207 protein-coding genes and 2 pseudogenes (2 of these 209 cut by a window edge) are annotated in these 228,899 nt (G+C 60.2%); 152 read left to right on the plus strand and 57 right to left on the minus strand.

Annotated elements, in window-relative coordinates; genetic code table 11:
* From QNH97_RS07600 to QNH97_RS07805, 42 genes are all read left to right on the plus strand, one after another.
* Positions 1–936: the 3' portion of a motility associated factor glycosyltransferase family protein gene (locus QNH97_RS07600; RefSeq protein ID WP_283556290.1), read on the plus strand. It extends 357 nt beyond the left edge of the window; only the last 936 of its 1,293 coding nucleotides appear in the window; the start codon falls outside the window, past its left edge; the stop codon is at positions 934–936.
* A complete protein-coding gene (locus QNH97_RS07605) occupies positions 933–1,202 on the plus strand; it encodes a hypothetical protein (RefSeq protein WP_283556291.1) in 270 nt (89 codons plus the stop codon). The genes QNH97_RS07600 and QNH97_RS07605 overlap by 4 nt, the downstream gene beginning before the upstream one ends.
* A 252-nt stretch (positions 1,203–1,454) precedes the next feature.
* Positions 1,455–2,306, plus strand: coding sequence for a flagellin domain-containing protein (locus QNH97_RS07610; RefSeq protein WP_024617493.1), 852 nt, complete (start codon positions 1,455–1,457; stop codon positions 2,304–2,306).
* Between the two features lie 72 nt (positions 2,307–2,378).
* Positions 2,379–2,744: a flagellar protein FlaG gene (locus tag QNH97_RS07615; protein ID WP_283556292.1), complete on the plus strand. Its 366-nt coding sequence runs from the start codon at positions 2,379–2,381 to the stop codon at positions 2,742–2,744.
* Between the two features lie 81 nt (positions 2,745–2,825).
* On the plus strand, positions 2,826–4,262 hold the full coding sequence (fliD, locus tag QNH97_RS07620) for a flagellar filament capping protein FliD (RefSeq protein WP_283556293.1): 1,437 nt from the start codon (positions 2,826–2,828) through the stop codon (positions 4,260–4,262).
* Between the two features lie 134 nt (positions 4,263–4,396).
* Entirely contained in the window at positions 4,397–4,792 is a 396-nt protein-coding gene (gene fliS / locus QNH97_RS07625) for a flagellar export chaperone FliS (RefSeq protein WP_283556294.1), read from the plus strand.
* Between the two features lie 10 nt (positions 4,793–4,802).
* Positions 4,803–5,099 (plus strand): flagellar protein FliT, encoded by a 297-nt coding sequence (gene fliT / locus QNH97_RS07630; protein WP_283556295.1) that lies wholly within the window; start codon positions 4,803–4,805, stop codon positions 5,097–5,099.
* A gap of 168 nt (positions 5,100–5,267) precedes the next feature.
* Positions 5,268–6,743 carry a sigma-54 dependent transcriptional regulator gene (locus QNH97_RS07635; RefSeq protein WP_283556296.1) on the plus strand — a complete coding sequence of 492 codons (1,476 nt, stop codon included), beginning with the start codon at positions 5,268–5,270 and terminating at the stop codon, positions 6,741–6,743.
* Between the two features lie 110 nt (positions 6,744–6,853).
* A complete protein-coding gene (locus tag QNH97_RS07640) occupies positions 6,854–8,062 on the plus strand; it encodes a sensor histidine kinase (protein ID WP_283556297.1) in 1,209 nt (402 codons plus the stop codon).
* 4 nt (positions 8,063–8,066) lie between these two features.
* Entirely contained in the window at positions 8,067–9,461 is a 1,395-nt protein-coding gene (gene fleR / locus QNH97_RS07645; RefSeq protein ID WP_283556298.1) for a sigma-54-dependent response regulator transcription factor FleR, read from the plus strand.
* 207 nt (positions 9,462–9,668) lie between these two features.
* Entirely contained in the window at positions 9,669–9,995 is a 327-nt protein-coding gene (fliE, locus tag QNH97_RS07650; protein ID WP_072389504.1) for a flagellar hook-basal body complex protein FliE, read from the plus strand.
* Between the two features lie 15 nt (positions 9,996–10,010).
* A complete protein-coding gene (fliF, locus tag QNH97_RS07655; RefSeq protein WP_283556299.1) occupies positions 10,011–11,795 on the plus strand; it encodes a flagellar basal-body MS-ring/collar protein FliF in 1,785 nt (594 codons plus the stop codon).
* On the plus strand, positions 11,788–12,807 hold the full coding sequence (fliG, locus tag QNH97_RS07660) for a flagellar motor switch protein FliG (RefSeq protein ID WP_003184041.1): 1,020 nt from the start codon (positions 11,788–11,790) through the stop codon (positions 12,805–12,807). Before fliF ends, fliG begins: the two co-directional genes overlap by 8 nt.
* 7 nt (positions 12,808–12,814) lie before the next feature.
* On the plus strand, positions 12,815–13,660 hold the full coding sequence (gene fliH, locus QNH97_RS07665) for a flagellar assembly protein FliH (protein WP_283556300.1): 846 nt from the start codon (positions 12,815–12,817) through the stop codon (positions 13,658–13,660).
* Positions 13,650–15,008, plus strand: a complete 1,359-nt coding sequence (fliI, locus tag QNH97_RS07670) for a flagellar protein export ATPase FliI (protein ID WP_025212501.1) — start codon at positions 13,650–13,652, stop codon at positions 15,006–15,008. The genes fliH and fliI overlap by 11 nt, the downstream gene beginning before the upstream one ends.
* Positions 15,009–15,014: 6 nt before the next feature.
* Positions 15,015–15,464 carry a flagellar export protein FliJ gene (gene fliJ / locus QNH97_RS07675; RefSeq protein WP_283556301.1) on the plus strand — a complete coding sequence of 150 codons (450 nt, stop codon included), beginning with the start codon at positions 15,015–15,017 and terminating at the stop codon, positions 15,462–15,464.
* Positions 15,465–15,567: 103 nt separating this feature from the next.
* Complete coding sequence (locus QNH97_RS07680; RefSeq protein WP_283556302.1) at positions 15,568–15,873, plus strand: STAS domain-containing protein; 306 nt, start codon at positions 15,568–15,570, stop codon at positions 15,871–15,873.
* Between the two features lie 5 nt (positions 15,874–15,878).
* A complete protein-coding gene (locus QNH97_RS07685) occupies positions 15,879–17,585 on the plus strand; it encodes an ATP-binding SpoIIE family protein phosphatase (RefSeq protein ID WP_283556303.1) in 1,707 nt (568 codons plus the stop codon).
* A 30-nt stretch (positions 17,586–17,615) separates the two neighbouring features.
* Positions 17,616–17,960, plus strand: a complete 345-nt coding sequence (locus QNH97_RS07690; protein ID WP_283556304.1) for an Hpt domain-containing protein — start codon at positions 17,616–17,618, stop codon at positions 17,958–17,960.
* 88 nt (positions 17,961–18,048) lie between these two features.
* Positions 18,049–19,410, plus strand: coding sequence for a flagellar hook-length control protein FliK (locus QNH97_RS07695; protein ID WP_283556305.1), 1,362 nt, complete (start codon positions 18,049–18,051; stop codon positions 19,408–19,410).
* A gap of 230 nt (positions 19,411–19,640) precedes the next feature.
* Complete coding sequence (fliL, locus tag QNH97_RS07700; protein ID WP_013692537.1) at positions 19,641–20,144, plus strand: flagellar basal body-associated protein FliL; 504 nt, start codon at positions 19,641–19,643, stop codon at positions 20,142–20,144.
* A 9-nt stretch (positions 20,145–20,153) separates the two neighbouring features.
* The gene (fliM, locus tag QNH97_RS07705; RefSeq protein ID WP_283556306.1) at positions 20,154–21,122 is read left to right on the plus strand and encodes a flagellar motor switch protein FliM; all 969 of its coding nucleotides are present in this window, start codon (positions 20,154–20,156) and stop codon (positions 21,120–21,122) included.
* 71 nt (positions 21,123–21,193) lie between these two features.
* Entirely contained in the window at positions 21,194–21,652 is a 459-nt protein-coding gene (fliN, locus tag QNH97_RS07710; RefSeq protein ID WP_283556307.1) for a flagellar motor switch protein FliN, read from the plus strand.
* A 27-nt stretch (positions 21,653–21,679) separates the two neighbouring features.
* The gene (gene fliO, locus QNH97_RS07715; protein WP_283557439.1) at positions 21,680–22,093 is read left to right on the plus strand and encodes a flagellar biosynthetic protein FliO; all 414 of its coding nucleotides are present in this window, start codon (positions 21,680–21,682) and stop codon (positions 22,091–22,093) included.
* Entirely contained in the window at positions 22,093–22,842 is a 750-nt protein-coding gene (fliP, locus tag QNH97_RS07720) for a flagellar type III secretion system pore protein FliP (protein WP_283556308.1), read from the plus strand. Before fliO ends, fliP begins: the two co-directional genes overlap by 1 nt.
* A 23-nt stretch (positions 22,843–22,865) precedes the next feature.
* On the plus strand, positions 22,866–23,135 hold the full coding sequence (gene fliQ, locus QNH97_RS07725) for a flagellar biosynthesis protein FliQ (RefSeq protein WP_003184009.1): 270 nt from the start codon (positions 22,866–22,868) through the stop codon (positions 23,133–23,135).
* Positions 23,136–23,145: 10 nt separating this feature from the next.
* Positions 23,146–23,922, plus strand: coding sequence for a flagellar biosynthetic protein FliR (fliR, locus tag QNH97_RS07730; protein WP_502944532.1), 777 nt, complete (start codon positions 23,146–23,148; stop codon positions 23,920–23,922).
* A gap of 3 nt (positions 23,923–23,925) precedes the next feature.
* Positions 23,926–25,062, plus strand: a complete 1,137-nt coding sequence (gene flhB, locus QNH97_RS07735) for a flagellar biosynthesis protein FlhB (RefSeq protein ID WP_283556310.1) — start codon at positions 23,926–23,928, stop codon at positions 25,060–25,062.
* 315 nt (positions 25,063–25,377) lie between these two features.
* On the plus strand, positions 25,378–27,507 hold the full coding sequence (flhA, locus tag QNH97_RS07740) for a flagellar biosynthesis protein FlhA (protein WP_283556311.1): 2,130 nt from the start codon (positions 25,378–25,380) through the stop codon (positions 27,505–27,507).
* A gap of 11 nt (positions 27,508–27,518) precedes the next feature.
* On the plus strand, positions 27,519–28,868 hold the full coding sequence (gene flhF, locus QNH97_RS07745) for a flagellar biosynthesis GTPase FlhF (RefSeq protein WP_283556312.1): 1,350 nt from the start codon (positions 27,519–27,521) through the stop codon (positions 28,866–28,868).
* Between the two features lie 116 nt (positions 28,869–28,984).
* Entirely contained in the window at positions 28,985–29,815 is an 831-nt protein-coding gene (gene fleN, locus QNH97_RS07750; protein ID WP_003184001.1) for a flagellar synthesis regulator FleN, read from the plus strand.
* Positions 29,812–30,555, plus strand: coding sequence for an RNA polymerase sigma factor FliA (fliA, locus tag QNH97_RS07755; RefSeq protein ID WP_003184000.1), 744 nt, complete (start codon positions 29,812–29,814; stop codon positions 30,553–30,555). The genes fleN and fliA overlap by 4 nt, the downstream gene beginning before the upstream one ends.
* A 166-nt stretch (positions 30,556–30,721) precedes the next feature.
* Complete coding sequence (locus QNH97_RS07760; RefSeq protein WP_003183998.1) at positions 30,722–31,093, plus strand: chemotaxis response regulator CheY; 372 nt, start codon at positions 30,722–30,724, stop codon at positions 31,091–31,093.
* Positions 31,094–31,111: 18 nt separating this feature from the next.
* Positions 31,112–31,897, plus strand: a complete 786-nt coding sequence (locus QNH97_RS07765; RefSeq protein ID WP_283556313.1) for a protein phosphatase CheZ — start codon at positions 31,112–31,114, stop codon at positions 31,895–31,897.
* Between the two features lie 30 nt (positions 31,898–31,927).
* Entirely contained in the window at positions 31,928–34,198 is a 2,271-nt protein-coding gene (locus QNH97_RS07770) for a chemotaxis protein CheA (protein ID WP_283556314.1), read from the plus strand.
* Positions 34,199–34,246: 48 nt separating this feature from the next.
* The gene (locus QNH97_RS07775) at positions 34,247–35,374 is read left to right on the plus strand and encodes a protein-glutamate methylesterase/protein-glutamine glutaminase (protein WP_283556315.1); all 1,128 of its coding nucleotides are present in this window, start codon (positions 34,247–34,249) and stop codon (positions 35,372–35,374) included.
* Complete coding sequence (locus tag QNH97_RS07780) at positions 35,374–36,114, plus strand: flagellar motor protein (protein WP_283556316.1); 741 nt, start codon at positions 35,374–35,376, stop codon at positions 36,112–36,114. The genes QNH97_RS07775 and QNH97_RS07780 overlap by 1 nt, the downstream gene beginning before the upstream one ends.
* A gap of 15 nt (positions 36,115–36,129) precedes the next feature.
* Positions 36,130–37,014, plus strand: a complete 885-nt coding sequence (gene motD / locus QNH97_RS07785; RefSeq protein WP_283556317.1) for a flagellar motor protein MotD — start codon at positions 36,130–36,132, stop codon at positions 37,012–37,014.
* Positions 37,015–37,063: 49 nt separating this feature from the next.
* Positions 37,064–37,855: a ParA family protein gene (locus tag QNH97_RS07790; RefSeq protein ID WP_283556318.1), complete on the plus strand. Its 792-nt coding sequence runs from the start codon at positions 37,064–37,066 to the stop codon at positions 37,853–37,855.
* Positions 37,856–37,951: 96 nt separating this feature from the next.
* Positions 37,952–38,824 (plus strand): CheW domain-containing protein, encoded by an 873-nt coding sequence (locus tag QNH97_RS07795; protein WP_283556319.1) that lies wholly within the window; start codon positions 37,952–37,954, stop codon positions 38,822–38,824.
* Between the two features lie 72 nt (positions 38,825–38,896).
* A complete protein-coding gene (locus QNH97_RS07800) occupies positions 38,897–39,382 on the plus strand; it encodes a chemotaxis protein CheW (protein WP_003183968.1) in 486 nt (161 codons plus the stop codon).
* On the plus strand, positions 39,383–39,778 hold the full coding sequence (locus tag QNH97_RS07805) for a DUF2802 domain-containing protein (protein ID WP_283556320.1): 396 nt from the start codon (positions 39,383–39,385) through the stop codon (positions 39,776–39,778).
* A gap of 266 nt (positions 39,779–40,044) precedes the next feature.
* Here the strand turns inward: QNH97_RS07805 and QNH97_RS07810 are convergent, their stop codons facing one another.
* A complete protein-coding gene (locus tag QNH97_RS07810; RefSeq protein WP_283556321.1) occupies positions 40,045–40,374 on the minus strand; it encodes an EscU/YscU/HrcU family type III secretion system export apparatus switch protein in 330 nt (109 codons plus the stop codon).
* Positions 40,371–41,942: a flagellar hook-length control protein FliK gene (gene fliK / locus QNH97_RS07815; RefSeq protein WP_283556322.1), complete on the minus strand. Its 1,572-nt coding sequence runs from the start codon at positions 41,940–41,942 to the stop codon at positions 40,371–40,373. The genes QNH97_RS07810 and fliK overlap by 4 nt, the downstream gene beginning before the upstream one ends.
* 197 nt (positions 41,943–42,139) lie before the next feature.
* Between fliK and ccmA the strand changes: the two genes are divergently transcribed.
* The 12 genes from ccmA (at position 42,140) to QNH97_RS07875 (ending at position 53,199) form a co-directional block, all read left to right on the plus strand.
* On the plus strand, positions 42,140–42,775 hold the full coding sequence (gene ccmA / locus QNH97_RS07820) for a cytochrome c biogenesis heme-transporting ATPase CcmA (protein ID WP_283556323.1): 636 nt from the start codon (positions 42,140–42,142) through the stop codon (positions 42,773–42,775).
* A complete protein-coding gene (gene ccmB / locus QNH97_RS07825) occupies positions 42,772–43,440 on the plus strand; it encodes a heme exporter protein CcmB (RefSeq protein ID WP_003183957.1) in 669 nt (222 codons plus the stop codon). The genes ccmA and ccmB overlap by 4 nt, the downstream gene beginning before the upstream one ends.
* A gap of 94 nt (positions 43,441–43,534) precedes the next feature.
* Positions 43,535–44,290: a heme ABC transporter permease gene (locus QNH97_RS07830; RefSeq protein ID WP_283556324.1), complete on the plus strand. Its 756-nt coding sequence runs from the start codon at positions 43,535–43,537 to the stop codon at positions 44,288–44,290.
* Positions 44,287–44,463, plus strand: a complete 177-nt coding sequence (gene ccmD / locus QNH97_RS07835) for a heme exporter protein CcmD (protein ID WP_025212528.1) — start codon at positions 44,287–44,289, stop codon at positions 44,461–44,463. The genes QNH97_RS07830 and ccmD overlap by 4 nt, the downstream gene beginning before the upstream one ends.
* A complete protein-coding gene (ccmE, locus tag QNH97_RS07840) occupies positions 44,460–44,915 on the plus strand; it encodes a cytochrome c maturation protein CcmE (protein WP_283556325.1) in 456 nt (151 codons plus the stop codon). The genes ccmD and ccmE overlap by 4 nt, the downstream gene beginning before the upstream one ends.
* Before the next feature lie 3 nt (positions 44,916–44,918).
* Positions 44,919–46,907, plus strand: coding sequence for a heme lyase CcmF/NrfE family subunit (locus QNH97_RS07845; RefSeq protein WP_283556326.1), 1,989 nt, complete (start codon positions 44,919–44,921; stop codon positions 46,905–46,907).
* The gene (locus QNH97_RS07850; protein ID WP_025212531.1) at positions 46,904–47,440 is read left to right on the plus strand and encodes a DsbE family thiol:disulfide interchange protein; all 537 of its coding nucleotides are present in this window, start codon (positions 46,904–46,906) and stop codon (positions 47,438–47,440) included. Before QNH97_RS07845 ends, QNH97_RS07850 begins: the two co-directional genes overlap by 4 nt.
* Positions 47,437–47,910 carry a cytochrome c-type biogenesis protein gene (locus tag QNH97_RS07855; protein ID WP_283556327.1) on the plus strand — a complete coding sequence of 158 codons (474 nt, stop codon included), beginning with the start codon at positions 47,437–47,439 and terminating at the stop codon, positions 47,908–47,910. The genes QNH97_RS07850 and QNH97_RS07855 overlap by 4 nt, the downstream gene beginning before the upstream one ends.
* Positions 47,903–49,105: a c-type cytochrome biogenesis protein CcmI gene (ccmI, locus tag QNH97_RS07860; protein ID WP_283556328.1), complete on the plus strand. Its 1,203-nt coding sequence runs from the start codon at positions 47,903–47,905 to the stop codon at positions 49,103–49,105. The genes QNH97_RS07855 and ccmI overlap by 8 nt, the downstream gene beginning before the upstream one ends.
* A 14-nt stretch (positions 49,106–49,119) precedes the next feature.
* Positions 49,120–49,527: a hypothetical protein gene (locus tag QNH97_RS07865; RefSeq protein WP_283556329.1), complete on the plus strand. Its 408-nt coding sequence runs from the start codon at positions 49,120–49,122 to the stop codon at positions 49,525–49,527.
* Positions 49,528–49,807: 280 nt separating this feature from the next.
* Positions 49,808–50,683 (plus strand): polyamine aminopropyltransferase, encoded by an 876-nt coding sequence (speE, locus tag QNH97_RS07870; protein WP_283556330.1) that lies wholly within the window; start codon positions 49,808–49,810, stop codon positions 50,681–50,683.
* Positions 50,684–51,105: 422 nt separating this feature from the next.
* A complete protein-coding gene (locus QNH97_RS07875) occupies positions 51,106–53,199 on the plus strand; it encodes an LTA synthase family protein (protein WP_283556331.1) in 2,094 nt (697 codons plus the stop codon).
* A 62-nt stretch (positions 53,200–53,261) separates the two neighbouring features.
* On the opposite strand, the gene QNH97_RS07880 is transcribed toward QNH97_RS07875, so the two are convergent.
* Complete coding sequence (locus tag QNH97_RS07880; protein ID WP_283556332.1) at positions 53,262–53,414, minus strand: DUF3309 family protein; 153 nt, start codon at positions 53,412–53,414, stop codon at positions 53,262–53,264.
* Between the two features lie 378 nt (positions 53,415–53,792).
* Between QNH97_RS07880 and QNH97_RS07885 the strand changes: the two genes are divergently transcribed.
* From QNH97_RS07885 to csrA, 3 genes are all read left to right on the plus strand, one after another.
* Positions 53,793–54,608 carry an SDR family oxidoreductase gene (locus QNH97_RS07885; protein ID WP_283556333.1) on the plus strand — a complete coding sequence of 272 codons (816 nt, stop codon included), beginning with the start codon at positions 53,793–53,795 and terminating at the stop codon, positions 54,606–54,608.
* Positions 54,609–54,665: 57 nt separating this feature from the next.
* Positions 54,666–54,998: a YnfA family protein gene (locus QNH97_RS07890; protein ID WP_283556334.1), complete on the plus strand. Its 333-nt coding sequence runs from the start codon at positions 54,666–54,668 to the stop codon at positions 54,996–54,998.
* Positions 54,999–55,149: 151 nt separating this feature from the next.
* Positions 55,150–55,350 (plus strand): carbon storage regulator CsrA, encoded by a 201-nt coding sequence (csrA, locus tag QNH97_RS07895; protein ID WP_283556335.1) that lies wholly within the window; start codon positions 55,150–55,152, stop codon positions 55,348–55,350.
* On the opposite strand, the gene QNH97_RS07900 is transcribed toward csrA, so the two are convergent.
* From QNH97_RS07900 to mnmC, 5 genes are all read right to left on the minus strand, one after another.
* Positions 55,339–55,566 (minus strand): YheU family protein, encoded by a 228-nt coding sequence (locus QNH97_RS07900; RefSeq protein ID WP_025212539.1) that lies wholly within the window; start codon positions 55,564–55,566, stop codon positions 55,339–55,341. The two genes, csrA and QNH97_RS07900, sit on opposite strands and share 12 nt — an antisense overlap.
* Positions 55,567–55,775: 209 nt before the next feature.
* Complete coding sequence (locus QNH97_RS07905; protein ID WP_502944515.1) at positions 55,776–56,966, minus strand: osmoprotectant NAGGN system M42 family peptidase; 1,191 nt, start codon at positions 56,964–56,966, stop codon at positions 55,776–55,778.
* A gap of 201 nt (positions 56,967–57,167) precedes the next feature.
* Positions 57,168–58,913 carry an N-acetylglutaminylglutamine synthetase gene (gene ngg / locus QNH97_RS07910; protein ID WP_283556336.1) on the minus strand — a complete coding sequence of 582 codons (1,746 nt, stop codon included), beginning with the start codon at positions 58,911–58,913 and terminating at the stop codon, positions 57,168–57,170.
* A 3-nt stretch (positions 58,914–58,916) separates the two neighbouring features.
* Complete coding sequence (locus tag QNH97_RS07915; protein ID WP_283556337.1) at positions 58,917–60,689, minus strand: N-acetylglutaminylglutamine amidotransferase; 1,773 nt, start codon at positions 60,687–60,689, stop codon at positions 58,917–58,919.
* Between the two features lie 273 nt (positions 60,690–60,962).
* Positions 60,963–62,945 (minus strand): bifunctional tRNA (5-methylaminomethyl-2-thiouridine)(34)-methyltransferase MnmC2/FAD-dependent 5-carboxymethylaminomethyl-2-thiouridine(34) oxidoreductase MnmC1, encoded by a 1,983-nt coding sequence (gene mnmC / locus QNH97_RS07920; protein WP_283556338.1) that lies wholly within the window; start codon positions 62,943–62,945, stop codon positions 60,963–60,965.
* A gap of 150 nt (positions 62,946–63,095) precedes the next feature.
* Between mnmC and pap the strand changes: the two genes are divergently transcribed.
* The gene (pap, locus tag QNH97_RS07925) at positions 63,096–64,619 is read left to right on the plus strand and encodes a polyphosphate:AMP phosphotransferase (protein WP_283556339.1); all 1,524 of its coding nucleotides are present in this window, start codon (positions 63,096–63,098) and stop codon (positions 64,617–64,619) included.
* Between the two features lie 103 nt (positions 64,620–64,722).
* Positions 64,723–65,907, plus strand: coding sequence for a thiolase family protein (locus QNH97_RS07930; protein WP_283556340.1), 1,185 nt, complete (start codon positions 64,723–64,725; stop codon positions 65,905–65,907).
* A gap of 156 nt (positions 65,908–66,063) precedes the next feature.
* On the opposite strand, the gene QNH97_RS07935 is transcribed toward QNH97_RS07930, so the two are convergent.
* Positions 66,064–66,261: a DUF6316 family protein gene (locus QNH97_RS07935; protein ID WP_283556341.1), complete on the minus strand. Its 198-nt coding sequence runs from the start codon at positions 66,259–66,261 to the stop codon at positions 66,064–66,066.
* Between the two features lie 189 nt (positions 66,262–66,450).
* Here QNH97_RS07935 and QNH97_RS07940 point away from each other — a divergent pair, with 189 nt between their 5' ends.
* Positions 66,451–67,413, plus strand: coding sequence for a DMT family transporter (locus QNH97_RS07940; protein ID WP_283556342.1), 963 nt, complete (start codon positions 66,451–66,453; stop codon positions 67,411–67,413).
* 185 nt (positions 67,414–67,598) lie between these two features.
* Here the strand turns inward: QNH97_RS07940 and QNH97_RS07945 are convergent, their stop codons facing one another.
* Positions 67,599–68,993 carry a class II fumarate hydratase gene (locus QNH97_RS07945; RefSeq protein ID WP_283556343.1) on the minus strand — a complete coding sequence of 465 codons (1,395 nt, stop codon included), beginning with the start codon at positions 68,991–68,993 and terminating at the stop codon, positions 67,599–67,601.
* Positions 68,994–69,184: 191 nt separating this feature from the next.
* On the opposite strand from QNH97_RS07945, the gene QNH97_RS07950 reads away from it, so the two are divergent.
* The 7 genes from QNH97_RS07950 (at position 69,185) to QNH97_RS07980 (ending at position 77,161) form a co-directional block, all read left to right on the plus strand.
* Positions 69,185–69,706 (plus strand): DUF2059 domain-containing protein, encoded by a 522-nt coding sequence (locus QNH97_RS07950; RefSeq protein ID WP_283556344.1) that lies wholly within the window; start codon positions 69,185–69,187, stop codon positions 69,704–69,706.
* A 12-nt stretch (positions 69,707–69,718) separates the two neighbouring features.
* Positions 69,719–70,018 (plus strand): BolA family protein, encoded by a 300-nt coding sequence (locus QNH97_RS07955; RefSeq protein WP_283556345.1) that lies wholly within the window; start codon positions 69,719–69,721, stop codon positions 70,016–70,018.
* Positions 70,019–70,261: 243 nt separating this feature from the next.
* Positions 70,262–71,203 carry an oxygen-dependent tRNA uridine(34) hydroxylase TrhO gene (trhO, locus tag QNH97_RS07960; protein WP_283556346.1) on the plus strand — a complete coding sequence of 314 codons (942 nt, stop codon included), beginning with the start codon at positions 70,262–70,264 and terminating at the stop codon, positions 71,201–71,203.
* Between the two features lie 3 nt (positions 71,204–71,206).
* Positions 71,207–71,842, plus strand: a complete 636-nt coding sequence (locus QNH97_RS07965; RefSeq protein ID WP_283556347.1) for a DsbA family protein — start codon at positions 71,207–71,209, stop codon at positions 71,840–71,842.
* The gene (locus QNH97_RS07970) at positions 71,835–73,661 is read left to right on the plus strand and encodes an ABC transporter ATP-binding protein (protein ID WP_283556348.1); all 1,827 of its coding nucleotides are present in this window, start codon (positions 71,835–71,837) and stop codon (positions 73,659–73,661) included. The genes QNH97_RS07965 and QNH97_RS07970 overlap by 8 nt, the downstream gene beginning before the upstream one ends.
* A gap of 191 nt (positions 73,662–73,852) precedes the next feature.
* The gene (locus QNH97_RS07975) at positions 73,853–76,312 is read left to right on the plus strand and encodes an EAL domain-containing protein (protein WP_283556349.1); all 2,460 of its coding nucleotides are present in this window, start codon (positions 73,853–73,855) and stop codon (positions 76,310–76,312) included.
* A 78-nt stretch (positions 76,313–76,390) separates the two neighbouring features.
* On the plus strand, positions 76,391–77,161 hold the full coding sequence (locus QNH97_RS07980) for an iron-containing redox enzyme family protein (protein ID WP_502944533.1): 771 nt from the start codon (positions 76,391–76,393) through the stop codon (positions 77,159–77,161).
* Positions 77,162–77,436: 275 nt separating this feature from the next.
* On the opposite strand, the gene QNH97_RS07985 is transcribed toward QNH97_RS07980, so the two are convergent.
* From QNH97_RS07985 to QNH97_RS08005, 5 genes are all read right to left on the minus strand, one after another.
* Positions 77,437–78,363, minus strand: a complete 927-nt coding sequence (locus QNH97_RS07985; RefSeq protein ID WP_283556351.1) for a GGDEF domain-containing protein — start codon at positions 78,361–78,363, stop codon at positions 77,437–77,439.
* Positions 78,364–78,724: 361 nt separating this feature from the next.
* Complete coding sequence (locus QNH97_RS07990; protein ID WP_283556352.1) at positions 78,725–79,465, minus strand: YciK family oxidoreductase; 741 nt, start codon at positions 79,463–79,465, stop codon at positions 78,725–78,727.
* A gap of 189 nt (positions 79,466–79,654) precedes the next feature.
* Positions 79,655–80,326 (minus strand): N-acetylmuramic acid 6-phosphate phosphatase MupP, encoded by a 672-nt coding sequence (gene mupP, locus QNH97_RS07995; protein ID WP_283556353.1) that lies wholly within the window; start codon positions 80,324–80,326, stop codon positions 79,655–79,657.
* A gap of 4 nt (positions 80,327–80,330) precedes the next feature.
* Complete coding sequence (gene ubiG, locus QNH97_RS08000; protein WP_283556354.1) at positions 80,331–81,029, minus strand: bifunctional 2-polyprenyl-6-hydroxyphenol methylase/3-demethylubiquinol 3-O-methyltransferase UbiG; 699 nt, start codon at positions 81,027–81,029, stop codon at positions 80,331–80,333.
* Between the two features lie 61 nt (positions 81,030–81,090).
* A complete protein-coding gene (locus QNH97_RS08005; RefSeq protein WP_283556355.1) occupies positions 81,091–82,422 on the minus strand; it encodes a TRZ/ATZ family hydrolase in 1,332 nt (443 codons plus the stop codon).
* Positions 82,423–82,528: 106 nt separating this feature from the next.
* Here QNH97_RS08005 and mtnA point away from each other — a divergent pair, with 106 nt between their 5' ends.
* The 34 genes and pseudogenes from mtnA to QNH97_RS08175 all read left to right on the plus strand — a co-directional run bounded on the left by mtnA (position 82,529) and on the right by QNH97_RS08175 (position 119,982).
* Positions 82,529–83,605 (plus strand): S-methyl-5-thioribose-1-phosphate isomerase, encoded by a 1,077-nt coding sequence (mtnA, locus tag QNH97_RS08010; protein ID WP_283556356.1) that lies wholly within the window; start codon positions 82,529–82,531, stop codon positions 83,603–83,605.
* Between the two features lie 446 nt (positions 83,606–84,051).
* A complete protein-coding gene (gene gyrA / locus QNH97_RS08015) occupies positions 84,052–86,715 on the plus strand; it encodes a DNA gyrase subunit A (protein ID WP_283556357.1) in 2,664 nt (887 codons plus the stop codon).
* A 303-nt stretch (positions 86,716–87,018) separates the two neighbouring features.
* A complete protein-coding gene (gene serC, locus QNH97_RS08020; protein WP_123414799.1) occupies positions 87,019–88,104 on the plus strand; it encodes a 3-phosphoserine/phosphohydroxythreonine transaminase in 1,086 nt (361 codons plus the stop codon).
* Complete coding sequence (gene pheA / locus QNH97_RS08025; RefSeq protein WP_007899727.1) at positions 88,104–89,198, plus strand: prephenate dehydratase; 1,095 nt, start codon at positions 88,104–88,106, stop codon at positions 89,196–89,198. Before serC ends, pheA begins: the two co-directional genes overlap by 1 nt.
* A 13-nt stretch (positions 89,199–89,211) precedes the next feature.
* On the plus strand, positions 89,212–90,324 hold the full coding sequence (hisC, locus tag QNH97_RS08030; RefSeq protein WP_283556358.1) for a histidinol-phosphate transaminase: 1,113 nt from the start codon (positions 89,212–89,214) through the stop codon (positions 90,322–90,324).
* 28 nt (positions 90,325–90,352) lie between these two features.
* Entirely contained in the window at positions 90,353–92,560 is a 2,208-nt protein-coding gene (locus QNH97_RS08035) for a bifunctional prephenate dehydrogenase/3-phosphoshikimate 1-carboxyvinyltransferase (protein WP_283557441.1), read from the plus strand.
* Positions 92,557–93,246, plus strand: a complete 690-nt coding sequence (gene cmk / locus QNH97_RS08040; RefSeq protein WP_025212565.1) for a (d)CMP kinase — start codon at positions 92,557–92,559, stop codon at positions 93,244–93,246. Before QNH97_RS08035 ends, cmk begins: the two co-directional genes overlap by 4 nt.
* A 120-nt stretch (positions 93,247–93,366) precedes the next feature.
* The gene (gene rpsA, locus QNH97_RS08045; protein WP_007939922.1) at positions 93,367–95,061 is read left to right on the plus strand and encodes a 30S ribosomal protein S1; all 1,695 of its coding nucleotides are present in this window, start codon (positions 93,367–93,369) and stop codon (positions 95,059–95,061) included.
* 227 nt (positions 95,062–95,288) lie between these two features.
* Positions 95,289–95,567, plus strand: a complete 279-nt coding sequence (locus QNH97_RS08050) for a hypothetical protein (protein ID WP_283556359.1) — start codon at positions 95,289–95,291, stop codon at positions 95,565–95,567.
* Positions 95,568–95,714: 147 nt separating this feature from the next.
* Positions 95,715–96,011, plus strand: coding sequence for an integration host factor subunit beta (gene ihfB / locus QNH97_RS08055; RefSeq protein WP_003199243.1), 297 nt, complete (start codon positions 95,715–95,717; stop codon positions 96,009–96,011).
* A gap of 25 nt (positions 96,012–96,036) precedes the next feature.
* Entirely contained in the window at positions 96,037–96,261 is a 225-nt protein-coding gene (locus QNH97_RS08060) for a lipopolysaccharide assembly protein LapA domain-containing protein (protein WP_283557442.1), read from the plus strand.
* A 192-nt stretch (positions 96,262–96,453) separates the two neighbouring features.
* Positions 96,454–97,527, plus strand: coding sequence for an LPS O-antigen chain length determinant protein WzzB (locus tag QNH97_RS08065; RefSeq protein WP_283556360.1), 1,074 nt, complete (start codon positions 96,454–96,456; stop codon positions 97,525–97,527).
* Positions 97,528–98,245: 718 nt separating this feature from the next.
* Positions 98,246–100,240: a polysaccharide biosynthesis protein gene (locus tag QNH97_RS08070; protein ID WP_283556361.1), complete on the plus strand. Its 1,995-nt coding sequence runs from the start codon at positions 98,246–98,248 to the stop codon at positions 100,238–100,240.
* Positions 100,241–100,751: 511 nt separating this feature from the next.
* Positions 100,752–101,273, plus strand: a complete 522-nt coding sequence (gene rfaH / locus QNH97_RS08075; RefSeq protein ID WP_283556362.1) for a transcription/translation regulatory transformer protein RfaH — start codon at positions 100,752–100,754, stop codon at positions 101,271–101,273.
* A 524-nt stretch (positions 101,274–101,797) separates the two neighbouring features.
* Positions 101,798–102,919 (plus strand): non-hydrolyzing UDP-N-acetylglucosamine 2-epimerase, encoded by a 1,122-nt coding sequence (gene wecB / locus QNH97_RS08080; RefSeq protein ID WP_283556363.1) that lies wholly within the window; start codon positions 101,798–101,800, stop codon positions 102,917–102,919.
* 96 nt (positions 102,920–103,015) lie between these two features.
* On the plus strand, positions 103,016–104,287 hold the full coding sequence (wecC, locus tag QNH97_RS08085) for a UDP-N-acetyl-D-mannosamine dehydrogenase (protein WP_283556364.1): 1,272 nt from the start codon (positions 103,016–103,018) through the stop codon (positions 104,285–104,287).
* Between the two features lie 82 nt (positions 104,288–104,369).
* The gene (pseB, locus tag QNH97_RS08090) at positions 104,370–105,368 is read left to right on the plus strand and encodes a UDP-N-acetylglucosamine 4,6-dehydratase (inverting) (RefSeq protein ID WP_283556365.1); all 999 of its coding nucleotides are present in this window, start codon (positions 104,370–104,372) and stop codon (positions 105,366–105,368) included.
* Positions 105,369–105,371: 3 nt separating this feature from the next.
* The gene (gene pseC / locus QNH97_RS08095; protein ID WP_283556366.1) at positions 105,372–106,532 is read left to right on the plus strand and encodes a UDP-4-amino-4,6-dideoxy-N-acetyl-beta-L-altrosamine transaminase; all 1,161 of its coding nucleotides are present in this window, start codon (positions 105,372–105,374) and stop codon (positions 106,530–106,532) included.
* Complete coding sequence (gene pseF / locus QNH97_RS08100; protein ID WP_283556367.1) at positions 106,529–107,236, plus strand: pseudaminic acid cytidylyltransferase; 708 nt, start codon at positions 106,529–106,531, stop codon at positions 107,234–107,236. The genes pseC and pseF overlap by 4 nt, the downstream gene beginning before the upstream one ends.
* Entirely contained in the window at positions 107,233–108,345 is a 1,113-nt protein-coding gene (pseG, locus tag QNH97_RS08105) for a UDP-2,4-diacetamido-2,4,6-trideoxy-beta-L-altropyranose hydrolase (protein ID WP_283556368.1), read from the plus strand. Before pseF ends, pseG begins: the two co-directional genes overlap by 4 nt.
* 1 nt (position 108,346) lies before the next feature.
* Positions 108,347–108,868, plus strand: coding sequence for a UDP-4-amino-4,6-dideoxy-N-acetyl-beta-L-altrosamine N-acetyltransferase (gene pseH, locus QNH97_RS08110; protein ID WP_350356197.1), 522 nt, complete (start codon positions 108,347–108,349; stop codon positions 108,866–108,868).
* An 11-nt stretch (positions 108,869–108,879) separates the two neighbouring features.
* Positions 108,880–109,941, plus strand: a complete 1,062-nt coding sequence (gene pseI / locus QNH97_RS08115; RefSeq protein WP_283556369.1) for a pseudaminic acid synthase — start codon at positions 108,880–108,882, stop codon at positions 109,939–109,941.
* Between the two features lie 31 nt (positions 109,942–109,972).
* Positions 109,973–110,890: a polysialyltransferase family glycosyltransferase gene (locus QNH97_RS08120; protein ID WP_283556370.1), complete on the plus strand. Its 918-nt coding sequence runs from the start codon at positions 109,973–109,975 to the stop codon at positions 110,888–110,890.
* Positions 110,891–110,970: 80 nt separating this feature from the next.
* Complete coding sequence (locus QNH97_RS08125) at positions 110,971–112,113, plus strand: O-antigen ligase family protein (RefSeq protein ID WP_283556371.1); 1,143 nt, start codon at positions 110,971–110,973, stop codon at positions 112,111–112,113.
* A complete protein-coding gene (locus tag QNH97_RS08130; RefSeq protein WP_283556372.1) occupies positions 112,106–112,603 on the plus strand; it encodes an acyltransferase in 498 nt (165 codons plus the stop codon). The genes QNH97_RS08125 and QNH97_RS08130 overlap by 8 nt, the downstream gene beginning before the upstream one ends.
* The gene (locus QNH97_RS08135) at positions 112,587–113,810 is read left to right on the plus strand and encodes an oligosaccharide flippase family protein (RefSeq protein WP_283556373.1); all 1,224 of its coding nucleotides are present in this window, start codon (positions 112,587–112,589) and stop codon (positions 113,808–113,810) included. The genes QNH97_RS08130 and QNH97_RS08135 overlap by 17 nt, the downstream gene beginning before the upstream one ends.
* A 119-nt stretch (positions 113,811–113,929) precedes the next feature.
* The gene (locus QNH97_RS08140; protein ID WP_283556374.1) at positions 113,930–115,144 is read left to right on the plus strand and encodes a glycosyltransferase family 4 protein; all 1,215 of its coding nucleotides are present in this window, start codon (positions 113,930–113,932) and stop codon (positions 115,142–115,144) included.
* Positions 115,145–115,146: 2 nt separating this feature from the next.
* Positions 115,147–115,740, plus strand: coding sequence for a sugar transferase (locus QNH97_RS08145; protein WP_283557444.1), 594 nt, complete (start codon positions 115,147–115,149; stop codon positions 115,738–115,740).
* Positions 115,737–116,360, plus strand: a complete 624-nt coding sequence (locus QNH97_RS08150; RefSeq protein WP_283556375.1) for a NeuD/PglB/VioB family sugar acetyltransferase — start codon at positions 115,737–115,739, stop codon at positions 116,358–116,360. Before QNH97_RS08145 ends, QNH97_RS08150 begins: the two co-directional genes overlap by 4 nt.
* Positions 116,361–116,407: 47 nt before the next feature.
* Entirely contained in the window at positions 116,408–117,586 is a 1,179-nt protein-coding gene (locus QNH97_RS08155; RefSeq protein WP_283556376.1) for a DegT/DnrJ/EryC1/StrS family aminotransferase, read from the plus strand.
* A gap of 38 nt (positions 117,587–117,624) precedes the next feature.
* Positions 117,625–117,872: pseudogene (locus QNH97_RS08160) on the plus strand (polysaccharide biosynthesis protein); the annotation flags it as partial.
* A 114-nt stretch (positions 117,873–117,986) separates the two neighbouring features.
* Positions 117,987–118,322: a ComEA family DNA-binding protein gene (locus QNH97_RS08165; RefSeq protein ID WP_283556377.1), complete on the plus strand. Its 336-nt coding sequence runs from the start codon at positions 117,987–117,989 to the stop codon at positions 118,320–118,322.
* Between the two features lie 139 nt (positions 118,323–118,461).
* Entirely contained in the window at positions 118,462–119,115 is a 654-nt protein-coding gene (locus tag QNH97_RS08170) for a GntR family transcriptional regulator (RefSeq protein ID WP_283556378.1), read from the plus strand.
* Positions 119,116–119,130: 15 nt separating this feature from the next.
* Entirely contained in the window at positions 119,131–119,982 is an 852-nt protein-coding gene (locus QNH97_RS08175; RefSeq protein ID WP_283556379.1) for an urea carboxylase-associated family protein, read from the plus strand.
* 199 nt (positions 119,983–120,181) lie between these two features.
* Here the strand turns inward: QNH97_RS08175 and QNH97_RS08180 are convergent, their stop codons facing one another.
* On the minus strand, positions 120,182–120,349 hold the full coding sequence (locus tag QNH97_RS08180; RefSeq protein WP_003183831.1) for a DUF2897 family protein: 168 nt from the start codon (positions 120,347–120,349) through the stop codon (positions 120,182–120,184).
* A 120-nt stretch (positions 120,350–120,469) separates the two neighbouring features.
* Positions 120,470–121,834, minus strand: coding sequence for an ethanolamine permease (gene eat, locus QNH97_RS08185; RefSeq protein WP_283556380.1), 1,365 nt, complete (start codon positions 121,832–121,834; stop codon positions 120,470–120,472).
* Between the two features lie 406 nt (positions 121,835–122,240).
* On the opposite strand from eat, the gene kdpF reads away from it, so the two are divergent.
* From kdpF to QNH97_RS08215, 6 genes are all read left to right on the plus strand, one after another.
* Complete coding sequence (gene kdpF, locus QNH97_RS08190; RefSeq protein WP_123414586.1) at positions 122,241–122,330, plus strand: K(+)-transporting ATPase subunit F; 90 nt, start codon at positions 122,241–122,243, stop codon at positions 122,328–122,330.
* 8 nt (positions 122,331–122,338) lie between these two features.
* On the plus strand, positions 122,339–124,033 hold the full coding sequence (gene kdpA, locus QNH97_RS08195; RefSeq protein ID WP_283556381.1) for a potassium-transporting ATPase subunit KdpA: 1,695 nt from the start codon (positions 122,339–122,341) through the stop codon (positions 124,031–124,033).
* Positions 124,034–124,038: 5 nt separating this feature from the next.
* On the plus strand, positions 124,039–126,099 hold the full coding sequence (gene kdpB, locus QNH97_RS08200) for a potassium-transporting ATPase subunit KdpB (protein WP_502944516.1): 2,061 nt from the start codon (positions 124,039–124,041) through the stop codon (positions 126,097–126,099).
* A gap of 241 nt (positions 126,100–126,340) precedes the next feature.
* On the plus strand, positions 126,341–126,886 hold the full coding sequence (kdpC, locus tag QNH97_RS08205; protein WP_283556383.1) for a potassium-transporting ATPase subunit KdpC: 546 nt from the start codon (positions 126,341–126,343) through the stop codon (positions 126,884–126,886).
* A gap of 132 nt (positions 126,887–127,018) precedes the next feature.
* On the plus strand, positions 127,019–129,670 hold the full coding sequence (locus QNH97_RS08210; protein ID WP_283556384.1) for a DUF4118 domain-containing protein: 2,652 nt from the start codon (positions 127,019–127,021) through the stop codon (positions 129,668–129,670).
* Between the two features lie 48 nt (positions 129,671–129,718).
* A complete protein-coding gene (locus tag QNH97_RS08215) occupies positions 129,719–130,417 on the plus strand; it encodes a response regulator (protein ID WP_283556385.1) in 699 nt (232 codons plus the stop codon).
* A 175-nt stretch (positions 130,418–130,592) separates the two neighbouring features.
* Here the strand turns inward: QNH97_RS08215 and QNH97_RS08220 are convergent, their stop codons facing one another.
* Positions 130,593–131,630: a patatin-like phospholipase family protein gene (locus QNH97_RS08220; RefSeq protein WP_283556386.1), complete on the minus strand. Its 1,038-nt coding sequence runs from the start codon at positions 131,628–131,630 to the stop codon at positions 130,593–130,595.
* Positions 131,631–131,839: 209 nt separating this feature from the next.
* On the opposite strand from QNH97_RS08220, the gene QNH97_RS08225 reads away from it, so the two are divergent.
* The 3 genes from QNH97_RS08225 to QNH97_RS08235 all read left to right on the plus strand — a co-directional run bounded on the left by QNH97_RS08225 (position 131,840) and on the right by QNH97_RS08235 (position 134,024).
* Positions 131,840–132,130, plus strand: a complete 291-nt coding sequence (locus QNH97_RS08225; RefSeq protein WP_135844396.1) for a hypothetical protein — start codon at positions 131,840–131,842, stop codon at positions 132,128–132,130.
* 107 nt (positions 132,131–132,237) lie between these two features.
* Complete coding sequence (locus QNH97_RS08230; RefSeq protein WP_283556387.1) at positions 132,238–132,999, plus strand: CHAD domain-containing protein; 762 nt, start codon at positions 132,238–132,240, stop codon at positions 132,997–132,999.
* Between the two features lie 227 nt (positions 133,000–133,226).
* The gene (locus QNH97_RS08235) at positions 133,227–134,024 is read left to right on the plus strand and encodes an acyl-CoA thioesterase (protein ID WP_283556388.1); all 798 of its coding nucleotides are present in this window, start codon (positions 133,227–133,229) and stop codon (positions 134,022–134,024) included.
* A gap of 8 nt (positions 134,025–134,032) precedes the next feature.
* Here the strand turns inward: QNH97_RS08235 and QNH97_RS08240 are convergent.
* The 3 genes and pseudogenes from QNH97_RS08240 to QNH97_RS08250 all read right to left on the minus strand — a co-directional run.
* Positions 134,033–134,251: pseudogene (locus QNH97_RS08240) on the minus strand (terminase); the annotation flags it as partial.
* 296 nt (positions 134,252–134,547) lie between these two features.
* Entirely contained in the window at positions 134,548–136,029 is a 1,482-nt protein-coding gene (locus tag QNH97_RS08245) for a methyl-accepting chemotaxis protein (protein WP_283556389.1), read from the minus strand.
* A gap of 211 nt (positions 136,030–136,240) precedes the next feature.
* A complete protein-coding gene (locus QNH97_RS08250; protein WP_283556390.1) occupies positions 136,241–137,047 on the minus strand; it encodes a TatD family hydrolase in 807 nt (268 codons plus the stop codon).
* Positions 137,048–137,281: 234 nt separating this feature from the next.
* On the opposite strand from QNH97_RS08250, the gene QNH97_RS08255 reads away from it, so the two are divergent.
* The 3 genes from QNH97_RS08255 (at position 137,282) to QNH97_RS08265 (ending at position 140,789) form a co-directional block, all read left to right on the plus strand.
* Entirely contained in the window at positions 137,282–138,703 is a 1,422-nt protein-coding gene (locus tag QNH97_RS08255) for an MltF family protein (RefSeq protein WP_283556391.1), read from the plus strand.
* Positions 138,704–138,801: 98 nt separating this feature from the next.
* Complete coding sequence (locus tag QNH97_RS08260) at positions 138,802–139,236, plus strand: DoxX family protein (RefSeq protein ID WP_283556392.1); 435 nt, start codon at positions 138,802–138,804, stop codon at positions 139,234–139,236.
* A gap of 1,244 nt (positions 139,237–140,480) precedes the next feature.
* A complete protein-coding gene (locus QNH97_RS08265) occupies positions 140,481–140,789 on the plus strand; it encodes a class I SAM-dependent methyltransferase (RefSeq protein WP_283556393.1) in 309 nt (102 codons plus the stop codon).
* A gap of 35 nt (positions 140,790–140,824) precedes the next feature.
* Here QNH97_RS08265 and greB read toward each other — a convergent pair whose 3' ends face one another.
* Genes greB through QNH97_RS08280 form a run of 3 tightly spaced genes read right to left on the minus strand, consistent with a single transcriptional unit; the run spans position 140,825 to position 144,544 of the window.
* Complete coding sequence (gene greB / locus QNH97_RS08270) at positions 140,825–141,322, minus strand: transcription elongation factor GreB (RefSeq protein WP_123342075.1); 498 nt, start codon at positions 141,320–141,322, stop codon at positions 140,825–140,827.
* Positions 141,323–141,356: 34 nt separating this feature from the next.
* Positions 141,357–143,861, minus strand: a complete 2,505-nt coding sequence (locus QNH97_RS08275; protein WP_283556394.1) for an ABC transporter permease — start codon at positions 143,859–143,861, stop codon at positions 141,357–141,359.
* Complete coding sequence (locus QNH97_RS08280; RefSeq protein ID WP_283556395.1) at positions 143,861–144,544, minus strand: ABC transporter ATP-binding protein; 684 nt, start codon at positions 144,542–144,544, stop codon at positions 143,861–143,863. The genes QNH97_RS08275 and QNH97_RS08280 overlap by 1 nt, the downstream gene beginning before the upstream one ends.
* Before the next feature lie 10 nt (positions 144,545–144,554).
* Between QNH97_RS08280 and QNH97_RS08285 the strand changes: the two genes are divergently transcribed.
* From QNH97_RS08285 to QNH97_RS08295, 3 genes are all read left to right on the plus strand, one after another.
* Complete coding sequence (locus QNH97_RS08285) at positions 144,555–145,160, plus strand: arylesterase (RefSeq protein ID WP_283556396.1); 606 nt, start codon at positions 144,555–144,557, stop codon at positions 145,158–145,160.
* Positions 145,161–145,216: 56 nt separating this feature from the next.
* The gene (locus QNH97_RS08290; RefSeq protein WP_003183788.1) at positions 145,217–145,510 is read left to right on the plus strand and encodes a hypothetical protein; all 294 of its coding nucleotides are present in this window, start codon (positions 145,217–145,219) and stop codon (positions 145,508–145,510) included.
* Between the two features lie 242 nt (positions 145,511–145,752).
* On the plus strand, positions 145,753–146,724 hold the full coding sequence (locus tag QNH97_RS08295) for a L,D-transpeptidase family protein (protein WP_283556397.1): 972 nt from the start codon (positions 145,753–145,755) through the stop codon (positions 146,722–146,724).
* Positions 146,725–146,847: 123 nt separating this feature from the next.
* Here QNH97_RS08295 and oprI read toward each other — a convergent pair whose 3' ends face one another.
* The gene (oprI, locus tag QNH97_RS08300) at positions 146,848–147,099 is read right to left on the minus strand and encodes an outer membrane lipoprotei OprI (RefSeq protein ID WP_003199355.1); all 252 of its coding nucleotides are present in this window, start codon (positions 147,097–147,099) and stop codon (positions 146,848–146,850) included.
* Positions 147,100–147,733: 634 nt separating this feature from the next.
* Between oprI and QNH97_RS08305 the strand changes: the two genes are divergently transcribed.
* Positions 147,734–148,015, plus strand: coding sequence for a GNAT family N-acetyltransferase (locus tag QNH97_RS08305; RefSeq protein ID WP_003183779.1), 282 nt, complete (start codon positions 147,734–147,736; stop codon positions 148,013–148,015).
* Positions 148,016–148,098: 83 nt separating this feature from the next.
* On the opposite strand, the gene QNH97_RS08310 is transcribed toward QNH97_RS08305, so the two are convergent.
* On the minus strand, positions 148,099–149,175 hold the full coding sequence (locus QNH97_RS08310) for a 3-deoxy-7-phosphoheptulonate synthase (protein WP_003183777.1): 1,077 nt from the start codon (positions 149,173–149,175) through the stop codon (positions 148,099–148,101).
* Positions 149,176–149,443: 268 nt separating this feature from the next.
* On the opposite strand from QNH97_RS08310, the gene QNH97_RS08315 reads away from it, so the two are divergent.
* The 4 genes from QNH97_RS08315 (at position 149,444) to cysB (ending at position 153,006) form a co-directional block, all read left to right on the plus strand.
* The gene (locus QNH97_RS08315) at positions 149,444–150,397 is read left to right on the plus strand and encodes a putative 2-dehydropantoate 2-reductase (protein ID WP_283556398.1); all 954 of its coding nucleotides are present in this window, start codon (positions 149,444–149,446) and stop codon (positions 150,395–150,397) included.
* 21 nt (positions 150,398–150,418) lie between these two features.
* Positions 150,419–151,324: a 5'-nucleotidase gene (locus QNH97_RS08320; protein WP_283556399.1), complete on the plus strand. Its 906-nt coding sequence runs from the start codon at positions 150,419–150,421 to the stop codon at positions 151,322–151,324.
* Positions 151,325–151,420: 96 nt separating this feature from the next.
* Positions 151,421–151,921, plus strand: coding sequence for a universal stress protein (locus tag QNH97_RS08325; protein ID WP_283556400.1), 501 nt, complete (start codon positions 151,421–151,423; stop codon positions 151,919–151,921).
* Between the two features lie 110 nt (positions 151,922–152,031).
* Positions 152,032–153,006, plus strand: coding sequence for an HTH-type transcriptional regulator CysB (gene cysB, locus QNH97_RS08330; protein WP_283556401.1), 975 nt, complete (start codon positions 152,032–152,034; stop codon positions 153,004–153,006).
* Between the two features lie 10 nt (positions 153,007–153,016).
* Here the strand turns inward: cysB and QNH97_RS08335 are convergent, their stop codons facing one another.
* Positions 153,017–153,499, minus strand: a complete 483-nt coding sequence (locus QNH97_RS08335; RefSeq protein WP_283556402.1) for a GreA/GreB family elongation factor — start codon at positions 153,497–153,499, stop codon at positions 153,017–153,019.
* A 2-nt stretch (positions 153,500–153,501) separates the two neighbouring features.
* Positions 153,502–153,888: a hypothetical protein gene (locus QNH97_RS08340; RefSeq protein WP_265035624.1), complete on the minus strand. Its 387-nt coding sequence runs from the start codon at positions 153,886–153,888 to the stop codon at positions 153,502–153,504.
* Between the two features lie 119 nt (positions 153,889–154,007).
* Between QNH97_RS08340 and earP the strand changes: the two genes are divergently transcribed.
* Entirely contained in the window at positions 154,008–155,141 is a 1,134-nt protein-coding gene (gene earP, locus QNH97_RS08345; RefSeq protein WP_283556403.1) for an elongation factor P maturation arginine rhamnosyltransferase EarP, read from the plus strand.
* A 48-nt stretch (positions 155,142–155,189) separates the two neighbouring features.
* A complete protein-coding gene (locus QNH97_RS08350) occupies positions 155,190–155,759 on the plus strand; it encodes an elongation factor P (protein ID WP_003199385.1) in 570 nt (189 codons plus the stop codon).
* Between the two features lie 220 nt (positions 155,760–155,979).
* On the opposite strand, the gene QNH97_RS08355 is transcribed toward QNH97_RS08350, so the two are convergent.
* The 3 genes from QNH97_RS08355 to QNH97_RS08365 form a co-directional block, all read right to left on the minus strand.
* Positions 155,980–156,993 (minus strand): alpha/beta hydrolase, encoded by a 1,014-nt coding sequence (locus QNH97_RS08355; RefSeq protein WP_283556404.1) that lies wholly within the window; start codon positions 156,991–156,993, stop codon positions 155,980–155,982.
* Between the two features lie 35 nt (positions 156,994–157,028).
* The gene (locus QNH97_RS08360) at positions 157,029–157,448 is read right to left on the minus strand and encodes an organic hydroperoxide resistance protein (protein ID WP_109751446.1); all 420 of its coding nucleotides are present in this window, start codon (positions 157,446–157,448) and stop codon (positions 157,029–157,031) included.
* Positions 157,449–157,839: 391 nt separating this feature from the next.
* Positions 157,840–158,301 carry a MarR family winged helix-turn-helix transcriptional regulator gene (locus QNH97_RS08365; RefSeq protein ID WP_283556405.1) on the minus strand — a complete coding sequence of 154 codons (462 nt, stop codon included), beginning with the start codon at positions 158,299–158,301 and terminating at the stop codon, positions 157,840–157,842.
* 146 nt (positions 158,302–158,447) lie between these two features.
* Here QNH97_RS08365 and QNH97_RS08370 point away from each other — a divergent pair, with 146 nt between their 5' ends.
* Positions 158,448–159,197 carry a sulfite exporter TauE/SafE family protein gene (locus QNH97_RS08370; RefSeq protein ID WP_283556406.1) on the plus strand — a complete coding sequence of 250 codons (750 nt, stop codon included), beginning with the start codon at positions 158,448–158,450 and terminating at the stop codon, positions 159,195–159,197.
* On the opposite strand, the gene QNH97_RS08375 is transcribed toward QNH97_RS08370, so the two are convergent.
* Positions 159,187–160,041 carry a LysR substrate-binding domain-containing protein gene (locus QNH97_RS08375; RefSeq protein WP_283557445.1) on the minus strand — a complete coding sequence of 285 codons (855 nt, stop codon included), beginning with the start codon at positions 160,039–160,041 and terminating at the stop codon, positions 159,187–159,189. The two genes, QNH97_RS08370 and QNH97_RS08375, sit on opposite strands and share 11 nt — an antisense overlap.
* 97 nt (positions 160,042–160,138) lie before the next feature.
* Here QNH97_RS08375 and QNH97_RS08380 point away from each other — a divergent pair, with 97 nt between their 5' ends.
* Together QNH97_RS08380 and QNH97_RS08385 are read left to right on the plus strand one after the other, a co-directional pair.
* A complete protein-coding gene (locus QNH97_RS08380) occupies positions 160,139–160,357 on the plus strand; it encodes a DUF1127 domain-containing protein (RefSeq protein WP_003183751.1) in 219 nt (72 codons plus the stop codon).
* Between the two features lie 64 nt (positions 160,358–160,421).
* Positions 160,422–161,651, plus strand: a complete 1,230-nt coding sequence (locus tag QNH97_RS08385) for a winged helix-turn-helix domain-containing protein (RefSeq protein WP_283556407.1) — start codon at positions 160,422–160,424, stop codon at positions 161,649–161,651.
* 133 nt (positions 161,652–161,784) lie between these two features.
* Here QNH97_RS08385 and QNH97_RS08390 read toward each other — a convergent pair whose 3' ends face one another.
* Positions 161,785–163,131, minus strand: a complete 1,347-nt coding sequence (locus QNH97_RS08390) for a class II 3-deoxy-7-phosphoheptulonate synthase (RefSeq protein ID WP_283556408.1) — start codon at positions 163,129–163,131, stop codon at positions 161,785–161,787.
* Between the two features lie 153 nt (positions 163,132–163,284).
* Here QNH97_RS08390 and QNH97_RS08395 point away from each other — a divergent pair, with 153 nt between their 5' ends.
* Positions 163,285–164,040 (plus strand): spermidine synthase, encoded by a 756-nt coding sequence (locus QNH97_RS08395; RefSeq protein WP_283556409.1) that lies wholly within the window; start codon positions 163,285–163,287, stop codon positions 164,038–164,040.
* 490 nt (positions 164,041–164,530) lie between these two features.
* Positions 164,531–166,204: a DEAD/DEAH box helicase gene (locus tag QNH97_RS08400; RefSeq protein WP_283556410.1), complete on the plus strand. Its 1,674-nt coding sequence runs from the start codon at positions 164,531–164,533 to the stop codon at positions 166,202–166,204.
* Positions 166,205–166,400: 196 nt separating this feature from the next.
* Here QNH97_RS08400 and QNH97_RS08405 read toward each other — a convergent pair whose 3' ends face one another.
* Entirely contained in the window at positions 166,401–167,168 is a 768-nt protein-coding gene (locus QNH97_RS08405; RefSeq protein ID WP_283556411.1) for a DODA-type extradiol aromatic ring-opening family dioxygenase, read from the minus strand.
* 103 nt (positions 167,169–167,271) lie between these two features.
* Here QNH97_RS08405 and QNH97_RS08410 point away from each other — a divergent pair, with 103 nt between their 5' ends.
* The gene (locus tag QNH97_RS08410; RefSeq protein ID WP_283556412.1) at positions 167,272–167,925 is read left to right on the plus strand and encodes a thiopurine S-methyltransferase; all 654 of its coding nucleotides are present in this window, start codon (positions 167,272–167,274) and stop codon (positions 167,923–167,925) included.
* A gap of 867 nt (positions 167,926–168,792) precedes the next feature.
* Here QNH97_RS08410 and htpX read toward each other — a convergent pair.
* On the minus strand, positions 168,793–169,680 hold the full coding sequence (gene htpX, locus QNH97_RS08415) for a protease HtpX (protein WP_186636836.1): 888 nt from the start codon (positions 169,678–169,680) through the stop codon (positions 168,793–168,795).
* A gap of 302 nt (positions 169,681–169,982) precedes the next feature.
* Positions 169,983–171,194: a pyridoxal phosphate-dependent aminotransferase gene (locus tag QNH97_RS08420; protein WP_025212629.1), complete on the minus strand. Its 1,212-nt coding sequence runs from the start codon at positions 171,192–171,194 to the stop codon at positions 169,983–169,985.
* Positions 171,195–171,414: 220 nt separating this feature from the next.
* Between QNH97_RS08420 and msrB the strand changes: the two genes are divergently transcribed.
* From msrB to QNH97_RS08435, 3 genes are all read left to right on the plus strand, one after another.
* Positions 171,415–171,807, plus strand: a complete 393-nt coding sequence (gene msrB, locus QNH97_RS08425) for a peptide-methionine (R)-S-oxide reductase MsrB (protein ID WP_283556413.1) — start codon at positions 171,415–171,417, stop codon at positions 171,805–171,807.
* Between the two features lie 273 nt (positions 171,808–172,080).
* Positions 172,081–172,566 carry a glutathione peroxidase gene (locus tag QNH97_RS08430; protein WP_003199416.1) on the plus strand — a complete coding sequence of 162 codons (486 nt, stop codon included), beginning with the start codon at positions 172,081–172,083 and terminating at the stop codon, positions 172,564–172,566.
* Positions 172,563–173,024, plus strand: a complete 462-nt coding sequence (locus tag QNH97_RS08435; RefSeq protein WP_283556414.1) for a MarR family winged helix-turn-helix transcriptional regulator — start codon at positions 172,563–172,565, stop codon at positions 173,022–173,024. Before QNH97_RS08430 ends, QNH97_RS08435 begins: the two co-directional genes overlap by 4 nt.
* Here the strand turns inward: QNH97_RS08435 and QNH97_RS08440 are convergent.
* Positions 173,008–175,329 carry a hybrid sensor histidine kinase/response regulator gene (locus QNH97_RS08440; RefSeq protein ID WP_283556415.1) on the minus strand — a complete coding sequence of 774 codons (2,322 nt, stop codon included), beginning with the start codon at positions 175,327–175,329 and terminating at the stop codon, positions 173,008–173,010. The two genes, QNH97_RS08435 and QNH97_RS08440, sit on opposite strands and share 17 nt — an antisense overlap.
* A gap of 163 nt (positions 175,330–175,492) precedes the next feature.
* Here QNH97_RS08440 and QNH97_RS08445 point away from each other — a divergent pair, with 163 nt between their 5' ends.
* Complete coding sequence (locus tag QNH97_RS08445) at positions 175,493–176,383, plus strand: ATP-binding protein (RefSeq protein ID WP_283556416.1); 891 nt, start codon at positions 175,493–175,495, stop codon at positions 176,381–176,383.
* Positions 176,380–176,862: a free L-methionine (R)-S-oxide reductase MsrC gene (msrC, locus tag QNH97_RS08450; RefSeq protein WP_283556417.1), complete on the plus strand. Its 483-nt coding sequence runs from the start codon at positions 176,380–176,382 to the stop codon at positions 176,860–176,862. The genes QNH97_RS08445 and msrC overlap by 4 nt, the downstream gene beginning before the upstream one ends.
* On the opposite strand, the gene QNH97_RS08455 is transcribed toward msrC, so the two are convergent.
* The 7 genes from QNH97_RS08455 to QNH97_RS08485 all read right to left on the minus strand — a co-directional run bounded on the left by QNH97_RS08455 (position 176,863) and on the right by QNH97_RS08485 (position 187,107).
* Positions 176,863–179,811 carry an HD domain-containing phosphohydrolase gene (locus QNH97_RS08455; protein ID WP_283556418.1) on the minus strand — a complete coding sequence of 983 codons (2,949 nt, stop codon included), beginning with the start codon at positions 179,809–179,811 and terminating at the stop codon, positions 176,863–176,865.
* 115 nt (positions 179,812–179,926) lie between these two features.
* Positions 179,927–183,547: a transporter substrate-binding domain-containing protein gene (locus tag QNH97_RS08460; protein WP_283556419.1), complete on the minus strand. Its 3,621-nt coding sequence runs from the start codon at positions 183,545–183,547 to the stop codon at positions 179,927–179,929.
* 11 nt (positions 183,548–183,558) lie between these two features.
* Entirely contained in the window at positions 183,559–184,185 is a 627-nt protein-coding gene (locus QNH97_RS08465) for a response regulator transcription factor (RefSeq protein ID WP_283556420.1), read from the minus strand.
* 444 nt (positions 184,186–184,629) lie between these two features.
* Complete coding sequence (locus tag QNH97_RS08470) at positions 184,630–185,958, minus strand: deoxyguanosinetriphosphate triphosphohydrolase (RefSeq protein WP_283556421.1); 1,329 nt, start codon at positions 185,956–185,958, stop codon at positions 184,630–184,632.
* Positions 185,959–186,068: 110 nt separating this feature from the next.
* Positions 186,069–186,404 (minus strand): hypothetical protein, encoded by a 336-nt coding sequence (locus QNH97_RS08475; protein WP_283556422.1) that lies wholly within the window; start codon positions 186,402–186,404, stop codon positions 186,069–186,071.
* Positions 186,401–186,790, minus strand: a complete 390-nt coding sequence (locus QNH97_RS08480) for a phage holin family protein (protein WP_025212640.1) — start codon at positions 186,788–186,790, stop codon at positions 186,401–186,403. Before QNH97_RS08480 ends, QNH97_RS08475 begins: the two co-directional genes overlap by 4 nt.
* 2 nt (positions 186,791–186,792) lie before the next feature.
* Entirely contained in the window at positions 186,793–187,107 is a 315-nt protein-coding gene (locus tag QNH97_RS08485) for an ElaB/YgaM/YqjD family protein (protein ID WP_283556423.1), read from the minus strand.
* 338 nt (positions 187,108–187,445) lie between these two features.
* Between QNH97_RS08485 and QNH97_RS08490 the strand changes: the two genes are divergently transcribed.
* Complete coding sequence (locus tag QNH97_RS08490; RefSeq protein WP_283556424.1) at positions 187,446–188,654, plus strand: ammonium transporter; 1,209 nt, start codon at positions 187,446–187,448, stop codon at positions 188,652–188,654.
* Between the two features lie 8 nt (positions 188,655–188,662).
* Here QNH97_RS08490 and QNH97_RS08495 read toward each other — a convergent pair whose 3' ends face one another.
* A complete protein-coding gene (locus QNH97_RS08495) occupies positions 188,663–190,375 on the minus strand; it encodes a cation:proton antiporter (RefSeq protein WP_283556425.1) in 1,713 nt (570 codons plus the stop codon).
* A gap of 190 nt (positions 190,376–190,565) precedes the next feature.
* Between QNH97_RS08495 and QNH97_RS08500 the strand changes: the two genes are divergently transcribed.
* From QNH97_RS08500 to QNH97_RS08510, 3 genes are all read left to right on the plus strand, one after another.
* The gene (locus tag QNH97_RS08500; RefSeq protein ID WP_283556426.1) at positions 190,566–190,805 is read left to right on the plus strand and encodes a glutaredoxin family protein; all 240 of its coding nucleotides are present in this window, start codon (positions 190,566–190,568) and stop codon (positions 190,803–190,805) included.
* Between the two features lie 93 nt (positions 190,806–190,898).
* On the plus strand, positions 190,899–191,219 hold the full coding sequence (locus tag QNH97_RS08505; RefSeq protein ID WP_135844442.1) for a transcriptional regulator: 321 nt from the start codon (positions 190,899–190,901) through the stop codon (positions 191,217–191,219).
* A gap of 72 nt (positions 191,220–191,291) precedes the next feature.
* Complete coding sequence (locus tag QNH97_RS08510; protein ID WP_283556427.1) at positions 191,292–192,182, plus strand: pseudouridine synthase; 891 nt, start codon at positions 191,292–191,294, stop codon at positions 192,180–192,182.
* A gap of 1,006 nt (positions 192,183–193,188) precedes the next feature.
* Here the strand turns inward: QNH97_RS08510 and QNH97_RS08515 are convergent.
* Positions 193,189–193,410 (minus strand): YgdI/YgdR family lipoprotein, encoded by a 222-nt coding sequence (locus QNH97_RS08515; RefSeq protein WP_283556428.1) that lies wholly within the window; start codon positions 193,408–193,410, stop codon positions 193,189–193,191.
* Positions 193,411–193,485: 75 nt separating this feature from the next.
* Complete coding sequence (gene mobA / locus QNH97_RS08520; protein ID WP_283556429.1) at positions 193,486–194,088, minus strand: molybdenum cofactor guanylyltransferase MobA; 603 nt, start codon at positions 194,086–194,088, stop codon at positions 193,486–193,488.
* Between the two features lie 78 nt (positions 194,089–194,166).
* Between mobA and moaB the strand changes: the two genes are divergently transcribed.
* Both moaB and QNH97_RS08530 read left to right on the plus strand, forming a co-directional pair.
* Entirely contained in the window at positions 194,167–194,706 is a 540-nt protein-coding gene (gene moaB, locus QNH97_RS08525; RefSeq protein ID WP_025212649.1) for a molybdenum cofactor biosynthesis protein B, read from the plus strand.
* A 22-nt stretch (positions 194,707–194,728) separates the two neighbouring features.
* Positions 194,729–195,916, plus strand: coding sequence for a molybdopterin molybdotransferase MoeA (locus QNH97_RS08530; protein ID WP_283557446.1), 1,188 nt, complete (start codon positions 194,729–194,731; stop codon positions 195,914–195,916).
* Positions 195,917–195,977: 61 nt separating this feature from the next.
* Here the strand turns inward: QNH97_RS08530 and QNH97_RS08535 are convergent, their stop codons facing one another.
* Positions 195,978–196,286, minus strand: a complete 309-nt coding sequence (locus QNH97_RS08535) for a hypothetical protein (RefSeq protein ID WP_283556430.1) — start codon at positions 196,284–196,286, stop codon at positions 195,978–195,980.
* Between the two features lie 346 nt (positions 196,287–196,632).
* On the opposite strand from QNH97_RS08535, the gene yegS reads away from it, so the two are divergent.
* Positions 196,633–197,550 (plus strand): lipid kinase YegS, encoded by a 918-nt coding sequence (yegS, locus tag QNH97_RS08540; RefSeq protein ID WP_283556431.1) that lies wholly within the window; start codon positions 196,633–196,635, stop codon positions 197,548–197,550.
* Here the strand turns inward: yegS and QNH97_RS08545 are convergent.
* From QNH97_RS08545 to QNH97_RS08555, 3 genes are all read right to left on the minus strand, one after another.
* Entirely contained in the window at positions 197,534–198,193 is a 660-nt protein-coding gene (locus tag QNH97_RS08545; protein WP_283556432.1) for a response regulator, read from the minus strand. The genes yegS and QNH97_RS08545 overlap by 17 nt on opposite strands.
* On the minus strand, positions 198,190–199,083 hold the full coding sequence (locus QNH97_RS08550) for a sensor histidine kinase (RefSeq protein ID WP_283556433.1): 894 nt from the start codon (positions 199,081–199,083) through the stop codon (positions 198,190–198,192). The genes QNH97_RS08545 and QNH97_RS08550 overlap by 4 nt, the downstream gene beginning before the upstream one ends.
* Positions 199,084–199,295: 212 nt before the next feature.
* A complete protein-coding gene (locus QNH97_RS08555; RefSeq protein WP_283556434.1) occupies positions 199,296–199,766 on the minus strand; it encodes a hypothetical protein in 471 nt (156 codons plus the stop codon).
* Between the two features lie 478 nt (positions 199,767–200,244).
* Between QNH97_RS08555 and QNH97_RS08560 the strand changes: the two genes are divergently transcribed.
* Together QNH97_RS08560 and QNH97_RS08565 are read left to right on the plus strand one after the other, a co-directional pair.
* The gene (locus QNH97_RS08560) at positions 200,245–201,168 is read left to right on the plus strand and encodes a chemotaxis protein CheV (protein ID WP_283556435.1); all 924 of its coding nucleotides are present in this window, start codon (positions 200,245–200,247) and stop codon (positions 201,166–201,168) included.
* A gap of 71 nt (positions 201,169–201,239) precedes the next feature.
* Positions 201,240–202,049 carry an MOSC domain-containing protein gene (locus tag QNH97_RS08565; protein ID WP_283556436.1) on the plus strand — a complete coding sequence of 270 codons (810 nt, stop codon included), beginning with the start codon at positions 201,240–201,242 and terminating at the stop codon, positions 202,047–202,049.
* A gap of 67 nt (positions 202,050–202,116) precedes the next feature.
* On the opposite strand, the gene ppnP is transcribed toward QNH97_RS08565, so the two are convergent.
* Complete coding sequence (gene ppnP / locus QNH97_RS08570) at positions 202,117–202,401, minus strand: pyrimidine/purine nucleoside phosphorylase (protein ID WP_283556437.1); 285 nt, start codon at positions 202,399–202,401, stop codon at positions 202,117–202,119.
* 92 nt (positions 202,402–202,493) lie between these two features.
* Positions 202,494–203,036 carry a 3'-5' exonuclease gene (locus QNH97_RS08575; protein ID WP_283556438.1) on the minus strand — a complete coding sequence of 181 codons (543 nt, stop codon included), beginning with the start codon at positions 203,034–203,036 and terminating at the stop codon, positions 202,494–202,496.
* Between the two features lie 241 nt (positions 203,037–203,277).
* On the opposite strand from QNH97_RS08575, the gene QNH97_RS08580 reads away from it, so the two are divergent.
* The 3 genes from QNH97_RS08580 (at position 203,278) to QNH97_RS08590 (ending at position 205,879) form a co-directional block, all read left to right on the plus strand.
* Entirely contained in the window at positions 203,278–203,904 is a 627-nt protein-coding gene (locus QNH97_RS08580; protein ID WP_283556439.1) for a TetR/AcrR family transcriptional regulator, read from the plus strand.
* 115 nt (positions 203,905–204,019) lie between these two features.
* Positions 204,020–204,796 carry a substrate-binding periplasmic protein gene (locus tag QNH97_RS08585; RefSeq protein WP_283556440.1) on the plus strand — a complete coding sequence of 259 codons (777 nt, stop codon included), beginning with the start codon at positions 204,020–204,022 and terminating at the stop codon, positions 204,794–204,796.
* Positions 204,797–204,865: 69 nt separating this feature from the next.
* Positions 204,866–205,879, plus strand: a complete 1,014-nt coding sequence (locus tag QNH97_RS08590; RefSeq protein ID WP_283556441.1) for a GNAT family N-acetyltransferase — start codon at positions 204,866–204,868, stop codon at positions 205,877–205,879.
* Positions 205,880–206,085: 206 nt separating this feature from the next.
* On the opposite strand, the gene QNH97_RS08595 is transcribed toward QNH97_RS08590, so the two are convergent.
* Positions 206,086–206,634, minus strand: coding sequence for an RNA polymerase factor sigma-70 (locus QNH97_RS08595; RefSeq protein ID WP_025212663.1), 549 nt, complete (start codon positions 206,632–206,634; stop codon positions 206,086–206,088).
* A gap of 271 nt (positions 206,635–206,905) precedes the next feature.
* On the opposite strand from QNH97_RS08595, the gene QNH97_RS08600 reads away from it, so the two are divergent.
* The gene (locus QNH97_RS08600) at positions 206,906–219,886 is read left to right on the plus strand and encodes a non-ribosomal peptide synthetase (protein ID WP_283556442.1); all 12,981 of its coding nucleotides are present in this window, start codon (positions 206,906–206,908) and stop codon (positions 219,884–219,886) included.
* 195 nt (positions 219,887–220,081) lie between these two features.
* A complete protein-coding gene (locus tag QNH97_RS08605; RefSeq protein WP_283556443.1) occupies positions 220,082–220,888 on the plus strand; it encodes an alpha/beta fold hydrolase in 807 nt (268 codons plus the stop codon).
* Between the two features lie 252 nt (positions 220,889–221,140).
* Here the strand turns inward: QNH97_RS08605 and dsbG are convergent, their stop codons facing one another.
* Genes dsbG through dsbD form a run of 3 tightly spaced genes read right to left on the minus strand, consistent with a single transcriptional unit; the run spans position 221,141 to position 224,480 of the window.
* On the minus strand, positions 221,141–221,908 hold the full coding sequence (gene dsbG, locus QNH97_RS08610) for a thiol:disulfide interchange protein DsbG (RefSeq protein WP_283556444.1): 768 nt from the start codon (positions 221,906–221,908) through the stop codon (positions 221,141–221,143).
* Positions 221,884–222,753: a TlpA disulfide reductase family protein gene (locus tag QNH97_RS08615; RefSeq protein WP_283556445.1), complete on the minus strand. Its 870-nt coding sequence runs from the start codon at positions 222,751–222,753 to the stop codon at positions 221,884–221,886. The genes dsbG and QNH97_RS08615 overlap by 25 nt, the downstream gene beginning before the upstream one ends.
* On the minus strand, positions 222,753–224,480 hold the full coding sequence (gene dsbD / locus QNH97_RS08620) for a protein-disulfide reductase DsbD (RefSeq protein ID WP_283556446.1): 1,728 nt from the start codon (positions 224,478–224,480) through the stop codon (positions 222,753–222,755). Before dsbD ends, QNH97_RS08615 begins: the two co-directional genes overlap by 1 nt.
* 175 nt (positions 224,481–224,655) lie before the next feature.
* Between dsbD and QNH97_RS08625 the strand changes: the two genes are divergently transcribed.
* The 4 genes from QNH97_RS08625 to QNH97_RS08640 all read left to right on the plus strand — a co-directional run.
* Positions 224,656–225,336 carry a response regulator gene (locus QNH97_RS08625; RefSeq protein WP_025212669.1) on the plus strand — a complete coding sequence of 227 codons (681 nt, stop codon included), beginning with the start codon at positions 224,656–224,658 and terminating at the stop codon, positions 225,334–225,336.
* Complete coding sequence (locus tag QNH97_RS08630; RefSeq protein WP_283556447.1) at positions 225,333–226,667, plus strand: ATP-binding protein; 1,335 nt, start codon at positions 225,333–225,335, stop codon at positions 226,665–226,667. The genes QNH97_RS08625 and QNH97_RS08630 overlap by 4 nt, the downstream gene beginning before the upstream one ends.
* A 282-nt stretch (positions 226,668–226,949) precedes the next feature.
* Positions 226,950–227,471 (plus strand): GNAT family N-acetyltransferase, encoded by a 522-nt coding sequence (locus tag QNH97_RS08635; RefSeq protein ID WP_283556448.1) that lies wholly within the window; start codon positions 226,950–226,952, stop codon positions 227,469–227,471.
* A gap of 102 nt (positions 227,472–227,573) precedes the next feature.
* Positions 227,574–228,899: the 5' portion of an aspartate aminotransferase family protein gene (locus QNH97_RS08640; RefSeq protein ID WP_283556449.1), read on the plus strand. The gene runs 87 nt beyond the window's last position; 1,326 of the gene's 1,413 nt are visible here — the first part of the coding sequence; the start codon lies at positions 227,574–227,576; the stop codon falls past the right edge of the window.

Genomic DNA, 228,899 nt, shown 5'->3' on the forward strand with positions numbered 1-228,899 from the left:
CTTGCCGATCCGAGAGTGGTGCTGCTCTATGCGGGTGATCTGGCGGAAATCCAACTGCCATTTTTTGCACTCCCCGCCGAGTTGGTGCTGGCTGATGATTACAACGCCAAGATTCGTGATCGATTGATCAGTGAAATTCATCTGGACTTCACTAACCGAGCGTTCGACCCTCAGTCCCCTGAGATTGTCGAGCGTCTGCAATCGACGTTCAGTCTTGTGCGCAAAGATGGTGACGTTGCCGAGCTGTTCGGTACCTTAAGCGGGCGTGAGGCATTTGTCGTTGCCACCGGTCCCAGTCTTGAGCAGCACTTCGAGAAACTGCGTCATCTGAGCAAGCAAGCCGAGCGACCGTTGTTGATTTGTGTCGATACGGCTTACCGACCGTTGATCGGTCATGGCATTGTCCCGGATATTGTGGTCAGCATCGACCAGCGTATCTCGGCGCGTCATCTTCCGCCTGAAAGCACCGACGGCATTGCCCTGGTTTATCTGCCGATGGCCGACCCTTTAGTGATCGGAGCGTGGCGGGGGCCGCGTTACGCCGGTTACTCCTCGAGTCCTGTCTACCGTCAGATGCGGGGGCAGCTGCGCCGGGCCGAACTCCATGTGGGCGGCAGCGTGATTCATCCGGCCGTCGATCTGGCGGTGAAAATGGGGGCAGCGCAGGTCACGCTCTTCGGTGCCGACTTTGCCTTTCCCCATGACAAGACTCATGCAGGTTGGGGTGACGGTGACTTGGGCCCGCAACTGGGCGCGTCCAGGCATTGGGTGCTCGATGGGTATGGCCGGCGAGTCAAGACCCAGCTCAATTTCCGCAGTTACCTCTGCGAGCTGGAGCGTTTTATTGCCGGGCACCCCCAGGTGCGTTTCCGTAACAGCAGTCGGGACGGGGCAATGATTGTCGGCACTGATTTCCACCCGGAGTATGTGCAATGAGCCAACTTCAAGGGTTGGTCGATGACGCCCGTGAATGCGCACGCCTGTTTCGTCTCGGAAGGGATGTTGAGGCGGGGTTGGCAATGGTCGCGCTGATTGAGTCGGCTCAACCTTTGGTTGAACGGATGCCAGGCGATGCCCCCTCGTCATGGAACACGCTACTTGCCTTGATGCTGAGTGAGCAGCAGACGCAGAACTGGATCTCGTTAGCCGATTATCTTGAGTACGAGTGGGTCCAACTGCTGACCGCTGATCAGTCGATCTGACGTTTTTTGCCGCCGCACCGCCGCCATTCGCCTCCAGTGACGCCAGCGGCGTTTCCCTGACGCCATTTTTCTTCCTTTCAATCGCCGCCAAGTCCTTGATTTACGGGGGGTGGCATCCTGATGGCAAAAATTTTGAAAAAACCGCTAAAGCAAGTTCCGATTACGACGATAACTATTACGAAGGTTCTCTAGGCCACACCCGGCGGTTGCCAGGGCCGGAAGCCGCAGTACCCAACCAACGAGGAATTCGTCATGGCTTTAACAGTAAACACTAACGTCACATCGTTGAACGTTCAGAAGAACCTGAACAAGGCTTCCGATGCTCTGTCCACTTCGATGACCCGTCTGTCTTCCGGCCTGAAAATCAACAGCGCTAAAGACGACGCCGCTGGCCTGCAGATCTCCACTCGTATGACCTCGCAAATCCGCGGTCAGACTGTTGCGATCAAGAACGCCAACGATGGTATCTCCATCGCTCAGACCGCTGAAGGCGCTCTGCAGGAATCCACCAACATTCTGCAGCGTATGCGTGAACTGGCCGTACAGGCACGAAACGACAACAACGGTACAGCTGACCGTGATGCTCTGAACAAAGAATTTGCTCAGATGTCGGACGAACTGACCCGTATCGCCGACTCTACCAACCTCAACGGCAAGAATCTGATCGACGGTTCCGCTGGCACCATGACCTTCCAGGTCGGCTCCAACACTGGTGCTACCAACCAGATCACTCTGACCCTGAGCGACAGCTTCGACGCTGCCACCCTGAGCGTTGACTCTGCTGCCATCGCGATCAGCGCTGCAGACAGTGCTGAAGCTGAGACCAACACCGCAGCTGCAATCGACGCGATCGACGCTGCTCTGGCAACCATCAACGCCAGCCGTGCGGACCTCGGTGCTGCCCAGAACCGTCTGACCAGCACGATCTCCAACCTGCAGAACATCAACGAAAACGCCGCTGCTGCTCTGGGTCGCGTACAAGACACCGACTTCGCTGCTGAAACTGCCCAGCTGACCAAGCAGCAGACTCTGCAACAGGCTTCCACTTCGGTTCTGGCCCAGGCCAACCAACTGCCGTCCGCTGTACTGAAGCTGCTTCAGTAATAGCTGGATGAGTTTTAGCGGGGGAGTGCGCTTGCGTGCTCTCTCGCTTTTTCCGTTCAAGAGGTGATGGACATGGATATGAGCGTGAAGCTGAACTTGTCTTATCCAGCTGCGAAGCCGGCCCCGACAGTTGCCGACAAGCCAGTGGAGAAGCCTCGAACCGAGGCCGCCAGTTTGACGTCGGTCAAAGATGAGCCCAAAGATCCAGCGGCTGAGAAAGACAAGCTCAAGCAAGCGGTTCAAGAAATTGAAAAGTTTGTGCAGTCGGTCAAGCGTAACCTGGAGTTTTCTATTGATGAGCCTTCAGGCAAAGTAGTGGTCAAAGTCATTGCCAGCGGTTCCGGTGAAGTGATTCGCCAGATTCCCAATGAAGAAGTTCTGAAACTGGCCAATAGCTTGAATGATGCAAACAGCCTGTTGTTCAGCGCAGAAGCCTGACAGCTGGCACGAATTTGTTGTTCGGTTTTTTGAGCGTTGTTAATAGCCCAAAGGTCGCCGACATACTGAAGGGAGTCCCACATGGCAAGTCCAATTCTACCTGGCTTGGGTTTAGGCTCTGGCCTTGACACTGGCGCTATCGTCAAGGCGTTGGTGGATTCTGACAAAGCAGCCAAGCAAGGTCAGATTGACCGTGCCACCAAGACCAATACCTCCAATATTTCCGGGATTGGCACCCTGAAGTCTCTGTTGGCGACCTTCCAGTCTACCTTGAAGGCCTTGGGCAGCACGACCACGCCTCAATTTACCGGCGTTGCCGCCACTTCGGCCAATACCAGTGCGTTGACGGTGACGGCGGGCAACTCGGCAGTAAGTGGTACCTACACGGTAAACGTCACGCAACTGGCCACTTCTTCAAAGGTTGCGACGGCTGCTTTTGCTGGTGGGACTAGCAGTGCGGTGGAGACCGGCACGCTGACAATCAGTCAGGGGGGCACGGATTACGCGCTTGATATCCCGGCTGATTCGACGCTGCAGTCGGTTCGGGATGCCATCAACAGTAAGTACTCCTCCAGCGGTCTGACTGCCAACATCGTGACCGACAGCTTTGGTTCACGCCTGGTGGTCGGCTCGACTAAAACCGGTGCGGGTAATGATATCTCCCTCAGCGGTATTGCCAGTCTCGCAGCTGACGGCTCCGTTCCAATGGTCTCGCCACCTACCGCGAATTCTTCAGGGTCCCTAGGCCTTGCCCAGGACGCCAAGTTCACTGTCGACGGCCTGGAGATGAGCAGCAAGACCAACAAGCTGGACAACGTGGTCTCGGGCCTGAGTATGACGTTACTCGTCGAGGACACTGGCCCGACAATCGTTACCGTTGCTACCAACAGCGATGGTCTGAAGGCTTCGATCCAAAAGTTCGTCGATGCTTATAACGCTGTTGCGAAGGCCGTGACGTCCCTGACCAAGCCGACCACAGATGCGGAAGGTAACTCGGTTCCAGCGGCCTTGACCGGTGACTCGTTGCCTCGCTCACTGTTGGCGGCTATTCGCGCGCCTTTGTCTGAAGTCGGTGCAGGTGACAAGCTGACGGTTCTTTCTCAGTTGGGAATCACCACCAATCAGACGACCGGAACTCTGGATTTCGACAGTGGGAAATTCACCGCTGCGTTGAATGACAGGCAGTTGGGTGGGGAGATCCAAACACTGTTCGCAGGTGAGAATGGCCTGCTTGAGCGCATGGATAACGCCATCAAGCCGTACACTGAGGGCAAGACGGGTGCGGGTGGTATTGGGGGCTCAGAGGCCATCTTGACTACTCGCTCCAAGAACCTCGACATCATCAAGACGAAGCTGTTCGAGGATCAGCAGGCTCTTGATCGCCGGATCGAGACCCTTACTGCCGTACTGACCAAGAAGTACAACGACATGGACACCCTGGTTGGCAGGCTGAAGGCCACGGCCAGCAACATCACTTCCATGTTCGAAGCGATGACGGCTCAGCAGAAAAACAGCTGATTTTCGATCGACGCAAAAAAGCCCGGCAGTGTTTTGACAATGCTCCGGGCTTTCGGCTTTTTCGATCTAAAGTTTTTTGACGCAGCGTCGATACGCTCTTTATACGAACCGAAGTTTTTTTGATGAGGTAGAACATGAATCCGATGTTAGCCCTTCGCCAATACCAGAAGATTGGCGCCCAGGCGCAAACCTCCGAAGCAAGCCCCCATCGTCTGGTACAGATGCTCATGGAAGGCGGTCTGGACCGTATCGCCCAGGCCAAGGGTGCGATGGAGCGCAAGGACATTCCGAACAAGGGTGTGTTGATCAGCAAGGCCATCGGCATCATCGGCGGTCTGCGTGAGGGCTTGGACCTGGAAAACCAGGCCGAGTCGGTGACTGAACTGGATAACCTTTATACCTACATGATGAAACGCCTGGCCGAAGCCAACATCAAGACCGATCCGAAGATCCTCGACGAAGTCGCCGATCTGCTTCGCACGGTCAAGGAAGGCTGGGATGGCATCGCCGCACCTGGTCCGCAATTCTAGGAGTACTCTCATGAGTCTTGTCTTGCAGCGAATCGAACTCACCCGTGATGCCCTGGTCGATGCCTTGGCTGAGCGCAATTGGGAGGCCATCGGTCAATTGGACCTGGCCTGTCGTTCCTGCATGGAAGACGTCCTGAGCGAGTCCGAGGTGGACGAGGCGGCGTTGCGTAATAATCTTGAGGAGTTGATGGGGGTCTACCGGCAATTGCTGGAGGCGGCGACAGGAGAGCGTCAGGCGATCGTCGACGAGATGTCGCAGATCCATCAAGCACAGAACGCGGCAAAGGTTTACCATCTGTTCGGTTAACGCTCAGTTAATCCGAACCATGTGCGCCATAAATTTGACTGTGCGCGGTTTTTTGACTTAACTAGTGGCTGTATCCAGATTTCAGGCGTCTACAGGCATGACAAGTCTGCAAGCGTCTAGCTTGCCCCCAAATCCGGGCATTGAGTTGACTAGGGAAGTTGCTATTGCATGTGGCGTGAAACCAAAATTCTCCTGATCGATGACGATAGCGTCCGCCGCCGCGACCTGGCGGTGATCTTAAATTTTCTTGGCGAAGAAAATTTACCCTGCGGAAGCCATGACTGGCAGCAGGCCGTCGGCTCTTTGTCGTCCAGTCGTGAAGTCATTTGTGTCCTGATCGGGACCGTCAATGCACCCGCGACTCTTTTGGGCTTGTTAAAGACACTCTCGACCTGGGATGAGTTCCTTCCGGTTTTGTTAATGGGCGAAAATTCTTCCGTTGACTTGCCTGAAGACCAGCGCCGCCGGGTGCTTTCGACCCTCGAAATGCCGCCCAGCTACAGCAAGTTGCTGGATTCGCTGCATCGCGCCCAGGTTTATCGCGAGATGTACGACCAGGCCCGTGAGCGTGGCAGGCATCGTGAGCCCAATCTTTTCCGTAGCCTCGTCGGCACCAGCCGGGCGATCCAGCACGTGCGCCAGATGATGCAGCAGGTGGCCGACACCGACGCCAGCGTGTTGATTCTTGGCGAATCGGGCACCGGCAAGGAAGTGGTTGCGCGCAACCTGCATTACCACTCCAAGCGCCGCGAAGCGCCGTTCGTGCCGGTCAACTGCGGTGCGATCCCTGCCGAGTTGCTGGAGAGCGAGTTGTTCGGCCACGAGAAGGGCGCCTTCACTGGTGCGATCACCAGCCGGGCCGGGCGTTTCGAGCTGGCGAACGGCGGCACGCTGTTCCTCGATGAAATCGGCGACATGCCGTTGCCGATGCAGGTCAAGCTGCTGCGGGTCCTGCAAGAACGTACTTTTGAACGCGTGGGCAGTAACAAGACCCAGAGCGTCGACGTACGGATCATCGCCGCGACCCACAAGAATCTCGAAACCATGATCGAGATCGGCAGTTTCCGTGAAGACCTCTATTACCGCCTCAACGTATTCCCGATCGAGATGGCGCCGCTGCGTGAGCGTGTCGAAGACATCCCGCTGCTGATGAACGAGCTGATTTCGCGCATGGAGCACGAGAAGCGCGGTTCGATTAGGTTCAACTCGGCGGCGATCATGTCCCTGTGCCGCCATGGCTGGCCGGGCAACGTCCGCGAACTGGCCAACCTGGTGGAGCGCATGGCGATCATGCATCCGTACGGGGTGATCGGTGTGACCGAGTTGCCGAAGAAATTCCGTTACGTCGATGACGAAGACGAGCAAATGGTCGACAGCCTGCGCAGCGATCTGGAAGAGCGGGTGGCCATCAACGGTCATACGCCGGATTTCACCGCCAATGCCTTGCTGCCGCCGGAAGGCCTGGACCTCAAGGATTATCTGGGAGGCCTGGAACAAGGGCTCATCCAGCAGGCCTTGGACGACGCCAACGGTATCGTGGCCCGTGCAGCGGAACGCCTGCGCATCCGTCGTACCACCCTGGTGGAAAAGATGCGCAAGTACGGCATGAGCCGTCGCGAAGGAGATGAACAGGCGGATGATTGACGCCTGTTTTCCAACCGCCTGATTTTCAGGCGGTTTTTTTTCGGCACGGGTATTGCTATAGCCCTCGCAACGTTCCGTTTAACTGACGGTCAGCCAAGCGAGAGAGCCCGATGACCCAAGTCGCCCAGATGTCTCCTGTCCCTGAGCCGGGGCTCATGTCGTCCGCCGAGCAGGCAAGCCGGCTTGGACTTGAACAGTCGTTTTCGCTGTTCAATCAGATGTCCAGCCAACTGACCGATTCCTACAGCCTGCTCGAAGCTCGGGTCACCGAACTCAAGGGTGAGCTGGCGGTGGTCAGTGCCCAGCGCATGCAGGAGCTGGCGGAAAAAGAACGCCTGGCTAATCGCCTGCAAAATCTGCTCGATCTGTTGCCCGGTGGCGTGATTGTCATTGATGCCCACGGCCGCGTGCGTGAAGCCAATCCGGCAGCCTGCGAGTTGCTTGGCTTGCCGCTGGAAGGTGAGTTGTGGCGGCATGTCATCGCCCGCTGCTTCGCCCCTCGTGAAGACGACGGCCATGAGGTGTCCCTCAAGGACGGTCGTCGTCTGTCCATTTCGACGCGTTCGCTGGATGCCGAGCCTGGGCAATTGGTGCTGCTCAACGATCTGACTGAAACCCGTCACCTGCAGGATCAACTGGCCCGTCATGAGCGCTTGTCTTCCCTGGGGCGGATGGTCGCGTCGCTGGCTCATCAAATTCGTACGCCGCTCTCTGCTGCCCTTCTGTACGCCAGTCATCTGACTGAACAGCAACTGCCGATGGAAACCCAGCAGCGGTTCGCCGGGCGCCTAAAAGAGCGCCTGCACGAGTTGGAGCATCAAGTGCGCGACATGCTGGTATTCGCCCGTGGCGAACTGCCGCTGACCGACCGCATCACCCCAAAAGCCCTGCTGCAGTCCTTGCAGGCGGCGGCGTTGACCCATGTGCAGGATCTGCCGATCCGCTGGCAGTGCGACAGTCATGCCGGTGAGGTGCTGTGTAACCGCGACACCCTGGTGGGCGCCGTGTTGAACCTCATCGAAAATGCAATCCAGGCCAGCGGCGGCAATGCCCGCTTGAAGGTGCACTTGTATACCCGTGACAACACCTTGCGCCTGTGTGTCAGCGACAGTGGCAGCGGTATCGAGCCGGCCGTGCTGGCGCGTCTTGGGGAGCCGTTCTTCACTACCAAGACCACCGGCACAGGCCTGGGCCTGACCGTGGTCAAGGCCGTGGCCCGTGCGCATCAGGGCGAATTGCAATTGCGTTCGCGGCTGGGGCGCGGGACCTGTGCGCTGGTGCTCTTGCCGCTGTTTTCCAGCGCATCGGGCGTGGAGTAAGGTCATGGCGATCAAGGTGTTACTGGTTGAGGATGACCGGGCCCTGCGCGAAGCGCTGGCCGATACGCTGGTATTGGCCGGGCACGATTACACCGCCGTCGGTTCGGCGGAAGAGGCGCTGCTGGCGGTGGGCCGGGAAGCGTTCAGCCTGGTGGTCAGCGACGTCAACATGCCCGGCATGGACGGTCATCAGCTGCTTGGCCTGTTGCGTGCCCGCCAGCCGCAACTGCCGGTCTTGCTGATGACTGCCCATGGCGCCGTCGAGCGCGCGGTGGATGCCATGCGCCAGGGCGCCGCGGATTATCTGGTCAAGCCGTTCGAGCCCAAGGCGCTGTTGGACCTGGTGGCGCGCCATGCCCTGGGCAGCCCGGTCGTCGAGGGGGAGGGGCCGGTGGCACTCGAGCCGGCCAGCGCGCAGTTGCTGGAGTTGGCGGCGCGGGTGGCGCGCAGCGATTCGACGGTGTTGATTTCCGGCGAGTCAGGCACCGGCAAGGAAGTGCTGGCGCGCTACATCCACCAGCAATCCCGGCGCGCCAACGAACCGTTCATTGCCATCAACTGTGCGGCGATTCCCGACAACATGCTTGAGGCCACGCTGTTCGGTCACGAAAAAGGTTCGTTCACAGGTGCCATTGCGGCCCAGGCCGGCAAGTTCGAGCAAGCCGATGGCGGCACCATCTTGCTGGATGAAATTTCCGAAATGCCCATGGGCTTGCAGGCCAAGTTGCTGCGAGTGTTGCAAGAGCGGGAAGTGGAGCGGGTCGGTGCGCGCAAGCCCATCAGCCTGGACATCCGTGTGGTGGCGACCACCAACCGTGACCTGGCCGGCGAAGTGGCGGCAGGGCGTTTCCGAGAAGACCTTTATTATCGCCTCTCGGTATTCCCGCTGGCCTGGCGCCCGTTGCGCGAGCGTACCGCCGATATCCTTCCGCTGGCCGAACGTCTGCTGGCCAAGCACGTCAACAAAATGAAGCATGCAGCGGCCCGATTGTCGCCCCAGGCCCAGGCTTTCCTGATTGCCTACCCTTGGCCTGGCAACGTGCGAGAGTTGGATAACGCCATTCAGCGGGCATTGATCCTGCAGCAGGGTGGTTTGATCCAGCCGGAAGATTTCTGCCTTTCCGGGCCGGTAGCTTGTGCGCCGTTGCCTGTACTGTCGCCTTCACCGGCGCCGACGCTCGCCTCCCCGATGGAAATCGAAGGGGAGTCAGCTGGCGCCTTGGGAGACGACCTGCGTCGTCGTGAATTCCAGATGATCATCGACACCTTGCGCGCCGAACGAGGCCGTCGCAAGGAGGCTGCCGAACGCCTGGGAATCAGCCCGCGTACCCTGCGCTATAAGTTGGCGCAAATGCGTGATGCTGGAATGGACGTCGAGGCGTATCTCTTCGCCAGTTGAAACCCTTGTGGGAGCGAGCTTGCTCGCGATAGCGGTGGGTCAGTCAGATTGATGTGGGATGTGACTGAGTCATCGCGAGCAAGCTCGCTCCCACAGAGGGGCGCGCATTTGTTTCTTTCGGCCATGGAGCTGGCACCCTTGTTGCTAACACCAGTGTACCCGCGGAGTAAGTGTCAAAAAAATGCGGGCCGCCAGAGAGAGTAGACCATGAGCCAAGGTATTGAATTTAATCGGTTGATGCTGGACATGCGGGCCATGCAGATGGACGCCATGGCCCAGCCCAAATCGGTCGCGGTCCCACAGGTGGGCGGCAGTAGCTTTTCCGACATGCTCGGCCAAGCCGTCAATAAAGTGAACGATACGCAGCAGGCATCGAGCCAGTTGGCCAGTGCTTTCGAGATTGGCAAAAGTGGCGTCGACCTGACTGACGTAATGATCTCTTCGCAGAAAGCCTCTGTCTCGTTCCAGGCGTTGACCCAGGTTCGCAACAAGCTGGTTCAAGCCTATCAAGACATCATGCAGATGCCGGTCTAAGGAAGCTATTGAGTCATGGCAGAAGCAGCCTCTGATAACGTTCCGGCCAAGGCCTCTCCGATAGACGGCAAACCGCCGCTGTTCGGCCTGTCCTTCCTGGAAAACCTCTCCGAGATGACCATGTTGCGTCAGGTGGGCCTGTTGGTGGGTCTGGCTGCAAGCGTGGCGATTGGTTTTGCCGTAGTGCTGTGGTCCCAGCAGCCGGACTACCGTCCTTTGTATGGCAGCCTGGAAGGCCTGGACGCCAAGCAAGTCATGGAAACCCTGGCTTCCGCCGACATTCCTTACACCGTTGAGCCTAATTCCGGTGCCTTGCTGGTCAAGGCCGATGACGTTGCCCGTGCGCGGCTGAAGCTGGCCGCCGCCGGCGTGACGCCTACCGATGGCAACATCGGTTTCGAGATTCTCGACAAGGACCAAGGCCTGGGCACCAGCCAGTTCATGGAAGCGACCCGTTATCGTCGCGGCCTGGAAGGCGAGCTGGCGCGCACCATCTCCAGCCTGAACAATGTCAAGGGTGCCCGCGTTCACCTGGCCATCCCTAAAAGCTCGGTGTTTGTGCGCGATGAGCGCAAACCGAGTGCTTCGGTACTGGTGGAATTGTACTCGGGCCGCTCCCTGGAGCCAGGCCAGGTGCTTGCCATCATCAATCTGGTGGCGACCAGCGTACCTGAGTTGAGCAAATCGCAAATTACTGTGGTCGACCAGAAAGGCAACCTGCTATCTGATCAGGCGGAAAACTCCGCACTGACCATGGCCGGCAAGCAGTTCGATTACAGCCGCCGCATGGAAGGCATGCTGACCCAGCGGGTGCACAACATCCTGCAACCGATCCTGGGTAACGATCGCTATAAGGCCGAAGTGTCGGCCGATGTGGATTTCAGCGCCGTTGAGTCGACGTCCGAACAGTTCAACCCCGATCAACCGGCGTTGCGCAGCGAGCAGTCGGTGACTGAGCAGCGTACTTCCAGCAATGGCCCGCAAGGCGTGCCGGGTGCCCTGAGCAATCAGCCGCCAACGCCCGCCACTGCGCCGCAAGTTGCCGGTGGTGGCGCAGCCGCCGCTGGCATGGTGCAGCCAGGCCAGCCACTGATCGACGCCAATGGCCAGCAGATCATGGACCCGGCCACCGGCCAGCCGATGCTGGCGCCGTACCCGGCCGACAAGCGTCAGCAGTCGACCAAGAACTTCGAGTTGGACCGTTCCATCAGCCACACCAAGCAACAACAGGGCCGTTTGAATCGCCTGTCGGTGGCCGTGGTGGTGGACGATCAGGTCAAGGTCAACCCGGCCAACGGTGAAACCAGCCGTGCACCGTGGAACGCCGACGAATTGGCGCGTTTTACCCGCCTGGTGCAGGACGCCGTGGGTTTCGATGCCAGCCGTGGCGACAGCGTCAGCGTGATCAACGTGCCGTTTTCCTTGGAGCGTGCTGAAGTCATTGCCGATGTTCCGTTTTATTCGCAACCCTGGTTCTGGGATGTGGTCAAGCAAGTATTGGGTGTGCTGTTCATCCTGATCCTGGTCTTTGGCGTGCTGCGTCCGGTGCTCAACAACATCACCGGCGGCGGCAAGAACAAGCAGTTGGCTGGCTTGGGTGATGTAGAGCTGGGAGGCATGGGCGGCCTTGATGGCGAATTGGCCAACGATCGCGTCAGCCTCGGCGGGCCGCAGAGCATTCTGCTGCCAAGCCCGAGCGAAGGCTATGACGCGCAGTTGAACGCCATCAAGAGTCTGGTGGCAGAAGACCCGGGCCGTGTGGCTCAGGTCGTGAAAGAGTGGATTAACGCAGATGAGTGATAATCGAGCCGCTGTTGCCAAATTGTCCCGGGTCGACAAAGCCGCGATTTTGCTGCTGTCCCTGGGTTCGACCGACGCCGCCCAAGTTTTGCGCCACATGGGGCCCAAGGAGGTCCAGCGTGTGGGCGTGGCCATGGCGCAGATGGGCAATGTGCACCGTGAGCAGGTCGAACAGGTCATGAGCGAGTTCGTCGACATCGTCGGCGATCAGACCAGCCTGGGCGTCGGTTCCGATGACTACGTGCGCAAGATGCTGACCCAGGCATTGGGCGAGGACAAGGCCAACGGCCTCATCGACCGGATTCTGCTGGGCGGCAATACCAGCGGCCTGGACAGCCTCAAGTGGATGGAGCCTCGTGCCGTTGCCGACGTGATCCGTTACGAGCACCCGCAGATCCAGGCGATCGTGGTGGCCTACCTCGATCCTGACCAGGCCGGTGAAGTGCTGGGCAACTTCGACCATAAAGTGCGGCTGGACATCATTCTGCGGGTGTCCTCGCTCAACACCGTGCAACCGGCGGCCCTGAAAGAATTGAACCAGATTCTCGAGAAGCAGTTCTCGGGCAATTCCAATGCCTCGCGCACCACCTTGGGTGGTATCAAGCGTGCGGCGGATATCATGAACTTCCTCGACAGTTCGATCGAAGGTCAGTTGATGGATTCGATCCGCGAAGTCGACGAGGACCTGTCCGGTCAGATCGAAGACCTCATGTTCGTGTTCAACAACCTTTCGGATGTCGACGACCGTGGCATCCAGGCACTGTTGCGCGAAGTGTCCTCCGATGTGCTGGTGTTGGCCCTCAAGGGTTCGGACGAAGGCGTCAAGGAGAAGATCTTCAAGAACATGTCCAAACGAGCGGCCGAACTGTTGCGCGACGATCTCGAGGCCAAAGGCCCGGTGCGCGTCAGCGACGTGGAAACCGCACAGAAGGAAATCCTCACCATCGCCCGCCGTATGGCCGAAGCCGGAGAGATCGTTCTCGGTGGCAAGGGCGGCGAAGAGATGATCTAAGGTTGTTATGTCTGCCAAGAGCGATGAGTCACCCAGCGACCTGATCCGCGCCCGGGACGTCGGTGGTTTCGACGTCTGGTCGTTGCCCAGCTTCGATCCCCATGTGCCCGAGCCTGAGCCCGCGCCGGTGGAGGAACTGCCGGAGATGGAGGAGGTGCCGCTGGAGGAAGTCCAGCCACTGACCCTGGAAGAAGTCGAGAGCATTCGCCAGGAGGCCTACAACGAAGGCTTCGCCATTGGTGAGAAAGAAGGCTTCCACAGCACCACGCTCAAGGTCCGTCAGGAAGCCGACGTGGCGCTGACGGCCAAGCTGCGGGCGTTGGAATCGCTGATGCACAACCTGTTCGACCCTATCGCCGAGCAGGACACCCAGATCGAGAAATCACTGGTGGATTTGGTGCAGCACATCGCCAAACAGGTGATCCAGCGTGAATTAGCCATCGACTCGAATCAGATCGAACATGTCATGCGCGAAGCCCTCAAGCTGTTGCCGCTCGGCGTGGGCAATGTGCGGTTGTACATCAATCCTCAGGATTTCGAGCTGGTCAAAGCCTTGCGCGAGCGTCATGAAGAAACCTGGCGCATCGTCGAGGATGTTGCATTGCTGCCCGGCGGTTGCCGCGTGGAAACCGAGCACAGCCGTATCGATGCGACGGTTGAAACCCGCATCAGTCAGGTCATGGCCAAGCTGTTCGATCAATTGCACGAACAGGCCCTGCACCCAGCCGCTGCCGACTTGAGCCTGGAGTTGCCGGACGAGCCGTTGATCGCCGCTGATAACGATCTGGGCGATGGGGCAGCGGATACCTCTGAAGTGAATGTTCCTGCGCTGGACGGCCGCGATGCGCCTTGAGCGAACCAGTTTCGGCAAGCGCCTGGGCAGTTACGCCGAGGCCACCGAGTTGGCCGGCCAGCCGATCCTGGAGGGGCGCCTGCTGCGCATGGTCGGGTTGACCCTTGAAGCCGAAGGCTTGCGGGCTGCCATGGGCAGTCGCTGCATGGTGATCAACGACGACAGCTACCACCCGGTGCAGGTCGAAGCCGAAGTCATGGGCTTTTCCGGCAGCAAGGTATTTTTGATGCCGGTGGGCAGTGTCGCCGGCATTGCACCTGGCGCGCGCGTGGTGCCCCTGGCTGATACAGGTCGATTGCCCATGGGCATGGGCATGCTCGGGCGCGTGCTGGACGGGGCCGGACGTGCCTTGGACGGCAAGGGCGGGATGAAGGCCGAAGACTGGGTACCGATGGACGGCCCGACGATCAACCCCCTAAAGCGCGATCCCATCAGCGTACCGCTGGACGTGGGCATTCGTTGCATCAACGGTTTATTGACGGTTGGGCGTGGCCAGCGTCTGGGCCTGTTCGCCGGTACCGGGGTCGGTAAGAGTGTGCTGCTGGGCATGATGACCCGTTTCACTGAAGCCGACATCATCGTGGTGGGGCTGATCGGCGAGCGGGGTCGCGAGGTGAAGGAATTCATCGAGCACATCCTGGGCGAAGAAGGGCTCAAGCGTTCGGTGGTCGTGGCCTCGCCGGCGGACGATGCACCGCTGATGCGGCTGCGGGCCGCCATGTACTGCACACGCATTGCCGAGTACTTCCGCGACAAGGGCAAGAACGTCCTGTTGCTGATGGATTCGCTGACTCGTTTCGCCCAGGCCCAGCGGGAAATCGCCCTGGCCATTGGCGAACCACCCGCCACCAAGGGCTATCCGCCTTCGGTATTTGCCAAACTGCCGAAACTGGTGGAGCGCGCCGGTAACGCGGAAAAGGGCGGCGGCTCGATCACGGCGTTTTATACCGTGCTGTCTGAAGGCGACGACCAGCAGGATCCGATTGCCGACTCCGCGCGTGGCGTACTCGACGGGCACATCGTGCTGTCCAGGCGCCTGGCCGAGGAAGGGCATTACCCGGCCATCGACATCGAGGCGTCCATCAGCCGGGTCATGCCGTCGGTCATCAGTGCCGAGCACATGAAGCGTGCCCAGCAGTTCAAGCAGTATTGGTCGCGCTATCAGCAAAGCCGTGACCTGATCAGCGTCGGCGCCTATGTGCCTGGCGGTGACCGTGAGACCGACACCGCCATCAATCTTTATCCGGCCATGGCCGTCTACTTGCGCCAGAGCCTGAACGACAACATCGGCATGGGCGCCAGCGAAGCGCACCTGCAGAGCATTTTCACCCCGGTCGCAGGCACGTAACCGGCCATGGCCACGAGTCGCGCGGCGCGCCTGGCACCCGTAGTGGACATGGCGGAAAAGGCCGAGAAAACCGCTGTCCAGCGTTTGGCGTATTTCCAAGGGCAGGTCAAGGTTGCCGAGAGCAAACTGGCGGACCTCGAAAACTTCCGTCTCGAGTATCAGGAACAATGGATCGCCCGTGGCAGCCATGGGGTTTCCGGGCAGTGGCTGCTGGGTTACCAAGGGTTTCTTGCGCAATTGGGCACCGCTATCGACCAGCAGCGCCAAAGCCTGGTCTGGCACCAGAACAACCTGGAAAAAGCCCGTCAGAGCTGGCAGGAAGCCTTCGCGCGGGTCGAAGGGCTGCGCAAACTGGTGCAGCGCTACATTGACGAGGCGCGGCGCCTGGAAGACAAGCGTGAGCAGAAACTGCTGGATGAGTTGTCCCAGCGTCTGCCGCGTCAGGACCCGTATTGATCATTGCGCCAGGGTTTTGTCGGCTCAATGATCCAAAACCTTGCTCAGACCTCTACCAGATGCTAAACCTTGTACACGTATGTCCATGACAAGGAAGCCAACTATGTCAGTTGTTACCGAAGTATCCGACGATGGGAAAAAACTGACGATTTCGGTCGAAGGTCGATTCGATTTCGGACGGCATCAGGAGTTTCGTGAGTCCTACGAGAGGCTTAATACAAAGCCTGATTCCATTGTGGTGGACCTGAAGAAAGCCACTTATCTGGACAGCTCTGCCTTGGGCATGCTCTTGCTGTTGCGTGATCATGCCGGTGGCGACGAGTCGGACATCCGGGTCGTCAACAGCAGCAGCGACGTCAAGAAAATTCTCGCGATCTCCAACTTCGACAAGCTGTTCGACATCAGTTGATCACCATGCAATCGTCGTCGGAGCCGCTGACGGTCCTGATTGCCGAAGACAGTGCCGCTGACCGACTGCTGCTGTCGACTATTGTCCGCCGCCAGGGCCATCACGTGCTCACTGCGGCTGACGGCGCCGAGGCGGTGGACGTCTATCTGGAGCAGCGCCCACACCTGGTGTTGATGGATGCGATGATGCCGGTGATGGACGGCTTCGAAGCTGCGCAAAAAATCAAGCAGTTGGCCGGGGACCAGTTGGTCCCGATCATTTTCCTCACGTCGTTGACCGAAAGCGAAGCCTTGGCCCGTTGCCTGGAGGCTGGCGGCGACGATTTCCTGGCCAAACCCTATAACCAAGTGATCCTGGCCGCCAAGATCAAGGCCATGGACCGCTTGCGTCGATTGCAAGCCACCGTCGTGGAGCAGCGTGACCAGATTGCCCGGCACCATGACTACCTGCTCAACGAGCAGCGGGTCGCCAAGGCCGTGTTCGACAAGATCGCCCATTCCGGCTGCCTGAGCGCGCCGAACATCCGTTACCTGCAATCGCCCTATGCCTTGTTCAACGGCGATTTGTTGTTGGCCGCGTTCAATCCGGCTGGCGACATGCACATCCTTTTGGGCGATTTCACCGGCCATGGCCTGCCGGCGGCGGTCGGCGCTATGCCGCTGGCGGAGGTGTTCTACGGGATGACCGCCAAGGGCTACGGCCTGGCGCAGATCCTGCGGGAGATGAATGCCAAGCTCAAACGCATTCTGCCGGTGGATATGTTCTGTTGCGCGACGCTACTGTGCCTGAGCTTCGAGCGTTGTACGGTGGAGGTCTGGAATGGCGGCATGCCCGATGGTTACCTGCATGACAGCCTCACTGGCGTGCGTACGCCGTTGCCGGCGCGGCACCTGCCATTGGGCGTGCTCAAGCCTCAGTTATTCGATGACCGCACCGAAGTGCACCCGATGGCGCTGGGGGACCGGGTATTCCTGTTGTCCGACGGTGTGATCGAGACCAGCGACGATAATGACCAACCGTTTGGAGTGGAGGGGCTGCAGCAGGTGTTTGCGCAGAACCGTGAGCCCGACCGTCTTTTTGAAGATATTCAGCAGGCGCTTCGGGATTTTCGCGGCGAGGCCCGGGACGACTTCAGCATGGTGGAGGTGCGCCTGGTCGCCCCAGGGCAACTCAACCCGCCGCCGCCGGTCTATTCCGATAGCGGGCAATCCAGCCCGCTGGACTGGTCGGTGAGCTTCGAGTTTCGAGCGCAGACGCTCAAGCGGTTCAACCCCATGCCGTACCTATTGCAGTTGCTGCTTGAGGTTCATGGGCTCAGAGCCCAGAGTGGTGCCCTGTACAGCGTCATGTCCGAACTCTATTCCAATGCGTTGGAGCACGGAGTGCTGGGGCTTGATTCGAGCATCAAGCATGACGCGTCGGGTTTTGCGCAGTACTACAAGGAGCGCAACAGGCGTCTGGACGAGCTGAGTGATGGTCACGTGCGGGTGCATTTGCACGTGACCCCCCACGGTGACGGTGGTTGCCTGGTCGTCGAGGTGGAGGACAGCGGCCAGGGTTTCGATGTCGCCCGGGTGCTGGCGCGGCCGCTGGACAGTGATCGATTATCCGGTCGGGGCCTGAGTCTGGTGCGGCAGTTGAGCCATCAGGCCTGTTGGTCCGACGATGGTCGTAGTGCCAGCGTGAAGTTTTTCTGGGAGGCTCTGGCATAATCGGGCCATTCTTGATCAGGGAGCGAACAAGTGAGTGAGATTCATCTGGACCGCGATGTGCTCAGCACATTGAAGGAAGTCATGGAAGATGGGTATCTGGAGTTGCTGGATACTTTCCTCAACGATTCCGAAGCCCGCCTGCGTGTGCTGCATGAGGCCCGGGACGCTGAAAAGCTGAGCGCCACGGCCCACAGCTTCAAGGGCAGTAGCAGCAATATGGGCGCCATCCGCCTGGCCGAGCTGTGCGGAGAGTTGGAACAGCGTGCCAAGCAGCCGTCATTGGGCGGTATCGAGAAACTGGTCAGCGAAATCGACAGTGAGTTCGCCCATGTTCGAATCCTTTGCAGGGAAGAGCGCGAAGGCTTTCGCTGCTGAGAACCGAGCGCTGTGCAGACGTTGGCCCGCCCCTTGCATTGTCCTCTTCCGACTGTACCTATGATTCCAGTGCAGCGGAGATCTTTTTATGCCCGTTATGCCCAATACACTGCTCCAGGCCAATGCCCAGGCCAAGCCTCAGGCCACCGTCAATTCACCGGCAGCGGCCCCGGACCTCGGGAATAAAGCCTCCAACTTCGCGCAGGTCTTCGCCCAGCAGGCGCCCGCCAAATCATCGGCAGCCCCTGAGCCAACGGTGAAACAGGTACGCGACAAGTCTTCCGACAACACCGTCAAAAAGGACAACGGCAACGAAACCGCTGCCGCCCCGGAACCGACGGTTGCCGATAGCGGCAAACCCTTGCCCGCTGACAACCCGGCCACTGCCGGCGACAAGCCATCCAGTGACGACAGCAGCGACAAAGCTGAAACTCCGGTGGCGGAGGCTGTTCCTGGCGACCCGACACTTGATCCTGCGTTGCTCCCGGAGGTGGTTGCGCCAGTCGCTACCGTTGAAGCGGCGCCCGCGCCTGTGGTGGTCACGACTGAGCCCCAAGTAGCGGCTACGGTGTCTGGCCCGGTGGCTCCCGCGCCAGTTGCTGCCCCCGTGGTCGATCCAGGGTTCGACCCCCAGGCCGATCCGCTCGATGCATTGCCGGCCTTGCGGTTGGCGATGGAGCAGGGCGGTCATGTTTCCGCTTCCAGTCAGGCGCAGTCTAAAACCGCTGCGGCGGCATCGCTCGACGGTGAGCCGACTTCGGCCCAGACGTTTGCCGCAGGCATGGCGAGCATGCTCACTGTGCAAGCCGATCAGAACAGCACCGAATCCGGCAGCCAGGGCGGCGACAAAGCATTCAGCGGCTTGATCAGCGACGGCCTCAAGGACCTGACCGCCGCTTCCAGTGACACCCGTGTGGACGATTTCGCCAACCGCCTGGCGGCGCTGACCCAGGCTGCCACGCCAAAGACGGCCAACGCGGTGCCGGTCAACCAGCCCATCGCGATGAATCAGAGTGGTTGGACTGAAGAAGTGGTCAACCGGGTGATGTACCTGTCCAGCGTCAATCTCAAGGCGGCCGACATCCAGTTGCAACCCGCCGAACTCGGGCGCCTGGATATCCGGGTGAACATGGTTCCGGACCAGCAGACCCAGGTTACCTTCATGAGCGCCCATCCTGGCGTGCGCGAGGCCCTCGAAGGCCAGATGCATCGCCTGCGGGACAGCTTTGCCCAGCAGGGCATGGGCCAGGTCGACGTCAGCGTGTCCGATCAGTCTCGCGGCTCGCAGAACCCGGATCAGCAAGCGCAGCAGCAGGCACAGGCCGGCCGTGTCACATCGAGTGGTGGGCGGGTGGATGCGGCAGATGAAAACCTGCCGGCCAGTATCGCTGAAGTTGCGGCCGCCACCACCAGCGTCATCGGCTCCAGCGCGGTCGATTTCTACGCCTGATCCCATGATGTCCCCTGTGGGGGCGAGCTTGCTCGCGATAGCGTCGGTTCAGTCAACACGCCAGTGACTGATAACACGCTATCGCGAGCAAGCTCGCTCCCACAGTGTTTTTTGTATAGTCGCAAAACCCCGTAGCGCCCACCATCCCGCTCTCAGACACTTCTGGCATAACACTTGCTCCAGCCTTGCCGTGCAACAGTGAAAACCCCGATTAGTGACGGATTATTGGCATGGCGAAGAGTGAAGCAGCAGCTGTAAAAGACCCTGCAACCAAAGGCAAGCTCAAGCTGATCATCATGATCGTGGTGGGTTTGCTCCTGGCGATCGGTGTGTCCGTGGGGGCGACCTGGTATTTCATGCACAGCGCTCAAAGCAAGCCTGCGGTGGCGGTAGAAGCCGCGCCGGTGGGTAAGCAGCCGGCGATTTTCGAGCCCATGGCACCGGCCTTCGTGGCCAACTACACCCAGAACGGTCGTCAACGCTACATGCAGGTGAGCATTACCCTGCTGGGCCGCAATCAGGCTGACCTGGAAGCGCTGCGGGTGCACATGCCGCTGATCCGCAATAACCTGGTGATGCTGTTTTCCGGACAGAATTTCGACACCCTGGCCACTCCAGTCGGCCAGGAAATGCTGCGTCAGAAAGCCACGGCCAGCGTGCAGGAAGTGGCTCAGAAAGAGCTCGGCAAAGTGGTGATCGAACAGTTGCTTTTCACTAACTTCGTATTGCAGTAGGAACACGACATGGCCGTGCAGGACCTGTTGTCCCAGGACGAAATCGACGCGCTGCTGCATGGTGTCGACGATGGCCTGGTGCAAACCGAAAACGCTGCTGAACCGGGCAGCGTCAAAAGCTACGACCTGACCAGCCAGGATCGCATCGTTCGCGGACGGATGCCGACCCTGGAAATGATCAACGAGCGTTTCGCCCGGTACACCCGTATCAGCATGTTCAATATGTTGCGCCGTTCGGCCGATGTGGCCGTCGGTGGTGTACAGGTGATGAAGTTCGGTGAATACGTGCACTCGCTGTACGTGCCCACCAGCCTCAACCTGGTGAAGATCAAGCCATTGCGCGGCACGGCGCTGTTCATCCTCGACGCCAAACTGGTGTTCAAGCTGGTGGACAACTTCTTTGGCGGCGACGGTCGTCACGCCAAGATCGAGGGCCGTGAATTCACCCCGACCGAGCTGCGGGTGGTGCGCATGGTGCTGGAGCAGGCCTTCGTCGATCTGAAGGAAGCCTGGCAGGCGATCATGGAAGTGAACTTCGAGTACATCAACTCGGAAGTGAACCCGGCCATGGCCAACATCGTCGGCCCGAGCGAAGCCATTGTGGTCTCGACGTTCCACATTGAACTCGACGGCGGTGGCGGCGACCTGCACGTGACCATGCCGTACTCGATGATCGAGCCGGTGCGCGAAATGCTCGACGCCGGTTTCCAGTCGGACCTCGACGACCAGGACGAGCGCTGGATCAACGCTTTGCGCCAGGACGTGCTGGATGTCGACGTGCCGATCGGCGCGACGGTCGCCCGCCGTCAGTTGCGCCTGCGGGACATCCTGCACATGCAGCCGGGGGACATCATTCCCGTCGAAATGCCCGATGAGATGATCATGCGCGCCAATGGCGTGCCGGCCTTCAAGGTCAAGATGGGCTCTCACAAAGGCAACCTGGCATTGCAGGTGATCGAGCCGATCGAACGCCGCTGAGCGGTGTCGAACGCCTAAGTTTGTAACGGAATTTAACGTTTTATCTGATTTTTGCCCGCCGAGGACACATGATGGCTGACGATATGAATACCCAGGATGACCAGGCGCTGGCCGACGAATGGGCTGCGGCCCTGGAAGAAACCGGCGATGCCGGGCAAGCCGACATCGATGCCTTGCTGGCGGCCGACACCGGCGCTCACGCGTCCAGCCGCCTGCAGATGGAAGAGTTCGGCAGCGTGCCGAAAAATCATGAGCCGGTGACGCTCGATGGTCCCAACCTGGATGTAATCCTTGACATCCCCGTGTCGATTTCCATGGAAGTGGGCAGCACCGACATCAACATTCGTAACCTGCTGCAGCTCAACCAGGGTTCTGTGATCGAGCTGGACCGCCTGGCCGGTGAACCACTGGACGTGTTGGTCAATGGCACCCTGATCGCCCACGGCGAAGTAGTGGTGGTCAACGAGAAGTTCGGCATCCGCCTGACGGATGTGATCAGCCCGAGCGAACGCATCAAGAAGCTGCGCTGAGTGAAAGGTTTCTTCGCAGCAGCCTTGATGCTGCCGTTCAGCGTGCTGGCAGCCGAACCGGTTGCCACGGCCGCCGCTGCGCCGGCAGTTGGCAGCAGTGGCATCGCCGGGCAATTGGCGCAGCTGGTGCTCGGCCTGTTGCTGGTGTTGGGCTTGATCTTCTTGCTCGCCTGGCTATTGCGACGGGTGCAGCAGGCGGGGCCGGCTGGCAAAGGGCAGGTCATCGACATCGTCGGTTCCCGCGCGCTTGGCCCGCGAGACCGGCTGGTGCTGGTGCAGGTCGGCAACGAGCAGATTTTGCTGGGCTTGAGCCCGGGCACCATTACTGCGTTGCACGTGCTCAAGGAGCCGGTGCAGGTGCCCTCCGCCGAGCAGGCCACCCCCGAATTTGCCCAGCGCCTCATGGAGCTGCTGGGTAAAGATCAGAAGGATAAAAAGTAATGCCGTTGCGCATTCTGTTGGCGCTGGCCCTGATGCTGGCCGCGCCGCTGGCGTTCGCCGCCGACCCGCTGTCGATCTCGGCGATTACCCTCGGCACCAATGCCGAAGGGGCTCAGGAGTACTCGGTCAGTCTGCAGATCCTGCTGATCATGACCGCGCTGAGTTTCATCCCGGCGTTCGTCATGCTGATGACCAGTTTTACCCGGATCATCATCGTCTTTTCGATCCTGCGCCAGGCCTTGGGCCTGCAGCAGACACCGTCTAACCAGATCCTCACCGGCATGGCGCTGTTCCTGACCATGTTCATCATGGCCCCGGTTTTCGATCGGGTGAATCAGGATGCACTGCAACCGTACCTGGCGGAAAAACTTACCGCCCAGGACGCGGTGGCCAAGGCCGAAGTGCCGATCAAGGATTTCATGCTGGCCCAGACCCGCAGCAGCGATCTGGAACTGTTCATGCGCCTGTCCAAGCGCACCGACATCGCCAGTCCCGATCAGGCCCCCTTGACCATCCTGGTACCAGCGTTCGTGACATCCGAGCTGAAAACCGCATTCCAGATCGGTTTCATGATTTTCATCCCGTTCCTGATCATCGACCTGGTGGTCGCCAGCGTGCTGATGGCCATGGGTATGATGATGCTGTCGCCGCTGATCATTTCCCTGCCGTTCAAGATCATGCTGTTCGTGCTGGTGGACGGTTGGGCGCTGATCATCGGCACCCTGGCGGGCAGTTTCGGCGGTGTTTAGCCCATTTGTGCGGGTAGGAAGATATGACGCCTGAAGTAGCGGTAGACCTGTTCCGCGAAGCACTCTGGTTGACGACCATGATGGTCGCCATCCTGGTGATCCCCAGCCTGTTGGTGGGATTGCTGGTGGCAATGTTCCAGGCCGCGACCCAGATCAACGAGCAGACCTTGAGCTTCCTGCCGCGCCTGCTGGTGATGCTGGTCACGCTGATTGTCGCCGGCCCTTGGCTGGTGCAAACCTTCATGGAATACATCCTGCAGTTGTACGGCAGTATTCCGCAGTTGATCGGCTGACCGCATGTCGATGCTCGCGCTGACGGACACCCAGATCAGTACCTGGGTGGCGTCATTCATACTGCCGCTGTTTCGCGTCACCGCGGTGCTGATGAGCATGCCGGTGTTTGGTACGACCCTGGTGCCGACCCGTGTACGGCTGTATTTCGCCTTGGCAATCACGGTGGTCATCGTGCCTGGGTTGCCGCCGATGCCGCCCGTCAATGCCTTGGATCTCAGCGCTCTGATGCTGATAGCCGAGCAGATTCTTATCGGTGTCTTGATGGGCTTTTCGCTGCAGCTGTTTTTCCAGGCATTCGTGGTGGCGGGCCAGATCATTTCGATCCAGATGGGCATGGCCTTCGCGTCCATGGTCGACCCGACCAATGGCGTGACGACGGCGGTGATCGGGCAGTTACTGACGATGCTGGTGACGCTGCTGTTCCTCGCCATGAATGGGCATCTGGTGGTATTCGAGGTGTTGACCGAGAGCTTCACCACCTTGCCGGTGGGCAGCGCCTTGCTGGTCAATCATTTCTGGGAGATTGCCGGTAAGCTCGGTTGGGTTCTGGGCTCAGCGATGGTGCTGGTATTGCCTGCGATCACCGCGTTGCTGGTGGTTAACATCGCCTTTGGCGTGATGACCCGGGCGGCGCCGCAACTGAACATTTTTTCCATTGGTTTCCCGTTGACCCTTGTGCTGGGCATGGTGATTTTCTGGATCAGCCTGGGGGATATTCTCAACCAGTATCAGCCGCTGGCCACCCAGGCGTTGCAGCTGTTACGCGACATGGCACAGGCGCGCTGAACCATGGCCGAGAGCGAGAGTGGCCAGGACAAGACAGAAGACCCCACGGAGAAGCGTAAGAAGGAGTCTCGGGAAAAGGGTGAGATCGCCCGCTCCAAGGAACTCAATACGCTGGCGGTGATGCTGGCCGGGGCAGGCGGGTTGCTGATTTATGGTGGCGGGTTGGCCTTGGACCTGCTGGAAATCATGCGGCTGAATTTCTCTTTGCCCCGCGAAGTGCTGCTGAGTCCGGGAGCGATGGGGCAGTATCTGCTGCACTCGGGAAAAATTGCGATCCTGGCGGTGCAGCCAGTCCTGATCTGCTTGTTGCTGGCTGCCATCATTGGCCCGATTTCCCTCGGTGGCTGGCTTTTCGCCGGCAAGAGCCTGGCCCCTAAGTTCAGCCGGATGAATCCGGCTGCTGGCATCAAGCGCATGTTTTCTACCACGGCGCTGATGGAGCTGCTCAAGGCTTTCGGGAAATTCCTGCTGATTCTATTTGTGGCGCTCACCGTGTTGCAGGCCGACATCGATGACCTGCTGCGCATCGCCCATGAGCCGCTGGAGCTGGCCATCATCCATAGCGTGCAACTGGTGGGTTGGAGCACGTTGTGGATGGCCTGTGGCCTGATCCTCATCGCTGCCATCGACGTGCCGATCCAGCTGTATCAAAGCAAGCAGAAGCTGATGATGACCAAGCAGGAAATACGCGACGAACACAAGGATTCGGAGGGTAAGCCGGAGGTCAAGCAGCGGATTCGCCAGTTGCAGCGTGAGGTGTCCCAGCGGCGCATGATGGCGGCGATTCCCGACGCCGATGTGGTCATTACCAACCCGACTCACTATGCCGTGGCGCTCAAATACGACCCCGACAAAGGCAACGCCCCGGTGTTGCTGGCCAAGGGCAGTGACTTCCTGGCGCTGAAAATCCGTGAAATTGCCGTGGCCAATGGAGTGATGCTGCTCGAATCCCCGGCCCTGGCGCGGTCGATCTACTACTCCACTGAGCTCGACCAGGAAATCCCGGGCGGCCTGTACCTGGCCGTGGCCCAGGTACTGGCCTACGTCTACCAGATCCGCCAACACCGCGCGGGCAAGGGCAAGCGGCCCGATCCGCTCAAGGATTTGCCGATTCCGCCGGATTTGCGGCGCGATTCATGAGTCTGGCTATCGGCAGCAGTTGAATCAGGCGCAAGAACCTGTGGCGAGGGGATTTATCCCCGCTGGCCGCGAAGCGGCCCCAAACCAGACCTACTCAATTCGCCTGGCATACCTGAATATCCCAGATTCAGGGGCCGCTTCGCAGCCCATCGGGGATAAATCCCCTCACCACAGGTTCTGCGTCCGGCGGGACATGATTTTCCCTGTAACGCTCTCCATTCCTGCCCCCGACCAAAGTTGGAAGGCTTCTTGCAACGCCCCGTCTGCGCCCGTTTCGGGCGTCAAAAGTTTGCTTCACAGGCACGGGGAATATTGGTGGATCGCTCTCAGTTACTCAGCACCGCGCGCAGCAACGTAGCAGACCTCAGTCGGGGCAATCTGGGCGTGCCGCTGTTGCTGCTGGTCATGCTCGCCATGATGATGCTGCCAGTGCCGCCGTTCCTGCTGGACGTGTTCTTCACGTTCAACATCGCCCTGTCGATCGTGGTACTGCTGGTGTGCGTCTACGCCCTGCGGCCGTTGGATTTCGCGGTATTCCCGACCATTCTGCTGGTGGCGACGTTGATGCGCCTGGCGTTGAACGTGGCATCGACCCGGGTGGTCATGCTCCACGGCCAGGACGGTCACGCCGCCGCCGGTAAGGTGATCCAGGCTTTTGGCGAGGTAGTGATCGGCGGTAACTACGTGGTCGGTATCGTGGTCTTCGCCATTTTGATGATCATCAACTTCGTCGTGGTGACCAAGGGCGCCGGGCGGATTTCCGAGGTGAGCGCGCGTTTCACCCTCGATGCGATGCCTGGCAAGCAAATGGCGATCGACGCCGACCTCAACGCCGGCCTGATTGACCAGGGCCAGGCCAAGCTGCGTCGCCTGGAAGTGGCCCAGGAAGCCGAGTTCTACGGTTCCATGGACGGTGCCAGCAAATTCGTACGCGGTGACGCCATCGCCGGCCTGCTGATTCTGTTCATCAACCTGATCGGCGGCATGGCCGTCGGTATCTTTCAACACAACATGACCTTCGGCGACGCCGGCAAGGTTTACGCCCTGCTGACTATCGGTGACGGTTTGGTGGCGCAATTGCCATCACTGTTGTTATCCACAGCTGCCGCGATCATGGTGACCCGCGCTTCGGGTTCCGAAGACATGGGCAAGCAGATCGGCCGGCAGATGTTCGCCTCGCCCAAGGCCCTGGCGGTTGCCGCCGGCCTGATGGCGGTGATGGGCCTGGTGCCCGGCATGCCGCACTTTTCCTTCCTGAGCATGGCGGCCCTGGCGGCGGGTGGTGCCTACCTGTTCTGGAAGAAGCAGAACGTGCAGAAGGTCCAGGCCCTGCAAGAGGTCAAGCGCCAGCAGGAACTGCTGCCATCGCCGGCCCGCGCCATGGAAACCAAGGAGCTGGGCTGGGACGACGTGACGCCAATCGACATGATCGGCCTGGAAGTCGGTTACCGCCTGATCCCATTGGTCGACCGTAACCAGGGAGGGCAGTTGCTGGCGCGAATCAAGGGCGTGCGCAAGAAGTTGTCCCAGGATTTGGGTTTCCTGATGCCCACCGTGCATATCCGCGACAACCTCGACCTGGCGCCTAGCGCCTATCGCCTGACGCTGATGGGCGTGATCCTGGCCGAGGCCGAGATCTACCCGGACCGCGAGCTGGCGATCAACCCGGGGCAGGTCTACGGCTCGCTCAACGGCATTACCGCCAAGGATCCGGCTTTTGGCCTGGAAGCGGTGTGGATCGAAATCAGCCAGCGAGCCCAGGCTCAGTCCCTTGGCTACACCGTGGTGGACGCCAGTACCGTCGTGGCGACCCACTTGAACCAGATTCTGTACAAGCACTCCAGCGAGCTGATTGGCCACGAAGAAGTCCAGCAACTCCTGCAAGTACTGGCCAAAGGCTCGCCGAAGCTGGCTGACGAGCTGGTGCCGGGCGTGGTGTCGTTGTCGCAGTTGCTCAAGGTGTTGCAGGCGCTGCTGGCCGAACAGGTGCCCGTACGCGACATTCGCAGCATTGCCGAGGCTATCGCCAACAACGCCTCCAAGAGTCAAGATACCGCCGCCCTGGTGGCTGCGGTTCGGGTCGGCGTATCCCGCGCAATCGTCCAAAGCATTGTAGGCACTGAGTCTGAGCTGCCTGTGATCACTCTGGAACCAAGGTTGGAACAGATATTGCTCAATAGTCTGCAGAAGGCAGGACAAGGCTCGGAAGAGGGTGTTCTGCTGGAGCCAAGCATGGCCGAGAAGCTGCAGCGTTCGCTGATTGATGCAGCCCAGCGGCAGGAGATGCAAGGCCAACCGGTGATCCTGCTGGTGGCCGGACCGATTCGCGCGATGCTCTCGCGATTCGGTCGCCTCGCGGTCCCGGGGCTGCATGTGCTGGCGTACCAGGAAATACCGGACAACAAGCAAGTGACCATCGTTGCGACAGTAGGGCCCAACGGCTGAGGTAGTGGTTTATGCAAGTGAAGCGTTTTTTCGCCGCCGATATGCGTCAGGCCATGAAGCTGGTTCGTGACGAGCTGGGCGCTGAAGCAGCCATCATTGGCAATCGCCGGATCGCTGGCGGTGTCGAGTTGACGGCGGCCCTGGATTACAAATTGTCGGCGCTGGCCCCGCGCGTTCCGAACATGGAACTCGAGGACGAGCTGCGCAAGACCCAATCGCGTATCGCCAGCGCCCAGGCCGAATTGAGCCTGCGCAGCAGCGAAGGCCAGGCCAGCGCGGGCACCAACCGTCAATTGTTCGCCGGTCAGCCGCTGACTGCCGGCCTGCCGTTGACCGCTGCCGAACCGCTGGTCGAGCAGGCCCAGGTCGAGCCGCGTCGTGTGGCACCGGCTCCGGCCGCGCCAAGCGCTGGTATCGATCCACGTGCCCTGGACTCGATGCGCTTTGAACTCAACAGCCTGCGTGAACTGATGGAAGTTCAGCTCGGCTCCCTGGCGTGGAACCAGCTGCAAGGCAGCCGTCCGGCCCAGGCCAACCTGTGGCGTCGCCTGCAACGCATCGGCCTGTCCGGTCCGTTGTCCCGCGACCTGCTGGCGCTGATCAACGGTATCGAAGAGCCTCGCCAGGCCTGGCGCATGTTGCTGGCGCACCTGGCGCGGATGATTGCTACGCCGGAAGTCGAGCCGCTGGAAGAGGGTGGAGTGATTGCGATGGTCGGCCCTGCCGGCATGGGCAAGACCACCACCCTGGCCAAGCTTGCGGCCCGTTATGTACTCAAGTACGGCGCCCAGAGCATTGCCCTGGTGAGCATGGACAGTTTCCGTATCGGCGCACAGGAACAACTCAAGACCCTGGGCCGGATCCTCAATGTGTCGGTGACCCATGTGGACCCGGGCCAGTCCCTGGCCCAGGCGCTGGAACCGTTGCTGCGCAAGCGCGTCGTGCTGATCGATACCGCCGGCCTGCAAGCCAGCGATCCGGCCCTGCGCATGCAGCTCGAAAGCCTGGCTGGGCGCGGCATTCGGTCAAAAAATTATCTCGTGTTGGCAACCACCAGCCAAAAGCAGGTTCTAACCGCCGCATACCACAGCTACAAACGCTGCGGGCTGGCCGGTTGCATCCTGACTAAGCTGGACGAAACGGCAAGCCTGGGCGAGGTGTTGAGCCTGGCGATCGGTCATGAACTACCGGTGGCCTACCTGACCGACGGACCGCGGATCCCGGATGATTTGCATCTGCCGCGCCGTCATCAACTGGTCAGTCGTGCCGTGAGTGTGCAAATGCAGGAAGAACCCAGCGAGGAAGCCATGGCTGACATGTTCGCTGATATCTACCACAGCCCGACCAAGCAGGTCGGCTGAGGTAATCATGAATATTTTTTGTACCTACATCGATGGTCTGCCATGCATTGTTCAGAATGTGAACGCGCAGCCAGTAATGTGGCCTCCGTCTAAGTAAGACAAGGTAAAGAACGAACATGGGCAGCATGCATCCCGTACAGGTGATCGCGGTGACCGGCGGCAAAGGTGGCGTCGGGAAGACTAACGTGTCAGTGAACTTGTCCCTGGCTCTGGCAGAGCTTGGCCGACGGGTCATGCTGCTGGACGCCGACCTGGGGTTGGCGAACGTCGATGTGCTGCTGGGGCTCACACCCAAGCGCACGCTGGCGGACGTCATCGAAGGTCGCTGCGAACTGCGCGACGTGCTGCTGCAGGGGCCGGGCGGTATTCGCATCGTGCCGGCTGCCTCTGGCACCCAGAGCATGGTTCATCTGACCCCGGCCCAGCACGCTGGCCTGATCCAGGCCTTCAGCGACATCGGTGACAACCTCGATGTGCTGGTGATCGATACGGCTGCCGGTATCGGTGACTCGGTCGTCAGTTTCGTCCGCGCCGCCCAGGAAGTGCTGCTGGTGGTCTGCGACGAACCGACGTCTATCACCGACGCCTACGCCCTGATCAAATTATTGAACCGTGACTACGGCATGAACCGCTTCCGCGTCCTGGCCAACATGGCCCAGAGCCCGCAGGAAGGGCGCAATCTGTTCGCTAAGTTGACGAAGGTCACGGATCGTTTCCTGGATGTTGCCCTACAGTACGTCGGCGCAGTGCCCTACGACGAAAGCGTACGCAAGGCCGTCCAGAAGCAACGCGCCGTTTATGAAGCCTTTCCCCGTTCCAAATGTGCGCTGGCGTTCAAGGCTATCGCCCAAAAGGTGGATACCTGGCCACTGCCGGCCAACCCTCGCGGGCATCTGGAATTTTTCGTCGAGCGTCTTGTGCAACAAACAGCAGGGCCCGTGCTATGACTGCCAGCGGTTACAACCATCTCTACAAAAAATCGGCACGGGACGCCCAATACGAACTGATCGAGCGTTATGCGCCCCTGGTCAAGCGTATCGCCTATCACTTGCTGGCGCGGTTGCCGGCCAGTGTTCAGGTCGAGGACTTGATCCAGGCCGGCATGATCGGCCTGCTCGAAGTGTCGAACAAATACGACGCGAGCAAGGGCGCCAGTTTCGAGACGTATGCCGGTATTCGCATCCGTGGGGCGATGCTCGATGAAGTCCGCAAGGGCGATTGGGCGCCGCGTTCGGTGCACCGTAATACCCGTATGGTCAGTGATGCGATTCGCGCTATTGAAGCTAAAACCGGGCGTGACGCTAAAGATCACGAGGTTGCGGCCGAACTCCAATTGAGTCTCGATGATTATTACGGGATTTTGAACGATACCTTGGGCAGTCGCCTGTTCAGTTTCGACGACCTGCTGCAGGACGGCGAACACGAAGGGCTGCACGAGGACGGCGCGAGTGCTCACATGGAGCCATCGCGTGACCTGGAAGATGAACGTTTCCAGAGCGCGCTGGCGGATGCGATTGCCAATTTGCCGGAGCGTGAGCGACTGGTCTTGGCGCTGTACTACGACGAAGAGCTGAACCTCAAGGAAATCGGTGAGGTCCTGGGGGTCAGCGAATCGCGGGTCAGCCAGTTACACAGCCAGTGCGCGGCCCGTTTGCGGGGGCGTTTGGGGGAGTGGCGAGCGCGCTGATTGCAGTGTGGGGACACTGCGAACGGGGCTGGTTTGGCATGCATTGCGCCAGTCTCCATCCGTTGTGCTCCAGACCGTTGTCGAGTGTTGTGCCGGATTGATTGAAATGGCGCGTTCAGGTGCTGGGCGCGTTTAAGACTGCTTGGAGGTCGAATTGGACAAGAACATGAAAATCCTCATCGTTGATGACTTCTCAACGATGCGGCGGATCATAAAAAACCTGTTGCGTGACCTTGGGTTCACCAACACGGTCGAGGCCGACGATGGCACCACTGCCATTCCGGTCCTCAACAGCGGGAGCATCGACTTTCTGGTGACTGACTGGAACATGCCCGGCATGACCGGTATCGACTTGCTGCGCCATGTGCGCGCCGACGAAAAACTCAAGCACCTTCCCGTGCTGATGGTGACTGCCGAAGCCAAGCGCGAGCAGATCATCGAAGCGGCTCAGGCCGGTGTAAACGGCTATGTGGTCAAACCCTTCACGGCCCAGGCGTTGAAAGAGAAGATCGAGAAAATCTTCGAACGCATCGGTTAACCGCGACACGGGGGAGCTATGGATAACGAATCTTCAATGGGCGATTTTGAATCGACCCTGAAAAAACATGCCCGCGAACTGGTCGACAGCCTTGAAAAAGGCCGTTTTGGCGACGCGGTTCAAATGATCCATGAGCTCAACCAGACCCGTGACCGTGGTCTGTATCAGGAAGTGGGCAAGCTCACGCGTGAACTGCACAGCGCGATTGTCAATTTCCAGATCGACCCGCATATGCCGCAGGCCGAGGAAGTCTCGCAGATCACCGACGCCACCGAGCGCCTGGGTTATGTGGTCAAGCTGACCGAGGCCGCAGCCAACCGCACCATGGACCTGGTGGAAAGCGCAACGCCGCTGGTCAATGGTCTGAGCGAGGAAGCCCAGGCCTTGAGCACCGACTGGGGCCGGTTCATGCGTCGCGAAGTCGGCGCTGAAGAGTTTCGCGAGCTGGCCCGTCGGGTCGACGGTTTCCTGACGCGTAGCAGCACCGATAACCGTGCGGTAGCAAGCAATCTCAACGACATTCTGCTGGCTCAGGACTATCAAGACCTGACCGGTCAGGTGATCAAGCGCGTGACCCAATTGGTCACCGAAGTGGAAAGCAATCTGCTCAAACTGGTGTTGATGGCCAGCCAGGTCGACCGCTTTGCAGGCATCGAACACGACCGTGAAGCGATCCTTGCTGAAAAAGATCCACAAAAACATCTCTCGCAGGGTGAAGGTCCGCAGATTCATGCCGATAAAAGAGAAGACGTTATGTCCGGTCAGGACGATGTGGACGATTTGCTGTCCAGCCTTGGATTCTGAGTTTTAGCCCTGTTTTAGGAGCAGCCATTAATGAGCTTCGGCGCCGATGAAGAGATCCTTCAGGATTTCCTGGTTGAGGCCGGCGAGATTCTAGAGCAACTGTCTGAGCAACTGGTCGAGCTGGAAAGCCGACCGGATGATGCAGACTTGCTCAATGCAATTTTTCGCGGTTTCCACACTGTAAAAGGAGGCGCCGGCTTCCTCCAGCTCAATGAGCTGGTGGAGTGCTGCCACATTGCCGAGAACGTGTTCGACATCCTGCGCAAGGGTGAACGCCGCGTTGATTCGGAACTGATGGATGTGGTGCTTGAAGCACTGGATGCGGTCAACAGCATGTTCACCGAAGTGCGCGAGCGCTCGCCGATCACCGCTGCCACCCCTGAGTTGCTCGCCGCGCTGGCACGCCTGGCGGAGCCGCAATCGGCTGACGAAGCCGCTCCGGTTGCCGAGGCGGCCGTTGAAGAACCGGTCGCCGAGGAATCGGGCGACATCACCGATAACGAATTTGAACAGTTGCTGGACTCGTTGAACGCCGTCAAGGCCCAAGCCGAGGCCCCTGCTGCGCCGGTAGCCCCTGCTGCTCCGGCCGCCAGTGCGACTGCCGCCGGCAGTGATGAAATCACCGACGACGAGTTCGAGTCGTTGCTCGATCAGTTGCATGGCAAAGGCCAGTTCGCTCCAGATGCAGTCGTTCCAGCGGCGGCCCCGGCCGCCCCGAAAGCGGCGGGCGACAACTCCGACATCACCGACGACGAATTCGAAGCCTTGCTCGATCAGTTGCACGGCAAGGGCACGTTTGCCGTTGACGCGCTGGATTCGGCCATCGCTTCCGCGCCAAAGCCGGCCAAGCCGGCTGCCGCCGCGGCTGGCAGCGACCTGATCAGCGACCACGAATTCGAATCGCTGCTCGATGAACTGCACGGCAAAGGCAAGTTCACTGAAGTCGGTACGGCTGCCGCAGCACCTGCCGCTGCCGCGTCGGTGGCCAAGGCTGCGCCAAAGCCGGCTGCCAAAGCTCCCGAGCCCAAGGCTGAGACACCCAAGGCCGAAACCCCCAAGCCTGCCCCGGCTGCTGCTCCTGCAGCCGCCCGTGCTCCTGCGGCGGCGCCAGCGGAAAAACCGGCCAGCGAAGCCGAGACCACGGTTCGGGTCGACACTGCACGCCTGGACGAGATCATGAACATGGTCGGCGAACTGGTGCTGGTGCGTAACCGCCTGGTGCGCCTGGGCCTCAACAGCCAGGACGAAGCCATGTCCAAGGCCGTGTCGAACCTCGACGTGGTCACGGCCGATCTGCAGACGGCGGTCATGAAGACCCGGATGCAGCCAATCAAGAAAGTCTTCGGGCGTTTCCCACGCCTGGTTCGTGACCTGGCTCGCCAGCTCAAGAAAGAAATCAACCTGGAACTGGTGGGTGAAGAAACCGACCTGGACAAGAACCTTGTCGAGGCCCTGGCTGACCCACTGGTCCACTTGGTGCGCAACGCGGTCGACCACGGCATCGAATCGCCGGAAGAGCGTGAAGCGTCGGGCAAGGTTCGTAGCGGTAAGGTGATCCTGGCTGCCGAGCAGGAGGGCGACCACATCCTGCTGTCGATCTCCGACGACGGTAAAGGCATGGACCCGAACGTGCTGCGTTCCATCGCGGTGAAACGCGGTGTGATGGACAAGGATGCCGCCGACCGCCTGAGCGACACCGAGTGCTACAACCTGATCTTCGCCCCGGGCTTCTCGACCAAGACCGAGATTTCCGACGTATCGGGCCGTGGCGTGGGCATGGACGTGGTGAAAACCAAGATTTCCCAGCTCAACGGTTCGATCAACATTTACTCGACCAAGGGCCAGGGCTCGAAGATCGTCATCAAGGTCCCGCTGACCCTGGCGATCATGCCGACCCTGATGGTGATGCTGGGCAACCAGGCGTTCGCCTTCCCGCTGGTCAACGTCAACGAAATCTTCCACCTCGACCTGTCGCGCACCAACGTGGTGGACGGCCAGGAAGTGGTGATCGTTCGGGACAAGGCACTTCCGCTGTTCTACCTCAAGCGCTGGCTGGTCAGCTCTGCGGCTCATGTGGAGCAGGGCGAAGGCCACGTGGTGATCCTTTCGGTGGGCACCCAGCGGATCGGCTTCGTGGTCGACCAGTTGGTGGGCCAGGAAGAAGTGGTCATCAAGCCGTTGGGCAAGATGCTCCAGGGCACCCCGGGCATGTCCGGCGCCACCATCACCGGCGACGGTCGCATCGCGTTGATTCTCGATGTGCCAAGCATGCTCAAGCGTTACGCCGCTCGGCGTATTTGATTCTGGAGGGGCGTGGCCCAGCGCCGCGCCTCGTCTAACGGAGTGTTTATGGTAGTTAAAGTCCTGGTGGTGGACGATTCGGGTTTTTTCCGCCGCCGTGTCTCGGAAATTCTTTCGGCGGACACGAGTATTCAAGTCGTCGGTACGGCGACTAACGGCAAAGAGGCAATCGATCAGGCGCTGGCGCTCAAGCCAGACGTGATCACCATGGACTATGAGATGCCGATGATGGATGGCATCACGGCCGTGCGGCACATCATGCAGCGCTGCCCGACCCCCGTATTGATGTTCTCGTCCCTGACCCATGAAGGCGCCCGGGTAACCCTCGATGCGCTGGACGCCGGGGCGGTGGATTTCCTGCCGAAGAACTTCGAAGACATTTCGCGCAACCCTGACAAGGTTCGGCAGTTGCTGTGCGAGAAGGTCCATAGCATTTCCCGCAGCAACCGGCGTGTCGGTGCCTACAGCGCGCCTGCTCCGGCTCCTGCGCCCAGCCCTGCGCCAGCCCCGGCGGCGTCGGGCGGTTTCAATCCTGCACCCGTGCGCAGCGCGCCTGCGCCTGCGCCAACTCGGTCGGCGCCCGCCAGTACATCGTCACCGGCACCCAAGCGCAAAGCCTACAAGCTGGTCGCTATCGGTACGTCCACCGGTGGCCCGGTGGCGCTGCAACGGGTCCTGACCCAGTTGCCGGCCAATTTTCCGGCCCCCATCGTGCTGATCCAACACATGCCCGCCGCCTTCACCAAGGCTTTCGCCGAGCGTCTGGACAAGCTGTGCAACATCAGTGTCAAGGAAGCCGAGGATGGTGACATCCTGCGCCCTGGCCTGGCATTGCTGGCGCCCGGTGGCAAGCAGATGATGATCGATGGCCGCGGCGCGGTGAAAATCCTGCCGGGCGACGAGCGTTTGAACTACAAGCCTTGTGTGGACATTACCTTCGGTTCCGCAGCCAAGTCCTACGGTGACAAAGTTCTGGCGGTGGTACTCACCGGCATGGGCGCTGACGGTCGTGAAGGCGCGCGTCTGCTCAAGCAGGGCGGCAGTGCGATCTGGGCCCAGGACGAAGCCAGCTGCGTGATCTACGGCATGCCAATGGCCATCGTGAAAGCGGACCTCGCCGACGCGGTGTACGGGCTGGATGACATCGGCAGACACCTGGTCGAGGCGTGCCTGTAATGGATGTGCTCAGCCTGATCGGCATCGTCATGGCGTTTGTCGCCATCATTGGCGGTAATTATCTGGAAGGCGGTCACCTGGGCGCGCTGGCCAACGGCCCGGCGGCGTTGATCGTGGTGGGTGGCACCGTCGGTGCCGCGTTGTTGCAGTCGCCCATGAGTGCTTTCAAGCGTGCCATGCAGGTGCTGATCTGGATTCTGTTCCCGCCGCGCGTGGACTTGGCCGGCGGTATCGATCGGGTGGTGAACTGGAGCCTGACCGCGCGTAAGGAAGGCTTGCTGGGCCTGGAAGGGGTGGCCGATGCCGAACCCGACAGCTACTCGCGCAAGGGCCTGCAGTTGCTAGTCGACGGTGCCGAGCCAGAAGCCATCCGCAGCATCCTGGAAGTGGATTTCTACACCCAGGAGAGCCGCGACATCGAAGCGGCCAAAGTTTTCGAAAGCATGGGCGGCTATGCGCCGACCATCGGCATCATCGGTGCGGTGATGGGCCTGATTCATGTGATGGGCAACCTGGCCGATCCGTCGCAACTGGGCAGCGGCATCGCCGTGGCCTTCGTTGCCACGATCTATGGCGTGGCGAGTGCCAACCTGGTGTTGTTGCCGATCGCCGCCAAGCTCAAGTCCATCGCGTTGCGCCAGTCGCGGTATCGCGAAATGTTGCTGGAAGGGATCCTGTCGATCGCCGAAGGTGAAAACCCGCGTTCCATTGAGTTGAAGCTCCAGGGCTTCATGGACTGATGGGGGATATGGAAAATGGCACGTCGCAGGCATCGTGAAGAACACGTCAATCATGAACGCTGGCTGGTGTCCTACGCCGACTTCATCACGCTGTTGTTCGCCTTCTTCGTGGTCATGTATTCGATCTCGTCGGTCAACGAGGGCAAATACAAGGTGATTTCCGAGGCGCTGATCGGTGTGTTCACTGATTCCGACCGTGCCCTCAAGCCCATCCCCATTGGCGATGAACGGCCCAAGACAACGACGCCGGCCAAGCCGCTGGTCAGGGATGCCGAGCAGATCGATGCCGGTATCGCAGGTGGCAGCGACCCGCTGAAAAGCATCGCCGACGACATCAGCGCGGCGTTTGGCGACCTGATCAGCTCCAGCCAGATGACGGTGCGCGGCAATGAGTTGTGGGTCGAGATCGAACTCAACTCCAGCCTGTTGTTCGGCAGCGGCGATGCCATGCCCAGCGACATGGCGTTCAACATCATCGATAAGGTGGCGGCGATCCTGAAACCGTTCGACAACCCGATCCATGTCGAAGGCTTCACTGACGACCAACCCATCCGTACCGCGCAGTACCCAACCAACTGGGAGCTGTCCTCGGCCCGTTCGGCGAGTATCGTGCGCATGCTGGCGATGCAGGGTGTGAACCCCGGTCGCCTGGCGTCGGTGGGCTATGGCGAGTTCCAGCCGGTGGCCAATAACGCCACGGCCGAGGGGCGTGCACGTAACCGTCGCGTGGTGCTGGTGGTGTCGCGAAACCTCGATGTGCGCCGCAGCCTGACCGGTACCGGTACGGCTAATGCAAAGCCGGACGCAGCATTGAAGCGTGCTGGCACACAAACTGCACCGACCTCGGTCAAGTCGCCGGGACGACAGAGCTCCGTCAATTCTCCGTCACCCGCTTTATAACCGAGCTATTTCTCGGCCGAGTCTGTTTCGGCCGGGAGGAACGATCCGAATGAGAGTCTGGGCAGTTGCCAATCAAAAAGGTGGTGTGGGTAAAACCACATCTTCCATCGCTTTAGCCGGATTGCTGGCCGAGGCGGGCAAGCGCGTGGTCATGGTCGATCTGGACCCCCACGGCTCGATGACCAGCTATTTTGGTTACGATCCCGACAGCCTGGAGCACAGCAACTACGACCTGTTCCTGCACAAGGGCGTCGTGCCTGAGGGCCTGCCGGGACAGTTGCTGTTGTCCACCAGCGACGAGCGGATTTCCCTGTTGCCGTCGAGCACAGCCCTGGCCACCCTTGAACGGCAGTCGCCCGGACAGAGCGGCTTGGGCCTGGTCATCGCCAAGAGTCTGGCGCAGCTGTGGCAGGATTTCGATTATGCGATCATCGACAGTCCGCCGTTGCTCGGTTTGCTGATGGTCAACGCCTTGGCGGCCAGCCAGCAACTGGTGATCCCGGTGCAAACCGAGCACCTGGCGGTCAAGGGCCTCGAGCGTATGGTCAATACGCTGGCGATGATCAACCGCTCGCGAAAGCAATCGCTAGCCTTCAGCATCGTGCCGACCCTGTTCGACCGTCGCACCCAGGCGTCCCTGGGCACCCTGCGCGTACTGCGGGACATGTACCCGGATGACATCTGGCAAGGCTACATTCCCGTCGATACCCGCTTGCGGGACGCCAGCCGCGCCGGTTTGACCCCTTCGCAATTCGACGGCAAGAGCCGTGGTGTGCTGGCCTACCGGGCGCTGCTCAAGCACCTGTTGGCCCAACAGCTTGTTTCACAGCAGGTGGCTTAAGGTGACGAGGTTTCCCATTGGCATTGCGCTCGCTTGCGAGCGCTCAAGTCCTGGCGCATTCATGCCGATAACCTCTTTAAGCGGTGCAGTGTTCCTATGAGCCGCCCGATTAAGACAACCTCGCGTCCGCAAATGGCCCTGCAGTCCTACTTGGATGGGCTGTTGCAGGAGGCGACCGAAGAACTGCCATCGGAACCGAGCGTGATCGAGGCGTTGCCCGAGGTCGTCGAAGCCGAAGGTGTGCTGGATGAATTTCAAGCGGCCGTGCTCGAAGAGCAGGCCCGTGATGCGCAAAAGTCAGTGCTGGCTGCGGCGATCGAGGCACCGTTGATCAAGCCTCAGGTGGCGGTGATGGAAGCGCCCGCGCCGATCCTGGCGTCGGTCTCGACCGTTGCGCCGCTGCTGCAAGGCCTGGTGACGCCGGTGGTGGAAATCCACCTGCCGCCCAGCAACACGCCGCCGCCGGTGCAGACCGATGACCGGCCTGCCTGGGCCGCCGAGCCGTTCGAGTGTTTGTTGTTCGATGTGGCCGGGCTGACCCTGGCGGTGCCATTGGTATGCCTGGGATCGATTTATTCCCTGGCCGGGCAGGAATTGACGCCGTTGTTCGGCCAGCCGGAATGGTTCCTCGGGATCCTGCCGAGCCAGGCCGGCAACCTGAAGGTGCTGGATACCGCGCGCTGGGTGATGCCGGATCGTTATCGCGATGATTTTCGCCAGGGCCTGCAGTACGTGATTTCAGTGCAAGGTTATGAATGGGGTTTGGCGGTGCATCAGGTCAGTCGCTCGTTGCGCCTGGACCCGAACGAGATCAAATGGCGCAGCCATCGAGGGCAACGGCCATGGCTGGCCGGTACGGTGATCGAACACATGTGCGCCTTGCTGGACGTGTCCGAGCTGGCCGAGTTGATCGCCAGCGGCGGGGCAAAACACCTGGGCGGCACCAAGCCGGTCCAGAAACCGAAATAAGACAACCGGTGGCGTACAGCGCCACGGGACAGAACACACGCCGCCACAGGCGGTTATTCGAGGGGTCAGGGTATGAATGATAAGGCGTCGTCTCTCAAGGGTTCCGAAGATCCGATTTTGCAATGGGTAACCTTCAAACTCGACAACGAAACCTACGGCATCAACGTGATGCGCGTTCAGGAAGTGCTGCGCTATACCGAGATCGCCCCGGTGCCGGGTGCCCCTAGCTACGTGCTGGGCATCATCAACTTGCGTGGTAACGTGGTGACAGTGATCGACACTCGCCAGCGTTTTGGCCTGAGTTCCACCGAGGTCAACGACAACACCCGTATCGTGATTATCGAAGCCGACAAGCAAGTGGTCGGCATCCTCGTCGACAGCGTCGCTGAAGTGGTTTACTTGCGTCAGTCGGAAATCGAAACCGCGCCTAACGTCGGTAACGAAGAATCGGCCAAGTTCATCCAGGGTGTCTGCAACAAGAACAACGAGTTGCTGATCCTGGTCGAACTGGAAAAAATGATGAGCGAAGAAGAGTGGTCGGAACTGGAGAGTATCTGATTGATTCTTGAGGTAGCAGTCATCGTCCTGTTCCTTCTTTGGGCAGGCACGCTGGCGATGTTAGTGACTTACATACGCGGCCAGCGGCAGATCGCCGCTCAACAGGCCCAGGGTGATGCGCTGCGCGATCAGCGCATCAGGGACCTGGCCAAACGCGTCGACGATTACCAGAACGGCACTGTACGCATGGGCGAAGCCATCCATGAGCTGCGCGCCGTGGTCGCGCCGTTGCCGGACAAACTGGGGCAACTGGAACAGCGTGACCCCTCCACCTTGTCCTTCGCCCAGGCCGCCCGCCTGGTTGGCATGGGCGCCAGCGTCGACGAACTGACCCAAGCCTGCGGCTTGACCCAGGCCGAGGCGGAGTTGATGAGTAAGTTGCATAAGGGCGGCTAAGCGCTTTCACCTGAATCCAGTGGGAGCGAGTTTGCTCGCGATAGCGGTGGGACAGTCAACGAAGGTGTTGAATGTGCAACCGCCTTCGCGAGCAAGCTCGCTCCCACAGGTTTTTCTGACCTTCACCTAAATTCCAGCCAATAAACAGCCCCTGTGGCGAGGGAGCTTGCTCCCGCTGGGCTGCGCAGCGGCCCCTATCTTTTTGCGGTTGCTGCGCAACCGAGCGGGAGCAAGCTCCCTCGCCACAGGGAACAACGTTGCTGTAATCAGTAATCCTCGCCGCGCTCCGTCACATCCTTCTCGACACTCGGCGCATTCGGGTCATGACCCTGGGGGAACTTGCCCTTGAGGTTCCAGGCAAACGCGATGATCTCGGCAATTGTGCGGTACAGCTCCTCCGGAATGCTGTCGCCCAATTCCATTCGGGCCAACAGCTTCACCAACTCGGCATTTTCATAAATCGGTACTTCGCTTTCCCGGGCGATTCGCAGGATTTCCTCGGCCAGGGCTTCGTCGCCCTTGGCGGTGAGGGTCGGGGCGTGGTGGCCGTCGTACTTGAGGGCGATGGCCTGGCGGGGTTGAGTATCAGTGCTCATGCGGTCTCGTCCACCCAGCGTTGTTCCAAGCGAGTCTTGGGGCCTTGGGGCGGCGTGCCGAGATGACAGTCGAGGTCGCCGACGTTCAGGCCGCAGGTCACAAGGCGCTCACGCAGCGCTGTCAGGTTGCTTTCGATCAGGCTCGCGGTGTATGGCCGTTCTGCCCACAACTGGCTCGACAGGCTGCCGCTGAGCAATTGCGCCTGAACCTGCAGCGGCCCCAGCGGTTCCATGTCGAACGCCAGCTCGACCCGCCAGAGTTGCTGTTTCGGCTCGCGCTCTTCCGGGCGTTCGTGTGGCTGCTCCCGGGGCGGGGTTTCCTCGCGCTGGAACTTGACCTGCAGGGGCACGATGTCCTGCAGGTTGCGCATCGGTATCTCCAGTTGCCATGTGCTCATCAGCCGACCGTCGTCGGTCAGCCCGGTCTGTTCCAGGCTCGACAACTGATGGCTTTGCAGGCGCGACACAGCGGCGGCGGCCAGACGCAGCAAATGTTCCAGATCGCCTTCTTCGTCCTGGCCTTTCATCAGGCGTGAGGGCAGGGGGAAGCCAGTGGGTTGTGGCTTGGCGCTGACTTGACCCAGCATCCCCAGGGCGCTGCGCACAAAACTGGGCATGACCTGGGCCAGGGTGTTGGCGGCGATGATTGCGCCGAGATTGGTGGAGGCTGGCAGGGCTGGGGTCAGTTGGGCGATCAACTTCAGCAGGTCGCCTTTCATGTCCGGCGCTATCCCCGGCGGCTGCCCAGCGAGCAATTTGCTTTCCAGGAATACGCCACTGGCTACCATGGCCTGGGCCAAACCCTTGGGGGTGCTCAACTGCTGGACATCCGGCAGGCCCGCCAACAGGCGTGTCACCGCCGCGCGCAGCTCGGTGCCGGTGTCGTCAGTGGTCGGCAGGTTTTGCAGGACGGTGATCAGGCTGTCCAGCGAGCCTTGACGGCTTACCTGTGTGGCCAGTTGTTGGCTCACCGCCAGTTGCTCCTGGCGGTTGCTCAGTGGAACGAACTTCAGCGTCTGGGCGTCTTGCACCTGGGCGCTCAACAGCGTGCCAATACGCAGCGGTTGCGGACTGTCGATGTCCAGGGTGGCGCCAGCCTGGGCGGTGTTGAGCAGGCTAACCAACGACCGATACACCGTCGGCAGTCCCGGCAACTGCGGCAACGCCTGACTGGTGAGCACCTTGCCCTGCAGCAGGGTACCGACCGGCATCTGCGCGGTATCGATACGGGTCAACGTGGCGACACTGGAGGCTACCGCCTGCTGCACGGCAATCGCCAGGTTGCCGGCTGAGGGCTGGGTCACGGCCAGGCTGGTGCCTTGGGGCAACGGCTGGGTGCTGGTGGCCTGTACCGTGGTCTGGCGGCCGCTCTCCAGGGTGACTTTGAGCAATAGCTGAAAAGCCTGTTCCGCCTGCTTGAGCGACAACACTTCGGCCTTGGCGGTCTGGCCAACGCCGATCAGACCCTCAGCCGGCGTCAGCAGTTTGAGCAGCTCGCCGGTGACCGCGGGCATACGGGTTGTTGCCGTGGCCGGAGGCAGCGGCGCAATGTTCATGTCGCCTGTCATCTACGGTCTTACCTTAGGGAAAATAGCCCTCTTTAGAGTAGGGCATGACATGTATAATGCCGCCCGTCTTTCAGGAGTGGCGAAAACCTTGCAATTGTTTGACGCAGCTCTGTGGAGCGGGCCGTCAAAGCATCTATGCTGCACCTCTTTAACGGCCGCTGCACCGCCGACTTGAACCGTATAAGGCCCGTGATCCCTTGACCAGTCCTCTCTTGCAAACCGTTGACCTCGCCTGTGAGCGAGACTTGCGGCTGCTTTTCGAAAAGCTCGAATTGAGACTCTCCAGTGGCGATATGGTGCAGATCAGTGGCCCCAACGGCAGCGGCAAGACCAGCCTGCTGCGCCTGGTGGCCGGGTTGATGCAGCCAACCGCCGGTCAGGTGCTGCTCAATGGTCAGCCGTTGCAGAGCCAGCGTAGCGAACTGGCCCGCAATCTGCTCTGGATCGGCCATGCCGCCGGTATCAAGGATTTGCTGACCCCCGAAGAGAATCTCAGCTGGCTTTGTGCGCTGCATCGGCCGGCCGGCCGCGAGGCGATCTGGCAGGCGTTGGCGACCGTGGGATTGCGCGGTTTCGAAGACGTGCCCTGCCACACCCTGTCCGCCGGCCAGCAGCGTCGCGTAGCCCTGGCCCGGTTGTACCTGGACAGCCCGCCACTGTGGATTCTCGATGAGCCGTTCACTGCCCTGGACAAGCAGGGTGTGGCCCAACTTGAAGAACACCTGGCCCGCCACTGCGAAAAGGGCGGTATGGTGCTGTTGACCACCCACCACACGCTGGCCCGGATGCCATCCGGTTATCGCAACATTGATCTGGGGAACTGGGCCGTATGAGTGTGTTTGGCCTGTTGCTTGCCCGCGAGGCGCGCTTGTTGTTCCGCCGTCCGGCCGAACTGGCCAACCCGCTGGTGTTCTTCGCGATCGTCATTGCGCTGTTCCCGCTGGCGGTCGGTCCTGAGACTCAATTGTTGCAAACCTTGTCGCCGGGACTGGTCTGGGTAGCGGCGCTTTTATCGGTCCTGCTCTCGCTGGACGGGCTTTTCCGCAGTGATTTCGAAGACGGTTCCCTGGAACAGTGGGTCCTTTCGTCGCACCCCCTGGCCCTTCTGGTTTTGGCCAAGGTACTGGCACACTGGGTTTTTTCCGGACTGGCACTGGTGCTGCTCTCACCTCTGCTGGCGATGATGTTGGGCTTGCCCGCCGCGTGCATGCCGGTGCTGTTGGTGTCGCTGCTGCTGGGCACGCCGGTCCTGAGCCTGCTCGGTGCAGTGGGCGCGGCGTTGACGGTGGGGTTGAAGCGCGGCGGCCTGTTGCTGGCCCTGCTGATTCTGCCGTTGTATATCCCGGTGTTGATCCTCGGCAGTGGCGCCTTGCAGGCGGCGCTGCAAGGCATGCCGGCAACCGGTTATCTGCTGTGGCTTGGGAGCCTGACCGCCCTGGCGATAACCCTGACACCCTTTGCAATAGCCGCTGGCCTGAAGATCAGCGTCGGCGAATAATAACGAGGCCTGGTCAAAAACTGACCACTTCTTTGGAAGTAAAGGCAGACCCGGCGGTTCGTGATGGCGAGCCGCAACCGTGATGGAAACAGCAATGAACTGGACCTGGTTTCATAAGCTCGGCTCACCCAAGTGGTTCTACGGCATCAGCGGCAGACTGCTGCCCTGGTTGAGCCTCTTCGCACTGCTGCTGATTGGCATCGGCGTGGTCTGGGGCCTGGCCTTCGCGCCGCCGGACTACCAGCAAGGCAACAGCTTTCGCATCATCTATATCCACGTTCCCTCGGCGATGCTGGCCCAGTCCGTCTACGTGTTGTTGGCCGTGTGCGGTGTGGTCGGGCTGGTGTGGAAGATGAAGCTGGCCGACGTGGCCTTGCAATGCGCCGCCCCCATCGGCGCCTGGATGACCGCCGTAGCGCTGGTCACCGGGGCGATCTGGGGCAAGCCGACCTGGGGCTCATGGTGGGTCTGGGATGCCCGACTGACGTCGATGCTGATCCTGCTGTTCCTGTACTTCGGTCTTATTGCACTGGGCAACGCCATCAGTAATCGTGACAGCGCCGCCAAGGCGTGTGCGGTGCTGGCGATTGTCGGGGTGATTAACATCCCGATCATCAAGTATTCGGTGGAGTGGTGGAATACCCTGCACCAGGGCGCAACCTTCACCCTCACGGAAAAACCGGCGATGCCCGTGGAAATGTGGCTGCCGCTGTTGCTCACGGTATTGGGCTTCTACTGTTTCTTCGGCGCGGTGCTATTGCTGCGCATGCGCCTGGAAGTGCTCAAGCGCGAAGCCCGGGCCAGCTGGGTCAAGGCCGAAGTACAGAACAGCCTGGAGGTCGCTCGATGAGTTTCGCTTCATTCGGCGATTTCCTCGCCATGGGTCATCATGGCCTGTATGTCTGGTCAGCCTACGGCATTTGCCTGGCGGTGCTGGCCCTCAACGTGGCGGTGCCGATCGTGGCCCGCAAGCGGTATCTGCAACAAGAGGCGCGTCGTCTGCGCCGGGAGAACGGTCAGTGAATCCGCTGCGCAAAAAACGTCTTGTCATCATTCTTGCGATCCTGGTGGGTGTCGGTGCCGCGGTCGGCCTGGCCTTGAGCGCCCTGCAGCAAAACATCAACCTGTTCTATACCCCGACCCAGATCGCCAATGGCGAAGCACCCAAGGACACGCGCATCCGCGCCGGAGGCATGGTGGAGGAGGGCTCGCTGGTGCGCTCCGGGGATTCCCTGGATGTGAAATTCAACGTCACCGATTTCAGCAAGACCGTGACCATCAGCTATCGAGGCATCCTCCCAGACCTGTTCCGCGAAGGGCAGGGCATCGTCGCCTTGGGCAAGATCAATGCCGATGGCGTGGTGGTGGCCGATGAAGTGTTGGCCAAGCACGACGAAAAATACATGCCGCCGGAAGTGACCAAGGCCTTGAAAGACAGCGGCCAGTCGGCGCCCGCTCCCGTGAAGGAGGGTTGATCGATGACTGCCGGCATTTTTATTCCCGAGTTGGGTCACCTGGCGATGATCCTGGCCTTGTGTTTTTCCGTGGTGCAGGCCGTGGTGCCGTTGCTCGGTGCCTGGCGCGGCGACCGTCTGTGGATGAGCCTGGCCCAGCCAGCGGCGTGGGGGCAGTTCGCCTTTATGCTGTTTGCCTTCGGTTGCCTGACCTATGCCTTCATGGCCGATGATTTTTCCGTGGAGTACGTCGCCAGCAACTCCAACAGTGCCTTGCCCTGGTACTACAAGTTCAGCGCGGTATGGGGCGCCCATGAAGGCTCGCTGTTGCTCTGGGCGTTGATCCTTGCCGGCTGGACCTTCGCGGTGTCGGTGTTCTCCCGTCAGTTGCCCCAGGTGATGCTGGCCCGTGTGCTGGCGGTGATGGGCATGATCAGCACCGGTTTCCTGTTGTTCTTGATCGTTACCTCCAACCCCTTCGAGCGCATCCTGCCCCAGATGCCGGCGGACGGCCGCGACCTCAACCCGTTGCTGCAGGACATCGGCCTGATCGTTCACCCTCCGATGCTCTACATGGGCTACGTCGGCTTTTCCGTGGCCTTCGCCTTTGCCATCGCCGCGTTGCTGGGTGGCCGTCTCGATGCCGCGTGGGCGCGCTGGTCGCGGCCGTGGACGATCGTCGCCTGGGCCTTCCTCGGCATCGGCATCACCCTGGGCTCGTGGTGGGCCTACTACGAGCTCGGCTGGGGCGGCTGGTGGTTCTGGGATCCGGTGGAAAACGCCTCATTCATGCCTTGGCTGGTGGGTACTGCGCTGATCCACTCCCTGGCGGTCACGGAAAAACGCGGCGTGTTCAAGAGCTGGACCGTATTGCTGGCCATCGCGGCGTTCTCGCTGAGTCTGCTGGGAACCTTCCTGGTGCGCTCCGGCGTACTCACCTCGGTGCACGCCTTTGCGTCCGACCCCGAGCGCGGGGTGTTCATCCTGATGTTCCTGATGTTCGTGGTGGGCGGTTCGTTGACGTTGTTCGCCCTGCGCGCGCCCGTGGTGAAGAGCCAGGTTGGCTTCAACCTCTGGTCCCGGGAAACCCTGCTGCTAGGCAATAACCTGGTGCTGGTGGTGGCCGCGTCGATGATTCTGCTGGGCACCCTCTACCCGCTGGTGCTCGACGCGCTGTCCGGGGCCAAGCTGTCGGTGGGGCCGCCGTATTTCAATGCGCTGTTCATCCCGTTGATGGCAATCCTGATGGTGGTGATGGCCGTCGGTATGCTGGTGCGCTGGAAAGACACCCCGGTCAAGTGGTTGCTGGGCATGTTGACGCCGGTGCTGTTGGGCACCGCCGTCCTGGCCGTGGTGGCCGGCGTGGCGTACGGCGACTTCAACTGGGCGGTGCTGGCGACGTTCGTGCTGGCGGCCTGGGTATTGCTGGCGGGGGTACGGGACATCTTCGACAAGACCCGTCATAAAGGCCTGATCAAAGGCCTGCCAACCCTGACCCGCAGTTACTGGGGCATGCAGATCGCCCACCTGGGCATCGCCGTCTGTGCCCTGGGCGTGGTGCTGTCCAGCCAGAACAGTGCCGAGCGCGACCTGCGCCTGGCCCCGGGAGAGTCCATGGACCTGGGCGGCTATCAGTTCGTTTTCGAGGGCGCCAAACATTTCGAAGGGCCAAACTTCACGTCCGACAAAGGCACCGTTCGGGTCCTTCGCAACGGACAGGAAGTGACCGTATTGCATCCGGAAAAACGCCTCTACACCGTGCAGAACTCGGTGATGACCGAAGCCGGGATCGATGCCGGTTTCACCCGCGACCTCTACGTGGCGCTGGGTGAGTCCCTGGGCGATGGCGCGTGGGCGGTGCGGGTCCACGTCAAGCCGTTCGTGCGCTGGATCTGGTTCGGTGGCCTGCTCACCGGCCTGGGTGGGGTGTTGGCGGCGCTGGATCGTCGCTATCGAGTCAAGGTGAAAACCCGGGTGCGTGAGACCCTGGGCATGACGGGAGCCACTGCATGAAACGTTGGTTGATGCTGGTCCCGTTGGCGCTGTTTCTGTTGATGGCGGTGTTTTTGTACCGGGGGCTTTACCTGAACCCGAGCGAGTTGCCATCGGCGATGATCGGCAAGCCGTTCCCGGAGTTTTCCCTGCTCTCGGTGCAGGGCGACAAAACCCTGACCCGCGCCGACCTGTTGGGTAAGCCGGCGCTGGTCAACGTGTGGGGCACCTGGTGCATTTCCTGCCGGGTCGAGCACCCGGTGCTGAATAAGCTGGCCCAGAACGGCGTGGTCATCTACGGCGTCAATTACAAGGACGTCAATGCCGACGCCTTGAAGTGGCTGGCCGAGTTCCACAACCCGTATCAATTGGACATTCGTGATGAAGAGGGCTCCCTGGGCCTGAACCTGGGTGTCTATGGCGCGCCGGAAACGTTCTTCATCGACGCCAAGGGCATTATCCGCGACAAATTCGTCGGTGTGATCGATGAGCAGGTCTGGCGCGAGAAGCTGGCCGCCAAATACCAGGCACTGGTGGACGAGGCCAAGCCATGAAGCGCTGGTTAGCCGCCGCCATCCTCGGGTTGAGCCTGGTCGGCGTGGCCCACGCCGCCATCGACACCTACGAATTTGCCAACGATGGCGAGCGCGAGCGGTTTCGCGAGCTGACCAAGGAACTGCGCTGCCCCAAGTGCCAGAACCAGGACATCGCCGACTCCAACGCACCGATTGCCGCCGACCTGCGCAAGGAAATCTTCCGCATGCTCGGCGAGGGCAAGGACAACCAGCAGATAATCGATTTCATGGTGGATCGCTACGGTGAGTTCGTGCGCTACAACCCGGCGCTGACCTCCAAGACCGCGTTGCTCTGGTTTGGCCCCGCCGCGCTGTTGTTCGGTGGTTTTGTCGTCATCGCGGTGATCGTGCGCCGCCGCCGGGTCCAGCGCACAGCGGCCCCGGATACGCTTTCTGTCGAAGAGCGCCAGCGCCTCGACCAACTGTTGGATAAAACCAAGCATGATTGATTTTTGGCTCGCCGCAGGTCTGCTGCTTCTTATTGCCCTGAGTTTTCTGTTGATCCCTGTACTGCGCGGTCGTCGCGCCCAACTGGAAGAAGACCGTACCGCGCTCAACGTGGCGTTGTATGAGGAACGCGTCGCCGAGTTGCAGAGCGAGCGAGAGGAGGGCGTGCTCAACGCGGCGCAACTGGACACCGGTCGTGCCGAAGCCGCCCGTGAACTGCTCGCGGACACCGAGGGCACCGATGCGCCGCGGGAATCGCGACTGGGCAAACCGTTGCCGTTGCTCGCCGCAGTGTTGGTGCCGGTGCTGGGCCTGGGCTTGTATCTGCATTACGGGGCCAGCGACAAGGTCGAATTGACTCGCGAATTCGCCCAGGCGCCGCAGTCGATGGAAGAGATGACCCTGCGCCTCGAACGTGCGGTGGCAGCGCAACCGGATAACGCCGAGGGTTTGTATTTCCTGGGGCGTACCTACATGGCCCAGGATCGGCCCGCAGATGCGGCGAAGATCTTCGAGCGCACCGTAGCGGTGGCCGGGCGGCAACCCGAGCTGCTGGGGCAATGGGCCCAGGCGCAGTATTTCGCCGATGGCAAGAAATGGTCGGACAAGGTCCAGGCCTTGACTGACGAAGCGTTGAAACTTGATGCCAAGGAAGTCACCAGCCTCGGTCTGTTGGGTATTGACGCGTTCGAAGGCCAGCGCTATCAGGAGGCAATCGATTACTGGGGGCGCCTGTTGGCGCAACTGCCCGAGGACGACAAGTCCCGCGACGCGCTGCAGGGCGGCATTGCTCGTGCCACCGAGAAGCTTCAAGCCAGCGGTGGCCAGGTTGCCAAGGCCCCGGCGGCCAAGGCTGCGGCGTTGCTCAAGGTGCGCGTCGAGCTGGCGCCGGCCCTCAAGGACAAGGTGCAGCCAGGCGACACGGTGTTCATCTTCGCCCGTGCCGCGTCCGGTCCGCCGGCGCCACTGGCGGCCAAGCGCCTGACCGTCGCCGATCTGCCGGTTACCGTAGAACTGGGTGACGCGGACGCGATGATGCCGCAGCTGAAACTGTCGAACTTCCCTGAAGTCCAACTGGTGGCGCGCATCTCGCGGGCCGGTCAACCGACCGCCGGCGAGTGGATCGGCCGCAGCCAGCCCCTGGCGAGCAGCACCACGGCGCAGCAACAACTGACCATCGACAGCCCGGACAAATAACAGGAATTCGCACCATGACCGCCATCGCTCGTATCACCCTGCTCACCCTCGTCCTGGGCTTGAGCGCTTGTGCGGTCCAGCGCCCGCCGGAGCCTTCGGCGCCGCTGCCACCCATTCCACCTTCGGGACCGACCACCAAACCGGCCCCTTCAACTCCGCCGGGCAAGCCTGTTACCCCGAACAAACCCGCCAAACCGGTGCCTCGCACCTCCGCCAGTTTCGCCCCGCCGCCGGGAGGCAACAGCCATTGGGACGCCAAGCTTGGGGTCTATGTGCTGGATAACCAGCCCAACACCTTCTATCGCCAGCGCACCTACTACCGTTGGAACAACGGCTGGAGCCGCTCCGTCAGCCCGAACGGCCCGTGGGAAGACACCACCATCGAAGGCGTACCGGCTGGGTTGGGTCGGCAGTTTCACTAAAAGCCAGCGCCGAACCCTTGTGGCGAGGGAGCTTGCTCCCGCTGGGCTGCGAAGCGGCCCCTCTATGGGTTCACTCTGAATCAACTGTGTAACTGGCCAAGATTGGGGCCGCTGCGCGCCCCAGCGGGAGCAAGCTCCCTCGCCACAGATCTATCATATCCCCGGTCCAAACAGGACCGAGTTAGGCAGTCAAGGTTCGACCTGTCATGTTCATCATCGTAGAATGCGCGCCTTTGCGAGCCTTCATCGGCCAACCGCGTATTTATCGGAGCACCTGACCATGACGACTACCCCGACCGGCGACTACCTGGAAACCCTCTACGAAGGCTACGGCCAGCGCTTTCGCATGGACAAGCTGCTGCACCAAGTGCGCACCGAGCACCAGCACCTGGTGATCTTCGAGAACCCGCGCATGGGCCGCGTGATGGCGCTGGACGGCGTGATCCAGACCACCGAAGCCGACGAGTTCATCTATCACGAGATGCTGACCCACGTGCCGATCCTCGCCCACGGCGCGGCCAAGCGGGTGCTGATCATCGGTGGCGGCGACGGCGGCATGTTGCGTGAAGTGACCAAGCACCTGGGTGTCGAGCACATCACCATGGTGGAAATCGACGGCACTGTGGTGGACATGTGCAAGGAGTTCCTGCCTGACCACTCCAAGGGGGCCTACGACGACCCGCGCCTGAACCTGGTGATCGACGACGGTATGCGTTTCGTCGCCACTACCCAGGAGAAATTCGACGTCATCATTTCCGACTCCACCGACCCGATCGGCCCCGGTGAAGTGCTGTTCTCGGAGAACTTCTACCAGGCCTGTCATCGTTGCCTGAACGAAGGCGGCATCCTGGTGACCCAGAACGGTACGCCGTTCATGCAACTGGGCGAAGTACAGACAACCGCCGGGCGCCTGCGTGGCCTGTTCGCCGACTGGCATTTCTACCAGGCCGCCGTGCCGACCTACATCGGCGGCGCCATGACCTTTGCCTGGGGCTCGACCGACACGGCCTATCGCAAGCTGTCCCGCGAGACCTTGCGCGAGCGGTTCATTGGCAGCGGCATCGTCACGCGTTACTACAACCCCGAAGTTCACATCGGTGCGTTCGCCATGCCGCAATACGTGTTGCAGGCGATCAACAAGCCGAGCAACGACTGATTTTATGCGGCAAGGCGGCTCATGTGGCACAGAGCCTATGTGGCACAGAGCTTATGTGGCGAGGGAGCTTGCTCCCGCTGGGTCGCGCAGCGGCCCCAACCCTGGACAGTTACGCAGTTGTTTCTGAGTGGGCCCAGGGAGGGGGCTGCTTCGCAGCCCAGCGGGAGCAAGCTCCCTCGCCACAACAGTGCCCAGCTTGAATGAGTGGGTGCTTTTGTGTTTCCAGATATTCATTGAACAGAATTTTCACAAAACCTTGCGGACAATCTCCGCGCTTTATCGCCGTCGGTTATTTAATGGCAATGCCTTAGCCGTTCGTGCAACATTTGCGCACTCGCGCACGCCCCGGGGCCGGCATTGGTCAACAGAGGGCACACCGTTGTTCTTTTGTCACTTCAACTCCAATAGGGTCCTCAAACGACATGGCAATTCCTGACGCCCTGAGTCAGCAGCGCACCACGCATCGCTTGCTGCAACCGACCGTCAAATCGCACCTGGCCTACACGTTGCTTTGTGCCCTGGTGATGATGGTCATGTTCAGCCTGCTGCGCGTGGCGCTGCTGGTCTATAACCGCGAAATGATCCTCGACACCCCGGCCTCGACCTTCGTAGAAGCGTTCGCCAACGGCCTGCGTTTCGACTTGCGCCTGGTGGTCTACCTCAGCATTCCGTTGCTGCTGGCGTTGTTCAGCGCGCGGGCCATGGCGGCACGTGGGTTCTTTCGTTTGTGGCTGACCGTCACCTCCAGCATCGCGCTGTTCCTCGGCCTGATGGAGATGGACTTCTACCGTGAATTTCACCAGCGCCTCAACGGCCTGGTCTTCCAATACGTGAAGGAAGACCCGAAAACCGTGATGAGCATGCTCTGGTACGGTTTCCCGGTGGTGCGCTACCTGCTGGCCTGGTTCGGCGGCACGCTCATCCTGAGCCTGGCGTTCAAAGGCGCCGACCGTGCTACCCGCCCGCGCGGGCCTTTCAGTGGCGGCAGCATCGGCACCCGCCAGATCGCCCCGTGGTACGGCCGTATCGCGGTGTTCATGGTTTGCCTGCTGGTGGCCGTGGCCGCCGCCCGTGGCACACTGCGCCAAGGACCACCCCTGCGCTGGGGCGACGTCTACACCACCGAGTCGAACTTCGCCAACCAGTTGGGGCTCAACGGTACGTTGTCGCTGGTGGCGGCGGCCAAGAGCCGGATGTCCGAACACCGTGACAACGTCTGGAAAGCCACCCTCGAGCAGCCACTGGCACAACAGACCGTGCGCGACATGCTGGTGATGCCTGACGATAAACTGGTGGACACCGAGACGGCCGCCGTGCGCCGTGACTACACGCCGCCGGCCGACAAGACCCTGCCCATCAAGAATGTGGTCGTGATTCTCATGGAGAGCATGGCCGGTCACTCGGTGGGCGCCCTGGGCGCGCCAGGCAACATCACGCCCTACCTGGACAAACTGTCCAAAGAAGGGCTGCTGTTCGACCGTTTCTTCTCCAACGGCACCCACACCCACCAGGGTATGTTCGCCACCATGGCGTGCTTCCCGAACCTGCCGGGTTTCGAATACCTGATGCAGACCCCGGAAGGCAGCCACAAGCTGTCGGGCCTGCCGCAACTGCTCAGTCCACGCGGCTTTGATGACGTCTATGTCTACAACGGCGATTTCGCCTGGGACAACCAGTCAGGCTTCTTCAGCAGCCAGGGCATGACCACATTCATCGGACGTAACGATTACGTGAACCCGGTGTTCTCCGATCCGACCTGGGGGGTGTCCGACCAGGACATGTTCGACCGCGGCCTGGTCGAACTCAAGGCCCGGGAAAACGGCAAGCCGTTCTATGCCTTGCTGCAAACCCTGTCCAACCACACGCCGTATGCACTGCCGACGCCGTTGCCGGTGGAGCCGGTCACCGATCGTGGCAGCCTGAACGAACACCTGACCGCCATGCGCTACTCCGATTGGGCGCTGGGCCAGTTCTTCGAGAAGGCCCGCAAGGAGCCTTACTTCAAGGAAACGCTGTTTGTCGTGGTCGGCGACCATGGTTTTGGCAACGAGCGCCAGATTACCGAAATGGACCTCGGCCGTTTCAACGTGCCGATGCTGTTGATCGGCCCGGGCGTCCAGGAGAAGTTCGGCCAGCGCAGCCACACGGTGGGCACCCAGGTCGATATCGTCCCGACCATCATGGGCCGCATCGGTGGCCAGGTACGCAATCAGTGCTGGGGCCGCGACCTGTTGAACCTGCCCGAAGGCGACACCGGTTTTGGTGTGATCAAACCGTCGGGCAGTGACCAGACCACCGCGATCCTCCACGGTGACACTATCCTGGTACTGCCGAGGGAAAAGGAAATGGCGCCGAAGATGTACCGCTATGAGTTGGGTGCCAACCCGCATGCGGAAATCATCCCGGACGCACCGGAGTTTGCGCAGATGAAACTCAAGCTTGAATCATTCCTGCAGACCGCGACCAAAAGCCTGTTGGACAACACCGCCGGCGTGGTTGACGGCAAGCCGGACTGAGGTTCGGCGCGGATAAAAAAAGAGGCCTGAAGAGGCCTCTTTTTTTTGCGCTTACTTAGGGGTTATATCTTGCCCAGTAATAGCAGGACCAACAGCACCACCAACACTACACCGATGATACCGGACGGACCGTAACCCCAACTTCTGGAGTGCGGGAAGACCGGCAGGCCACCGACTAGCAGGAGGATCAGGATAATGATGAGTATTGTGCCCATTGTTGATTTCCTTATTGGTCAGTTCTGGAGTGATGCAACTTTCAACTACCAGCACGCATGCGTTAAATCCGGGCGGCTTAATAAGTCCGACCGTAACGTCCTGTAAAAAATTCAAAGTTTTTTGTTGTTTGGCCTAGGGGCCGAAGGCGGCACCGAACACCCGGTGGCGAGGGAGCTTGCTCCCGCTCGGTTGCGCAGCGACCGCAAAAATCCTGGGGCCGCCTCGCAGCCCAGCGGGAGCAAGCTCCCTCGCCACGTATGCGGGCCACAACCTATTACGGTTTGCCCCCGCCATTCAGCACTCTGATGGAGCGTGGGTCCGGCCAGGTCCTTCGCTACACTCGGCCCATCTCTCCCGGAACAACAAGGCTGTTTCCTATGCAAAATCGCATGATGATCACCGGTGCCGGCTCTGGCCTGGGTCGCGAAATCGCGCTGCGCTGGGCCCGCGAAGGCTGGCGGCTGGCCTTGTCGGATGTCAGTGAACCTGGCCTCAAGGAAACCCTCAAACTGGTGCGTGAAGCCGGAGGCGAGGGCTTCATCCAGCGTTGCGATGTGCGTGACTACAGCCAACTGACCGCGTTCGCCCAGGCTTGTGAAGAGAAGTTTGGCGGCATCGACATTATCGTCAACAACGCTGGGGTGGCTTCGGGCGGGTTTTTCAACGAACTCTCCCTGGAAGATTGGGACTGGCAGATCGCGATCAACCTGATGGGGGTGGTCAAGGGCTGCAAGGCGTTCTTGCCGTTACTGGAAAAAAGCCATGGCAAGATTATCAATATCGCCTCCATGGCCGCCTTGATGCAGGGCCCAGCCATGAGCAACTACAACGTGGCCAAGGCCGGTGTCGTCGCGTTGTCGGAAAGCCTCCTGATCGAGCTCGCACAGCAGGAGATCGGCGTCCATGTGGTGTGTCCGTCGTTCTTCCAGACCAATCTGCTGGACTCGTTCCGCGGCCCGACCCCGGCCATGAAAGCCCAGGTGGGCAAATTGCTGGAAAGCTCCCCGATCACGGCCACCGACATCGCCGATTACATCTACCAGCAGGTCGCCGAAGGCCAGTTCATGATCCTGCCCCACGAGCAGGGCCGCATGGCCTGGGCCCTCAAGCAGAAGAACCCGCAGTTGCTGTACGACGAAATGACCGTCATGGCCGACAAGATGCGCGCCAAGGCCCGACAGAACCCGAGTTGACCTGAATGCCCGGTGTCCTCAGGATGGCGCCATTCGGCCTTCCTGATGGACCTTCCCATGCTCAATTACCTATGGTTCTTACTCGCCGCGCTATTTGAAATCGCCGGTTGCTATGCCTTCTGGATGTGGCTGCGCCAGGGCAAGAGCGCCTGGTGGATCGCCCCGGCGCTGATTAGCCTCACGTTGTTCGCGCTGTTGCTGACGCGCATCGAAGCGACCTACGCCGGTCGCGCCTACGCCGCTTATGGTGGCATCTATATCATTGCTTCGATCGGCTGGCTGGCGGTGATCGAACGCGTGCGGCCGCTGGGTTCCGACTGGATCGGTGTAGCGCTCTGTGTGCTCGGGGCCAGTGTAATTCTGTTCGGCCCGCGATTTTCGGCCTCTTGAAAAAAAACGCGGTTCGACCAGGTTTTGCAGGACGTTTCCTTCAGTCACCAGCGCTTTGGTTGTAGGGGGTTACTGAATTCTTGCGGCAGCCTTGAGAACACGCAACAGGCCGGGCATGGTCGAGGTCCAGACAATCTTAAGGACAAGAACCATGCTTGTATTAAGCCGCGCAGTGGGTGAGTTGATTTCCATCGGTGATGACATTTCCGTCCGGGTGCTGTCGGTCAGCGGCAGCACGGTACGTTTTGGCGTGGAGGCGCCTCGGCATATCGATGTTCATCGCTTTGAAATCTACGAAAAGATCCAGAAAAAAAAGGCCAACGCCGCTCGCAAGGCGTGTTCAGTCGAATAGATGCTTGGGCACATCGTGCTTGAGCATCAGTTGACACTGCTCGCTGTCGGGGTCGAAGACGATCAACGCCTGGCCTTTGGTCAAGGCCTGCCTGACCCGCAATACCCGCGTTTCCAAGGGCGTGTCGTCGCCATTGTCGGTGCCATCGCGGGTCACGAAATCCTCGATCAGGCGGGTGAGCGTGTCGACTTCGAGTTGGTCGTGGGGGATCAGCATGGTGTACCTCGGCTAGACAATAACGCGATGCTACGGCCAATGGGCTTTTGCGGCTAGCCTGAGTTCTGTGGGGGCTTTTCTGGTGCCATCGCGAGCAAGCTCGCTCCCACAGTAGATCTGTAGCTGACGCAAAATTTGCGTTCAATAGAGATCACTGTGGGAGCGAGCTTGCTCGCGATGACTATCGTGCAAACGCTGAAAAATCTGGATCAGCTATCCGACCGCTGCCCAATCAAGCTGTCCACCGATGGCACCCGGGTATCGCTTTCCATCTGCGTATCGTGTTCGATCTGATGACTGAAGCGGTCCAGGGAACCCTGGGCCGGTTGCGCGTCGCTGGCGAACACCGGTGGGCTGAGGATGTACGCACCCAACAGGCGGCTGAGGGCGGCCAGGCTGTCGATGTGGGTGCGTTCATAGCCGTGGGTGGCGTCGCAGCCAAAGGCGAGCAGGGCGGTGCGGATGTCGTGGCCGGCGGTGACGGCTGAGTGGGCGTCGCTGAAGTAATAGCGAAACAGGTCGCGGCGGGCCGGCAGTTCGTTCTCCTTGGCCAGTTTCAGCAAGTGCCGCGACAGGTGATAGTCATAAGGGCCACCGGAATCCTGCATGGCCACGCTGACCGCATGTTCGCTCGAATGCTGGCCGGGTGCGACGGGCGCAATGTCGATGCCGACGAATTCACTGACGTCCCAAGGCAGCGCGGCCGCCGCACCACTGCCGGTTTCCTCGGTGATGGTGAACAGCGGGTGGCAATCGATCAGCAGCTCTTCGCCGCTGTCGACAATCGCCTTGAGCGCCGCCAGCAGTGCCGCAACCCCGGCCTTGTCGTCCAGGTGCCGGGCGCTGATGTGGCCGCTCTCGGTGAACTCGGGCAAGGGATCGAAGGCTACGTAATCGCCGATGCCCACCCCCAGGGTTTCACAATCGGCGCGGGTGGTGCAGTAGGCGTCCAGGCGCAGTTCGATGTGGTCCCAACTGATGGGCATTTCATCCACCGCGGTATTGAACGCGTGCCCGGACGCCATCAACGGCAGGACGCTGCCGCGAATCACCCCGGTGTCGGTAAACAGGCTGACCCGGCTGCCTTCGGCAAACCGGCTCGACCAGCAGCCCACCGGGGCCAGGATCAGGCGACCGTTGTCCTTGATGGCCCGCACGGAAGCGCCGATGGTGTCCAAGTGGGCCGACACGGCCCGGTCGGGGCTGCTTTTGCGACCTTTGAGGGTGGCGCGGATCGTGCCGCGCCGGGTCATTTCGAAAGGAATACCCAGTTCTTCGAGCCGCTCGGCAACGTAGCGCACGATGGTGTCGGTGAAGCCGGTAGGGCTGGGAATGGCGAGCATTTCCAGCAGGACTTTTTGCAGGTATTCGAGATTCGGTTCGGGAATTTTGCTGATCATGGAAACTCCTGATGGGTTGAGCACATCGATGGTTTCGATGAGAGTGTCCGACTGTTGAATGAGGGTGCCTGAACTGGCCTCATCGCGAGCAAGCTCGCTCCCACATGGGGTTTCTGGTGTTTACACATTTTGTGTTCACCGTAGGACCTCTGTGGGAGCGAGCTTGCTCGCGATGAGGGCTGTTCAGGCACTACACCTCTACTAGGCCACCGCCTGGCTATGGGGAAACAACAGATCCACAAAGCGTTCGGCGGTGGGCTGCGGTTCGTGGTTGGCCAGGCCGGCGCGTTCGTTGGCTTCGATGAACACGTACTCGGGTTGATCAGCCGCCGGCACCAGCAAGTCGAGGCCGACCATGGGAATGTCCAGTGCCCGCGCAGCGCGCACCGCCGCTTCGGCAAGCGTCGGATGAAGGATCCCGGTGACGTCCTCCAGGACACCGCCGGTATGCAGGTTCGCCGTCCGCCGTACGAACAGGTGTTTTCCGGCCGGCAGGACGCTGTCGTAGTCAAACCCCGCCGCGCTCAGCGTGCGCTGGGTCTCGGCGTCCATCGGGATCTTGCTTTCGCCGTCCGTGGCGGCTTGTCGGCGACGGCTCTGGGCTTCGATCAGCGCGCCGATGGTGTGCCGGCCATCGCCGATCACCTCCGCCGGACGGCGGATCGCCGCGGCCACCACTTCAAAGCCGATCACCAGGATCCGCAGGTCGAGCCCTTCATGAAAACTTTCCAACAACACCTGGCTGTCGAACTGCCGGGCCGCTTCGATGGCACTCTGCACATCCTCGATGGTGCGCAGATCCACCGCCACGCCTTGGCCCTGTTCACCGTCCAGGGGCTTGACCACCACTCGCTCGTGTTCATCGAGAAATGCCAGGTTGTCATCGGCATTGCCCGCCAGCTGTTGGGCCGGCAGGTTCAGGCCAGCGCTTTTCAGCGCCTTATGGGTCAGGCTTTTGTTCTGGCACAAAGTCATGCTGATGGCGCTGGTCAGGTCGCTCAAGGATTCGCGGCACCGCACCCGCCGGCTACCGTGAACCAAGGTGAATAACCCAGCCTCAGCGTCGTCCACCTGCACTTCGATGCCTCGACGATGGGCCTCCTCGACAATGATTCGCGCATACGGATTGAACGACGCCTCGGGCCCAGGCCCCAGGAACAGCGGCTGGTTAATGCCGTTCTTGCGCTTGATGGCGAAGGTCGACAAGTTGCGGAAACCGAGCTTGGCATAGAGGCTTTTCGCCAGGCGATTGTCGTGCAACACCGAGAGGTCGAGGTAACTCAGGCCACGGCTCATGAAATGCTCGACAAGGTGGCGCACCAGCACTTCGCCCACGCCGGGACGCGAACATTGCGGGTCCACGGCCAGGCACCAGAGGCTGCTGCCGTTTTCCGGATCGTTGAAGGCCTTCTGATGATTCAGACCCATGACGCTGCCGATCACCGCGCTGGTGTCGTCATCTTCAGCCAGCCAATACACCGGGCCGCCCGCATGACGCGGGGTCAGTCGTTGCGGATCGATGGGCAGCATGCCGCGAGCCTGGTAGAGCTGGTTGATGGCCTGCCAGTCTGCCTCGTTCTGGGCCCGGCGAATCCGAAAACCGCGAAACACCCGCGTGGCCTGGCGATAGTCGCTGAACCACAGGCGCAAGGTGTCGGAGGGGTCAAGGAACAGCTGCGCCGGTTCCAGCCCCAGCACTTGCTGGGGCGCGGCGACGTACAAGGCAATGTCCCGTTCGCCAGGCTGTTCGTTGAGCAGTTCCTGGGCCAGGCTCGCCGGGTCCGGGAACGTGTGGCCGATCAGCAGTCGGCCCCAGCCGCAATGCACCGCGATCGGGTCGGCGCCCAATTCGCTGCCGTCTTCGGCCAGGCGTGCCTGCAGGCGTTCATAGGAGGGCGCCTGGCCGCGCAGAAGGCGTTGGTTGTGAACGGTTGCATGAGGTTTCATCTATCAGATTCCTTGCTCGCTGAGCCACAGGTTCAGCGCCGCCAGTTGCCACAGCCGCGAGCCACGCAACGGGGTTAGTTGGCCGTTCGGGTCGGTCAGCAGGCGGTCGAGCATGGCCGGGTTGAACAGGCCGCGATCCTGGCTCGGATCCAGCAGCAGTTCGCGGACCCAGGCCAGGGTATTGCCTTCCAGGTGCTTGAGGCCCGGCACCGGGAAATAGCCTTTCTTACGGTCGATGACCTCGCTGGGGATCACCCGTCGGGCGGCTTCCTTGAGGACCTGCTTGCCGCCGTCGGGCAGCTTGAATTTCGCCGGGACTCGCGCCGAGAGCTCCACCAGCCGATAGTCGAGGAACGGCGTACGGGCTTCCAGGCCCCAGGCCATGGTCATGTTGTCGACGCGCTTGACCGGGTCGTCCACCAGCATCACCGTGCTGTCCAGGCGCAGCGCCTTGTCCACGGCGGCATCGGCCCCCGGTTGGGCGAAGTGCTCCTTGACGAAGTCTCCGGCGGCGTCGTTGGCCGTCAGCCATTTGGGCTGCACGGTGGCGGCATATTCTTCGTAGCTGCGGTCAAAGAAGGCGTCGCGATAGGCCGCATAGGGATCGCTGGCGCCGTCTACCTGCGGGTACCAGTGGTAGCCGGCAAACAGCTCGTCGGCGCCCTGGCCGCTTTGCACCACTTTGCAGTGCTTGGCCACTTCCCGGGACAACAGGTAGAAGGCGATGCAGTCGTGGCTGACCATCGGCTCGCTCATGGCACGGAAGGCCGCCGGTAACTGCTCGATGATCTCTTTTTCGTCGATGCGCAACTGGTGATGGCGGGTGCCGTAATGCTTGGCGATCAGGTCCGAATACTGGAACTCGTCGCCGCGTTCGCCGCCGGCATCCTGGAAACCGATGGAAAAGGTCGACAGGTCTTCCACGCCGACTTCCCGCAACAGCCCCACCAACATGCTCGAATCCACACCGCCGGACAGCAGCACACCCACATCCACAGCGGCGCGCTGGCGAATGGCGACCGCTTCCCGAGTACTGTCGAGCACGCGGTCGACCCAGTCTTCCAGGTTGAGATTCTGTTCGTCGGCCCGTGGGCCGTAGGGCAGGGTCCACCAGGTTTTCTGCTCGGTGGTGCCGTCGGCTTCGATCCGCATCCAGGTGGCGGGCGGCAATTTTTCAACGCCGGCCAGCAAGGTGCGGGGCGCCGGGACCACCGCATGGAAATTCAGGTAGTGATTGAGGGCCACCGGGTCGAGCATCGGGCTGATGTCACCGCCCTTGAGCAGCGCCGGCAACGCCGAGGCGAAGCGCAAGCGCTGGCCGGTACGCGACAGGTACAGCGGCTTGACGCCGAGGCGGTCGCGGGCGATGAACAACCGCTTGGCATCGCGTTCCCAGATGGCGAAGGCGAACATGCCGTTGAGCTTGGGCAACAGCGCTTCGCCCCAGGCGTGGTAGCCCTTGAGCAGCACTTCGGTGTCGCCACCGGAATAGAAGGCGTAGCCCAGGCCTTCGAGCTCGGCGCGCAATTCCGGGTAGTTGTAGATCGCGCCGTTGAAGGCCAAGGACAGGCCCAACTGATTGTCGACCATGGGCTGGGCCGAACCGTCGGACAGGTCCATGATTTTCAGGCGCCGATGGCCTAGGGCAATCGGGCCCTGGCTATGAAAACCCCACGCGTCAGGGCCGCGAGGGGCCAAGTGATGGGTAATTCGCTCTACGGCCGCAAGGTCCGCAGGTTGTTGATCGAAACGTAACTCTCCAGCTAATCCGCACATAAGTCCTTACCGGTTTTTCCGTTGGGGAGGGGTCAAGCTGCACGCGCCGAAATGGCGGGTACCCTGAAACTGACCGAGGGGATTGCTGTGAGTTTTAGATCGATGCGTTATAAGCAGGCGGGTGGGGTTGGGTTGAATGTTGCGCGGCCCCTTGTGGGAGCGAGCTTGCTCGCGATAGCGGAGGATCAGTTGGCCTCTGAGTTGACTGACACACTGCTATCGCGAGCAAGCTCGCTCCCACAGGGTTTGTGACATGTCTTAAGACAGTCGGTGCTAAGCCTTCCCCCGAATCAACCCCCGCAATGCAAACCGGTTCGGATGGCAAGCCTCGGCCACGCTTCGGGGCAGTGGCAGGGGTTCGTTGTCCATCCAGGCGGCGATCAGCTCTCCCGACAGTGGCGCGGTGATCAGGCCCCGGGAGCCGTGGCCGCTGTTGACGTACAGGCCATCGAGCCACGGGCAGGGGCTGTCTGGTACTTGGCGAGCGTCCTTGCGCAGGGCCGAATACGCTTCGATGAATGCCTGGCTGTCAGCCAACGGGCCGACAATCGGCAGGTAGTCCGGACTGGTGCAACGGAACGCCGCTCGGCCTTCGAGGTGTTGCGGATCCAGGGCGCTGGCGTTGAAGCGATCCACCAGGTCCAGGGAGATTTCTTCGAGCATCTGCAGATTGCCGGCGTGCTCGGCGGCGGTAGGGGTCAGGTCGTCGCTCTTGAAGTCGAAACTGGCGCCCAGGGTATGTTCGCCCAGTCGCGGCGGGGCCACGTAGCCTTCGGCGCACACCACGGTCGCCAGGTCCTGGCTGCGGACGGTCTGCGGCAGGCGGGTGATCTGCCCGCGAATGCGCTTGAGTGGCAAGTCGGCGGCGGGTTCGAAACGTTTGATCTCGGCGGCACTGGCAAGGATGACCACGGGCGCGCTGGCCAGGCAACGTTCGCCGTCCCAGGCCTGCCACTGGCCGTCGACTCGGCGCAGTTGCAGCACTTCATGATGGGGCTGCACGTCAATCGCCGGCCCCGAGGCCTGCCAGCGACACAGCGCCGGGGGATGGACCCAGCCGCCTTCGGGATAAAACAAACCGCCACAGGCCAGGCCGATGCCGGCCCGTGACTCGGCCTGTGGCTGATCAAGCGAATGCAGCAAGTCTTCTGGGAACGCCTCGGCCAGTTGCGCCTGGCGCTCGGCTTCCTTGGGGGTGAAGGCCAGTTGCAAGACGCCGCAAGCGTCCCAGTCAACGCCGCGCTGCAGATGCTCCAGCACGCGCCGGGTGTAGCCGAAACCGCTGAGGATCATCTGCGACAACGCCGTACCGTGGGCAGAAAGCTTGAGGTACAGCACGCCCTGGGGGTTGCCGGAGGCTTCCTCGGCCAACCCGGCGTGACGCTCCAGCAGCGTCACCTGCCAACCCCGTGCGGCGAGGCTGGCGGCGCTGGCACAACCGGCCAGGCCACCGCCGATCACCAGTGCCCGGCGCTCGCCGGTGAACGGAGCGGGGCGCGCGTACCAGGGTTTCGCCGTAAGCGCCGCTGGCACCTGCTCCGGCCAGCCGAGAAATACACCGCGCAGGATTTCCCATTTGTGGCCGATGCCCGGCGTGCGCTTCATCTTGAAGCCCGCCGCGTTCAACAACCGCCGCACCCAACCGGTACTGGTAAAGGTGCTGAGGGTCGCGCCGGGCGCCGCCAGCCGTGCCAGCTCGGCGAACAGCTCGGCGGTCCACATGTCGGGGTTCCTGGCCGGCGCAAAACCGTCCAGGAACCAGGCATCGATTTGCCCATCCAGCTGCGGCAACTGCTCCAGGGCGTCACCGATCAACAAGGTCAGCGTCACTCGCCCATCCGCCAACGTCAGACGCTGGAAACCCTGGTGGATCGCGACGTACTGCTCAAGCAATTGATCAGCCTGAAGTGCCAGCTGCGGCCACAGGGCCAAGGCCCGGCGCAGGTCTTGCGGGCTCAAGGGGTATTTCTCGACACTGACAAAATGCAGCCGCGCCCGGGTCGGTGCGCACTGTTCGAACAACTGCCAGGCGCAGAGGAAGTTCAAGCCGGTGCCGAACCCGGTTTCACCGATCACCAGCCGCCCGTCCTCCGGCAGCGCAGCGAAGCGCTCGGCCAGGTTGTTCTGCTCAAGGAACACGTAACGGGTTTCCTCCAGGCCCGACTGGTCGGAAAAATACACGTCGTCGAACTCCCGCGAACGCGGGCGACCCTGATCATCCCAGTCAAGTTGGGCGTGGTGCTGTAAGGGCGTCATGGCAGGCTCGGTCGAAACAAGGTGGCCATTCTAGCCGATCAGTCTCCGGTTGCTTGACCCATCGCAACAGAGCGCTGTTCTTGATGGAATCTGCTGCCCCGGGCCGCGTCCAATCCGCTAGTCTTGCCCCATTCCTGGAAGGAGCTGCCCATGTTCGAATCCGCTGAAATCGGTCACGTCATCGATAAAGACACCTTTGAGGCCGAAGTGCCGGCACTGCGTGAAGCGCTGCTCGAGGCCCAATTCGAATTGAAGCAGCAGGGGCGTTTCCCGGTCATCGTGCTGATCAATGGTGTTGAAGGCGCGGGCAAGGGCGAGACGGTGAAGTTGCTTAACGAATGGATGGACCCGCGGCTGATCGAAGTCCGCACGTTCGACCAGCAGACCGACGAGGAACTGGCGCGACCTCCGGCCTGGCGCTACTGGCGGATGCTGCCGGCCAAGGGACGCATGGGGATTTTCTTCGGCAACTGGTACAGCCAGATGCTGCAAGGGCGCGTGCATGGGGTGATCAAGGACCCGCGCCTGGATCAGGCAATCAATGCTGCCGAGCGTCTGGAAAAAATGCTCTGCGATGAAGGTGCGCTGATCTTCAAGTTCTGGTTTCACCTGTCCAAGAAGCAGATGAAAGCCCGGCTCAAGGGGCTCAAGGACGATCCATTGCATAGCTGGCGCATCAGCCCGCTGGATTGGCAGCAGTCCCAGACCTACGACAAGTTCGTCAAATACGGTGAGCGGGTGTTGCGCCGTACCAGTCGTGATTACGCGTCGTGGCATGTGATCGAAGGTGTGGACACCTGTTATCGCAGCCTCACGGTCGGGAGGATTTTGCTCGAAGGGTTGCGTCAGGCCCTCGATCGGCCGAAGGTCACGCCAGAAAAAGTCAACGTGGCGCCACTGCCGCCTCTGGATAACCAGATCACCCTGATCGACAGCCTGGACATGACCCTGCGCCTGGACAAAGCCGATTACGAGGACCAACTGATTACCGAGCAGGCGCGGTTCGCCGGTTTGCTGCGGGACAAGCGCATGCGCCGCCATGCCCTGGTGGCCGTGTTCGAAGGCAACGATGCGGCGGGCAAGGGCGGCGCAATCCGGCGGGTCGCGGCGGCCCTCGACCCGCGCCAATACAGCATCGTGCCGATTGCCGCGCCCACCGAAGAAGAGCGCGCCCATCCCTACATGTGGCGGTTCTGGCGACACATTCCGGCGCGAGGCAAGTTCACCGTGTTCGACCGCTCCTGGTATGGCCGGGTGCTGGTGGAGCGGGTCGAAGGGTTCTGCAGCCGGGCCGACTGGCTGCGGGCCTACGGCGAAATCAACGATTTCGAGGAGCAGATTGCCGACGCTGGCGTGGTGGTGGTCAAGTTCTGGCTGGCCATCGATAAGGAGACTCAGTTGCAGCGCTTCCAGGAACGCGAGGAGATCCCGTTCAAGCGCTTCAAGATCACTGAAGACGATTGGCGCAATCGCGATAAATGGGAAGCGTACCGTGCGGCAGTGTGCGACATGGTGGATCGCACCAGCACCGAGATTTCTCCCTGGACGTTGGTGGAGGCCAATGACAAGCGCTGGGCTCGGGTCAAGGTCTTGCGCACCCTCAACCAGGCCCTGGAAGCGGCGTTCGAGCGCGCCGACAAACACGCTGGGAAATCGAAGAAGGGCAAGAAGTAGACCGATGATTGCGCATACGCGAGGTGAATGATTGTCGCGGTTGGTTATAGGGTGGACCTATGCTGGGCCCACTTCCTACCGACAACAATAATGAGGTGCAGCCATGCGTGAAGTGGTGATCGTCGACAGCGTACGGACTGGCTTGGCCAAGTCGTTTCGCGGCAAGTTCAACATGACTCGTCCGGACGACATGGCGGCCCATTGTGTCGATGCCTTGTTGGCACGCAATGACATCGACCCGGCCAGCGTCGAGGATTGCATCGTCGGTGCCGGCTCCAACGAAGGTGCCCAGGGCTTCAACATCGGCCGCAACGTGGCGGTGCTCTCGCAACTCGGCATCGGCACCGCCGGCATGACCCTCAACCGCTTCTGCTCCTCGGGCCTGCAAGCCATCGCCATCGCGGCCAACCAGATCGCTTCCGGCTGCAGCGACATCATCGTTGCCGGCGGTGTGGAATCCATCAGCCTGACGATGAAAAGCGTCAACACCGACAACCTGATCAACCCACTGCTCAAGGAGCAGGTGCCCGGGATTTACTTCCCCATGGGCCAGACGGCCGAGATCGTTGCTCGTCGCTATCAGGTCAGCCGCGAAGAGCAGGACCGCTACGCCTTGCAGAGCCAGCAACGCACTGCCCAGGCCCAGGCGGCCGGGCTGTTCGATGACGAAATCGTGCCGATGAAGGTCAAGTACCGCGTCGAGGACAAGAACACTGGCGCGGTGCAGATCCTCGATGGCGTGGTGGATCGCGACGATTGCAACCGTCCGGACACCAGCTACGAAAGCCTGGCGGGCTTGAAGCCGGTGTTCGCCGAAGACGGTTCGGTGACGGCGGGCAACTCGTCACAGTTGTCCGATGGCGCCTCGATGACCCTGGTGATGAGCCTGGAAAAAGCCCTGGCCCTGGGACTCAAGCCCAAGGCGTTTTTCCGTGGTTTTACCGTGGCCGGTTGCGCGCCGGACGAGATGGGCATCGGTCCGGTGTTCTCAGTGCCGAAGCTGCTCAAGGCCAAAGGCTTGCAGATCGCGGATATCGATTTGTGGGAACTCAACGAGGCCTTCGCTTCCCAGTGCCTGTACAGCCGTAACCGATTGGAAATCGATAACGAGAAATACAACGTCAACGGCGGCTCGATTGCCATCGGCCATCCGTTCGGCATGACGGGTTCGCGGCAAGTGGGGCATCTGGTGCGCGAGCTGCAACGGCGGCAACTGCGCTACGGCATTGTGACCATGTGCGTGGGCGGCGGGATGGGGGCGACGGGGTTGTTCGAGGCGGTTAGATAACCGCTTATCAGTGGGTTTTGGTTGGCCCGGGGGGCAGGGTGGACTTGTGTGGCGAGGGAGCTTGCTCCCGCTCGGCTGCGAAGCAGTCGTCGCTTGCAGAGGACCGCTTCGCGGTCCAGCGGGAGCAAGCTCCCTCGCCACATTTGAATGGTGTGTCTAGCTGGCAATCTGGTCCGACGGCAGCATCCGCTGGATATACGCCTCTACCGCCTGTAACGCCGCCTCGCGGTTGGCGAACGGGCCTTCCTGGGTGCCTTCCCGAGTGTCGAAGTAAAATTCGCCGTTCACCCGACAGATCCGATCACTGCGAAAGATAGTCGTGGGGGCAGGATCCTGGGCGCGTTTGCCAAGCATGAGGGGCTCCAAAAGATCGGCTGATTCAGGTTGAAGCAAGTTTAGGTGGTGCCGCCGATTCATGCTTGGCCAGCCGATGGCCGGCAATGTGCCATGTCTGCACTTGATGATTAATCCCCAACTGTTCCTGTGTCGCTCGGCGATCCGTGTCTAGAATGGCGGTTCTTTGTCTTGGGCTTCGAGGGTTGCATGCACATATCGTCCGGTCGCTGGGTCTATGGTCTGTTCCTGGCCCTGCTGACCGCTTTGCTGTGGGGCATCCTGCCGATCAAGCTCAAGCAAGTGTTGCAAGTGATGGACCCGGTCACCGTGACCTGGTTTCGCTTGCTGGTGTCCGGGGGCTTGCTGTTCATCTACCTGGCGGCGACCCGACGCCTGCCCAGCCGCAAGGTGCTCGGCCCCCGTGGTGGCTGGCTGGTGGCGATGGCGGTGCTCGGGTTGGTGGGCAATTACGTGCTGTACCTGATGGGCCTGAATCGCTTGAGCCCCGGTACGGCGCAGCTGGTGGTGCAGATGGGGCCGATCATGTTGCTGGTCGCCAGCCTGTTTGTGTTCAAGGAGCGGTTCAGCGTGGGACAGGGCATCGGCCTGGCAGTGCTGCTGATCGGCTTTACGCTATTTTTCAACCAGCGCCTCGGCGAGCTGTTGACCTCCCTGAGCGACTACACCGCCGGGGTCTTGATGATATTGCTGGCCTCCACGGTCTGGACGTTCTACGCCCTGGGCCAGAAGCAACTGTTGACGGTGTGGAATTCGTTGCAGGTGATGATGGTGATCTACCTGTTCTGTGCGTTGCTGCTCACCCCCTGGGCGCACCCGTTGGAAGCATTGCAATTGAGCCCCCTGCAGGGCTGGTTGTTGCTCGCCTGCTGCCTCAACACCCTGATTGCCTACGGCGCATTTGCCGAGGCGCTGGCCCATTGGGAAGCCTCGCGGGTCAGCGCGACCCTGGCGATCACGCCACTGGTGACCTTTGCTGCGGTGGCGCTGGCTGCCTGGTGGTGGCCTGACTACGTTCATGCCGAGCAGATCAATCTGCTGGGGTATGGCGGGGCGGTGCTGGTGGTATTGGGGTCGGCGCTGGTAGCGCTGGGGCCTTCGCTGATGGCCGGGCTCAGGGCTCGGCGCGAGCGGATGGCGGTAGGGCGTTAAGCGGACAACGGATCGTGCGACCGACACAAAATTAATGTGGGAGCGAGCTTGCTCGCGATGGCGGCGTGGCGTCGATGGAGATGTCGATTCGACTGGCCCTATCGCGAGCAAGCTCGCTCCCACATTGGATTTTCAGTGGACGTAAATTTTGCGTCCGACACACATTCGCTGAGGGTAGCCAATCATCAGCCCTGGCTACCCGCCTCCAGCATATTCTCCGGCCTTACCCAGGCATCGAACTCTTCATCGGTCAGATACCCCAACTGCAACGCCGCCTCGCGCAGGGTCAGCCCTTCGCCGTAGGCTTTCTTGGCGATCTCGGCGGACTTGTCGTAGCCAATGTGCGGGTTCAGCGCGGTCACCAGCATCAATCCGCGCTCAAGATGCGCAGCCATCTGCTCGGCATCCGGCTCGAGCCCGGCGATGCAGTGCTGTTGGAAGTTGCTGCAACCATCGGCCAGCAGGCGGATCGATTGCAGCAGGTTGTGGATGATCACCGGTTTGAACACGTTCAGCTGCAAATGGCCCTGGCTGGCGGCGAAACCGATGGTCACGTCGTTGCCCATGACCTGGCAGGCCAGCATCGACAAGGCTTCGCACTGGGTCGGGTTGACCTTGCCGGGCATGATCGAACTGCCCGGTTCATTGGCCGGCAATTTCACCTCGGCGAACCCGGCCCGTGGCCCGGAGCCCAGCAGGCGCAGGTCGTTGGCGATCTTCATCAGGGTCACGGCGAGGGTTTTCAGCGCGCCGGACAGGGCGGTCAGGGGTTCATGGCCGGCCAGCGCCGCGAACTTGTTCGGCGCGGTGACGAACGGCAGTCCGGAGAGAGCCGCCAATTCGGCAGCAATGGCTTCGCCAAAGCCGTGGGGTGAATTGAGCCCGGTGCCCACCGCCGTGCCGCCCTGGGCCAGTTCGCAGACCGCTGGCAGCGCGGCGCGAATGGCCCGTTCGGCGTAATCGAGCTGGGCAATGAAGGCCGACAGTTCCTGGCCAAACGTGATCGGCGTGGCATCCATCATGTGGGTGCGACCGGTCTTGACCAGCTTCATGTGGCGCGCCGCCAGCTCCGCCAGCCCGCCGGACAGCTCGGCGATGGCTGGCAGCAACTGCTGCTGGACGGCCTGCACCGCGGCGATGTGCATGGCGGTGGGGAAGCAGTCATTGGAGCTCTGGGAGCGGTTGACGTGGTCGTTGGGGTGCACCGGGCTCTTGCCGCCGCGCGGGTTGCCCGCCAGTTCGTTGGCGCGTCCGGCAATGACTTCGTTGACGTTCATGTTGCTCTGGGTGCCGCTGCCGGTCTGCCAGACCACCAGCGGAAACTGGTCGTCATGCTGGCCGTGCAGCACTTCGTCGGCGGCCTGTTCGATCAGGCGGGCGATGTCGGCGGGCAAGTCGCCATTGCGGTCGTTGACCCGCGCGGCGGCTTTCTTGATCAGCGCCAGGGCATGCAGCACCGACAGCGGCATGCGTTCGCTGCCAATGGCAAAGTTGATCAGGGAGCGCTGTGTCTGGGCGCCCCAGTAGGCGTCATCCGGGACTTCAACCTGGCCAAGGCTGTCGGTTTCGATACGGCTCATCGGGTCAAACTCCTGTAGGGCTGAATGCGCAGTTTAGGCCCTGCTGGGCGGCGCCGGTTCCCTCAATCTAGGGGCGGGCGGTTCGGCCCGTCAATCGGACCCGGCAAGCATCGGGGTTGAGCCCCGGCGTTTTTTAGGCGCAGAATGGTCGCCCTTGGGGTTTTACCTCGCATTTAATGAAAGGAAACTCGATGACCCGTCTTCGTGCCATCTGTACCGCAGTTGCTCTGGTGTGTGCCAGCGGCCCTGTTCTTGCCGATACCGCCAGCCACAACGCCAGTGCCGAAGCGTTCCTGACCCTGGCCCATGCCGACAAGCTGGGTACCCCGGTCTACATGCAAGTGCAGCAAATGTTTGCCCAGCGCTTTGAACAGACCAAAGCCCCAGAGTCGAAAAAAGCCACCCTGGAAACCTACCAGGCCAAGGCCAATGCCGCGCTGGACCAGGCCATCGGTTGGAACAAGCTCAAGCCGGACATGGTCAAGCTCTACACCAGCAACTTCAGCGAGTCGGAGCTCAAGGACCTGGTGGCCTTCTACCGCTCGCCATTGGGCAAGAAAGTCCTGGAAAAAATGCCGCAGCTGACCCAGCAGTCGGCCCAACTGACCCAGGCCAAGCTTGAAAGCGCGGTGCCGGTGGTCAACAAGCTGCTGGAGGACATGACCGCCGAGCTTGAGCCAAAAGCCGCCGCCCCTGCCAAGAAAAAGCCGTAAGCGGAGCCTGGTATGAGCATGCAACAACGCATCGAATCGACGCTCGGGCTGTTGCAGCCCGAGCACCTGCAGGTGCTGGATGAAAGCCACATGCACAGTCGTGGGCTACAGACCCACTTCAAGGCCGTGGTGGTCAGCCGGCAGTTCGAGGGACTCAATCGCGTCAAGCGTCACCAGAAGGTCTACGGCACGCTGGGCGAGCTGATGGGCGAATTCCATGCGTTGGCGCTGCACACCTACACCCCTGAAGAATGGGCACAGATCGACACCGCCCCGGCTTCGCCGACCTGTGCTGGGGGTAGCAAGCACTGATCTGTGGCGAGGGAGCTTGCTCCCGCTGGACCGCGAAGCGGTCCCCTGGGAACTGATCCAGGCGACGGCTTCGCCGTCGAGCGGGAGCAAGCTCCCTCGCCACAATTGATCCAGCCCCCAAGGAGTGTGCAGCTCCTAAAGCCTCAGTGTATTTGCTAGAATCCGCAACGCGCCGCTCATCCGGCGCGTTTTTTTTCGCATCCGGTTCACCCTTTACGAGGGTAGCCACCTGGAGAAACACCCATGACACAACCCATTGTCGTGGCGGCACTGTATAAGTTCGTCACCCTGGAAGATTACGTCGAGCTGCGCGAGCCATTGCTCAAGGCCATGCTCGACAACGGCGTCAAAGGCACGCTGCTGATTGCCGAAGAAGGCATCAACGGCACCGTCTCCGGCACCCGCGAAGGCATCGACGGCCTGCTGGCCTGGCTCAAGAACGATCCGCGCATGCTCGACATCGACCACAAAGAGTCGTACTGCGACGAGCAGCCGTTCTACCGCACCAAGGTCAAGCTCAAGAAAGAAATCGTCACCCTTGGCGTTGACGGCGTAGACCCGAACAAACAAGTCGGCACTTACGTTGAGCCGCAGGACTGGAATGCGCTGATCAGCGATCCGGAAGTGCTGTTGATCGACACCCGTAACGATTACGAAGTGTCCATCGGCACCTTCGAAGGCGCGATCGACCCCAAGACCACCAGCTTTCGCGAGTTCCCCGACTACATCAAGGCCAACTTCGACCCGGCCCGGCATAAGAAAGTCGCGATGTTCTGCACCGGCGGCATTCGCTGTGAAAAAGCTTCCAGCTACATGCTCGGCCAGGGTTTCGACGAGGTCTATCACCTCAAGGGCGGCATCCTGAAATACCTCGAGGAGGTGCCTCAGGAAGAAACCAAATGGCGCGGCGACTGCTTCGTATTCGATAACCGCGTGACCGTTCGCCATGACCTCAGCGAAGGGGACTACGATCAATGCCATGCCTGTCGTACACCGGTCAGCGTGGAAGACCGTGCTTCGGAGCATTATGTGCCGGGCATCAGTTGCCCTCATTGTTGGGATAAGCTGAGCGAGAAGACCCGCCGCAGCGCCATCGACCGGCAAAAGCAGATCGAATTGGCCAAGGCCCGCAACATGCCGCATCCAATCGGTTACAACTACAAGCAGTCACCTTCCGAGGCTTGAACCATGACGCCACGCCTGCTCTATGTGATGGACCCGATGTGTTCCTGGTGCTGGGGCTTCGCGCCGGTGGCCGAGACACTGGTCGAGCAGGCGCAGGCCGCCGGTGTGGAGTTGCACCTGGTGGTGGGCGGTTTGCGCACCGGCAGCGGTTCGGCCCTGGAGCCGACCACCCGGCGCTATATCCTGGAGCACTGGCAGGCCGTCACCGAAGCGACCGGCCAGCCGTTCAAGCTTGAAGGTGCGTTGCCGGACGGTTTTGTCTACGACACCGAACCGGCCTGCCGGGCCGTGGTGACAGCCCGCAGCCTGGCGCCTGACCTGGCGTGGAAGCTGGTGAAGCTGATCCAGCAGGCTTTTTATGTGCAAGGCCGCGACGTGACCCTCGCCAGCGTCCTGGTGGAGCTGGCCGAACAGGCCGGGCTGCCGCGCATCGAGTTCGCCGCGGCATTCGACCGCGCCGACCAGCATGCGGCCACCGCTGCGGATTTCACCTGGGTGCAGGACCTGGGCATTGCAGGGTTTCCCACGTTGCTGGCCGAACGTGACGGCCAGTTGGCCTTGCTCACTAACGGTTATCAACCCCTGAGCCAATTGTCTCCATTGCTGGGTCGCTGGCTGGAGCGCGCGGCCTGTGCCTGACCTGTCGGATGATGCAGCGGCCACGCGGCGCATCGATCGGTTGAGCTGGGCAGAAATCCGAAGGCTCGCCCTCAAACATAAAAAAGCCCTGTGGATCGCCAACGGCGTCGCCGTTCTGGCGACGCTGTGCAGCGTGCCGATCCCGTTGCTGTTGCCGCTGCTGGTGGACGAAGTGCTGCTGGGGCACGGCGATGCGGCCTTGAAAGTCATGAACCAGGCCTTGCCGACGGAATGGCAGCGGGCGGCCGGCTATATCGGGCTGATGCTGCTGGTGACCTTGGGCCTGCGGTGCGGCGCGTTGCTGTTCAACGTGTTGCAGGCACGATTGTTCGCCCGGCTGGCCAAGGACATCGTCTATCGCATTCGTATCCGGTTGATCGAGCGTCTCAAGCGTATTTCCCTGGGCGAGTATGAAAGCTTGGGCAGCGGCACCGTAGCGGCCCATCTGGTCACGGACCTCGACACCCTCGACAAATTCATCGGCGAAACCCTCAGCCGTTTCCTCGTGGCGATGCTGACCCTGGTCGGTACCGCTGGGATTCTGGTGTGGATGCACTGGGAGCTGGCGTTGCTGATCCTGTTGTTCAACCCGCTGGTGATCTACGCCACGGTGCAGTTGGGCAAGCGGGTCAAGCACCTCAAGAAGCTGGAAAACGACAGCACTTCGCGCTTCACCCAGGCCCTGACCGAAACCCTCGACGCCATCCAGGAAGTGCGCGCCGGTAACCGCCAGGGTTATTTCCTCGGCCGTTTGGGAGGGCGAGCCAAGGAAGTACGTGATTACGCGGTGAACTCCCAGTGGAAGACCGACGCCTCGAACCGCGCCAGTGGGTTGCTGTTCCAGTTCGGCATCGATATTTTTCGCGCGGCGGCCATGCTCACCGTGGTGTTTTCCGACCTCTCCATCGGCCAGATGCTGGCGGTATTCAGCTACCTCTGGTTCATGATCGGTCCGGTGGAGCAACTGCTCAACTTGCAATACGCCTTTTATGCCGCTGGCGGTGCGCTGTCGCGGATCAACGAGTTGCTGGCCCGTGCCGACGAACCTCAATACGCTGGCGGTGTAGATCCGTTCAAAGGGCGCGATACCGTGGGTATCGATATTCAAGGCCTGAGCTTCGGTTATGGCGAGGACCTGGTGCTCGACCAGTTGAACCTGTCCATCTCGCCGGGAGAAAAGGTTGCCATCGTCGGGGCCAGTGGCGGCGGCAAGAGCACCCTGGTGCAGCTGCTGCTGGGGCTGTACACGCCGCATTCGGGGAGCATCCGATTCGGCGGCGCCACGCAGCAGGAGATTGGCCTGGAAACCATCCGCGAGAACGTCGCGGTGGTGCTGCAACACCCGGCGCTGTTCAACGACACGGTGCGGGCCAACCTCGCCATGGGCCGTGAGTGCAGTGACGAGGCCTGCTGGCGGGCGTTGGAGATTGCCCAGCTCGATGCGACCGTGCGGGCATTGCCCCAAGGGTTGGCGAGCGTCGTCGGACGTTCCGGGGTGCGCCTGTCGGGCGGGCAGCGTCAACGGCTGGCCATCGCCCGCATGGTTTTGGCCGACCCACGGGTGGTGATTCTCGATGAGGCCACCTCGGCATTGGATGCCGCCACTGAATACAATCTCCATCAGGCGCTGGCGCGGTTCTTGAGCGGGCGTACCACGCTGATCATCGCCCACCGGTTGTCGGCCGTGAAACAGGCTGATCGGGTGCTGGTATTTGACGGCGGCCAGATCGCTGAAGACGGTGACCATTTACAGCTGATTGCCGAGGGTGGCTTGTACGCCCGACTCTATGGTCACTTGCAACAAATACAGCAACCTTGAGTTTCTTGAGCTTTTCTGCGCTTAGTATCTGAAAAAACTCAAGGAAACTCCTCGACTTCCTCCGAATTTCAAGCCAAAGCCTGTCGTTCCTTCATCCGGTCATTCGAAGGATCGAAAACTAGCCTAGGCTGTGGAGTCAGGAGCGGGATTCTCGCGGGTGTTTATCCGGCAGTACCTGTGCAAGGGACCTCATGAAGCAAAAGCAGACTCTCGGAACGCCACGGCTGCTGGGCATCGTCTGGCCCTTTATTGCCGTTGTGTTATTTCAAGCCTTGCTTGGAGGCGTCAGCCTTTATGTATTGTCTGCGGTGCGCGGCTATGTGGCGGGAGAAAGCCTCTGGTCCAAGGGGCAGAAAGACGCCATCTACTATCTCAATCTCTATGCCGACAACCGTGAAGAGGCGATTTTCCGCAAGTACCAGCGAGCCATCGCCGTACCCGAGGGCGGCCATGAGCTGCGGGTGGCGCTCGACCGTGAGCCGCCGGACCTGGGCGCGGCAAGGGCCGGCATCCTCAAAGGCGGCAACCACCCGGACGACGTGTCCAGCCTGATCTGGCTTTATTTGAATTTCCGTCACTTCAGTTACCTGGAAGAGGCCATCGACCTCTGGACGTTGGGTGACGGTTATCTGATCGCGTTGGATGACGTCGCCCGGCAGATGCGCGCCAGCATTGCCGCAGGCGAGGCGTCGGAGAGCGACATCCGTGGCTGGAAGGCCCAGATCTATGCGATCAACGATTCCGTGACCCCGGCCGCCAAGGCTTTCAGCGATGCGCTGGGCGAGGGGTCGCGCTTTATCCTGCGGCTGTTACTGGTGACCAACTTCGCCACGGCCCTTGGATTGATTGTCCTGGCACTATTGCGTACCCATAAATTGCTGGCCCAGCGGCAGGTCTTCGCCAACGCGCTGCAACTGGAGAAGGAGCGTGCGCAGATCACCCTGCAGTCCATCGGCGACGGGGTGATCACCACCGACGTCGAAGGCGCCATTGCCTACATGAATCCTGCTGCCGAAGCGATGACCCACTGGAAAGCCGAGCACGCGACGGGACTGCCCTTGGCTGCACTGTTCAACCTGCTCGACGACAACGCACAGGCCGAGGGCCTGACCCTGATCGAGCACATTCTCAGCGGTCGGCTCAGCGGCGCCAGCGAGCATTCCAAGTTGATCCAGCGCCTGGACGGCAGCACGGTGTCGGTCACCCTGGTGGGGGCGCCGATCCGTCATGCCGGCAAGGTCAGCGGCGCCGTACTGGTATTGCATGACATGACCCAGGAACGCCAATACATCGCCAACCTGTCGTGGCAGGCCACCCATGACGCGTTGACTGGCCTGGCGAACCGCAGGGAGTTCGAGTATCGCCTCGAGCAGGCCTTGCATAACCTCACCCGCCAGGTCGGGCGCCATGCCTTGATGTTTCTCGACCTGGATCAGTTCAAATTGGTCAACGACACCTGCGGCCACGCGGCGGGCGACGAGTTGTTGCGGCACATCTGCGCCTTGTTGCAATCGGGCCTGCGGGAAAACGACACCCTGGCCCGCCTGGGCGGCGATGAGTTTGGCATTCTGCTGGAGAACTGTTCGCCGGAGGCGGCGGAAAAAATCGCCGAAGGGCTGCGCCAGACGGTGCAGAACCTGCATTTTGTCTGGAAGGGCCGGCCGTTCGTCACCACCGTGAGCATCGGCCTGGTGCACGTCGCCCAGAGCCCGACCACCCTGGAGGCGTCCTTGCGCGCCGCCGACATGGCCTGCTACATGGCCAAGGAAAAGGGCCGCAATCGAGTCCAGGTCTATCACGCCGACGACTCGGAGTTGTCTCTGCGCTTTGGTGAGATGGCCTGGGTCCAGCGCCTGCACATGGCGCTGGAGGAAAACCGTTTCTGTCTCTACGCCCAGGAAATCGCTGCGCTGGGCCCGGGCGACAATGGTGGCGGGCATATCGAGATCCTGCTGCGCCTGCATGACGAAGCCGGACGGATGATCCTGCCGGACAGTTTCATTCCCGCGGCAGAACGCTATGGGCTGATGACCTCCCTGGATCGCTGGGTGGTGGAAAACGTCTTCAAGATTATCCGCCAGTGCCTGAACGAGTCGCGAGACGCACCCATGGCCATGTGTGCGATTAATCTGTCAGGTACTACTATAGGAGATCAGGCGTTCCTCGAGTTCCTGCGTAAACAGTTCGTGGCTTACTCGATTCCGCCGGAAATGATTTGTTTTGAAATTACCGAAACCAGCGCGATTTCAAATCTGGGTAGCGCCATCCGCTTTATCAATGAACTCAAGACCTTGGGCTGCTATTTCTCGCTGGATGACTTTTGCGCCGGAATGTCTTCATTCGCCTACCTGAAACATTTACCTGTAGACTTCTTGAAGATCGACGGGAGTTTCGTAAAGGATATGCTGGACGACCCGATTAACCGTGCAATGGTCGAAGTGATCAATCATATCGGCCACGTCATGGGTAAGCGCACCATTGCCGAGTTTGTTGAGACCGCCCAGATCGAGCAGGCCTTGCTGGAGATTGGCGTGGATTACGCTCAAGGGTATGTGATTGAACGCCCGCAATTGTTTACCTGTGACACGTTGCAATGTCGGCCGGCCCGGCCCCGGCCGTTGTTATTCAAGGCCCCCGGCACGTTCCGCTGAACCTCTTTGTTGATCCGGAAAATCACAATCAAAAGGAGCCCGACAGTGATCGACACATTCAACCGAACAGGCCCGCTCATGGACCCCACGAGCTATCCGAAATGGGCACAACAGCTCATTACCGATTGCAGCGAGAGCAAGCGCCGGGTTGTCGAACACGAGCTGTATCAACGCATGCGCGACAACAAGCTCAGCGCCAAGACCATGCGCCACTACCTCATTGGTGGTTGGCCGGTCGTTGAACAGTTCGCTTTATACATGGCACAAAACCTCACCAAGACCCGCTTTGCTCGCCATCCCGGCGAGGACATGGCGCGTCGCTGGCTGATGCGCAACATTCGTGTCGAACTCAACCATGCCGATTACTGGGTGAACTGGAGCGCCGCCCATGGCGTGACCCTGGAAGACCTGCAAGCGCAGCATGTACCGCCTGAACTCCATGCGTTGAGCCATTGGTGTTGGCACACCAGCTCGTCGGATTCGTTGATCGTGGCCATCGCCGCGACCAACTATGCCATCGAGGGCGCGACCGGGGAGTGGTCGGCGCTGGTGTGTTCCAACGGCATCTACGCGGCGGCTTTCGCCGAGGAAGATCGCAAGCGGGCGATGAAATGGCTGAAGATGCATGCCCAGTACGATGACGCCCATCCTTGGGAAGCCTTGGAAATCATCTGTACCCTGGCAGGCATGAACCCAAGCAAAGCCCTGCAAGTGGAGCTGCGCCAGGCCGTGTGCAAGAGCTACGACTACATGTACCTGTTCCTGGAGCGCTGCATGCAACTGGAACTGGCGGAGTCGGTGGGGAAAACTTCATCCACCCGTGAGCGCCTGGCGCTGGCTGGGAGCTGATTTACTGCGCTTTTGAAGCAACAAGGTGGGAGCGAGTCAGCTCGCGAAGAGGCTGACAGTCAACGGGGAGGTTGGCTGTCAGGCCGTCATCGCGAGCAGGCTCGCTCCCACAGTTGTTTTGAGGTGACCGCTGGATCCTGATTCACCCTGAATCCCCTGTGGGAGCGAGCTTGCTCACGATGGCGCTGGGTCAGTTTCTGAAGATGCAGGATGTGCCGACGTCATCGCGAGCAAGCTCGCTCCCACATTGATTCCAGTGTTCTTTGATTGTTTTTTCAGCCCGCCATCGCCAGCCGATTACGGCCTTCGCGCTTGGCCACGTACAGCGCGCTGTCGGCCCGGCGCAACAGGCTTTCCGCCGATTCGCCCGGCAGCAGGGTCGAGCAGCCCAGGCTGACCGTCAGCTCAATTCGTGTGCCGGCCGCAAAATAATCCTGTGCCTGGGCGGCATACCGCAGTCGCTCACCGACCATGGCGGCGGCATCCCGGCTGGTATTGGAAAGCAGGATCAGAAACTCTTCGCCCCCGAACCTGAACACCATGTCCACGTTGCGCAGTTGACTCTTGATCGACTCGGCAACGGCTTTGAGTACTTCATCGCCGACACCATGCCCATGGCTGTCGTTGATGCGCTTGAAATGATCGATGTCGAGCATCAGCAGCGACAAGGGCTGTAAATGACGCCTGGCCATGTCGATTTCACGTACCAGGGTCTGGTCCATGGCGATGCGATTACCGGTGCCGGTCAGTGGGTCGCGCAGGGCGCTTTGGGTGGCAGCACGGTAGAGCAGCGCATTGCGCAGTGGATACAACAACGTCGAGAGCACGGACTCCAGCTCGCTTTGTTCCGATTCGGAAAAGCGCTGGTTGCGGCGAAATACCAGCTCGCCCAAGTGTTCGCCTTCATGACTGAGGTTGTAGCTCAGGGAATGATGGCCGCGTTGACCGAATTCGAGACGCAGATCGCTAGGCTTGTGCTGGTAGGCCAATGCATCCAGAGGCACCAATCGCTGAACTTCCCGGAAAAACAAGCCAAGGATTCGTTGCGGCTCCAGGCTGGTCTGCAGTTGTTGGCTCAGTTGCTGATGCAATTGCGAGAGGTTGACGGACCGCGCCACGAGCGGCGTCGGTCGGCCGAAGCCCAGGCGCTGCAACTTGGCGCTATCGAAGTCAATCGCGTTGATCTGGGTGGGCGTTTTCATTTGGCGTTAGCCCCTAAGCTAAATCTGTCCTGCCGGGCAAGGTGAGGCGGCTTTGGTTGCGCGTCGTACTGGTCCTTCAGTCCCGTAGGACATCTGATTTGAGTTTAGTCCGCTTCCCTGGCAGTCGTAAGACTCGTCTCAACGTCCGTTCCCCGCCGAACATGGCGTGTTTGAGGATATTTAGAGCGAAAGTCGTGCCATTCAGTTCATTAGAATAAAAACCGATTAGGAATCAATGGATTGATAGCCAGTCGCTGGCATTTCTTGGTCATTTTTGACGACGTTGGCTTGGCGGTTCGCCTGGCTGGGCCTCGAATGAGGGCGCGTCGCGACGGTAAATCGTCGCGACGTGGAGGAGGGGTTATTGCGCGTTGAAGGCTTGGCCGTTGACACCGGAGCTGTCCGGCCCCATCAGGTACAAGTAGACCGGCATGATTTCTTCAGGCGTCGGATTGTTGAGCGGGTTTTCCCCCGGATAGGCCTGGGCACGCATGCTAGTACGGGTCGCGCCGGGGTTGATGCTGTTGGCGCGTACCGCCGCGACCGTGTCGACTTCGTCGGCCAGGGTCTGCATCAGCCCCTCGGTGGCAAACTTGGACACGCCATAAGCCCCCCAGTAAGCCCGGCCCTTGCGCCCGACGCTGCTGGAAGTGAAGACCACGGAGGCATCCTTGGACAGCTTGAGCAGCGGTAGCAAGGTGCTGGTGAGCATGAACATGGCATTGACGTTCACGTGCATCACTCGCATGAAGTTCTCCCCAGACAACTGCTCCAGCGGCGTACGCGGGCCAATGATCGAGGCGTTGTGCAGCAGACCGTCCAGATGGCCGAACTCGGTTTCGATCATCGCTGCCAGTTCATCGTATTGATGGGGCAGGGCGGTTTCGAGGTTGAAGGGAATCACCGCCGGCTGCGGATGACCGGCCGCTTCGATTTCGTCATAGACCTGGGTCAGGTTGGCTTCGGTCTTGCCGAGCAACAGTACGGTGGCACCATGGGCGGCGTAGGTTTTTGCCGCAGCGGCACCGATCCCGCGGCCGGCGCCGGTAACCAGGATCACCCGACCATTGAGCAGGTCGGGACGGGCGGAGTAATCAAACATAAAAACCTCAACAATTAGAGCAGCACAGGACCTGTGGCACAGGGCTGTCATGGCAAGTGAGCTTTTTGTGGCGAGGGAGCTTGCTCCCGCTGGACCGCGAAGCGGTCCCTGAGTCAGCGGGCGACGGCTTCGCCACCGAGCGGGAGCAAGCTCCCTCGCCACAAGAGCGGTAGCGTCGATTTCCTCAGCTCAGCAACCACACAACGCGTTATCCAGCACTTCGCGCAGCGCCGAAGGGTGATCGATCACCACATCCGCGCCCCAATGCCTGGGGTTGTCGTCCGGGTGGATATAGCCATAGGTCACCGCGCAGGTCTTGGTGCCGGCATTGCGGCCGGACTCGATGTCCCGCAGGTCGTCGCCCACGAACAGTACGCTGGCCGGGTCCAGGTCGAGCATCTTGCAGGCCAGGATCAGCGGTTCCGGGTCCGGCTTGCTGTTCTTCACATGGTCAGGGCAGATCAGCACCTTCGAGCGCTCGGCCAGGCCCAACTGCTGCATGATCGGCTCGGCGAAGCGCACCGGTTTGTTGGTGACCACGCCCCAGATCAGGTTCGCCGCTTCAATATCGGCCAGCACCTCGGCCATGCCGTCGAACAGATGGCTGTGGACCGCGCAACCCTTGAGGTAGCGGTCGAGGAACTCCTGGCGCAGTTCCTCGAACCCCGGTGATTCCGGGTCCATGGAAAAGGTCACCGCGACCATCGCCCGGGCTCCGCCGGAAATCTCGTCGCGAATGTGCTGCGTGTTCATCGGTGGCAGGCCACGGTCGGCGCGCATGGCCTGGCAGATGGCGATGAAGTCCGGCGCGGTGTCGAGCAGCGTGCCGTCCATGTCGAAGAGAACTGCTTTGAGACGCATCGACTTACTCCTCGCGCAGGGTTTGGATCATGTAGTTGACGTCGACATCGGCGGCCAGCTTGTAATGCTTGGTCAGCGGATTGTAGGTCAGGCCGATGATGTCCTTGACGGTCAGCCCGGCCATGCGGCTCCAGGCGCCCAGCTCGGAAGGCCGGATGAATTTCTTGAAGTCGTGGGTGCCACGCGGCAGCAGCTTCATGATGTATTCGGCGCCGATGATGGCGAACAGGTAGGCTTTCGGGTTGCGGTTGATCGTGGAGAAGAACACCTGGCCGCCGGGCTTGACCATGCGAAAGCACGCGCGGATGACCGATGACGGGTCCGGTACGTGTTCGAGCATTTCCAGGCAGGTGACCACGTCGAACTGCCCGGGCATTTCCTCGGCCAGGCCTTCGGCGGTGATCTGCCGATATTCCACGCTGACGCCGGACTCCAGTTGATGCAATTGCGCAACCGCCAGCGGTGCTTCGCCCATGTCGATGCCCATCACCGTCGCCCCGCGCTGGGCCATGGCCTCGCTGAGGATGCCGCCGCCACAGCCGACGTCGAGGACCTTCTTGCCGGCCAGATTGACCCGCTCGTCAATCCAGTTGACCCGCAACGGGTTGATGTCGTGCAGCGGTTTGAATTCGCTTTCGCGGTCCCACCAGCGATGGGCCAGGGCTTCGAATTTGGCGATTTCGGCGTGGTCAACGTTGCTCATGTGCAGATCCTCGAAAAGCTTGAAAAGTCGTGTGCCCCGAGCCATGGCTCCAGGGGCTGGGTTATTCGTGGTGACCGCTGATGCGACGGCCCCAGGCCTGGGCCGTGGCAGTCAGTTGCGATTCGTCCAGGCGAGTCAGCCGGCCATCTTCCAGCAACGGCTTGCCGGCCACCCACAGGTGTTTCACGCAATCGCGGCCGGTGGCGTAGATCAGTTGCGACACCGGGTCGTAGATCGGCTGCTGCGCCAGGCCCGACAGGTCAAACGCCACCAGGTCGGCGGCCTTGCCGACTTCCAGGGAGCCGGCGGTCGCTTCGATGCCCAGCGCCCTGGCGCCATTGAGCGTGGCCATGCGCAACGCCCGGTGGGCGTCCAAAGCCGTGGCCGAGCCGGCGACAGCCTTGGCCAGCAGCGCGGCAGTGCGCGTCTCGCCGAGCAAATCCAGGTCGTTGTTGCTCGCCGCGCCGTCGGTGCCGACCGCCACATTGACCCCGGCCTGCCACAAGCGCTCCACCGGGCAGAAGCCGCTGGCCAACTTCAAGTTCGATTCCGGACAATGGATCACGCTGCAGTTGTTTTCTACCAGTAACGCCTGGTCTTCATCGCTGACCTGAGTCATGTGCACGGCCTGGAAGCGCGGTCCCAAAAGGCCCAGTCGTCCCAGCCGGGCCATGGGGCGCTCGCCGGTGTTTTCCACAGCCTGCTGCACTTCGAAGGCGGTTTCGTGAACATGCATATGAATGGCCGCGTCCAGCTCTTCGGCGATCACGCGGATTTTCTCCAGGTTCTCGTCGCCCACCGTGTAGGGCGCATGGGGGCCGAATGCAACTTTGATCCGTGGATGATGCTTGAGGTCGCCAAAAAGCTCGATGCCCTGACGAATGGCATCGTCGGCGCTGGCAGCGCCGGGAATAGGGAAATCCAGGATCGGAATGGCGATTTGCGCGCGGATGCCGCTGTTATGCACGCGTTCGCTGGCAACCTTAGGGTAGAAGTACATGTCCGAGAAACAGGTGATGCCGCCCTTGATCTGCTCGGCGATTGCCAGGTCGGTGCCATCGCGCACGAAATCTTCATCGACCCATTTGGCTTCGGCTGGCCAGATATGCTGTTCCAGCCAGGTCATCAAGGGCAGGTCGTCGGCCAGGCCGCGGAACAAGGTCATCGCCGCATGGCCGTGGGCGTTGATCAGGCCGGGGCTGAGCAGCATGCCGGGCAGTTCGCGAACCTGGGCGGCGTCACATTTCAGGGCTTCTGCCCGTGGGCCGATGAACACGATGCAACCGTCGCGGATGCCCAGGCCATGATCCTTGAGCACCACACCGGCGGGTTCGACAGGCACCAACCAGGTCGGCAGCAATAATAAGTCGAGCGCAACGGCAGGCTTGGGCATCGTGGAACGGTTCCATGGGTTATAAAGAATGGCGAAGTATACCCGAGCGTCTTCGCGGTGGGATCGCTATAATCGGCGGCTTTTGTTCATGAGTGCGGGGTGAGGGATGCGCGATCGACTGTTGGCTGCGGAGAAGGTGAAGGCCATCGATTGGCGGGATGGCGCCCTGTACCTGCTGGATCAGCGTATTTTGCCGTTCGAGGAAAACTGGATCGCCTACACCAGCGCGGCGGGCGTGGCAGAGGCGATCCGCTCGATGGTGGTGCGCGGTGCGCCGGCCATTGGCATCAGCGCGGCCTATGGCGTGGTGCTGGCGGCGCGGGCGCGGGTAGCCGAGGGCGGTGACTGGCAGGCGGCGCTGGAAGCCGATTTTGCCTTGTTGGCCAATTCCCGGCCGACAGCGGTGAACCTGTTCTGGGCACTGGACCGGATGCGCGACCGGCTGGGGCGCTTGAAAAAGCACGCCGAGCCGCTGGCGGTCCTTGAGGCCGAAGCCATCGCGATCCATGAGAGCGACCGCGAAGCCAACCTGACCATGGCCCAGCTCGGTGTCGACCTGATCCGCAAGCACCAGGGCAACGCCCAGGCCATCCTGACCCACTGCAACACTGGCGCCCTGGCCACCGGCGGCTTCGGCACTGCCCTGGGGGTGATTCGCGGCGCATTCCTCGAAGGCATGGTCGAGCGTGTCTATGCCGACGAAACCCGTCCTTGGCTGCAGGGCTCGCGCCTGACCGCCTGGGAGCTGGCCAACGAAGGCATCCCGGTGACCCTCAACGCCGATTCCGCGGCTGCCCACATCATGAAAACCAAGGGCGTGACCTGGGTGATCGTCGGCGCCGACCGTATCACCGCCAATGGCGACGTGGCGAACAAGATCGGCACCTATCAACTGGCGGTCTGCGCCATGCACCACGGCGTGCGCTTCATGGTGGTGGCGCCGAGTTCGACCATCGACATGAGCCTGGCCAGCGGTGAAGACATCCCGATTGAAGAGCGCGACGGGAGCGAACTGTTGGAAGTCGGCGGCAAGCGGGTCGGGGCGGATGTGGACGCTTTCAATCCGGTGTTCGACGTCACCCCGGCGGACCTGATCGACGCGATCATTACGGAGAAGGGCATTGTCGAGCGCCCGGATACCGCGAAGATGGCGCAGTTGATGTGTCGCAAGCGCTTGCATTGAGATAGTTGTCGTCAGATATATCGCTATCGCGAGCAGGCTCGCTCCCACATTGGATTGGTGCTGTGTCCTAAATCTCGGGCATACAAAAAACCCCTGTGGGAGCGAGCCTGCTCGCGATAGAGCCCTAACAGTCAACAAATACCTTGCATTTGCCCTTCAAATCTTCATTCACAGTGCCTCTGAGGCCCTCTCGTCCTCTATCAGCCTGTCACCGGTCAACTAACTATGCTCCATGCGCATCAGGGGGATAGGTGCGTGGCGGCTCTTGTGATAACATCCGGCGGTTTCCAGGGCTGCCTCGCGAGGTGGCCTTTACTGCGCAGATCCATGGCATAACTCGTTGATTTGTCGTAAGTCGCTGCACGGCATTTGTTCTGCAGCGGCGAGCTTCGTTCGTCCCATCTGGATGTGACGAGGTTTCACCAGAAAAAGGAATCAGGCTTCTCATGGGCGAACTGGCCAAAGAAATCCTCCCGGTCAATATCGAAGACGAGCTGAAACAGTCCTACCTCGACTACGCAATGAGCGTAATCGTCGGGCGGGCGCTGCCGGATGCGCGCGATGGCTTGAAGCCCGTGCACCGTCGCGTGCTGTTCGCGATGAGCGAGCTGGGCAACGACTTCAACAAGCCGTACAAGAAGTCTGCCCGTGTCGTCGGTGACGTGATCGGTAAGTATCACCCCCACGGTGACACCGCCGTGTACGACACCATCGTGCGGATGGCCCAGCCATTCTCCCTGCGCTACCTGCTGGTAGACGGCCAGGGCAACTTCGGCTCCGTGGACGGCGACAACGCCGCGGCCATGCGATACACCGAAGTGCGCATGACCAAGCTGGCCCACGAGCTGCTGGCCGACCTGCATAAAGAAACCGTGGACTGGGTGCCGAACTACGACGGCACCGAAATGATCCCGGCGGTCATGCCGACCCGCATCCCGAACCTGCTGGTCAACGGCTCCAGCGGTATCGCCGTGGGCATGGCGACCAACATCCCGCCGCACAACCTCGGTGAAGTCATCGACGGTTGCCTGGCCCTCATCGACAATCCCGAGCTGACTGTCGATGAGCTGATGCAATACATCCCCGGTCCGGACTTCCCGACCGCCGCGATCATCAATGGTCGCGCCGGCATTATCGAAGCCTACCGCACCGGCCGTGGCCGCATTTATATGCGCGCCCGCTCGACCATCGAAGACATCGACAAGGTCGGTGGTCGCCAGCAGATCGTCATCACCGAACTCCCTTACCAGTTGAACAAGGCCCGTCTGATCGAGAAGATCGCCGAGCTGGTGAAGGAGAAGAAACTTGAAGGTATCACCGAGCTGCGCGACGAGTCCGACAAGGACGGTATGCGCGTCGTGATCGAGTTGCGTCGTGGCGAAGTGCCGGAGGTGATCCTCAACAACCTCTATGCCCAGACCCAGCTGCAAGCCGTGTTCGGTATCAACATCGTTGCGCTGATCGACGGCCGTCCGCGGATCCTGAACCTCAAGGACCTGCTGGAAGCCTTCGTGCGTCACCGTCGCGAAGTGGTCACCCGTCGTACCGTGTTCGAGCTGCGCAAGGCCCGCGAACGCGGTCACATCCTTGAAGGCCAGGCCGTTGCCCTGTCGAACATCGACCCGGTCATCGCCCTGATCAAGGCTTCGCCAACCCCGTCGGAAGCCAAGGAAGCGCTGATCAAGACCGCGTGGGAATCCTCTGCCGTGGTCGCGATGGTCGAGCGCGCCGGTGCCGATTCCTGCCGTCCAGAAACCCTGGATCCGCAATATGGCCTGCGCGAAGGCAAGTACTTCCTCTCGCCGGAGCAGGCACAAGCCATTCTGGAGCTGCGTCTGCACCGTCTGACCGGCCTGGAGCACGAGAAGCTGCTGGCCGAGTACCAGGAGATTCTCAACCAGATCGGCGAGCTGATCCGCATCCTCAACAGCGCCACGCGCCTGATGGAAGTCATCCGCGAAGAGCTGGAAGTGATCCGCGCCGAGTACGGCGACGTGCGCCGCACCGAGATTCTCGATGCGCGTCTCGACCTGACCCTGGGCGACATGATCCCGGAAGAAGAGCGCGTGGTGACCATTTCCCACGGCGGCTACGCCAAGACCCAGCCGCTGGCCGCCTACCAGGCCCAGCGTCGTGGCGGTAAAGGCAAGTCGGCTACTGGTGTCAAGGACGAGGACTACATCGCGCACCTGCTGGTCGCCAACAGCCACACCACGCTGTTGCTGTTCTCCAGCAAAGGCAAGGTGTACTGGCTCAAGACCTACGAAATCCCTGAAGCGTCCCGTGCCGCTCGCGGCCGTCCGCTGGTCAACCTGCTGCCGCTGGACAGTGATGAATACATCACCACCATGCTGCCGGTGGAGGAATACACCGAAGGTCACTTCATCTTCATGGCCACCGCCAAAGGCACCGTGAAGAAGACCCCGCTGGAATCCTTCAGCCGTCAGCGCAGCGTGGGCCTGATTGCCCTGGAGCTGGACGAAGGCGACGTGCTGATTTCTGCCGCCATTACCGACGGCGAGCGTGAAGTCATGCTGTTCTCCGACGGCGGCAAGGTGACGCGCTTCAAGGAATCCGACGTTCGCGCCATGGGCCGTACCGCCCGCGGTGTGCGCGGCATGCGCCTGCCGGAAGGCCAGAAGCTGATTTCCATGCTGATCCCTGAAGAAGGCAGCCAGATCCTCACCGCTTCGGCGCGTGGTTATGGCAAGCGCACGGCCATCAGCGAGTTCCCTGAGTACAAGCGTGGCGGCCAGGGCGTGATCGCCATGGTCAGCAACGACCGTAACGGTCGTCTGGTGGGCGCTGTCCAGGTGCTCGATGGCGAAGAGATCATGTTGATCTCCGACCAGGGCACCCTGGTCCGTACACGCGTCGCCGAAGTGTCGAGCCTGGGCCGTAACACCCAGGGCGTGACCCTGATCAAGTTGGCCAGCGACGAAACGCTGGTAGGGCTTGAGCGGGTACAGGAGCCATCGGAAGTCGAAGGCGAGGAGCTGGAAGGCGAGGAAGGCGTGACGTTCGACGGCACCCTAGGTGCCGATGTCGATGACGTGACCGGCGACCAACCGCTCGACGCTGCCGCAGACGAAGAAGAACCGCAGGACTAAGCGGGCACACAGGGGGCGGATGAAGATTCGCCCCCTTGTTGTTTGTCCCGTTTGAAAATTTGCGACACGGCGCATTCTCCTGTGGGGCTGATGCTGCTCACTCAAGGGTTGTTCGAGTCACTGTGGCGAGGGAGCTTGCTCCCGCTTGGGTGCGAAGCGCCCATAAAATGGGTCTGCTGCGCAGCCCAGCGGGAGCAAGCTCCCTCGCCACGGGTTCAATGCAATCCTTATGGGCGGTGATCACCCTCGGGTGATGGGTTGAATGAAGATTTAAGTGACCACTAGATCAGAGCGAGATTGGATGTGAGCAAGAGAGCCTATAACTTCTGTGCCGGCCCGGCGGCGCTGCCTGAAGCGGTCCTGAAGCGTGCCCAGGGTGAACTTCTCGACTGGCATGGCAAAGGCCTGTCCGTCATGGAAATGAGCCATCGTAGCGATGAGTTCGTGTCCATTGCCACCAAGGCCGAGCAGGACCTGCGTGATCTGCTGAACATCCCGTCCAACTACAAGGTGCTGTTCCTGCAGGGCGGCGCCAGCCAGCAGTTCGCCCAGATCCCGCTGAACCTGCTGCCGGAAAGCGGCAAGGCCGACTACATCGACACCGGCATCTGGTCGCAGAAAGCCATCGAAGAAGCTTCGCGTTATGGCCACGTCAACGTTGCCGCGACCGCCAAGCCCTACGACTACTTCGCCATTCCCGGGCAGAACGAATGGAGCCTGTCCAAGGACGCGGCCTACGTTCACTACGCGCCGAACGAAACCATCGGCGGCCTGGAATTCAACTGGATCCCGGAAACTGGCGACGTGCCCCTGGTGGCCGACATGTCTTCGGACATCCTCTCGCGTCCTGTGGATATTTCCCGTTTCGGCATGATCTACGCCGGCGCCCAGAAGAACATCGGTCCGAGCGGCATCCTGGTCAACATCATTCGTGAAGACCTGCTGGGACGCGCCCGTTCCCTGTGCCCGACCATGCTCAACTACAAGGTCGCGGCCGACAACGGCTCGATGTACAACACCCCGCCGACCCTGGCCTGGTACCTGTCGGGCCTGGTGTTCGAATGGCTGAAGGAGCAGGGCGGTGTCGAAGCCATCGGCAAGCTCAACGAAGTGAAGCAGCGCACGCTGTATGACTTTATCGACGCCAGCGGCCTGTACAGCAACCCGATCAACAAGACCGATCGTTCGTGGATGAACGTTCCGTTCCGCCTGGCCGACGACCGTCTCGACAAGCCGTTCCTGGCCGGGGCCGACGAACGCGGCCTGCTGAACCTCAAGGGGCACCGCTCGGTCGGTGGCATGCGCGCCTCCATCTATAACGCCGTCGATATCACCGCGGTCAACGCGCTGATTTCCTACATGGCAGAGTTCGAGAAGGAACACGGTTAATGTCCGAGCAAGAACTCAAGGCGCTGCGCCTGCGCATCGATGCCCTGGACGAAAAAGTCCTCGAGCTGATCAGTGAGCGTGCGCGCTGCGCCCAGGAAGTCGCCCGGGTGAAGATGGCTTCCCTGGCGGAGGGCGAAGTGCCGGTGTTCTACCGTCCCGAGCGGGAGGCGCAGGTCCTCAAGCGGGTCATGGAGCGCAACCAGGGGCCGCTGGGCAACGAAGAAATGGCGCGGTTGTTCCGCGAGATCATGTCGTCGTGCCTGGCCCTCGAACAGCCGTTGAAAGTCGCCTACCTGGGGCCAGAAGGTACCTTCACCCAGGCCGCTGCCATGAAGCACTTCGGTCACGCCGTGATCAGCAAGCCCATGGCGGCCATCGACGAAGTCTTCCGCGAAGTGGCGGCCGGCGCAGTGAATTTTGGCGTGGTGCCGGTGGAAAACTCCACCGAAGGCGCGGTCAACCACACGCTGGACAGCTTCCTCGAACACGACATGGTGATTTGCGGCGAAGTCGAGCTGCGCATCCACCATCACCTGTTGGTGGGCGAGAACACCAAGACCGACAGCATCAGCCGGATCTATTCCCACGCCCAGTCCCTGGCCCAGTGCCGCAAGTGGCTGGACGCGCATTACCCGAATGTCGAGCGCGTGGCGGTGTCGAGCAACGCCGAAGCGGCCAAGCGGGTCAAGGGTGAGTGGAACTCGGCGGCGATTGCCGGCGATATGGCGGCCGGCCTCTACGGGCTGACGCGCCTGGCTGAGAAGATCGAGGACCGTCCGGACAATTCCACGCGGTTCCTGATGATTGGCAGCCAGGAAGTACCGCCGACCGGCGACGACAAGACATCGATCATCGTCTCCATGAGCAACAAGCCCGGCGCGCTCCATGAACTGCTGGTGCCGTTCCACGACAACGGTATCGACCTGACTCGGATCGAGACCCGTCCGTCGCGCAGCGGTAAATGGACCTACGTGTTCTTCATCGATTTCGTCGGCCACCACCGCGATCCGCTGGTAAAAGGTGTGCTTGAGAAAATCAGTCAGGAAGCAGTGGCACTCAAGGTGCTGGGTTCCTACCCCAAGGCAGTTCTTTAAGGGCGGATAGCAAATGAGTGGCAACTTCCTCGCTCTGGCACAGCCAGGCGTGCAACAACTCTCGCCTTACGTTCCGGGCAAGCCTGTGGACGAACTGGCCCGCGAGCTGGACCTGGACCCGGCCAGCATCGTCAAGTTGGCGAGCAACGAAAACCCGTTGGGGGCGAGTCCCAAGGCGCTGGCGGCGATTCGTGATGAGCTGGCCGAGCTGACCCGTTACCCCGATGGCAACGGCTTCTCGCTCAAGAGCCTGCTGGCCGAGCGCTGTGGCGTGGAGCTGAATCAGGTCACCCTGGGCAACGGCTCCAATGACATTCTCGAGTTGGTGGCGCGCGCCTACCTGGCGCCGGGCCTCAACGCGGTGTTCAGCGAACATGCGTTTGCGGTCTACCCGATTGCGACCCAGGCCGTCGGTGCGGACGCCCATGTGGTCCCGGCCAAGGCGTGGGGGCACGATCTGCTGGCCATGCTGGCCGCGATCGACGCCAACACCCGTGTGGTCTTCATCGCCAACCCGAACAACCCGACCGGCACCTGGTTCGACGCCCAGGCCCTGGACGACTTCCTGCAGGATGTGCCCGAGCACGTGCTGGTGGTGCTGGACGAGGCCTATATTGAATACGCCGAAGGCAGCGACTTGCCCGACGGCCTGGATTTCCTCGCGGCCTATCCGAACCTGCTGGTCTCGCGCACGTTCTCCAAGGCCTATGGCCTGGCATCGTTGCGGGTCGGCTACGGCCTGTCCACCGCCGTGGTGGCCGATGTGCTGAACCGCGTGCGTCAGCCGTTCAACGTCAACAGTTTCGCCCTGGCCGCCGCCTGCGCCGCATTGCAGGATGAGGCTTACCTGGCCGAAAGCCGTCGCCTGAACGAGGCGGGCATGCAGCAATTGGAAGCCGGGTTCCGTGAATTGGGCCTGAGCTGGATTCCATCGAAAGGCAATTTCATCTGCGTCGACATCGGTCGTGTGGCGGCGCCGGTCTTCCAAGGCTTGCTGCGTGAAGGCGTGATCGTGCGTCCGGTGGCCAACTACGGCATGCCGAACCACTTGCGCATCACCATCGGCCTGCCTGCGGAAAACAGCCGTTTCCTTGAGGCGTTGAGCAAGGTTCTAGCTCGTGGTTGATGTCACTTCACTGCAACCTGCTAGCCCTATGATCGGTCGCCTGGTGGTGGTCGGCCTGGGGTTGATCGGCGGTTCGTTTGCCAAGGGCCTGCGAGAAAGCGGCCTGTGCCGGGAAGTGGTCGGTGTCGACCTGGACCCGCAGTCGCGCAAGCTGGCGGTGGAGCTGGGGGTGGTGGATCGCTGTGAAGATGACCTGGCGATTGCTTGCCAGGGCGCGGACGTGATCCAGCTGGCGGTGCCGATCCTGGCCATGGAGAAGCTGCTGGTGCGTCTGGCTGCCATGGACCTGGGCCGTGCCATCCTCACGGATGTCGGCAGCGCCAAGGGCAACGTCGTGCGCGCCGCCACCGAAGCCTTCGGCAGCATGCCCGCACGCTTTGTGCCCGGCCATCCGATTGCCGGCTCCGAGCAGAGCGGGGTGGAGGCTTCCAATGCTGAGCTGTTTCGTCGCCACAAGGTGATCCTGACGCCGCTGGAGCAGACCGATCCGGCTGCGCTGGCAGTGGTGGACCGTTTGTGGCGCGAGCTGGGCGCCGATGTCGAGCACATGCAGGTCCAGCGTCACGATGAAGTATTGGCCGCCACCAGTCATTTGCCACATCTATTGGCGTTTGGTCTGGTGGATTCATTGGCCAAACGCAATGAAAATCTTGAGATCTTCCGTTACGCTGCCGGCGGTTTCCGCGATTTCACGAGAATCGCCGGTAGCGACCCGGTCATGTGGCACGACATCTTCCTCGCTAACCGCGAAGCTGTCCTGCGCACACTCGATACATTTCGCAGTGACCTCGACGCCTTGCGCGACGCGGTCGATGCAGGGGACGGGCACCAATTGCTGGGCGTTTTCACACGCGCCAGGGTGGCCCGCGAGCATTTCAGTAAAATCCTGGCCCGTCGGGCCTATGTGGACGCTATGAACTCCAACGATCTGATTTTCCTGGCACAACCTGGTGGCTCCCTGAGTGGGCGTATTCGTGTACCGGGCGATAAATCGATTTCCCACCGTTCGATCATGCTCGGCTCCCTGGCCGAGGGCGTGACCGAAGTGGAAGGTTTCCTCGAGGGCGAAGACGCCCTGGCGACGCTGCAAGCGTTTCGCGACATGGGCGTGGTCATCGAAGGCCCGCATCACGGCCGCGTGACCATCCATGGCGTCGGCCTGCACGGTCTCAAGCCTGCCCCGGGACCGATCTACCTGGGTAACTCAGGTACCTCGATGCGCCTGTTGTCCGGCCTGCTGGCGGCGCAAGACTTCGACAGCACGCTGACCGGTGACGCCTCGCTGTCCAAACGCCCGATGAATCGCGTGGCCAACCCGCTGCGGGAAATGGGTGCGGTCATCGAGACCGCGGCCGACGGTCGTCCGCCGATGACCATTCGGGGCGGCAACAAGCTCAAGGGCCTGACCTACACCATGCCGATGGCCAGCGCCCAGGTGAAATCCTGCCTGCTGCTGGCCGGTCTCTATGCCGAAGGCAAGACCACCGTCACCGAGCCGGCGCCGACCCGCGACCACACCGAGCGCATGCTGCGCGGCTTCGGCTACCCGGTCACGGTCAACGGTGCCACGGCCTCCGTCGAGTCCGGCGGCAAACTGACCGCGACCCACATTGAAGTGCCGGGCGACATCTCGTCGTCGGCGTTCTTCCTGGTGGCGGCGTCGATTGCCGAAGGCTCCGACCTGGTGCTCGAACACGTCGGCATCAACCCGACCCGTACCGGCGTGATCGACATCCTGCGCCTGATGGGCGCGGACATCACTTTGGAAAACCAGCGTGAAGTCGGTGGCGAACCGGTAGCCGACCTGCACGTAAGAGCGGCTAAACTCAAGGGTATCGAGATTCCCGAGGCGCTGGTTCCGCTGGCCATCGACGAATTCCCGGTGCTGTTCGTGGCGGCCGCCTGTGCAGAAGGGCGCACCGTGCTGACCGGCGCCGAAGAGCTGCGGGTCAAGGAGTCGGATCGCATCCAGGTGATGGCGGACGGCTTGCTGTCCCTGGGCGTCAAGTGCCAGCCGACGCCGGACGGCATCATCATCGACGGCGGCCAGATCGGCGGCGGTGAAGTCCACGGTCACGGTGACCACCGTATCGCCATGGCCTTCAGTGTTGCGTCCCTGCGCGCCAATGCGCCGATTCGCATCCATGATTGCGCCAACGTCGCCACGTCGTTCCCGAACTTCCTGGCGCTGTGCGCGCAGGTCGGTATTCGAGTAGCACAAGAGGCACAGTCGTGAACATCAAGGCACCGGTCGTCACCATCGATGGCCCAAGCGGCTCGGGCAAGGGCACCGTCGCCGGGATCCTGGCCAAGCAACTGGGCTGGAACCTGCTCGATTCAGGTGCCTTGTATCGTCTGCTGGCGTTCGCCGCCGCCAACCATGGCGTCGATCTGACCAACGAAGAGCTGCTCAAGGCACTGGCCGCCCACCTGGACGTACAGTTCATCGCCGCGACCGACGGTCAGCTGCAGCGCATCATTCTGGAAGGCGACGAAGTCAGTGATGTCATCCGCACCGAAAGTGTTGGCGCCGGCGCTTCCCAGGTCGCCGCGCTGCCGGCGGTGCGCGAGGCGTTGCTGCAGCGCCAGCGGGCCTTTCAGGAGCCGCCGGGGCTGGTAGCCGACGGTCGCGACATGGGCACGGTGGTGTTTCCCGATGCGCCACTGAAGATTTTCCTCACCGCCAGCGCGGAGGAGAGGGCGCGTCGCCGTTATTTGCAGTTGAAGGGCAAAGGCGAGGATGTTAGTCTGTCGAGTCTGCTAGATGAGATCCGTGCACGCGATGAGCGTGACACCCAGCGCGCAGTAGCCCCGCTAAAGCCGGCGGCCGACGCGATTCAGCTGGATTCCACGGAGTTGTCCATCGATCAGGTGTTGCAACGCATCATGAGTGAGATCGCCATTCGCGATATCGCCGGGTGACCAGGAAGCTCTGCAGGGGACCAGTCATAGTCCTGCGGTGCTTCTTTTATATGAAACTAACCCACACCGTCTGGGGTGTGGAGGCGGGCGTATTCTTCGCCCTAATCAACAGGAATTAAAATGAGCGAAAGCTTTGCGGAACTCTTTGAAGAAAGCCTGAAAACCCTGAACCTTCAGGCAGGCTCCATCATCACCGGTGTTATCGTTGATATCGATTACCAAGCTCGCTGGGTAACCGTTCACGCTGGTCTGAAGTCTGAAGCACTCATCCCGCTTGAGCAGTTCTACAACGACGCTGGCGAACTGAACATCAACGTCGGTGACGAAGTTCACGTTGCTCTGGACTCGGTTGAAGATGGCTTTGGTGAAACCAAGCTGTCCCGTGAAAAAGCCAAGCGCGCTGAATGCTGGATCGTTCTCGAAGCGGCTTTCGCAGCTGAGGAAGTGGTCAAGGGCGTTATCAACGGTAAGGTTAAAGGCGGCTTCACTGTCGACGTTAACGGCATCCGTGCGTTCCTGCCAGGTTCCCTGGTTGACGTTCGTCCAGTGCGCGACACCACGCACCTGGAAGGTAAAGAGCTGGAATTCAAGGTCATCAAGCTGGACCAGAAGCGCAACAACGTTGTCGTTTCCCGTCGCAGTGTCCTGGAAGCCGAGAACTCCGCCGAGCGTGAAGCTCTGCTGGAATCGCTGCAGGAAGGCCAACAGGTCAAGGGTATCGTCAAGAACCTCACCGATTACGGCGCATTCGTCGATCTGGGTGGCGTCGATGGCCTGCTGCACATCACCGACATGGCCTGGAAGCGTATCAAGCATCCTTCGGAAATCGTCAACGTTGGCGACGAGATCGATGTCAAGGTTCTGAAATACGATCGCGAACGCAACCGTGTTTCCCTGGGCCTCAAGCAACTGGGTGAAGATCCATGGGTTGCTATCAAAGCCCGTTACCCAGAAAGCACCCGCGTCACCGCTCGTGTTACCAACCTGACCGACTACGGCTGCTTCGCTGAGCTGGAAGAAGGCGTTGAAGGCCTGGTACACGTTTCCGAAATGGACTGGACCAACAAGAACATCCACCCTTCGAAAGTCGTACAAGTCGGCGACGAAGTGGAAGTCATGGTTCTGGACATCGACGAAGAGCGTCGTCGTATCTCCCTCGGCATCAAGCAGTGCAAATCTAACCCATGGGAAGATTTCTCTGGCCAGTTCAACAAGGGCGATAAAATCTCCGGCACCATCAAGTCGATCACCGATTTCGGTATCTTCATTGGTCTGGACGGCGGCATCGACGGCCTGGTTCACCTGTCCGACATCTCCTGGAACGAAGTGGGCGAAGAAGCCGTACGCCGTTTCAAGAAGGGCGACGAGCTGGACACCGTTATCCTGTCGGTTGACCCAGAGCGCGAGCGCATCTCCCTGGGTATCAAGCAACTGGAAAGCGATCCGTTCTCCGAGTACGTTCAAGAGAACGACAAAGGCGCAATCGTTAAGGGCATCGTGAAAGAAGTTGACGCTAAAGGCGCCATCATCACCCTGGCCGACGATATCGAAGCGACTCTGAAAGCCTCCGAAATCAGCCGTGACCGCGTTGAAGACGCGCGTAACGTCCTGAAAGAAGGCGAAGAAGTAGAAGCCAAGATCATCAGCGTTGACCGCAAGAGCCGCGTAATCCAGCTCTCCATCAAGTCGAAAGACGTTGAAGAAGAGAAAGAAGCAATCCAGAGCCTGCGCGACAAGCCAGCTTCGGACACTGCTGCTCCTGGTCCTACCACTCTGGGCGACCTGTTGCGTGCACAGATGGAAAAACAGAACTGAGTTCTGTCAGACCATAGAAAAAGGGCGACTTCGGTCGCCCTTTTTTGTGGGCGCGATTTTTCAGACTTTTCCGACTCCCATAAGTACTGTCGAACTGCGATCATTCAAGGCCCAACGAAACCAACGCCCCTGCCTGGCTGTCTCTTTTATGAAGCAGATCAATAATCTACTCAGGGGCTCCGACTTGTGCGCGTAATCGGTCCGGGCTCTCTACCTTAAGGATCTGAATGAACAAGCTCTTTCTGGTGTTGGCCGCCCTGGTACTGGCAGGTTGCTCTACAAGCGCCAAGACTCACGCAGTGCGCGGTGTCAGTGGTATCGAGGTCGACTGCTCAGGATTGGGGTCCGGCTGGGAGAAGTGCCATAAGAGGGCCGCCAGGGAGTGCAAGGGGGCAGGCTACAAAGTCATTACCCGATCCGACGACGCGAAGGATGAAGATCAATACCCCTTTGGTTTCAATCCGGCAGGTTATCTGACTCGAACGATGTTGGTGATCTGTCGATAGCTTGAGCAAAGGTCTCGCTATCGGCACGGGAAGGGGCGCGCAAGGGAGTAAAGAAGAATGTCAATACATGGGCTGTTCAAATCCCTCCGACCATGCTAAAACCTTTTCAAGCGATTTTCCTAGCTGCTTGAAAAAGAAGGGAAAAATATGACGAAGTCGGAGTTGATCGAACGAATTGTCACCCATCAAGGGCTACTCTCATCCAAGGATGTGGAGCTGGCTATCAAGACCATGCTTGAGCAAATGTCCCAATGCCTGGCTACGGGAGATCGTATCGAGATCCGTGGTTTCGGCAGCTTCTCCCTCCACTATCGCGCGCCGCGAGTAGGCCGCAATCCTAAGACCGGTCAGTCCGTTAGTCTTGATGGGAAGTTTGTACCTCACTTCAAGCCGGGCAAGGAGCTTAGGGATCGTGTGAATGAGGAGGAGGGGGATGAGCTCTGACGCAGCGGCCAGGAAAGGGCTATTCATGTGGAACTTTAAACGTCTGGCGATTGTCGTACTTGCGGTTCTCGCCGCCTCAGCTATCGTACTGTTCGTGCTGGAAAATCATCAGCCCGTCGCGCTCTTGTTCCTGGGCTGGTCAGCCCCGCAGCTCCCAGTTTCAGTTTTCGTGCTATTGGCGTTTCTCGCAGGTATGCTGATCGGCCCGTTGCTCGCCTGGTTCATGAGTGCGCGCCGGCGGTTGAAATAATGGATGTGTGAGCCCAGGAGTCTTGGAGTAAGGATCACTGCCTACAAATTTTTCTGACTTTGGGTGTTTTTTTGTTCGTATTTAATTTGACTCAGTTTACCGTTGCGTTCGTCGGGGTATTGCCCGTCTTACCTTTTGATGCGTCCAGTGTGTTTGCAAGCGCAATCTCAAAAAAAGGAAGCGAGGCCACCCATGCAAAATAATCCTGTTGAAGTGCGTAGCTCGGATGAGATTGATCTGATTGAGCTTGTGTGTGGCCTTTGGGCTCAGAAGTGGTTGATCGTTGGTATTGCTCTTTTGGTCACTGCTGGCGCAGCTGCGTATGCGTTTGTTAGTAAGCCAATCTATGAATCCAAGCTTTTTATCATGCCCCCGACCCAGAATGGTATTGCCGAGCTGAATTATGGTCGGGGTGGAAAAAACTCTGATCTGGAACCTTATTCCATTCAATATGTTTATGACGTGTTCGCCCGAAATCTTCAGGGTGAGTCCCTTCGTCAAAGCTTCTTCAATGACATATATCTTCCCTCGCTTGACGAATCTCAGCGAAAGGGTGCGCTGGACCGTCTGTATGGGCGTTTCTCTCGAGAGTTAGTCATAAAGGGGCCTGGTAAGGATACTCCTGATCGTTTTTCGGTAACTGTGCAAGGTGGCGACCCCGCGCGGGTGACAGAATGGGCCAAAGCATATGTTACACGTGCCAGCGAGGCTGCCGAGTCTGAGTTGATCAAGAACGTCACGACTGAAGCGTCTGTGAAGGCGCGAAATCTGGAGCAGCGAATTGTCAGCTTGCGCGAGACCGCGCAACGGGTACGTGAGGATCGGATTCAGCAATTGCGCGAGGCGCTAAAAATAGCCGAGGCGATTGGCCTGACTACGCCAACTATAAACTCTTCTGCTGCGGTGGATATTACTGTAGATACGGGTAACAAGATGGATTACCAGCGAGGCAGCAAAGCTTTGAATGCTGAGATTATCGCGCTGGAATCCAGAACTTCCGACGATGCGTTTATAGCGAATTTACGATCGCTGCAAATGCGCTATAACTTTTATCGTAAGTTGAATATAGACCCTGAGCATATTTCAGTTTATCGGCAGGATGGTAGTGTTGAGGTACCGGAAAGTCCGATTAAGCCCAAAAAAGTCTTAATCGTTGGGCTTGGCCTTTTCGCTGGGCTTGTGTTGGGCGTATTTATCGCATTGGTTTGCTTCGTCTTGCTTCGCAATCACGGTGGTCGATGGTCCAGGGGGGGCGGTAGGAGCTGAGCACAGCCCCATATACCTCATTCATTATTGAGTTCTCGGCGTAGCAAATACTAAATAGCTTATGCTCGTTGAGTATGGCTCCTGATAGTGAGAGGCTTTTTGATATTGCCTAACTTTCAAGCTAACGCCTGTCTGGAGGTTGCTTTATAGGTTAGACAATTTGAAGCGCTGAAGGCGCCGCCTGGTATTTGCAGTGGCGGTGGCGCGTTCCCCTGATGCCGTTCAAATTCACATGTGCTCCTCGGGAGAAGGGTTTCTCGGCGTCATACTGTCACTGCAGGTGGCAGGGGCTACACCTATGCCGCCTTCATTGCCGCTGATTGCGCTTGTATTTTACCATTGATGCAGCGGTAGTTGATGCACAGGCTTTGCGGAGCAGCAAGATTGATGAGGCTTATCGCTATCAGGTACTGTCAGTACGCTTCGCAAAAAATCGGCTGGCATCTCCCTGTGCTCTTCGCAGTCGCCGCAAGCAATCTGTTTGGCTGCTGCCGCTGGTATTCCCCGTTTTATTGAATAGGGATGGCGCTCTACCCTATAGCGGCGGCTTGCGTGCCGCTGGTGCTTCTTGATCAAGATTCATGCAGGCAAAACTGGAGAGGGTCTAATCTGGAGTAAGGCTCATATTTGGGCTAGGGCTGTCGAATCTTTTTTACGTGAATTTGAATCCCGGGAATGGATCTATTTTTAGGAGCTGGCCAAGGTGCATGAAGGGGTTATGGATAAAATAAGATCGGCTCTGCTGGGGTTGCCAAGGCGCCACAAGCGCGCAATCCAAGTAGCTACAGATGTGGTGTTGGTTTGGGCCGCTCTGTGGCTGGCATTCGTCGTTCGGCTGGGCGTCGAGGCGTTGGCCAGCCCGATCGAAACGCACCTGTGGCTTTTTGCATCCGCGCCGTTGATCGCTATTCCGATTTTCATCCGCTTTGGCATGTACCGTGCTGTCATGCGGTATTTCGGTAACGACGCGCTGATCACCATTTGCAAGGCGGTAAGCCTTTCAGCGTTGCTGTTAGCCCTCTTAGTGTATTGGTACAGCAACCATAAAACCGTGGTCCCACGCTCGATCATTTTCAACTACTGGTGGCTCAGCCTGATCATGATCGGCGGTTTACGCCTGCTGATGCGGCAGTATTTCCTGGGCGACTGGTTCACCGCCGCCCAGCATGTACCGTTTACCAATCGTGATGATGGTCTGCCGAAAGTCGCTATTTATGGTGCCGGGGCTGCGGGTAATCAGCTCGTGGCGGCATTGCGCATGGGGCGGGTGATGCGGCCGGTTGCGTTTATTGACGACGACAACAGCATCACTGATCGTGTCATTGCCGGGCTGCAGGTGTACCAACCCAAGCACATTCAAAAAATGATCGATACGACTGGCGCGCAGGAGATCCTGCTGGCAGTGCCTTCTTCGTCAAGAGGCCGACGCCGTGAAATATTGACGCTGCTTGAAGGGTTCCCGTTGCATGTGCGAAGCGTCCCAGGTTTCATGGATCTGGCCAGTGGTCGGGTCAAGGTCGACGACATTCAGGAAGTGGATATTGCAGACCTTCTCGGGCGTGATCCGGTGCCTGCGCAAGCTGACCTGCTTGAACATTGCATCGTAGGACAATCCGTTCTGGTGACAGGGGCAGGGGGGTCAATCGGCTCCGAGCTTTGTCGGCAAATCCTGGCGCTAAAGCCAACAACGTTGCTGCTTCTTGATCATAGCGAATTCAATCTCTACAGCATTTTGTCCGAGCTTGAACCTCGCATCGCTCGGGAATCGTTGTCCCTTCGGTTGTTGCCTATCTTGGGGTCTGTCCGGGATCAGAGCAAGTTACTGGACGTCATGAAGACCTGGAATGTCGATACGGTCTATCACGCCGCGGCTTATAAACACGTCCCGATGGTTGAGCACAATATCGCCGAAGGCGTCCTGAACAATGTGATCGGAACATTGAACACGGCACAGGCTGCGTTGCAGGCTGGCGTGTCGAATTTCGTCTTGATCTCTACAGACAAGGCCGTGCGCCCGACCAATGTGATGGGCAGTACCAAGCGGCTTGCCGAACTGACGTTGCAGGCCCTCAGTCGTGAGTTGGCCCCCGTGTTGTTTGGCGACAAGGCCAACGTGTCACGCGTCAATAAAACCCGTTTCACTATGGTCCGGTTCGGTAATGTGCTGGGCTCGTCCGGGTCGGTTATCCCGCTGTTCCATAAACAGATCAAGTCAGGCGGGCCGTTGACCGTTACCCACCCCAAGATCACCCGCTATTTCATGACGATCCCCGAGGCCGCTCAGTTAGTGATTCAGGCTGGGTCGCTGGGGTTGGGCGGGGATGTATTTGTGCTCGATATGGGTGAGCCCGTGAAGATAGTCGAGCTGGCGCAGAAAATGATTCATCTGTCTGGCTTGAGTATTCGCTCGGAAAAGAATCCTCAAGGGGACATTTCAATCGAGTTCACGGGGCTACGTCCAGGTGAGAAGCTTTACGAAGAGCTGCTCATCGGCGACAACGTCGTCGCAACCCCGCACCCGATGATCATGAGTGCCAACGAAGATCATCTGCCATGGGATGTGCTCAAAGCTAAGTTGACCGAGTTGCTGGCTGCCATTGAACATGATGACTACTCGAGAGTTCGTCAGTTGCTCAGAGATACGGTGAGCGGCTATGCCCCAGACGGCGAAATTGTTGACTGGATCTATCAGCAGCGCCGTCTCGAACCCTGATTGTTACATGCCGTGTAGCGTACACATTTGCGACATTGCTCCATCCTTGCTTGGGTAGGGTGCGGGGAGCGAGACCTCTGTATTTCCTGGCCTAGGAATGATGCCGGAGTGCGAACAAAGCCAAAATCGGATGGTCTGTCATCTACAACCAGGGCGCTACGTAACCTGGAGCTATTGATTCCCAGTGACACCAGCGATGCTAGACTGTGAGGGTGTTGGAGGGCCTCTAGTCTTGGGTGTTTAGAAGTCAACGGCTTCGGGGCTAAAGCGGGGCGCGGTAGTTCGTGTCCAGGTGGAGGAGGTTTTCCACAAAGGGTAAAATGGGCAAATAGGTCACCACTGTGCACCTGGGGGCACAGAAAAATGTGGCTTCGACAGCCCAAAGTTCTCCCTCTTCATCCTAACCAGCTGGCTAGGCTAAGCGAATCCTGCAATCAGCTTGATCGAGCTGGGTGCACAGAGGAGTAAACTGTCGGTGTGCAAATGTCGCACCGGTTTGCTTGTTACCTATATGAATGTAAGCGTTGCGAATCCCATAAACACTGCAGATACGGCCCCGGCCTGGTATCTCGTGCACTGCAAGCCCCGCCAGGATGAGCGTGCGGAAGAGAACCTGCTACGCCAGGGTTACACCTGCTATCGGCCGCAGCACAGCTACGAGCGAGTAGTGCGGAGCCGTCGGCTAATCATTACTGAATCGCTGTTCCCTGGATATTTATTCATTCAACTGGCTGCCGGTGCCAATTGGGCACCCCTGCGATCGACTCGCGGGGTCTACCGCATAGTGAGTTTCGGTGGTACTCCTCTTCGGCTCGATAACAGTCTGATTATCCACTTGCAGCAACGCGCGGCAGAAGCTATCACACCGGCGTTTTCGGCAGGGGATAGTGTACGGATTATCCAAGGAGGCTTTGCCGAGCTGGATGCGGTCTTCATATCAATGGATGGCGAGCAGCGCGTAATACTGCTGCTCAATATGCTCAACCGCCAGCAAAAGATCAGCATGCCACTGGTGAGTATAATCAAGAATTGAATCAGCCTCGGCAGCGGCCGAGGCCAAAGCAGCACCCTGGCTATGCCAGTAGAAATTTTGAAGCCTTCGACGTTCTCAGGAAACCAACGGTAAATCCTGGGGCGGTAGCGTGTCTGATGCAGATCAAACTTCCAACCGGACATTTACGGGTAGGCGGGTTGGGCTGCGTTCGGTGCCCGGCGCCATACTTTTGTTTTCAGGTTTGATTTCGGATGGAAGTTATCCGCCATCGCCCCGGGCATCCCATAAGGAATGCGGTGCCTACATCTGTCGGGAAGGGGGGGCGTCAGGGCGCGACGCTTTGCGGGTCTAGAAATCTTGTCCTAAAGCTGCTGGTCGCCGAACTGATAAGCAGCCAGGGCAGGTCCTTATCGCAATGGGCGGAGCGTATGACGGACCATCCTAGAGTAATTGAGAAGTAACGGACAAATGTCAGCATTAAATGCTGACAGATTTCGAATTAAAGCTGTGATTTTTTGAGCTAAAAAGGCCCGTTGTATATTCTGGCCAAGGAATTTATTTAGATGAAAACTCTTTGTGTATTTGGTACCCGTCCCGAAGCAATCAAGATGGCACCTTTGGCTTTGGCTTTGGCTGCTGATGAGCGTTTCGAGTCCAAGGTATGCGTGACTGGCCAGCACCGAGAAATGCTTGATCAAGTTTTGGGGTTGTTTGCCATCAAGCCGGATTTCGACCTAAATATCATGAAACCTGGCCAGGATCTGACAGATGTAACGACTTCGATTCTTCAGGGTATGAAAACGGTTTTTGCTGAGTTCAAGCCAGACGTCGTATTGGTTCATGGCGATACGGCCACAACGTTTGCAACCAGCCTAGCGGCTTATTACCAGCAAATCCCGGTTGCGCATGTAGAAGCGGGCTTGCGAACAGGTAATATTTACTCCCCCTGGCCAGAAGAAGCCAATCGCAAACTGACCGGTGCATTGGCCAACCTTCATTTCGCTCCCACCGAAACCTCCCGGGCCAACTTGCTGCGAGAGGGCGTTGCTCCTGCGAAAATCATTGTCACGGGCAATACAGTGATCGATGCGCTGGTGGATGTTATCAAGCGGCTCGACCATGATGCAGAGCTGAACGCCATAGCCTCAGCGCCTTCGGCATTCCTGGATCCTGCTCGCAAACTTATCCTGGTTACCGGGCATCGCCGTGAAAGTTTCGGTGACGGCTTCGAGCGTATTTGCCAGGCACTGATGGAGGTTGCCCAGCAACATCCTGATGTCGATATCGTTTACCCGGTTCACCTCAATCCCAACGTGCGTGAGCCGGTCAATCGTCTGCTCACTGGTATCAGCAACGTTTACCTGATCGAACCGTTGGATTACCTGCCCTTCGCCTCCTTGATGAGCCGCGCCCACATCATCCTGACCGACTCGGGTGGCATTCAGGAAGAAGCGCCTTCGTTGGGTAAACCGGTGTTGGTCATGCGCGATACCACTGAGCGTCCCGAAGCGGTAGATGCAGGTACCGTTAGATTAGTAGGTACGGAGACGAGCAATATAGTTAGCGAACTGAATCGGCTGCTAACGGATCAAGACGCATATCGCGCCATGAGTTACGCCCATAATCCCTATGGCGATGGTCACGCCTGCGGTCGAATCATTGACGCCTTGTGCAAGATATCCTGAGCTTGCATCCAGCACTGCCGGTTGTAGGGGCGGCCCTGCTCGCATTAACCGACTCTAGCGCAAACATATTTATTTAAGAATATTCAAGGAAGCACCATGCTCTTCCAAACCATTTCCGTCATAGGTCTCGGCTACATTGGTTTACCTACGGCAGCAGTATTCGCATCCCGCAAGAAGAAAGTGATTGGTGTTGACGTCAATCAGCAGGCGGTGGATACCATCAACCGCGGGGGAATTCATATTATCGAACCCGATCTAGATATGGTCGTGCATGCCGCGGTCACCGAAGGTTATCTGCGTGCTACGACACAGGCAGAGCCAGCGGATGCGTTTTTAATTGCGGTGCCAACCCCATTCAAGGGCGATCACGAACCGGATCTCTCATATATAGAGTCAGCGAGTAAGGCTATTGCGCCAGTCTTGAAGAAAGGTGACTTGGTGATTCTAGAATCCACCTCCCCGGTGGGCGCGACTGAACAAATGGCGGCCTGGTTGGCTGCGTCGCGCCCCGATCTGAGTTTCCCGCAAACTCATGGGGAAGACTCTGATATTCGCGTAGCGCACTGCCCCGAGCGGGTTTTACCAGGCCATGTCTTGCGGGAGCTTGTGCAGAATGATCGAGTGATTGGCGGTATGACAGCCAAATGTTCCGAGGCAGCGGTAATACTTTACAAGACTTTCGTAGAGGGCGAGTGTGTCATTACCAATGCACGCACCGCAGAAATGTGCAAGCTGACCGAAAACAGTTTCCGTGACGTGAATATCGCCTTCGCCAATGAGTTATCGATCATTTGCGATAAGCTGGATATCAACGTATGGGAATTAATCCGTCTGGCTAATCGTCATCCGCGGGTTAGCATCTTGCAGCCAGGTCCGGGGGTTGGTGGACACTGCATTGCTGTGGATCCTTGGTTTATCGTTAGTAGCACTCCAGAAGAAGCAAAGCTTATCCGTGCTGCGCGCGAGGTTAACGACGGCAAGCCTCATTGGGTTGAGAATAAAGTGAAATTGGCCGTAGCAGAGTTCTTGCAGCAGAATCCAGAGAGGACTGCTTCGGAAGTGACTATTGCCTGCTTTGGCCTGGCTTTTAAGCCTGATATCGATGATCTGCGTGAAAGCCCCGCCTTAGCAATTTCCCAGAAGATTGCCGCAGCCCACCCCGGTTGCGTATTGGTGGTTGAGCCAAATATTGACGCGCTACCGATGAAGTTGGCGGGCAAAAAGCTGGTTCTAAAAAGTATTGATCAAGCACTTTCCGAATCTGACGTTTTGGTGTTGTTGGTCGATCACAAGGTATTTAAGAATATTCCTATGGATGCACTTCGGGATCTTAAGATCATTGATACCCGGGGTGTTTGGATCTCTTGATTGGCAAGTTGTTCGTGGGTGTCGAGATTTAAATCCACTCAATAGAATCATTTTAAAGTTTAACTTAAACGGGATTGATCAAATGTTCACTAACCAAACTATTCTGGTCACTGGCGGAACTGGCTCTTTCGGCAACACTTTCGTACCGATGACCCTGGCCAAGTACAATCCGAAGAAAATTATCATTTTCTCCCGTGATGAGATGAAGCAGTGGGACATGGCGAAGAAATTCGAGGGTGACCCCCGCGTGCGTTTTTTCATCGGCGATGTGCGTGACAAGGACCGTCTGTACCGTGCCCTAGATGGTGTCGACTACGTGGTGCATGCTGCCGCCACCAAGATCGTTCCGACCGCTGAGTACAACCCGTTCGAGTGCGTCAAGACCAACATCAATGGCGCCATGAACTTGATTGATGCCTGTATCGACAAGGGCGTCAAGCGTGTGGTCGCGCTGTCCACGGACAAGGCCAGCAGCCCCATCAATCTGTATGGCGCAACCAAGTTGGCTTCGGATAAGCTATTCGTCTCTGGCAACTCCTATGCCGGTGGGCATGACACCCGTTTCGCCGTCGTCCGTTACGGCAATGTAATGGGCTCGCGTGGTTCGGTGATTCCGTTCTTTATGTCAATCAAGGACAAGGGAGTGCTGCCTATCACCGACGACCGCATGACCCGCTTCATGATTTCCCTCGAAGAAGGCGTCGAACTGGTTTGGCACGCTTTCGAAGACATGGAGGGCGGCGAGATCTACGTGAAGAAAATCCCATCCATGAAGGTGACGGATTTGGCTCGTGTGGTTGCACCCGACGCTAGGCAGGAAGTGATCGGCATTCGTCCCGGCGAAAAGCTGCATGAGCAGATGATCAGCGCAGAAGACTCGCACTACACCTATGACTACCCGGAGCATTACAAGATCCTGCCAGTCATCAACGACTGGTCGACATGCGCCAAACGGATCAAGGATGGCACGAAAGTCCCCGAAGGCTTTGTCTACTCCAGCGACAACAACGCTGAGTGGATGAGCGACAAGGAACTGCAGGTCTGGATCGATACGAACCGCGAAAAAATCGGGAGCATCTGATCCATGATCCCCTACGGTCGCCAAGACATCACCCAGGCCGATATCGATGCGGTTCTGGAAGTACTCAAATCCGACTTCCTGACTCAGGGCCCCATGGTGCCGCGTTTCGAGCAAAGTGTGGCGCAGCACGTCGGGGCGGGCCATGCATTGGCCGTGAACAGCGCCACCTCGGCGCTCCATATCGCCTGCCTGGCGCTTGGGCTTGGTCGCGGTGACCGTTTGTGGACCACCCCGATCACCTTCGTCGCCTCTGCCAACTGTGGCCTGTACTGCGGAGCGGAGGTCGACTTCGTCGATATCGACCCGCACACCTATAACCTCTGCCCGCTAGCCCTTCAGCGCAAGCTGGAACGTGCCGAGCATGAAGGCAAGTTGCCCAAGGTCGTGGTTTCCGTGCATCTGTGCGGGCAACCCTGCGATATGCAAGCCATCCATGTTCTGGCCCGGCGCTATGGTTTCAAGGTGATAGAGGATGCCTCTCATGCCATCGGCGGGAAATACCGCGGCGAATTCATTGGCAATTGCCGTTACAGTGATATCACTGTGTTCAGCTTCCATCCGGTGAAGATAATCACCACCGCCGAAGGTGGCATGGCGCTGACCAACGATGCCGAACTGGCCCGCAAGATGGCCTTGCTGCGCAGTCACGGTATCACCCGCGATCCGGCACTGATGACTCACGAGGCCGATGGCCCCTGGTACTACCAGCAGGTCGACCTCGGCTTCAATTACCGTATGACCGACTTGCAGGCTGCCTTGGGTGTAAGCCAGATGGCGCGCCTGGATCAGTATGTGGCGCGTCGTCACCAGTTGGCTCGCCGCTACGACGAGTTGCTGGCAGAGTTACCGGTCACCACGCCCTGGCAGCATCCGGACAGCTACTCAGGGTTGCACCTGTATGTCATCCGCCTGCAACTGGGCAAGCTCCAGAAGAGTCATCTCCAAGTATTCGAATCCCTGCATGAGTTGGGTATTGGGGTCAACCTGCACTACATTCCGGTGCATACCCAGCCTTATTATCAACGTATGGGGTTCAAGGTCGGTAACTTCCCTTTAGCAGAAAGCTATTACAGCGAAGCTATTAGCCTACCGATGTTCCAGACCATGAGTGAGGAGCAGCAGGACACTGTTGTTGCCGCTCTGCGTGAGGTGCTCGACGCATGAGACTGGCTGTTATCCCTGCACGAGGCGGCAGCAAACGCATCCCGCGCAAGAACATCAAACCGTTCTGCGGCAAACCGATGATCGTTTGGTCCATCGAGACTGCGCTGCGAAGTGGCTGCTTCGATCAGGTCATCGTCTCCACCGACGATGCGGAAATTGCCGATGTCGCTCGCCAGTATGGCGCCAGCGTACCGTTCATGCGCCCGGCCGAACTGTCTGACGATTACACCGGCACCCTCCCGGTGATTCGGCACGTCATCGAGTGGTTCAACGCTCAGGAGCAGGCGATTGAACAAGTCTGTTGCCTGTACGCTACCGCGCCTTTTGTCCAAGTTGAGGATATTCAGCGAGGGTTGCAGATCCTCGAAGAGACGGATAGCGACTATGCCTTTTCGGTGACTAGCTACGCTTTCCCGATTCAGCGGGCCATTCGTCTCACCGAGGAGGGTCAAGTTGAGATGTTCAGCCCCGAATATTTCAATACCCGCTCGCAAGATCTGGAAGAGGCTTTCCATGATGCAGGCCAGTTCTACTGGGGCCGAGCCAGCGCATGGCTGCAAGGCAAAATGATCTTCAAGCCCGGCTCGGCGCCTGTTCTCTTGCCGCGCCATCGTGTGCAGGATATTGATACGCTGGAAGACTGGGTGCGAGCTGAATGGCTGTTCAAAGCTATGCAGGCGCAACAGGGTACAGATCAGTTATGAAGGTTGTCTTCCGCGCCGACGCCTCGCAACAGATCGGTACCGGCCATGTCATGCGCTGCCTGACCCTGGCCGATGCTCTTAATGCCCGGGGCGCAGAATGCCGGTTCATCTGTCGCGAGCTCCCCGGCAACCTGATTGAACTCATTCGTAGCAAGGGTTATCCAGTCCATAGCTTGCCTCTCAGCGAATCGCAAGAAGCTAGCTTGCTCGTGACCAATGAAGCTGGCAGCGGAGCAAAATTGCCCCACACTGCTTGGCTCGGTACCTCCCAAGAGCAGGATGTCGCCGAGTGCGCCGTCATCCTTGGCGAGTTGAGCACCGATTGGTTAGTGGTCGATCATTACGCCCTCGATGCCCGCTGGGAAGTTGCACTCAAACGGCACTGCCGCAAGCTGATGGTGATCGATGACCTGGCCGATCGTCCCCATCAAGGCGACCTCTTGCTGGATCAGACCTTCGGTCGCAATCCGGCGGACTATGCTCCGTGCGTGCCTGCTACATGCACGGTACTCTGCGGCTCGCAATATGCCCTGTTACGCCCCGAGTTTGCCGAGCTGCGTCCCTACAGTCTGGCTCGTCGGGGAGATGCGCAGCTCAGGCATCTGCTCATCACCATGGGCGGTGTTGATAAGGACAATGCCACCGGGCAGGTACTGTATGCCCTCCAGTCCAGCGAACTTCCTGCCAATTGCCGTATCACTGTGGTGATGGGCGCAACTGCGCCCTGGCTAACTGAAGTTCGTCAGCGGGCTGAGCAGATGCCATGGCCCACCGACGTCCGAGTAAACGTTGGCGATATGGCACAGCTGATGGCCGATAGCGACTTGGCGATTGGCGCTGCCGGCTCGACGTCCTGGGAACGCTGCTGTTTGGGATTACCGACGGTGCTGGTCGTTCTTGCCGACAATCAACATCAGGTCGCAAAAGGTCTCGAACAAGCGGGAGCGGTCCATGTCCTGCAGGAACCGCATCGGATCGCGGAGCATCTCCCACAGGCACTGGCTTCACTGATCTCATCGACAGTCTTTCGGGCTGCCATGAGCCAGGCTGCGCAGCGCATTGCGGACGGCAATGGCGTAGCTACTGTAATCCAGCACCTGGAGTCTTGAAGTGACCGGAACAGTATCGGCTCAACAGCGAGTACGTCCGATGACATACGAGGATCTCGAGCGAGTGCTTGCTTGGCGAAACCATGAAGAGGTGCGCCGCTACATGTACACTCAGCATGAAATCAGCCTAATCGAACACTCGCGCTGGTTCGAGCGGGCATCCCAGGACTCCAGCCGTCACCTACTGGTATTTGAAAGCAATGCTGTGCCTCTAGGCTTCATAAACCTCCATCAGATTGCACCCGGTGGTGTGGCAGATTGGGGCTTCTATGTTGCTCCTGACGCACCGAGAGGAACAGGCCGTCTACTGGGGCATGCAGTATTGCAACATGCTTTCGCTCATCTAGCCTTGCACAAGCTCTGTGGGCAGGCGCTGCGCTTCAATACGCGGTCCATCAAGTTTCATCAGAGACTTGGCTTTCAGCAGGAAGGAATTCTGCGTGAGCAACACTTTGACGGCCAGAGCTATCACGATGTTGTGTGCTTTGGCCTTCTTGCCTCTGAATGGCAATCGAACCTCTGAGAGATAACCGTATGTCGACTATCCCAAGTATCAGCATTGCCGGCCGACGCATCGCTCTCGATGCGCCGCCTTACATAATTGCCGAACTTTCCGCGAACCATAATGGCAAGTTGGAAACGGCACTGAAGATAATCGAAGAAGCCAAAAAGGCGGGCGCCGACGCCATCAAGCTTCAGACCTACACCGCCGATACCATTACCTTGGATTGCGATTCGGAAGAATTTCAGATCCACGGTGGACTGTGGGACGGCAAGAGTCTCTATCAGCTTTACCAAGAAGCTCATATGCCTTGGGACTGGCATGTTCCGCTGTTCGAGCATGCGCGTAAATTAGGTATCACCATCTTCAGTTCGCCGTTCGACAACACAGCTGTCGACCTCCTGGAAAGCCTCCGCGCCCCAGCCTACAAGATTGCCTCCTTCGAGGCCGTCGATTTGGCGCTGATCAAATATGTCGCCAGCACTGGCAAGCCGATGATCATCTCCACCGGTATGGCTGATGCGGAGGAGATTCAGGAAGCGATAGCGGCTGCGCGCGATGGGGGATGCAAGGAGTTGGCTATATTGCATTGCGTAAGTGGCTATCCTGCCCCAGCAGAAGACTACAACCTACGTACTATCCCCGACATGATCCAGCGCTTCGGCTTGGTTACGGGATTGTCTGATCACACGCTTGATAATACTACCGCTATTACAAGTGTTGCTCTGGGGGCTTCGGTGATTGAAAAACACTTCACCCTAGATCGGAACGGTGGAGGGGCGGATGACAGCTTCTCTCTAGAGCCCGCCGAACTCACTGCGCTTTGTCGTGACAGTAAGACCGCGTGGGCAGCTTTAGGTAGGGTTGATTATGGTCGCAAGTCCAGCGAGCAAACTAACGCAAAGTTTCGACGATCTCTTTACTTTGTGAAGGACCTGAAGGCCGGCGATGTAATTACTGAAAGTGCAGTGAGAAGTGTGCGGCCAGGGTATGGTGCTGCACCAAAATATTTAGACTATGTGCTTGATAAAAAAGTAATATCTGATGTTTCTGCTAACAGCCCTGTTGTGTTGGAAGGGTTAAAAGATGCATGAGCGGTGTCTTATAATTTTTGAGTTTGAGTAAATGAAGAATAAGGTGTTGATTCTGGTAGAAACGCCGTTTCAACTGCTATGTGCTTATGAATATTTACGTAAGCACCAAGCCTGTATTTCTTTATATATTAGGAATAGCGGCGTTGGCAGCAATGATCAGCAAATGAGCGCAATGGTCAGAGACTTAAACCTTAAAGTAAAAAAAGAATTTCTGGTAAGGCCAGGCAATAAGTTAGATTACTTTTTGTCGGTCTTGGGTTTCTTGTTCAGCAATTTTCATTGCTATGATAAGGTAGTTTTAGGTAGTTTTTTCTCTGGCTTTCAGAAGCTACTTTCTTCAATTGTTCTAAAAAAAGAAATAATTCTGTTGGACGATGGTGTTGCGACTTTGCTGGCTGATAAAATAATAAATGAGCGAGGAGGGAAGTATTCAGTATTTAGTATATTTGATCTGGATGAAAAAAATTATCTTAATTGTGAAGTGAATCGATTTGATTCTATTGCCGGTGAGTATGATTGTAAGGGGAGTGAGGAGTATGCTGTTTTTTTTATAGGACAAAAGCTGGTTGATATCGGTGCAATGGATGTCGCTGCCTATATTAGGGTTTTAGAGTCTGCAGTAAAAGACTCGCCTGAATCAGTTGTGCACTACATTCCGCATCGCACGGAAAGTCTAGAGTGTCTAGAAGTCGTTAAGGAAGTAAAAGGTCTCCAGTTATTGCATGCAGACGTAGCGGTGGAGTATTTCATGTTGCGAAACAAGTGGCGTCCGCGGAAAATCTATTCAGTTAACTCTACGGCACTTTTTACGCTTGCGAGCCTATTTCCTGATGCTAGGGCCGTTGCCATAATACCTAGTACGTTAAAGACGCAAATGTTTGTGCATCATGATCTGATAATGGAGTCTTTTGAAAGGCATAAATCGATCGTAATAAATCGCGTTTCATAGATTTTGCCAGAAACATTTGTCGTGTTGTATGGTGGCTAGGCTTCTTTCGTTAATAGATAAAATTATCTTAAGGCATTTAAATGCTTGGATTGCTCGCTTTTCTTTCGACGATTGTGTTCTTTTCACCAGTCGTTAATTTATTACTTCTCCCGATTGTCTTCTATAGATTGTTTTTGACCAGCTATGGAAGGGATTTGAGTTTTCTAAAGAGTGGACATGTTGTTGGGTTGATGCTGCTGCTGTTGTCAGCGCTTCTGTCAGTTGTTGTATTTGCCTTTGCGGAACCTTTAATTGATAATTTTGAAAAGTCAATATTAGGTGCTTTTCCTTATGTGGTGCTAATACTGATTTCTTTATTTGCGGGTATGGTCTTTCGCAGGAGTGATTTGATAGTAGTACTTTTGCTGGTTTTGTTCGAAATAGCTGTGGGTTTCGCTGAGTATATTGCTGGAACTCACTCGTTTTTTTCGGTTGCACATAAAGGACAGACCCAGATCGGTGACACTGAGTTGCTTTACTATAATCGGGTTTTCGGTTTGAGTGTGAACTCCAGTGTCTATGCCTTCAAGGTATTAGTTGGCTTTGTTGTTTTGATGGCAATAAGGTCGGAGTTGTCTCGGCGTGTCTTCCTGGTTTGTGCGGGAATACTCGCTGTCGGATTTGTTACATCTTTCAATAGAACCGCAATTGTTGCTGCCGCGATTAGCCTGATGTTCTATTATGCGACTAATTGGAGGGTTGTGCTTTCCGGAGGGGTGGTAGGTTGTGCAGTAGGCGTTCTCTACTTATCCACTATCATTGAGAATCTTACGCGTGGTAGAGGTGAGCTAGACTTGTCTGGCCGGGATTTTATTTTTTATGAGTTTTTTAGTGTTCTGAAGCAAAGTCCATTCTTTGGTAACGCTGCGCAAAAAGTTTGGTTGCAGCTTAATGATGGTTTGTATCACGCACACAGTTCATATCTTGAGTTTTTGGTATCAAACGGCGTTTTCATCTCACTTTTGTTTTTTTCGGGCTATTATCTCTTGGTTTTACGTGGCCGAATGCTGGCCGCGTTACCCTTGCTGATCTATTCTGTGTTTCAGTATGGGTTGCTTTGGGGGTTGGTTTTTAACGACGTAGTGTTTTTTGGGTTGATGTTTTATTTGTTAAGATCGAACTCCGATAAGCGGGCAGCGGCTAATAATAAAGCTTCTCTAGAAACGAAGGTGATTGATGTTTAAGTACGTAGTTAAAAAAATACTTTCCGAGATCTTCTATCTGACTTCTGGACGCAATTTTGTCGCGTCATCAGGTCGGCCTAAAATAAACGGCTTCTGTAGGTTTGGGGCTAAGTTAGTTTTGGGAGCTAACGCCAATTTTAATGGGGCGAGAACGTATGGCGCTGGTAAAATCCATGTTGGGGATAATTTTCACTCGGGTGTGGGGTTGAAAGTATTGACTCAGAGTCATAACTATAATGGCGAATCTATCCCTTATGACAGAACTGTTATAGTAAAAGATGTCGTTATCGGTGATAACGTTTGGTTTGGTATGAATGTAATGGTTCTGCCAGGCGTGAGAATTGGGGAGGGGGCGATCATTCAAGCTGGATCGGTAGTTTCGAAATCAATACCTGATTTGGCCATTGCGGGCGGTAATCCAGCCGAAGTTATTCGGTTTCGTGATAAGAATCATTATTTTAAGATGAAGCAAGATGACCGCTATCTGTAAAACCTTAGGTATGGTGTTTGGTTACTCTTCGGTCTTGTTGGTGTCAAAAGGACTTACCTTGCTGGTAAGTTACTTGGTTGCTTTCTCTGTGGGTAACGCAGAATTCGGCTATTTTTCCCTTGCGCAAGCACTGTTTGTTACTGCGGTTACTTTGTTGGGGTTCAATTCTTCCGCCGCATACGTTAGATATTTTTATAGTAAAGGAGTTTCTGCGATTTATAAAGCGTTGAAGCGGGTTTATTATCTATTGTTTGTACTCTCTGTTTTTTTTGGATTGCTATTATATTTTATTTTCTCAGGGCATCCATATTTCGTTTGGTTTGCATTACTTCCTATTTCTGGTTTTTTGGCAGCGCATATTGCTAGCTTTAATGCGATATATAGATGTTCAAATAGTTTGATGGGTTATGCTTTCGCTGAGTTGGGGAGGCCCGTTCTAGTCTTTCTTTCATTGGCGGTTTTTTTGTGGATGAAATTCGAGTTTTCTATTGTTGCAGTATATTTACTTGCTTTGTGTGCTTCTTTGTTGTTGGTCGTTTTTTTCTCGGTCTTTCACTTTCGTTCAAAACTACTCAATAAGTCGCAGTCATCTCTGGAAGAGAGGGAAGTTGTGGTATATCTACTTCCGTTGGTTTTGGTTCAGTTGATGGCGTTGCTTAATAATGTGGGCGATAGATATATTTTGAGCGCCTTTGTAACTGTTGACGAGATTGGAAAATACGGTAAGGCCTATCTTATAGGATCTGCTGCGGGAATGCTCATTGATAGCTTTTCCTTGTTGTGGGCACCATATGTTGTCAGAAGAGTCGATGATTTTAAGACTGATCTGTATCCTAAGGCCTTGCTTGTTTTTGGAGGTGCGACCTTCTTATCTTTGCTTTTGCTATTTGGGGCGGGCTTTGTTTTTATCTATGAAGTTTCATTTTTTTCTTTCGATTACCTTTTCTTGGTAATGGCGATCATTGTGCTTTCTGCATTTATGGCTCGTGTAGGATATCAAATATTTGTGCCCGTGTTGAGCGCCTATGATCTTACAGGTGTTGTCGCCAAGTTGTCTTTTGTGGGCGCGATTGGCGGAATTGCTGCAAACTTTGCTTTGATTCCATTTTGGGGCGGGGTAGGGGCAGCTATAGCGACCTGGATTTCATTTTCCATTTTTTCCATGCTTTCTTTCTGGGTTGTACGAGAAAAAATGCTTCGGGTATGAGCCTTTATCAAATAGATTGTTATTCTTTGTAATATAAATCGAGCTGTAGAACAAACACCGGTACTGGAAATTTAACTCCGTCAGCCGGAATCGCTAATTACGGAGTATCGCAGGGTCCTATGAAAGTTCTGTATTTTCACCAACACTTTTCGACCCCGAAAGGCACGGTCGGTACCCGCTCTTATGAAATGGCTCGTCGTTTGCTTGCGCGTGGTCATCATGTGACGATGGTGTGCGGGAGTTATAGTGGCGGGGAGACTGGTCTGGGTCTTCCTTTCATTGGCGGTAAACGACGCGGAACAGTCGATGGTATTAACATCATTGAGTTCGATCTGGCGTATTCAAATAGTGATGGCTTAGTAAAGAGAGCTGTGACCTTCGCCAAGTTTGCTCTACGCAGCATCAGTTTGGCATTTACTGAGCGCTACGATCTAGTATTTGCAACGACTACGCCATTAACTGCGGGTATTCCTGGTATTTTCGCCCGCTGGTTACGAGGTAAACCGTTCGTATTTGAGGTGCGCGATCTGTGGCCGGAATTGCCCAAGGCTATGGGGGTGATCCGGAATCCTCTAGTATTGTGTGCCATGTCGATACTGGAGTGGATAAGTTATCGCTCGGCACATAGGTTGATTGGCTTGTCCCCCGGGATAGTTGAAGGCATTGTTAAGCGTGGGGTCGCACGCGAGCGGGTTGCTCTGGTCCCCAATGGCTGCGATCTGGGTATTTTTTCCGGCGACGTTGAACCTTGGCGTCCCGAGCAGGTAAAACCGGACGATATGCTGGCTGTTTTTGCGGGCACCCATGGCGTGGCCAATGGCCTGGATGCCGTACTCGATGCGGCAGCGGAACTGAAACGGCGTGGACGTGACGATATCAAGTTGCTTTTGATCGGCCAGGGCAAGCTCAAACCGGCTTTACAGGCACGGGCGCAGCGCGAAGCGTTGCACTGTGTTGTGTTTCATGAACCAGTGAACAAGTCTCGACTTGCTGGTCTGATGGCTAGTACGGATGTTGGGTTGCAGGTATTGGCAAATGTGCCTGCTTTCTACGTTGGCACTTCACCAAACAAGTTTTTCGACTACATTGCATCTGGCTTGCCCGTACTCAACAATTATCCCGGCTGGTTGGCGGGGATGATTCGCGATAACCATTGCGGCTATGCAGTTGAGCCGGAAAATCGGCACGCTTTTGCCGATGCGCTGGAGCAGGTTGCAGGTGATAAGACGGCAGCAAAGGAAATGGGCAAACGGAGTCGTGAGTTGGCTGAGCGAGAGTTTGACCGCGAACTGCTGGCGAATCGCTTTGTCGATTGGCTGGAGGGAGTAAGGTGAATATCAAGCGCCTTTCCGATATCGTCGCCTCCGTTTGCGGTCTTTTACTGCTAGCACCAGTTATTGCCATCGTTGCGTGGCAGGTTCGCCGCAAACTTGGTTCTCCTGTGCTGTTCCGTCAAGTGCGGCCCGGTCTGAATGGTGAGCCATTCGAGATGATCAAGTTCCGTTCCATGCGCGATGCTGTGGATGTTGTCGGCAACCCATTACCAGACTCCGAGCGTATGACACCATTTGGCAGTTTCCTGCGTTCCAGTAGTTTGGACGAATTGCCAGGGCTGTGGAACGTGTTAAAGGGGCACATGAGCCTAGTGGGGCCGCGTCCGCTTTTGATGGAGTACCTTCCGCTTTATAGCCCTGAGCAATACCGTCGCCATGAGGTGCGTCCCGGAGTTACCGGTTGGGCGCAAATTAATGGCCGTAATGGACTTGGCTGGGACGATAAGTTTAAGCTGGATGTCTGGTATGTCGACAATCGCTCATTCTGGCTGGATCTTAAAATCATCTTATTGACCATCAAGAAGGTGCTGGTGCGTGATGGCATCAACGCCGAAGGGGAGGCAACCATGTCCAAGTTTACGGGGAATAAACCGTGAACCGTCTAGCCATTTTGGGCGCTAGCGGCCACGGCAAGGTAGTGGCAGATACAGCTGAGTGTTCTGGTTGGGACTCGATATGTTTTTTTGATGATGCTTGGCCGTCAGTTAAGAAAAATGGAATATGGTCAGTCGTGGGTAATACGGACCGCTTACTCTCGGAACTTGAAACGTTTTCCGGTGTGGTTGTCGCCATTGGCGATAATCGAATACGTCAGGATAAACTCCAAAAATTACTTCTGGTCAACGCTAGGTTGGTTACGCTGATACATCCTGCCGCCACGGTGAGTCGATATGCGACGATTGGAGCCGGTTCCGTAGTTTTTGCAGGTGTCGTAGTAAATGTAGGAGTTCGGGTCGGATTAGGTGCGATTTTGAACACAGGTTGTAGCGTTGATCATGATTGTGTTTTGGGGGATTCTATCCATATTAGTCCGGGAGCGCATCTTTCAGGCGGTGTAACACTGGGTGATCGGAGCTGGATCGGTGTTGGTGCGTGTATCAGGCAGCAGATTAGTATTGGTTGTGATGTAGTTGTAGGGGCTGGCGCGGCGGTGGTGAATGACATTGCCTCCCGTCGAGTCGTGGCTGGTGTGCCGGCCAAGCAGCTGAAAGGCTAATTCAGGACGGGTTACTTGGGTAGTATTAATTTATATAGGTATAGATTGTGCTGAATACACCATTTTCACCTTGGCCTTCTTTCACCGAAGAAGAAGCGGACGCGGTTCGGGCGGTTATATTATCTAATAAGGTTAATTATTGGACAGGGCAAGAGTGTCGCGAGTTCGAGAAGGAATTTGCAGCGTGGATTGAGGTAAAGCATGCTGTAGCCGTTACAAATGGCACCTTAGCGTTAGATTTAGCGCTAAAGGCGCTGGGAATTGGCACGGGAGATGAAGTGGTTGTCACGCCCCGGACTTTTTTAGCATCTGTATCCAGTATCGTTAATTGTGGCGCGGTCCCTGTATTTGCGGATGTAGACCGCGATACACAAAACTTTACTGCAGATTCAATTCGTGCGGTGTTGACATCTAGAACTCGTGCCTTTATTTGCGTCCATTTGGCGGGGTGGCCTTGTGATATGGATCCAATAATATCTTTGGCGAAAGAATTTGGTATTAAAGTTATCGAGGATTGTGCTCAAGCTCATGGGGCAGTCTATAAAGGGAGGCCGGTTGGTTCGATCGGAGATATTGGGGCATGGTCTTTTTGCCAAGACAAAATAATGACCACAGGTGGTGAGGGCGGAATGGTCACGACTAATGATAGTAAACTGTGGTCTAGTATGTGGTCATTTAAAGATCATGGCAAAAGTTGGGAAGCAGTTTACGAACAAGAGCACCCGCCAGGCTTTCGTTGGCTCCACGGAAGTTTTGGCACTAACTGGCGTATGCTAGAACTACAGGCTGTTATAGGTCGCATTCAGCTACGGCGCATGAGAGATTGGCATACAAGTCGCCTGAATAATGCTCGCCAGATCTGGGCATGTGCACGAACATGCGCTGCTTTACGAGCCCCAATAGTTCCCGAAGAAATTGTTCACGCAGCATACAAATGTTATGTGTTCGTGCGGCCAGATAAGTTAAAAGTAAACTGGAGTCGTGATCGGATATTAACGGAGATCGCCGCCCAGGGTGTACCATGTTTTTCCGGTTCATGCTCTGAGGTATATCTTGAGAAGGCCTTTGATAACACTAGGTGGCGACCTGAAAAACGGCTAGCTGCAGCGAAAGAATTAGGGGAGACCAGTCTGATGTTTATGGTGCATCCCACGATAACTGAGGCCCAAGTCGCCAAAACCTGCAACGTTTTGAAGCATGTAATGAACGAGGCTACTGAAGGTTAATTTAGTGGTGGATAGTGTTCGCTCGGATAAGAGTCGCCCAAGGCGATATTTCAATCAAGTTTATGGTGGCTGCATCTAGGTGAGAAGCGTTACAAAGAGTTGTTAGTTGGCGACAACGTCGTTGCAGCCTCTCATTCTATGATCATGATTGCCAACGAAGACGGCTGCCATCGAGCATGATGACTACGGAAGGGTTCGTCAGTTGCTCAGGGATACGGTGAGCGGCTACGCCCCGGACGGCGAGATTGTCGACTGGATCTACCAGCAGCGCCGTCTCGACCCCTGATTGTTACACAAGCTGTAACGTACACACTTTTGACAGTACCCCATCATCGCCTAAGTTTGAGAAGCAGCTTCGGAAAAGCTGCTTCTTTCTTAACGATGTCATGGAGCGTCACTTATGCGTACAGGCTATTTCTACTCTCTGGTTTTTGCCCTTCTGACCAGTGCCTCTATAGCAGTTATCGCTGCACCCGCGGTCAAGTCCGAGACGACGGCTGCTCCGCAGGTATTGGACGTGTCGGCGAAGTCGCAAAGCGCCAAGGTGGATCTTAACGGGGCGGATGCCGCGACTCTGCAACGCGAGTTGACGGGAATAGGCAAGACCAAGGCCGAGGCGATTGTTGCGTATCGGGAGAGTAATGGAGCCTTCTCGTCGGTGGAGGAGTTGCTGGAGGTCAAGGGAATTGGTAAAGCGCTTCTGGACAGGAATCGCGACAAGTTGGAAGTGAACTGAGGTGAGATAGCGAAAAGGCCGGTCGAGATGACTGGCCTTTTTGCGTTATGCCTAATGAAAGCTGGTGGTCGATCACTCATGGCACAAAATGTGATTACTCATTGCCATTCGATTGTTGAACAATCTAGGGCCTTCCATCATGACCAACGAGCTGTCCCTCGCCGACCAAATCACCCTAGAGCTACGCGCCGACATCATCGCCGGTCGCCTGATCCCAGGCATGGCCCTGGTAGAGAGCAATCTGGTCTCAGCCTACAACGCTTCACGCAACACCATCCGCGAGGCGTTACACCGCCTGGGCCAGGAAGGGTTGACCCGTTATGTGCGTAACAAGGGAGTAATGGTCCGCAGGCTGGACGCCGAAGATCTGCGGGACGTGTTCAAGGTCCGTCGCACTCTGGAGCTTCAAGCCATCATGTGCAGTGCGCCACTGCGCGAGTACCAATCCGACCGTATGCTCGAAGCCCTCGAGGCGGCCGAGCTGGCTCGGGAGCGTGAAGACTGGCGTGCAGTAGGTACCCATGGCCTGGCGTTCCATCAACATATCGTCGGGTTGATGCGCAGTCCTTTGCTCGATGGGTTTTTCACCAACGTGGTTGCGCAGTTGCGCCTGGTGTTCTGTGCCGCGCCCGACGAGCCGCGCTTCCAGGCCCCGTGGCTGGTTCGTGATCGCGAGATCCATGACTGGCTAGCCGAAGGCGACAAGGGCGCAGCCTATGAAGCGATGAGTCTTTATCTCGACGATTCCGAGCAATTGCTTTTGCAGTTCTTGACCCCCGCTATCCATCACTGATCGAGGATGTGTGCCATGTACAAAGACTATCCAGCCGCCTATCAGGTCAGCAAAGGCTCAGCCCTGCAGGTGGATAAACCCTTCTACGACCGCATCCGCGCCGAGCAGGACAAGCGCACGCTGATCGAGCAGTTCGAAGTGCCGACCCGCACCGGGCGGGCCTGGCATGTGCCGGCCGGTCATGTATTCCGCGTCACGACGCCGGTAGGCCCGCAAGTGGGGGATCTCAATGTCTGGAACGCCCACGATCCACGGGAGCGGCTTTGGGCGGCGCGCACACGTCAGCTGCAGGGCGCCCATGTCAGCACCCATGATCGGTTGTGGTCGAACCTCCCATTCCTGCGGCCCCTGGTGACCATCACCGATGACAGCCTGGCCGGTTACGGCATCGACGAGCATGGTGGGCGGCTGCACGATTTGCTGGGGACCCGTTGTGACCCGTACGTGAACAAGATGCTGACGGGGGAGGACTTTCACCATCACTGCCATTCGAACCTGACCCGTGCGGTGTTGCCCCATGGCTTGACGGAGTTCGATGTGCATGACGTGCTGAATATTTTCCAATGCACTGGGCTCAATCATGACGACATGTATTTCATGAAGGCCTGTCCGGCGCAGAAGGGCGATTACCTGGAGTTTTTTGCCGAGATTGATCTGCTGTGTGCTTTGTCGACTTGCCCTGGCGGTGACTTGTCGCTGGCGATGTGGGGGCCGGATGCGCAGGATCCCCTTAGCGTTTGCCGTCCGTTGGGGGTGGAGATCTATCGGTTGGAGGATTCATTGCTGGCGGGCTGGAGCCAGCCTGAGCGGGCGGCGTACAACGGGTTGCATGGGTTGCAGATTGCCAAGGCGGATTGGGAGAAGTAACACTGCAGTGCATGGGGCTTTTGTGGCGAGGGAGCTTGCTCCCGCTGGGCTGCGCAGCAGTCCCCAAAGTCACGACTGAATCAGCCTGGTACACCGCGCTGGCAGGTTTGAGGGGGGGCGCTTCGCGCCCCAGCGGGAGCAAGCTCCCTCGCCACAAGAGCGGTGTGCCTGGCTGTAGAGCGGTGTGCCAGGCTGTGGATCAACGATCCTTGGCCTCCTTCGCATCCATCTCCGCATTGCGCTCAGCCACGCGTTTGCGCTGTTCATCCGTCAGTTCGACCTTGTTGGCGGTGTCGCGCAGCATCATCAGGCCACCGACGATCGAGCCGATTGCAACAATCAGAATCAACCAGGCATACCAGGGCATAGGGTTCTCCTTGAGGGGGCGATGGACGCGGGAAGATTTCGCCGATCCATCGCACCTACCACTTATGAGCGAAGGTTGTTCGCAGTGGTTCAATACTACGCCCGTTCTGCCGGGTTCACCTCAAAGGCCGGTCAGCATTGCATCGGCCGGGGCATCGGCGCGCAGTTGTGCGGTGAGCGTGAAATACAAGAAGCCCACCGCCATGAAGCCGAGGAAGATCAGGCCGATCAGCGTGTTGAACCAGGCCATCGCTACCAGGCACACGACTGCCAGCACCAAGGCGATCCCCGGTACGATCGGATAGCCCGGCGCGCGGAAGGTGCGTTCCAGGTTGGGTTCGGTTTTACGCAACTTGAACAGGCTGAGCATGCTCATGATGTACATGACGATGGCGCCGAATACGGCCATGGTGATCATCGCGGCGGTCAGGGTCATGCCGCCGAGGTTGATCAGGCCATCGCTGTAGATCGCTGCGATGCCGATCAGCCCGCCGGCGATGATGGCTCGGTGCGGCGTCTGGAAGCGTGACAGTTTGGCGAGGGAGGCGGGCAGGTAGCCGGCGCGGGCCAGGGCGAAGAACTGCCGCGAGTAGCCGAGGATGATGCCGTGGAAACTCGCCACCAGGCCGAACAGGCCGATCCACACCAGCATGTGCAGCCAGCCGGAGCTTTCGCCGACCACGGTTTTCATGGCCTGGGGCAGGGGATCGTTGATGTTCGACAAAGTGCGCCAATCGCCGACGCCGCCGGCAAAGAACATCACACCCATCGCCAGGAACACCAGGGTCAGGATGCCGCTGATGTAGGCCTTGGGAATCGTGCGTTTTGGGTCCTTGGCTTCTTCGGCGGCCATGGCGGCGCCTTCAATCGCCAGGAAGAACCAGATGGCGAAGGGAATCGCGGCGAACATCCCGGCAATGGCCGGTGCGCCGAACACATCCGAGCCGGCCCAGCCGTTCAGGGCGAAATTGCTGAAGCTGAACGCCGGGGCGACGACGCCCATGAAGACCAGCAACTCGGCCACCGCCAGGACGCAGACGATCAGTTCGAACGTCGCCGCCAGCTTGACCCCGAGAATGTTCAGGCCCATGAACACGATGTAGGCGCCGACCGCCGCGTGTTTCGGGTCGAGGGCCGGGAACTGCACGTTCAGGTAGGCACCGATGGCCAGGGCGATGGCCGGTGGCGCGAAGACGAATTCGATCAGTGTCGCCAGGCCGGCGATCAGGCCGCCTTTCTCGCCAAAGGCCCGACGGCTATAGGCAAACGGCCCGCCGGCATGGGGAATGGCGGTGGTCAGCTCGGTGAAGCTGAAGATGAAGCAGGTGTACATGGCCGCGACCATGAACGACGTCACCAGGAAGCCCAGTGTCCCGGCCACCCCCCAGCCATAGCTCCAGCCAAAGTACTCGCCGGAAATCACCAGCCCGACGGCAATGCCCCATAAATGCAGGGTGCCCAGGGTGGGTTTGAGTTGTGTGTTCATCGGTGGCTCCCCTTTGATCCATAGCAAAAGCGCTGGAAGGGGGCAGTGCAGTGGGCGTGCCAGGGCGGCGAGGGCGGTCGTAATGGGTGAAATCGTGTCGTATCGGAGATGTTCGCTGCCGGATCGCTCGGTTTCGTGCTCCAGTTCAGGGCATCAGTGGCTGGGCTGGCCTCATCGCGAGCAAGCTCGCTCCCACAGGGGCTCTCCAGTGGCCACAGATTTTCTATTCACAACAGGTCAAATGTGGGAGCGAGCTTGCTCGCGATGAGGCCATCTCGGTTAGCCGAAAAAACCATTTTTTACACATTCTTTATCCCCCAAGCCCCCTCTCGATCTCGTTCCTTTACACCCTCCCTGCCGACAATCACTCCACACACGGCACGACGCCGTACCACGGAGAAATCCCATGAGCCTTCTGGACGGGGTGTCGCTGCTGCTGGCAGTGGCGCTGTTCATTTATCTACTGGTTGCGCTGTTGCGCGCGGATCGGAACTAGGAGCGGCTATGCACGGTTATGACTACGGGCTGATCCTCGCCTTTTTCGCCCTGGTGCTGATTCCGGCACCGTTTCTGGGGCGTTTTTACTACCGGGTGATGGAAGGCCAGCGCACTTGGCTTTCACCCGTCCTCGGCCCGCTGGAGCGCGGTTGTTATCGCCTGGCCGGTGTCGATCCCGCTGTGGAGCAGAGCTGGCAGAAGTACACCCTGGCCTTGCTCGCGTTCAACCTGGCGGGTTTTTTGTTGCTGTTCGCGATCCTTCTGCTGCAGGGGCATCTGCCCCTCAATACCGAGCAAGTGCCCGGCATGGAGTGGACCCAGGCCTTCAACACGGCCGTGAGTTTCACGACCAATACCAACTGGCAGTCCTACAGCGGTGAAGCGTCCCTGAGCTACCTGAGCCAGATGGTCGGCCTGACGGTGCAGAACTTCGTCAGCGCCGCCACCGGCCTGGCCGTGCTGGTGGCGCTGTGTCGCGGGATCGGGCGTAAGTCCGCTGCGACGCTGGGTAATTTCTGGGTCGACATGACCCGCGCCACCCTCTATGGCCTGTTGCCGCTGTGCCTGTTGCTGGCGTTGTTCCTGGTGTGGCAGGGCGTGCCGCAGACCTTCGCGCACTATGTGCACGGTCTGACGATGCAGGGCGCCGACCAGGTGATCCCCCTGGGCCCGGCCGCCAGCCAGATCGCCATCAAGCAACTGGGCACCAACGGCGGCGGTTTCTTCGGCGTCAACTCGGCGCACCCGTTCGAGAATCCAACGGCCTGGAGCAATCTGTTTGAACTCGCTTCGATCATCCTGATTCCTGCCGCGCTGGTGTTCACCTTCGGCCATTACGTCAAGGACCTGCGCCAGAGCCGGGCGATCATTGCCTGCATGCTCGTGCTGTTTCTGATCGGTGGAGCGACATCGCTGTGGGCCGAGTACCAGCCCAACCCGGCCCTGAACAACGTAGCCGTGGAACAGACTGCGCCGCTGGAAGGCAAGGAGTCGCGCTTTGGCACCACCGCCACGGTGCTGTGGTCGGTGACCACCACGGCAGCCTCCAACGGCTCGGTCAATGGCATGCACGACAGCCTCAATCCGCTCAGCGGCATGGTTTCGCTGGTGAACATGATGGTCGGCGAAGTGATCTTCGGTGGCGTCGGGGCCGGGCTCTACGGGATGTTGTTGAACGTGCTGATCGCGGTGTTCCTGGCCGGGCTGATGATTGGTCGCACCCCGGAATATCTGGGCAAGAAGCTCGGCGCCAGGGAGGTGCAACTGCTGGTGGTGACCCTGTTGGTGATGCCAGTGAGCGTGCTGGTGCTGGGCGCCATTGCGGCGAGCCTGCCCGGGCCGGCAGCTGCCGTGACTAACCCCGGTGCCCATGGTTTCAGCCAGTTGCTCTACGCCTACACCTCGGCGGGGGCGAACAACGGTTCGGCGTTCGCCGGTTTCGGTGCCAACACGCCGTTCCACAACCTGATGCTGGGCCTGGGCATGTTGATCGGTCGTTTCGGCTACATCCTGCCGGTGCTGGCGTTGGCCGGCAGCCTGGCGCTGAAGAAAACCGCGCCTATTGGCCAGAACAGCTTCCCCACTCACGGCCCGCTGTTCGTGACCTTGTTGACTGTGACCATCCTGTTGGTGGGCGGCTTGACCTTCCTGCCGACCCTGGCCCTGGGGCCGATTGCCGAACACTTGAGCCTGGGCTTCTGAGGGATATGAAGATGAATATGCCGATGAGCAAAACCGCCGTCGCCAAGGCGCCGGAACAACCGAAAACCGCCATCTCCGCCCTGTGGCGGCCAGCGCTGGTACAAGCCTTCGTCAAGCTCGATCCGCGCCAGTTGCATCGCGCGCCGGTGATGTTGGTGGTGGAGCTGACCGCAATCCTCACCACCGTGCTGTGCTTCATTCCCGATAACGCCGTGCCGACTTTCGTCGCCGCACAAATCGCCCTGTGGCTGTGGTTCACCGTACTGTTCGCCAACTTCGCCGAGGCGTTGGCCGAAGGTCGCGGCAAGGCCCGGGCCGACAGCCTCAAGGCCGGCAGCGAAGGCCTGAACGCACGGCGCCAGACCGCCAATGGTTTTGAAGTGATACCCGCCACCCGTTTGCGCAAGGGCGATGTGGTGCGCGTCGAGGCGGGGGACATGATCCCTGGCGACGGCGAAGTGATCGAAGGCATTGCCGCCGTCAACGAGGCAGCGATCACTGGCGAATCGGCGCCGGTCATTCGCGAATCCGGTGGGGATCGCTCGGCCGTCACCGGCAATACACGGCTGGTTTCCGACTGGCTACTGGTGCGCATCACCAGTAACCCCGGCGAGTCGACCCTGGACCGCATGATCGCCCTGGTCGAAGGCGCCAAGCGCCAGAAAACGCCGAACGAAGTGGCGTTGGATATCCTGCTGATCGGCCTGACGCTGATCTTCCTGCTGGTGGTGGTGACGCTGCAACCGTTCGCCCATTTCGCCAACGGCAGCTTGCCGCTGGTGTTCCTGGTGGCGCTGTTGGTGACGTTGATTCCCACCACCATCGGCGGGCTGCTGTCGGCCATCGGCATCGCCGGGATGGATCGGCTGGTGCGCCTGAATGTGATCGCCAAGTCCGGCCGCGCGGTGGAAGCGGCGGGAGACGTGCATGTGCTGATGCTGGACAAGACCGGCACCATCACCTTTGGTAATCGTCGCTGTGCAGCGGTCTACTCTGCCCCTGGCGTGAGCACCAAGGCGTTGGCCGAAGGCGCGCTGTTCGCTTCGTTGGCCGATGACACGGCGGAGGGCAAGTCCATCGTCGAGTACCTGCGCGGTTTGCATCCGCAGCCCGAACCGGGCCTCGAATCGCTGACCGCCGTGCCGTTCAGCGCGGAAACCCGGTTGTCCGGCGTTGATTATCAGGGACACGTTTACCGCAAGGGTGCTGTGGATTCGCTGCTGAGTTTTATCGGTCTGGCAAAAACCGAGTTGCCGCCGGCGCTGGCCCGGGAGATCGACAAGATTGCCCAAAGCGGCGGCACGCCTTTGCTGGTGTGTGCCGATGGCAAGCTGTTGGGGGCCATTCATCTGAAGGACGTGGTCAAGCCCGGCATCCGTGAGCGTTTCGCCGAGCTGCGCAAGCTGGGCATCCGCACCGTGATGGTCACCGGCGACAATCCGCTGACCGCCGCCGCGATTGCGGCCGAGGCGGGTGTCGACGACGTGCTGGCCGAGGCCACGCCAGAGAAAAAACTCGCGCGCATTCGTCATGAGCAGAATGACGGTCGATTGGTGGCGATGTGCGGCGACGGCGCCAACGACGCCCCGGCCCTGGCCCAGGCCGACGTCGGCATGGCGATGAACGATGGCACCCAAGCGGCGCGGGAGGCGGCCAACATGGTCGACCTCGACAGCGACCCGACCAAGTTGCTGGACGTGGTGCAGATCGGCAAGGAATTGCTGGTGACCCGCGGGGCGCTGACGACGTTTTCCATCGCCAATGACATCGCCAAGTATTTCGCGATCCTGCCGGCGCTGTTCGCTTCGATTTATCCGCAGCTCGGCGTGTTGAACGTCATGCACCTGAGCAGCCCGCAGAGCGCGATCCTCTCGGCCATCGTGTTCAACGCGTTGATCATCGTCGTGCTGATCCCCCTGGCCCTGCGCGGCGTGCGGGTGCAGGCGGCGAGCGCGGCGGCGCTGTTGCGCCGCAACCTGTTGATCTATGGCCTGGGCGGGATCGTGGTGCCGTTCGTGGGGATCAAGGCGATTGATATGTTGCTGACGGGGTTGGGGCTGGTTTGAGCCCGATGTCTGGCGCACAGATTTTTTGTGCCAGGAGAGGTTGTTGTTGTTGTTGTTGTTGTTGTTGTTGTTGTTGTTGTTGTGGCGAGGGAGCTTGCTCCCGCTGGGTTGCGAAGCAACCCCAAAGACGCTGAACGCAAGCTACCTGGCTCACCGCGGTCGCCGTTTTGGGGCTGCTTCGCAGCCCAGCGGGAGCAAGCTCCCTCGCCACAATGAATTATTGCCATTCGAGGATATCTGGATGTTCACTCTGATCCGCCCGGCCCTGAGCCTGTTGCTTCTGATGAGCCTGCTCACCGGCGTCGCTTACCCACTGCTGGTCACGGGAATAGCGCAAGTCGCTTTTCCCACCCAGGCCAACGGCAGCCTGATCGTCGATGCCGCCGGTAAAGTCCGGGGCTCGACGCTGATCGCCCAGGATTTCACTGGCGATGCCTGGTTCCATCCACGGCCCTCGGCCGGTGCATTCGCCACGGTCGCCAGCGGTGCCAGCAACTTTTCCCCGAGCAACCCGGCCCTGGCCACTCGGGTGATCGAAGACGCCCACACACTGCAAGTGCCCGGCCAGGGACCGGTGCCGCTGGCATTGCTGACCGCCTCCGGCAGTGGGCTGGATCCGCACTTGCCTCCGGCCGCGATTGCCTATCAACTGGCGCGTGTCGCCACGGCGCGCAACCTGCCGGTCTCGACGTTGCAGCAGTTGCTCGACACCCACATCGAGCAGCCTCTGGTGGGGCCGCCGGTGGTGAATGTGTTGGCGTTGAACCTGGCGCTGGAAAAACTGTAAAACCTGTGGGAGCGAGCTTGCTCGCGATGAGGGTGTGTCAGCCAACATCATTGCTGACTGAAGCACCGCTATCGCGAGCAGGCTCGCTCCCACAGGGGGACTTAATACATTTGAAATATGAGAACCCCCAGCATGAGCGATTCCGGCCGCGCCGACGCGCTGTTAGCCAATCTGCCCCGCAACGATCGCGGTCGGCTCAAGGTCTTCCTGGGCGCGGCGCCCGGTGTTGGCAAGACCTACGCCATGTTGCAAGCGGCCCACACCCAACTGCGCCAAGGCGTGAAGGTTACCGCCGGGGTGGTGGAAACCCATGGTCGCGCCGAAACCGAAGCGTTGCTCGGTGGCCTGGCGCAGCAGCCGTTGGTGCGTTCGGAATATCGCGGTGTGATGCTCGAAGAAATGGACCTCGACGGCCTGCTCGCGGCGCGGCCGAGCCTGGTGCTGGTGGACGAGCTGGCGCACAGCAACGCCCCCGGCAGTCGCCACGCCAAACGCTGGCAGGACATCCAGGAACTGCTCGCCGCCGGCATCGATGTCTACACCACCGTCAACGTCCAGCATCTGGAAAGCCTCAACGACCAGGTGCGCGGTATCACTGGCGTGCAGGTCCGCGAGACGTTGCCGGACTGGGTCCTGCAGGAAGCCGACGAACTGCTGCTGGTCGACCTGCCACCACGGGAGCTGCTGGAGCGCCTGCGCGATGGCAAGGTCTACGTGCCGGAACAGGCCCGGGCGGCGATCGATGCGTTTTTCACCCAGACCAACCTGACCGCGCTGCGTGAACTGGCCATGCAAACCGCCGCCGCCCAAGTCGACAATGATTTGGCCCAGGGTTATCGACAACTGGGCCAGGCGGCTCCGGCGGTGCGGGGGCGATTGTTGGTAGGGGTGGACGGCGACGACCAGGCTGAACGTCTGGTGCGCCACGCCAGCCGCGTCGCCCAGCGTCGACATCTGCCGTGGAGCCTGGTGCATGTGGACAATGGCAGTGCCCGGGACGAGTCATCGCGCCAGCGCCTGCAGAATGCCCAGCTCCTGGCTGAACGCCTCGGCGGGGAAGTGGTGCTGTTGCGGGCCGGTGAAGTCGCGAAAACCTTGATCCAACACGCCGCCGAACGACGCGCCACGCTGGTGTTGGTGGGCCAGTCCCGGCCGCGTTTGCGTCGGCGGCTGTTCGGCGGTGGCTTGGCTTCACGCTTGCTGCGCGATGCCCGCGGCCTGGAAATCAACGTGCTGGACAGCGACGAACAGCCCCGGCCCGCCCATGTGCGCTCGAGCACCGTCCAGACCGGTTTCGACTACGTGCTGGCGTTGCTGGCAACCGGCGCGGCCAGTGCCTTGGCCTGGGGGATTTCGGGGCTGTTGGCGCTGCCCAATATTTCCCTGGTGTTCCTGATGGCGGTGTTGCTGGTGGCGGTTCGCAGCAGCCTCGGTCCGGCGCTGGCCTGCGCGGCCATGTCATTCCTGGCCTATGATTTTCTGTTCATCCCGCCGAATTTCTCCCTCACCATCCAGCGCGAAGAAGATGTGCTGACGCTGGTGTTTTTCCTGCTGATGGCGGCCCTGACCGGCAACCTGGCGGCCCGTCAGCGCCGACAGCTGCAAGCCTTGCGCGACACCCAGCAGGAAACCGGTGAGTTGCTCGACTTGTCGCGCAAACTCACCGCCGCCACTGACCGTCAGGCAGTGGTCAGCGCCGCCGTGCAGCACCTCAACGGTTTGCATGACTTGCAGCTGTGCCTGCTCAATCGCGACGGCCAAGGTGATTGGAAGGTCGAGACCGGTGAGCCGTTGACCTTCACCGAGGCCGAGCGCGTGGCGGCCGACTGGGCTTGGCAGCACGTTCAACCGGCTGGCGCGGGCACCGGGACGTTGCCGTCCGGGCGTTGGTGGTGGTGGCCGCTGTCGGCGGAGGGCGGGCCGCTGGCGTTGTTGGGCGTGTGCCCGAAGGAAGGCAAGTCGCTGAGTGGCCAGCGTCGGCGTTTGCTGGCCGCCCTCAGCCAGCCACTGGCCCAGGCGCTGGCCCGGGCGCAACTGGCCCAGGATCTGGAAGCGGCGCGCCTGCACGGCGAAACCGAGCAACTGCGCAGCGCCTTGCTGGCCTCGGTGTCCCACGATTTGCGCACGCCGCTGACGTCCATGCGCGGCAGCATCGACAGTCTGCTGGCGCTGGGGGAGGCGATCCCGCTGGCAGATCGGCGTGAACTGCTCGAAGGCACCCGCGATGAAGCCGAACGGTTGGATCGCTACATTCAGAACCTGCTGGACATGACCCGCCTCGGTCATGGCGCCCTGAAGCTGGCGCGAGACTGGGTGTCGCCGGCCGACATCGTCGGCAGCGCGCTGAACCGTCTGCGGGCAGTGCTGGCGCCCCTGGCGGTCGGCGTCGAGGTGCCTGCTGAGTTGCCCTTGCTGTATGTCCACGCGGCGCTGATCGAGCAAGCCCTGGTCAACGTGCTGGAGAACGCCGCGCGCTTTTCACCGGTCCACGGACGGCTGCTGTTGAGCGCGGGTACGACCGGCAGCGAAGTGTTTTTCGCCGTCGCCGATGAAGGGCCCGGAATTCCTCAGCAAGAGCGGGAGAAAATCTTCGACATGTTCTACACCGCCGCGCGCGGTGACCGCGGCGGGCAGGGCACCGGGTTGGGGTTGGCGATCTGCCAGGGCATGGTGGGCGCCCATGGTGGGCGCATCAGCGTCGACGACGGTCTCGACGGACGCGGCACCTGTATCACTTTGCACCTGCCGCTGCAGACGCAACCGGGCATGGACGATGAAGCTTGAGCGGCGCTGCGTTACTCTCTTGTCAATTGATTGCATTGAATGGACCCCATGAGCCAGACCGCGACCCTTTTGGTCATCGATGACGAACCGCAGATCCGCAAATTCCTGCGCATCAGCCTGACTTCCCAAGGCTACAAGGTGCTGGAAGCCGGTACCGGAACCGAAGGCCTGGCCCTCGCGGCGTTGAACAAGCCCGACCTGCTGGTGCTCGACCTGGGCCTGCCGGACATGGACGGCCAGCAGGTGCTGCGCGAGTTTCGCCAATGGTCGGCAGTGCCGGTGCTGGTGCTTTCGGTGCGGGCCAGCGAAGCACAGAAAGTCGAGGCGCTGGACAACGGCGCCAACGATTACGTGACCAAGCCGTTCGGCATCCAGGAGTTCCTCGCCCGCATCCGCGCGCTGTTGCGCCAGGCTCCGGCAGGCGAAGCGCAGGGCGCGGCGCTGAGCTTTGGCCCCTTGACGGTGGACCTGGCCTACCGTCGAGTGCTGCTGGACGGCGTCGAAGTGGCCTTGACCCGTAAGGAGTACGCCGTGCTGGCGCAACTGGCGCGGCACCCGGGGCGGGTCATCACCCAACAGCAACTGCTCAAGGACATCTGGGGCCCGACCCACACCGAGGACACGCATTACCTGCGGATCGTGGTCGGCCATCTGCGCCAGAAACTGGCCGACGACCCGACCGGGCCGCGATTCATTGCGACCGAGGCTGGGGTGGGGTATCGGTTGTTGGGGGAGGGCAGTGCCTGACTACAAGGTTTCAAGCCAGACACTATTGTGGCGAGGGAGCTTGCTCCCGCTGGGCTGCGAAGCAGCCCCAAAAAAGCTACAGACATGATTTTTGCCTGACACACCGAGTGTTCAGGTTTTGGGGGCGCTTCGCACCCCAGCGGGAGCAAGCTCCCTCGCCACAGAGCGGTCACATTCAGTTCTGCTCATTCTCATACCGATCCAACGTATCCCGGGCAATCTCCCGCCCCAACGCGATCAACTCCGGCGCCTTGTAGAACTCGAAAAACCGACACACCCGTTTCGGCACATTGATCAGTACATCCGGTGGATAACCGGCGATTTTGTATTGGGCTAGGGACGTCTGCATCACCTCGAAGCTCTGGTTGATCAAGTCCAGCAACGAGGCCGGGCCGACGTTGTCGATGATGAACGAGCCGGTGGCGGATTTCGGTGCGCCTTCGGTTTCTGGCGCGGCGGCCGGTTGCTGGCCTTCGGGCTCGGCCGATTCGAGCCATGGATTGATTTCGCCGGCCTCGGCCTTCAACGCTTCCTGCTCCAGCAGCAGCAATTGCTCGGCCTGCTTGCGGCGAAACGGCAGGCGCGAACCCAGTGAATTGACCAGGGTGTCGAAGCGGCGCCTGAATGCGGCAGGGCGCTGGATCACCGGCAGTTTGTACTGCTTCTGATTGGTGGCGTTGAGGTTGACTGCGATGATCAGATCGCAGTGACTCGACACCACCGGCACGATGGGTAGCGGGTTGAGCAGGCCGCCGTCCACCAGCATGCGGTTGCCTTGCATCACCGGCGTGAACAGGCTGGGAATCGCCGCCGAGGCACGCATCGCCTGGTGCAGGCAACCTTCCTGGAACCAGATCTCCTGCTGATTGGTCAGGTCGGTGGCCACAGCGGTATAGGGGATGCGCAAGTCCTCGATATTGATGTCGCCGACGATCTTGTGGATCTGCCCGAAGACTTTTTCACCGCGAATCGCGCCCAGGCGAAAGCTGACGTCTACCAGCCGCAGGACATCCAGGTAATCGAGGCTTTCGATCCAGTTGCGGTAGTCCTTGAGCTTGCCCGCGGCATAGATCCCGCCCACGACCGCGCCCATGGAGCAACCGGCGATGCAGGCAATGTCGTAGCCTCGTCGTTCGATTTCTTCGATCACCCCGATATGGGCATAGCCCCGGGCGCCGCCCGAACCCAATACCAATGCGACACGTTTTGTCATGACCCGGCCTCTTGTCGAACAGACTTCAACAATGCACTGATCGACGTCTGGGCTCAATCGTTGTGGCGCATGCGTCGTTTTTTGACACGCCGTGGCGGCATTTGCGTATGCTCGCCCACACTTGAATTTCCGCGGTCAAGCCAAGGCACTTTTCGCCTTTGCCACCGTCTTAACACCACGACTGTTTGACCTGACTTGAGGTGTAATCGATGAAAGCCCGGATCTGCCTGCCCCTGGTGGCGTCCCTGATGGTGTTGGCCCTGGCCGGTTGTGCAGGCAAAACCGCTTACCGCGACAGCTGTGGCAGCCAACTCGACAGTGCCTGGCGTGAACTCGACCTGGCCAAGGCCGAAGGTTTTGCCGGCACCGTCAGCTACTCCAAAGCCCTGTCGCTGCTGACCGGTGCCAAGACCCAGCAACAATTCGAAGCGTTCGAAGGCTGCTCCAAGAAAGCCGAGAAGGCGCGTTTCTACATCCGCGAGTCCCGCGCAGGGCGATAAAAAAAAGCAGCCGCAAGTTTCAAGTTGCAAGCTGCAAGAGGGGGGACACGCTGCTTCCCCTTGCAGCTTGAAGCTTGCCGCTCAAAGCTGCGTACGGAGTACGCCCCATGATCGATCGGCTGGTGGCCCAAATACTGGGCCTGGAAGTCCGCCTGCTGGCCTGCCAGGCCCGCCTGAATGCCCATACCGACAGCGAAGCGCTGCATGATCTGCGCACCACGGTTCGCCGTTTGCGCAGTTTGCTTCGACCGTTGCGCGGATTGCCCGGCGTCGAACAGCTGGAAACAGCCGCTTCGGCGGTCGGCACCCTGACCACACCGTTGCGCGACCGGGAAGTGCTGGCGGCTTATCTTGAGCAGCATGGCAAGATCGAAGCGGCGAAGCGGCGCCAGGTGCAAATGGCAGCGGCATATCCCGCCGTGGCGGCCAGCCCGGAGCTGGCGCAGTTGCTGATGATCCTCGACGCGTTTCCACGTTTCGTTCGTGCCGCCCAGCGCCAGGGCCTGCTCAAAGGATTGCGCAAACGCATCGAAAAGCGCCTGGACAAACAGTGGAAAAAACTCGGTGAGGCCTTGCGCGACCCTGCCCATGACCGCCATCGCTTGCGTCTGCTGATCAAGCGCGTGCGCTATGCCATCGAAGCCTACCCTGAACTTGACCGCCTGCCCAAAGCGGCCATGCCACGGCTCAAATCTGCCCAAGGCGCACTGGGCGACTGGCACGATTGCTGGCAATGGCTGGCCAGGGCCGAGGAGGAAACCGATCTTCAAACTTGCGTGCCGACTTGGCAGGTAACGATGGAAAAGGCCGAGGCCAAGTCCGATAAGGTGCTCGACAAGCTGGTTGCGAGTTGCTTCAAAAAATCCTGAGTTCACTACTTCCTGTGGGAGCGAGCTTGCTCGCGATGACGCTGGGTCAGCTTGCATCTAGTTGACTGACCCACCGCTATCGCGAGCAAGCTCGCTCCCACAGTCGATTGGGGTGAATTCAGGGTTCTCGGCTCTTCTGTCAGTCTCTTTGGCCGGAATGAGCGCTGTGCGGCTGATCCGGGCTGGTTAAGATCCCTTCATCTTTTTCCCCTGTTTTCGAGGTCGTCATGCGCTTTTCCGATTTGATCGATGCCGTGCGCCGTCAGCCAGACGCCGTGACCATCGCGCCCGAATGGGGTCAGGGGCGCGCCATGTTTGGCGGCCTGGTGGCGGCGCTGCAATACGAGGCGATGCGCGCCCAGGTGCCGGCGGATCGCCCGGTGCGCTCGTTGGCGATCACTTTTGTCGGCCCGGTCGAGCCCGACGTCCCCGTCAGTTTCGAAGTCGACGTATTGCGTGAAGGCAAGGCGGTCAGTCAGGTATTGGGGCGGGCCGTGCAGAACGGCCAGGTGGTGACTGTGGTGCAGGGCAGCTTTGGCGCATCGCGGTCCTCCGTGGTGGCGGTGCAGGCCGACCCCGCGCCTGAATTCAGAAGCGTGGAGCAATGCCAGGAGTTGCCCTACATCAAAGGTGGCACGCCGGAATTCATGCGCCACTTGGCGATGTGCTGGAGCGTCGGTGGCTTACCGTTCTCGGGCAACAAATCCCGGAGCATGGGGGGGTGGGTGCGTTTGCGCGGGGACGTGAAAGAAGAAGCGTTGAACGAAGGCCACATCCTGGCCCTGGTGGACGCCTGGCCGCCAGCGTTGTTGCCGCACCTCACGCAAATGACGCCGGGCAGTACGCTCACCTGGACCATCGAATTCGTCCAGCCGCTGCTGGAACTCACCACACTGGACTGGTGCAAATACCTGGCCGAGATCGACCACGCCCAGGACGGCTACGGCCACGTCGCCGCAAAGTTCTGGAGTGCCGATGGCCGCTTGATCGCCTTGAGCCGGCAGACGGTGACCATCTTCGGCTAAGGCTTTTCGTGACTGTGGCGCTGCAACCCGAGTGCAGCGACCACACCGATGATGCCGATGGCGACATTAGCCAGGCTCAAACTGAATACGCCCGACACCATCAACAGAAACGCGATGATGAACAGCGGCACGGCCATCAGGTGCAATACCTGATTGGTCGGGTGACGGTGGAGGGCAGGATCGGCGCGCCATTGCCAGGCCGGAAGGTGGGGGTGACGTTTGCCCATGATGCTGATCCTTGAGTTCATGATACTGATACTGAATGACCCCAGAATAGGCTTGCCCGGGCGGGGCGGCGAATCGCGGTTGGCTATGGGCGCGATAGGTGGCCATAGCCTTTTCCCCCTGTGTCGCGATGACTTGCTTTTGTGGAGAGGGAGCTTGCTCCCGCTGGGCCGCGAAGCGGCCCCCAACGATAACCCCGGTGCGTCAGATTGATTGGGGGGCTTTTGGGACGGGGGCGCTGCGCACCCCAGCGGGAGCAAGCTCCCTCGCCACGGGGGAAGTCGAGCAGGTCGGTATTCTAAAGCTTGAGCTGCCCAATCGCCTTGTTCAACTCGCCCGCCAATGTCGCCAGTTCATGACTGGTGGTGGCCGAGTCCACGGTCTGGCGTACGGTGTTTTCGGTCACGTCGCGAATACTTACCACTGCCCGGTTCATCTCTTCGGCGACCTGGCTTTGCTGCTCGGCCGCGACCGCAATCTGGGTGTTGCTTTCGCGCATCTGTGCCACGGCACCGGTGATCTGTTCCAGTGCCTCGCCGGCCTCGCGGGCCTGTTGCACACAATCGTCGGCCTTGTTTGAACTCTCCTGCATGAAATTCACAGCGTCCCGGGTTCCGGCTTGCAGGGCCGCGATCATGGCGGTGATTTCATCCGTGGAACTCTGTACCCGCTTGGCCAGGTTGCGTACCTCATCGGCCACCACGGCAAAACCACGGCCCATTTCCCCGGCCCGTGCTGCTTCGATGGCCGCGTTGAGGGCCAGCAGGTTGGTTTGCTCGGCAATGCTGTGGATCACAGTGACCACGCCATTGATCTTCTGGCTGTCTTCGGCCAGGCGCCCGATCATCTCGGCGGTCTGCTGCACGCCCGACGACAGCCCGGTGATCGACTGTTGCACGCGGCTGACCACTTCACGGCCGTTGCCGGCCAGGGTGTCGGCGGTTTTCGACAGGTCGCGGGTGGCGCCCGCGTGCTGGGCAATGTGATAAACCGTGGCAGACATTTCGTTGATCGCCGTGGCCGCCTGATCAGTCTCGCTCTGCTGGCCGAGCATGCCGCGACGAACATCGTTCATGCTCGATGCCAGGCGCGCCGCACCACTGTCCAGTTGCCGGGCAGTGCTGGCCACCGTATCAACCACCCGTTGATAACCGGCTTGCATAGCATTGAAGGCGGTGGCCATCTGGCCCACTTCGTCCTTGCAGGCCAGGGGCACGCGGGCGGACAAGTCACCGGTTTTTTCCACGTGCAGCATCACGTCCTTCAGGGTGTTGAGTTGGCTGAGCAGAAAACGGATCAACAGCTGCGAGGCCCCGAGCATCGCCAGCATCAACACAAACACCGCCACGGCGTATTGGCTGAAGCGCTCACCAAACACTTGGCCCAGGCTGGCGCCATGGGCGAAGACCGCGAGCCGTTGGTCGTCGCTTCGCCGGATCACTTCGGCACCCAGCAGTGGATCGTCGCCGAACAGAGGTGCGGCGTTCAATTCGACCCAGCCATCGGCCTGCACCAGCGAAGGCAGTGACTGTCCGTTGAAAACCGGGGCCTGATCGCGCTGGAAGGTCAGGACGTAGTCGAGCTTGGGCAACGTTTGTCCCGCAGGCCAGGCATTGAGCAAGTGTGCCTGGGCCTGGGCGTTCGCCTGGGCCGCGTGGTTGCGCGCCTGTTGTTCCAGGTGCACGGCGTAGAGCACCAGCAGTAAGGTGGTGACAAAGGCGACCGCATTGACCGCCCAGAATTTGTACTTCAGTGAGATATTGCTAAGCCAGGCACCCATGGAAGGTCTTCTCTGATAGCGGAAACAGCATTGGCAAGGTGCCAGTATTCTGCTGCTACTCGAGGACGTGAGTGTTGATGCGGGTCAACAGACAAAGTGGTTCCCCTGTGGGAGCGAGCTTGCTCGCGATCGCGGTGAATCAGCTTTCAGGCAGGCTGATTGACCCATCGCCATCGCGAGCAAGCTCGCTCCCACAAGGGATTTATGTCGTTCAGGAAATCAGTGGCAACCCAAAAAACGCCCGGGCGCACGCCGTGCTATGGGCCGCCAGGTCTTCCTGGGTTTCCCCACGGTGTAAAGCCACCTCGCGCAAAACCTCCGGTAAATAGGCCGGTTCGTTGCGACCGTTCTTGGGTTTAGGTCGTAGCGTGCGGGGCAGCAGGTACGGCGCGTCGCTTTCGAGCATCAGCCGTCCGCGGGGAATGTCGCGTACCAAGGGATGCAGGTGGGTGCCTCGGCGTTCATCGCAGATCCAACCGGTGATGCCGATGTGCAGGTCCAGGTCGAGGTAACTGAACAGCGCCTTTTTTTCGCCGGTGAAGCAGTGCACCACCGCTGCAGGCAACTGGTCGCGAAACTCCCGGAGGATCTCCAGCAGGCGTTGGTCGGCGTCCCGCTCATGGAGGAAGACCGGCAGTTGCAATTCCACCGCCAGGGCGAGGTGTTCTTCCAGGACTTTTTCCTGTTGTGGGCGGGGGGAGAAGTCCCGATTGAAATCCAGCCCGCATTCACCCACCGCGCGGACGCGGCTTTGCCGAAGCAGATCCTTGAGGTGCCGGGCGCTGTCGGCGGTCCAGTCGCTGGCGCTGTGGGGGTGGATACCGGCGGTGGAAAATAGCCGCTCTGCGCTGTCATCAAGGCGCTCGCACAGCGCCAACGCCTGCTCGCTGCCCTCGATGCTGGTGCCAGTCAGGACCAGTTGGCAGACCCCGGCTTCATAGGCGCGCTCAAGCACCGCCTGGTGTTTGTCGGCGAAACTGGGGTTGGTCAGGTTGACGCCGATATCGATGAGTTGCATGGTGCTACCTCGGCCCAAAGGCCGGAAAGCATACCAGAGCTGTAGATTTATAAGAAAAGCCAAGAACTACAACGAGTTGAGGCTGTCTGTTGAGGCCGCGAGACAAGTCGGGTTGGTATAAAAGCCATCACTGTGCCAGTCTTTCGCACTTTTCAGCGCCTCAGGCGCTCTGCTTCTGTCGACTCCAGCCTCGATTTTCAAGGCGGCGGTCCGCAGTGTTCTTCCGGAGAGTGGATGACACGTCCTCAGGTCTTGCTACTGCTGTGTTGTTCGCTGTTGTTGCCGATGCCGGCCGAAGCACGGCTGCCCGGACCTGTACAGACAGTGGCGCCGGGCACGGTGCGCGACCTGGCGCAAATCCGCAGCAGCCGGGTTTTGAAGGTGCTGGTCAACCAGAGCCGCAACAGTTCCGGCGAAGTCCAGGGACAGCCCATTGGCGTCGAATACCATCGGTTGCGGGCCTTCGAGCAATACCTCAACGGCCACGCCCGGGACGGGCAGGAAATCACCCTCAAGATCATTCCCAAGGCCAAGGACCAGTTGCTCGGCGCCTTGCAGCGCGGGGAGGGCGACCTCGTGGCGCCCGGCGAATTGCTCGATCTCCAGGCCGCTCATGCGATCAGCGCCAGTAACCCGATCCGTAGTGACGTGCCGTTGCTGCTGGTGGGCATCAAGGGCGAGAAGCGCTACACACGTGTGGAACAACTGTCCGGCAAGACCCTGGCCCTGCCCAACGGCAGTGCGGCAGGGGATGCGGTGAGCCAGATCAACCAGAAGCTCGCGTTGCTCAAGTTGCCACCGGTGAAGATCGAATGGGTCGACCCCAGTTTGGCGGTGGAAGATGTACTGGAAATGGTCCAGGGCGGGATTTTCCACCTGACGATCGTCGAGCAACCCATTGCCGAGCGCTGGGGCAAGATCCTCCCCAAGTTACGCTTCGATCGTCAGGTGCTGATTGGTGAACCGGGTGACGAGTATTGGTTCGTGCGTCGCGACGCCGCCATGCTGCGGGCGAGCATCGACCAGTTCCTGGCGACCTACAAGGTACCCTCCAACCAGGACGCCGCGTTCCTGCGCATCTACCGCCGCTTGTACCAGGTGCACTATCCGCTGGCCCGGGCCAATCGCCAGCGCCTGGAGAAACTGCGCCCGGTGTTGCAAAAACATGCCCAGGCCCAGGGCATGGACTGGCTCAACCTGGCGGCCCTGGCATTCAAGGAATCAGCCCTGCAACCCAACGTCCGCAGCGGCAGCGGCCCGACCGGCCTGATGCAGATCACTCCGGCGGCGGCCCAGCGAGTCGGGGTCAGTAACATCCAGAACCTGGATGCCAATGTGCAGGCCGGCGCCAAGTACCTGGCCCTGATCCGCCGCAAGTTCTTCTCCAGCCCCAAGCTCAACGAGCGCGAGCGCATGGCCTTCGTATTGGCCGCTTACAACATGGGGCCAGAGCGCGTCCAGGGGATGCGTGCCGAGGCCCGGCGCCGGGGGCTGAACCCCAATCAATGGTTTTTCCAGGTAGAGCGCATCGCCATGGAGCAGGTGGGAATGGGCGCCGTCAGCTATGTTAATAGCGTGAATAAATACTATTTGGCGTTTGATCGGGAACGGGAGTCGCTGGAACCTGACGTACAGAAGGTCGTCCAGCGTAAATAATCGATTAAACTGATTGGTATGTCGGAGTATTTGCGCTTTTAGGACAAGTTTTTTTGATTAATATGGCGACCAACAACCACACACCTAGGGATGCCCCCATGAGCTCGTTGATCAATAAAGTTTTGTTTACCCGCGCTGGTTACGGTCTGACTGTCTTGCGTATCGTTGTCGGTATCATTTTCGCCGCTCACGGCTCGCAGAAACTCTTTGGCCTGTTTGGCGGCTACGGCTTGACGGGGACTGCGCAGTGGATGGAAAGCATTGGCCTGACCCCAGGTTATGTGATGGCGACACTGGCGGGCGGTACTGAGTTTTTCGCCGGGCTGGCGTTGATCATCGGTTTGCTGGCGCGTCCGGCGGCGTTGGGCCTGGCCTTCTTGTCGCTGGTGGCGATTTTCTCTGTGCACATTGGCAACGGTTTGTTCATGGCTAACAACGGTTATGAGTTTGCCCTGGCGTTGCTGGCTGGCAGTATTGCGGTGCTGATTGAAGGTGCCGGCAGGTTGTCAGTCGATCGTGCCATTGCTGATTGATTGCATGGTTTGAGGCGCAAGGCCTGTTTTTGTATTCACTGCTGTTCGCTAAGAAAACGGTGCTTCTTCTTGAGGGGGAGCGCTGTTTTTTTGGCTCGTCTTTATGGATGGGTTTTTATAGTGTGTGTATATCCGTTGCTGCGGTAACGGCTACTTAGGGTTCCGCCCTGACGGCGGGTCACTTTCGAAAAGCGCGAAAGTAACCAAAGCGCTTTTGCCCCACCACTCGGTGCCTCGCCTAGGCTCGGCATGCCCTCACTCCGGCATTGCTCCGTGGGCCGCCGCGAAGGACCATCCATGGTCCAGCGCGGCTACCTCGGCATCCATGCCGAGGTGCCCACTGCGCAATACCTACGTTCGGCCATCGTGGTTAACGGGGCGCCGAGATCAACGTCCGCCGCGAGGCGGCCTTATAGCCGACCTGGTTTGGGGTAGGACCGCGTTTCTCCTGTGGGAGCGAGCTTGCTCGCGAAGAGGCCGGAGCATTCAACATCTTCATTGACTGAGCCATCGCCATCCCGAGCAAGCTCCCACAAGGGGATCGGAGTACAGTCGCAAGAAACAGGTCGGCTGTCAGGCCGCCTTCGCGAGCAAGCTCGCTCCCACAGTTGGAGCGGAGTACGACCGGAAGAGCCAGGTCGGCTCTCAGGCCGCCTCGGGGTGGACGTTGATCTCGGCGCCCCATTAACCACGCTGGCCGAACGCAGGCATTGCGCAGTGGGCAACCCGGCATGGATGCCGGGTTAGCCGCGCTGGACCATGGATGGTCCTTCGCGGCGGCCCACGGAGCAATGCCGGAGTGAGGGCATGCCGAGCCTAGGCGAGGCACCGAGTGGTGGGGCAAAAGCGTTTTGCTTACTTTTGCGCTTCTCAAAGTGAGCCGCCGTCAGGGCGGAACCCTAAGTAGCCGTTACCGAAGAAACGGATATACACACCAACTATAAAATCCCACCCCAGAAAGACAAGCCCAAAAAACGCCCCCTCAGGAAAGAAGCACCGTCTTCTTAAGTGACATTGCCGTCATGTACAGGCCTTTTTAATGAGCGCCGATTCTTGACACTGGCCAGTCAGCTTCTCTAGGATGCCGCTCATGCGCCGATTTAAACAGCTACTTGCGGGGCGCCAGGTGACTCATCCAGTTGCCGACAGAAGCCGGAAAGCCAGGCTTCGAAATACCGCTAAAGCGCTGGTTCGGTGTTGCCTCTCACCTGCCATGCAGACTTTTGAGGCAGAGACACGACACGATGAACGCACCCAGCCCCCTTGTACGTCTAGCGCCGATCACGGCGAACCTTCTGCAACGCAATCCAAAAATTCTCCTGGGCGGTACCCACCAGCCAACGCTGTTGCGTTATCTCGACGGCTGGCCGCGACGTAGCCACGGGCCTGCGGCTTTCCTGATCCAGTTTGTCGAAGACGGTGAGTCCCTGGCACGTTTTGCCAACGACAGTTTCGACCTGGCTGTCATCCAGTCCCCAAGTGCGGCCGACGCGCCTGAAATGATCCGGCAACTGACCCGTGTCGCGCGGCAGGGATTGATCACCCGTCGTTGAGATGTCCAGGTTGGCTGCAAGCCGAAGGCGTCGGATTACGGGTAAGCAATGTCCACGATGTAGACCCGTTTCTCTCCTGTTGGCGTCTGGACGCTGACTTCGGCGTCCAGGGCCTTGCCGATCAGTGCCCGCGCCAACGGTGAATCGATACTGATCAGGTTCTGTTTCAAATCCAGCTCGTCCGGACCGACGATGCGATAGCGCGCTTCTTTGCCATCTTCATCTTCGACAGTGACCCAGGCGCCGAAATACACCTTGTTGGGATCACTGGGTTTTTCGCTGACGACCTTAAGCGCCTCAAGGCGTTTGGTGAGGAAGCGCACGCGGCTGTCGATTTCCCGCAGCATTTTCTTGCCGTAGGTGTATTCGGCATTTTCCGAACGATCACCCTGGGCTGCCGCTTCGCTGACCGACTGGGTCACTTGAGGACGGCGCACATGCCACAGTTCATGGAATTCGGCGCGCATCCGCGCTTCACCCTCGGGGGTGATCAGCGCGGTGCCGGCGGTGCGGGGTGGACGATAGCGGCTCATGGCAACTTCTTGTCAGGGTGAAGCCGGAAGTCTATCAACCCTCGCGCAATACTGTCAGTGGACTGGCATTGAGCGCACGACGGGTGCCAAACACGCCGGCCGTGCCGATCAACAATGCGCCCACCAAAGGCAGCACCAGCAGCCATGGGTGCGGATGCCAGGGCAGGTCGAAGGCATAACGGTAAAGCACCAGGCTCACCAGTTCCGAACCGAGGGCCGCGAGCAGGCCGCTGACCGCACCCAGCAAGCCGAACTCGATGCGCCGGGCCTTGACCAGCAGTGGCCGTTCGGCGCCCAGGGCTCGCAGCAACGCGCCTTGGCGAATCCGTTCGTCGAGGGTGGCCTGCAAGCCAGAGAACAGCACGGCCATCCCGGCCGCCAGGACAAATAGCAACACATACTCCACGGCCAGGGTCACCTGGGCCAGGATGCTGCGCAGTTGTTCAAGCAGGGCTTCGACCTGCAGGATCGTCACCGCCGGGAAGGACCGGGACAGGTCGACAATCTGTTGGTCGTGGCCGGCTGCCAGATAGAAGCTGGTGAGATAGGTGGCTGGCAGGTCCTTCAGCGTGCCGGGCTGGAAGATCATGAAGAAGTTGGGCTGGAAGTTGTCCCAGTTGATCTCCCGCAGGCTGGTGACCTTCGCTTCACGGTTGACACCGCCCACGCTGAACACCAGGCGGTCGCCCAATTTCATCTTGAGGTTGTCGGCGACTTTGCCTTCCACCGAAACCCCCGGGATATCGTCCGGTGGCTGCTGCGGCCACCAGGCTCCGGCTGTAACGACGTTACCCGCTGGCAGGTCGGCGGCCCAGGTCAGGCTCAGGTCGCGCTGCAGCGCCCGATCACCGGCCGAGTCCTTGGTGACAAACTCCTTGGCCGGTTCGCCGTTGATGCTGATGAGTCGCCCCGGTACCACGGGGTAGAGCGGCGCCGATTGGGCCGACAGCGCGAGCAACTTGTCGGTGAAGGCCTGCTTGTCGTTGGGCAGGATGTTCAGGGCGAAATAGTTCGGGGCGTTTTTCGGCAACTGGTTTTGCCAAGTGTCCAGCAACTCGCCGCGCAGCAGCGCGATCAATGCCATGGACAACAGAATCAGGCCGAATGCCAGGGCCTGGCCGGCCGCCGCGAGGGGATGACGCAGCAACTGGCCGAGGCCCAGCCGCCAGGGCAGGGAGGCGCGGGCCAACAGGCGGCGCAGGCTCTGGAGCAGCAACAGCAGCAGGCCGCCGAGCACCAGTGCGGCAATGACGCCGCCACCCAGCAGGGCGAAGGTCAGGACCAGGTCCAGGCTCAGGCGCCACATGATCAGGCCGAGGGCCCCCAGTGCGGCACCGTAGACCACCCAGGTGCTGGAGGGGATCGGCAGCATGTCCCGGCGCAGCACGCGCAACGGCGGTACCCGGCCCAGCGCGGCCAGCGGCGGCAGGGCAAACCCCGCCAACGCCACCAGCCCGGTACCGATCCCGGCTATCGCCGGCAGCAGGCCTCCCGGCGGTACGGTGGTGGGCAGGAGGTCATGCAGCAGTGCGAACAATCCCAGTTGGGCGATCCAGCCGAGCAGGGCGCCACTGATGCTGGCCAGCAGGCCCAGCACCGTCAATTGCAGGCTGAACAGCACCATGGTTTCCCGGCGTGACAGGCCCAGGCAGCGCAGCAGGGCGCTGGCATCGAAACGTCGGGTGGCAAAGCGATTGGCCGAGAGTGCGACGGCGACGCCGGACAGCAGCACAGCCACCAGGCTGGCCATGTTCAGGTAGCGCTCGGCCTTGCCCAGGGCTCCACCGATCTGCCGGTTGCCGTCGCGGGCATCCTGCAGGCGCTGATTGGCCTCCAGGCCCGGCTTGACGAGGTCGCGGTAGGTTTGCAGGGCTGGCGCCGGGCCGCGCCACAGGTCGCGATAACTGACGCGACTGCCGGGCTGCACCACGCCGGTGGCGTCCAGGTCCTTGAGGTTGATCATGACCCGGGGCGTAAGGCTGTAGAAGTTGCCGGCGCGATCCGGCTCGTAGGTCAAGACTCGGCTCAGGCGCAGGGTCTTGTTGCCTACGTCGATGCTGTCGCCGATTTTCAGGTCCAGTGCTGTCAGCAGCCGGGCTTCGACCCAGGCCTCGCCAGGGTTCGGTCGTCCGCCAGTTTCTTCCGGCGCGAATGGGGCTGGGGCGCTTTTCAGCTCGCCGCGCAATGGGTAGATGTCATCGGCGGCCTTGACGCTGGAAAGCTGGATGCCATTGTCGGTGGCGACGACGCTGGAAAACTCCACCACCCGGGCATGTTCCAGGCCCAGCTCGGTGCCACTGCGGATTTGTTCGGGACGGGCGGGCGAGCTGCCTTCGAGCAACAGGTCGGCGCCGAGGAATTCGGTGGCGCGCAGCATCATCGCACCGTTGAGACGAGCGCCGAAGTAACCGATGGCGGTACTCGCTGCCACCGCCACCAGGAGGGCGAAGAACAACACGCGCAACTCGCCGGCGCGGGCATCGCGCAGCAATTGGCGGACAGCGAGACTGAACAGGCGCAACAGCGGCAAACGTGCCATCAAGGCTCCAGTGGCGCGACCATCTGGCCGGCTTCAAGTCGGATCAGGCGCCGGCAGCGATGGGCCAGGCGTTCATCATGGGTGACCAGCACCAGGGTCGTGCCGCTTTCCTTGTTCAGTTCGAACAGAAGATCGCTGATGCGCTCGCCGGTGTGGCTGTCGAGGTTGCCGGTGGGTTCGTCGGCAAACAGCACATCAGGCTCGGCGGCAAACGCCCGGGCAATCGCCACGCGTTGCTGCTCGCCGCCGGAGAGCTGGCGAGGCGAGTGGGTCAGGCGCTGGCCCAGGCCGACCCGCTGCAGCAGTTCCGTGGCGCGTTCGCGGGCATCCTTGCGGCCGTCCAGCTCCAGCGGCAGCATGACGTTCTCCAGGGCGTTGAGACTGTCGAGCAATTGGAATGACTGGAAAACAAAACCGACATGCTCGGCGCGAATCCGCGCCCGCTGGTCTTCATCCAGCGTGCTGAGGGCTTGGCCGGCGAGCGTCACTTCGCCGCTGCTCGGCAGGTCGAGGCCCGCCAGCAAGCCCAGGAGCGTGGATTTGCCGGAACCGGACGCGCCGACGATGGCCAGGCTATCGCCCTTGTTCAGTTCCAGGCTGAGTTCGTGCAGGATAGTCAGTTCACCTTCCGCGCTGGGAACCACTTTGCTAAGGTCCTTCGCGGTGAGAATGCTTGAGCCCATGGAGAATCCGATGCGTGTGTGGTTTTTGAGTGCCGGCCTGGCCTTGATGTGCATGGCCCAGAACGCAGCGGCGGGTACGGTCCTGATCGTTGGCGATAGTATCAGCGCGGCTTTCGGCCTGGATACCCGGCAAGGTTGGGTAGCGTTGCTCGAACAACGGCTCAAGGCCGAGGGTTTCGACGATAAAGTGGTCAATGCTTCCATCAGTGGCGACACCAGCTCGGGAGGCCAGGCGCGCCTGCCAGCGCTGCTTGCAGCCCATAAGCCGGACCTGGTGATCCTCGAACTGGGTGGCAACGACGGCTTGCGCGGACAGCCGCCAACACAATTGCAACAAAACCTTGCAGCGATGATCGACAGCTCCCGCGCCAGCGGTGCCAAGGTATTGTTGCTGGGCATGCAACTGCCGCCCAATTACGGGCGCCGGTACACCGATGCCTTCGCCCAGGTCTACAGCACCCTGGCCGAGGAGAAAAAAGTGCCGCTGGTGCCGTTTTTCCTCAAGGACATCGGGGGTGTTCCCGGGATGATGCAGGGTGACGGACTGCACCCGTCCGTCGCGGCCCAAGGCAAGTTGCTGGAAAATGTCTGGCCGACGCTGAAACCGCTGCTTTGACGCTTTTCTACAGGCGGGCTTTCGGCTAATGTGGCGCCCCCGATTTGGAGCCCCCGATGCCGCGTCCCGCCTGGTCCCTGTTTGCCTACCAACTGATCGAGCCTGACGAACAGCTGGACCTGTTCGCCTGCCAGGAAGTGCGGGTACATCTGGTGACTCGGCAGCTGGAGCTCGGCGGCTCGGCCGACCGGACCCTCTGCGGCAGCCTGTTACCGGCTCAGCCGCGCTGGTCGGGGGTTGATCGCAAGATATTCCAGGATCATCGCCTCTGTTCATTATGCCGGGCGATCCTGGAGTCCCAGAAACGCGGCACCTCGCCGATCTGGCCTGAGCTGCGGTTCGAATTGTAATCTTCAGGTTCCAGGCAGGCCCTTTGTGGGAGCGAGCTTGCTCGCGATGATGGCGGCACATTCAACATCGGTGCCGGCTGCCCACCGCTATCGCGAGCCAGCTCGCTCCCACAGGGGTTCTTGCAAAGCCCCCTGAGCTGCTGCACATCGGACGCTTGATTGCCGCTCTCCCCGAAATAACAGGTGGCGGTGTACAATCGCCGTTCAACTACCCCTCTGTTCGATCTGCGAAGGATTCCTGGATGTTGCCGCGCTTGCCTGCCGTCACCCGCTGCTTGTCTCTTGCCGCCCTGTGTATGGCTGGCCCCGTTGCGGCATTGGAGTTGCCCCTGCCACCGCCAGGTGAAGACATCATTGGCCAGGTGCAGGTCATCAAGGCCAAATACGAAGACACTTTCGCCGACCTGGGCACGACCTACGACCTGGGCTACACCGAGATGGTCGCCGCCAACCCTGGGGTCGATCCCTGGTTGCCGGGCGCAGGCACCGAGATCGTGCTGCCGACCCGTTTCATTCTGCCCCCGGGTCCGCGCGAGGGCATCGTGATCAACCTCGCTGAATACCGTCTCTACTACTTCCCCAAAGGCCGCAACGTGGTCTACACCTTCCCACTGGGGATCGGGCGGGAAGGCTGGGGATCGCCGATCGCCCACACCAGCATCATCGCCAAGACCCCGAACCCGACCTGGACCCCGCCAGCCTCGATCAAGGCCGAGCATGCCGCCGACGGTGACCCGTTGCCGAATGTGGTGCCGGCCGGTCCCGACAACCCGCTGGGTCCGTTCAAGTTCACCTTGGGCACCCCGGGCTACCTGATTCATGGTTCGAACAAAAAATTTGGCATCGGCATGCGCACCAGCCATGGTTGCTTCCGGATGTTCAATAACAACGTCCTGGAAATGGCCGGCATGGTGCCGGTGGGCACCTCGGTGCGGATCATCAACGACCCGTACAAGCTGGGTTTGAGCGGCGGCAAGGTTTACCTGGAAGCCCATACACCGGTGGACGACAAGGGCAACCCGTCGGTGGTGGACAAGCATACTGCGGTGATCAACGCGATGCTCAAGCGTGAAGACATTACCAGCAACCAGCGCATGGACTGGGATGTGGTGCGTGATGTGGTGGCTGCCGAAGACGGGCTGCCGGTCGAGATCGCCGTTCCGAGTACTTCGGCACCGATGGTATCGAGCGCGCCGATCGACCTTCAGCAATAAAGATCCACTAGAACCCGCCGATGTTTCGCGACGTCGGCGGGTTTTTTATCGCCTGGGAAAATCCCGGGCAAAAAAAAAGCCGACCCAAAAATGGGTCGGCTCGATAACAATCCCGAAGGACTATTACTTGCGGCTAGCTTTGTCCAGCATGCGCAGAGCACGCTCGTTAGCTTCGTCAGCAGTCTGTTGTGCTTTTTGAGCAGCAGCCAGAGCTTCATCAGCTTTACGGTAAGCTTCGTCTGCACGAGCCTGGGAGCGAGCTGCTGCGTCTTCGGTAGCAGTCAGGCGTGCTTCGGTTTCTTTAGATGCGCTGCTGCAACCGGTAGCCAGAACTGCGGCCAGGGCCAAAGCAGAGAATTTCAGAACGTTGTTCATCGTGTTCCCCTTCAAGGACTTTCTATTAGTGACTGTCTCCTCAGACTGAGGAGTTAGCCGGCGTACATACTACCCATTACTTGTAGTAAGTAAACTGACGTAGCGCAAGAAGCAAAAAAATTGTAGGCGGTGATTCTTTTTCGAGCAACTTTTCCGAGCGTTGTTTAAAAAATATACAGCCTTGAGCCCATGACTGGAGCGCGCCGGCGAAGAAAAGTTCCGCTCGCAGGAGAACACTTCCGGCCAGCGCTAACGTCGTTGTTTATTGATTCACCTACACTTTTGTACAAATTTTGCTCAACACCTCCGGCATCTTTATTGGTTGTTGCGGTGACTTTAATAACGCGCGCTCGTCTCAAGACTCAACAACTGGCGATGTTCAGCTATTGCGCCTTGGCCGACTAGCGCGCGACCGTGGCGCTCAATCGATAAACCCGACAGGCTTTTCCCCTTCAATGACGGGCGTGCCTTGAGCATTTGCGTCATTGGTGCCTACTATTCACGACGTGCTCGGGTTTGAGCGGTTGGGTTTTTGCCCCCGGTGACCAGACAGGCACGGGGTGGCGTAGATGTTCCTTCGCCGGAAAAACATCGGTAAGGTAGGGGTCAGCATTCAGACCCGCGAGGAGTAGTGATGAGCGAGGCGTTGTCCATCCACCATGACCAGGCTGGTCATCAGTTCGAGACCAATGTGGACGGTCATCGTGCCTATCTGACCTATATGGACCTGGGTAAACAGACCCTGGATATCTATCGCACCTTCGTCCCCAACGCTTTGCGCGGCCGGGGTATTGCGGCGGCGTTGACCGAAAGGGCGTTGCAGTACGCCGAAGAAATGGGCTACACGGTGATCCCATCCTGCTCCTACGTGGAGCGCTACATGGAGCGTCACCAGCGGCACGCGGCGAAGCTCTGAGACAACGGATTCCATAAAAAACGCCGGGCTGAAAAGCCCGGCGTTTTTTTATGCGTTGCTTTTTATGTGTTGAAGCAGGCCGATCAGCTGCGCTGGCGCTTTGGCAGCACATCCTTGAGTTTGGCGTGCATGCTGCGCAGGGTGTTCTCGGTCGCGCTCCAGTCGATGCAGGCATCGGTGATGGAGACGCCGTACTGCAAGTCGGCGAGGTCTTTGGGGATCGCCTGGCAGCCCCAGTTCAGATGACTTTCGACCATCAGGCCGATAATCGACTGGTTGCCTTCCAGGATCTGGTTGGCCACGTTCTCCATGACCAGGGGTTGCAGCGCCGGATCCTTGTTGGAGTTGGCGTGGCTGCAGTCGACCATGATGTTCGGCTTGATCTTCGCCTTGTTGAGCGCCTGTTCACACAGGGCGACGCTCACCGAGTCGTAGTTTGGCTTGCCGTTGCCACCGCGCAGCACTACGTGACCGTAGGCGTTGCCCTTGGTGGTGACGATCGACACGCCACCTTCCTGGTTGATGCCCAGGAAGCGGTGAGGGCTGGAAACCGACTGCAAGGCATTGATCGCCACAGTGAGGCCGCCATCGGTGCCGTTCTTGAAACCGACGGCCGAGGACAAGCCGGAAGCCATCTCGCGGTGGGTCTGGGATTCGGTGGTGCGCGCGCCGATGGCCGACCAGCTGATCAGGTCCTGCAAGTATTGCGGGGAGATCGGGTCCAGGGCTTCGGTGGCGGTCGGCAGGCCCATTTCGGCCAGGTCCAGCAGCAATTGACGACCGATGTGCAAGCCATCCTGGATCTTGAAGGAGTCGTCCAGGTACGGATCGTTGATCAGGCCTTTCCAGCCGACCGTGGTCCGGGGCTTCTCGAAATACACCCGCATGACCAGGTACAAGGTGTCCGAAACTTCCGCCGCCAGCACCTTCAGGCGCTCGGCATACTCGTGGGCGGCCTTGATGTCATGGATCGAGCAGGGCCCGATGACCACGAACAGGCGATGGTCGGTGCCGTCGAGAATGTTGCGGATGACTTCCCGGCCCTTGGTCACGGTGCGCAGGGCAGCGTCGCTCAGGGGAATATCGCGCTTGAGCTGGTCAGGCGTGATGAGGGTCTCGTTGGAGGCGACGTTTAGGTCATTGATCGGTAAATCAGCCATCGTGTTACTCGTCAGGTCACGGGTGCCGGCCGCCAGCGATCCCCGCGCGGCGGTGCACAGCGGATTTTAAGCGCGTCGGGGAGCCGAACCTTATCGCGTTACGAGGCTGCTCGACAATGGGCTGGCACCGGTTTAATGCCCTATCGGCTGGGGAAAAGCCCTGAATGCCGGGTCAGCAACAGATTCATGAGCGGATGTAATGAAGATTGCATGCCTTACCGCTCACGCCGATAGTGTGCAGGGACCGTTTACCAGGGGAGTTGCAAAGATGCAGGCAGGCGTTAAACCGCGGATCGGGATGATCGGCACCGGGGCGATTGGGGGGTTCTACGGCGTGATGCTGGCACGCGCCGGTTTTGACGTGCACTTCTTATTGCGCAGCGAATTTGGCGCCGTGGCCGAAGGTGGCTTGCGGGTCGACAGCGCGGTTCATGGCCCGCTGACCCTCAAACCGGTGCAGGCCTATCGCTCAGCGGCCGACATGCCGCCCTGCGACTGGCTGTTGGTCGGCGCCAAGACCACCAGCAATGCCGATCTCGCCCCGTCCATCACTCAGGCGGCAGCTGACGGTGCAAAAGTCCTGTTGCTGCAGAATGGCCTGGATGTCGAAGACGATCTTCGGCCATTGCTGCCTGATTCGCTGCATTTGTTGGGCGGCCTGTGCCTGATCTGCGTGCATCGTGCCAGTCCCGGCGTCGTCGCTCACCAGGCCCTCGGTTCAGTCAACCTCGGCTATCACAGTGGTCCTTGCCACGATCAGGCTGAGCGCATGGCGATTGTCGAGGCCGGGGCGCAATTGTTCCGTGCTGCCGGTCTTGAATCCCAGGCCATGCCCGACCTGCAACAGGCCCGTTGGCAGAAACTGGTGTGGAACGTGCCGTACAACGGCCTTTCGGTTTTGCTGGGGGCCAGTACCACGCCGTTGATGGCCGACGGGCACAGCCGCGGATTGATCCAGGCGTTGATGGGGGAAGTGGTGCGCGGCGCCCAGGCCTGCGGCCACCACATCGCGCCGGGCTATGCCGAATACCTGTTCGCGATGACTGAAAAGATGCCCGACTACTGGCCGAGCATGTACCACGACTATTCCCACAAGCGGGCACTGGAGCTGGAGGCGATCTACCACCGGCCATTGGCGGCGGCAAAACTGGCGGGGTGTGAGCTGCCGAAAATCGAAGCCTTGTATCAGGCGTTGGCGTTTATGGACCGACGCAACCGCTGATCGGGCAAAAGGGGGAGTGACATGGCAAACAACATCGACGACAAACTGGTGCTGGCGATTTCGTCGCGAGCGTTGTTCGACTTGAGTGAAAGTCACAAGGTGTACCTGTCGAGCGGCGTCGAGGCCTATCGGCAATACCAGATCGAGCATGAAGACGAGGTCCTTGAGCCTGGGGACGCCTTCGCCCTCGTGCAAAAACTGCTGAGCCTCAACGAACATCTGGGGCGTGCCCGGGTCGAGGTGATCCTCGTCTCGCGTAACAGCGCCGACACCGGCCTGCGGGTGTTCAACTCGATTCACCATTATGGCCTGGCGATCTCCCGTGCAGCGTTTGCTGGCGGACGCAGTCCTTACCCTTACCTCAAGGCGTTCGGTTGTGATCTGTTTTTGTCCACTCATGCCGAAGACGTGCGCAGCGCCCTGGACGCCGGATTTGCCGCGGCGACCATTCTGTCGGGTGGCGCCAACCGCGCGGCCAGCGAGGAACTGCGCATTGCCTTCGACGGCGATGCGGTGCTGTTTTCCGATGAGTCGGAGCGCATCTATCAGGCCGGTGGTCTGGAGGCGTTCCAGGCCAGTGAGCGCCAATCCGCCCGCGAGCCGCTGCGAGGTGGGCCGTTCAAGGGCTTCCTGGCGGCGCTCAATGCGCTGCAACGCGAGTTTCCCGAGGATGCCTGCCCGATCCGCACGGCGCTGGTCACCGCCCGCTCGGCGCCGGCTCACGAACGGGTCATCCGCACGCTGCGCGAGTGGGACATTCGTCTGGACGAGTCGTTGTTTCTGGGCGGCCTGACCAAATCGGCGTTCCTCGAGGCCTTCGCCGCCGACGTGTTTTTCGACGATCAGACCGGCCACTGCGAACTGGCCCGCGAGGTCGTCGCCACCGGGCACGTGCCCCACGGCATCAGTAACGAGGTGAAGCTCTAACTGCCCTTTGTTCAGGGCGTTACGCCGCACGTCGCGCTCTTCAAGGCACTGCTAAGCTGAATCAATCTCCGCCATCTTGGCACACGAGGAGGTCACATGATTCGTTCGATGCTGTACGCCACAGACTTGGGACTGTATGCCCCCTATGTGATGCAGCATGCCTTGGCGCTGGCACGGACGTTCGAAGCCGAGTTGTATGTGGTGCATGCGGTTGAACCGATGGGGCTGTTCGCCGAGTCGGTGTTGCAAAGCTATCTCGACGAGCAGGCGCTGAACGAATTTCATCGCCAGGGTCTGAATACGGTGATGGCCAGTATCGAACAGCGGGTGCTCGACAGTTTTCGAGAGGAGTTGGGGGAGGGGCAGCAGGACTTGAAGCTGATCAAGTCGGTAAGGGTATACCAGGGCGATCCGGCCCAGGTCATTCTCGAACAGGCTGCGAAACTCTCCGTCGATTTGCTGATCGTAGGGAGTCATTGCCAGGGGGCAAGCGGTGAAACCCCCTTGGGAAGGACCGCCGCACGGGTATTGCAGTTATCCCGGGTGCCGGTCTACCTGGTGCCGTTGGTTCAGCGCCGACGGCAGGGAGAGGCTTGAGGCTAAATAATGGCTTTTCATAAAAAGTTCTAGATTTATCAGGCTAACCATTCATATAGTTATATACCGTCGCTGATGCCCGTGGCGTCCAACTGCTTTGAGGGATACATATGAAGCTTCAACAACTGCGCTACATCTGGGAAGTGGCGCACCACGACCTCAACGTTTCCGCTACTGCCCAAAGCCTCTACACCTCACAGCCTGGCATCAGTAAGCAGATCCGCCTGCTGGAAGACGAATTGGGCGTCGAAGTCTTCGCCCGCAGCGGCAAGCACCTGACCCGCGTGACCCCGGCCGGTGAGCGCATCATCACCACGGCTGGCGAGATCCTGCGCAAGGTCGAAAGCATCAAGCAGATCGCCCAGGAGTTCTCCAACGAGAAAAAAGGCACCCTGTCGATTGCCACGACCCACACCCAAGCCCGTTACGCGTTGCCTCCGGTGATCAGCAGCTTCATCAAGCAATACCCGGACGTGGCGCTGCACATGCACCAGGGTTCGCCGATGCAGATCGCCGAAATGGCGGCCGACGGCACCGTGGACTTCGCCATTGCCACCGAGGCCCTGGAGTTGTTCGGTGATCTGGTGATGATGCCGTGCTATCGCTGGAACCGCTGTGTGGTCGTGCCCCAGGGCCACCCGTTGACCAAGCTGCCAAAGCTGACCCTCGAAGCCCTGGCCGAATACCCGATCGTGACATACGTGTTCGGTTTCACTGGCCGTTCGAAACTCGACGAAGCCTTCAGCCATCGCGGCCTGACCCCGAAAGTGGTGTTTACCGCCGCCGACGCCGACGTGATCAAGACCTATGTTCGACTCGGCCTGGGCGTGGGCATCGTGGCGAAGATGGCCGTCGATACCAAGCTCGACGGTGATCTGGTGGTGCTGGATGCCAGCGAGTTGTTCGAGTCCAGCGTGACCAAGATCGGCTTCCGCCGTGGCACCTTCCTGCGGGGGTTCATGTGCGACTTCATTGAGAAGTTCGCGCCGCACCTGACCCGGGAAGTCATGGCCAAGGCCATCCAATGCCACAACAAGCAGGAACTCGAAGAGCTGTTCGACGGTGTCGAACTGCCGGTGCATTAAGCCCCAACCGTTAGATCGCCTCGGTGACAGCGAACTGTTGCCGAGCGCCCGCCACGACGATCTCCACTTCATCCCCCTCGAATTTGCCCAGCAGGCTTCGGCCCAGTGGCGAGCGAGGGGTGATGACCGTGATCGGCTGCCCCACCAGCGAGACCTTCAACCCCGCCGCATCCGGTCCCAGGAATAGCCATTGCTGGCGACCGTCTTCATCTTCCAAGCCAATCAACGTGCCTACCTGAATGCCGCGCTGTTCGTCGTATGGCCTTGGCGTCAGGTTCTGGCAGAGGGCGAGGGCCTGGCGGATTTCCTCCACGCGCCTGGCTTGCCCGGCAGCGAGGTAGGAGGCTTCAAGCCCCAGGGTGTCGTATTTGTTCTCGGCGATGTTTTCTTCGTGGGTCGCGGTTTCGTAGGCGGTCTGCGCGGCGCGCTCGGCAATGTCGAGATCAATCTTGAGCTTGTCGAGAATCAACTGGTGGACGGTCTGTTTGTTCATGATCAGTCGCAGAATTGCAAAACGTTGGCGCGGCTTTTTTCACTGGGCGCGTTCTGGTCCTGTTGCAACCAGAACTGGCACTTGGGGTTGGACTGGTTGCGCGGATTGCTCCGGGCCTGGTCGAGGGCCTGGCGCTGCTCGTTCCTTTGCAGGTTTTGCTGATACTGCTCGAACATCGGCGTCGGCGGTTCCGGGGGCGGTTGCACTGCCGGCGGTTGCGCCAGTTGATGGACAGCAGCGGCGACCGGGGCCAATTGTTCGTTGAACAGGAATCTGGACAGCAGCCAGCCCGTCAACACGATGGCGAGGAATCCCAGCCACAGGCCCAGGGCAATGCTGACGGTCAATTGCAAGGCCGTAAGGCGCGAGGGTGTCGAGTGATCGGGCATGGCTGCTTCCTGGCAGGGGCATGGGAGTGGTGATTGTCGCATGAAGATTAATCGCCGTCGGCTCTTCTGCATCATCGCTTTATTCGGGACAATCGGGCCTTTGCCACAGGGAGTCGAGAATGACCGTGCGCTGGGATATTTTTTGCACCGTCGTCGATAACTTTGGCGACATTGGCGTTACTTGGCGCCTGGCTCGGCAATTGGTGGCCGAGCATCAATGCACGGTGCGGCTGTGGGTCGATGACTTGCGTGCCTTCGAACGGCTGTGTCCAGAAATCGACGTCGCCCTTTGCGAGCAATGGCAGCAGGGCGTGCAAGTGCGCCACTGGCCCCAGGAGTGGCTGCCTACCGAAGCGGCTGATGTCGTGATCGCTGCGTTTGCCTGCCAATTGCCGAGCGCCTATATGGATGCAATGGCCGCGCGCCAGGCCACGCCCTTGTGGATGAACCTCGATTACCTGAGCGCCGAGGATTGGGTGGTCGGGTGCCATGGCTTGCCGTCGGTCAAATATAAGCACGTACAGAAATATTTCTTTTTCCCGGGGTTCCAGGAGGGGACAGGTGGCCTGCTGCGCGAGGCCGGTCTGCTGGAGCGGCGTCGGCAATTTCAACAGGATGTCGAGGCGCAACGAATTTTCCTGCAGGGATTGGGCGTCGATCGGGCGCCAGACGCACGCCTGATCTCGCTGTTTGCCTACGAAAACGCCGGGCTGGCGAGCTGGTTTGACGCAATGGCCACCGATGCCCAGGCGTTTCATGTACTGGTCCCCGAAGGACGGGTGCTGGGGGATGTCGAGCGTTGGCTCGGGGTCGACGGTCTGAAGGCCGGTGCGCTCCATCGACGCGGCGCGTTGACCGTGCAGGTGCTGCCGTTCATCCGGCAGGACCAGTACGATCAGCTGTTATGGTGCTGTGATCTCAATGCCGTGCGGGGCGAAGACTCTTTCGTACGTGCCCAGTGGGCCGGGCGACCGCTCCTTTGGCACATCTACCAGCAGGAAGAAGACGTCCATCTGGAAAAACTCGAGGCATTTCTCAGGCTCTACACCCAAGGGCTTTCGCCGGCGACGGAAAAAGCGATCAGCGGTCTCTGGCGAGCCTGGAATGACGGCCAGGACATGACCGACCACTGGAAAGCGACCTGCCAACAGCCAAAGGAACTGGCCGAACACGCCCAGGCGTGGTGTCTGGAACAGGCCTCGCGACCTGATCTTGCCGCAGCGCTGGTGAAGTTTTATGGAAATTGGCTATGATACGCGGCCTAGATTTTTGTAAATCCCATCCAAATTCGGATATTCGCAATGAAAACTGGTAAAGAACTGAAACCCGGGACCGTGATCCGTCTCGAAAACGATCCTTGGCTGGTTCAGAAAGCTGAGTTCACCAAGTCGGGTCGTAACAGCGCGATCATGAAGACCAAGCTGAAGAACCTGCTGACCGGTTACAAGACCGAGATCGTCTACAGCGCCGATGACAAGCTGGACGACGTGATCCTCGACCGCAAAGAAGCGACCCTGTCCTTCATCAGCGGCGACACCTACACGTTCATGGACACCACTGACTACACCATGTACGAGCTGAACGCCGAAGACATCGAAAGCGTTCTGCCGTTCATCGAAGAAGGCATGACCGACGTCTGCGAAGCCGTGTTCTTCGAAGAGCGCCTGGTTTCGGTAGAGCTGCCGACCACCATCGTGCGTCAGGTTGACTACACCGAAGGTTCCGCTCGCGGCGACACTTCCGGCAAGGTGATGAAGCCTGCCAAACTGAAGAACGGTACCGAGCTGTCGGTCGCTGACTTCATCGAAATCGGCGACATGATCGAGATCGATACCCGCGAAGGCGGTTCCTACAAAGGCCGCGCTAAATAAGCGAAGCCTTGTGTATGAAAAAGCCCGACCATTGAGTCGGGCTTTTTTATTCCAAAACTCACACCAATCCCCTGTGGCGAGGGAGCTTGCTCCCGCTGGGCTGCGCAGCAGCCCCAATCCGGGCAACGCGACCTTTCAGTCAAACCGCATTTACCCGTTTACGACTGCTGCGCAGTCGAGCGGGAGCAAGCTCCCTCGCCACAAAGGCTCCGGAGTACCGTCACTTCAGATGCTGCTTGAGCTCTTCGGACGCCTGCAACATCGCCGAACGCACCGCCGGCACCTGGCTCACGACGTTGAGCAAACCATAGTCGTGGATCATGCCGTTGTAGCGCACGGCCGTGACGGGCACGCCGGCCGCGTCCAGTTTGCGCGCATAAGCTTCGCCCTCATCGCGCAACACATCGGCCTCGGCGGTCTGTACCAACGCGGGGGGCAGGCCCTTGAGTTGTGCGGTGGTGGCCCGCAACGGTGAGGCATAGATCTCGCTGCGCTGGCCGGCATCGGTGGTGTAGTTGTCCCAGAACCACTTCATCATGTTTTTGCTGAGGAAGTGTCCTTCGGCGAACTGGTTATAGGACGCTGTCTCGAAACTGGCATCGGTCACTGGCCACAACAGTGCCTGGAAGCGGATCGCCGGGGTGCCTTTGTCCTTGGCCATCAGCGCCACGACGGCCGCCATGTTGCCGCCAACGCTATTGCCTGCCACGGCCAGGCGCTTGCCATCGACATTGATTTGCTTGCCGTGTTCGGCCACCCATTTCGTGGCGGCGTAAGCCTGGTTGATTGCCACTGGGTAATGCGCCTCGGGGGAAGGCGTGTAGTTGACGAACACCGCCACAGCGCCTGATCCGGCCACCAGATCCCGAACCAGTCGTTCGTGGGTCGGGAAGTCCCCCAAGACCCAGCCACCGCCGTGGAAGAACATGAAGGCGGGCAGCTCACCCTTGACCCCGGCCGGGCGGACGATGGTCAGGCTGATCGATTGGCCATCGACCTGGATGGTTTTCTCGCTGACGTCGGCCTTGGGCAGGGTCAGTTTCACACCTGCCTGGGCGCCGACCAGTACGGCACGGGCGTCCTTGGGTGACAGCTGCTCCAGGGGCTTGCCGGTGCCGGCGTTCAGTACATCGAGAAACGCTTGGGTGTTGTGTTCCACGATGTTGTCGGCGAAGGCGCTGCTGACGCTGAGGGCGAGAAGGGTACCGGTCAGGGCTTTGCTGAGTGTGTTCATGTGTGTCTCCTTAGGTTCGGGTCCAGGGTCGGTGGTCAGACGGTCACGTGCAGGCGCACATCAACGTTGCCGCGGGTGGCGTTGGAGTACGGGCAGACTTGGTGAGCAGCTTCCACGAGGCTCTGCGCATCGGCCTGGTCCAGGCCCGGCAGGCTGATGTGCAGGTCAATGTCCAAGCCGAAACCGCCAGGGATCTGGCCGATGCCGACATGGGCAGTGATCGAGGCGTCATCCGGGATTTTGCGTTTGCTTTGGCTGGCAACGAATTTCAGCGCGCCGATGAAGCAGGCCGAGTACCCGGCGGCGAACAGTTGCTCGGGGTTGGTCGCCGCACCGCCAGCACCGCCGAGTTCCTTGGGCGTGGCGAGTTTGACGTCGAGGACGTTGTCGCTGGAGATGGCGCGACCGTCACGGCCGCCGGTGGAGGTTGCGATTGCGGTGTAGAGCGTTTGCATGATGAGAGCCTCGTTTTGGGTTGGATTTTTTGCGCTAAATATTTGCGCGCTAAGTAGGTGTGAGAGAAATGTATAGCGCTAATGTTTGGTGCGCAAGATAATTTTTTGAGGCGAATTGGATTTTCGACGCTGAAAGGGTGTGTAACCCTTGAGCTAGAGCGTTTTAGTGAAGGGATTTTTTTTTGAGATGGGCGAGTTAGCGGTCAGGAAGCGGCAGGACTGCCGCCATCGCGAGCAAGCTCGCTCCCACACTGGATCTTCAGTGACTATAAAGTTTTGCGTTCGACGCAAATCTAATGTGGGAGCTTGCTCGCGATGGCGGTGGGGCTGTGAGAGGTGATTTTGGAGGTGCTGGCGCCATCGCGAGCACGCGCGTTCCCGCAGGGGGCAGTCAGAGGCTGTCTTGCAAATGCCCGCGCAACGCCTGCAGATCAAGCTGCAGCTTCTTCAACTGCTCCAGCGTCTGGCCGCTGGCGGCGAGGATGCATTGGGGGATGTCACGGGCCTTTTCGCGCAGGGCGCGGCCCTGTTCGGTGAGCTCGACAATCACCACCCGTTCGTCTTCACGGCTGCGGGTGCGGCTCAACAGGCCTTCGACCTCGAGCCGTTTGAGCAGCGGGGTCAGCGAGCCGGGGTCGGTGAGCAGGCGGGTGCTGATTTCTCCGACGGTCAAACCGTCCTTCTCCCACAGCACCATCATCGCCAAGTACTGCGGGTAAGTCAGGCCCAAGGCTTGCAGCAACGGCTTATAGACTTTAGTCATCAGCAGCGACGTGGAATGCAGGGCGAAGCAGACCTGGTTGTCGAGCTGCAGGGCTTCGCAGGGTTCGGGGGTGTCACGCGGGGTGCTCATGGCAAGACCTTCAAATCAATGATCGTACAAATCTAGCGGGCGAATCTTTAATGCGCCAGATAATTCTGGTGTTCTGAGCAGATGTTGCGTTTCCTCGCTGGCGCCGACTGCGTAGGATAAGCGCCCTGGCGAGAGGGGAGTCGGCTGTGATCGAATTTGTGATGTTTCTGGTGTTCGGTGCCGTATTGGGCACCCTGGGAGGATTGTTCGGGATCGGTGGTGGGCTGATTGCAATTCCGGTACTGGGCGTATGGTTCGGCCTCGACCAGCAGATTGCCCAAGGAACGGCCCTGGTGATGGTGGTGCCGAACGTGATGCTCGCTTTATGGCGCTATCACCAGCGCAATCGCATCGAATTACGCCATGTCCTGCCACTGGCTTCCATGGGGTTTTGCTTCGCCTGGCTTGGCTCGATCTGGGCCGTCGGCATCGATGCAGACAGCATGCGGATCGGTTTCGTGGCGTTCCTGATTGCGTTGACTGTCTACAACCTTGTCCGCATGTTCGCCGTCACTGCGCCGGCTTCGGCGCAAATGCGCTATGGCTGGCCATGGCTCGGCGTGCTGGGGGCGGCGGCGGGAACCATGGGGGGGCTGTTCGGTGTCGGCGGGGCGGTTGTCGCGACGCCGTTCCTGACCAGCGTGTTTGGCACCACCCAGGTGGTGGCCCAAGGGTTGTCCCTGGCGCTGGCCTTGCCCAGTACCGGCGTGACCCTCGCCACTTATGCATTTCACCAGGAGGTCGACTGGGGGATCGGCCTGCCGTTGGCCGTCGGTGGCCTGCTGAGCATCAGTTGGGGGGTGAAAGTCGCCCACGCCTTGCCGGAGCGGCTGCTGCGCGGGCTGTTCTGCGGTTTCCTGGTGCTGTGCGCGGTGCTGCTCGCCTTTAAAGTTTGAAACCTTCGACGATGTGCTCGGCCAGGCATTCGGTAATCGGCGACGGATTGTGCAGGTTGCGGATCAGCATGATGCTGGCCTCGGGCAGTTCCGGCAGGTCCTCGGCCTTGCCCAGTACGCGCATGTCCGGGGGCAGCAGGCTTTCCAGTTGTGCAGTGATCGCCAGGCCCGCACCCACCACGGCCATGAGCGCCGACAGGCTGGAGCTGTTGTACGCCACGCGATAATCGCGGCCCATGGCATCCAGCGCATTGCAGGCCCATTGCCGGCAGAAACAGTCACTGTTGAACATCGCCAGCGGCAACGGTGTTTTTTCGTGGACGTTGAAGCACGCGGCTTCGGCCCAGACAAAACGTTCCTTGCGTAGCAACTGGCCGATTTCGTCCCCCGGTTTGCGGGTGACGATGGACAGGTCCAGGTCCTGGCGCTGCAGCAACTGCTTGGATGATTCGCAGTGCACTTCAATTTCGATCAGGGGATAGAACTGGGCGAAGCGCTGCAGGATCCCGGGCAGGAATCGCATCACATAGTCGTCCGGCGTGCCGATGCGCACTGTGCCGACCATGTGCGGTTCGCGCAGGGTATTGAACACTTCGCTGTGCAGCTTGAGGATTCGCCGGGCGTAACCCAGCAACACCTGGCCTTCAGCGGTGAGCTTGACCTGGCGGCCGTCACGCTCGAACAGGCGCCGCTGCAATACATCCTCTTCCAGCCGCTTCATCTGCATGCTGACGGCGGACTGCGTGCGATTGACCAACTCACCGGCTCGAGTGAAACCGCCCTGGTCAGCGATGGCGACAAAGGTGCGCAGCACTTCGGTATCAATGCTCGGGTAACTCGACAATTGATCAATCTCCGAGATGTATTGCATAAGAAACATTCGTTGGATTGATCTTAGCGTTAGCGCGAGACTTGAGCCATCCCCAACGGAGGACATCACGATGAAAGGTCAAAAAGGTTATCTACTGATAGAAAAACTCTCCCATGGCTTCTCGGTCAGCGCCCTGTTGCACAAGTTTAGCCGCTGGTACGAATTGCACCATGAACGGGAGTTGCTCGCCGGCATGAGCGACGAGGCGCTCAAGGACATCGGCGTCAGCCGTGCCGACGTGGAACAGGAAGTGGTTCGACCATTCTGGGATGACCCAATGCACAAATGAGCCATCCTTCCCTACACAAACCCCTTATCGGTGAGGTAGGTTGCGAGCAGACAAGGAGATCTCCATGCCCGCGACTGTGTCCTTTACCCTCAAACAGGCCCGGCGTCTGGCGTTGGCCGCCCAAGGATTCGATGGACGGTCTTCGCCAGCTTCGGTGCAACCCTCCCGCCTCAATCGCCTGATCGAACGCCTCGGCGTCCTGCAGATCGACTCAGTCAATGCACTGGTGCGCTCGCATTACCTCCCACTGTTCTCCCGTCTCGGTCACTACAGTCCCGATTTGCTCGATCAAGCGGCCTGGAGCCAAGGGCGACGTCGCACGCTGTTTGAGTATTGGGGCCATGAAGCCTCGCTGCTGCCGATGTCCATGTATCCGCTGATGCGCTGGCGCATGGCCCGTGCCTCCCGTGGCGAAGGTATTTATCAGCAGTTGGCGCGTTTCGGTCATGAACGTCAGGATGTCATCCGCCGTGTCCTGGCGTCAGTTCGGGAGCAGGGCGCCATCGGTGCGGGCAGCTTGTCCACGCGCCAGGAGAAGGCCGGGCCCTGGTGGGACTGGAGCGCCGAAAAGCATGCGCTGGAATGGCTGTTCGCCGCCGGCGAAGTCACCGTGGCGGGGCGTCGCGGGTTCGAGCGGCTCTACGACTTGCCGGAACGGGTGTTCCCCGCCTCGGTCCTGCAACAAACGCTGCCCGACGAGGCCCAGGCTCAGCGCGCCTTGTTGCTGCATGCCGCCGAGGCCTTGGGCGTCGCTACCGAAAAAGACCTGCGCGACTACTTTCGCCTGGATCCTGCCGACAGCCGTGGACGCTTGGCGGAGTTGGAAGAGGCCGGCGAACTGTTGCGCTGTGAGGTGCAAGGCTGGAAGCAACCGGCCTGGTGTCGACCTGCGGCGAAGATCCCTCGCAAAGTGGCCGCCAGTGCCTTGCTGTCACCCTTCGATTCGCTGGTCTGGGAGCGCGGCCGTACCGAGCGGCTGTTCGATTTCCGCTATCGGCTGGAGATCTACACCCCTGCCCACAAACGGGTGTACGGCTATTACGTATTGCCGTTTTTGCACAATGAACGCATTGCGGCTCGGGTGGACCTGCGGGCGGAGCGGGCCCTGGGCCGGTTGGCGGTGCATGCGGTGCATGAGGAAGAGCCGGGGCTGGACGAGGAGGGGGTGCAGGCTTTGGCGATTAACCTGCGGCGCATGGCCGGCTGGCTGGGGCTGGAGCGGGTCCAGCTTAACTGTCAGCGGGTGGGTGGGGTTCGGTTGGCGGTGGCGTTGGCTCAGATCGGTGGTGACTGAGCGGGCCCCTTCGCGAGCAGGCTCGCTCCCACAGTTGATCTTCAGTGAACGCTATGTTGTGTTCAACATAAATCAATGTGGGAGCGAGCTTGCTCGCGATAGCGATAAGTCAGTCGCTACAAAACCGACTGACTCACCGCCGAACCTGCTTCAACGTCTCGGCAATCAAGAACGCCAGCTCCAGCGACTGATCGGCATTCATCCGTGGATCGCAGTGGGTGTGATAACGGTCCGACAGCCCATCCTCGGTGATCGGTCGCGCGCCGCCGATGCATTCGGTGACGTTTTGCCCGGTCATTTCGATGTGAATCCCGCCGGCATAGGTGCCTTCGGCTTCGTGGACCTGGAAGAACTGCTTCACTTCGCCGAGGATCTGCGCGAAGTCCCGGGTCTTATAGCCGCTGCTGGCCTTGATGGTGTTGCCATGCATCGGGTCGGAACTCCACAACACCTGCTTGCCTTCGCGCTGCACGGCGCGCAACAGCGGCGGCAGGTGATCGCAGACCTTGTTCGCGCCCATTCGCGCGATCAGGTTTAGCCGGCCCGGGTCGTTGTCCGGGTTGAGCACGTCGATCAGGCGGATCAGGTCGTCAGGATCCATGGTCGGGCCCACCTTCACTCCGATCGGGTTGTTTACCCCGCGCAGGAATTCGACATGGGCACCGTCCAATTGCCGGGTGCGATCACCGATCCACAGCATGTGGGCCGAGCAGTCGTAGTAGTCGTTGGTCAGGCTGTCGCGGCGCACGAAGGCTTCTTCGTAATTGAGCAGCAGCGCTTCGTGGGCGGTGAAGAAACTGGTTTCGCGCAACTGCGGCGAACTGTCCATGCCGCAGGCACGCATGAACGCCAGCGTTTCGTCGATGCGGTCGGCCAGGTGGCTGTACTTTTCCGCCAGGGCCGAATTGGCGATGAAATCCAGGTTCCACTTGTGCACCTGGTGCAGGTCGGCGAATCCACCCTGGGCGAAGGCCCGCAGCAGGTTCAAGGTGGCGGTGGACTGGTGGTAGGACTGCAACAGCCGCTCCGGGTCCGGGACGCGGCTTTTTTCGTCGAAACCGATGCCGTTGACGATATCGCCCCGGTAGGCCGGCAGGGTCACGCCATCAATGGTTTCATCATTGGCCGAGCGCGGCTTGGCGAACTGCCCGGCCATGCGCCCGACCTTGACCACGGGGCAGCCGGCGGCAAACGTCATGACGATCGCCATTTGCAGCAACACCTTGAAGGTATCGCGGATCTTCGCCGCGGAGAACTCGGCAAAGCTTTCGGCGCAGTCGCCGCCCTGGAGCAGGAAGGCCCGACCCTGGGTCACCTCGGCGAACTGACGGCGCAACTCCCGGGCTTCACCGGCAAACACCAATGGCGGATAACTGGCCAGGGTCTGCTCCACTCGCAGCAGGTTCGCCGCGTCGGGGTATCGGGGTTGTTGCTGGATCGGCAGGGCGCGCCAGCTGTCAGGGCTCCAGGGTTGGCTCATCATGATCTCTAGGTGGTTACGCTCGGACCGCCATGTTATCAGCAATTAGTGCGTGACCTGTTTGCGTCGCTTCGCGGACAATCACGCCTTTGCCCCGTTTGCGCACAGGTCCAGCGCGTTGCCGCAGCCGTCCGGCGGCCATCAGGAGATGAAATGACAGAGGAACGCGTCGAGCATCTGCTCGCCGAGGTGCACGATGAGTTCGGCATGATCCGAGTACTCGAGGTGGCCGACTACCGGTTTCTTGAATTCGGCGATGCCATCGAGCAGAGCTGCGTGTTCACGGCTGACCCGAGCTGGCTGGAGTATGACTACACCCGTGCCATGCTGATTGGTGCGTTGTGTCATGAGCAGCCGGAGAGCGCCCTGTTCCTGGGGTTGGGTGCCGGTACGCTGACCCAGGCCTGCCTCAAGTTCCTGCCGCTGGAAGACGTCGAGGCCATCGAACTGCGCCCCGATGTTCCGCGCCTGGCCATCGAATACCTGGGGCTGGACGACGATCCTCGGCTGTACATTCGCATCGGCGATGCCCTGGAGCTGCTTGAGACCGCCGAGCCTGCGGATCTGATTTTCGTCGACCTTTATACCGATGTGGGCCCTGGCGTCGGCCACCTGGCCTGGCGTTTCCTGGAAAATTGCCAGAAGCGCCTCAATCCCGGCGGCTGGCTGGTGATCAACCAATGGGCCACCGATGACGGCAAACCCTTGGGCGCGGCGCTGCTGCGTGGCTTGTACCACCGGCACTATTGGGAACTGCCGGTGAAAGAGGGCAACGTGATCCTGATCGTGCCGGCGGACCTGGACCAGATACTGGACATGGAAGGCCTGGTCGCCCGGGCTGAAGGGCTGGCGCCGCGGTTGGGGTACTCGTTGCAGTCGTTGATCAAGGCGATCCGGCCGGCGACTTGATCAAGGGAGCCCCAAAATCCTTCTGAGGAGTGAGCTTCCCTGGTGGCGAGGGAGCTTGCTCCCGCTGGGTCGCGAAGCGGCCCCTTCGATTTCAGCTATCCACCCAGGCGTCTGCTTCGCAGCCGAGCGGGAGCAAGCTCCCTCGCCACAAGGGCATCGCCGTCTGAAGGTAAATCGTTTTAGCAGACTGCCCCAAGGCCTTCTGGCAGAGAGCCCCGTACTGGGCTTTACGATAAAAAAAGCTCCCTTTTCGGGCGAATTCCGGTATAGTGCGCGCCGGCCTTTAGCCGGGCCGCGTCAAGGTAGCGCAATTCTCCGAAGTCAGCTTCGGCTGCATGTCCGCACAACGGATGCTTCCACGACGTTCTTTTTCATTCATTCGTTTTCGCAAATCCCCGCCGACAAAGCAGCCAGGGCGACTCTTGAGTCTCAACACGGCACGCGCAGCTTTGGAGCATGGGTCTTTGCGGATGCACTTAGAGGCAGACCCATGACCCAGGAAACCGGCGGCTTCGCCGCTTTTAATCTCAATCCGAACATTCTTGCAGCCGTCATTGCGACCGGCTACGAAGAACCTTCGGCTATCCAGCAGCAATCGATCCCGATCATCATGGCCGGCCACGACATGATTGGTCAGGCGCAAACCGGTACGGGTAAAACCGCCGCGTTCGCCCTGCCGATCCTGCATCGCATCGATCCTGCCAAGCGCGAGCCGCAAGCCCTGATCCTGGCGCCAACCCGTGAGTTGGCGCTGCAAGTAGCTACCGCTTTCGAAACCTACGCCAAGCAAATGCCTGGCGTTACCGTTGTGGCCGTTTACGGCGGCGCCCCGATGGGCCCACAACTGAAAGCTATCCGTAATGGCGCGCAGATCGTTGTCGCCACTCCGGGTCGTCTGTGCGACCACCTGCGTCGTGACGAGAAAGTATTGGCTACCGTGAACCACCTGGTTCTCGACGAAGCCGACGAGATGCTCAAGCTCGGTTTCATGGATGACCTGGAAGTCATCTTCAAGGCCCTGCCAGCGACCCGTCAGACTGTATTGTTCTCGGCCACCCTGCCGCAGTCGATCCGTGCCATTGCCGAGCGCCACCTGCGCGATCCGCAACACGTGAAGATCCAGACCAAGACCCAGACCGTCACCGCGATCGAGCAGGCTCACCTGCTGGTTCACGCCGACCAGAAGACCTCGGCTGTACTGAGCCTGCTGGAAGTCGAGGATTTCGACGCGCTGATCATGTTCGTGCGCACCAAGCAAGCGACCCTGGACCTGGCCAGCGCCCTGGAAGCCAAAGGCTACAAAGCCGCTGCGCTGAACGGTGACATTGCCCAGAACCAGCGTGAACGCGTGATCGAATCCCTCAAGGATGGCCGCCTGGACATCGTTGTGGCAACCGACGTCGCCGCCCGTGGCCTGGACGTTCCGCGCATCACCCACGTGTTCAACGTGGACATGCCGTACGATCCAGAGTCCTACGTTCACCGCATCGGCCGTACCGGCCGTGCTGGTCGCGAAGGTCGTGCGCTGCTGCTGGTCACCCCGCGTGAGCGCCGCATGCTGCAGGTGATCGAGCGTGTGACGGGTCAGAAGGTGGCTGAAGTTCGCCTGCCGGATGCCCAAGCCGTTCTCGATGCCCGCATCAAGAAACTGACCAACAGCCTGTCGCCGCTGGTGGCTGACGCCGAATCGACCCACGGTGATCTGCTCGATCGCCTGACCGCCGACATCGGTTGCACTCCGCGCGCCCTGGCCGCTGCTCTGCTGCGCAAGGCCACCAATGGCCAAGCGCTGACCCTGGCTGCGATCGAGAAGGAACGCCCACTGGTGCCGAACAACGCACCGCGTGGTGACCGTCCTGAGCGTACCGGTGATCGTCCGGACCGTGGTGATCGCGAGCGTCGTGCGCCGATCCCGCTGGCCGAAGGCCGTGCTCGCTGCCGCACCGCGCTGGGTGCCCGTGACGGCATCGCTGCCAAGAACCTGCTGGGGGCCATCCTCAACGAAGGCGGTCTGGCACGCGAAGCCATCGGTCGCATCCAGGTGCGTGACAGCTTCAGCCTGGTAGAGCTGCCGGAAGATGGTCTGGAGAAGTTGCTGACCAAGCTGAAGGACACCCGCGTAGCTGGCAAGCAGCTCAAGCTGCGTCGCTATCGCGAAGATTGATCGGCTCTTGGGCTGATTGATCGAACATAAAAAATCCCCGACTGGTTCGGGGATTTTTTATGCCTGGTGTTTGGTGTGCCTTCAGGGGGAGTGGGGTGGAGGCCAATCGCGAGCTCGCTCCCACATTGGATTTCGGTGTTCACAAAACCCCTGTGGGAGCGAGCTTGCTCGCGATTAAAGCGACGCGGTCCATGAGTCAATCGAACCGATAAATGTCCATCCCCAGCGTCCCCATCGTGAACCCCGCATGGGTAACGCTGAATGTCCCACCAGCGCCCCGGGCAAAATACAGCGGCAACAGGTGCTCGTCGCTGGGGTGGCTGCGCACGGCGTTCGGTGCCTGGTGACGGTAATCATGCAGCGCAGCTTCATCGTTCGCCGCTAGCTTCTCAACGATCCAGTCGCGAAAGGATTTCGCCCAGGGCTCGATGCTTTCAGGGCCGGCATTCCAGTCCAGATCGCCCAAGTTATGGGTGATGCTGCCAGAGCCGATCAGCAAGACACCCTGTTGGCGCAGGCTGGCCAGGGCTTGGCCGACCTGCGTCTGCAACGCCGGTCCCTGGCGACTGGGCAAGGAAATCTGCACCACTGGGATGTCCGCTTCGGGGTACATCAAGGAAAGCGGCACCCAAACGCCGTGATCGGAGGGGCGTTGAGGGTCGAGGCGTGCTGGCAGGTGCGCGGCATTGAGCAACTCTGCTACGCGTGCAGCCAGTTGCGGATCGCCCGGTGCGGGGTACTGCACTTCATACAGTGCCGGTGGAAAACCGCCGAAATCGTGCCAGGTACGCGGTTGTGGATTCGCGCTGACCACCAGCTCATTGCTTTCCCAGTGGGCGGACACGATGACGATCGCTTTAGGTCGAGGCAATTGGGCGGCGAGGCGGGTCAGTGCCGGGCCGCTCTCGCCGGGTTCCAAAGCCAGCATGGGTGAGCCATGGGAGATAAACAGGCTGGGCAGCATGAACGGGCTCCTGAGCGTTAAGATGGTGTCATCTTCCGCCAGGTCAATGATCTAAATCTAATATAAGTTTTAGCCCGTTTTGATCGAATTTTTGGAGTGAATCATGGAGCCGGAGTTTTGGCATAAGCGCTGGTCATCGAATCAGATCGGATTTCACTTGCCGGACGTGAACCCCTATCTGCAACATTTCTGGCCGCAACTGGGATTGGCCCAGGGCAGTCGAGTCCTGGTGCCCCTGTGCGGGAAAACCCTGGATCTGTTGTGGCTCGCCCATCAGGGGTATTCGGTATTGGGCGTGGAGCTGTCGGAAAAAGCCATTGTCGATTTTTTCCTCGAGCATCAGCTTGAGCCGAGCGTGGATGAAGAGGGCGCTTTCAAGGTGTTCCGTGCCGGTGACATTGAGATCCGCTGCGGTGATTTCTTTGCCTTGGGTACGCAGGAGGTGGCCGGTTGCACCGCGTTGTACGACCGCGCGGCGTTGATCGCCTTGCCTGTGCCAATGCGAGAGCGCTATGCGGCCCATTTGCAGAACATCATGCCGGAGTGCGCGGGACTGTTGATCACCCTGGATTACGATCAGGCGCAAATGCCCGGGCCACCGTTTTCCGTCGGGGATGACGAAGTGCAGCGGCTGCTGGGAGATGCCTGGCGGCTGGAGGTTTTGCAGGAGCAGGATGTGCTGGGTGAGAGCTGGAAGTTCTTGCAGGCTGGGGTGACGCGGCTGGATGAGCGGGTGTATCGGATTTCCATGGGTTAAGGGGGCTCTTTACGGATGCGGGTGTATATCCGTTGCTGCGGTAACGGCCACTGGCGGTTCCGCTCTTACAGCGGGTCACTTTTGGAAGAGCGGGGGGAGAGCGCCAAAAGTAACCAAAAGCGCTTTGCCCCACCACTTGGTGCCCACTGCGCAATGCCTGCGTTCGGCCAGCGTGGTTAACGGGGCGCCGAAGATCAAAAGCCGAAGCGAGGCGGCCTTATAGCCGACCTAGTTCGGAGTGAACGCGTTCCTCCTGTGGGAGCGAGCTTGCTCGCGAAGGCGACGTCACTGTTGATGAAGATGTTGAATGGGCTGGCCTCATCGCGAGCAAGCTCGCTCCCACAGTTTTTTGTGTCGTATGCAGATGCTGTGAACACCCACAACCCCCATGTGGGAGCGAGCTTGCTCGCGATAGCGGTGGTTCAGCCACATAGATGCTGGATATACCCTGCTCTTGCTCTGCTTTAGATCTTGATCTTGATCTTGATCTGGAGGCCCCGTTAAACCACGCTGGCCGAACGCAGGCATTGCGCAGTGGGCATCCCGGCATGGATGCCGGGATAGCCGCGCTGGGCCATGGATGGCCCTTCGCGGCGGGCCCACGGAGCAATGCCGGAGTGAGGGCATGCCGAGCCTAGGCGAGGCACCGAGTGGTGGGGCTAAAGCGTTTTGCTTACTTTTGCGCTTCTCAAAAGTGAGCCGCTGTAAGAGCGGAACCGTAAGTAGCCGTTACCGAAGAAACGGATATACACACGAACTATAACCATAAATACGTGCCCCAAAAAAACGGCGCTTCCCCCCGCAGGAAGAAGCACCGTTTTTTCTTAGAGTGAACAGCTTTGCCGCAGGTCTACAAAGCCTGCACGATTAGCCGCGACGACGCAGTGCGTCAATACGCTCTTCCAGCGGCGGATGACTCATGAACATGCGCGCCAGGCCCTGTTTGACGCCACCGTTGATACCAAAGGCATTCAGGGTGTCGGGCATGTGGACTGGCAAGCCTTGCTCGGCGCGCAGGCGTTGCAGGGCGCCGATCATGGCGCTGGTGCCCGCCAGGCGTGCACCAGCGTCGTCAGCCCGGAACTCGCGTTTGCGCGAGAACCACATGACGATGGCGCTGGCGAGAATGCCCAGCACCAGCTCGGCAAAAATGGTTGCCACGTAATAGGCGATACCCTGGCCTTCTTCATTCTTGAAGATCACCTTGTCGACGAAGTTGCCGATGATGCGGGCGAAGAACATCACGAAGGTGTTCACTACGCCCTGGATCAACGCCAGGGTCACCATGTCGCCGTTGGCGACGTGGCCGATCTCGTGGGCCAGCACCGCCTTGACTTCATCGGGTGAAAACCGCTCGAGCAGACCCTGGCTGACTGCGACCAGTGCATCGTTCTTGTTCCAGCCGGTGGCGAAGGCGTTGGCCTCGTAGGCCGGGAAAATCCCGACTTCCGGCATTTTGATACCGGCTTCGCGAGACAGCTGCTCGACGGTTTGCAGCAGCCATTGTTCGTGGCGAGTGCGCGGCTGGCTGATGATCTGGGTGCTGGTGCTCATCTTCGCCATCCACTTGGAGATGAACAGCGAGAACAGGGAACCGGCGAAACCGAACACCGCACAGAAGATCAGCAGCTGATTGAGGTTGAGGTCAACCCCATTGGCCGCCATGAACCCGTTGAAGCCAAAAAGGCTCAGGGTGATGCTGGCAATCAGCACGACCGCCAGGTTAGTGGCCAAAAACAGCAGGATGCGCATCATGGTTGTGGAAATCTCCTCATGCTAAAAATGTAGCGTCATGCGGGGTATATAAGGTGCCGCCGCAGGCTATTCAACTCACTGACTATTTCAAACTGTGTCCTACAGGCGTCCTAAATGTTTGAAAGACTTTTCTGAAAGTGATCGTGGAAAAGAAATGTAGTGCCTGTACCCCGTGAACGTTGAGCCCGGGCGCCCCTCGGCTGCCCAGCCCCCAGTGTAGAAGGCCGGCCGGAACTGGCGGAACAGATATGTTGCTGAATCAAACAGCGTGCGAGGCAAGGACGTCTCGCACGCCGTGGGGTTTACTGGCGGTAGGACTTGAGGAAGTTGCCGATGCGACCGATAGCCTGGTCGAGATCATCGACCCGCGGCAGGGTCACGACGCGGAAGTGATCCGGCCACGGCCAGTTGAAAGCAGTGCCTTGGACCACCAGCAGTTTCTCGGACAGCAGCAGGTCGAGTACGAACTTTTCATCGTTGTGGATCGGGCAGACCTTCGGGTCGATCCGCGGGAAGGCATACAGCGCACCCATCGGCTTGACGCAGCTGACGCCGGGAATGTCGTTGAGCAGTTCCCAGGTACGGTTGCGTTGTTCCAGCAAGCGGCCCTGGGGCAGGACCAGATCGTTGATGCTCTGGTAGCCGCCTAGCGCGGTCTGGATCGCGTGTTGGCTCGGGACGTTGGCACACAGGCGCATGTTGGCCAGCATGTCGATGCCTTCGATATAGCTCTGGGCGTGATGCTTGGGCCCGGTAATGACGATCCAGCCGGAGCGGAAACCGGCGACCCGATAGGACTTGGACAGGCCGTTGAAGGTCAGGCACAGCAGGTCCGGTGCCAGGGAGGCGGTGCAGATGTGCACGGCATCGTCGTAGAGGATCTTGTCGTAGATCTCGTCGGAAAACACCACCAGGTTGTGCTGGCGGGCCAGTTCCAGCATGCCCAGCAGCACTTCCCTGGAGTACACCGCGCCGGTCGGGTTGTTCGGGTTGATGATCACCAGCGCCTTGGTATTGGGCGTGATCTTGGCCTTGATATCCGCCAGGTCAGGGAACCAGTTGGCCTGCTCGTCGCACAGGTAATGCACCGGGTTACCGCCGGACAGGCTCACGGCGGCGGTCCACAATGGGTAGTCCGGCGCCGGCACCAGCACTTCATCGCCGTTGTTGAGCAGGGCCTGCATCGACATCACGATCAGCTCGGAAACGCCGTTACCCAGGTAGATGTCTTCGATACCGACACCTTCGACCTGCTTCTGCTGGTAGTACTGCATCACAGCCTTGCGGGCGCTGAACAGGCCCTTGGAATCGCTGTAGCCCTGGGCGGTTGGCAGGTTGCGGATGACGTCCTGGAGAATTTCATCGGGCGCTTCGAAACCAAAGGGGGCCGGGTTGCCGATGTTCAGCTTGAGGATGCGATGGCCTTCCTCTTCCAGGCGTTTGGCGTGCTTGAGCACCGGGCCGCGAATGTCGTAGCAGACGTTGGCGAGCTTGTTCGATTTGCTGACCTGCATGGCGATGTGTTCCCGAAAATGAACGATCCAGGCGGCGTATGAACTACCGTACTGGGGATCCTGCGTCTGTGCCCAGGCCTGACGCGGTACATGCGTGACAATCCGTTTGAATGCGCATGACGTGACTGCCAGACTGGCGTCTGACGAGGCGCAATCATACGTGCCGCCCGATCTGCTTAAAAGCGTCGGATCGGGCTTTTTCAATTGCCGAGGTAGGACGATGGAAAAGTTGGAAAGAACCCTTGAAGAATGGCGCGCCATGCTCGACCCGGAGCAGTACAACGTCTGTCGGTTGAAGGGCACCGAACGGCCATTCTCCGGTAAATACAACGCCACCAAGACCGACGGTGTGTACCACTGTATCTGCTGCAACGAACCGCTGTTCGATTCGCAGACCAAATTCGATTCCGGCTGTGGCTGGCCGAGTTTCTACGCGCCGATCGAGGGCAGCGCGGTGGTGGAGGTGCGCGATGTCAGCCACGGCATGATCCGCACCGAAGTGGTCTGCGCCCAATGCGACGCCCACCTGGGCCACGTCTTCCCTGACGGCCCGCCGCCCACGGGCCTGCGTTACTGCATCAACTCGGTGTGCCTGGATCTCGTGCCCCGCTAGGTACTGTTTGGATCGGGAACAGGCTCACCTGTGGCGAGGGAGCTTGCTCCCGCTGGGCGGCGTAGCCGCCCCCAATAAGGGTTGACGCGGTCTTCCAGGGCAATCGCGTCAGCCCGGTTTACGACGGCTGCGCCGCCGAGCGGGAGCAAGCTCCCTCGCCACATGAGCACCTGCATTGTTCCTTCTGCGTGAATAAGACTCCAATAATTAAATTGCACACAATTGAATCGTTCGCTACCTTAACCGTCTGTCCCATACCTTCGGAGCCTTGCCATGAGCGACAACCTGCTGAGCATCCCGTGCACCACCATCAAGGGTGAGCAAAAGACCCTCGCCGATTTCGCTGGCAAGGCGGTGCTGGTGGTCAATACCGCCAGCCAGTGCGGGTTCACCCCGCAATACAAGGGGCTCGAGGCGCTGTGGCAGACCTACAAGGACCAGGGCCTGGTGGTGCTGGGCTTCCCTTGCAATCAGTTCGGCAAGCAAGAGCCGGGCAACGAGGGGGCGATTACCGAGTTTTGCGAGCTGAACTTCGGCGTTAGTTTTCCGCTGTTCAAGAAAATCGAAGTCAACGGTGCCAACGCCCATCCCCTGTTTGTCCAACTGAAGCAGCGGGCGCCTGGCGTGCTGGGGTCCAAAGGGATCAAGTGGAACTTCACCAAGTTCCTGATCGGCAAGGACGGTCAGGTGGTCAAGCGGTTCGCCCCGACCACCAAACCCCAAGACCTGACCGGCGAGATTGAAGCGCTGCTCAAATGAATGACCTGTCAGTCGACTCGCTGAAGCTCGACAGCCAGTTGTGCTTCAAGCTGTACGCTGCATCCCGTGCGGTGATTCGTGGCTACAAGCCGATGTTGGATCAGCTCGGTCTGACCTACCCGCAATACCTGGCGATGCTGGTGCTGTGGGAATGGCAGGAGACCGCGCCGGAACAACCCACGGTCAAGGCCCTGGGCGAGCGGCTGCTGCTGGATTCGGGCACGCTGACGCCGCTGCTCAAGCGCCTGGAACAACTGGATCTGGTCCATCGCCAGCGTTCGGCCCGCGACGAGCGGGAGGTACACTTGAGTCTGTCGGTGGCAGGTCGGGCTTTGCGTGAACAGGTCGGCCCGCTCAAGGCCCGCCTGTTGTGCGACAGCGGGATTGACCTGGACCGCCTGGCGAGTTTGCGCGACGGTCTCGATCATCTGCTGGGACAGATCAAAGCGCTGACGTAGTGGGTACCCACTGATCCAGTAGCGCCGCCAGTTCTTCGCGGCGGAACGGCTTGGACAAGTAATCGCTCATGCCCGCAACCCGGCAGCGCTCGCGTTCCTCGGGCATGGCGTTGGCCGTCAGCGCGACAATCGGCAGGTTCGGCCAGCGCCCACTTCGTCGAATCTGCCGACTGGCTTCGTACCCGTCCATTACTGGCATGTTGCAGTCCATCAGCACCAAGTCGAAAACCTGCTGTTCAAGTTGATCCAGGGCCTCGGCGCCATGGGCCGCGACGGTAACTTCGCAGCCGAGCTTGACCAGCATGCCCTTGGCCACCAGTTGGTTGACCGGATTGTCCTCCACCAGCAACACCCGTCCGCGCTTGGACGGCGCCCGGGCTTCGATCTGCGCGTCATTGATGGTGGTGGCCTCGCTTCGCAGGGCGCGTCGCAGAATCTGGTACAGCGCGTGGCGTGCCAGCGGCCGGGCCTGTTGTATCAGGGGCGCGAGGGCGGCGGCTTCTTCGCTGGGCATGAAACTGCCGTAGGCGGTCACCAGCAGGATCGGAGCGTCGAAGGTTGGCCGCAGGTTGAACAGGCATTCCGGGCAGTCAGTGATCAGAATATCCGGCTTGAGCCCCAGCAGCCTGTCATCCACGGAGCGCCTTACATAGTCCAGTCCCCAGCCCGGCAGCAACATCTCAAGCAGCTCGGCCAGGCCACTGCTGGCGGAGGTGATGGCGACGACGTTGCCACTCAGGGGGGCGACAGGCGCCGCAGGGGTATGGCAAGGCAGGGGCAGATCTGCGCGGAACTGGCTGCCAAAGCCGGCTTCGGAACTGATGGTCAACCGACCCTGCATGGCTTCGCAGAGGTTGTAGGTCAGTGCCAGGCCAAGCCCTGTGCCACCAAACTGGCGGGTTATGCCGGCGCCTGCCTGGGTGAACGGTTGAAAAATTCTCGCTTGGGCTTCTTGAGGTATACCGATACCCGTGTCACAGACCTCGATCCGCACACCGCCGTCGTAGTGGCTCAACTTCACATCGACCCGGCCAAAGCGCGTGAACTTCAGCGCATTGGAAAGCAAGTTGCTGATGATCTGGCGCACTCGGGTCGGGTCGCCGATGACCTGTGCCGGGAACTGCGGGTCGATCAGGCAGGCCAGCTCGACGCTGGGGGCTGCGTTCTGGGAAAGTAGGTTGGCGGTATCCTCGACCAGGGAGCTGAGGTCGAAGGGGATGCGCTCGAGTTCCAATTGGCCGGCGTCGAATTTCGACAGGTCGAGAATGTCATTGAGCAATTCGACCAGCACCTTGCCCGAGTCGTGGGCAATCGATAGCTGCTGTTGTTGTTCGGCCGTCAGGGGGCCATCCAGGGACAGCGCGATCATCCCCAGCAGACCGTTGAGTGGCGTGCGGATCTCATGGCTCATGTTGGCCAGGAAGGCAGAGCGGGCTTCGGCCATGTCCAAGGCCGTGCGCCGGGCCACTTCCAGCTCGTCGTTGGATTGGCTGAGGCGGGCGTTGATGGCCTTGAGTTCGGCGGTGCGAGCCGAGACGATGTTTTCCAGCTGTGCCAGGTATTCGGTGAGACGATTTTCGGCCGTGCGCCGCTGCTGGATTTCGGTAGAGATATTTTCGAACTGTTGGTTGGCGACCGACACCAGTACACCGATTTCATCGGACTGGTGGCCGGAAGGGCATTCCAGGCGGTTCTGTTCATTGCTGCTGGGATCGCGACTGCTCAGCTCGCGAATCACCCGGACCAGGGGCTTGGTCAGCATCACATAAAACAGCGCCAGCAACAGTCCGGTCAGGATCAGGCTGCGGGCAAAGCCGTTGAGCAACGTGACCTCGGCGCGGCGCAGGAAGCGACTGCCAAACGCATAGGTGTCGACGTCCAGCCGCAACAGGCCCAAGGATTCGGCTGGCAGGTGGTCCAGGTAGAGTCGGTCTTCGAACTGGCGTTGGGCGCCGAACAGGAAGTCGCTGATGAACCGGTAACTGCTTTGCAGTTCTGGCCGTTTGACGCTGGCCAGCACGGTATTGTTATTGTCGATCAGCTCGGCGCCGATGATGGCCGGTGAACGCAACAGGCCCATGGACAGTTCCTGGGCAAGTTCGGAGTCGATGTTGTAGGCGATGCGCGAGGCCGGGTTGTGGCTGATTTCCAGCAACGACAGGATTTCACGGTTGATCGAGGCGTCTTCACTGGCATAATCGATGCCTATCTGCATCAGACTGAGCAAAGTGCCCAGCACGAAACCCACCAGAACGGTCAGTCGGGCCTGTTTATAAGACAGCCGTTGGGTGAATCTGATGTCCATGGAGTGATGAACCACTTACGTTTCCCTTCGCCGGTCAAGCATAGCTGATCATCTCTGAATACCGGTGCGGCCGGTGTGTGTTGTGTGGAATAGACCCGCCATTGGATACGACGTTTCGTTGCTGTAGCGCCATCATTACTGTGAACCTCTCCGAGGAGAAGACGTGGATTCCCGATTGAGTGCTTTTCTTGAGCGTGCCGACGCGGTGCTGGCGCGGATCGAGCCTTTGCTGCCGGCGACCCGCCCCGACATCGATTGGACCCAGACCCTGGCTGCCCGCTGGCAACGTGACGGGCGCAGCGGCTATTTGCTGCCGCTTCAGGTCAGTCTCGACATGCGCCTGTCGGACCTGATTGGCGTCGAGCGCCAGGTCGAACAATTGGGTCGCAATACCCGGCAGTTCATTGACGGCATGCCCGCCAACCATGCCTTGCTCTGGGGTTCGCGAGGCACCGGCAAGTCGTCCCTGGTGCGTGCGTTGCTGGCCGAACATGCCCAGCATGGCCTGCGGCTGATCGAGATCGAGCGCGATCACCTGGCCGATCTGCCCCGGGTGGTCGAGCAGGTCGCGAAACTGCCCCAGCGCTTCGTGCTGTTCTGCGATGACTTGTCGTTCGAGTCGGGTGAAGGCGATTACCGCGTGCTTAAAAGCGTGTTGGATGGTTCGCTCGAACAGGCGCCGGACAACGTGCTGTTGTACGCCACTTCCAACCGCCGCCATCTGGTGCCGGAAAAGGAAAGTGACAACGAGAACTGGAAGCGGGTCGACGGCGAGCTTCATCCCAGCGAAGCCGTGGAGGACAAAATCGCCTTGTCCGACCGTTTCGGGCTGTGGTTGTCGTTTTATCCGTTTACCCAGGAGCATTTCCTCAATGTGGTGGAGCACTGGATCGGCGAGTTGGCGGCCAAGGCCGGGCTGGCCTGGCAGCGCGACGAGGCGCTGGACATCCAGGCGGTGCGCTGGGCCACTGGACGCGGCAACCGCAACGGACGGTGCGCTTATCAGTTTGCCCGTTACTGGGTGGGCTTGAAACTGCTGGAGCACAAGGCATGATCGATTTGAAGAATACGGGCGAAGGCCTCGACGGCTACGGCTTGTTATTGGCACAGCTGGAGTCCTTGCTGGCCGATGAGCGCGATTTCATTGCCAACGCCGCGCAATTCTCGGCTTTTCTGTTCAGTCAGCTGGACGACTTGAACTGGGCCGGTTTTTACCTCAATCGCAACGATGAGCTGGTGCTGGGTCCGTTCCAAGGCCAGATTGCCTGTGTGCGGATTCCTTTCGGTCGCGGCGTGTGCGGCACCGCTGCGGCGACGCGTCAGACCCAACGTGTCGAAGATGTCCATGCCTTCGCTGGCCACATCGCTTGCGACAGCGCCTCGAACAGCGAGCTGGTGGTGCCGCTGGTCAAGGATGGGCGCCTGATTGGCGTGCTCGACCTGGACAGTCCGAAACTGGCGCGCTTTACCGAACATGACCAGGCCGGCATTGAACAATTGGCAGCGATCTTCCTGCGCCTGACGGATTGCTGATCATGCCTTCAGCCCCGCCTTGACCCGCAAGCTGTCCGGGTCGACATCGTCGATCTGCTGCGGGTCGAGAAACTGGCTGGCGTAATCGTGGTAGATCTGCTCGTCGATGAACAATCCGAACAGTTCGGGATCGATGTGGGCGTCACGGCACATGGTGGCCATGATGCCCAGGGCCTCGCTCAGTTTCTTGGCTTTCTTGTAGGGGCGGTCGGCCGCCGTCAGCGCTTCGAAAATGTCGGCAATCGCCATCATGCGTGCCGGCAGGCTCATCTCCTCGCGTTTGAGCCGCTTGGGGTAGCCGCTGCCATCCATCTTCTCGTGATGACCGCCGGCGATCTCCGCCACGCTGTCCAGGTGGCTGGGGAAGGGCAGTTGGCTGAGCATCAGGATCGTCTGCACCATGTGATGATTGATGACATAGCGTTCCTCACGGGTCAGCGTGCCCCGCGTAATGCTGAGGTTGTAGAGTTCGCCACGGTTGTATTTCCAGGGTGGCACATCGAGTTGAAAGCCCCATGGGTTGTCCGCCGGGATCAGTTCGTCTGCGTGCCGCTCCAGCAAGTGCTCGGGCTTGTCCGCCAACAACGGCTCGGTGACCGGCAGGGTTGGCTTGGGCGTGCGCGCCTGGCGCCGATTCTCTTCCCAGGAAACGCCCAGGCGATCATCGAGGGTCCGGGTCCAGGGGCGCTGGGCGATACGCTGCAAGCGTTGCAGGTCGGCATCGGCCATGGCTTCGGAGCCCAGATTGCAGCGGGCGACAAAGGCAAAATCGTCATCGAGGCCGGCCAGTGCCGCGTCGCGCCGCTGTGCCAGGGCTGACGGCTCGCCCCCCGTCGCCACAGCCTGCCAATAGTCGACCCAGGCATCGCGTTTGAGCACCTCGAAACGGGTGCGAATTTCGTGGATTCGATCGTTCAGGGTTTCCAGTTTGGTGGCTTTATCCACCACGTACTCGGGTGTGGTGACCTTGCCACAATCATGCAGCCAGGCAGCAATGTGCAGCGCTTCCCATTCATCTTCCGTCGGCTGGTAGGCCTGGAACGCCGGCGCCTGGCTGGCAGCGGCGGCCTGGGCGAGCATCAGTGTCAGGGCCGGTACCCGTTGGCAATGGCCGCCGGTATAGGGGCTCTTGGCATCGATCGCACCGGCCAGCAGCTGGATGAACGAGTCCAGCAATTGCTTTTGCCTGGCTTGCAGGCGCTGGCTTTCAATGCTCACGGTGGCGGCGCCGGACACGGCCTGCAGGAAGGCAATGCGGTCTGGCTGCAGTTTTTCCAGGTCGGCTTCGGTGCCGCTGTCGGTGATCAGCAGCACCAGTACGCCGACGGTTTCCTGATGGCGGTTGCGCAGGCGAATGCCGATCAGATGGACCCGGGGAGAATCCAGTGCCAACAGAACGCTCCGCAGGTCGGCGGCCTGCTCGAAGCCCAGTGAGGTCACGAGGTTTTCCGAGGCGGCCAGTGGCTGGAGCCATGGCGGGCTGTCTTCAGCATTGAGTGCATGACCTTTCAGCTGGAAGTCCTTGAGGTCGCGGGGAGCTCCATTGATGACCAGCCCGTATGGCTTGATCCGATCCTCGTCGTTTTCGCGCAGGTAGATCAGACCGGCCTGGGCCTGGCCGATTTTTACCGTCTCGAACAGCACTCGCTCCAGCAACGGGGCGAAGCGGGTTTCGGCGCGCAGACTGGCGGTGATTTCAAAGAAGCTTGCCAAGGTGTCCTTCATTCGGGCCATCGAAACGCCCAACTGATCGACCTCCAGCACGGGGGAGCGACGCGACACCGGGTAGTTGAAATCAAAGCTGCGAATGGCATCGGCCTCTTGCACCAGCTCGCGCAAGGGTTTGACCAGGATCCTTGAGGTCAGCCAACCCAGGGGCAGACACAGCAGCAAGGTAGCGAGAGTGACGAGCGCGCCTTGCCAGCGCAGGCGATAGGCATCGGCGAGCAACTCATCTTCAGGGACCAGCAACGCCAGTTCCAGACCCTGCGGCCCGCCTTCCTGCATGTGGCTGCGAGACACGATCCACTGGCGTCCAGCCGCCGTCAGGCGAGGGGTGTCAGTGCTGTTATCGAGCGCTGCGGCGATGGCCGGGCTGAGGTCGCGGGCCTTGATCAGGCGTGCCGACTCGCTGTCGGCAATCAGCCGGTCGCTGTCGGGATAGCCCACCGCATTGCCTTGGGGATCGAGCAACACGATCTCGGTGCTGGCGGTCACTTTGTGCTTGGCCAGGGTCTGGGACAGCGCGGCCAGGGTCAGGTCGGCACCGATGACCGCCTGCTCACCACTGCGCCGGGCCAGGGTGGTGCCGATATGGCGGGTGGAAAAAAATGCGTAGGGTTCGGTGGTGATCTGGCCAGCGCTGTTCAGTGCACTGCCAAACCAATCGCGACTGCGCGGATCATAGGTTTCGTCGACGATGTCCAGGCGAGCGATGAGCGTCAGGGCTTCGTCGTAAAACAACGACTGGGAGCGAACCGCGCCTTGATGGTTAGCCCGCTCCACGGTCCAGACTTGATAGGCCGCATTGGCCGGTGCCTTCAGGATAGCTTTCAGGCCCGCCGTGCGCAGTGGCCGGACCATCAGGAAGTCGCCGTTGCGATCGCCCAGGTACAGCGACGCCAGGTTCGGGTTGTCCCGCAGGGCTTGGCTGAACGGGACGAGCAGGGCCAGGCGTTCAGCCATCTGGGGAGTGCGTGTCGCTGGATAGTCGGCCAGCAGGTCCAACAGGTGGCGGATCGGTTCGTAGGTGTCGTACAAATCCAGGCGCACATCCTGCTCGATGCGGTTGAACAGTTTCTCGCTGCTGGACAGGATAATTTGCGTGGTTTGTCGATAATTGAAAATGCCCAGCACCACACCCGTCAGCAGCAGAAGCAGGGTAAACATCAGGCTGATGTGGACGTGCAGGGGAAACCGGCGTTTTTCCGGACGCGGTGCGCTGGGCATTGCAGTCACTCCAAGTGTTAGGGCGTTCTCAATCAGTCTTCCGGTACGGTGGGGTAATTGATTAAGAACGCCCCCTGATACGCACTGCTGAGCGAACAGCATAGTAAACGCTGGATTATTTTGCCTTGGCGATCTCTTTTTCCAGGGCTCGCTCCAGTTCCGTCATGGCATGTTCGAGGGCTTCCGCGCATTCGATCATCCGTTCAGGCGCCTGTGCTTGCTGGCACGCTTGCTCCAGTGCCTCGCACCGCTGGAGCAACGAGGTTGCCTGCACAATCCGGGCGACGCCTTTTATCTTGTGTGCCGCTTCGATCAGTGCCTGGCGGTTGCCGGCACGGGCGATCTCAAGCAATTCCTGGCGGTCCGCGCGGTTGCTGTTGAGCAATTCGGCCAACAGGCGCCGGGTGGATGAAGGGTCACCGCCGGTCAATGCCTGCAGGCTCAGCATATTGAACACCCGTGGTCGGCTGGCGGGTTTGACCGCCTTCATCCATTGGCTCAAGGCGCTCAGGCTGATCGGCTTGAACAGGCAGTCGTCCATGCCGGCGTCCTGACAGCGTTGCTTTTCCTCCGGTTGTGCATTGGCGGTAAACCCCAGGATGGTGCAGGGCGGCAGTTGTTGTTCGGTCTCTTGCCGCCGAATCGATCGGGCCAACTCGTAACCGCTCATGATAGGCATGTTGCAATCGGCGATGATCAGGTCGAAATGCCCCGCGTGCCAAGCCTTGAACCCTTGTGCGCCATCGTGGGCCACCTGATAGTGATGGCCGAGGTATTCCAGCTGCTGCGACATCAGCAAGCGATTGGCCGGATGATCGTCCACCACCAGGACGTTCAAAGCGGCCGCGGCCGTTTCGATCACCGGGGTCGGGAGAACGTCAGCCGTTGTCGTGGGCAGGACGGTCAGTTGCAGGCCAACCTGGACCTGCGTGCCGGTGCCCGGCTGGCTGTTCATGTGCAGGGTACCGCCCATCATCTGGCACAGGTTGCGACTGATCACCAGGCCCAGCCCTGCACCTTTTCGGGCCATCCGACCGGTATTGTCGACCTGGGCAAAAGGCTCGAACAAACGTTTCAGGTCCGCCGGATAGATGCCGATGCCGCTGTCAATGACCTCCAGCTGCATGTGCACGACGTTGTCCTGAGCGGTTCGAGACAGGTGGACCTTGACCTGCACCTGACCCTGCTCGGTAAATTTGAGGGCATTGCTGATCAGGTTCGACAGTACCTGCTTGAATCTCAACGGGTCCATCAACACGTCCGGGTTGCCTTCGCGCGGGTCAAATTGCAATGACAACGCCAGGTTTTTCTGCCGGGCCACGCCTTCGAAGACCCGAATGACCGACTGCAGCATGGCCCTGAGATTGACCCGCTCGGGTGCCAGGCTCAGATGACCTGATTCGATCCGTGCGATGTCCAGGATATCGCCGATCAGCTCCAGCATGCCGGCGGCTGATTCGTATGCGACTTCGATTGTCGAGCGGTCAAAGTGGCCCTTGTCGGCATGTTTCAAGGCCAGTTCAAGCATGCCGATCACCGCGTTCATGGGGGTGCGGATTTCATGGCTCATGGTTGCCAGGAACGTGCTTTTGGCCCGGTTCGCGCCGTCGGCCCGTTCCTTGGCGGCTCGCAGTTCCTCGAAAAGCTGGCGCCGCTCACTGATGTCGATCCACCCGCCGATGATCCCTTGCACTTGAGCGGCGGAGTTGCGGTAGGGGAGGATCCAGTGATAGATCGTCAGCTGTCTATCACCGATGTGCAGCGGCCGATCCACGACAAGGGCAGTGACTTCGGCCATGACGCGCTGGTAGTCCGCCTGGTACTCCTGCGCTTCGAAAGCATTGCTCATGGACCCCGGCATGGCGTTCTTGCCGATGACGTCTTCGCGTTTGGCCCCGAACGTTTCCAGGTAGCTGTCGTTACAGCTTTGCAGGAAGCCATTGCGATCCCTTACGTAGATGGGGTGAGGGGTGCCGTTGAGCAGCGAGTGCATGAACTCGAGCTGGTCATTGAGGGCCAATTCTGCCCGTTGTCGTTGCCTGATCTGGCGTTGCATGTAGGCATTCCAGGCCAGTGAAAGCAGCAGCAACAGGCCGACGCCTGCGACAATCTGGAAGAACAGGCGGTTGTAGGTGCGCCAGGTCTGTTCCGATGCCGAGACGTAGCCGCGCCAGCGGTTGTTGATGACGCCCAGTTCGTCGGGGTCGATGCTGGTCAGGGCCTTGTCGAGAATGGCATTCAACTCTGTGGCATCTTTCGCGGTGGCCAAGGAGAACATGGCCTGCTGCGTGCCGACCGTGCTGCTGATTTGCAAGGTGTCGCGCAGTGCATGGGACGAGATGAAATAGTTGGCCATGACCAGGGAGTGAACGCCGCCATCGACCTGGCCCTGGGCGAGCATTTCAATGGCGTGCAGAGGGTCGACAGTTTCGATTATTTTGATGTTCGGATACTGCTTGCGCAGCCATGCGATAACCGGATTGCCTTTGGCGATCGCCAGGCTACGGGTCCCGAACTGGTCGAGTGTCGCAGGTGTATCGGATGATTTACGCGTCAGCAGGACGAACGAGGTATCGACATAGGGACGGCTGAATTTCAACTGTTGTTGCCGTTCCCTGCTCGGCAACAGGGCGGCAATCACGTCGGCTTCGTCATTCAGGACCGCGGCAATCATTTCGCTGTCGTTCGGATGCCGCTGGATGTCCAGGCGCAGGCCGGTGTGCAGTCGGATCAGTTCCAGCAGGTCGGCGCTGATCCCGCGAAAATCGCCGTCCGAATCAAAGAATGTGAAGGGCGCCGACGTCTCGTTCACGGCCACCCGAATCACCGGATGCCGGGCCAGCCAGCGCTCTTCCCGGTCGGCCAGTTGTATTTTGTGTTCCGTGAGAAACAGGTCACTGCCTGCGCTCCATCGCTTGAAGATGGCTGCTTGCTCGGCGATGGAAATCTGGTTCAGCGTGGCGTTGATGATCTCCAATAGCCGGGTATCGTTGCGGCGTACCGCGAAGCCAAACCCGTGGGACTCATGCTTTCCGAAGCTGGCCATGCGGATGTTGCTCAGATAACCCTTGCTGATCATGTAATGGGTGGAAATGGTATCGCCGAGAAAGACATCGGCCTGGCCGAAGGCGACGGCGTTTATGGCGTTCTGGTAGGAGGGATAGGAGGTGATGATCGCCTGGGGGTAGAGATTTTCGATTTCCTGCAGTGGCAGGTAGTGATAGACCATGCTTAGCCGCAATCCCTTGAGGTCTTCAGTCAAGGATCGGCTTTCATTCAGACGGGTCACAAGGACGGGTTGGTCTACTGCATACGGCGTCGACAGGGCAATGTCGGGGGTGCGGGCTTCGAAACCGTTGGCAGTCCCCAGCATGTCGATTTGTCCATTCTTGAGCGCAGCAATGGCCGCCTCACGGGAGTCGAATCGCAGGACCTTCATGGGCAGCCCGGTCGCTTTGGCGATGACGGCGGCGTAGTCGGCAGTCATGCCCTCATAGTCGCGCCCGCTGGTGGAGAGATCGAAGGGCGGATAGTCCGGCGCCGAGGTTCCCAGAACCAACGCCTTCCGGTCCTGTAGCCAGGCGCGGTGGGCGTCATCCAGTCTGGCCTCGTTATGGGCGGGAGTCGAACGACCCAGAAGCGTGTAGGCCTCGGGCATGCCCGAGGCTGCTGCGAGGGCTCCTGCATATAACCATGCGCTTATCAGCAGGAGACAATCTCTTATGCATGTGAGCATCCTGTTCCTTCTCATACCAACGCGTTGCGCTTGGCCATTTCAATCAGTTCTACCAGGGATTTGACTTTCAGCTTTTGCATGAGCCGTTTTTTATAGGTGCTGACGGTTTTGTTACTTAGGAACATACCCTTGGCTATTTCTTTATTGGTGCGGCCCTGGGCAAACAGTTGCAATACCATCAATTCCCGATCATTGACGCTCTTGAAAAGATCCAGCTCTATACTGCGCGGGTCATCCTGGCGTACCGGGTTCAGCGCCTGGCTGGGAAAATAGTTGTAGCCGGACAATACGGCTTTGATGGCGCTGACAAGTTCACTGAGGTCTTCTTGTTTACAAACGTAACCGGAGGCGCCGGACTGCATGCATCGGATACCGAAGAGCGTTGGCGACTGTGCCGTGAGCACCAGCGTTTTCAGCGGAGTGGCCATGGCGTTGAAGCGCGAAAGGATCTCCAGCCCGTCAAGTTTGGGAATGCTGATGTCCAGGATAACCAGGTCTGGCATGCATTCGCGCACCATTTGCATCGCGTCGACGCCGTTGTCAGTTTCCCCTACGACCTTATAGCCCTCATGTTCCAGGAGCATGCGAACGGCGAGGCGGATGACCGGATGATCGTCGACAATGAAAACGGAGTTCATGAGTAAAGTATCCTACGCGCTTAAATAAAGCGCGCACCTTAGCCCAGTTAAAGCTGGGGCCGTACGTGGAGCAAGGCATGCATCCTTAGTTTCAGATCTTTCCTACAAAAAAAGAGGCAAGGTACTACGGTGTAATTGGGTTTTTAGTAGGTTGATGAAACAGAAGAGGGCTTGCTGGCCGTTTGTGAAAGGATATTTCCTTCAGGATGTTATTTATGTAAACAAGTGGCCGACAGGGTTGTTTAACAGTTGCCGCTGGTTACACGCTGTTTTCTGAAGTACGGGCATTGCTCAAATCTCATGTCCACCCCAAATCCCTGTGGGAGCGAGCCTGCTCGCGATAGCGTCGGATCAGCCGCATTGAAGTTGACTGACCTACCGCTATCGCGAGCAAGCTCGCTCCCACAGGTTTCATGCTCGGGCACAGGATCCGTAAATCGCCTTTCACTGGCGGGTGCGGCCGGTCATCTCCTGGGCCATTTCGCTGGCGTAACTGTCGGTCATCCCGGCGATGAAATCGATCATTCGCAGGAACGCGCTGTGCAGAGGGCCGTTGGGGTCGGGCGCGTTGTTGCCCAGCAGGTCGAGAATGCGCCGATTCTTGAACGAGGGCGTACGGCCACCGTGCTGTTCCAGGGCCGCTCCGCAAAAGCCGTTGAGCAGGATCTCCAGCGTGGTGTAGGCGCCGATCTCGTGGAGGGTCTTGCGCTTGTCCTGGAATATTTTCTTGCGCGCCATGTCCTTGGCATTCAGCACGCAACGCTTGGCGGGACCGTGCATATGCTCCACCAGGTCTCCTGGCAGCGTGCCGGCCAGCAACGCCTCTTGTTGCTCGACGAACGCCCTGGCGGCGGCGTTGGTCAGGTGCTCGATGGCCTTGCCCCGCAAGATCGCCAGTTTGCGTCGACGGGAGTCCAGTGGTCCAAGCTGACGGTAAGTGTCTGGAAGATCGTCGCCCACCAGGTCCAGGAGCAGCGACTCCACCTGTGGATACTCCAGCAGGTCCATCTCCACACCGTCTTCCAGGTCGATCAGCGCGTAACAGATGTCATCGGCGGCTTCCATCAGGTACACCAATGGATGCCGCGCCCAGCGCTGGTCTTCGATCTGTGGCAGCCCGAGTTTGTGGGCGATCTGCTCCAGCAGGGGCAGTTCGCTCTGGTAACAACCGAACTTGTGCTTCTTGTAGCCCAGGGAGTCGGCGTGGCGGGCGGTCCAGGGGTATTTCAAATAGGTGCCGAGGGTGGCATAGGTCAGCCGGGTGCCGCCGTCGAACTGGTGGTACTCAAGCTGTGTGAGGACCCGGAACCCTTGGGCGTTGCCTTCGAAATTCAGAAAATCGTTGCGTTCGGCTTCGCTCATGGCGTCAAGCCAACCGCGGCCTGCGGCTTGCTGGAACCAGTAGCGGATAGCGTCTTCGCCGGAATGACCGAACGGTGGGTTACCGATGTCGTGGGCCAGGCAGGCCGATTGCACCACCATGCCCAGGTCGCTCGGTTCGCACCAGTCGGGCAGGGCACCGCGGATGGTTTCTCCCACGCGCATGCCCAGGGAACGTCCTACGCAACTGACTTCCAGGGAATGGGTCAGGCGCGTGTGGATGTGATCGTTGCTGGAGACCGGATGCACCTGGGTCTTGCGCCCGAGGCGGCGGAAGGCGCCGGAAAAGATGATGCGGTCGTGGTCTTTGTGAAAGGGGGTTCGGCCCAGTTCTTCAGGGCTGTGCAACGTTTTCCCGAGGCGTTCGCGAGTCAGCAGGGTATGCCAATCCAAGGCCGGTTACTCCGTTTGATGGGGTCGATGCCCTAGCTTCCCGGTTCGTGGGGCGCCCTGCAAGCGATATGGGTTCGTGCGCAGAGCACAAAACCCCGTGGCGAGGGGTCTCAGGGTTTGCGCACGTCCTTGGCCAATTTAATCAACGGCAACAGCGTTGTCGCCAGTCGGACCAGGCCGGCCAGGCCTTCGGAGCGACCGCTGCGGCTGCGTTTGCCGGTGATGAAGCCGAGCAAGGACACCGCCGCCACGCCCCACAGTGGCGCATGCTTGATGCCGAAGCCTTCATGCCAGCTTTGCGTCAAGCCGCGAACCCGTTGCAGGGGTTGCAGCAACTGGCGCGTTTCCTGGCGGATTTCCTGGCGGTGCATTTCCATGCGCAGGCGCACCAGCGCCTTGCGCATTTCCTGGCGTGTCCGGGCTTGAGGAATATCAGGCAGGCTCATGGCAACAGGCGCTCCCGATCATTGGCCAATTCTTCGAGGGTGGCGTGGAAGGGGGAGGACTCATCATAGATCGCTGCCTTGAGCCGAAGACCGCAGAACAGCGCGGCCAGCAGGTAAAAAAGGCACAGCCCGATAATTCCCGCCAGACGATAGGTGTCCCACACCAGGATCAGCACCAGCGCCGAAAGCCCGACCAACAGCAGCAAACCGAACACCAACGCAAGCCCGGCAAACAGCAAGAGGCTGACGGTACGGGCCTTTTGTTCCTGCAATTCAATGCCGAACAGTTCGACATGGCTGTGCAGCAAACCAAGGAATGCCGCGCCCAGGCGGCGCGCCGTAGGTTGTGTGCCCGCCTCGGACGAGCCCGGTTGTTCGATACCCATGATCAGCGCCGTGTTGCCAGTAGACCAATCAAAAAGCCCACGCCCGCTGCAATGCCGACGGATTGCCAAGGGTTGGCCTGTACGTATTCCTCCGTGGCGGCGACCGCAGCCTGGCCACGTTCGCGTACCGAGTCTTCGGTCAATTTGAGGGTTTCACGGGCGCGCAAAAGGCTTTCGTGAATCTGACTGCGCAATTCATCAGCCTGATCACCCGCCAGTGTCGCGGTGTGATCCAGCAACCGCTCGGTGTCGCTGACCAGCGTCTGAAAATCTTCCATCAGGATTTCTTGAGCAGTCTTTGCCTGGGTTCTGGCCATGGGTGAATCTCCGTAAGTGACGTCTGAAGCGTTCGAGTATGAGCCTTGCTGGAAGGTTCAGTGAAAGTGTCTGGTACAACTTTTGCTCAGGCTTTGCCATGTACTGGTGCGACACCCCGCGCCAGCGCGCTGAAGCTGGGCACAACCCCGCGAAACCTTAACCCAAATAATCAAAACCCGCGAAGTGCCTCAAAGCGGGACGTCGTGTTGTCAATTTTTTCGCACCAAAGCGGTTCGCGGGCTTTCGGCTGGCCCTTGCATCGTTTCAACTTGGTGCGTCGGCAGGGCGAGCGAACCGGTTTGGTGCTTTTTTCAACTTTTTCAGGTCTGCCAACACCATGGAAAATATGCAAAGTGCTGTGGAAAGTCTCGTCCACAGCTCCAATACGCTGTTCATTCTGCTCGGTGCGGTCATGGTTCTGGCGATGCATGCCGGTTTTGCGTTCCTTGAAGTGGGAACCGTCCGGCAAAAGAACCAGGTCAACGCACTGTCTAAAATTCTCAGCGATTTCGCTGTCTCGACCTTGGCTTATTTTTTCATAGGCTATTGGATTTCCTACGGTGTGACCTTTCTGCAGCCGGCAGCGGCGCTCAGTGCCGATCATGGTTACAGCCTGGTGAAGTTCTTTTTCCTGCTCACATTTGCCGCCGCGATCCCGGCCATTATCTCCGGCGGGATTGCCGAACGTGCCCGGTTCGCGCCGCAGTTGTGCGCCACTGTGCTGATCGTGGCGTTTGTCTATCCGTTCTTCGAAGGTTTGATCTGGAACGGCAATTTCGGTCTGCAAGCCTGGCTGCAAGCGCAGTTCGGTGCCAGCTTCCACGACTTTGCGGGTTCCGTGGTGGTGCATGCCATGGGAGGCTGGCTGGCATTGGCCGCCGTACTTCTGCTCGGGCCGCGTAACGGCCGTTATCGGGACGGTCGCCTGGTGGCGTTCGCGCCTTCGAGCATTCCGTTCCTGGCCCTGGGGTCGTGGATCCTGATTGTCGGCTGGTTCGGTTTCAACGTGATGAGTGCCCAGACCCTGCCTGGGGTGAGCGGTTTGGTGGCAGTCAATTCACTGATGGCCATGGTGGGCGGTACCGTGGCGGCACTGATTGTCGGGCGCAACGACCCGGGCTTTCTGCACAACGGTCCGCTGGCCGGCTTGGTGGCGGTCTGCGCCGGCTCCGACCTGATGCACCCAATCGGCGCGCTGGCCACCGGAGTCATTGCCGGTGCCTTGTTTGTCTGGTGTTTCACCGCTGCCCAGGGCAAATGGAAAATCGACGATGTGCTGGGCGTCTGGCCGTTGCATGGGCTGTGCGGCGTCTGGGGTGGCATAGCCTGCGGCATCTTTGGGCACAGCGCCTTGGGCGGTCTGGGTGGGGTCAGCTTGATCAGCCAATTGATCGGCACGGCGCTGGGGGTCTTTATCGCCCTGGCTGGAGGGTTCGTGGTCTATGGCGTGATCAAGTTCCTGCTGGGGCTACGGCTGACCCAGGAAGAGGAGTATTACGGCGCCGACCTGTCAATTCACAAGATCGGCGCGGTCAGCCAGGACTGACCCTTGCGCTAAGGCTCCTTGTCCTGATTGCCAGGATAAAAACCGTGCAGCAAACGATAGCGGTCATGACGGACCTGATCCACATGCTGCCGGACCTGCTGCTCCGGCAGGCCGAGCATGATCAGGGCGTGGGACGCTAGCATGAGACTCGATTCCAGCAGCTCCGGGACCACTTCGCTGGCCCCGGCAGCTTGCAACTCGGCCAGTTGACTGTCATCGCGGGTGCGTACCAGGATCGGCACCTTTGGGTTGAGCCGCCGGGCTTCCTTGAGCACAGTGATGGCGATGTCGGTCTTGTCGACTGCAATCACCAGTAACCTGGCGCGGCTCAGTCCGACGGCGGCGAGCAGATCCCCCCGGCGTGAATCCCCGTAATGCACGCAGTGTTCCCCGACGGTGGCTTCCTGGATGATGATCGGGTCGTCATCGAGGGCGACGAACGCCTGGTTTTCACGGCGCAGGAATCGCCCGATGGACTGGCCGACGCGCCCATAACCGCAAATGACCACATGACCCGACAAGCCTGCGTTGAGCGCACTGATCTGGTCCAGTTGCGCTGCTTCGTTGGGTTTGCGGTACAGGCGGGCGGCGATGCGTGGCGCAGCGCGCAGCAACAGCGGGGTGAGTAGCATCGAGCAGAACGTCGCCGCCAGCAGCAGGCCGCTGATGTCGGCGGGCATGAGGCGGTTCTGCTGCATCAACGCCATCAGGGCGAAACAGAATTCGCCACCCTGGGCCAGGGCCAGGCCGCTGCGCCAGGCGGTTTCACCGTCACTGCCCCGGCATTTCACCAGCACGGCGACCACGGCGCCCTTGAGGAGCATCAAGCCCAGGGTCAATCCCAGGATCAGCAAGCCGTCATCCACGAACAGCTGCAGATCGATCAACATGCCGATGCTGACAAAAAACAATCCCAGCAGGATGTCGCGGAATGGCCGGATATCGGCCTCGATCTGATGCCGATAATGGCTTTCCCCCAGCAGCATGCCCGCCAGAAACGCCCCCAGTGCGGGTGACAAGCCGAGCAGATGCGTCAGCCATGCCGTCAGCAACACGATCACCAGCGCCAGCAGCACAAAGAGTTCAGCGGACTTTGACGCGGCCACTTCATGGAACAGTCGGGGAAGTAACAGGCGACTGGCCAACAACAAGCCGCCAAACAGCACCAGTGTCTTGCCCAGGGTCAGGGGCAGTGCCCAGTACCATGGGTGCTCGCTGCTGCCGGCGAACACCGGCACCAGGGTCAACAAGAGCACGGCGACGACGTCCTGGAACAGCAGCACACCGATGGCGTTCTGGCCGTGGCTGCTGAAAATCTCCCCCAGGCTGGTCAATTCCTTGCTGACAATGGCGGTGGATGACAACGCCAGTCCCGCACCGAGCAACAGAGCCGCGATCACTGGTGCGCCGGAGAATGCCAGCAAGGCAGCCAGGATTGCGCCCGAACACAGCACTTGCAGGCTGCCGAGGCCAAACACCACCCGGCGCAGTTCGAGCATCTTCGACAGGGAGAACTCCAGCCCCAACGAGAACAGCAGGAAAACCACGCCGAGCTCGGCCAGGTCTGGCAGATCTTCGCTGTCGTTCACCCAGTCCAGCGCCGTTGGCCCGACGGCCAGGCCGACACAGAGATAGCCCAGCACCGGTGGTAGGCGCAGTCGCCGGAACAGGGCGATGACCACCAGGGACGAGGCAAGAATGATCAGCAGATTGGCAAACAAGGGGCACTCCGATTCAAGACTCTGATGCACAGCGTAGAGCGGAAAAAACGATAAGCATCGCCGAAACAACTTCAGCGTTCAGTGATTTGCATCAGCGTTTTACCGAAACAACCATGAGGCATGGCCCCGGCTCGACGGTTGCCCGGGACGGGCCTAGAATGACCGTCTCTCTTTCGTGGGTCTACCTGTCATGTCGCCTGAATGCCAGTTGCTAGGCACCTTGGGGTGCCATCTTTGTGAAGTTGCCGAAGGGGTGCTGATGCCTTTCGTTGAACATGGATTGTTGGTGGAGCTGGTGGATATCGCCGAGAGCGAGCTGCTGTCCGAAACCTATGGACTGCGTATTCCGGTGTTGCTCAGAGTCGATACGGGGGAGGAGTTGGACTGGCCTTTCGATGACCCCGACCGGGTCGCCGCGTTTCTACGTTGATCGTTTTCCGCCGTATGAGTCCTCACGCCAGCATTGGCGAAAATCGCATTCTTGGGTTACTGTATGTTCATACAGCTATCTGGAGTGCGTCCCTTGGTCAATGTCGAACAATTGAAAAACAGCGTGAACCGGATGTCCGTGGACGTTGTGCGCGAGGCGGTCCAGGAGTTGCGCCTGGACGGGCTGGTGACCGAAGGCAAGACGCCCTTCAACAAACTGCACTTCAACACCTGCTTCGCTGAGATCGAGGCGTTGTTCCAGCGTGCCGGTTACCACAAGCAGCTGGATGTGGTGGGTTACCAAGGCCTGTTGTACGCCTTGTACGATCCGGGTCGTTGGGAGGCGGTGGAGGTGCTGCGCTGGCTGAAAGAGTTCACCGAGGCGGCGGCGAAGCCAACGTCGATCCCGGCATGAAACAATCATTGTTGGGTTAGCGGGCGAGACTGTCGGATAATGCGGCCCTGCAAAAAAGATCAAGAGTTTTCAATGTCCGGTTCCTCGTTTTCCGCCGCGCACCATCAGGCCAGCACGTTGTATCTGCCCCCCGGCACCTGGCAGACAGTGTTGGAGTGTCTGTGCGCGCATTTCAGCGCCATCAGTCGCGAACAGTGGCTGGACCGAATCGCCCGGGGCCGGGTACTGGATGCGGAGGGCAAGGCGATCCGTATCGACCTGCCGTACCGTGAAGGCCTGCGTATCCATTATTTTCGTGAAGTGCCCGACGAAAAACCGATCCCGGTGGTGGAGTCGATCCTGTACGCCGACGAGCATTTGGTGGTGGCGGACAAGCCGCATTTTCTACCGGTCACCCCGGCGGGTGAGTATGTCGAGCAAACCTTGTTGCGACGGTTGATCCGGCGATTGGACAATCCCCATCTGGTGCCCTTGCACCGTATCGATCGACACACGGCCGGGCTGGTGTTGTTTTCAGCCAACCCGGACACCCGTTCGGCTTATCAATCACTGTTTCCCACGCGTCGGATCGAGAAGCGCTACCAGGCCATTGCTCGTGCGTTGCCTGAACTGGCTTTTCCTCGGGTGCATAAAAGCCGAATGATCGATGGCGAACCGTTCTTTCGGATGCAGGAAGGACCGGGTGAACCCAATACCGAAACGACCATTGAAGTGTTGGAGAGAAACGGCGAGCTGTGGCGCTATGGTCTGTATCCGGTCACGGGCAAGAAGCACCAGTTGCGGGTTCACATGAGCGCCCTTGGCGCGGGTATCTGCAACGATCCGTTTTACCCCGACGTGCTTCGGGATGCGGAGGACGATTACGCCAATCCGCTCAAGCTGCTGGCCCAAGGGTTGCGTTTCATCGATCCTGTCATTGGCCAGGAACGTGTTTTTGAAAGCGGCATTGTGCTGCACTGGTAATCAGTCTGGCTTTCGGAGTGGCAAAAAAAGCCCGCATGGAATGCTTTATAGTTTGTGTGTATATCCTTTTCTTCGGTAACGGCGACTTAGGGTTCCGCCCTTACGGCGGGTCACTTTTGGAGAGCGCCAAAAGTAACCAAAAACACCCCACCACTTGGCACCTCGCCTAGGCTCGGTGTGCCCTCACTGCGGCATTGCTCCGTGGGCCCACTGCGCAATGCCTGCGTTCGGCCATAGTGGTTAATGGGGCAGCGAGATCAACGTCCGCCGCGAGGCGGCCTGAGAGCCGACCTGGTTTGGGGTAGGACCGCGTTTCTCCTGTGGGAGCGAGCTTGCTCGCGAAGAGGCCGGAGCATTCAACATCTTCATTGACTGATCCATCGCCATCCCGAGCAAGCTCGCTCCCACAAGGGGATCGGAGTACAGCCGCAAGAAACAGGCCGGCTGTCAGGCCGCCTTCGCGAGCAAGCTCGCTCCCACAAGGGGATCGAAGTACAGCCGCAAGAAACAGGCCGGCTGTCAGGCCGCCTTCGCGAGCAGGCTCGCTCCCACAGTTGGATCGGAGTACGACCGAGAGAACCAGGTCGGCTCTCAGGCCGCCTCGCGGCGGACGTTGATCTCGGCGCCCCGTTAACCACGATGGCCGAACGTAGGTATTGCGCAGTGGGCACCTCGGCATGGATGCCGAGGTAGCCGCGCTGGACCATGGATGGTCCTTCGCGGCGGGCCCACGGAGCAATGCCTACGTTCGGGCATGCCGAGCCTAGGCGAGGCACCGAGTGGTGGGGCAAAAGCGTTTTGCTTACTTTTGCGCTTCTCAAAAGTGAGCCGCTGTAAAAGCGGAACCGCCAGTCGCCGTTACCGAAAAAACGGATATACACACGAACTAAGAAACCCCACCCATAAGATACACATCCATCACCCCCCAAAACGAAGCCCAAAAAAAACGGCGCCTTCCCTCTCGGAAAAAGCGCCGTCTTTCTGTATCTGGCTATGGTGATGAAGATTACAGGTCCTTAACGGTCCGAACCTGATCCTTGTTCACGCGAGTCTGCTTGCCGTCCAGTTGCTCGAATTCGTAGAAGCCGCTGTCTTCGTCGTATTGAGGCGTGTCGACGGCCTGGATTTCGCGACCGTCATTCAAGGTGATCACTGTTGGCGATGCGCAACCGGCGAGAGTGGCGAGGCCCAGTGCGAGCATGAAAGTGGCGAGGGTCCGTTGAGTCATGGTGTTTCTCCGAAATGGATTCTTCAAGTTACTAACCTTCAGACGTATACATCGCATGCAAGTTCCTGGCTAGTGTCAATCTGACACGCCTTTGTGTTGGGTCAGAAGTTCCGGTGTGTTCAGATTGGCCAGCCGAGGGTCGTTGGCTGGGCATTGCAAGGCAACGGCGTGGAGGTTGCGCATGATGCGACCGGGGCTGCGTTCGCCTGCGTTCCAGGCCTGTTCGAAGGCCGCGGCCAGTGCCCGCGGAATGACGCACAGCAGCGGTTCCCAATGCTCACCGTGACGCACCATGAGCGGCATGCCAGGATGATGGCTGGCTGTTTCGCGCATGCTGTCGAGCAGGTGTGAGTCGATTTGCGGAACGTCGCAAGGCAGCACCAGCAGATACGGATGCCTTGCCACCTTGAGGCCCGCGCGGATACCCGCCAACGGACCGGGAAAGTCGCCTTCTTCGTCATGCACTAGTTGATCGGCGTACAGCTCATAACGTTCCGGGTTGCGGTTGCAAGAGATAATCAGGTCATCGCTCAACGCCCGGGTCTGGCGATGCAGATGGGCAATCAGCGGCTCGCCTTGCCACTCCAACAGACCCTTGTCTTGCCCGCCCATGCGTTGTCCGCGCCCGCCCGCCAGGAGCAGAATGGAGCATGATGGCAGCGGCGTGTTTGTGGTCATGGCGTATCTCCGCACAGGCGAAAAAATGAAGCGCTGTGATATAACACCGGGCTGTTTTCTCTACAACTGGACGAGCCTATGAAAGCCAAGGCTGATGTACCTTTCGTACCGCTCAATATCGCGGTGCTGACAGTCAGTGATACCCGTACCCTGGAAACCGACACGTCCGGGCAGGTTTTTGTCGACCGGCTCACGGCGGCCGGCCACAACCTGGCGGAGCGGGTCCTGCTCAAAGATGATTTGTACAAGATTCGGGCGCAAGTCGCGACCTGGATTGCCGAGGACGTGGTGCAAGTGGTGTTGATCACGGGCGGCACCGGTTTTACCGGTCGCGACAGCACCCCGGAAGCCGTTGCATGCCTGCTGGACAAGCAGGTCGATGGTTTTGGCGAGTTGTTCCGGCAGATTTCCGTGGCGGATATCGGCACTTCCACGGTTCAGTCCCGGGCGCTGGCGGGCTTGGCCAATGGCACGCTGGTGTGCTGCCTGCCGGGCTCCACCAATGCGGTGCGCACCGGGTGGGACGGAATCCTCGCCGAGCAACTGGATGCACGGCATCGCCCGTGTAACTTCGTACCCCATTTGAAACAGGCAGCGGCTTGTGAATCCCGTGGGTAAACCGGGCAAGGCCGGGGCCTTGATGGCCGTCGAAGTCGCGTTGGAGCGACTGCTCGAGATGGCGGCGGCCACGCCGATTGTCCAGCGCGAGCGTGTGCCTTTGGCCGCAGCACAAGGGCGGGTACTCGCCGAGGATCTGGTGTCGACCCTTGATTTGCCACCATGGCCCAACAGCGCCATGGACGGCTATGCCTTGCGGCTGGCTGACTGGAATGCAGAGCCGCTGGTGGTCAGCCAGCGTATTTTCGCCGGGCAGGCCCCGGAGCCGCTGGCGGTTGGCACTTGTGCACGGATCTTCACAGGGGCGCCAGTCCCTGCCGGCGCCGATTGCGTCGAGATGCAGGAAAACGTCGTCATCGAAAGTGACGAGCGGGTGCGGTTTACCGAGCCCATGGTCAGTGGGCAGAACATTCGCCCTCAAGGGCAGGAAACAACCGTCGGGGAGCAAGTCCTATCTGCGGGTACTCGCTTGGGGCCGATCGAGCTGGGGCTGGCGGCATCCTTGGGCTGTGCGTCGCTGGAAGTGGTGCGCAGGGTGCGCGTCGCCGTCCTGTCCACCGGTGACGAACTGGTCGAGCCCGGTCTGATGCTGGGCCCGGGTCAGATCTACAACAGTAACCGCGTGCTGCTCTGTGGCTGGTTGCAGCGCCTGGGTTGTGAAATCGTTGATGCGGGTATCCTGCCCGACGACTTGCCAGCCACTCGTAAACGCCTCGCGCAGTTGTCGGATGTCGACCTGATCCTGTCCACTGGCGGCGTATCGGTAGGGGAGGCGGATTTTTTGGGTATCGCTTTGCGCGAGGAGGGGGAGTTGACGCTTTGGAAACTCGCCATCAAGCCTGGGAAACCGCTGACGTTCGGGCATTTTCGGGGCGTGCCGGTGATAGGCCTGCCTGGAAACCCCGCCTCGACACTGGTGACGTTCGCACTGCTGGCACGGCCTTACCTGCTGCGACGCCAAGGTGTCCAGTCGGTAGCACCGCTCAAGTTCACGGTGCCGGCCGGGTTTGCCTGGCCGAAGGCAGGCGGTCGCCGCGAATACCTGCGAGGCCGCATGGAAAACGGTCGGGCGATCATCTACCGAAATCAAAGCTCCGGTGTCCTGCGCAGCGCAGCCTGGGCTGACGGTCTGGTCGAGGTGCTCGAAGGGCAGACGCTGGTCGACGGTGACCCAGTTGGCTTTATCCCCTTGAGCGAAGTCCTGGACTAGTGCTGCTGCAGTAACGGACTGCGGCCCGAGTCGAATACTCGGGCCCTCATGCCCGTTGCCTTTATCGCGAGAGCAGCAGCACCAACTGATCAAAACGACTGTTCGCAACCCATCCCAGCAGACCGATGACCACCGCTGCCGCGCCGGCCGAATAGGCCAGCCTGTGGCGGATCACCTTTACGTCGGTGCGGATTTCATCCATGTCTTTGCGGATGTATTTGAGGTGGGTTTCCAGTTCAACGACGCGCGGTTCCAAATCAATTCCTCCAGCGGGATTACTGCAACTTTTGCATTCGTTTCGAGTATCGGCCCGCCCAGTCCCAAAGGACGCGAGCTGCGGGGCCGAGATCTTGTATTCATGGCTACGCATGGGACGCTTCATCCCTTTGGCCATAACTGTTCGAACCTCTGATCCGGCCCCAGCGGGCCGTGATGTATCCATCCATGAGTTAGCACATCCTTGTGTAAATGAGCGTTTTAAGGGTCCCGCACAACAGAATGCCAAGGTGTCTCAATATGGCTAGAGGGTCAATTGACCTGATTCGCCAAGTCTTGTAAGAAAATTCTTCGAATGGAGAAGTATTGATCGGGTGGGCTGCTCCGTCGTTTTTTCCTGGGCGTCGGATATCGTGTTTTTTATTAAATTGAGGCGAGCTGGGCTTTTTCGGGCAAATAAGCGGTCCCATTCCCAGAACCTTCCAGTGACGGAGACAACGATGAGCAAAGGCAAGGCGCTGATGATTTTGCATGGCAAGCAAGCGCTCAACGACGAGGTTCGTACCGCAGTGATGCTCAAGCGCAAGCAGGGCTGGGACCTGGCAGTACGGTTGACCTGGGAGGCCGGTGATGCCCGGCGATGCGTCGAAGAAGCGCTGGCCGCCGGTTACACGCGCCTGATTGCCGGTGGCGGTGACGGAACCTTGCGTGATATCGCCGAGGCAATTGTCCTCAAGTCGAGCGATGCCAGCCTGGTGTTGCTGCCGCTGGGCACTGCCAATGATTTTGCCCGGGCGGCGGGTGTCCCGCTGGAACCGGCCCAAGCACTGGACTTGCTGGATGTCGCGCCCCAGGCCGTTGATGTGGGCGAAGTCGGCGGCCAGATTTTCCTGAACATGGCGACAGGCGGTTTTGGCAGCCAGGTGACCGCGAACACCTCCGAAGACCTGAAGAAAGTCCTGGGAGGTGCCGCGTACCTGTTCACGGGCTTATCGCGCTTCAGTGAGCTGAGTGCGGCCTATGGCGAGTTGCAGGGCCCCGGCTTCCAATGGCAGGGCGATTTGCTGGCGCTGGGCATCGGTAATGGCCGGCAGGCCGGGGGTGGCCATGTGCTGTGCCCGGAGGCGCTGGCCGATGACGGATTGCTGGATATCAGCATCCTGCCGGCGCCTCAGGAAGTGGTCAGTACGTTGAAAGACTTGCTGGCCGGTGGCCTGGGCATCGACAACATGTTTGTGCGCGCCCGCTTGCCGTGGGTGGAGATCAAGGTCGCCCAGGGCCTGGACATCAACCTCGATGGCGAACCCTTGGAGGTGAACAGCCTGCGCTTCACTGTGCGTGCAAAGGCGCTGCACCTGCACTTGCCATCCGATTCGCCTCTGCTTGGCGCGTCGGCGAGGCTCAATCGTCCAGGCTGATGATCTGTTCGCGCACCGCGAACAACACCAGCCCGGCCACGTCATGAATGTGTAGCCGTTTCATGATTTGTGCCCGGTGGGTTTCCACGGTCTTGATGCTCAGGCTCAGGCCGTTGGCAATTTCCCGGGTGGACTTGCCGCGCACGATCAGCCGCAGTATTTCCAATTGGCGCGCGGTCAGGTTGTGGGTCTGGGCGGGGTCGGGCTGATGTTTCTGGACACGGGTCAGCGCCTGGTTGATCACGGTGTGGGCGATGGCGGGGCTCAGGTAGCGTTCGTCGTTGCGCAACGCCTCCAGGGCATGCTCCAGCTCGGTGGGGGTCGTGTCCTTGAGCAGATAGCCATGGGCGCCGGACTCCAGGGCCTGCATGATCAGCGCCGGATCGGTGTGCATCGACAGGATCAGCACCTTGCTGTGAGGGCGCACCTGCTTGAGCTGTCGCAAGGCGTCCAGGCCGCTGGTGTTTTTCATGGAGATGTCCAGCAGCACGATATCCGGAACCAGCCGTTCTACCAGCTCCAGCAATTGCGAGCCGTCATTGGCTTCGCCGATGACCGCATAGCCGGGAAGGTCCATGACCAGGGCGCGCACGCCGGCCCTGATCAGCGAATGGTCGTCTACCAGGAGCAAATTACAAATCAATGGAGAACCTTATTCTTACTGGCTCGTTCCAGGGCTCGGGGCGCCCAGGGAAAGCGTGCTTCGATGTGTGTGCCTTTGCCGGCCGCGCTGATGACCTTGAGGGTGCCGCCCAATTGCTCGGCCCGCTCCGACATTCCGGCCATGCCGCGTTGGCCCTCGCGGGCGGGGTGGGCGGCGGGGACAAATCCCTGGCCATCGTCGCTGACCAGCAGCGTCAGTCCTTCGGGTAAGCGTTGCAGGCGCACCAGCAGATTCTTCGCTTGGGCATGGCGCAAGATGTTGGTGACCGCCTCCTGGGTGATTCGGAAGGCGGCGACCGTCATTTCCTCCGGAATACCTGTCATGCGCTGCTGGCAATCGAGGCTCCATTTCACCGGGGTGTTGGCCAGGGTCTTGAGCAAGTGCGCACGCAGGCAGGCTTCAAGTCCCAGGCTGGTCAGCTGCCGGGGGTTGAGGATCGCTGACACATCGCGGACCTTGTTCAGGGTTTCGTCCAGGGTTTCGCAGAGGATCGCGCATTGGCCCTGCAGTTCTTCCGGCATCCGGCGCTTGAGCCATTCGCTTTGCAATTTCGCCGCAGTCAGCAGCTGACCGATGTCGTCGTGCAATTCGCGGCTGAGTCGATGGCGCTCGTTTTCCTGGACCTCAAGTAACCGGTCGGCCAGTTCCTGGGGTTGGAACTTGATGGATTTGCGCGACAGCCGGTGGTGGATCCAGACACAGGTCATGGCCGCGACATTCAGTGCCAGCAGGCTCAATGGCACCGTATGGGCGAACAGATAAGTCAGCAGGCAGCCGAGGGCCGAGCAGATACACAATAATAATGTGAAGCGGCGGGCGTTTTCTCGGGAGGGAGGCCAGGTGATGAATGACTTGATGCTGGCATACATAGCGGATGGAGCCAATGAATGTTCGCTGCGGGCAAGCCGGTCAGCGCATCTGACAGGCCGGGACGGGTAAACGTTTCAGGTCGAAGTCATCTTCAGTTGACGGTTTTTGCGCCGTTGTCTGAAACGACTGACGCGAGAGATAGTACCACTTCAATAATCGTTGGTCGCGCTTGGCATGGAGGCGAAAAAACTGTCATGGGCCAGGTACAGCATCAGGCTTGTTCCTGCGGGTAGGGTACCAACCCCATCGGGCGCGGCGCTGGCAATGTCTCGCAGGGGTCCTGGCCTACCTGGACCGCAAATGCTTCGATCAGCGAGGTCTGTTCGCTGCTGTCCAGGCCGAGTTGGCCAGTGCTGTGATCGACCAGCTCCAGTTGCCAGGCCATCAGGGTGAAACAATCCTTGAGCGCGCCCAAGGCCTGATCATGCAGTTCCACGTGGTTTTGCGCATGGCTGAGCAAGCCATGGATATGCAAGGAGAACTCCGAAACGGCTTCCAGCGCCAGGGCATCGGCTTTGTTGGCGAGCTTCAGCAAAGTGCTGAGCATGCAATCGATGGCGTCCTTGTCGTTGCTGATCAGTTGCAAATGGCTCAGGCATTCCTCCGACTTGGCCAGAAGCGTCTCGGCTTCGGTCAAAAACTCAGGAAGGCGCTGACTCCAGTTCTTACGATCGTTCGGCATGCTTGTCTCCAACATCATGTCAGGCGAAAGAAAATCGCGTGTGGCGAACGGCTGGACTTCACCGCCAACAACGAACGAAGACGAGTCGGCATATCGTTGCCGTTCGGCAATGACCAAATCGCAACCCATTGCATTGGCGGGATCGGCCGAAAGGCTGGAAATCCGAAGTCCTGCGGTCGCGCACAAAGGCCTGACTCCATTCAGCAATGAGAATGGCGTCACATTAATGGCTATTGGAAAGCGGGAATATCAGGTTGGACCTGATTGTTGCTAGGGGAATCCCTTACGCAAGGGAACCTTATGCGCAAACAGATGTCGCGCAGCGGGGGAAAAGGGCGGATTAAACCGTGAAGCCAGTAAAGCATGATGTTAATGTGACATCAACACCCTTCGTCGTATTTCATCTGGGGGTCAAGATTCGGCACATGCAGCCGATAGCCCTTTATAAGATTCATCCGAACAAGCCCAGGAGTCATCGATGGCCGGCATTCTCGATACAGTAGATCAGCGAACCCAACTGGTGGGTGAGAATCGCCTGGAAATTCTCATGTTTCGCCTGGCGGGGCGACAGTTGTTCGCCATTAACGTATTCAAGGTCCAGGAAGTGCTGCAACTGCCGAAGCTGACGTTGATGCCGCAGCGCCATCCATTCGTGTGCGGCGTGGTCAATTTGCGCGGCCAGACGCTTCCGGTGATCGATCTGTCCCAGGCCATCGGCATGCGTCCGTTGGTGCCGGGGGCCAATAGCACCATCATCGTCACCGAATACAACCGTTCGGTTCAGGCATTTTTGGTGGGCGGCGTAGACCGCATCGTCAACATGAACTGGGAAGCCATCCTGCCGCCCCCGACCAGTGCCGGCCGTGAACATTACCTGACCGCCATCAGCAAGGTGGACGATCAGTTGGTGGAAATCATTGACGTGGAAAAAGTCCTGGCCGAGATCGTGCCATACAACGCCAAGGTCTCCCGGGAAAAACTCGAAGACCCGGTGCTGGAGCGCGCCCGCGGACGTGAAGTGCTATTGGTGGATGACTCCAACGTCGCGCTTTCCCAACTGCGCGACACCCTGGGTCAATTGGGGGTGAAGATGCACATCGCCAGTGACGGTCTGAAAGCCTTGAACATGCTCAAGGCCTGGGCCGATACCGGGGAGGTGATGACCGACAAGTTGCTGATGATCTTCACCGACGCGGAAATGCCCGAAATGGACGGCTATCGCCTGACGACCGAGATCCGCAACGACCCGCGTCTGCGTGGGCTCTACGTGGTCCTGCACACCTCGCTGTCCGGCAGCTTCAACGATTCGATGGTCAAGAAGGTCGGCTGCGACAATTTCCTCTCCAAATTCCAGCCGGACAAGCTGGTCGATGTGGTGCGCCAGCGTTTGATGCTCGACTGAATCCGGTGGTGGTTTGCTTCGATGGTTGGCTCGTATAAGGTGGCATTTTTTCGCCTCCAGGGAAGTTGACCATGTTGCGGCTGAGTGCGCTGTATCGGTATCCGTTGAAGTCCGGCAAGGGCCAGCTCCTGCAAGGGATTGGCCTGGATAAGCTCGGGTTGGATGGTGACCGGCGCTGGATGCTGGTGGACGAGGGTACCGGTCGTTTCCTGACCCAACGCGCCGTGGCGAAGATGAGCCAGCTCTCGGCCTTGTGGAATGAGGCGGGCGGCTTGACGCTCAGCGCGCCAGGCTACGGCACCGTCGACGTGTCGCTGCCGGTTGTTCTTGAAGAGCAGCGACGCGGGGTTATCATCTGGCGCGACACTTTGCGTGTGCCGGATGCCGGTGACGAGGCGGCGGCCTGGGTCAGCGAATTCATCGGCCATCCTACCCGGCTGGTGCATGTGCCGGTGGAACTGGCACGTACCACCGCGGCGGGTTATGGCAAGGATGATGACAAGGTCGCCTTTGCCGATGGCTTCCCGTTGCTGTTGATCGGCCAGGCTTCACTGCTGGACCTGTCGAATCGAGTCGGTCGCCCGCTGGAGATGCTGCGCTTTCGGCCCAATCTGGTGGTCGAGGGCAGTGAGGCGTTTGCCGAGGACGGCTGGAAGCGGATCCGTATTGGCGAGGTAGAGTTTCGAGTGGTCAAGCCGTGCTCGCGCTGCATCATGACCACGGTCGATCCTCAAACCGGCGAGCGCGATCCGAGCCGCGAACCTTTCGCGACGCTGCAGCAGTATCGTTCGACACCGGACGGTGCGATGTTCGGCCAGAACCTGGTCAACGACGGTAACGGTCGGCTTGAAGTCGGCATGCCGGTCGAAGTGCTCGAATAAAACAGCCTATTCGAAATGAAAAATGCCCGTGTCGTTGGACGCGGGCATTTTTATTTACGGAGCAGGCTCAGCCGCGATATTCGCACAGGTAAGCTGTGTCTACGGCCACCTTGAGCTGGAATTTGCTGTTGGCCGGTACATTGAACTGGCTGCCGGCCGCGAAGGTTTCCCAATCGTTGCCGTCAGGCAGTTTCACGGTCAGGGCGCCGGAGACGACGTGCATGATCTCTCGCTGGGCTGTGCCGAATTCGTATTCGCCCGGTGCCATGACGCCGATGGTCGCAGGGCCTTCGGCAGTGCCAAAAGCGATCGACTTGACGGTGCCGTCGAAGTACTCGTTGACTTTAAACATGGGCGATTCCTCGAAAAGGGCTGAAAAAGGCCGGCCAGTATGCACAAGGCTTCAACACACGTCATCTGCCGCGCCGGGTTGTGTCCCGCGGCTCAACCTGGAAGCACCAGGGGCAGTAACCGCGCCGTATTGCGCGCATCTTCCAGGGCACGGTGCTGTTGACCGCAGAATTGCAGGCCCGCCAGTTGCAGCGCGCCATTGAGCCCCAGCGGTCGTTCCAGGCGCCGGACCTTGGCGAAGCGCTGTTTGAGATTCATATGCGGTATATGGCCCAGGACACTGTGCAACTGCTGGTGCTGCCACTCCTGAAGCAGTTGCTGGCGGTCGTAATCACCCCAACTGACCCAGCTTTCCAGGTTCGAGCTATAGGGTGCCAGCCAGCGTTCGAACGCCGGCCAGACCTCGGTCAACGGTGCGGCGCTGTCGATGTTGGCCTGGGTGATGTGGGTCAGTTCGCGACAGAAAGGCGTGAGCAGCGGTCGTCTCAGGGGCCGCACGAAACGCTGGAAGTGATCCACCTCACGGCCGTCACGGTTCACCAAAGTGGCGCCGATTTCGATAATTTCCATTTCGGTTACCGGCCAACCCCCTTCATCGGTGGTGGCCTCCAGATCAATCACCAGCCAGTGAGGCATTGCAGGGTTCCCGGTATCGGCGTACTGATGGGTCTGAGCGTAGTCAAACCCAGCGCATCCGCCTAGTGCCTGTTTCGACCTGCAACAAAACCTGGTGGTCAAGCGCCGAGCCGCGCCAATGTCGTCCGTTCTTCGTCCCAAGCGCTTGCTAGGTTGCCCCGGCCAGCTTAAATTGCCCGCGCCACCTCGGCGGTTTGCTGCCGTGGCCGCACGTTGATCGATCGACTGTAGGAGAGAACGGGTGGACGAGCAAAAAGCCCTGAGCGTGATGCGTGAGCTGGTCGACCACGGGCAATTGACCGATCCGGACAGCGCTCGCGGCAAACTGCTCCAGACCGCCGCTCACCTGTTTCGCAACAAAGGCTTCGAACGTACCACGGTGCGTGACCTGGCGAGCGCCGTGGGTATTCAGTCGGGCAGTCTCTTTCACCACTTCAAAAGCAAGGACGACATCCTGCGCACGGTGATGGAGGAAACCATTCGCTACAACACCGCATTGATGCGTGCAGCCCTGGCCGAGGCGGGCAGCGTGCGTGAACGCGTGCTGGCATTGATCCGCTGCGAATTGCAGTCGATCATGGGCGGCAGCGGTGAGGCGATGGCGGTGCTGGTCTATGAATGGCGCTCGTTATCCGAGGAAGGACAAAGGCAAGTGCTGGCCTTGCGTGATATTTATGAGGACTTGTGGCTCGAGGTCTTGGGCCAGGCCAAGGAAGCCGGGTATATTCGCGGTGACGTGTTCATTACTCGGCGTTTCCTCACCGGCGCGTTGTCCTGGACCACGACCTGGTTTCGCGCCGAAGGCAGCCTGAGCCTCGATGAGCTGGCCGAGCAGGCCCTGATCCTGGTGCTTGAAGAAAAACAATAATCAAGCGGTGCTTTCCAAGGGCCGTGCGCTGGCTAAGCGGCTGAAACCACCTAGCTTGATAGTAGTGATGGGTACTTTTGGGGAGTGGGTTATCTTGACGTTTTCATCGATAGGGATGACCTCGCGTGTTGTGCTGGCCGTACTGGCCATTTTCTTGACGTTGTCGGCTGAAGCGGCGCAACTGGTCCGGATCGGCGCAGCCCATTTTCCGCCCTACACCGTTCGCCCCGAGAATGGTGCCGACACCGGCCTGTTGCCGCAAATGATCGAAGCCTTGAATCGATTGCAAACCGACTACCAGTTCGTACTGGTGCCGACTTCGATTCCGCGCCGTTTCAATGATTTCAAGCAAGGCCGGGTCGATATGGCGATTTTCGAGAACCCGGACTGGGGCTGGCAGGACGTGCCGCATACCGCGGTCGACATGGGCCTGGAAGATGCCGAGATCTTTGTAGCCCAGCGCCAGCCGGATCGACAGCAGAGTTATTTCGAGGACTTGAGGGGCAAGCGCCTGGCCCTGTTCAGCGGTTACCACTACGCCTTTGCCGAATTCAACGCCGATCCCAAGTTCTTGACTGGCCAATTCAACGCCACGCTGACGTATTCCCACGACAGCAACCTGCTGATGGTGTTGCGAGGACGAGCGGACGTTGCACTGGTGACCCGTTCGTATCTTAACGATTATGTGTTGCGCAATCCCGACGTCGGCCCGCAGTTGCTGGTGTCTGAACGGATCGATCAGGTTTACCACCATTACGCGCTGATCCGGCCAAAGGCACCGATCTCGGCCGAAGCGTTTGGGCAGCTGCTGCAGAAACTGCGGGATAACGGCCAGTTGCTGGCGATTTTCAGCCCCTACCAAATTGCCCTGGTGCCGACGCATTCTCATTGATGCGCCACTAAATTTCCGTTCCTGGCTCACGTCACACGTTGACTACCGACGAATACGCGAGCTCCTTCCATGTCCAATCTCGACCAGCCGATGACGCTGCCCTTGCCCGGCGGCCGTCGCCTCGGCGCCGATGAAACCGAACGTCACCTGAGCCTGATGCTTGAAGGCGCGCCGCTGATCCGGCTGCGCCTGGAGCGCAGTCCCGAACTGCACGTGCACTTGCAGGAAATCAACGACCGTCCCGTCGGTCCGGCGCTATGGGCCGCCTGTTATTGGCTGTTTGCCCGCGATTGCGCCTGCCAGCGCCTGACCTGGCACCTCAACGAACGCCCCGGCGAAGCCTTGCTCAGCGGCCTGTTGACGGTCACTGAGCGGCCCGGCGAATACGTCTGCGAGCGCACGACGTTCTGGCAGCTGCCGCAGCCATGGTTGGGGGAATCGTTCAGCGGCAGTTATCCGCAGCAGATGATCATCACCGATGGCCAGCGCCATCCGCGTCGGCCGGTGAAGCCGCGAGGGGAAGTGTATCGACGCTTCGATGCACGGCTGGGTGCCTGGGTGTCCTTGCGCACCTTGGAAATCGAGCAGGACCTGACCCGCTTCAACCGCTGGCAGAACAGTCCGCGGGTGGCGAGTTTCTGGCAGGAGGAGGGTAGCCTGGAACAGCATCGCGAGTATTTGGACAAACTGCAGGGCGATCCCCGGGTCTTGACCTTGATCGGTTGCTTCGATGACCAGCCGTTCGCCTATTTCGAAGCCTATTGGGCCAAGGAAGATCGAATCGCGCCATTCTATGACGCCGGGAACTACGATCGCGGCATCCACATGCTGGTGGGCGAAGAGCAACACCGAGGTCCGCACAAGGTGGCGAGCTGGCTGTCGGCGCTGGTGCATTACCTGTTTCTCGACGACCCACGGACCCAGCGTGTGGTGGCCGAACCCCGCGCTGACAACGCCCGGATGATCGGTCATCTGCACAATCAGTGCTTCCATTGTGAAAAGGAATTCGATTTCCCTCACAAGCGTGCGGCGCTGATGATCCTGGGGCGTGAGCGGTTTTTTGATCGGTGTGCGTTGATGTAAGGCCTTATGGCCTCATCGCGAGCAAGCTCGCTCCCACAGTGGATCTTCAGTGGCCACAAAACTGTGGGGAGCAAGCTTGCTCCCACAGTGGATCTTCAGTGGCCACAAAACTGTGGTGAGCAAGCTCGCTCCCACAGTGATCCTCAGTGGCCACAAAACTGTGGGAGCGAGCTTGCTCGCGATGAGGCCGGCAAAACCACCGCAAGTTACCGCCGGGCGAACGTATCCCCACGAACCCCCGACACCTTGCGGCAATGCACCAGGGCGTCGCGGATCATGAAGTTCACCAGCGTCGGCGAGACCCCCAGCTCCTTGGCGATGTCCTTCTGTGGCACGCCGTGCAGGCGGTACATCTCGAAGGCGTAGCGGGTACGGCTGGGTAATTCGGTCAGCGCGTCGGCGATGTGCTCCAGCGTGGAAAAGTTGATGTGGGAGGTTTCTGGCGAAGCACCCTGGATCACCACGTTCAACCCTTCCTCTTCCGGGCCCGAGTACTTTTGTTCCAGCGCCTGCTTGCGGTAGTGGTCGATCGCCAGGTTGCGCACGATCTGGAACAGATAGCTGAGCTGGGCCTTGAACGAAGAGGTGATCTGCGGCGCCGATTGCAGCCGGAAAAAAGCGTCCTGCACCACATCTTCTGCTCGGGACCGGCAACCGGTGATGCGCGCCGCGATTTTGACCAGAATCATTCGGTTATCGACGAATGCCTGAAGTAGCGGTGAGTCGCACCTGCTTGTGGATACTTGTTCCGTCATGGAATTCACCTTGCTGCAAAGAGTTGGGAGGACGACCGAACTGCCGGGCTCGTCCTACGCATCGAGCGACAAATTAGGCTGAATGATAATGATTGTCAATTGAGAAGAAGAATTATTGATGTGCACAAGTCCAGCGTGAGGCATGCGACCCATTGCCGCGGCGCGTTGCCGTTCAAGGGGCTGGCGCAGGCGGTCGCTGACTAATTATTTGTCGGCGTTATCCGTTCCCATGGGTGACCACTTGCAAGTCGAATTTCAGGCAGGAAACCCCATGACCGACGCGTTTGAACTCCCCAGCACCCTGGCTCACGCCCTCCAGCGCCGCGCCGCGTTGACGCCGGACCGGGTGGCCTTGCGCTTCCTTGCTGACACCCCGGAGCAGGGCGTGGTGTTGAGTTATCGTGACCTGGACTTGCGGGCCCGGACCATCGCCGCCGCCTTGCAGGCCGAAGCGGCATTTGGCGAGCGCGCGGTGTTGCTGTTCCCCAGCGGCCCGGATTACGTCGCGGCGTTTTTTGGCTGCCTCTACGCCGGGGTGATCGCGGTGCCGGCCTATCCACCGGAGTCCGCCCGTCGCCATCATCAGGAACGCCTGCTGTCGATCATCGCCGACGCAGAACCACGCCTGCTGCTGACCAGCAGCGACCTGCGCGCGCCCTTGCAAGCCATCGAATCGGCCCCGCCGGTGTTGTGCGTCGATACGCTCGACCCGGCCCGCGCCGGGCAATGGCTGGCGCCGACGCTGGGGGACGATGACATCGCCTTCCTGCAATACACCTCCGGCTCCACCGCGTTGCCCAAGGGCGTGCAGGTCAGCCACGGCAACCTGGTGGCCAACGAATTATTGATTCGTCACGGCTTCGGCATCGACCTGAACCCCGACGATGTCATCGTCAGTTGGCTGCCGCTGTACCACGACATGGGGTTGATTGGCGGCTTGTTGCAGCCAGTGTTCAGCGGCGTACCGTGCGTGCTGATGTCGCCCGCGTACTTCCTCGCCCGGCCTCTGCGTTGGCTCGAAGCGATCAGCGAGTACGGCGGCACCATCAGCGGCGGCCCGGACTTTGCCTATCGGTTGTGCAGCGAGCGGGTCAGCGATTCAGCCCTCGCGCGTCTCGACCTGAGCGGCTGGCGCGTGGCCTACTCAGGCTCCGAGCCGATCCGCCTCGACACCCTGGAACGCTTTGCCGAGAAATTCGCTCCGTGCGGCTTCACGCCGGCCAACTTCATGGCTTCCTATGGCCTGGCCGAAGCGACGTTGTTCGTGGCCGGCACGCCGCGCCGTCACGGCATTCCTTCGCTGCGGATGGATGACGCGGCACTGGCGCATAACCGCGCCGAGCCGGGGCAGGGCAGTGCGGTGATGAGCTGCGGGATCAGCCAGCCCGGGCACGCGGTGCTGATCGTCGAGCCCAATACATTGCAGGCGCAGGCGGACAATCGGGTCGGTGAAGTCTGGGCCACCGGGCCAAGCATCGCCCACGGTTACTGGCGCAACCCCGAAGCCACGGCCAAGACCTTTGTCCAGCACGATGGCCGCATCTGGCTGCGCACGGGCGACCTGGGTTTCCTGCGCGACGGTGAGCTGTTCATCACGGGGCGCCTGAAGGATTTGTTGATCGTGCGCGGTCACAACCTTTATCCCCAGGACATCGAGCAAACCATCGAGCGCGAAGTGGAGGTGGTACGCAAAGGCCGGGTAGCGGCATTCGCGGTCGATGAGGGTGGCGAGGAAGGCATTGGCATCGCCGCAGAAATCAGCCGCAGCGTGCAGAAAATCCTGCCACCCGAGGCCTTGATCAAAGCCATTCGACAGGCCGTGGCCGAAGCCTGCCAGCAAGCCCCGAGCGTGGTGGTGCTGCTCAATCCCGGTGCGTTGCCCAAGACTTCCAGCGGCAAGTTGCAGCGTTCCGCGTGCCGTTCCCGGTTGGCGGACGGCAGCCTCGACAGTTATGCGCTGTTCCCGTCGGCCGAGCCTGAAGATGCCCGTGGGACGAGCCCGGCATCGGCGCTGCAAGCCTTGATCGGCCAGGTCTGGTGCGAACACTTGCAGGTCGAACAGGTCCAGGCCGACGATCACTTCTTCCTGCTGGGCGGCAACTCCATCGGAGCCACCCAAGTGATCGCGCGACTGCGGGACCAACTAGGCCTTGAACTCAACCTGCGCCTGCTGTTCGAAGCCCCGACTCTGGCCGCGTTCACCGCAGCGGTGGCAAGTCAGCCACAGGGCGACGGCCCGAGGGCGATCCAAGCCTTGCCACGCCACGAAGCGCTGCCGCAATCTTTGTCCCAGAACCGGTTGTGGATCACCTGGCAGTTGGATCCGGCGAGCCATGCCTACAACATTCCCGGTGCCTTGCACCTGCGCGGCGAACTGGACGAAGACGCCTTGCGCATCAGCTTCCAACAACTGATCGAACGCCACGAATCCCTGCGCACGCGGTTTCTGGAGCGGGATGGGGTGGCCCTGCAGCAGGTCGATCCGGCCGGTGAGTTCAATCTGCAAGTGCTCGACCTCAGCGACTTGCCTGCCGACCAGCGCGAAGCCCGGGCCCGGCAGATTCGAGACGAGGAGGCGGCCACGCCGTTCGACCTGGAAAAAGGCCCGCTGTTGCGGGTCACCTTGCTGCGACTCAATGAGGACGACCAACAATTGCTGGTGACGATGCACCACATCATTGCCGACGGCTGGTCGATGAATGTGTTGATCGAAGAATTCTCGCGGTTGTACGCCGCCGCCAGCCAAGGGCAGGTTGCCGAACTGGCACCATTGCCCTTGCAGTACGCCGACTACGGCAGTTGGCAACGTCAGTGGCTGGCCCAAGGGGAGGCCGAGCGCCAACTGATCTACTGGAAACAGCGATTGGGCGACGAGCATCCGACCTTGGCCCTCACCACGGATCATCCGCGCAGTGCGCAACGCCAGCGCAGTGCCGCGCGTCATAGCCTGCGCCTGGACAAAGGCCTTGGCGAGGCCCTGCGTCGAGCGGCCCAGGCCCATGACGCGACGCCGTTCATGCTGTTGCTGGCAGCGTTCCAGGCACTGTTGCAGCGCTACACCGGCCAATCCGACATCCGCATCGGCGTCCCCAACGCCAACCGTCCGCGCCTGGAAACCCAAGGCCTGATCGGCTTCTTCATCAACACCCAAGTGCTGCGCGGGCAGGTCGATTCACGTCAAGCGTTTGCCGCGCTGCTGGCCCAGGCCCGGGAAGCCACGCTCGGGGCCCAGGCCCACCAGGACGTGCCGTTCGAACAGTTGCTCGAAGCGTTTCCCCAGGCTCGGGAGCACGGCCTGTTCCAGGTGATGTTCAACCACCAGCAGCGTGACCTGAGCGCCTTGCGGCGTCTGCCGGGGCTGTTGGCCGATGAGTTGCCGTGGCACAGCCGCGAAGCCAAGTTCGACCTGCAACTGCACAGCGAAGAGGATCGCAACGGTCGGCTGACGCTGTCGTTCGACTACGCCGACGAGTTGTTCGAGACGGCGACCATTGCGCGATTGGCGGAGCATTACTGCAACCTGCTGCGAGCCGTCTGCGCCGATCCGCAACTGGCCATCGGCGATGTGCCGCTGTTGAACATCAGTGAACACAGCCAACAGCAGCAATGGAGTGCGGCCCCGTGTACGCCGGCCAGCCAATGGTTGCCGGAACTGTTGAACGAACAGGCCCGGTGCACGCCGCAACGTACTGCGCTGCTGTGGGACGGCGGGCGCATGGACTATGCCGAACTGCACACCCAGGCCAATCGCCTGGCCCATTACCTGCGGGACAAAGGCGTCGGTCCGGACGTGTGCGTGGCGATTGCCGCCGAGCGTTCGCCGCAGTTGCTCATCGGCGTGCTGGCGATCATCAAGGCCGGCGGCGCCTATGTGCCGCTGGATGCCGATTACCCGGCTGAACGCCTGGCCTACATGCTCCAGGACAGCGGCGTCGATCTGTTGCTGACCCAAACCGGGTTGCTCGAACGCTTGCCGGCCTGCGAAGGTGTCAGCGTCATCGCCATGGACGCCCTGCATCTGGAGCAATGGCCGAGCAATCCGCCGGGCTTGCACCTGCACGGCGAGCACCTGGCCTACGTGATTTACACCTCCGGTTCGACCGGTCAGCCCAAGGGCGTCGGCAACACCCACGCCGCCCTGGCCGAACGCTTGCAATGGATGCAGGCCACCTATGGGCTGGATGAAACCGATGTGCTGATGCAAAAGGCCCCCATCAGTTTTGATGTGTCGGTGTGGGAATGCTTCTGGCCGCTGATCACCGGCAGCCAATTGCTCCTCGCCGGCCCCGGCGAACACCGTGACCCGCACCGCATCGCCCAGTTGGTGCAGCAGTTTGGCGTGACCACGTTGCACTTCGTACCGCCGCTGCTGAGCCTGTTCATCGACGAACCCTTGAGCGCCCAATGCACCAGCCTGCGCCGGGTGTTTTCCGGCGGCGAAGCGTTGCCGGCCGAGCTGCGCAACCGCGTGCTGGCGCAACTGCCGTCGGCGCAATTGCACAACCGCTATGGCCCGACCGAAACCGCGATCAACGTCACCCATTGGCATTGCACCGAGGCCGATGGCGAGCGCTCGCCCATCGGCCGTCCCTTGGGCAATGTGCTGTGCCGCGTGCTCGACAGCGAGCTCAACCCGGTACCGGCCGGGGTGTCGGGTGAGTTGTGCATCGGTGGCCTGGGCCTGGCCCGGGGTTACCTCGGCCGTCCGGGCCTGAGCGCCGAGCGTTTCATCGCCGATCCGCTGGGGTCGGCTGGGGCGCGGCTGTACCGCACCGGCGACCGGGCGCGCTGGACCGCCGACGGTGTGATCGAATACCTCGGCCGTCTCGATCAGCAGGTCAAGCTGCGTGGCTTTCGGGTCGAGCCGCAGGAAATCGAAGCGCGCCTGCTGGCCCAGGACGGTGTCGCCCAAGTGGCGGTGCTGGTGCGCGATACCGCGGGCGGCCCACAGCTGATCGGCTATTACACCGCCCCTGATGTGGTTGAAGACAGAGACACGCTGAACAGCCGACTCAACGCCGCCCTGGCCGCCGAACTACCCGACTACATGGTGCCCGCCCAATTGCTGCGCCTGGCCGCCATGCCCCTGAGCCCGAGTGGCAAACTCGACCGCCGTGCCTTGCCTGAGCCGCAATGGCAGGTGCGCGAGCACGTCGAGCCGGTCAGTGCCCTTGAACAGCAGATCGCCGGCATCTGGCGTGAAGTGCTGGGCCTCGCGCGCATTGGCCTGCGGGACGATTTCTTTGCCTTGGGCGGCCACTCGCTGCTGGCGACCCAGATCATTTCCCGCAGCCGCCAGGCGTGTGACGTCGAACTGCCGTTGCGCACGCTGTTCGAGGCCAGTGAACTGGGCGCGTTCTGTGAGCAAGTGCGCTTGATCCAGGCCAGCGGCCAGACCAACCAGCAGCCACCGATCGCCACGGTCGATCGCAGCCAACCGGTGCCGCTGTCGTATTCCCAGCAGCGCATGTGGTTCCTCTGGCAGATGGAACCGGACAGCCCGGCCTACAACGTCGGCGGCATGGCGCGCCTGCGCGGGGTGCTGGATGTCGGGCGCTTCGAGGCAGCCTTGCAGGCGCTGATCCTGCGCCACGAAACTCTGCGCACCACCTTCCCCAGCGTCGACGGTGTGGCCCGGCAACAGGTGCACACCGAAACGGGCCTGCGCATGGACTGGAAAGACTTCTCCAGGCTGGCCACCGATGTTCGCGAGCAGCGGGTGCAACAATTGGCCGACAGCGAGGCGCACAAGCCCTTCGACCTGGAAACCGGGCCGCTGCTGCGGGCCTGCCTGGTCAAGACCGCCGAGCACGAGCATTACCTGGTGCTGACCCTGCATCACATCGTCACCGAAGGCTGGGCGATGGATATCTTCGCCCGAGAACTGAGCGCCCTGTACGAAGCCTTTATCGACGACCGCGAATCGCCCCTGGAACCCTTGCCGGTGCAATACCTGGACTACAGCGTCTGGCAACGTCAGTGGCTGGAATCCGGTGAGCGTCAACGGCAATTGGATTACTGGACCGCGCAACTGGGCCGTGAGCATCCCCTGCTGGAGTTGCCGGGGGACCGTCCGCGTCCGCCGGTGCAAAGCCATCGCGGCGAACTGTTCCGTTTCGACCTCAGCGATGATTTGGCCGCGCGAGTCCGCCACTTCAACGCGGAACATGGCTTGACCCTGTTCATGACCATGACCGCCGCCCTGGCCGTGCTGCTCTATCGCTACAGCGGCCAGACCGACCTGCGCATCGGCGCGCCGGTGGCCAACCGCATCCGCCCGGAAAGCGAAGGGCTGATCGGCGCGTTTCTCAACACCCAGGTGCTGCGTTGCCAGCTCGACGGGCACATGTCGGTGGGCGAACTGTTCGAGCAGGTGCGCCACACCGTCATCGAAGGCCAGTCCCATCAGGATTTGCCGTTCGATCATCTGGTGGAAGCCTTGCAGCCACCGCGCAGTGCGGCCTACAACCCGCTGTTCCAGGTGATGTGCAACGTGCAGCGTTGGGAGTTCCAGCAGAGCCGTACGCTGGCCGGCATGACCGTCGAATACCTGGTCAACGACGCCCGGGCCACCAAGTTCGACCTGAACCTGGAGGTCACCGACCTCGACCACCGCCTGGGTTGCTGCCTGACCTACAGCACCGACCTGTTCGACGAACCGCGCATCGCTCGCATGGCCGGGCACTGGCGCAATCTGCTGGAAGCGCTGTTGGCCGATCCTGCTCGACGGTTGAGCGAGCTGCCTCTGCTGGAAGCCGGCGAGCAGCAACAGATGCTCGACAGCCTGGGTGTCGAGCCCGGTGAGCATCGCCTCGACCAATGCCTCCATGAACTGTTCGACGAGCAGGTCCTGGCCCGTCCCGATGCACCAGCCCTGACCTTCGCCGGGCAGACCCTGACCTACGGCGAAGTCGACCGCCGCGCCAATCGCCTGGCCTGGATGCTGCGCGAGCGCGGTGTCGGGCCGCAGGCGCGGGTGGGCCTGGCCCTGGAACGTTCGCTGGAAATGGTCATCGGCCTGCTGGCGATCCTCAAGGCCGGCGGCGCCTACGTGCCGCTGGACCCGGAATACCCGCTGGACCGCTTGCATTACATGATCGAAGACAGTGGTGTAGGGGTGCTGCTCAGTGACCGGGCGATGTTCCAATCCCTGGGCTCATTACCGGACGGCGTGGGTCACTGGTGCCTGGAAGACGATTCGGGGGCGCTGGTGCAATACCCCGAACATGCGCCGCCGCTGATCAATCTGCCGCAACACCAGGCCTACCTGATCTACACCTCCGGCTCCACCGGCAAGCCCAAGGGCGTGGTGGTGTCCCACGGTGAAATCGCCATGCACTGCCAGGCGGTGATCAAGCGTTTTGGCATGCGCCCGGACGATTGCGAGTTGCATTTCTATTCCATCAACTTCGACGCCGCCACCGAGCGTCTGCTGGTGCCGCTGCTCAGTGGCGCCCACGTGGTGCTGCGGGCCCAGGGCCAGTGGGACGCCGAGGAAATCTGCGGGTTGATTCGCCAACATGGCATCAACATCCTTGGCTTCACCCCGAGCTACGGCAGCCAGTTGGCGCAATGGCTGGCGACCCAGGGGCAGACCCTGCCGGTGCGCATGTGCATCACCGGCGGCGAAGCCCTGACTGGCGAGCACCTGCAACGGATTCGCGCGGCGTTCAGCCCGAGTCTGTTCTTTAACGCTTATGGTCCGACCGAAACCGTGGTCATGCCGCTGGCGAGCCTGGCCCCGGAGCACCTGGAGGAGGGTGCGGCGAGTGTGCCGATTGGCAGTGTGATCGGTGCGCGGGTGGCCTACATTCTCGACGCCGACCTGGCCCTGGTGCCCCAAGGCGCCACGGGCGAATTGTATGTCGGCGGCGCCGGCTTGGCCCAGGGTTACCACCAGCGTCCGGGCATGACCGCCGAGCGTTTTGTTGCCGACCCGTTTGCCGCCGACGGCGGGCGCCTCTATCGCACCGGTGACCTGGTGCGCCAGCGTGCCGACGGTTTGGTGGAGTATCTGGGGAGGATCGACCATCAGGTGAAGATCCGTGGCTTCCGCATCGAACTGGGGGAAATCGAAACCCGCCTGCTGGAGCATGACGGCGTGCGCGAGGCCGTGGTACTGGCCCTCGACACGCCGGCCGGCAAGCAACTGGCCGGTTACCTGGTGACCGATGTCGCCGAACAGGACGCCGAACTACAGGCGGCCCTGCGCGATGCGTTGAAAAACCACCTCAAGGCACAGCTGCCCGACTACATGGTGCCCGCGCACCTGATCCTGCTGGCGAGCATGCCGCTGACCGCCAACGGCAAGCTTGACCGCCGTGCCTTGCCGATGCCGGATCCCGGACTCAATCGCCAACACTACGTGGCGCCGAGCAACGCTTTGGAGCAGACCCTGGCGGCGATCTGGTGCGCCGTGTTGAACGTGGGGCAGGTCGGTCTCAACGACAACTTCTTCGAGTTGGGCGGTGATTCGATCCTGTCCATCCAGGTGGTCAGCCGCGCCCGGCAACAGGGCATTCATTTCACTCCTCGCGACCTGTTCCAGCACCAGACCGTGCAGACCCTGGCCGCTGTCGCCACCCACAGCCAGCAGATAAGCGCCGAACAGGGCCTGTTGCAGGGTGCATCCGGGCTGACGCCAATCCAACACTGGTTCTTCGACAGTCCGATCCCCAACCGTCACCACTGGAACCAGGCGCTGTTGCTGGAACCGGCCATCACCCTGGACCCGCAACCTCTGGAGCAGGCCCTGCGCGCTGTCTTCCAACACCACGATGCCTTGCGCCTGGGCTTCGACCCGTCTGCGGGGCATTGGCGTGCCGAGCATCGGCCGTTGTCCGAGGCGGCGCTGTTGCAACAGGTGTCCGTGGAGGGCGTGGAGGCCTGTGAGCGTGTATTCGCCGAGGCCCAACGCAGTCTGGATCTTTCAACCGGCCCTCTGCTGCGTGCCGTGCTGGCGCAGATGCCGGATGGCCAGCAACGGCTGCTGATCGTCATCCATCACCTGGTGGTCGACGGGGTGTCGTGGCGGGTGCTGATGGACGATCTGCAAACCGTCTACCGCCAGCTCACGGCCGGACAAGAAGTCCAACTGCCAGCCAAGACCAGTCCGTTGCGTGACTGGGCCGCGCGGTTGCAGGCCTACGCCGGCAGCGAATCCCTGCGCGAAGAACTGGATGGCTGGCAAGCGCAGTTGCGCGGCCCGGAGGTGACGTTGCCGTGCACGCGTCCTGACGGCGGGCTTTTGGAGCGTCACGCGGAAACGCTCAGCGTGCGCCTGGACGCCGAGCGCACCCGGCAACTGCTGCAACAGGCCCCGAGTGCCTACCGCACTCAGGTCAACGACCTGTTGCTCACGGCGCTGGCTCGGGTGCTGTGCCGTTCAAGCGGCCATGCCTCGGCTCTGGTCCAGCTCGAAGGCCACGGCCGCGAGGCGTTGTTCGATGACATCGACCTGACCCGCACCGTGGGTTGGTTCACCAGCGTTTATCCGGTGCGCTTGAGCCCAGCGGGTGAAGACTTCAGCGCGTCGATCAAGGCCGTCAAGGAACAACTGCGCGCGGTGCCCCACAAGGGCCTCGGCTATGGCGTGCTGCGCTACCTGGCCGACCCGGCGAGTCGCGCGGTGATGGCCGGCCTGCCGCAAGCGGCGATCACCTTCAACTACCTCGGCCAGCTCGACCAGACCCTCGGCCATGACGCGCTGTTCCGGCCGCTGGACGCACCGCTGGGGGCCATCCATGACCCCGATGCGCCGCTGCCCAACGAGCTGAGCATCGACAGCCAGGTCAGCGGCGGCGAGCTGGTATTGCGCTGGACCTTCAGTCGCGAACGCCACGACAGGCAAGCCATCGCCACCCTGGCCGAGTCCTACCTCGATGAGCTGCAACGCCTGATCGAACATTGCCTGACGGACGAGGCGGGCGGCCTGACGCCGTCGGACTTCCCCCTGGCGAAACTCACCCAGGGCCAGCTCGACAGCCTGCCGGTGCCGGCCGGGCAGATCGAAGACGTCTACCCGCTGACGCCGATGCAGGAAGGCATGCTGCTGCACACCCTGCTGGAACCGGGCACCGGCCTGTACTACATGCAGGACCGCTACCGCATCAACAGCGAGTTGGACCCGCAGCGTTTCGCCCAAGCCTGGCAGGCGGTCATCGCCCGCCACGAAGCCTTGCGCGCGTCGTTCTGCTGGAACGTCGGCGAAGACATGCTGCAGATCATCCACAAGCCCGGTAGCACGCCGGTGGACTATCTGGATTGGGCTGAAGTGCCCGAAGACGCCCAGGAAGCCAAGCTCCAGGCGCTGCTCAAGGACGAGCGCGAGGCCGGTTTCGATCTGTTGAACCAGGCGCCGTTCCACCTGCGGCTGATCCGCGTTGGCGCGGCGCGCTACTGGTTCATGATGAGCAACCACCACATCCTGATCGATGCCTGGTGCCGCTCGCTGCTGATGGATGATTTCTTCGAGATATACACCGCCCTCGGCGAACATCGCGAGGCGCAACTGGCCGTACCGCCGCGCTATCGCGACTACATCAGTTGGCTGCAACACCAAAGCCTGGCCGAAGCCCGGCAGTGGTGGAAGCACAACCTGCAAGGCTTCGAGCGGACCACGCCGATCCCCGGCGACCGACCGTTCCTGCGCGAACATGCCGGTGACAGCGGCGGCATGATTGTTGGCGACTGCTACACCCGGCTCGACGTTCGTGATGGTGCACGCTTGCGCGAATTGGCCCAGGCCCATCAACTGACCATCAACACTTTCGCCCAGGCGGCATGGGCCCTGGTCCTGCGACGGGTGAGCGGCGACCGGGACGTGCTGTTCGGCGTCACCGTGGCCGGGCGTCCGGTGGAGCTGCCGCAGATGCAACGCACGGTGGGGCTGTTCATCAACAGCGTCGCGCTGCGGGTGCAGATGCCCGCGGACGGTCAGCCCTGCAGTGTGCGCCAGTGGCTCAGCGGCTTGCTGGACAGCAACATGCAACTGCGCGAGTACGAGTACTTGCCGTTGGTGAGCATTCAGGACGTCAGTGAACTGCCCAAGGGCCAGCCGCTGTTCGACAGCCTCTTTGTATTCGAGAACGCGCCGGTGGAAGTCTCGGTGCTGGACCGCGCCCAAAGCCTCAACGCCACCTCGGACTCGGGGCGCACCCACACCAACTTCCCGCTGACGGCGGTCTGCTACCCGGGGGATGACCTGGGACTGCATCTTTCCTATGACCAGCGCTATTTCGATGAATCCACCGTCGAGGGCCTGCTGGACGAGTTCAAACGCTTGCTGCTGGCGCTGATGGAGGGTTTCCACGGTGACATGGCCGAGCTACCGCTGATTGGCGCCGAGGAACAGAAGTTCCTGGTCGATGGCTGCAACCAGAGCGAGCGGGCCTATCCGCTGGAGCAGAGCTACGTCGAGCTGTTCGAAGCACGGGTCGCGGCCCATCCGCAGCGCATCGCCGTCAGTTGCCTGGAGACAACCTACAACTACGCCCAGTTGAATGCCCGCAGCAACCGCCTGGGCCATGCGCTGATCGCTGCAGGCGTTGGGCTCGATCAACCGGTGGCGCTGCTGGCCGAACGGGATGCGCAGTTGCTGGGCATGATCATCGGCAGCTTCAAGGCCGGTGCCGGTTACCTGCCGCTGGACCCGGGCCTGCCAAGCCAGCGCCTGAGCCGTATCATCGAACTGAGCCGCACACCCTTGCTGGTCTGCACCCAGGCCTGTCACGCCCAGGCGCTGGCGCTGCTGGACGCGTTCGCCTGTTCCGGGCGGCCGAGGCTGCTGGTGTGGGAAGACGTCCAGGCCAGCGATGTCTCGCTGGAAAACCCTGGCGTCTACAGTGGGCCGGACAACCTGGCCTACGTGATCTACACCTCCGGTTCCACCGGGCAGCCCAAAGGCGTGATGGTGGAACAGCGGGGCATGCTCAACAACCAGCTCAGCAAGGTGCCTTACCTGGCGCTGAGCGAGGCGGATGTGATTGCGCAGACGGCGTCCCAGAGCTTCGATATTTCGGTCTGGCAATTCCTCGCCGCGCCCTTGTTCGGCGCGCGGGTGGACATCGTGCCCAACGCCATTGCCCACGATCCCCAGGGGCTGCTGGAGCATGTGCAGCAGCAGGGCATCACCGTGCTGGAAAGCGTGCCGTCGCTGATCCAGGGCATGCTCGCCCAGGAGCGCATTGGCCTGGACGGCCTGCGCTGGATGCTGCCCACCGGCGAAGCGATGCCGCCGGAACTGGCCCATCAATGGTTGCTGCGCTACCCCGACATCGGCCTGGTAAATGCCTACGGGCCGGCGGAATGCTCTGATGACGTGGCGTTTTTCCGGGTCGACATGGCCTCGACCCGCGGCACTTACCTGCCGATTGGTACGCCCACCGACAACAACCGTTTGTACCTGCTCGATGGTGCGCTGGACTTGGTGCCGTTGGGCGCCGTCGGCGAGTTGTGCGTGGCGGGCACCGGGGTTGGCCGCGGTTATGTCAGCGATCCATTGCGCACCGCCCCGATGTTCGTGCCAAGTCCGTTCGGCGCGCCAGGGGAGCGGCTGTACCGCACCGGCGACCTGGCGCGGCGCCGCAGCGATGGGGTGTTGGAGTATGTCGGACGCATCGACCATCAGGTGAAGATCCGTGGCTACCGCATCGAACTGGGGGAAATCGAAGCGCGGCTGCATGAACAGCCCGAAGTGCGCGATGGCGCGGTGGGTGTGCAGGAAGGCGCCAATGGCAAGCATCTGGTGGGTTATCTGGTTGCCGCCGATTCGACGCTGCAACCGAGCGAACGCCTGGAGCGCATCAAGCAACGCCTGCGCAGCGAGTTGCCGGAATACATGGTGCCGCTGCACTGGCTATGGCTCGAGCGCCTGCCGCTCAACGCCAATGGCAAACTCGACCGCAAGGCCTTGCCGGCCCTGGAGATCGGCCAGTTGCAAAGCCGGGACTACCAGGCCCCTGGCAATGCACTGGAGCAGACCCTGGCGGACATCTGGGCCCAGGTGCTGAAAGTCGAGCGAGTAGGGGTGCGGGACAACTTCTTCGAACTGGGCGGGCATTCTTTGCTGGCGACGCAAATCGCCTCGCGGGTGCAAAAGGCCCTGCAACGCAACGTACCGCTGCGGGCGATGTTCGAGTGCAGCACGGTGCAGGAGTTGGCTGAGTACATCGACGGGCTGGCCGCCAGTGAAATCACCGAGGAGAAGGTGGATCGGCTGAATGATCTGATGGCGGAATTGGAAGGGTTGTAGTTTTGCGGCGTCTATAGAGGCGTCATCGCGAGCAAGCTCGCTCCCACAGGGTTTGTGATCGATGCAAATCCAATGTGGGAGCGAGCCTGCTCGCGATGGCGTCATTAGTAACACCGCAAAGCCCCCGGTTGACGCCTCGTCCTGCACGGCTCAGGCTCCCCAGGGCTTTTCCACACTCAAACCAGGAGGTCATCGATGCCCTTTGCAACTATTGACGGAAAAACGCTGCATTACTTGGACCAGGGCCAAGGCCCGGTGGTGTTGCTGGGCAGCAGCTATTTGTGGGACCACACCATGTGGGCACCGCAGATCGAAACCCTGTCCCGGCATTACCGGGTGATCGCCCTGGACCTGTGGGGCCACGGCCAATCCGGTCGGTTGCCCGAGGGCATGACCTCGCTGGACGACCTGGCCCGCCAGGCATTGGCGTTGATGGATCACCTGGACATCGACTGCTTCAACCTGGTGGGGCTCTCGGTGGGCGGGATGTGGGGCGCGCGGCTGGCGCTGACGGCGCCGGAACGACTCAGTTCCCTTGTGCTGATAGACACCTATGTCGGCGTCGAGCCGGAGCCGACCCGCCTGTATTACTTCTCGCTGTTCGACAAGATCGAAGCCATCGGCAGCATTCCCGAACCTTTGCTGGACATCGTCGTGCCGATCTTCTTCCGGCCGGGCATCGATCCGCAGTCACCGCTCTACCAGCAGTTCCGCGCCGCACTGGCGGCATTGCCAGCCGACCGCTTGCGCGACAGCATCGTACCGTTGGGGCGGATCATTTTCGGGCGGGACGATATCCTGCCACGCCTGCATGAACTGGATGCCGAGCGCACCATGGTGTTGTGCGGCGATCAGGACAAACCGCGCCCACCGTCCGAGGCCCAGGAGATGGCGGAGTTGATCGGTTGCCCTTGTCTGCTGATCCCGGAGGCGGGGCACATCTCCAACCTGGAGAATCCGGAATTCGTGACCACTGCACTGCTTGAGTTTTTGCGCAGCTGACCCACCGCTTTCGCGAGCAGGCTCGCTCCCACAGGGGGATTCGGTGGTGTATCCAGCCGGATTCCTTGTGGCGAGGGAGCTTGCTCCCGCTGGGGCGCGAAGCGGCCCTGAGACCTGGCGACTCGGTGTGTCAGGCAAATGGTTGGGGCTGCTGCGCAGCCCAGCGGGAGCAAGCTCCCTCGCCACGGGGGGGCGTGCACGCCACCCCTCCCTTGCGGGAGCGACCCTTCACAAGGTTTGCAGGGTCGTCTGTCACTTCGGCCCGAGAATCTTCACCAGTTTGTCCGGTGATGGCGCGCCTTGCTGTTGTTGCAGGTCGCCCTTGTCATCCAGATAGAAAATCGCCGGAGTGGCGGAGAGTTCCAGTTCGTCCATCAACTGCTGGTTGGCGTCCAGTTTTGCCTGGATGGCCGGTGGTATGTCCTTCAGGGGCTTGAGTGCGCTGCCCTTGCCGGCCTTTTCATGGGTTTCCAGGGCTTTTTCCGCGTCCTTGGCCGCCAGCAACGCGGCGGATTTGCCCGGGCTGTCTTCGCGGATGATACCCACCATGATGTGGCGCAACTGCACCTTGCCGGCCTTGACCCATGGGCGTGCCTGTTCCCAGAACATGTTGCAGTACGGGCAATTCGGATCACTGAACAGGTACACGGTGCGCGGTGCGTCCTTGTTGCCGTCGGCGATCCAGTTGCTGGCTTCCATCTTCGCCCAGACTTCCTTGGCCATCGGGGCGTATACCAGCTTTTGCAGCGGCTCCACGCTCAGGTCCTTGCCGTCGGCGTCGTACAGATTGCCCAGCAGGACGTGCTGGCCATCCGGCGTCAGGTACAACGCCATGCCACGGTTCTGGTACTGCGCCGCGTAACCGCGCAAGCCGTCCGGGGCCTCGAAGGTTCCGACGATTTTCGCGCCCTTGGCTTCGATTTTCTTGATGGCCGCAGGCAATTCTTCGGCCTGTAGCAGCGGTGCCTGCAGCAGTGCGCTGGCGAATGCCAGCGTCAGCAGGCGGTGGAGGCGGGGCATGGCGGTTTCCTTGTGGCAGGGTGGGACGCCGTGGTCGAACCCGGCGTTTCGAAGTATTCCAGGGCGCGGGCCAGGCTCGCTTCCGACAATTCGCCCAAGTGACTGCCCAGCAGGCGGCCGTCAGCGCCGTAGAACAGTGTCGTTGGCAGCGCCATGGAACCGACGGCCTGGCCGAGGCGACCACTGCCATCGAACAGCACGTTGTCCAGGCTCAAGCCCTGGGTGGCGAGGTAGGTGCTGACGCTTTGCATGCTTTCGGCCTGGTTGACGAACAGGAACGTCAGGTCCGGACGCTGTTGCTGGGCTTCTTCCAGCACCGGCATTTCCCTTCGGCAGGGCGGGCACCAAGTGGCCCAGAGGTTGATCACCAGGGGGCCGCCCTGATAATCGGTGAGCTTTACGGTCTCGCCGTCGGCGGTGCGCAGGGGGATGTCCGGCAGCCGGGTGCCTTGCTCATAGATCGTCAATGACATCGTCGCCACCAACCAGAACAGCAGGCCACTGCCAACGCCGAAACCCAACGACCGGCGCAGGGCCGGTCGGCGCCGGGCCCACAGCAACGCGCCAATCACCAGCGCCACGATGCCAGGCCAGGCCAGGAACCCCCCATCGCGCAGATCGACGATCTGCCACGGATCATCCTGGTAATGGCTCCAGTAGGCCGCGACAAAACCGATCCGCGCGGCCAGGATCCCCAGCAAAAACAGCACGAACAGCACCGACTCGGGATTTTCGCCACCGCGCTTGGCCACTCGCCAGCCGACGAAAGTCGCCAGTGCGAGGGCGCTGATCAGCAACAGATGGTTAAGGGCAATGGCAAAGGTCCCGAGGGTAAACGTCAGCATCAGCGCGCGTCCCGGGTGATGTTCCAGCGCTCCAGGAACACCTTGGCGTTGACTTCCCCGGTGATCCGCTGGCTGCGGCGCTCTTCACCGTCGCCGCCGATCCACAGCAGGCTCGGTGGTCCCGGTACTTGGTAACGGCCCAGCAGTTCGCGGCTGGCGGCGTTATCGGCGGTTACGTCCAGGCGCAGCAGGCGCACGTCTTTCAGGGCGTCCAATACCTCGGCGCGGCCGAATACCTGCTTTTCCATGATCTTGCAGGACACGCACCAGTCGGCGTAATAGTCCAGCAACACCCACTGGCCCTGGGCCTTCGCCGCGTCCAGTTCCCGTTGCAAGGCTGCCGGCTCACTGACCGTGGTGAAAGCATCGTGGGCACTGAAGGTTGCGCTGTTTTCGGTGCCGGCGTAGACCTTCAGGGGCTGGAAAAAATCTTCGCCGCCGCCTGCTGCACCAATCACCAGCAGACTGCCCCAGAGGCCGAACAGCAATGACGCGCTGCCGCAGACATAGGCAATGCGGCCGAAGCCTTCGGTCTGGCGCCAGGCGCTGTAGGCGGCAATCAACAACAGCACACCCCACAGGCCGAGCCACAGCGAACCATCAATGATCGGACGAATCATCAGCAGCGCAGTGCCCAGGAACAGGAAGCCAAATACGCCCTTGAGCAGGTTCATCCAGGCGCCGGGCTTGGGCAGGAAGCGATTGCCTACGGTCACCAGCAGCAACAACGGCAGGCCCATGCCGATGCCCATGGTGAACAGGATCAGTCCGCCGTGCAGCGCATTGCCGCTCTGGGCGATGTACAGCAGCGCGCCGGCCAGCGGGGCAGTCATGCACGGGCCGACCAGCAGCCCGGACAGCGCGCCGAGAACACCGGCGCCCAGCAGGCTGCCGCCGCGGCGCTGGCGTCCGGCGTTTTCCAGCCGGTCGCGAAGGGCCGCCGGCAATTGCAATTCGAAGAAACCGAACATGGGCAGCGCCAGGAGCACGAAGATCGCCGCGAAGGTGCCCAGCAACCACGGCTGTTGCAGCAGTGCCTGGAGATTAGCCCCCAACAGCGCGGCGAGCACGCCCATGGCGGCGTACACCAAGGCCATGCTGATCACGTAGCTGCCGGCCAACGCCAGCCCGCGCCGAGGCCCGGCGCCGCTACCCACCACCAGCCCGGCGAGGATCGGCAGCATGGGCAGGGAGCACGGCGTGAAGGCCAGCAACAGCCCCAGGCCGAAGAACACCAGCAGGCTCCAGGCCAATGCCCGTTGTTGCAGGCCGCTGGCCAGGGCTTGGTCCGGCGCTTCGCTATTGGCTGCCGCGGCTGCACTGCCACCCAGGTCCACCACTTGGGTCTGGGGTGGATAGCACAGGCCCGCGTCGGCGCAGCCCTGGAAGCCGACCTTGATCTTGCCGGTGGCGCCAGCCGGAATCTTCAGCTCCAGCGCCTGGCGATAGACTTGTTGGTCGCCGAAAAACTCATCGCTGTGGGCTTCACCCTCAGGCAGCTGCGGTTGTTGCGCCTCGGCAAGCCCGTCGAACTTCAGTCGTTTCTGATACAGGTAATAGCCATCGGCGATCTGCCAGAACAGCTGGGTTTCGCCGGAGTCCAGGCGTTCGGAGGTGAACACGAACGCCTTTTCCACCGGCAGGAAATCGGGTTTGGTCTCGAAGGGATTGGCGGCCTGGGCCAGGCCCGAAATCAGCAGCAGCCACAGCAAAAACAATCGACGCATGGATAAAGCCTTAGAACGGAGCAAGTGGAAAGCACAATGGCGACTGGCGATTAACCGTCGATTAACCCGGCGACGACCGGTAGGCAGCAATGATCGCCCATGTTTGCCGTACTCGTCGCATAATGTCGGCTTAATCGGCCAGCGGCCTAATGTACCTTTTTCCACGGGGCTTACCATGCACGTACTGGTCTGCGAAGACGATGAGCTGATCGCCAGCGGGATCGTTGCCGGGCTCACGGCCCAGGGCCTGACCGTCGAACACGTCGCCACGGCATCGGCGGCGCGGGCGATGGTCGGCGTGGCCGAGTTTGACGTCATGGTGCTGGACCTGGGGTTGCCCGACGAGGACGGCCTTAAATTGCTCAAGCAACTGCGCCAGCAAGGCCTGGAGATACCGGTGTTGATCCTCACGGCCCGGGACTCGGTGACCGATCGGGTCGATGGCTTGCAGGCCGGTGCCGATGACTATCTGCTCAAGCCCTTCGACCTGCGCGAACTCGCGGCGCGCCTGCACACCCTGCTGCGGCGCGTGGCGGGGCGCAGCGTCAATCTGATCGAACACGGCCGCCTGACTTACGACCCCAGCAGCCGGGAAACCACGTTGGCTGGCCAGCCGGTGGACCTGTCCCGTCGGGAGCAGTCGCTGTTGCAAGCGCTGCTGCACAACCGTGGCCGGGTGCTGTCCACCGAGCAACTCAAGGACAGCGTCTACGGGTTCAATGACGAGCTGGAAAGCAACGCCCTCAACGTCCATATCCATCACCTGCGACGCAAACTGGGTAACGGAATCGTCGAGACCGTGCGTGGACTGGGCTATCGCCTCGGTCCGGCCGATGGCGGGGAATCTTCCAAGTGATGAGCCTGCGACTGCGCCTGAGCCTGACCCTCGGCGCGGCCTTTGCCCTGATCTGGGCCTTGGCCGCGGCATGGATGCTCAGCGATCTGCGCAACCAGATGATGTTCTCCCTCGACCAGCGTCTGGTGGCCTCGGCGCGGATGGTCGCCGGGCTGCTGGAGCAGTTGCCACCGCTGCCCAGCAAGGGCGAAGGCACGCATTTCAGCGCTGAGCAATTGAGTATTCCTGGCGGTATGGCCTGCCAGGTCAGTTCCTTGCGCGGTGAGATTCTCGCTCGTAGTCACGGCACGCCAGAGCAAGCCCTGGAAGCCGAGAAAATGGGCTTTCACGACCAGATGATCGACGGTGCGCCCTGGCGCAGCTTCACCTTGGCCCGAGGTGATCTGCGCATCACCACCGCCGACCGTCAGATTGAACGCGAAGCCTTGAACATGTCGATACTGCTGGCGGCCTCGGTGCCGGTTGGCGTGGCGTTGCTCGGGTGTCTGTGCTTGCTTTGGCTGGGCATCGGCCAGGGCCTGGCACCGCTTAACCGCATGCGCGACGCGCTGATGCGACGCAATGCCGACTCTCTTGAGCCCTTGCAGATCCACCCGTTGCCCAGTGAGCTGCGGCCCTTGCTGGAAACCCAGAACCAGCTGTTCCAACGCATTGGCAAGACCATCGAGCGGGAGCGCCGGCTGACCGGCGATGCCGCCCACGAATTGCGCAGTCCGCTGACGGCCATCAAGACGCACCTGCAAGTGGCGCGCATGACCGAAGGCGCTGCCCGCGACCAATCCCTGGCCCGGGCCGAGGAGGGTGCCGACCGCATGCACCGCACGCTTGAGCAATTGCTGCTGCTGGCCCGGGTCGAAGGCAGCCTGTCGTTCGACGACGGCGTGCAGTGCAACGCCGAGCAGGTCGCCCGGCTGGCGATCCAGGACGCGGCGAGCAATGATTCCCGACGGATCAAGCTGCATGTATCGCCAGGACTGTCCGACGCCCCGGTGCAGATGCCGGCGGTGCTTTCCATTGCCGCCTTGCGCAATCTGCTGGATAACGCCCTGCGCCATACCCCGGACGATACCGATGTGGAGCTGAGCCTGGAGATGATCGGCCAGCGCGTGCGTTTCCAGGTACGTGACCACGGGCCCGGCATTGCTGCCGACGATATCCAGCACCTGACTCAACGCTTCTGGCGCAACGGCCAGAGCACCGGCTGCGGGCTGGGGCTGGCGATCGTCCAGGCCATCGTCCAGCGGTGCGGCTGCGGCCTGCATTTCGACAGCCGCCCGGATGGGCTGCGGGTTGAATTGACGATGCCGGTGCAGCAACCCCTGGTCAAGTGAGTGGTTCCGTGGCGAGGGAGCTTGCTCCCGCTGGGCTGCGCAGCAGCCCCCTAGCCCGAGAGTGCGGTGAGTCTGGTGGGGCCCGGGCGGCGGATTTGGGCCCGCTTCGCGGTCCAGCGGGAGCAAGCTCCCTCGCCACAATGATTCAGGCTAGCCCCAAGAACATTGGTAATCCCCCAGCGTGGGTTGTACATCTGCCGTAACGACCTGCCATTGGCGCAACCACCTTATCCGGGTCTATGTTTTTTTCAGCTCGACTCAAGGACTGAGGAAAACCGCGCCATGGACACGTTCATCGAAGTCTGCACAGCCACGCCCAACGATGCCGGCATCATCAGCCGGATCGCCGAGCGCTCCATCCGGGTCGGTTGTGCCGTCGCACACCGTAATGACCCGCGTATCGTGGAGGCCTGGGTCCGCAATAACACCCTCACATATGTCCAACCCTGGCTGGCCGATCCACGGCTGCGCCTGACCCTGGCGCGTTTGCAGGGGCGGCCGGTGGGTACCGCCATGGCCTCGGTCGATGGACGGATCGCGTTTTGCTACGTGCAGCCGGAATGGTTTCGCCGTGGTGCCGGGCAGGCGCTGGTACGCGACATCGAGGCGTGGCTGCGCGAGCGTGGGGTCGCCCAGGTGCGACTCGACAGCACGGGCACCAGCCAGGCGTTCTATCGGCGCATGGGGTTCGAGCAAAGTGCCGAGGCTTTCGTCATCGACGGTGTCACGGCCATCGCGATGCATAAGCCACTGATCGAACCCGTAGGGAAAGTTCGGCCCGAGAGTAAATCCATGCCTCGCTGATGCGTTTCCACAACAGGAAACCTGCACGTGCGCCCGACCAGATGCGCACCTGCCCGGTGTGCCATTTGGGTCGCTACTTACAGTGGATTGCGGGGTCGAGAGATGTCAGTCGCCAACAGCCTTATCGAAGCACAGCCGGCGCGGGTCAATGTCGCGCCGACCGAGACGCTCTATCAATTCAATGAATCGCCACTGCTGGCTCGCCAGAACCGGCAGGAGTCCAACGCTCGCAGTTATCCGCGGCGCATCCCGCTGGCCCTCAAGCGCGCCAGGGGGCTGTATGTCGAGGACGTCGAAGGCCGTACCTTCATTGACTGCCTGGCCGGTGCCGGCACACTGGCGCTGGGGCATAACCACCCGGTGGTGATCGAGGCGATCCAACAGGTGTTGGCCGATGAGTTGCCCTTGCATACTCTGGACCTGACCACGCCGGTCAAGGACCGCTTCGTCCAGGACCTGTTCGGCCTGTTGCCGGCGCAGCTGGCCGCCGAGGCGAAGATCCAGTTCTGCGGCCCCACGGGTACCGACGCGGTAGAAGCCGCCCTCAAGTTGGTGCGCACCGCCACCGGGCGCAGCACCGTGCTGTCGTTCCAGGGGGGGTATCACGGCATGAGCCAGGGCGCGTTGAGTCTGATGGGCAGCCTGGGACCGAAGAAACCCTTGGGTGCCCTGCTCAGCAACGGCGTGCAATTCATGCCATACCCCTACGATTACCGCTGTCCGTTCGGGTTGGGTGGCGCCGAGGGGGTGAAGGCCAACCTGCATTACCTGGAAAACCTGCTGAACGACCCCGAGGCCGGCGTGCAATTGCCGGCGGCGGTGATCGTCGAGGTGGTACAAGGCGAGGGCGGGGTGATCCCGGCCGACCTTGATTGGCTGCGCGGCTTGCGGCGCATTACCGAGCAGGCCGGGGTGGCGCTGATCGTCGACGAGATCCAGAGCGGTTTCGGCCGTACCGGAAAAATGTTTGCGTTCGAGCATGCCGGGATCATTCCAGACGTAGTCGTGCTGTCCAAAGCCATCGGCGGCAGCCTGCCGTTGGCGGTGGTGGTTTATCGCGACTGGCTCGACACGTGGCTGCCGGGTGCCCATGCCGGGACCTTCCGTGGCAATCAAATGGCCATGGCCGCCGGTTCCGCGGTGATGCGCTATCTGGTGGAGCACAACCTGCCGGCCCACGCCGCCGCCATGGGCGAGCGCTTGAGCGAGCACCTGCGCATTCTGCAGCGGGACTTCCCGCAACTGGGCGATATCCGTGGTCGTGGGCTAATGCTCGGCGTCGAACTGGTGGACCTGGCAGGCAAGCCAGACGCCCTGGGCCATCTGCCGGTGCATGCGCGGCTGGCGCCACGGCTGCAGCGCGAATGCCTCAAGCGCGGGCTGATCCTGGAATTGGGTGGCCGGCAGGGTGGCGTGGTGCGTTTCCTG

The organism is Pseudomonas sp. G2-4 (assembly GCF_030064125.1).
Classification (GTDB): domain Bacteria; phylum Pseudomonadota; class Gammaproteobacteria; order Pseudomonadales; family Pseudomonadaceae; genus Aquipseudomonas.

Excerpts from the sequence above, each read along its gene's own strand:
- kdpB (WP_502944516.1), top strand. The coding sequence starts at position 124,039 with ATGAAGATGAATATGCCGATGAGCAAAACCGCCGTCGCCAAGGCGCCG.
- QNH97_RS08515 (WP_283556428.1), bottom strand. The coding sequence starts at position 193,410 with ATGACTCAACGGACCCTCGCCACTTTCATGCTCGCACTGGGCCTCGCC.
- fleR (WP_283556298.1), top strand. The coding sequence starts at position 8,067 with ATGGCGATCAAGGTGTTACTGGTTGAGGATGACCGGGCCCTGCGCGAA.
- gyrA (WP_283556357.1), top strand. The coding sequence starts at position 84,052 with ATGGGCGAACTGGCCAAAGAAATCCTCCCGGTCAATATCGAAGACGAG.
- rfaH (WP_283556362.1), top strand. The coding sequence starts at position 100,752 with ATGAATGTAAGCGTTGCGAATCCCATAAACACTGCAGATACGGCCCCG.
- QNH97_RS08295 (WP_283556397.1), top strand. The coding sequence starts at position 145,753 with ATGTTGCCGCGCTTGCCTGCCGTCACCCGCTGCTTGTCTCTTGCCGCC.
- dsbD (WP_283556446.1), bottom strand. The coding sequence starts at position 224,480 with ATGCGTCGATTGTTTTTGCTGTGGCTGCTGCTGATTTCGGGCCTGGCC.
- htpX (WP_186636836.1), bottom strand. The coding sequence starts at position 169,680 with ATGATGCGCATCCTGCTGTTTTTGGCCACTAACCTGGCGGTCGTGCTG.
- QNH97_RS07845 (WP_283556326.1), top strand. The coding sequence starts at position 44,919 with ATGACTGCCGGCATTTTTATTCCCGAGTTGGGTCACCTGGCGATGATC.
- pheA (WP_007899727.1), top strand. The coding sequence starts at position 88,104 with ATGTCCGAGCAAGAACTCAAGGCGCTGCGCCTGCGCATCGATGCCCTG.
- pseC (WP_283556366.1), top strand. The coding sequence starts at position 105,372 with ATGATCCCCTACGGTCGCCAAGACATCACCCAGGCCGATATCGATGCG.
- csrA (WP_283556335.1), top strand. The coding sequence starts at position 55,150 with ATGCTTGTATTAAGCCGCGCAGTGGGTGAGTTGATTTCCATCGGTGAT.
- ppnP (WP_283556437.1), bottom strand. The coding sequence starts at position 202,401 with ATGTTTAAAGTCAACGAGTACTTCGACGGCACCGTCAAGTCGATCGCT.
- fliG (WP_003184041.1), top strand. The coding sequence starts at position 11,788 with ATGAGTGATAATCGAGCCGCTGTTGCCAAATTGTCCCGGGTCGACAAA.
- QNH97_RS08380 (WP_003183751.1), top strand. The coding sequence starts at position 160,139 with ATGAAAGGTCAAAAAGGTTATCTACTGATAGAAAAACTCTCCCATGGC.
- QNH97_RS08475 (WP_283556422.1), bottom strand. The coding sequence starts at position 186,404 with ATGAGCCTGCCTGATATTCCTCAAGCCCGGACACGCCAGGAAATGCGC.
- QNH97_RS08485 (WP_283556423.1), bottom strand. The coding sequence starts at position 187,107 with ATGGCCAGAACCCAGGCAAAGACTGCTCAAGAAATCCTGATGGAAGAT.
- QNH97_RS07875 (WP_283556331.1), top strand. The coding sequence starts at position 51,106 with ATGGCAATTCCTGACGCCCTGAGTCAGCAGCGCACCACGCATCGCTTG.
- fliA (WP_003184000.1), top strand. The coding sequence starts at position 29,812 with ATGACTGCCAGCGGTTACAACCATCTCTACAAAAAATCGGCACGGGAC.
- QNH97_RS08530 (WP_283557446.1), top strand. The coding sequence starts at position 194,729 with ATGGCCGTCGAAGTCGCGTTGGAGCGACTGCTCGAGATGGCGGCGGCC.
- QNH97_RS08400 (WP_283556410.1), top strand. The coding sequence starts at position 164,531 with ATGACCCAGGAAACCGGCGGCTTCGCCGCTTTTAATCTCAATCCGAAC.
- moaB (WP_025212649.1), top strand. The coding sequence starts at position 194,167 with ATGAAAGCCAAGGCTGATGTACCTTTCGTACCGCTCAATATCGCGGTG.
- QNH97_RS07610 (WP_024617493.1), top strand. The coding sequence starts at position 1,455 with ATGGCTTTAACAGTAAACACTAACGTCACATCGTTGAACGTTCAGAAG.
- QNH97_RS08360 (WP_109751446.1), bottom strand. The coding sequence starts at position 157,448 with ATGCAAACGCTCTACACCGCAATCGCAACCTCCACCGGCGGCCGTGAC.
- mupP (WP_283556353.1), bottom strand. The coding sequence starts at position 80,326 with ATGCGTCTCAAAGCAGTTCTCTTCGACATGGACGGCACGCTGCTCGAC.
- QNH97_RS07965 (WP_283556347.1), top strand. The coding sequence starts at position 71,207 with ATGACGCCACGCCTGCTCTATGTGATGGACCCGATGTGTTCCTGGTGC.
- QNH97_RS08215 (WP_283556385.1), top strand. The coding sequence starts at position 129,719 with ATGAGCCAGACCGCGACCCTTTTGGTCATCGATGACGAACCGCAGATC.
- QNH97_RS08230 (WP_283556387.1), top strand. The coding sequence starts at position 132,238 with ATGATCGATCGGCTGGTGGCCCAAATACTGGGCCTGGAAGTCCGCCTG.
- QNH97_RS07975 (WP_283556349.1), top strand. The coding sequence starts at position 73,853 with ATGAAGCAAAAGCAGACTCTCGGAACGCCACGGCTGCTGGGCATCGTC.
- QNH97_RS07955 (WP_283556345.1), top strand. The coding sequence starts at position 69,719 with ATGAGCATGCAACAACGCATCGAATCGACGCTCGGGCTGTTGCAGCCC.
- QNH97_RS07945 (WP_283556343.1), bottom strand. The coding sequence starts at position 68,993 with ATGAGCCGTATCGAAACCGACAGCCTTGGCCAGGTTGAAGTCCCGGAT.
- QNH97_RS07695 (WP_283556305.1), top strand. The coding sequence starts at position 18,049 with ATGCCCGTTATGCCCAATACACTGCTCCAGGCCAATGCCCAGGCCAAG.
- hisC (WP_283556358.1), top strand. The coding sequence starts at position 89,212 with ATGAGTGGCAACTTCCTCGCTCTGGCACAGCCAGGCGTGCAACAACTC.
- fliF (WP_283556299.1), top strand. The coding sequence starts at position 10,011 with ATGGCAGAAGCAGCCTCTGATAACGTTCCGGCCAAGGCCTCTCCGATA.
- QNH97_RS07795 (WP_283556319.1), top strand. The coding sequence starts at position 37,952 with ATGAGCCGCCCGATTAAGACAACCTCGCGTCCGCAAATGGCCCTGCAG.
- QNH97_RS07770 (WP_283556314.1), top strand. The coding sequence starts at position 31,928 with ATGAGCTTCGGCGCCGATGAAGAGATCCTTCAGGATTTCCTGGTTGAG.
- QNH97_RS08410 (WP_283556412.1), top strand. The coding sequence starts at position 167,272 with ATGGAGCCGGAGTTTTGGCATAAGCGCTGGTCATCGAATCAGATCGGA.
- fliL (WP_013692537.1), top strand. The coding sequence starts at position 19,641 with ATGGCGAAGAGTGAAGCAGCAGCTGTAAAAGACCCTGCAACCAAAGGC.
- fliP (WP_283556308.1), top strand. The coding sequence starts at position 22,093 with ATGCCGTTGCGCATTCTGTTGGCGCTGGCCCTGATGCTGGCCGCGCCG.
- QNH97_RS08550 (WP_283556433.1), bottom strand. The coding sequence starts at position 199,083 with ATGTATGCCAGCATCAAGTCATTCATCACCTGGCCTCCCTCCCGAGAA.
- QNH97_RS08600 (WP_283556442.1), top strand. The coding sequence starts at position 206,906 with ATGACCGACGCGTTTGAACTCCCCAGCACCCTGGCTCACGCCCTCCAG.
- QNH97_RS07885 (WP_283556333.1), top strand. The coding sequence starts at position 53,793 with ATGCAAAATCGCATGATGATCACCGGTGCCGGCTCTGGCCTGGGTCGC.
- QNH97_RS07615 (WP_283556292.1), top strand. The coding sequence starts at position 2,379 with ATGGATATGAGCGTGAAGCTGAACTTGTCTTATCCAGCTGCGAAGCCG.
- QNH97_RS08065 (WP_283556360.1), top strand. The coding sequence starts at position 96,454 with ATGCAAAATAATCCTGTTGAAGTGCGTAGCTCGGATGAGATTGATCTG.
- QNH97_RS07880 (WP_283556332.1), bottom strand. The coding sequence starts at position 53,414 with ATGGGCACAATACTCATCATTATCCTGATCCTCCTGCTAGTCGGTGGC.
- QNH97_RS07990 (WP_283556352.1), bottom strand. The coding sequence starts at position 79,465 with ATGTTTGATTACTCCGCCCGTCCCGACCTGCTCAATGGTCGGGTGATC.
- QNH97_RS08125 (WP_283556371.1), top strand. The coding sequence starts at position 110,971 with ATGCTTGGATTGCTCGCTTTTCTTTCGACGATTGTGTTCTTTTCACCA.
- QNH97_RS08390 (WP_283556408.1), bottom strand. The coding sequence starts at position 163,131 with ATGAGCCAACCCTGGAGCCCTGACAGCTGGCGCGCCCTGCCGATCCAG.
- QNH97_RS07760 (WP_003183998.1), top strand. The coding sequence starts at position 30,722 with ATGAAAATCCTCATCGTTGATGACTTCTCAACGATGCGGCGGATCATA.
- QNH97_RS08460 (WP_283556419.1), bottom strand. The coding sequence starts at position 183,547 with ATGCTCACATGCATAAGAGATTGTCTCCTGCTGATAAGCGCATGGTTA.
- fliD (WP_283556293.1), top strand. The coding sequence starts at position 2,826 with ATGGCAAGTCCAATTCTACCTGGCTTGGGTTTAGGCTCTGGCCTTGAC.
- QNH97_RS08575 (WP_283556438.1), bottom strand. The coding sequence starts at position 203,036 with ATGCCTCACTGGCTGGTGATTGATCTGGAGGCCACCACCGATGAAGGG.
- QNH97_RS08500 (WP_283556426.1), top strand. The coding sequence starts at position 190,566 with ATGTCGCCTGAATGCCAGTTGCTAGGCACCTTGGGGTGCCATCTTTGT.
- eat (WP_283556380.1), bottom strand. The coding sequence starts at position 121,834 with ATGAACACACAACTCAAACCCACCCTGGGCACCCTGCATTTATGGGGC.
- QNH97_RS07935 (WP_283556341.1), bottom strand. The coding sequence starts at position 66,261 with ATGCTTGGCAAACGCGCCCAGGATCCTGCCCCCACGACTATCTTTCGC.
- fliO (WP_283557439.1), top strand. The coding sequence starts at position 21,680 with ATGCTGCCGTTCAGCGTGCTGGCAGCCGAACCGGTTGCCACGGCCGCC.
- QNH97_RS07890 (WP_283556334.1), top strand. The coding sequence starts at position 54,666 with ATGCTCAATTACCTATGGTTCTTACTCGCCGCGCTATTTGAAATCGCC.
- QNH97_RS08210 (WP_283556384.1), top strand. The coding sequence starts at position 127,019 with ATGAGCGATTCCGGCCGCGCCGACGCGCTGTTAGCCAATCTGCCCCGC.
- QNH97_RS08310 (WP_003183777.1), bottom strand. The coding sequence starts at position 149,175 with ATGGCTGATTTACCGATCAATGACCTAAACGTCGCCTCCAACGAGACC.
- QNH97_RS08325 (WP_283556400.1), top strand. The coding sequence starts at position 151,421 with ATGATTCGTTCGATGCTGTACGCCACAGACTTGGGACTGTATGCCCCC.
- QNH97_RS07640 (WP_283556297.1), top strand. The coding sequence starts at position 6,854 with ATGACCCAAGTCGCCCAGATGTCTCCTGTCCCTGAGCCGGGGCTCATG.
- QNH97_RS08430 (WP_003199416.1), top strand. The coding sequence starts at position 172,081 with ATGAGCGACAACCTGCTGAGCATCCCGTGCACCACCATCAAGGGTGAG.
- fliQ (WP_003184009.1), top strand. The coding sequence starts at position 22,866 with ATGACGCCTGAAGTAGCGGTAGACCTGTTCCGCGAAGCACTCTGGTTG.
- QNH97_RS07980 (WP_502944533.1), top strand. The coding sequence starts at position 76,391 with ATGGACCCCACGAGCTATCCGAAATGGGCACAACAGCTCATTACCGAT.
- oprI (WP_003199355.1), bottom strand. The coding sequence starts at position 147,099 with ATGAACAACGTTCTGAAATTCTCTGCTTTGGCCCTGGCCGCAGTTCTG.
- QNH97_RS08455 (WP_283556418.1), bottom strand. The coding sequence starts at position 179,811 with ATGCCCAGCGCACCGCGTCCGGAAAAACGCCGGTTTCCCCTGCACGTC.
- QNH97_RS08005 (WP_283556355.1), bottom strand. The coding sequence starts at position 82,422 with ATGCCCAAGCCTGCCGTTGCGCTCGACTTATTATTGCTGCCGACCTGG.
- QNH97_RS08305 (WP_003183779.1), top strand. The coding sequence starts at position 147,734 with ATGAGCGAGGCGTTGTCCATCCACCATGACCAGGCTGGTCATCAGTTC.
- QNH97_RS08590 (WP_283556441.1), top strand. The coding sequence starts at position 204,866 with ATGTCCAATCTCGACCAGCCGATGACGCTGCCCTTGCCCGGCGGCCGT.
- mobA (WP_283556429.1), bottom strand. The coding sequence starts at position 194,088 with ATGACCACAAACACGCCGCTGCCATCATGCTCCATTCTGCTCCTGGCG.
- QNH97_RS08480 (WP_025212640.1), bottom strand. The coding sequence starts at position 186,790 with ATGGGTATCGAACAACCGGGCTCGTCCGAGGCGGGCACACAACCTACG.
- QNH97_RS08035 (WP_283557441.1), top strand. The coding sequence starts at position 90,353 with ATGATCGGTCGCCTGGTGGTGGTCGGCCTGGGGTTGATCGGCGGTTCG.
- pseF (WP_283556367.1), top strand. The coding sequence starts at position 106,529 with ATGAGACTGGCTGTTATCCCTGCACGAGGCGGCAGCAAACGCATCCCG.
- QNH97_RS08605 (WP_283556443.1), top strand. The coding sequence starts at position 220,082 with ATGCCCTTTGCAACTATTGACGGAAAAACGCTGCATTACTTGGACCAG.
- fliM (WP_283556306.1), top strand. The coding sequence starts at position 20,154 with ATGGCCGTGCAGGACCTGTTGTCCCAGGACGAAATCGACGCGCTGCTG.
- kdpF (WP_123414586.1), top strand. The coding sequence starts at position 122,241 with ATGAGCCTTCTGGACGGGGTGTCGCTGCTGCTGGCAGTGGCGCTGTTC.
- QNH97_RS08050 (WP_283556359.1), top strand. The coding sequence starts at position 95,289 with ATGAACAAGCTCTTTCTGGTGTTGGCCGCCCTGGTACTGGCAGGTTGC.
- fliT (WP_283556295.1), top strand. The coding sequence starts at position 4,803 with ATGAGTCTTGTCTTGCAGCGAATCGAACTCACCCGTGATGCCCTGGTC.
- kdpA (WP_283556381.1), top strand. The coding sequence starts at position 122,339 with ATGCACGGTTATGACTACGGGCTGATCCTCGCCTTTTTCGCCCTGGTG.
- QNH97_RS08510 (WP_283556427.1), top strand. The coding sequence starts at position 191,292 with ATGTCCGGTTCCTCGTTTTCCGCCGCGCACCATCAGGCCAGCACGTTG.
- QNH97_RS08225 (WP_135844396.1), top strand. The coding sequence starts at position 131,840 with ATGAAAGCCCGGATCTGCCTGCCCCTGGTGGCGTCCCTGATGGTGTTG.
- QNH97_RS08220 (WP_283556386.1), bottom strand. The coding sequence starts at position 131,630 with ATGACAAAACGTGTCGCATTGGTATTGGGTTCGGGCGGCGCCCGGGGC.
- fliJ (WP_283556301.1), top strand. The coding sequence starts at position 15,015 with ATGGCCACGAGTCGCGCGGCGCGCCTGGCACCCGTAGTGGACATGGCG.
- QNH97_RS07775 (WP_283556315.1), top strand. The coding sequence starts at position 34,247 with ATGGTAGTTAAAGTCCTGGTGGTGGACGATTCGGGTTTTTTCCGCCGC.
- QNH97_RS08355 (WP_283556404.1), bottom strand. The coding sequence starts at position 156,993 with ATGAACACACTCAGCAAAGCCCTGACCGGTACCCTTCTCGCCCTCAGC.
- QNH97_RS07985 (WP_283556351.1), bottom strand. The coding sequence starts at position 78,363 with ATGAAAACGCCCACCCAGATCAACGCGATTGACTTCGATAGCGCCAAG.
- QNH97_RS08350 (WP_003199385.1), top strand. The coding sequence starts at position 155,190 with ATGAAAACTGGTAAAGAACTGAAACCCGGGACCGTGATCCGTCTCGAA.
- QNH97_RS08395 (WP_283556409.1), top strand. The coding sequence starts at position 163,285 with ATGACAGAGGAACGCGTCGAGCATCTGCTCGCCGAGGTGCACGATGAG.
- QNH97_RS08535 (WP_283556430.1), bottom strand. The coding sequence starts at position 196,286 with ATGCGTAGCCATGAATACAAGATCTCGGCCCCGCAGCTCGCGTCCTTT.
- QNH97_RS07915 (WP_283556337.1), bottom strand. The coding sequence starts at position 60,689 with ATGTGCGGATTAGCTGGAGAGTTACGTTTCGATCAACAACCTGCGGAC.
- QNH97_RS08385 (WP_283556407.1), top strand. The coding sequence starts at position 160,422 with ATGCCCGCGACTGTGTCCTTTACCCTCAAACAGGCCCGGCGTCTGGCG.
- QNH97_RS08120 (WP_283556370.1), top strand. The coding sequence starts at position 109,973 with ATGAAGAATAAGGTGTTGATTCTGGTAGAAACGCCGTTTCAACTGCTA.
- QNH97_RS08290 (WP_003183788.1), top strand. The coding sequence starts at position 145,217 with ATGCCGCGTCCCGCCTGGTCCCTGTTTGCCTACCAACTGATCGAGCCT.
- trhO (WP_283556346.1), top strand. The coding sequence starts at position 70,262 with ATGACACAACCCATTGTCGTGGCGGCACTGTATAAGTTCGTCACCCTG.
- QNH97_RS07950 (WP_283556344.1), top strand. The coding sequence starts at position 69,185 with ATGACCCGTCTTCGTGCCATCTGTACCGCAGTTGCTCTGGTGTGTGCC.
- ccmI (WP_283556328.1), top strand. The coding sequence starts at position 47,903 with ATGATTGATTTTTGGCTCGCCGCAGGTCTGCTGCTTCTTATTGCCCTG.
- QNH97_RS08135 (WP_283556373.1), top strand. The coding sequence starts at position 112,587 with ATGACCGCTATCTGTAAAACCTTAGGTATGGTGTTTGGTTACTCTTCG.
- QNH97_RS08260 (WP_283556392.1), top strand. The coding sequence starts at position 138,802 with ATGAGCTCGTTGATCAATAAAGTTTTGTTTACCCGCGCTGGTTACGGT.
- pap (WP_283556339.1), top strand. The coding sequence starts at position 63,096 with ATGTTCGAATCCGCTGAAATCGGTCACGTCATCGATAAAGACACCTTT.
- wecC (WP_283556364.1), top strand. The coding sequence starts at position 103,016 with ATGCTCTTCCAAACCATTTCCGTCATAGGTCTCGGCTACATTGGTTTA.
- QNH97_RS07635 (WP_283556296.1), top strand. The coding sequence starts at position 5,268 with ATGTGGCGTGAAACCAAAATTCTCCTGATCGATGACGATAGCGTCCGC.
- QNH97_RS07800 (WP_003183968.1), top strand. The coding sequence starts at position 38,897 with ATGAATGATAAGGCGTCGTCTCTCAAGGGTTCCGAAGATCCGATTTTG.
- mtnA (WP_283556356.1), top strand. The coding sequence starts at position 82,529 with ATGCGCGATCGACTGTTGGCTGCGGAGAAGGTGAAGGCCATCGATTGG.
- earP (WP_283556403.1), top strand. The coding sequence starts at position 154,008 with ATGACCGTGCGCTGGGATATTTTTTGCACCGTCGTCGATAACTTTGGC.
- QNH97_RS08625 (WP_025212669.1), top strand. The coding sequence starts at position 224,656 with ATGCACGTACTGGTCTGCGAAGACGATGAGCTGATCGCCAGCGGGATC.
- QNH97_RS08180 (WP_003183831.1), bottom strand. The coding sequence starts at position 120,349 with ATGCCCTGGTATGCCTGGTTGATTCTGATTGTTGCAATCGGCTCGATC.
- QNH97_RS07905 (WP_502944515.1), bottom strand. The coding sequence starts at position 56,966 with ATGATCAGCAAAATTCCCGAACCGAATCTCGAATACCTGCAAAAAGTC.
- QNH97_RS08490 (WP_283556424.1), top strand. The coding sequence starts at position 187,446 with ATGGAAAATATGCAAAGTGCTGTGGAAAGTCTCGTCCACAGCTCCAAT.
- QNH97_RS08170 (WP_283556378.1), top strand. The coding sequence starts at position 118,462 with ATGACCAACGAGCTGTCCCTCGCCGACCAAATCACCCTAGAGCTACGC.
- ccmD (WP_025212528.1), top strand. The coding sequence starts at position 44,287 with ATGAGTTTCGCTTCATTCGGCGATTTCCTCGCCATGGGTCATCATGGC.
- greB (WP_123342075.1), bottom strand. The coding sequence starts at position 141,322 with ATGAGCCGCTATCGTCCACCCCGCACCGCCGGCACCGCGCTGATCACC.
- QNH97_RS07855 (WP_283556327.1), top strand. The coding sequence starts at position 47,437 with ATGAAGCGCTGGTTAGCCGCCGCCATCCTCGGGTTGAGCCTGGTCGGC.
- QNH97_RS08365 (WP_283556405.1), bottom strand. The coding sequence starts at position 158,301 with ATGAGCACCCCGCGTGACACCCCCGAACCCTGCGAAGCCCTGCAGCTC.
- QNH97_RS08635 (WP_283556448.1), top strand. The coding sequence starts at position 226,950 with ATGGACACGTTCATCGAAGTCTGCACAGCCACGCCCAACGATGCCGGC.
- ubiG (WP_283556354.1), bottom strand. The coding sequence starts at position 81,029 with ATGAGCAACGTTGACCACGCCGAAATCGCCAAATTCGAAGCCCTGGCC.
- QNH97_RS07830 (WP_283556324.1), top strand. The coding sequence starts at position 43,535 with ATGAACTGGACCTGGTTTCATAAGCTCGGCTCACCCAAGTGGTTCTAC.
- QNH97_RS08435 (WP_283556414.1), top strand. The coding sequence starts at position 172,563 with ATGAATGACCTGTCAGTCGACTCGCTGAAGCTCGACAGCCAGTTGTGC.
- motD (WP_283556317.1), top strand. The coding sequence starts at position 36,130 with ATGGCACGTCGCAGGCATCGTGAAGAACACGTCAATCATGAACGCTGG.
- QNH97_RS08405 (WP_283556411.1), bottom strand. The coding sequence starts at position 167,168 with ATGCTGCCCAGCCTGTTTATCTCCCATGGCTCACCCATGCTGGCTTTG.
- QNH97_RS08140 (WP_283556374.1), top strand. The coding sequence starts at position 113,930 with ATGAAAGTTCTGTATTTTCACCAACACTTTTCGACCCCGAAAGGCACG.
- ihfB (WP_003199243.1), top strand. The coding sequence starts at position 95,715 with ATGACGAAGTCGGAGTTGATCGAACGAATTGTCACCCATCAAGGGCTA.
- fliK (WP_283556322.1), bottom strand. The coding sequence starts at position 41,942 with ATGACAGGCGACATGAACATTGCGCCGCTGCCTCCGGCCACGGCAACA.
- kdpC (WP_283556383.1), top strand. The coding sequence starts at position 126,341 with ATGTTCACTCTGATCCGCCCGGCCCTGAGCCTGTTGCTTCTGATGAGC.
- dsbG (WP_283556444.1), bottom strand. The coding sequence starts at position 221,908 with ATGCCCCGCCTCCACCGCCTGCTGACGCTGGCATTCGCCAGCGCACTG.
- QNH97_RS08565 (WP_283556436.1), top strand. The coding sequence starts at position 201,240 with ATGTTGCGGCTGAGTGCGCTGTATCGGTATCCGTTGAAGTCCGGCAAG.
- QNH97_RS08465 (WP_283556420.1), bottom strand. The coding sequence starts at position 184,185 with ATGAACTCCGTTTTCATTGTCGACGATCATCCGGTCATCCGCCTCGCC.
- QNH97_RS08560 (WP_283556435.1), top strand. The coding sequence starts at position 200,245 with ATGGCCGGCATTCTCGATACAGTAGATCAGCGAACCCAACTGGTGGGT.
- cysB (WP_283556401.1), top strand. The coding sequence starts at position 152,032 with ATGAAGCTTCAACAACTGCGCTACATCTGGGAAGTGGCGCACCACGAC.
- fliS (WP_283556294.1), top strand. The coding sequence starts at position 4,397 with ATGAATCCGATGTTAGCCCTTCGCCAATACCAGAAGATTGGCGCCCAG.
- QNH97_RS07940 (WP_283556342.1), top strand. The coding sequence starts at position 66,451 with ATGCACATATCGTCCGGTCGCTGGGTCTATGGTCTGTTCCTGGCCCTG.
- QNH97_RS07865 (WP_283556329.1), top strand. The coding sequence starts at position 49,120 with ATGACCGCCATCGCTCGTATCACCCTGCTCACCCTCGTCCTGGGCTTG.
- QNH97_RS08070 (WP_283556361.1), top strand. The coding sequence starts at position 98,246 with ATGGATAAAATAAGATCGGCTCTGCTGGGGTTGCCAAGGCGCCACAAG.
- QNH97_RS08595 (WP_025212663.1), bottom strand. The coding sequence starts at position 206,634 with ATGACGGAACAAGTATCCACAAGCAGGTGCGACTCACCGCTACTTCAG.
- QNH97_RS07685 (WP_283556303.1), top strand. The coding sequence starts at position 15,879 with ATGCAATCGTCGTCGGAGCCGCTGACGGTCCTGATTGCCGAAGACAGT.
- flhF (WP_283556312.1), top strand. The coding sequence starts at position 27,519 with ATGCAAGTGAAGCGTTTTTTCGCCGCCGATATGCGTCAGGCCATGAAG.
- QNH97_RS08280 (WP_283556395.1), bottom strand. The coding sequence starts at position 144,544 with ATGGGCTCAAGCATTCTCACCGCGAAGGACCTTAGCAAAGTGGTTCCC.
- QNH97_RS08235 (WP_283556388.1), top strand. The coding sequence starts at position 133,227 with ATGCGCTTTTCCGATTTGATCGATGCCGTGCGCCGTCAGCCAGACGCC.
- QNH97_RS07780 (WP_283556316.1), top strand. The coding sequence starts at position 35,374 with ATGGATGTGCTCAGCCTGATCGGCATCGTCATGGCGTTTGTCGCCATC.
- QNH97_RS07680 (WP_283556302.1), top strand. The coding sequence starts at position 15,568 with ATGTCAGTTGTTACCGAAGTATCCGACGATGGGAAAAAACTGACGATT.
- QNH97_RS08335 (WP_283556402.1), bottom strand. The coding sequence starts at position 153,499 with ATGAACAAACAGACCGTCCACCAGTTGATTCTCGACAAGCTCAAGATT.
- QNH97_RS07765 (WP_283556313.1), top strand. The coding sequence starts at position 31,112 with ATGGATAACGAATCTTCAATGGGCGATTTTGAATCGACCCTGAAAAAA.
- QNH97_RS08165 (WP_283556377.1), top strand. The coding sequence starts at position 117,987 with ATGCGTACAGGCTATTTCTACTCTCTGGTTTTTGCCCTTCTGACCAGT.
- pseB (WP_283556365.1), top strand. The coding sequence starts at position 104,370 with ATGTTCACTAACCAAACTATTCTGGTCACTGGCGGAACTGGCTCTTTC.
- pseG (WP_283556368.1), top strand. The coding sequence starts at position 107,233 with ATGAAGGTTGTCTTCCGCGCCGACGCCTCGCAACAGATCGGTACCGGC.
- QNH97_RS08440 (WP_283556415.1), bottom strand. The coding sequence starts at position 175,329 with ATGGACATCAGATTCACCCAACGGCTGTCTTATAAACAGGCCCGACTG.
- fliI (WP_025212501.1), top strand. The coding sequence starts at position 13,650 with ATGCGCCTTGAGCGAACCAGTTTCGGCAAGCGCCTGGGCAGTTACGCC.
- mnmC (WP_283556338.1), bottom strand. The coding sequence starts at position 62,945 with ATGACGCCCTTACAGCACCACGCCCAACTTGACTGGGATGATCAGGGT.
- QNH97_RS08250 (WP_283556390.1), bottom strand. The coding sequence starts at position 137,047 with ATGCAACTCATCGATATCGGCGTCAACCTGACCAACCCCAGTTTCGCC.
- msrB (WP_283556413.1), top strand. The coding sequence starts at position 171,415 with ATGGAAAAGTTGGAAAGAACCCTTGAAGAATGGCGCGCCATGCTCGAC.
- ngg (WP_283556336.1), bottom strand. The coding sequence starts at position 58,913 with ATGAAACCTCATGCAACCGTTCACAACCAACGCCTTCTGCGCGGCCAG.
- QNH97_RS07850 (WP_025212531.1), top strand. The coding sequence starts at position 46,904 with ATGAAACGTTGGTTGATGCTGGTCCCGTTGGCGCTGTTTCTGTTGATG.
- fliH (WP_283556300.1), top strand. The coding sequence starts at position 12,815 with ATGTCTGCCAAGAGCGATGAGTCACCCAGCGACCTGATCCGCGCCCGG.
- fliR (WP_502944532.1), top strand. The coding sequence starts at position 23,146 with ATGCTCGCGCTGACGGACACCCAGATCAGTACCTGGGTGGCGTCATTC.
- QNH97_RS08420 (WP_025212629.1), bottom strand. The coding sequence starts at position 171,194 with ATGCAGGTCAGCAAATCGAACAAGCTCGCCAACGTCTGCTACGACATT.
- fliN (WP_283556307.1), top strand. The coding sequence starts at position 21,194 with ATGGCTGACGATATGAATACCCAGGATGACCAGGCGCTGGCCGACGAA.
- QNH97_RS08130 (WP_283556372.1), top strand. The coding sequence starts at position 112,106 with ATGTTTAAGTACGTAGTTAAAAAAATACTTTCCGAGATCTTCTATCTG.
- QNH97_RS08060 (WP_283557442.1), top strand. The coding sequence starts at position 96,037 with ATGTGGAACTTTAAACGTCTGGCGATTGTCGTACTTGCGGTTCTCGCC.
- QNH97_RS08615 (WP_283556445.1), bottom strand. The coding sequence starts at position 222,753 with ATGCTGACGTTTACCCTCGGGACCTTTGCCATTGCCCTTAACCATCTG.
- fleN (WP_003184001.1), top strand. The coding sequence starts at position 28,985 with ATGGGCAGCATGCATCCCGTACAGGTGATCGCGGTGACCGGCGGCAAA.
- wecB (WP_283556363.1), top strand. The coding sequence starts at position 101,798 with ATGAAAACTCTTTGTGTATTTGGTACCCGTCCCGAAGCAATCAAGATG.
- QNH97_RS07930 (WP_283556340.1), top strand. The coding sequence starts at position 64,723 with ATGCGTGAAGTGGTGATCGTCGACAGCGTACGGACTGGCTTGGCCAAG.
- yegS (WP_283556431.1), top strand. The coding sequence starts at position 196,633 with ATGAGCAAAGGCAAGGCGCTGATGATTTTGCATGGCAAGCAAGCGCTC.
- QNH97_RS08285 (WP_283556396.1), top strand. The coding sequence starts at position 144,555 with ATGCGTGTGTGGTTTTTGAGTGCCGGCCTGGCCTTGATGTGCATGGCC.
- QNH97_RS08175 (WP_283556379.1), top strand. The coding sequence starts at position 119,131 with ATGTACAAAGACTATCCAGCCGCCTATCAGGTCAGCAAAGGCTCAGCC.
- QNH97_RS07605 (WP_283556291.1), top strand. The coding sequence starts at position 933 with ATGAGCCAACTTCAAGGGTTGGTCGATGACGCCCGTGAATGCGCACGC.
- QNH97_RS08315 (WP_283556398.1), top strand. The coding sequence starts at position 149,444 with ATGCAGGCAGGCGTTAAACCGCGGATCGGGATGATCGGCACCGGGGCG.
- QNH97_RS08245 (WP_283556389.1), bottom strand. The coding sequence starts at position 136,029 with ATGGGTGCCTGGCTTAGCAATATCTCACTGAAGTACAAATTCTGGGCG.
- QNH97_RS08585 (WP_283556440.1), top strand. The coding sequence starts at position 204,020 with ATGACCTCGCGTGTTGTGCTGGCCGTACTGGCCATTTTCTTGACGTTG.
- fliE (WP_072389504.1), top strand. The coding sequence starts at position 9,669 with ATGAGCCAAGGTATTGAATTTAATCGGTTGATGCTGGACATGCGGGCC.
- QNH97_RS07900 (WP_025212539.1), bottom strand. The coding sequence starts at position 55,566 with ATGCTGATCCCCCACGACCAACTCGAAGTCGACACGCTCACCCGCCTG.
- ccmB (WP_003183957.1), top strand. The coding sequence starts at position 42,772 with ATGAGTGTGTTTGGCCTGTTGCTTGCCCGCGAGGCGCGCTTGTTGTTC.
- QNH97_RS08265 (WP_283556393.1), top strand. The coding sequence starts at position 140,481 with ATGAACGCACCCAGCCCCCTTGTACGTCTAGCGCCGATCACGGCGAAC.
- QNH97_RS08255 (WP_283556391.1), top strand. The coding sequence starts at position 137,282 with ATGACACGTCCTCAGGTCTTGCTACTGCTGTGTTGTTCGCTGTTGTTG.
- flhB (WP_283556310.1), top strand. The coding sequence starts at position 23,926 with ATGGCCGAGAGCGAGAGTGGCCAGGACAAGACAGAAGACCCCACGGAG.
- pseI (WP_283556369.1), top strand. The coding sequence starts at position 108,880 with ATGTCGACTATCCCAAGTATCAGCATTGCCGGCCGACGCATCGCTCTC.
- rpsA (WP_007939922.1), top strand. The coding sequence starts at position 93,367 with ATGAGCGAAAGCTTTGCGGAACTCTTTGAAGAAAGCCTGAAAACCCTG.
- QNH97_RS08555 (WP_283556434.1), bottom strand. The coding sequence starts at position 199,766 with ATGCCGAACGATCGTAAGAACTGGAGTCAGCGCCTTCCTGAGTTTTTG.
- speE (WP_283556330.1), top strand. The coding sequence starts at position 49,808 with ATGACGACTACCCCGACCGGCGACTACCTGGAAACCCTCTACGAAGGC.
- QNH97_RS08320 (WP_283556399.1), top strand. The coding sequence starts at position 150,419 with ATGGCAAACAACATCGACGACAAACTGGTGCTGGCGATTTCGTCGCGA.
- QNH97_RS08275 (WP_283556394.1), bottom strand. The coding sequence starts at position 143,861 with ATGGCACGTTTGCCGCTGTTGCGCCTGTTCAGTCTCGCTGTCCGCCAA.
- QNH97_RS07790 (WP_283556318.1), top strand. The coding sequence starts at position 37,064 with ATGAGAGTCTGGGCAGTTGCCAATCAAAAAGGTGGTGTGGGTAAAACC.
- msrC (WP_283556417.1), top strand. The coding sequence starts at position 176,380 with ATGATCGATTTGAAGAATACGGGCGAAGGCCTCGACGGCTACGGCTTG.
- QNH97_RS07810 (WP_283556321.1), bottom strand. The coding sequence starts at position 40,374 with ATGAGCACTGATACTCAACCCCGCCAGGCCATCGCCCTCAAGTACGAC.
- QNH97_RS08340 (WP_265035624.1), bottom strand. The coding sequence starts at position 153,888 with ATGCCCGATCACTCGACACCCTCGCGCCTTACGGCCTTGCAATTGACC.